This window comes from Amycolatopsis sp. lyj-109 (assembly GCF_046548995.1).
Classification (GTDB): domain Bacteria; phylum Actinomycetota; class Actinomycetes; order Mycobacteriales; family Pseudonocardiaceae; genus Amycolatopsis.
Window position 1 is genome coordinate 167,904 of the sequence record NZ_JAJPWR010000002.1, and the last position, 230,686, is coordinate 398,589.

The window sequence follows — 230,686 nt, forward strand, 5'->3', positions numbered from 1 at the left end:
CTCACGACGTCCTGCGGGGGTGCCTCCTCGAGGATCAGGTGCGCGTTCGTCCCGCTGATCCCGAACGCGGAGACGCCGGCCCGGCGCGGCCGGTCTCCGGCGGGCCATTCGCGCGGCTCGGTCAGCAGCGAAACCGCGCCGGCCGACCAGTCGACCTCGGGGGTCGGCTCGGCCACGTGCAGGGTCGGCGGCATGACGCCGTGCCGCAGCGCCTGGACCATCTTGATCACACCCGCGACGCCGGCGGCCGCCTGCGTGTGCCCGAAGTTCGACTTGATCGACCCGAGCCACAAGGGCTGCTCGCGGCCCTGGCCGTAGGTCGCCAGCAGCGCCTGCGCTTCGATCGGGTCGCCGAGCGCGGTCCCCGTGCCGTGCGCCTCGACGAGGTCCACATCGGACGCGACCAGCCCGGCCCCGGACAGCGCCTTGCGGATCACGCGCTGCTGCGAGGGCCCGTTCGGCGCGGTCAGGCCGTTGGACGCCCCGTCCTGGTTGACCGCGCTGCCGCGGATGACCGCCAGGATCCGGTGCCCGCGTTCCTGTGCCACCGAAAGCCGTTCGAGGACGAGCACGCCGGCGCCTTCGGCCCAGCCCGTACCGTCCGCGGTCGAGGAGAAGGCCTTGGACCGGCCGTCGGCGGCCAGTACCCGCTGCCGGGAGAACGCCACGAACGTGCCCGGCGTCGGCATCACCGTCGCGCCGCCGGCCAGCGCCATCGAGCACTCGCCCGCGCGCAGGGCCTGGGCGGCGAGGTGGATGGCCACCAGCGACGACGAGCACGCCGTGTCGATGGTGACCGCCGGGCCTTCGAGCCCGAAGACGTAGGACACCCGGCCCGACGCCACGCTGGACGCCGCGCCGATGCCCGCGAAGGCTTCCAGCTCGGGCGTGATCGCTCCGGCGCCGTAGCCCTGGGTGAACACGCCGGAGAACACCCCGACGTCGCTGCCCTTCAGCGAAAGCGGGTCGACGCCGGCGTCCTCGATGGCCTCCCAGGACGTCTCCAGCAGCACCCGCTGCTGCGGGTCCATGACGAGGGCCTCACGCGGCGAGACACCGAACAGGCCGGCGTCGAACGCCCCGGCCCCGCGCAGGAAGCCGCCCTGGCTGGTGTACGACGTCCCGGGGTGGTCGGGGTCCGGGTCGAACAGGCCGTCCAGGTCCCAGCCCCGGTCGTCGGGGAAGTCCGAGAGGGCGTCGACGCCGCCGGCCACCAGCTGCCACAGGTCTTCGGGCGAGGACACCCCACCCGGGAACCGGCAGGCCATCCCGACGACGGCGAGCGGCTCGTCGGCGTGCCGGGCCCCCTGCTTGCGCAGGCTGTGCAGCTCCGCCGTGACGCGCTTGAGGTACTTGAGGAGTTTCTCGTCCGTGGCCATTCTCGGGTCCTCACAAGGGTTTGCTGGATCGTCGGTCGCGAACCGGGGTCAGGTGAGGCCCAGCTCCTCGTCGATGAAGTCGAGGACTTCGTCGGCGGAAGCGGACTCGAGCCGGTCGGCCAGCGTTTCGCCGTCCGCTTGGTCGAGCACGCCGTTGCACCGGGCCACCAGGCCCTGCAGCCGCAGGGTGAGACCGGTCTTCGTGGATTCGTCGAGGAGCAGTCCGCCGAGCAGTGCCTCGACGTCTTCGAGCCGGGCGTGCACCATCGACAGCGCGTCGTCGCCGGCCCCGAGCTCGTCGCGCAGGTGCCGGGCGAGGACCAGCGGGGTCGGGTAGTCGAAGGCGAGCGTCGCGGGCAGCTTCAGCCCGGTGCTCTCCCGCAGCCGGTTGCGCAGGTCGACCGAGGTGAGCGAGTCGAACCCGGCGTCCTTGAACGCGGTGTCGGCGCGGACCGCGTCCGGCCCGGCGTGCCCGAGCACGGTCGCGACCTGGTTGCGCACGAGGTCGACGAGCAGCGCCTCCTGCTCGGGCGCGGCCAGCCCGGCCAGCCGCCGCTTCAGCGAGTCGTCCATTGTGGACGCTGTGGACGCACCCTGCGCCCGCCGCCGTCCGGTGCGGACCAGGCCGCGCAGCAGGTGCGGCACGGCACCACCGGCCCGCACCTCCCGCAGGTCGAGCTTCACCGGCACGAGCAACGCGGGCGGTGCGCCGAGCGCGGCGTCGAACAGGGCCATGCCCTCCTCGGCCGTGATCGGCCGCACCCCGCCCCGGCTCATCCGGGCCTGGTCGGTGCCGCCGAGGTGCGCGGTCATGCCGGTGGCTTGTTCCCAGAGGCCCCACGCGAGTGACAGGCCGGGCAGGCCCGCCGCCCGGCGGCTCGCCATGGCCGCGTCCAGGAAGGCGTTCGCGGCCGCGTAGTTGCCCTGGCCGGGCGAGCCGAACACGCCGGAGCCGGAGGAGAACACGACGAACGCGTCGAGGTCGCGGGTCAGCTCGTCGAGGTGGCGAACGGCGTCGACTTTGGGTGCGAACACCTTGGCGAGCCGCTCCGGCGTGAGCGTCCCGATGACGCCGTCATCGAGGACGCCCGCGGTGTGGATGACGCTCGCCGGGCGGTGTTCGCCGAGCAGGGCGGCTACCTGGTCGCGGTCGGTCAGGTCGCAGGCGACGACGGACACGTCCGCGCCCTCGCCGGTGAGGTCGGTGACCAGGTCCTTCGCGCCGTCGGCGTCGAGACCCCGGCGACTGGCGAGTACCAGCTTTCGCACGCCGTGGTGGGTGACGAGGTGCCGCGCGACGATCTCCCCGAGCACGCCGGCGCCGGAGACGAGGACCGTCCCTTTTAGACCGGACACCGGGGCCGCGTCGGCGCGGGCCAGGCGCGGCACGTACAGGGCCGCGCCGCGCACGGCGACCTGCGGTTCACCGGTGGCCAGCACGACGCCGAGCGGAACTTCGCCGTCGGTGTCGAGGAGAACGATCCGGTCCGGGTTCTCCGCCTGCGCGGACCGGACGAGGCCCCAGACCGCGGCCGCGGCCGGGTCGGTCACCGGGGTGTCGCCGGCGGGCACCGCGCCGCGCGTGACGACGACCAGGCGTTCGGCCTCGGGCTCGGTCAGCCAGGTCTGCAGCTTCTCCAGGACCCGGGAGGTCGCCGTCAGCGGGGAGTCGCCCCCGGGGACTTCCAGCACGTCGGCGACACCTTCGGCCTGCGGGCTCCCGGGGAGTTCGATCCAGTTCACCTGGAACAGCGAGTCCTGGTCGGTGCTCGGCTGGGCGATGGACACGGGCCGCAGCACCACTTCCCTCGCCGTGACGACCAGGTTGCCGGCGCCATCGACCGCTTCCAGGGAGCCGCCGGGCACCAGCCGGACCCTCAGTGTCGACGCGCCTTCGGCGTGCAGGGTCAGGCCGCGCCATTCCATGGGCTGGGTCAGGCCGTCGTCGCCGGACAGGGCCGCGTTCAGGAGCGCCGGGTGGACGGCGAAGGCACCGGCGTCCGCGTCGCCGGGCAGGGAGACTTCGGTGAAGATCTCGTCGCCGGTCGGCCGCGCGCCCGGAGGCGGCGGCGTCGCCGACAGCGTGCCGGTGGCGTGCCGGGTCCACTCGTCGGTGGCGTCGTCGGGCTGGGAGTGGACTTCCAGGGTCCGGACGCCGTGCTCGTCCGGACCGCTCACCGTGACCTGCACCCGGATCGCGCCGCGGTCCGGCACCACCGGCGGCGTCTCGATGACGAGTTCGTCCACCACCGGGGTCCCGGCCTCGTCCCCGGCCCGGATCGCCAGCTCGGCCAGTGCCGCGCCCGGCACGACGAGCACGTCGTCGATGGTGTGGTCGGCCAGCCACGGGTGCGTCTTCAGCGACCACCGCGAGGTGAAGACCAGGCCGCCGGTCTGCGGCAGCCGGACCACCGGACCGACCGCGTCGGTCGCCGTCTCGAGGTACCGCAGCCAGTAGTGCTGGTGGTCGAAGGCGTAGGTCGGGAGGTCCACCCGGGCGGGCGGCACCAGCGTGGCCCAGTCGACGTCGACGCCGCGGACGAACAGCTCGGCCATCGACGTCAGCAACCGGCGCAGGCCGCCGTCGTCGCGCCGCAGCGAACCGGTCACGACCGAGTCGTCGGCGATCTCGCTGATCGCCTGCACCAGCACGGGGTGGGCGCTGATCTCGACGAACACCCGGTGGCCCAGGCCGAGCAGCTCGGCCACCGCCGGGCCGAAGCCGACCTGGTTGCGCAGGTTCCGGTACCAGTAGCCGCCGTCGACGACTCCGGAATCGGTGATCCAGTCCCCGGTGAGGGTGGAGAAGAACGGCAGCGACGGCGCCTGGGCCTCGATCCCGGCCAGTGCCTCGGCCAGCGGTTCCTGGATGTCCTCGACGTGCCGGGTGTGCGAGGCGTAGTCCACCGCGACCCGCCGGACCCGGATTTCCTGCGCGGACAACGCTTCGAGCACCTGATCCAGGGCTTCGGCGTCCCCGGCGACCACCACCGAGGACGGGCTGTTGACCGCGGCGACCTCGACCCGGTCGGCCCACGGCGTCAGCTGCGCGACCGCGTCTTCCTCGCTCAGCGCGACCGACGCCATGCCGCCGCGGCCGGCCAGCTTCGCCGCGATGGCCTGGCTGCGCAGGGCAACCACCTTCGCCGCGTCCGGCAGCGACAACGCCCCCGCCACACACGCGGCCGCGATCTCACCCTGCGAGTGACCCACCACCGCGTCCGGCCGGACCCCCACCGACTGCCACACGGCGGCCAGGCCGACCATCACCGCGAAACAGGCGGGCTGCAGCACGTCGACGCGATCCAGGTCACCCTCGCCACGGAGGACGTCGAGCAACGACCAGTCGATCCACGGGTCGAGGGCGGCCGCGCACTCGGCGATCCGCTCGGCGAACACCGGGGACGATTCCAGGAGTTCCCGGCCCATCCCGGCCCACTGCGAACCCTGGCCCGGGAAGACCCACACGACCTTGCCCGGCGCGCCCGAGGCGGCCACCGAGCCGGTCACGACGTCGGGGGTGCTTTCGCCGCGGGCCAGCGCCGCCAGCCCGGCCGACGCCTCCTCGTGCGTGCCCGCCACGACGACGGCCCGGTCCCCGAACAGCGAGCGCCCGGACACCAGCGCGCCGGCGACGTCGGACAGGGGCTCGTCCGACTCGCTCAGGAACGCGGCCAGCCGCCCGGCCTGCCCCGCCAGGGCACCGCGCGCCGACACCACCACCGGCACCACAGACGGTCGTGAGTGGTAATTCGGGTTAGAACCCGAATTACCACTCACGACAAGCTGCGGCAGACCCGCATCCGGTGCTTCCTCGAGGATGAGGTGCGCGTTGGTCCCGCTGATGCCGAACGAGGACACCCCGGCCCGGCGGGGACGGCCTTCACGCGGCCACTCCCGCGCCTCGGTCAGCAGCGAGACCGCGCCGGCCGACCAGTCGACCTCGGTGGACGGCCGGTCGACGTGCAGGGTCGGGGGCAGCACGCCGTGGCGCAGCGCCTGCACCATCTTGATCACGCTGGCCACGCCCGCGGCCGCCTGCGTGTGCCCGAGGTTCGACTTCACCGAACCGAGCCACAACGGCTTCTCCGGGTCGCGGTCCTTGCCGTAGGTGGCCAGCAGGGCCTGCGCTTCGATCGGGTCGCCCAGCGTGGTGCCCGTTCCGTGTCCCTCGACGGCGTCCACATCGGACGGTGCGAGGCCGGCTTCGGCCAGTGCGGCGCGGATCACCCGCTGCTGCGACGGGCCGTTGGGCGCGGTCAGGCCGTTCGACGCGCCGTCCTGATTCACCGCGATGCCGCGCAGCACGGCCAGCACGCGGTGCCCGCGCTCGCGGGCGACCGACAGCCGTTCCAGCGCGAGCACGCCGACGCCCTCGGCCAGTCCCATGCCGTCGGCGCTGTCCGCGAACGCCTTGCAGCGCCCGTCCATGGCGAGCCCGCGCTGCCGGGAGAAGGAGACGAAGGAACCGGGCTGGGCCATCACCATCGCGCCGCCGGCCAGCGCCATCGAGCACTCGCCGCGTCGCAGCGCCTGCGCGGCGAGGTGCATCGCCACCAGCGAGGACGAACACCCGGTGTCGACGGTGACCGCCGGGCCTTCGAAGCCGAGGACGTACGACACCCGGCCGGACGCGATGCACGGCGCCGCCCCGGTGCCGACGAAGCCCTCCAGTTCCGGCGCGACCACACCACCGCCGGCGCCGTAGCCCATGCTCGCGACGCCGGTGAAGACGCCGATGTCGCTGCCCTTCAGGGAAAGCGGGTCGGTGCCGGTCCGTTCGATGGCCTCCCAGGACGTCTCCAGCAGCAGCCGCTGCTGCGGGTCCATCGCGACGGCCTCACGCGGTGAGATCCCGAAGAACCCCGCGTCGAACTGCCCGGCGTCGTGCAGGAAGCCGCCCTGGTCGGTGTAGGTCGTCCCGGGGCGGTCGGGGTCCGGGTCGACGAGCCCGTCGACGTCCCAGCCGCGGTCGCCGGGGAACGCGGAGACGGCGTCGGTGCCGTCGGCCACCAGCCGCCACAGGTCCTCGGGCGAGGCCACCCCGCCCGGGTACCGGCACGCCATGGCGACGATGGCGATCGGCTCGCGTGCCTGGTCCTCGACCTCTCGCAGCCGCGTGCGGGCGTCGCGGGCGTCCGCGATGGCCCGCTTGAGGTAATCGCGGAGCTGTCCCTCGTCAGCCACTGATCTCAACTCCCAGAAGTCTCACGTGTGCTCGCTTTTCAGGGGTCCGGGTGGCGAAGCCCCCGGCCCGGGTCGAAGGCCCGGATGTCACAGCGGATTCAGTCGAGCCCGTCGACGAGGGCGAACAGCTCCTCGTCGCTGGCCGTGTCGAGATCGTCGGACGCGGCAGGCCGGGCTTCGGCCGCCTCGGCCGCCTTGAGCAGTTCCCGCAGCCGCGCGGTGATGCGGTCGCCGTCCGGCCCGTCGGCGGCCGCGATGGCCGCCTCCAGCCCGGCGAGCCCGGCCAGCACCGCGTCGGCCGGGGACGCCTCCTCGACGGCGAGTTCGGTCCGCAGGTGCCGGGCCAGGACCAGGGGGTTCGGGTGGTCGAAGACCAGCGTCGCGGGCAGTTTCAGGCCGGTCGCCTCGCGCAGCCGGTTGCGCAGCTCCACCGACGTCAGCGAGTCGAACCCGGCGTCCTTGAACGCCGCGTCCGCGCGGACGCCGGAACTGTCGGCGTGCCCGAGCACCACGGCGACCTGGCCGCGGACGAGGTCGAGCAGCAGCGTTTCCTGCTCGGCCACGGTGAGCCCGGCCAGCTTGCGGACCAGGCCGCCGTCCTCGCCGGACGCCGTGCGCGCCGCCTGCCGGCCCGCGCGGACCAGGCCGCGCAGCAGGTGCGGCACGGTGCCGCCGGCGGCCGCGTCGGCCCGCACTTCGCGCAGGTCGAGCTCGATCGGCACCAGCAGCGCCTGCCCGGCCGACAGGGCGGCGTCGAACAGTTCCATGCCCTCGGCGGACCCGAGCGCGCGGACGCCACCGCGGCCTTCGCGACGGCTCATCCGGGCCAGGGTGAGGTCGTCGATGGTGTCCGCCATGCCGGTGAGCTGTTCCCACGGGCCCCAGGCCAGCGACAGCCCGGGCAGGCCCGCCGCGCGGCGGGCGGCCATCAGGCCGTCGAGGAAAGCGTTCGCCGCCGCGTACCCGCCGCTGCCCGCACCCATGAAGATCGAGGAGGCGGACGAGTAGACGATAAACGCGTCGAGGTCCAGGTCACGGGTCAGCTCGTCGAGATGATGGGCCGCGGTGACTTTGGGTGCGAACACCTTGGCCAGGCGGTCCCGGGTCAGCGCCCCGGTGACGCCGGCGTCGAACACGCCCGCGGTGTGCACCACCGCGGTCAGCGGGTGCTCCTTGAACAAGGCGGCCACCTGGTCGCGGTCGGAGACGTCGCAGGCCACGACGGCCACTTCGGCGCCGTGTCCGGTCAGCTCGGTGACGAGGTCATCGATGCCCTCGGCGGCCCGGCCGCGCCGGCTGGCCAGCACGAGCCGCCGCACGCCGTGCCGGGTGACCAGGTCGCGGGCGGCCAGTGCACCCAGCGTCCCGGCGCCGGAGACGAGGACCGTCCCGTCCGGCCGGAAGGTCAGCGGCGTCTCCGCCGGTTCGGTGACGCGGGCGAGCCGGGGCACCGAGAACGTCGTGCCGCGCAGTGCGAGCTGCGGTTCGCCGGTCGCCAGCAGGGCCTCCAGTGGCACGTCGCCGTCGGTGTCGAGCAGCACGATCCGGTCGGGGTTCTCCGACTGGGCGGCCCGGACCAGGCCCCACACCGCGGCCCCGGCCGGGTCGGTCACCTCGCGGACGGCGCCCCGGGTCACCACGACGAGCCGGGCGTCTTCCGCCGCGTCGGCGAGGAAGTTCTGCACGGCTTCCAGCACCCGGCTGGTCAGGTCCAGGGCACTTTCACGTGAAAGTGCCCGTCCGCGGGCGTCGCCACCGAAGGCGTCGAGCACCTCGACCGGACCGGACGGCGCCGCACTGTCCACAGTGGCCAGTTCGGTCCAGTCCACCCGGTACAGCGAGCTGGTGCGCGCGGTGTCGAGCTGGTCGAGGGCGACCTCGCGCAGGATCAGCGAGTCCATGGTCAGGACCGAGGCGCCGGTCTCGTCGGCGGCCTCGACGGTCAGCGCGTCCGGCCCGCCGGGCGCGACCCGGACGCGAAGCCCCGCGGCGCCCGCGGCGTGCAGTGCCAGCCGGTTCCACGAGAACGGCATCACGGACTTCCCGGGCTGCCCGGACGCGGCGGCGGCGATCGTCCCGGTCTGCAGGGCCGCGTCGAGCAACGCCGGGTGCAGGCCGAACCGGGCGGCGTCCTCCCGCCGGTCGCCGGGCAGGGCGACCTCGGCGAACACCTCGGCGTTGTCGTCACTGCCGCGCTGCCACACGGCCCGCACGCCCTGGAACAACGGCCCGTACGCGTACCCGCGCTCGGCGAGGTCGGCGTAGAAGCCGCCGATCTCGACGCGCTGCGCACCCGGCGGCGGCCACGCGGTGAAGTCGAAGCCCGGGCCACTGCCCGGCGTCGCCGAGACCGTGCCGGTCGCGTGGCGCGTCCACACGTCGTCGCGCCGGGAGTGGACGTCCACGGTGCGCGAGCCGTTCCGGTCCGGGCCGCTCACCGTGACCTGGACGCTCACGCCGCCCTGTCCTGGCACGACGAGCGGCGCTTCCGTGACGAGTTCGTCGAGGACCGGGCAGCCGGCCTCGTCGCCGGCCCGCACGGCCAGCTCGACCAGCCCGGTGCCGGGGAAGAGCACCACGCCGCCGATGGTGTGGTCGGCGAGCCACGGGTGCGTCCGCAGCGACAGCCGCGAGGTGAACACCAGCCCGTCCGACTGCGGCAGCGGCACGACCGCGCCGAGCAGCGGGTGCCCGGCCGCGGCCTGACCGAGCGAGACGGCGTCCGCCTGCTCGGCCGGCTGGAGCCAGAAGTGCTGGTGGTCGAAGGCGTACGTCGGCAGGTCCACGCGAGCGGGCGGCGCCAAGGTGGCCCAGTCGACCCGGACGCCGCGGACGAACAGCTCGGCCATCGACGTCAGGAGCCGCCGGAGGCCGCCGTCGTCCCGCCGCAGGGTCCCGGTGACGACAGTGTCGGTCTCGTCGGTGAGCTCGCTGATCGGCTGCACGAGCACCGGGTGGGCGCTGACCTCGACGAACACGCCGTGGCCCTGCTCGATCAGGGCCGCCACCGCCGGGCCGAAGCCGACCTGGTTGCGCAGGTTCCGGTACCAGTACCCGCTGTCCAGGACACCGGCTTCGGTGATCCACGCACCGGTGACGGTCGAATAGAACGGCACCACCGGCGCCTGCGCGCCGATCCCGGCCAGGGTCTCGGCCAGGGTGTCGCGGATGTCTTCCACATGCCGGGTGTGCGAGGCGTAGTCCACGGCGACCTGCCGGACGCGGACGCCGTCCCCGGCCAGCACCTCCAGGGCCTCGTTCAGCGCCTGGGCGTCGCCGGCGATCACCACCGAGGCGGGGCCGTTGACCGCGGCCACCTCGATCCGGTCGTCCCACAGCGCCAGCCGGGCGTTCGCCTCGTCCTCGCTCAGCGCGACCGAAGCCATCCCGCCACGGCCGGACAGCCGCGCCGCGATCGCCTGGCTGCGCAGGGCCACCACCTTCGCGGCGTCGTCGAGGGTCAGTGCCCCGGACACGCAGGCCGCGGCGATCTCGCCCTGCGAGTGGCCGAGGACGGCGTCCGGCCGGACGCCCACGGACTCCCACACCGCGGCCAGCCCCACCATCACCGCGAAGCACGCGGGCTGCAGCACGTCGACGCGGTCCAGGTCGCCGTCGCCGCGCAGGACGTCGAACAGGGACCAGTCGGTCCACTGGTCCAGCGCGGCCGCGCACTCCTTGATCCGCTCGGCGAACACCGGGGACGCGTCCAGCAGCTCGCGCCCCATGCCGAGCCACTGCGTGCCCTGCCCCGGGAACACCCAGACGAGCTTGCCCGGCTTGCCCGCGGTCCCGGTCACGACGCCGGGCGCGGCCTCGCCGCGAGCCAGCGCCTTCAGTCCCGTCTCGGCTTCCCCGGCCGAACCGGCCACGACGACGGCGCGTTCCCCGAGCAGCGCGCGCCCGGACACCAGCGCACCGGCGAGGTGCGCCGTCGGCACATTCAGCCCGGACAGCCGCTCGGCCTGACCGGCCAGGGAACCGGTGCTGCGCGCCGAGATCACCAGCGGGACGACGTCCGCGGACGCCGGCGCCGGGGTCGCGGGTTCCGCCGGGGCTTCCTCGATGATCAGGTGCACGTTCGTGCCGCTGACCCCGAAGGAGGACACCCCGGCCCGGCGCGGCCGGTCGCCGCGTGGCCAGTCCCGGCCCTCGGTCAGCAGTTCCACCGCGCCTTCGGACCAGTCCACCTGCGCGGCGGGCTCGTCGACGTGCAGGGTCGGCGGCATGACGCCGTGCCGCAGCGCCTGCACGACCTTGATCACGCTGGCCACGCCCGCGGCCGCCTGCGTGTGCCCGATGTTCGACTTGAGCGAGCCGAGCCACAACGGCGTCTCCCGCTCCTGCCCGTAGGTGGCCAGCAGGGCCTGCGCCTCGATGGGATCGCCCAGGCTCGTGCCGGTCCCATGCGCTTCGACGAGGTCCACATCGGACGGTCGAAGCCCGGCGTTGGCCAGCGCGGCCCGGATGACCCGCTGCTGCGAAGGGCCGTTCGGGGCGGTGAGGCCGTTGGACGCGCCGTCCTGGTTCACCGCGCTGCCCCGCAGCACGGCCAGCACCTGGTGCCCGCGTTGACGGGCGACCGACAGCCGCTCCAGCACGACGACGCTGATGCCTTCGGCGAGCACCATGCCGTCGGCGCCCGAGGCGAAGGCCTTGCACCGGCCGTCCGTGGCCAGCCCGCGCTGCCGGGAGAAGACGACGAAGGAGTCGGGGCCCGACATCACCATCGCGCCGCCGGCCAGCGCCATCGAGCAGTCGCCCTGCCGCAGGGCCTGCGCGGCGAGGTGCATCGCGACCAGCGACGACGAACACGCCGTGTCGATCGTGACCGCCGGTCCTTCGAACCCGAAGACGTAGGACACCCGGCCCGAGGCCACGCTCGACGCCAGCCCGGTGCCCGCGAAGCTCTGCATCTCCGGGCCGGACAGGCCACCGCCGTAGCCCGAGCCGCCGGCGCCGGTGAACACGCCGACGTCGGTGCCCTGCAACGACGTCGGGTCGAGACCGACACCTTCGAGGGCTTCCCAGGACGCTTCCAGGAGCAGCCGCTGCTGCGGGTCCATGGCGAGGGCCTCACGCGGCGAGATCCCGAAGAAGCCCGGGTCGAACAGGGCCGCGTCGTGCAGGAAGCCGCCCCGGTCGGTGTACGACGTCCCCCCGTGGTCCGGGTCCGGGTCGAACAGGTTCTCGAGGTCCCAGCCGCGGTCGGCCGGGAACCCGGACACGGCGTCGCCGCCTTCGGCCACCAGCCGCCACAGGTCGTCCGGCCCGGTGACACCGCCGGGCAGCCGGCACGCCATGCCGACGATGGCGATCGGCTCGCGGGTGGCGTCGACCCGCTTCTTCAGCGTGCCGACCTCTTCGAGGGACTTCCGCAGCGCCTCGACGACCTTTTCATACGACGCACTCACCACTTGCTCCCCATCACTCGTCGCCGAAAGCCAGTTGCACGAGGTCGTCGACGCCGAGGTCGGCGATCGACGGCTCCTCGGTCGCGACGGACGCGAGCGCGTGCCGCAGCCGGTCGCTGTCGCCGCTGTTCCCGTTGGCGCTGTTCCCGTTGGCGCTGTGCCCGTTGCCGTTGCTTTCCGGCACCAGCCGTGCGCTGAGATAACGGGCCACGGCCGCCGGGTTCGGGTAGTCGAAGACCAGCGTGGCGGGCAGTTTCAACCCGGTCGCCGCACGCAGCCGGTTCCGCAGTTCCACCGACGTCAGCGAGTCGAACCCGGTGTCCTTGAACGCCGTGTCCGCGCGCACCGCGTCCGGCCCGTCGTAGCCGAGGACGACCGCGACCTGCCCGCGCACCAGGTCGACGAGCACCGTTTCCCGCTCGGCCGCGGGCAGCCCGGCCAGCCCACGGTCCACAGTGGACACCGACCGCGCCTGCGTCCGGCTCGGCCGGACCAGACCGCGGAACAGGACCGGCACCGTACTCGCCCGCATCGCGGCGAGGTCGAGCTTGATCGGCACGAGCAGCGACTCGCTCGTCCGCAGCGCGAGGTCGAACAGCTCCAGGCCCTCGGCCCGGGTCAGTTCCAGGACGCCGTTGCGGCCGGCCCGCGCGTGGTCGACGTCGCTGAGGTGGGCGGCCATGCCGCCGCTGCGTTCCCAGAGGCCCCAGGCCAGGGACAAGCCCGGCAGGCCCGCGACCCGGCGGTGGGCCATCGCCGCGTCCAGGAAGGCGTTGGCCGCCGCGTACGGGCCCTGGCCACCGCCGCCCATCACACCCGCGACGGACGAGAAGACCACGAACGCGCCGAGGTCCCGGTCGCGGGTGAGCTCGTCGAGATGGCGGACCGCATCGACCTTCGCCGCGTACACGTTCGCGAGCTGCTCGGGCGTCAGTGCCTCGATGACGCCGTCCTCGAAGACGCCGGCGGTGTGCACCACTCCGGTCAGGTCCGGGAGGTCCGCGAGCAGGGCGGCCACCTGGCCGCGATCGGAGACGTCACACGCCGCGAAGGACACTTCCGCGCCGGTCAGTTCGCCGATCAGCTCCTGGGCGCCCTCGGCGGCCGCTCCCTGCCGGCTCGCGAGCACCAGCTTCCGCACGCCGTGCCGGGTGACCAGGTGCCGGGCCACCAATGCGCCCAGCGAGCCGGCGCCCGAAACCAGCACGGTGCCGTCCGGGTCGAACGCGGCGGGCGCGTCCGCGATCCGGGTGGCGCGGGCCAGCCGGGGCACGAGGTACGTCGTCCCGCGCACCGCGAGCTGTGGCTCACCGGAGGCCAGCACCGCGCCCAGCGGAACGTCGCCGTCGGTGTCCAGCAGGACGATCCGGTCCGGGTGCTCGGCCTGCGCGGACCGGACCAGGCCCCACACCGCGGCCGCGGCCGGGTCGGTCAGCGTGTGATCGCCTCCGGCAGGGACCGCCCCGCGGGTCGTCACGACCAGCCGGGATTCCTCGAACGCGGAGGCGGCCAGCCACGCCTGCACGACCTCCAGGGCCCGGGAGCTGACGGCCAGCGCCGTGTCTCCCCCGGCGGCTTCCCAGACCACCACCGGTGGTGCGTCCGCCTTCTCCGCCAGGGCCGCCACGTCGTCGGCGGTGTCGACCGGTACCCACGGCGGCAGTTCGGCGTGGGGCACAGCGGGCAGTTCGGTCCAGTCGACGCGGAACATCGCGTCGTGGCCCGCGTCGGCCGCGGCGCCCAGCTGCTCGGCCGAAACCGGGCGGGACACCAGCGACTCCATCGTCAGGACCAGGCCGCCGGTTTCGTCGGCGGCTTCGACCGACAGCGCGTCCGGGCCGCTCGGCGAAAGCCGGACCCGCAGGGCGGACGCGCCCGCGGCGTGCAGGACCAGGCCGTTCCAGGCGAACGCGAGCACCGGCTCGCCGGGCTCGCCGCCGACCGTGGCGGCCTGCAGGGCCGCGTCGAGCAGCGCCGGGTGGACGCCGAACCGGCCCGCGTCCTTGCGCAGCTCCTCGGGCAGGGCGACCTCGGCGAAGACGTCGTCGCCGCGGCGCCATGCCGACCGCAGCCCCTGGAACGCGGGGCCATACCCGTATCCACGCTCGGCGAGGTCGGTATAGAAGGTCTCGACGTCGATGCGCTCGGCGTCCGCCGGCGGCCAGGCGTGGAAGTCGGAACCGGGGTCTTCGGCGGGCGCCGAAGACAGGACGCCGGTGGCGTGCCGCGTCCAGGTTCCGGTGCCGCCGTCGCGCTGGGAGTAGACGTCCACCGTGCGTGCGCCGGTCTCGTCCGGGCCGCTCAGCGCGACCTGGACCCGGACGCCGCCCTGGGCGGGCACGACCAGCGGGGCCTCGATGATCAGCTCGTCGAGGGCGGTGCAGCCGGCTTCGTCACCGGCCCGCACGGCCAGTTCGGCCAGCCCGGAGCCGGGGAGGAGCACGACCCCGCCGACCGCGTGGTCGGCGAGCCACGGGTGCGTCCGCACCGACAGCCGTGAAGTGAAGACCAGGCCGTCGGACTGCGGCAGCTCGACGACCGCGCCCAGCAGCGGGTGGTCGGCAGCCACCTGGCCCAGCGAAGCCGCGTCGGTCGCGGCCTCGGCGGGCCGGAGCCAGTAGTGCCGGTGGTCGAAGGCGTACTTGGGCAGGTCGACCCGGCCCGTCCGCGGCAGGACCGCGGTCCAGTCGAGCGGGACACCCTGCACGAACAGCTCGGCCATCGACGTGAGCAGGCGGCGGAGGCCACCGTCGTCGCGCCGCAGCGACCCGGTCACCACCGCGTCGTCGCAGATTTCACTGAGCGGCTGGACCAGCACCGGGTGCGCGCTGACCTCGACGAACACGCCGTGGCCCTGGCGAACGAGCTCCGCCACGGCCGGCCCGAACCCGACCTGGTTGCGCAGGTTCCGGTACCAGTAGCCGCCGTCGACGACCCCGGCGTCGGTGATCCAGTCGCCGGTGAGCGTGGAGAAGAACGGCACCGCCGGCGCCTGCGCCTCGATCCCGGTCAAGGTTTCGGCCAGCAGGTCCTGGATGGCTTCGACCTGGTTGGTGTGGGACCCGTAGTCCACGGCCACCCGCCGGACGCGGACTCCCTGACCGGACAACGTCTCGACGACCTCGTCGAGAGCCTGGGCTTCCCCGGCGATCACCACGGAGGTGGGGCTGTTGACCGCGGCCACCTGGACCCGGTCGGCCCACGGCGCCAGCCACGCGGTCGCGTCTTCTTCGCTCAACGCCACCGAGGCCATGCCACCGCGGCCGGCCAGCCGGGTGGCGATCGCCTGGCTGCGCAACGCGACCACCTTCGCCGCGTCCGGCAGCGACAACGCACCCGACACGCACGCCGCCGCGATCTCGCCCTGCGAGTGCCCGGCCACCGCATCCGGCCGCACCCCCACTGACTGCCATACCGCGGCCAGGCCGACCATCACCGCGAAGCTCGCGGGCTGCACGACGTCGACGCGATCCAGCAGGTCGGACTCCCCGCGCAGCACGTCGAGCAGCGACCAATCGACCCACGGTGCCAGGGCGGCCGCGCATTCGGCGACTCGCTCAGCGAACACCGGCGAGGCTTCCAGGAGCTCCCGGCCCATGCCCGCCCACTGCGAGCCCTGGCCGGGGAACACCCACACGACCTTGCCCGGCGCCCCGGCCCGGCCGGTGACCACCGCGGCCGTGTCTTCTCCGCGGGCCAGCGCTTCCAGGCCCGTCACGGCTTCTTCGCGGGAGCCCGCGACGACGACCGCGCGTTCGGTCAGCGCGGCCCGCTCCGTCACCAGCGCCCGCGCCACCCCCGCCAGCGGCGTGTCACCCGCCACGACCCCGGCGAGCCGCCCGGCCTGCCCGGCCAGCGCCGCCGCACTCCGCGCCGACACCACCAGCGGCACCACGCCCGGTCGTGAGTGGTAATTCGGGTTAGAACCCGAATTACCACTCACGACAAGCCGCGGCAGACCAGCATCCGGAGCTTCCTCGATGATCAGGTGCGCATTGGTCCCGCTGACGCCGAACGCGGACACCCCGGCCCGACGCGGCCGCCCGTTGCGCGGCCACGCACGGGCCTCGGTCAACAACGAGACCGCACCAGCGGACCAGTCGACCTCGGGAGTCGGCTTGTCGACGTGCAGCGTCGGCGGCAGCACCTCGTGCCGCAGCGCCTGGACCATCTTGATCACGCCCGCGACACCCGCCGCGGCCTGAGCGTGGCCGATGTTCGACTTCAGCGAACCCAGCCACAGCGGCTGCTCCGGATCGCGGTCCTTGCCATAGGTCGCCAGCAGCGCCTGCGCCTCGATCGGGTCCCCCAGGGTCGTCCCGGTCCCGTGCGCCTCGACGACGTCCACATCGGACGGTTTCAACCCGGCCGCGGCCAGCGCCCGGCGGATCACCCGCTGCTGCGACGGCCCGTTCGGGGCGGTCAGGCCGTTGGACGCGCCGTCCTGGTTGACCGCGCTGCCGCGCAGCACCGCCAGGACCCGGTGGCCACGTTCGCGCGCCACCGACAGCCGTTCGAGGATGACCACGCCGACGCCCTCGGCCCAGCCGGTGCCGTCGGCCGCGGCGGCGAACGCCTTGCAGCGCCCGTCGACGGCGAGGCCGCGCTGCCGGGAGAACTCCACGAACGCGCCGGGGTTCGCCATCACGGTCGCGCCGCCGGCCAGCGCCATCGAGCACTCGCCCTGCCGCAGCGACTGCGCGGCGAGATGCATCGCGACCAGCGAAGACGAGCACGCCGAGTCGATCGTCACCGCCGGGCCTTCGAAGCCGAAGACGTACGACACGCGGCCGGACGCCACGCTCGACGACCCGCCGGTGCCCGCGAAGCCCTCCAGCTCCGGGGTGACGACGCTGTCCCCGGGGGCGACGTAGCCCTGGCCGAACATGCCGGTGAACACGCCGACGTCATTGCCCTTCAGCGAAAGCGGGTCGACCCCGGCGTCTTCCATCGCTTCCCAGGAGGCCTCCAGCAGCAGCCGCTGCTGCGGGTCCATCGCGACGGCTTCACGCGGCGAGATCCCGAAGAACCCCGCGTCGAACAGGCCTGCTTCGTGCAGGAACCCGCCGCTGCGCGTGTACGTCTTGCCCGGGGTGGCCGGGTCCGGGTCGTACAGGCTGTCCATGTCCCAGCCGCGGTCGGTCGGGAAGCCCGACACCGCGTCCCGGCCCTCGGCCACCAGCTGCCAGAGGTCCTCGGGCCCGGCGACCCCGCCCGGCAGCCGACAGGCCATCCCGACGATGGCGATCGGCTCGTCGAGGTCGGCCTTCGCGACCGTCGTGGCCACCGGCGTCTCCGCCGCGCCACCGAGTTCTTCGCGCAGGTGCCGGGCCAAGGCCTGGGGGTTCGGGTAGTCGAAGACGAGCGTCGCGGGCAGCTTCAGCCCGGTGGCGGCCCGCATCCGGTTGCGCAGCTCGACCGCGGTCAGCGAGTCGAAGCCGGCGTCCTTGAACGCGGTGTCCACGCGGACGGCGCTCGCGTCGGCGTGCCCGAGCACGGCCGCCACCTGCGCCCGGACCACGTCCAGGAGCAGGGTGAGCTGGTCGGCGGGGGTGCGCCCGGCCAGCCGGCCGGCGAGCCCGTTGTCCACAGTGGACGCCGAGCGGGCCTGCTGACGGCCCGCCCGGACCAGGCCGCGCAGCAGGTGCGGCACGGCCCCGCCCGCGGCGGCGTCGGCGCGCACCCCGCGCAGGTCCAGCTTGGCGGGCACCAGCAGCGACTCGCTCGAGCCGAGAGCGGCGTCGAACAGGTCCATGCCTTCGGCCTGCGTCATGATCTGCAGGCCGCCGCGGCGGCTCATCCGGGCCCGGGTGGCCTCGTCGGTGTTGGCGGCCATGCCGGTGCTCTGGTCCCACAGACCCCACGCCAGCGACAGGCCCGGCAGTCCGGCGGCCCGGCGGTTCGCCATCAGGCCGTCCAGGAAGGCGTTCGCCGCGGCGTAGCTGCCGCTGCCCGCGCCCATGAACACGGCCGAGACCGAGGAGTAGACGACGAAGGCGTCCAGGTCCCGGTCCCGGGTCAGTTCGTCCAGGTGTTTCACGGCCGTGGCTTTCGGCGCGAACACCCTGGCCAGCCGCTCGCGGTCGAGCGTCCCGATGACGCCCGCGTCGAGGACACCGGCGGTGTGCACGACGGCGGTGGGCCGGTGCTCGTCGAGCAGGGCCGCCACCTGAGCGCGGTCGGAGACGTCACACGCCACCACGGACACGTCCGCGGCCAGCTCGGCGACCAGGTCGGCCACGCCCTCGGCATCCCGGCCGCGCCGCGAAGCCAGCACCAGCTTCCGCACGCCGTGGCGTTCGACGAGACGCCGGGCCACCAGGCCGCCGAGCGTACCGGCGCCGGAGATCAGGACCGTCCCGTCCGGGCGGAACACGGGCTCCCCGCGCTGCTCCGCGCGGGCGATGCGGGGCACGAAGAACTTCCCGCCGCGCACCGCGATCTGCGGCTCGTCACTCGCCAGGGCCGGGATCTGGCTGTCGGTGTCGATCAGGAAGATGCGGTCCGGGTTTTCCGCCTGCGCGGCCCGGACCAGGCCCCACACGGCCGCCCCGGCGGGGTCGGTGACCGCGCCATCGCCGGCGGGCACCGCACCGCGGGTCACCACGACCAGGCGGGCGTCGTCGGCCGCGTCGGCAAGGAACCTCTGCACGGCTTCCAGCACGCGGCCGGTCAGTTCGAGAGGCTCCTCACCGAAGGCTTCGAGCACCTCGACCCGATCCGACGGCACCACACTGTCCGCAATGGACACTTCGGTCCAGTCGACGCGGTAGAGCGATCCGGCACGGGTCTTCCCGGCCGAGAGTTCCCGGCCCACCACCGGACCGGCCGTGACGACCAGCCCACCCGTTTCGTCGGCCGCTTCGAGGGACACGCCGGGCACCAGCCGCACCCGCAGGGCCGAGGCACCCGCGGCGTGCAGGACCAGGCTGTGCCACTCCGCCGGCTGCTCGTCGTCCGCGAGGACCGGCTGCAAGGCCGCGTCCAGCAGCGTGGGGTGGATGCCGAACGCGCCGGCGTCCAGCTCCTCCGGCAGCGCGACCTCGGCGAAAATTTCCTCGCCACGCCGCCAAAAACCATCGGCCTCCTGCGCACCGGCGGGCGGCCACACGGTGAAGTCGAACGGCTCGTGGGCCGGAGCCGTCGCGGACAGGTGCCCGGTGGCGTTCCGGGTCCAGTCTTCGTCGCCTTCGCGCTGCGAATACACCTCGACCGTGCGCTCGCCGCTCACCACGACCTGCACCCGCAAGCCACCGCTTTCGGGCAGGACCAGCGGAGCTTCGACGGTCAGGTCGTCGAGGACCGGGCACCCGGCTTCGTCACCGGCCCGCACGGCCAGCTCGACCAAAGCAGTACTCGGAACGCCGTCGGCCAGCCACGGGTGCGACCGCACCGACAGCCGCGAGGTGAAGACCAGGCCATCGGACTGCGGCAGCGGGAGAACCGCCCCCAGCAGCGGGTGGTCGGCTCCGGCCAGGCCGAGCGCGGGCGCATCGGCCGCGGCGGGCGGGCTGAGCCAGAAGTGCTGGTGGTCGAAGGCGTACGTCGGCAACTCGACGCGCGCGGGCGGCGCCATGGTGGCCCAGTCGACCGGGACACCGCGGACGAACAGTTCGGCCATCGACGTCAGCAGCCTTCGCAGGCCGCCCTCCTGCCGCCGCAGCGTGCCGGTGACCACGGCGTCGTCGCCGATTTCACTGATCGGCTGTACCAGCACCGGGTGGGCGCTGACCTCGACGAACACGCCGTGACCCTGCTCGATCAGCGCGGCGACGGCCGGGCCGAAGCCGACCTGGTTGCGCAGGTTCCGGTACCAGTACCCGCCGTCGACGACCCCCGCTTCGGTGATCCACTCGCCGGTGACGGTCGAGTAGAACGGCACCGCCGGCGCCTGCGCGGTGATCCCGGCCAGGGTCTCGGCGAGGATGTCGCGGATGTCCTCGACGTGCCGGGTGTGGGAGGCGTAGTCCACGGCCACCCGCCGTCCGCCGAGGGCTTCGACGGCTTCGGTGAGCGCTTCGGCGTCGCCCGCGATCACCACCGAGGCCGGGCCGTTGACCGCGGCGATCTCGACGCGGCCCTCCCACGGCGCGAGCCGGGCGGCCACCTCGTCGTGGCTCAGCTGGACCGAAGCCATGCCACCGCGGCCCGACAGCTCGGCCGCGATCGCCTGGCTGCGCAGCGCGACCACCTTCGCGGCGTCCTCAAGGGACAGTGCACCCGACACGCAGGCCGCGGCGATCTCGCCCTGGGAGTGGCCCAGGACCGCGTCCGGCACGACCCCGACCGAGGCCCACACGGCCGCGAGCCCGACCATCACGGCGAAACTGGCCGGCTGGAGCACGTCGACCCGGTCCAGGTCACCCTCGCCGCGCAGGACGGCCGGCAGCGACCAGTCGACCCACGGCTCCAACGCGGCCGCGCATTCGGCGATCCGCTCGGCGAACACCGGGGACGCTTCGAGGAGCTCACGGCCCATGCCGGCCCACTGCGTCCCCTGGCCGGGGAACACCCAGACGGTCTTGCCGGGTATCCCGGCCGTGCCGGTCACCAGACCGGTGGCGCTCTCGCCGCGGGCCAGCGCGGTCAGCCCGGCCCGGGCCTCCTCGGCCGAGCCCGCCACGACGACGGCCCGGTCGGTCAGCGTCGCGCGGGTCGACAGCAGGGCTCCCGCCACGCGGGGCAGCGAGACGTCCTCGCCGAGGAACGCCGCCAGCCGGCCGGCCTGACCGGCCAGCGATCCGGCGCTGCGCGCGGAGATCACCACGGGCAGCACGCCGTCGGGCACGTCCGCCTCGGAAGTCTCGTCGGCGGGCGCCTCTTCCAGGATGAGGTGGGCGTTGGTGCCGCTGATGCCGAACGACGAGACACCGGCGCGGCGCGGATGGCCGTTGCGGGCCCACTCGCGGCCCTCGGTCAGCAGCTCGACCGCGCCCGCGGACCAGTCCACCTGCTTGGTGGGTTCCTGCACGTGCAGCGTCGGCGGCAGGGCGTCGTGCCGCAGTGCCTGGACCATCTTGATCACGGCGGCCACGCCCGCGGCGGCCTGGGTGTGGCCGATGTTCGACTTCAGCGACCCGAGCCACAACGGCGTCTCGCGGTTCTTGCCGTAGGTGGCCAGCAGCGCCTGTGCCTCGATCGGGTCGCCGAGCGCGGTGCCGGTGCCGTGCGCCTCGACGACGTCCACTTCGGACGGTTGCAGGCCGGCCGTGGCCAGCGCGCTGCGGATCACCCGCTGCTGCGAAGGGCCGTTGGGCGCGGTCAGGCCGTTGGACGCGCCGTCCTGGTTGACCGCGCTGCCGCGGAGCACGGCGAGCACCCGGTGGCCGCGTTCCCGGGCCACCGAAAGCCGTTCGAGGACGACGATGCCGACGCCTTCGGACAGGACAGTGCCGTCGGCGCCGTCCGCGAACGCCTTGACCCGGCCGTCTTCGGCCATGCCGCGCTGCCGCGACATGCCGATGACGCCGATCGGCGAGCCCATCACGGCCACCCCGCCGGCCAGCGCCATCGTGCATTCGCCCTGCCGGAGCGCCTGCGCGGCCAGGTGGATCGCCACCAGCGACGACGAGCACGCCGTGTCCACCGTGACCGCGGGGCCCTCGAACCCGAAGGTGTACGACACTCGGCCCGAGGCGACGCTGCCCGCGGTCGCCGTGGTGACGAACCCTTCGAGTTCCGCGGGCATGTTGCTCAGGGACTCGAGGTAGTCGTGGATGGAGACGCCGGAGAAGACGCCGACGGCGTCACCGCGGGCCTTGGTCGGGTCGATGCCCGCGCGTTCCAGGGCTTCCCAGGACGCTTCGAGCAGCAGCCGCTGCTGCGGGTCCATGGCCAGGGCTTCGCGCGGCGAGATCCCGAAGAAGCCCGGGTCGAACAGCGCGGCTTCGTGCAGGAAGCCGCCCTGGCGGATGTACGCCGTGCCCGGGCGCTCCGGGTCCGAGTCGAACAGGCCCTCCAGGTCCCAGCCGCGGTCTTCGGGGAAGGCCGACATGCCGTCGCGGCCTTCGGCGACCATCCGCCAGAGGTCGTCGGGGCTCATGACGCCGCCCGGCAGGCGGCAGGCCATGCCGACGATGGCGATCGGCTCGCCCGCGTCCGCGGCGGTCGTGACCGGCGCGGCGGGCGCACCCGCCACGGTCTCGCCCAGTTCCTCACGCAGGTGGCGGGCGAGCGCGACCGGCGTCGGGTAGTCGAAGACGAGCGTGGCGGGCAGCTTCACGCCGGTCGCCGCGCTCAGCCGGTTCCGCAGTTCGACGGCGGTCAGCGAGTCGAAGCCGAGGTCGCTGAACCCGCGGGTGCCCTGGGCCAGCTCGGGGGCGTTGAAGCCGAGCACCGCGGCCGCCTCGGCCTGGACGATGCCCAGCAGGACGGCTTCCTGCTCCTCGGCGGGCAGCCCGGCCAGCTTGTGGACCAGGCCGCCACCGCCGCTCGCGGCCGCCGTCCGGGCCACCCGGCGGCTCGCGCGGACCAGGCCGCGCAGCAGGTGCGGGACCTCCCCACCGCTGCGCAGGGTCTTCAAGTCGAGCTTGATCGGCACCAGCAGGGCCTGCTCGGCGGCCAGGCCGATGTCGAAGATGTCCAAGGCCTCGGCGGGCGTCATGGCCAGCACGCCGCCGCGGCTCATCCGGGCCTGGTCGGTGGCGGACAGGTGCGCGGTCAGGCCGTCGGCCTGCTCCCACAGACCCCACGCCAGGGACACACCCGGCAGGCCCGCCGCGCGACGCTGGGTCATCAGGCCGTCGAGGAAGGCGTTGGCCGCCGCGTAGTTGCCCTGCCCGGCCGAGCCCATGAGCGCGGCCGCGGAGGAGAACACGACGAAAGCGTCGAGGTCGCTGTCGCGGGTGAGCTCGTCGAGGTGCTGAACGGCGTCGACTTTGGGCGCGAACACCCCGGCCAGCCGCTCCCGGGTCAGGGCGCCGATGACGCCGTCGTCGAGCAGACCCGCCAGGTGCACGATGCCGGTCGGGCGGTGCTCGGCCAGCAGGGCCGCCACCTGGTCCCGATCGGAGACGTCGCAGGCGACCACGGACACGTCCGCGCCCTGCTCGGTCAGCTCCGCGAGGAGGTCTTCCGCGGCCACCCCGCGACGGCTGGCGAGCACCAGGCGCCGGACTCCGTGCCGGGCGACCAGGTGCTTGGCCACGAGCGCACCCAGAGAGCCGGTGCCACCGGTGAGCAGGACCGTCCCGTTCGTGAAGGCCACCTTGAGGGACTTAGAGTCCGTGAAGGTGGCCTTCACGGCAGGCGAGGTGAGCCGGGCGAGGCGGGGGACGGAGCAGGTGGTGCCGCGCACCGCGATCTGCGGCTCGCCGGTGGCGATGACCGCGCCCAGCGGCACCTCGCCGTCGGTGTCGACGAGGATGATCCGGCCGGGGTTTTCGGCCTGGGCGGCCCGGACCAGGCCCCACACCGCCGCGCCGGCCGGGTCGGTGACCACACCGTCGCCAGCGGGCACCGCACCGCGGGTCACCACGACCAGCCGGGCTTCCTCGGCCGCGCTTTCGAGCCACGCCTGCACGGCTTCCAGCACCCGGCCGGTCAGCTCCAGGGCACTTTCACGTGAAAGTGCCCGTCCGCGGGCGTCGCCACCGAAGGCTTCGAGCACCTCGACGTGGTCCGCGGCCACGCTTTCGGTGGCCGGCAGGTCGATCCAGTCCACCTGGAACAGCGAGTCGCGTTCTTCGCCCGCCGCCGTCTCCAGCTGCGCGGCCGAGACCTCGCGGGACACCAGCGAATCCATGGTGACGACCAGGCCACCGGTCTCGTCGGCGGCCTGGAACGTCAGCGCGTCCGGGCCGCCTGGCGCGACCCGCACCCGCAGCGCCGACGCACCGACGGCGTGCAGGACCAGGCCGTTCCACGCGAACGGCAGCACGCTGCGGTCGTCGTCCGGGTTGGCGAAGGCGTTCGTGTGCAGGGCCGCGTCGAGCAGCGCGGGGTGCAGGCCGAACTTGCCGGCGTCCTCCTGGTGGTCGTCGGGGAGCGCGACCTCGGCGAAGACCTCGTCACCGCGCCGCCAAACGGCCCGCATGCCCTGGAACGCGCCGCTGTAGGCGTACCCGCGCTCGATCAGGTCGGTGTAGAAGTTCTCGACGTCGATCGGCTGCGCCCCGGCCGGCGGCCAGGCGGCGAAGTCGAAACGGCTCGGTTCCCGGGACGCCGACGCGCCGAGGAGACCGGTCGCGTGCCGCGTCCAATCGTCACCGTCTTCCCGCAGGGAGAAGACGTCGACCGCGCGCGAACCGGTTTCGTTCGGGCCGCTCACCGCGACCTGCACGCGCACCCCGCCGCGCTCGCCCAGCACCAGCGGGGCCTCGATGACGAGTTCTTCCAGGACACCGAAACCGAGTTCGTCACCGGCGCGCAGCGCGAGGTCGACGTAGACCGTGCCGGGGATCAGCACGACCCCGCCGATCGCGTGCCCGGCCAGCCAGGGGTGCGACTTCAGCGACAGCCGCGAGGTGAACACCAGGCCGTCGGACTGCGGCAGCGGGACGACCGCCCCGAGCAGCGGGTGGTCGGCGCCGGCCAGGCCGAGCGACCCGGCGTCGGTCGCCGACCCGCCCATCTGCAGCCAGTAGTGCTGGTGGTCGAACGCGTACGTCGGCAGCTCGACGCGCCGGGACGGCGGCAGCACGCCGGTCCAGTCCACGGTCACGCCGCGCACGAAGAGCTCGGCCGCCGAGGCCAGCAGGCGCCGGAGACCGCCGTCCTCGCGCCGCAGCGTTCCCGTGACGACGGCTTCGGTGCCGTCGACGAGCTCGTTGATCGGCTGGACCAGCACGGGGTGCGCGCTGACCTCGACGAACACCCGGTGGCCCTGCTCGATCAGCTCGGCCACCGCCGGGCCGAACCGGACCTGACGGCGGAGGTTGCGGTACCAGTAGCCGCCGTCGAGCACACCGGCGTCTTCGACCCAGCCGCCGGTGACGGTCGAGTAGAACGGGATTTCCGGGGCCTGCGCGCGGATCCCGCCGAGCATCTCGGCCAGTGCGTCCTGGGCGGCTTCGACGTGCCGGGTGTGGGACGCGTAGTCCACCGCCACCCGCCGGATCCGGACGCCCTGGTCGTCCAGCGCGTCGAGGGCCTCGTCCAGTGCCTCGGCGTCGCCGGCGATCACCACGGACGTCGGCCCGTTGACGGCCGCGACCTCCACGCGACCCGCCCACGACTCCAGCCGCGCGGCCGCGTCTTCTTCGCTCAACGCGACCGAGGCCATGCCGCCCCGACCGGCCAGCGAGGCCGCGATGGCTTGGCTGCGCAGGGCCACCACCTTCGCGGCGTCGTCCAGCGACAACGCGCCGGACACGCACGCGGCGGCGATCTCACCCTGCGAGTGGCCCACCACCGCCTCGGGCTCGACGCCGAGCGACGCCCACACCGCGGCGAGCCCGACCATCACGGCGAAGCTCGCCGGCTGCACGACGTCGACCCGGTCCAGCAGGTCGGCGTCACCGCGCAGCACGTCGGTCAGCGACCAGTCGACCCACCGTCCGAGCGCGGTCTCGCACTCGGCGATCCGCGCCGCGAACACCTCCGAGGAGTCCAGCAGCTCACGGCCCATCCCGGCCCACTGCGTCCCCTGGCCGGGGAAGACCCAGACGACCTTGCCCGGCGCACCCGAGCCGCGGCCGGCGAGCAGGCCGGGCGCGCTCTCGCCACGGGCCAGCGCCTGCAGCCCGGTCACGGCCTCTTCGCGGGAACCGGCGACGACGACCGCGCGCTCGCTGAGCACCGCGCGGCCGGCCACCAGCGTCCCGGCGACATCCGCCAGGGAGACGTCGCCGACCTCCGCCAGGCGTCCGGCCTGGGCCGCCAGCGAAGTGGCGGTCGCCGCCGAAAGCACCAGCGGCACCACACCCGCGGGCGCCGGCTCCGCGGCCGCCGGCTCTTCTTCGGGCGCCTCTTCCAGGATCATGTGCGCGTTGGTGCCGCTGGCGCCGAAGGCGGAGATCGCGCCGCGGCGCGGGTGGCCGTTGCGCGGCCACTCCCGGCCCTCGGTCAGCAGCTCGATCGAGCCGGCCGACCAGTCCACCTGGGGCGTGGGCGCGTCGACGTGCTGGGTCGCCGGGAGCTGCCCGTGCCGCAGCGACTGCACCATCTTGATCACACCGGCCACGCCGGACGCCGCCTGCGTGTGCCCGACGACGGACTTGACCGAGCCCAGCCACAGCGGCTGCTGCGGGTCGCGGCCCTGCCCGTAGGTGGCCAGCAGCGCCTGCACCTCGATCGGGTCGCCGAGCACCGTGCCGGTGCCGTGGCCCTCCACCGTGTCCACATCGGACGGGGACAGCCCGGCACTGGCCAGTGCCTTGCGGATCACCCGCTGCTGAGCCGGGCCGTTGGGCGCGGTCAGGCCGTTCGACGCGCCGTCCTGGTTGACCGCGCTGCCGCGGATGACCGCGAGGACCTGGTGCCCGCGTTCGCGCGCCACCGAAAGGCGCTCCAGCAGCAGCACGCCGACGCCTTCGGCCCAACCGGAACCATCGGCGGCCGCGGCGTAGGACTTGCAGCGGCCGTCGAAGGCCAGCGCCCGCTGCCGCGCGAAGCCGACGAACCCGCCCGGCGTGGCCATCACGGTCGAGCCGCCGGCCAGGGCCATCGAGCACTCACCGCGGCGAAGTGCTTGTGCGGCAAGGTGAATCGCCACGAGCGACGAGGAGCACATCGTGTCGACGGTGACGGCGGGGCCTTCGAGCCCGAGCGTGTAGGCGACCCGGCCGGAGGCGACCCCGCCCGCGGTGCCCAGGGCGCGCTCCAGGCTCATGAAGCCCTCGAACCCGCTGAGGTCCGGGGCGTAGTCCTGGTGGACGACGCCGGCGTAGACGCCGATGTCACTGCCCCGCACCGAATGCGGGTCGATGCCGGCCCGCTCCAGGGTCTCCCAGGACACTTCCAGGAGCTGCCGCTGCTGGGGGTCCATGGCCAGCGCCTCGCGCGGCGAGATGCCGAAGAACCCGGCGTCGAACTGGGCCGCGTCCTGCAGGAACGCGCCCTCCCGCACGTACGTCGTCCCGGGGTTGTCGGGGTCCGGGTGGTAGAGGCCTTCGACGTCCCAGCCGCGGTCGGAGGGGAAGCCCGTGTAGACGTCGGCGCCTTCCGACACCACCCGCCAGAAGTCCTCCGGGCCGCGGATCCCGCCGGCGTAGCGGCAGGCCATGGAGACGATCGCGATGGGCTCCGCGGCGGCCGCGGTGAGGGCGGCGTTCTCCTGCTGAAGCCGGACGTTCTCCTTCAGCGAGGCGCGCAGTGCGTCAACGATCTGCTCGTTCGGCGCGGACATGTTCTTCCTCCACGATTCGTTCGCCATCGGCGGTCAGCTCGTCTGCCCGAGGGCTCGTTGCACGAGACCGGAGATGTCCAGTGCGTCGATCAGTTCGGTGTCGTCGGTGGCCGGTTCGGGGGCCTCCACCGCCGTGTCCGCGTCGGTGTCGGCGAGGCCGAGCAGGGTGTCCAGCACGCCCGCTTCCTTGAACCGGGCGAACGGCACGGACGCGAGGACTCGCCGGAGGTCGTCTTCCCGGCCCTCCAGGCCGTCGTCGGCCTCCCGGAGGAGTTCGACGCGCAAGTAGCCGACCAGCGCCTCCGGGGTCGGGTAGTCGAAGATCAGCGTCGCGGGCAGGCGCAGCCCGGTGGCCGCGTGCAGGCTGTTGCGGAGGTTGACCGCGGCCAGGGAGTCGAAGCCGACCTCCTGGAACGCCTGCCGCGGGCCGATGCCTTCGGCGCCGCTGTGGCCGAGGACCGTCGAGGCGTGCCCGCGGACCAGCTTCAGCAGGATGCGGTTCTGCTCGGCGTCCGGCACCGCCCGCAGGGAGTCCGCGAGCGACGACGCCGTGTCGCCGTCCGCGCCGTCGTCCTGCGCCGCCTGGAGGATCGCCTTCGCTTCGGGCAGGTCCGCGAACAGCGGGCTGGGCCGGACCGAGGTGAACGCGGGGATGAAAGCACCCCAGTCCATGTCGGCCACCGCCACGGCCTTCTCGTTGCCCGCGACCGCCTGCACCATCGCGGTGACCGCCAGCTGCGGCGCCATCGGGATGACACCGCGGCGGCGGAGCTGGGCGAGGGCGGCCTCGTCCATGCCGATGCCGATCTGGTCCAGCGCGCCCCAGGCGATCGACGTCGCCTTCAGGCCGCGGGCCCGGCGCCATTCGACCAGGGCGTCGAGGACGGCGTTCGCCGCTCCCGCCGGGCCCTGCCCGCCACCGCCCCAGATGCCGGCGATCGAGGAGAACACGACGAAGGCGTCGAGCGGGGTGTCCTCGAACAGCTGATCCAGCCAGACCGCGGTGGTCACCTTGGCGGTGAACACCTCTTCGAGGTCGGCCACGGCGGTGTCGTCGACGGCGCTGGTCTGCGCGATGTCGGCGGCGTGCACCACGGCGGTGACCTCGGAGTCCGCCACCAGCCGCGCGATCCCGTCCCGGTCGGTGTCGGCGCAGAACCGGACCGTGGTGCCGAACTCGGCCAGCTCGGCCGTCAGTTCTTCGGCGCCCTCGCGGCCGGTGACGATGAGCTGTTCGGCGCCGGACTGCGCGAGCCAGACCGAGGCGTGCCGGCCGAGCCCTTCGGCGCCGCCGGTCACCAGGACCGTGCCGCGGGGTTCCCACTTGCCCGTCGCGGACTCCGGCACGGGCTTGCGGAGCAGCCGCCGGCGGTAGACGCCGGACCGCCGGACCGCGAGCTGGTCCTCCCCGCCCGCGCCGCCGTTGAGCACGCCGAGCAGGGCCTGAGCCGTGCGTGCGTCGATCGCGGCCGGCAGGTCGATCAGCCCGCCCCACCGGTCGAGGCGCTCCAGCGCGACGGCGCGCCCGAGCCCCCACACGGCCGCCTGGGCCGGTGCGGTGACGGCGTCCTGGATGCCGATGTTCACCGCGCCGGAGGTGAAGCACCACAGCGGCGCGGCGGCGTTGGCGTCGCCCAGGGCCTGGACCAGCGCGAGCGTCGATGCGGTGACCTCGGTCGCGTCCGCGGGCCCGCCGTCGAGCGCGAGCAGCGACAGCACGCCGGCGAGGTCGTTCTCCGCCAGGACACCCCGCAACCGTTCGGCGAGCTGTGCCCGGGAAGTTCCCTCGACCGCCAGCCGGACGAGGTCGAGTCCCTGGCCGGTCAGTTCCTCGAGGAGCGCGTCGGTGGTGCCGGCCGGGACGACGGCCAGCCAGCGGCCGCCCGGCACGCCGGTGGCTTCGCGCTCCAGGGGCTGCCAGGTGACCTGGTAGCGCAGCTTCTCCGCGGTCGAGCGCTCGCGGCGGCGGTCCCGCCACTCCGCCAGCACGGGCACGACGGTGCTGAGTGCCCCGCGCTGCTCCGGCACCAGGTCGAGCAGCTCGGCCAGGCTGTCCACATCGGACTGTTCGATCGCGGTCCAGAACTCGCCGTCCGCGCCTTCGGCGACCTCGGCTTTCTCTGCTTCCTGCAGCCAGAAGTGCCGCCGGTCGAAGGCGTACGTCGGCAGGTCGACCCAGCCGGTCGCGGGCAGCGTGGCGGCCCAGTCCACGGCCACGCCCCGGACGTACAGCTCGGCTGCCGACGCCAGCAGGCGCCGGAGGCCGCCGTCGTCCCGGCGCAGCGACCCGGTCACCACCGCGTCGTCGCTGAGTTCGCTCAGCGGCTGGGCCAGCACCGGGTGGGCGCTGATCTCCACGAACACCGTGTGCCCCAGCCCGGCCAGGTCCGTCACCGACGGGCCGAACCGCACCTGCTGCCGCAGGTTCCGGTACCAGTAGCCGCCGTCGACGACGGCCTGCTCGATCCACCCGCCGAGGACGGTGGAGTAGAACGGGATGACCGGCGCCTGCGCGCTGATCCCGGCGAGGGCCTGGTCCAAGGTTTCTTCGATGGCCTCGACGTGCCGGGTGTGCGAGGCGTAGTCCACCGCGACCCGCCGCACCCGCACGCCGTCGGTTTCCAGCGCGGTCAGCGCCTCGTCCAAGGCCTGCGCGTCGCCCGCGACGACGACCGAGGACGGGCTGTTGACCGCGGCCACCTCGACCCGGTCCGCCCACGGCGCCAACCGCGCGACCGCGTCTTCTTCGCTCAACGCGACCGAGGCCATCCCGCCGCGGCCGGCCAGTTCCGCGGCGATCGCCTGGCTGCGCAACGCGACCACCTTGGCCGCGTCGTCCAGCGACAACGCGCCGGACACGCACGCGGCGGCGATCTCGCCCTGCGAGTGGCCCAGCACCGCGTCCGGGACCACGCCCAGCGAAGACCACACCGCGGCGAGGCCGACCATCATCGCGAAGCTCGCGGGCTGCACGACGTCGACCCGATCGAGGAGGTCGGCGTCGCCGCGCAGCACGTCGAGCAGCGACCAGTCCGTCCACTGCTCCAGGGCGGAGGCGCACTCCTTGATCCGCTCGGCGAACACCGGCGAGGAGTCCAGGAGCTCCCGGCCCATGCCGGCCCACTGCGAGCCCTGGCCGGGAAACACCCAGACGACCTTGCCCGGCTTGCCCGCGGTCCCGGTCACGACGCCGGGCGCGTTCTCGCCGCGGGCGAGTGCCTGCAACCCGGCCTGGGCTTCGCCGGCCGAGCCCGCGATGACGACCGCCCGTTCGTTCAGCGTCGCGCGGCCCGAAACCAGGGCACCGGCGACGCCCGCCACCGTCTCGCTGTCGAGGACCGCGGCCAGCCGGCCGGCCTGCCCGGCCAGGGAACCGCTGCTGCGCGCGGACACCACCAGCGGCACCACGGCCGCCGCCTCTGCACCGAGTCTGCCGCGGCCTGGTCGTGAGTGGTAATGAGGGTTAGAACCCGAATTACCACTCACGACAAGCCGCGGCAGACCTACATCCGGAGCTTCCTCGATGATGAGGTGGGCGTTGGTCCCACTTGCCCCGAAGGAGGACACGCCCGCCCGGCGCGGCCGGCCGTTGCGCGGCCACTCCCGCGCCTCGGTCAGCACCTCGATCGCGCCCGCCGACCAGTCCACCTGGCTCGTGCGCTCGTCGACGTGCAGGGTGGCGGGCATGACGCCGTGGCGCATGGCCAGCACCATCTTGATCACGCCGACGACCCCGGCGGCGGCCTGCGTGTGCCCGATGTTCGACTTGAGCGAGCCGAGCCACAGCGGCGTCTCCCGCTCCTGCCCGTAGGTGGCCAGCAGGGCCTGGACCTCGATCGGGTCACCCAGCGCCGTCCCGGTCCCGTGGCCTTCCACGACGTCCACATCGGACGGTGCCAGCCCGGCGCTCCCCAGCGCCCGGCGGATCACCCGCTGCTGCGACGGCCCGTTCGGCGCGGTCAGGCCGTTGGACGCGCCGTCCTGGTTCACCGCGCTACCACGCAGGACGGCCAGGATCCGGTGCCCGCGTTCCTGCGCCACCGAAAGCCGTTCGAGGACGACGACGCCGACGCCCTCGGCCCAGCCGGTGCCGTCCGCGCCCTCCGCGTACGCCTTGCACCGCCCGTCGGCGGACAGGCCACGCTGGCGGGAGAACTCCAGGAAGGCGTCCGGGCTGGCCATCACGGTCGCGCCGCCGGCCAAGGCCATCGAGCACTCGCCCTGCCGCAGCGCCTGCGCCGCCAGGTGGATCGCGACCAGCGAAGACGAACACGCGGTGTCCACGGTGACTGCCGGGCCCTCGAAGCCGAACACGTAGGCCACCCGGCCGGAGGCGACGCTCGAAGCCGTCCCGGTCATCGTGTAGCCCTGGACGTCCTCGGGCACTTCGCGCAGCCGCGTCACGTAGTCGTGGTGGACGATCCCGGTGAAGACGCCGACGTCGCTGCCGCGGGCGGACAGCGGGTCGACGCCCGCGCGTTCCAGTGCCTCCCACGACGTCTCCAGCAGCAGCCGCTGCTGCGGGTCCATGGCCAGGGCCTCGCGCGGCGAGATGCCGAAGAGCCCGGCGTCGAACTGGGCCGCGTCGTGCAGGAAGCCGCCGGTGCGCGTGTAGCTCGTGCCCGGGTGGGCGGGGTCCGGGTGGTAGAGGCCGTCGAGGTCCCAGCCGCGGTCGACGGGGAAGCCGGACACGGCGTCCCGTCCGTTCGCGACCAGGTTCCACAGCTCTTCGGGGCTGTCCGCACCGCCCGGCAGCCGGGTGCTCATGCCGACGATCGCGATCGGCTCGTCGGAGACGTCCCGGGTCACCACGGCCGGCGCCGCCGGGCGCTCGCCCAGGAGTTCGGCCCGCAGGTGAGCCGCGACGGCGGCCGGGTTCGGGTAGTCGAAGATCAGCGTGCTGGGCAGCTCGACGCCGGTGAAGTCGCGCAGGCGGTTGCGCAGCTTGATCGCGCTGAGGGAGTCGAACCCGTGGTCCTTGAAGGACCGGTCGAGGTCGAACGCGCCGGTGTCCCGGTGCCCGAGCACCACCGCGGCGCTCTCCCGCACCAGGTCCAGCACGTCCCGCACCGGCCGGGCCGCGACCGGGTCCGCGGCCGGCGGGACGATGGCGGCTTCGTCGGCGTCGACCCAGAAGCGCTGGTGCTGGAACGCGTACGTGGGGAGCACGGTCCCGACCGCCGCACCCGGCCGGTCGAGAACGGCCGTCCAGTCCACGGCCACGCCCCGGACGTGCAGTCCGGCGAGCGCGGTCAGGACGTCGGGAACCTCGGCGCCGTTCTTCCGCAGGGTGGCGACGCAGCTCTGATCCGACCCACCGAGCGTGCCGAGCGCCATGGCGGCCAGCGCGCCACCCGGGCCGAGTTCGAGGTACGTCGTCGCGCCCTGGGCGTCCAGCGTGGTGACGGCGTCGCCGAACCGCACGGCGTTGCGCACCTGCCGGACCCAGTATTCGGGCGTGTCGAGCGCCGCGAGTTCCCCGGTCAACGTCGAGACGACGGGCAGCGCACCAGCCCGGTACGTCAGGCGCTGCGCGACCGCGCGGAACTCGTCGAGCATCGGCTCCATGAGCGGCGAGTGGAAGGCGTGGCTGACCGTCAGCCGCTTCGTCTTGCGGCCGCGGCCCGCCAGTTCGGCCGCGGCGGCGAGCACGGCGTCCTCGGCGCCGGACAGCACCACCGAGTCCGGGCCGTTGACCGCGGCGACGCAGACGGCTGCGCCGAGCAGCGGCGCGACCTCGTCCTCGGTCGCTTGGACGGCGACCATCGCGCCGCCTTCGGGCAGGGCCTGCATCAGCCGGCCACGCGCGGCGACCAGTTCGCCCGCCTCGGCCAGGTCCAGCACCCCGGAGACGTGCGCGGCGGCGAACTCGCCGATCGAGTGGCCCGCAAGGAGGTCGGGCCGCGCGCCCCACGACTCGAAGAGCCGGAACAGCGCGGTCTCCACGGCGAACAGCGCGCCCTGGGTGTACATCGTCCGGTCGAGCTGGGCGCTGTCGGTGAAGACGACTTCGCGCAGCGGACGTCCGCCCAGGTGCGCGTCCACCGCGGCGCACGCGGCTTCGAAGGCGTCGCGGAAGACCGGGAAGGTCCCGGCGAGTTCGCGGCCCATACCGGCCCACTGGCTGCCCTGGCCGGTGAAGAGGATGGCCAGCTTGCCGTCGACCGGAGTGCCCGCCACGACGCCGGGGCCGAAGGCGGCGAGGTCGCTGCAGAGCTGTTCCCGGTCGGAGGCCAGGACGACCGCGCGGTGGTCGAGCTGGGCACGGGTCGTGGCCAGGGCGTGCGCGACGTCGGGGACGCGCACGTCGGGCCGCTCACCGAGGAACCCGGCGAGCCGTCCGGCCTGGTCGCGCAGGCCCGCCGCGGTCCGCGCGGAGACGAGCACCGGCACCAGGAACCCGGCGGACTCCGGCTGCGGCGTGACGATCTGTTCGGGGACTTCTTCGATGACGACGTGTGCGTTGGTGCCGCCGATGCCGAACGAGGACACGCCCGCCCGGCGCGGGTGGCCGTTGCTCGCCCAGTCGCGGGCTTCGGTCAGCAGTTCCACCGCCCCCGCCGACCAGTCCACATGGGACGACGGCCGGTCGACGTGCAGCGTCTTGGGCAGGACGCCGTGGCGCATGGCCATGACCATCTTGATCACGCCCGCGACACCCGCCGCGGCCTGGGTGTGCCCGAGGTTCGACTTCACCGAACCCAGCCACAACGGCTGCTCGCGATCTTGGCCGTAGGTGGCGAGCAGCGCCTCGGCCTCGATCGGGTCACCGAGCGTCGTCCCGGTGCCGTGCGCCTCGACGACGTCCACGTCCGATGTGGACAGTCCGGCGGCGGCCAGCGCCTTGCGGATCACGCGCTGCTGGGACGGCCCGTTGGGCGCGGTCAGGCCGTTCGACGCACCGTCGGAGTTGACCGCCGACCCGCGGACCACGGCCAGCACCTGGTGGCCCCGCCGCCGGGCCTCGGACAGCCGCTCCACCAGCAGCAGCCCGACGCCCTCGGACCAGCCGGTGCCGTCCGCACCGTCGGCGAACGCCTTGCACCGGCCGTCGGGGGCCAGGCCGCGCTGCCGCGAAAACTCGACGAAGGTTTCGACGGTGCCCATCACCATCACGCCGCCCGCCAGCGCCATCGAGCACTCGCCGCGTTGCAGCGCCTGCACCGCCATGTGCAGCGCCACCAGCGAAGACGAGCACGCCGTGTCGACCGTGACAGCCGGGCCTTCGACGCCGAAGTGGTAGGCGACGCGGCCGGAGAGGACGCTCGCCGAACCGCCGGTGAGCCGGAAGCCCTCGACGCCGGCGGCCCGGTGCATCCGCATGCTGTAGTCGTGGCTGTTGACCCCGGCGAAGACGCCGATGTCCTGCCCGGCCAGGGTGGTCGGGTCGATCGCGGCGCGCTCGAACAGCTCCCAGGACGTCTCCAGCAGCAGCCGCTGCTGCGGGTCCATGGCGAGCGCCTCGTTGGGCGAGATGCCGAAGAAGGCGGCGTCGAACCCGGCGGCGTCGTCGAGGAAAGCGCCGTGCCGGACGTACGTGGTGCCCTCGTGGTCGGGGTCTTCGTGGTAGAGCGCGTCGGTGTCCCAGCCGCGGTCGGCGGGGAACTCGGTGACGGCGTCGACGCCGTCGGCCACCAGCCGCCACAGGTCTTCGGGGCTGTGCACGCCACCGGGGAACCGGCACGCCATCGCGACGATGGCGATCGGCTCGTCCACCGCGGCGGTCCCGATTTCGGCCGGCTGCGGTGTGCTCTCGCCGAAGAGCTTGGTGCGCAGGTGTTCGGCGAGAGCCGGGGGCTTCGGGTAGTCGAAGATCATCGCCGGGGAGAGGGTGAGCCCGGTCGCGGCCGCGAGGCGGTTCCGCAGTTCCACCGCGGTCAGCGAGTCGAAGCCGGCATCCTTGAACGTCCGTCCTGATTGGACGGAGTCGGCGCCCGAGTGGCCGAGCACCTCGGCGGCGTGCCGCCGGACCAGGTCGAGCAGGGCCGCGGCCTGCTCGGTCTCGTCCAGCCCGGCGAGCCGTTCGGTCAGCGACGCGGTCGTGGCCGCCGTCCGGCGCGGCAGCGGAGCCAGGCCGCGCAGCAGCGGCGGCACCGGGCCACCGGCCTTCGCCGTCGCCCGCAACGCGGCGACGTCGAACTTCGCCGCCACGAGCGCGCCACCGGTGCCGATGGCGGCGTCCAGCAGCGCCATGCCCTCGTCGGCGGGGATCCCGGACATCCCGGCCCGCTGGTTGCGCCGCAGGTCGGCGGCACCCAGGTGTTCGGTCATGCCGCTGACCGCCGACCAGTAGCCCCAGGCGATGGACACGGTGGGCAGGCCGAGGCGGTGCCGCTGGTGCGCCAGCGCGTCCAGCTCGGCGTTGGCCGCCGCGTACCCGGCCTGGCCGGGGTTGCCCAGCACGCCCGCCGCCGAGGAGAACAGCACGAACGCGGCCAGGCCGGCGTCCCGGGTGAGCTCGTCCAGGAGCCGGGCGGCGTCGACCTTCGGCCGCCGCACGGTGGCGAGCCGGTCCGGGGTCAGCTCGGTGACGACGCCGTCGTCGAGGACACCGGCGGTGTGCACGACGGCGGTGAGCGGGTGCTCGGCCGGAATGGCCCGCAGGACGGCTTCGAGCCGCGCCCGGTCCGCCGCGTCGCAGGCGGCGATGGTGACGGACGCACCCAGCGCGGTCAGCTCGTCGTGGAGTTCGGGGGCCTCGCCGCGGCGGCTGACCAGCACGAGGTGCCGGACGCCGTGTGCGACGACGAGGTGCCGGGCGGTCAGCGCGCCGAGCGTGCCGGTGCCGCCGGTGATCAGGACGGTGCCCTCGGGGTTCAGCGGCCGCACGTCCCGCTCGGGCGAAACCCGGGCCAGCCGGGGCACCGAAGCGACGCCGTCGCGCACCCTGACCTGCGGTTCGCCGCTCGCCACCACGGCGGGCAGCACGGCGTGGTCGTCGAGGTCGGCCAGGACGATCCGGCCCGGGTGCTCCGACTGCGCCGAGCGCACCAGGCCCCAGATCGCGGCCGCGGCCGGTTCGGTGCAGTCCCCGGTGACCACGGCCAGCCGGGTCTCCGTGGGGTCGGCCAGCCAGTCCTGGAGCGCGGAGAGGGTCGCCTCGGCCGACGTGGCTTCGTAGGTCACGAAGTCATTCGCGGCTTCGGTGGGTAGCGGGATTTCCGTCCAGCCGACGCGGAAGAGCGCGTCGGTGGTTCCGGTCTCCGTGGCAAACGGCGTGCCGCGCACGGATTCGACGGTCAGGACGGGCTGTCCGGCCGGGTCGGTCAGCCGCAGGCCGGTCGCCGTCGGCGTCACGGTCACGGTCGTGGCCCCGGCGGCCAGCAGGGACACGCCGGTCCAGCCGGACGGGAGCAGGCCGTCGCCGACGACCGTGCGGACGGCGGCGTCCAGCAGCGCGGGGTGGATCCCGTACCGGTCCGCGTCCCGCAGGCCGTCGACGGTGACGTCGGTGGCGACTCCCGCCGCCGCCGGGCTTGTCACCTCGGCGACGGCGGGAGGAGCAAGGGTGCCGTGGGCGTGCCGCGTCCACGGTCCGTCCGCCTCACGGGAAAAGACCTCGATCGACCGCTCGCGCGTCTCTCCGGGCTCGCCGACGATCAGCTGGACGTCCCGGCCACAGCGTCGCGGGAGCACCACGGGCGCGTCGATGGTCAGTTCGGCGAGGAAGGGGGTGGCGGCCAGGTCACCGAGCCGGATGGCCGCCTCGACCAATGCCGCGTTCGGGACCAGGCCGTCCGCCGCCCAAGGGAGCGTGCGGCGTGTCCACCGGGCCACGGCCGTGAGGCGGTCCGAGCCGGGCGTGCTGACGATCGTGCCCAGCAGCGGGTCGCCGGTAGCCGCCGGTTCGGCCGGCTCGAGCCAGTAGTGCCGGTGGTCGAAGGCGTAGGTCGGCAGGTCCACCCAGCCGGACGCGGGCACCATCGCCGTCCAGTCCACGTCGATGCCGCGGACGAACAGTTCGCCCATCGAGGTCAGGAACCGGCGCAGGCCACCGTCTTCACGCCGCAATGTCCCGATCGCGTCCCCGGTGAGCTCGCTCAGGGGCTGGACCGTCACCGGGTGGGCACTGACCTCGACGAAAACTGTGTGGCCCTGCTCGATGAGGGCCGTCGCGGCCGCCCCGAACCGGACCTGGTTGCGCAGGTTGCGGTACCAGTAGCCGCCGTCCAGGACACCGGCCTCGCGCACCCACTCGCTCGTGACGGTGGAGTAGAACGGCACGGTCGGCGCCTGCGCACTGATCCCGGCCAGGGTCTCGGCAAGAGTGTCGCGGATGTTCTCGACGTGCCGGGTGTGCGAGGCATAGTCCACCGCCACCCGCCGCACGCGGATTCCTTCCCCGGACAGGGCTTCCGAAGTCTGGTCGAGGGCCTCGGCGTCCCCCGCGATGACCACCGAAGAAGGCCCGTTGACGGCGGCCACCTCGACGCCGTCCGCCAACCGCGCGACGACGTCGTCCTCGCCCAAGGCGACCGACGCCATCCCGCCACGGCCGGAGAGCTCCGCCGCGATGGCCTGGCTGCGCAGCGCAACCACCTTCGCCGCGTCTTCCAGCGACAACGCACCCGACACGCACGCGGCCGCGATCTCACCCTGCGAGTGACCGACGACGGCGTCCGGGCGCACACCCACCGACTCCCAGACCGCGGCCAGCCCCACCATCACCGCGAAGCACGCGGGCTGCAGCACGTCGACCCGGTCCAGGTCGCCTTCGCCCCGCAGAACGTCAAGGAGCGACCAGCCGATCCACGGCTCCAGCGCGGCCGCACACTCCGCGATCCGCGCGGCGAACACCGGGGACTCTTCCAGCAGCTCCCGGCCCATCCCGGCCCACTGCGTCCCCTGGCCCGGGAAAACCCACACGACCTTGCCCGGCGTCGCCGGACCAGCCGCGTTCAGCGCCCGCAGCCCGGCCACGGCCTCCTCGCGCGAACCGGCCACGACGACCGCGCGTTCGTCCAGCACCGCACGACGCGACACGAGCGCGGCCGCCACCTCGCTCAGCGAGACGTCCCCTTCGAGGAAGGACGCCAGCCGCTCGGCCTGCCCGGCCAGCGCCGCCGCACTCCGCGCCGACACCACCAGCGGCACCACGCCCGTACCTGCACCGAGCCTGCCGCGGCTTGGTCGTGAGTGGTAATTCGGGTTAGAACCCGAATTACCACTCACGACAAGCCGCGGCAGACCAGCATCCGGAGCTTCCTCGATGATCAGGTGCGCGTTGGTCCCGCTGACGCCGAACGCGGACACCCCGGCCCGACGCGGCCGCCCGTTGCGCGGCCACGCACGGGCCTCGGTCAACAACGAGACCGCACCCGCGGACCAGTCCACCTCGGGAGTCGGCTTGTCGACGTGCAGCGTCGGCGGCAGCACCTCGTGCCGCAGCGCCTGCACCATCTTGATCACGCCCGCGACACCCGCCGCGGCCTGAGCGTGGCCGATGTTCGACTTCAGCGAACCCAGCCACAACGGCTGCTCGCGCTCCTGGCCATACGTCGCCAGCAGGGCCTGCGCCTCGATCGGGTCACCCAGGGTCGTCCCGGTCCCGTGCGCCTCGACGACGTCCACATCGGACGCTGCCAGCCCAGCCCCGGCCAGCGCACGGCGGATCACCCGCTGCTGCGAGAGGCCGTTAGGCGCGGTGAGCCCGTTCGACGCGCCGTCCTGGTTGACCGCGCTGCCGCGCAGCACCGCCAGGACCCGGTGTCCCTGTTCGCGGGCCACCGACAGCCGTTCGAGGATGACCACGCCGACGCCCTCGGACCAGCCGGTGCCGTCGGCCGCGGCGGCGAAGGCCTTGCAGCGCCCGTCGGGCGCCAATGCCCGCTGGCGGGAGAACTCCACGAACGCGCCGGGGTTCGCCATCACCGTGACGCCACCGGCGAGCGCCATCGAGCACTCGCCCTGCCGCAGCGCCTGCGCCGCCAGGTGCATCGCGACCAGCGACGACGAGCACGCCGTGTCCACGGTGACCGCCGGGCCTTCCAGGCCCAGCACGTACGACACCCGGCCCGAGGCCACGCTCGACGCGACCCCGGTGGTGACAAAACCTTCGAGTTCCGGCGCGACCGCACCGGCCCCGTAGCCCTGGCCCATCAGGCCGGAGAACACGCCGGTGTCGGTGCCCTTCAGCGCGGTCGGGTCGACTCCGGCGTTCTCGAGGGCCTCCCACGACGTCTCCAGCAGCAGCCGCTGCTGCGGATCCATCGCGACGGCCTCCCGCGGCGAGATCCCGAAGAACCCCGCGTCGAACCGACCGGCGTCGTGCAGGAAGCCACCCTGGCCGACGTAGGACGTCCCGGTGCGTTCCCGGTCCGGGTCGATCAGGCTGTCCAGGTCCCAGCCGCGGTCGCCGGGGAAGTCGGAGACGGCGTCGACGCGCTCGGCTACCAGCCGCCACAGGTCTTCGGGGGAAGCCACGCCACCGGGCAGCCGGCACGCCATCCCCACGATGGCGATCGGCTCGGCCGGGTCGGCCGCCACCACCGGCTCGGCGACGGCCTGGGTGAGCCCGAGCAGCTCGGCCCGGACGCGTGCGGCCAGCGCCACCGGGGTCGGGTGGTCGAAGACGGCGCCGGCGGGCAGCCAGAGACCGGTGTGCTCGGTCAGCCGGTTGCGCAGCTCGACGATGGCCAACGAGGTGAAGCCGAGATCGCGGAACGCGCGCCCGGCCGGAACCGGCTGCCCCAGCACGTCAGCGGCCTGGGTGCGGACGAGGTCTTCGAGAAGCTCGCACTGGGCCCGTTCGTCCAAACCGGACAGCCGGGTCCGCAGCGCCGCGGCGACGGCCGCGTCGGCCTGCCGGGACTGCTCCTCGTGTTCGGCCGCGGCGTACCGAAGCTGCCCCGGCTCTTCGGCCAGCAGGCCCCGCCGGATCTTGCCCGACGCGGTCCGCGGGATGTGGGCGACTTCGAAGATCCGTTCGGGCACCTTGTAGGCCGACAGCTGTTCGCGGCACTTCTCGATCAGCGCCGCGGGATCGAACCCGGACGGCCCGGGGATCACGTAGCCGACCGGCACCTCGCCGAGCGTGTCGTGCGGTGCGCCGCCGACCGCCGCGTCGGCGACGCCGTCGACCGTGCGCAGGACCGCCTCGACCTCGCCGGGGTGGATGTTCGCGCCGCCCCGGATGATCAGTTCCTTGATCCGGCCGCAGATGGTGAGGTAGCCGGCGTCGTCGCGCCGGGCCAGGTCGCCGGTCCGGAACCAACCGTCGCGCATCGCTTCGGCGGTCGCCTCCGGGCTGTTGTGGTAGCCGAGCATGACGTTCGGCCCGCTGACCCAGACCTCGCCCTCCTGGCCGGCGGGCAGCTCGAGCCCGGTGTCCGGGTCGACGACCCGCACCCCGACGCCCGGCACGGGCCGGCCGCACGAGCCGTCGACCCGGGGCCCGTCCGGCGGGTTCATGGTGATGGCCCCGCAGGTCTCGGTGCTGCCGTAGGCGTCGATCAGCGGGACGCCGAAGGTCTCCTCGAACTCCCGGCGCAGCCCGGCGCCGAGGACTGCGCCTCCGGCCAGGCCGATCCGCAGGCTCGGGGCGGTGAACCCGCGCTGCCGGGCGGCCCGCACCAGGTGGTGGTAGGTGGTCGGGACACCGGCCAGGAACGTCGACTCCTCCGCGCGGATCAGCCGCATCACGTCGTCGGCGGAACTGCCGTCGGCGATCCGGACGGTCGCGCCCACCACGGTTGCGGACAGCACACAGGCGATGTGCGAAAGGCTGTGGAACAGCGGCAGCGGCCAGAGCACCCGGTCCTGGTCGCTCAGCCCCGGGATCGGCACGTAGCAGGAGGCGACGGACCACAGGCAGTTGCGCTGGGTCGACAGCACGCCCTTGGGCCGGCCGGTCGTCCCCGACGTGTAGAACATCCAGGCCGGCTCGTCGAGATCGAGATCGTCCGTGGCGGGCCCGGCCGGTTCGGTGACGGCGAGTTCGTCGTACGAGGAGGCGCCCGCCGGGACGTCGTCGCCGGTCACCAGCAGCTTGACGTGCGGCGCGAACCGGAGCCGCGTCGCTTGAGCGGCGTCGGTGACGACCACCGTGGCGGCGCTGTCGGTCAGCGGGAACTCCAGCTCGGCCGGCGTCGACCCGGGGTTGAGCGGCACGCCGACGGCGCCCGCGCGCAGGATCGCGTAGTAACTCTCCACAGTGGACACGCGATTGCCGAGGCAGATCGCCACCCGGTCCCCGTGCCGGACGCCGAGGCCGGCCAGGTGCCCGGCGAGCCGGCGCGTCCGCGCCTCGAGGTCGCCGTAGCTGACCGAACGGTGGTCGTCGGCGAAGGCGATTTTGCCGGCGAAGCGGGTCGCGTTCTCCAGGAGTGCGACGTGAAGTGGCTTGATGAGATCGGTGCGCACTGTGCCGCAGATCCTTTCGGCTGTTCGAGGGGGAAGACCTCTCACCAGGAGACGGGGAGCTTCTTCACCGAGAAGACGGAACCCTTCAGCCGCAGCGGAACCTCGTCGGCCGGGATGGCCAATCGGAGGCCGGGGAACGCCCGCAGGAGTGCGGTGAAGCCGGCGCGCAGCTCGATGCGCGCCAGGTTCTGGCCCAGGCACTGGTGGATGCCGAACCCGAACGCGACGTGGCCGGAGGTGTCGCGCTCGATGTCCAGCTCCGCGGGACAGCCGAACTTGGCCGGGTCGCGGTTGGCCGCGGGCAGCGACACCGTCACCGTGTCGCCCTTCTTGATCAGCTCGCCCTCGAGTTTGATGTCTTCCAGCGCGGTGCGGTAGGTGTGGTACTGGTTGACGGTCAGGTAGCGCAGCAGCTCCTCGATCGCGGCGTCGAGCTTTTCCGGCTCCGCGCGCAGCTTCGCCAGCTGGTCGGTGTGGTGCAGCAGCGCGAAGACGCCGGTGGCGAGCGCGCCCTCGGTGGTCTCGTACCCGGCGAACAGGAGCAGGGTGACGATGTTGCGCAGCTCCTCCTGCGTCAGGTCCTCGGTGACCAGCGAGCTGATGAGGTCGTCCTGGGGCTGGTGCCGCCGCCGCTCGATGACCTCGTCGAAGAACTTCCCGGCCACCTCGTAGGCGGCCGCGGCCTCGGCCGGGTCCGCTTCCGCGTCGTGCAGGAGGGTCACCGCCGGGACGTACCGGTCGCGTTCCTCGTAGGGCAGGCCGACGAGCTCGCCCAGCATCCGCAGGACGAGCGGCTTGGCGAAGTCCACGACGATGTCGGCGGTGTCGCCCTTGGCCCGCATGACCTCGATCTGCTCGGCGGCCACGGCCTCGACGCGCGGGATCAGCCTGCTGGTGCGGCGGACGGTGAACTCGCCCGTCAGCAGCTTGCGGTAGCGGGTGTGCTCGGGCGGGTCCATGTGGATGAACATGCCGGGGATCAGCGGGTGGGTCGGGATGACCTGGCCCTGGTGCGTGACCGGGAAGTGGCCGACTTCGCAGCTGTGGCTGAACCGGAGGTCGCTGAGGACCTCGCGGACCAGCTCGTAGCTGGAGACGATCCAGCCGACGTGACCGTCCGGGTAAACCATCTTCGCGAGGGGACGGTCTTCGCGCAGAGCGTCGAATATCGCGGGCGGGTCGAACTTGTCGGTCCGATCCCACGGCACCTCGAAGGATATTGCGTCGGTCATCAGACCCTTTCCCGTGGGAGAGCCGGAACGTCTATTCGGCGATCTTCGTGCGGTGCGACCACCGGAAGACGGCGATTTCGCCTCCGTCGACGGCCTGGAATTCGCCGTCGTGCACGAAATGCTCGTAACCGGCCCCGTGGCGGATCTTGAGCGTGTTGTCCAGCGCGGCAGCGTCGACGCTGCGGGTCGCCAGTGCCAGTTCGGCCGGTCCACCGCTCAACGCGATTTTCACCTGCGTAACACTCATCGCGGCCTCCACCTATAGCAGGGATCTCCCAGCACAGAACAGTCTTTTCCTTCTCGATTCAGGCTAGGCGAGCCATCGCAAGGCGACATCCCTCACTCTGGTAGGCCCCTCGCCCGGCCACACCGCACAACGAAAAAGGGCTTTCCCCTGTGGCACAGGAGAAAGCCCCTTCACGGTGAAGCCGGTTCAGCCGCCGGCCGGCAGATCCACGGGCTGCCCGGTGTGCGCCGATTCGTAGGCGGCCTGGACGATCCGGAACGTCCGCAGCGCCGCCTGACCGTCCGGCCCCGGCCCGTCGCCGTCACTCAGGAAATCCCTGAGCAGCAAAGCATCCAGGTCCTCACCGCCTTGTTCCCACCGATCGCCGCCGAGCAGCCGCGGGCCGGCGTCGTACTGCACGCTCGCCTTGGCACCGATGAAGGTGACTTTCGGCCGCCCCGTCCCCGACGGGCTGCGGCGACAGTCGAACGAGGCGACTTTCCCGCTGGGGTACCGGACGGTGAGCACCGCCGCGCTTTCCGCAATGCGTCCATTGAGGACGGTGTTGGTCTGTGCGTACACCTGCTGCGCGGATTCGCCCCCGAGGACGGCGTCCGCCAGGTCCAGCAGGTGCGGCGCGGCAGCACCCAGCACCCCGTCCGCCCGCGTGGTCAGCGAGCCGAGGATCGTCGTCGGCTCACCGATGCCACCGTCGGCGATTCCCTTGCGCACCAAGGCGAACGCCTCGCCGTGGCAGGCCGGAGACGCGAAGGTGAGCCGGTCGCCCCCGGCGTCGACCATGGCTTTCAGGTCGGTTTCCTTGGCCGCGCGCGGGTACTCGCACAGCACGCGTGCCCCGGCCTCGGCCGCCCGCCGGACCGGCTCGAAGGCGTCCCAGCTCGCCGCGGCGACGACTTCGACGTCCGGCAGGCCCCGTAACGCCTTGACGTAGTTTTCGGGCGTGGACGACAGGATGGCGACCTTCACGCTGCTCCCCTCACCGGCAGTTCGACGGCCCGCCCGGTCCACGCGGACTCGGCCGCGGCGTGGATGATCCGCACGGCGGCCAGCGCATCCGTCGCACCGATGCGCGGCTCGGGGCCGCCGGCGAAGGCCGTGGCGAACTCGCGCATTTCGGTGGCGAAGACGGACGGCCCGCCGTAGGCGAAGTTCCCGGCGTCGCCGTCGACGACCCGGACCTCTTGGGGCCACTCGGAGTCATAGCTGACGGTCCCGCCGGTCCCCGACACGTGGAAGGCAACCCGCACGGGCGGCCGCGGCGTCGCCGTCCACCGGCTCACGACCTGGCTGATCGCGCCACTGGCGTGGGTGAGCACGACGGTCCCGGTCGCGACGGCCCCTTCGGGCGCCGGGGTGGCGATTTCGCCCTGGTAGACGGCGTGCACGCGGACGACGTCCCCGAAGACCCAGTGCGCGAGATCGGCGCCGTGCAGCAGCTGGTCGGTGAGGATGCCGCCAGACCGGGCGGAGGCGTGCCCGGTCCAGGGCCGCGGGTGATAGGCGGAGAAGGAGAACCGGCCGATCGCACCCTCGCCCAGCCGCCCACCGGCGACGAGCTCGTGCAGCCGCGCGTACGGCGCGGCGAACCGGACGTCGTGGGCGGCGTAAAGCCGCACGCCCGCCTTTTCGGCGGCGGCGACGATCTCTTCGGCCTCGTCGGCACTGGTGGCCAAGGGCTTCTCGCACACGACACCGACACCGGCGGCGATGGCCGTCAAGGCGATCTCGCGGTGGCTCGCGGTCGGCGTGCAGATGTCGACGGCATCGGCCCCGTCGAGCGCCTCTTCCAGGGACCCGGCGGCCGTCGCGCCGAACTCCCGGGCCAGCTCGACGCCCCGGCCGTCGGCGGAGTAAACCCGCACGGCGGCCCCGGCGTCGCGCCACGCTTCCAGGTGCAACCGGGCGATCAGCCCCGCACCGATCAGAGCCACCTCGAGCTGCCGCAACGTCTCCACGTACCGAGACTCGCCCACACCGCCGGTGGGAGCCATTACCAACGTGGGTAGTTCGGCCTGCCAGACTGGCCCGTATGTGCCAGGAGTGCGAACTCGACGTCGACGACCTTCCCGCGCTGCCGCCCGTGCGCCTGCCGTCTCCGGCCGAAGCACAGGCCGCTGCCGAGCGCAGCGCAGCGCTGGCCGACCTGCGGCGCTACGTCGCGGACCTGGACGGCACCACCGAACCGAGGCTCACGCTGATCCCACGGTGGGCCGAAGCGTGCGGGCTCGTGCGGATCCTGAAGGGCGCGCACGTGCCGCTCAAGAAGAACGCGAAACTGCTCTCGCAGCCGCTGGAGCTGTGGGCCCGCGCGTTCGAAACGCTGGGGGAAGCGGGATACGGCCTCGCCGTCGAGGACGATGAGATGCCGGTCGAGTTCGGGATGCTGTGCACGGACTTCCTCGGCGGGTTGCAGATGACGCTGTACTCGGCGGGCGGCACGCCGATGCCGCTGGAGCTGCTGTACGGACTGGCCGACCAGATGCCCTCCTTGCTGGTGGGGCTCGAAATCCGCGAGGATTCACGGTGGCGCTACGCCCTCCGGGCGACCCTGGAGGTACTGGACCGCCTCGGCGCGATCGAGCGGACCGAGGCCGACGCGGAAGAGCTCGTCAAGATTTCCGAGCTCACCGGCCGTCCCGAACCCGATCCGACCCTCGTGAGCTTGACTCCCCTCGCCCTGTGGGCACTGAACCGGATGCTCCGCGCCGAGGGTGCCGACGCGCCGATCGTCGGCGAATTGGCAGGGGCCCCGCTCGAAACCGTCTGTGCGCACATCGCGGACGCGTCGCCGGAGATCGCCGAAGCCGAAGTGGCCGCCTGGGTGGCCCACCGGTCCCCGGCGGACGCCGCCGCGGAAGCCGCCGATTTCCTCCGGGAAGCGGAGGGCCCGGCACAGCGGCTGTTCGCGTTGCTGGCACTCGGCGAGACCGGCGATGCCGGCTTCGCCGTCGGCCGGACCGTCCGCGAAGAAGGCGGCATCGCGGGCGCGGTCACGGCGGCATGGCTGGTCGAACGCGGCGAGACGACGGCCGAAACCCTGACCGCCGACGAGATGTGCCTCGGCATGACCGATCACCTCGCGGCGATGGACGAGCTGGGGGTGCTGTTCGACGAACTGGACGCACTGGACGACCCGCGCTCCGTCGTCGAGGCGATCGCCGCGGCGGACCACCCGGCCCGGCCTCGCCTGCTGGACGTGATCGCTCAGGAGCACCCGAACCGCAAGGTCGCCAAGCTGGCCCGCAAGGCGCGGTTCACCTTGCCCCTGGGCTGAGCCGGTCCAATTCGCGCCAGAGTTCGTCGAGTCTGTTCAGGAAGGTGCTCTCGGTGCCGGACACCGTGCTCACGAACCGGCCATCGGGGTAGCTGAGCCAGCGACCCTGTTCGGTGTCGACGAAGGTGACCGGTTCGCTCCGCCGAAGGCCCCGGTGATCCCGGACGCCGACGAAGACCTGGCCACCCGCCGACCGCGGTTGCGCGAAGATCGCCGCAACCCGGGCGGCCTGGCCGTGGGGTTCTTCGACGGTCAGGTCCGCGACGGGCACCGAGTAGGAGACGGACCGGGCGGGCGGGTGCTCGGGCAGCTCGCGGACGACCATCCTGGTCAGGGCCTCGAGGCGTGCGGGCCGCAGCAGGATCCGGCCTTCCCCGGGCAGGTAGCACGCGAAGGAGCCGGACCGCCGCCCGGCGGCGGCGTGCAGCCGGTACGTCAGCTCGCCGGTTTGCACGTAGGCCGACACCCCGGCCGGAGCGCGGCAGAGGAGCCGCAGGCTGTCTTCGAGGTCCTCGCCAGGCTCGTCCCGGTCGAGGAACCCTTCCTCGGCGAGTTCTTCGCGGGCGGTCTCCGCACGTCCGGCCGCCGCATCGGGATCGCGCCACACCGGCTCGGGAGCGAGCACGGCCGGCAGCGTGAGCCCCAGCCGTTCCGCTGCCCAGTGCACGCTCGCCGCGTTCAAGACGGTTTCGTGCCGAACGACCATCAGAGGCCGATGGTCGGCGCAACCGGCTTCATCCCGTCCGGGAACCCACCGAACAGCTCGTCGGGGTCGGGTTCTTGGAGGATGTCGAGCCGCTTGTGTTCCTTGTCCTCTTCTTTCTCGCCGCCACGCCCCACAGGTCCGCCCATGGCGCCGATGCCCGGTTTCCCGGCGGCACCGGCGACGCCAGGCCGCGCTGCCCCGGGTTCACCGAACCGCCCTGCGCCACTCCGGCCGCCGGGTTCGCTTCCGGATCCGCCGCGCCCACCACCGGGCTCGCCACCGGTGCCGGGCGTCCCGATCCGGCCCGTCCCACCCGGCCCGTCGATCGCCGGCACACCCGGCCCGAGGCGGACGTCGATGTCCCCGGATCCGCCGACCCGCCCGAAGCCGGAGCCGATCGGTCCGGGCCGGCTCGTGCCATCGCCGGGACCGGTGTGCGCGACGGGGGTGAGACCGGTCGTCCGCGTCGCGTCGCCCTGGCCGGGCCCGGTGGCCGGGTGCTGCGGCCCCGGTGTGTCCTGGCCGGGCCCAGTGGTACCCGGGAGCTGCGTGTCCTGGCCGGGAACGGTGCCGTTGGCCGGACGCTGCTGCCCGGAGGTGTCCTGGCCGCCGACATCGGTCCCGCGGTGCTCGACCTGCGTGGTGCGGTCGGTGCCGGTCCGGTGCTCGTCGGTCCGGTGCTCGTCGCGCCCGCCGGGCGGAGTGACGGCCGGTGGCTTCTCGGCGTGTTCGATGTCGGCACCACCCGACGGCAGCGTGAGTTCGCCGTAGTCCCGCGGCAGGCCGGCGGTGTTGTCGCTGCTTTGGCCGTGGTAGGTGCCGTAGTGCTGCACGACCTCCTGAGCCTTGGCGTTCCACCCGGCGATCTCTTCGTCCTTGTGGGTGAGCATCGGCAGGTGACGGCTGAGAAAGTCATCCTGGGGCTGCGGTCCGGGCCCGTCGCCGACCTTGTTGCGCAGGTCGGCGTAGTCGGCCCCCTGGGTCGTCAGGGAGCTGTGAGCCGCGGCGAGGTGAACGGCACTGACCTCCGAGGCGGCGAGCAGCGGCCCGGCACCGGCCTGCGCCTGGGCTGCGGCGTTGCCGGACCAGGCCTCGCTCATGGCGGTCTGGAGGCGGGTCATCATGTCCCGCGCCTCCACGTGCTTGGCGGCTAGCTGCTGCGCAAGCTGGCTCGATTCGAACAGGCTGTCGGGTCCATCGCCGGATTTGAGGAAGTCGACGATCTGCTGGGCGGTGTACTCGGTCATCAAGCACCGGCCTTCATGGTGGACACCGCCATCTCGGCGATCTTCCGCACCACCGGGCAGGGATCGTTGGCCTCCTCTTTTTGAGGATCAATCCTGATCTGGACGCTATAGATCATGTCATCTCGGAGCGCGACACTCATCCCACACACACTCTTGGGTCTAGTCTCTACCGATTCCAACAGAACGCCGGGATAGCCTGAAACGTCAGGAACCGGCTCAAAGAACGGCCATGCACCCTGTGCATGTTGTTCATAGAGATTCGCCAGACTTGAACCGGCTGTGAGCAGTCTTGCTCCGACCGTCCAGCCTATGTCGTCGTAAGCGTTCCATTCACAGCCTGGGCCGCCCTTCGCCGCCAGATCAGACTTGGGCTCAGTCTTGATGCCGAGCTGGGATAGTTGATCGGCGCTGAGCGCCGAACATGGCTCCCGTTCATAACGAGAGGTATCGATCGGATGGGCGACCTTCGGTACGTCAGAGCTTTCCCCTGCCGGCGACGGCGAGTCAGTTCCACCAGCGGACGGTGAAGGACGACCCACAACATCGTTGGAACAGCCGGCGACCAGAGCAGCTACCGACAAGACGACCGCAACCTTGGCTCGCATCAAAGATCAGTCCCCATGACGTTGAACGAATGCCCGGCCGAATGATCGGCCGCCTGATACTTCTCGATCATCTTCTCCAGTGAGCGCACATAGCCATCCACATATGCCCACTGGTCCATGATGGTGCGCTGGTACAGCACGGCATGCTTCAACGCGGCGCGGTTGTTCGACAAGCTCGACTCGTCAGTCGCCGGGGACTTCACCTGTTGCAGGTCGTTTCCCAGCTGGCGGGCTTGCTCAAGGGTGTCGCGGAGGTCCTTCCACTGGGGCAGCAGTGCCTGCATCTGCTCCACATCCAGCCTGAACCCACCCGCCCCACCCCCGGCAGCCTGGTCCAGCCGGGCCTGCAGAACCCGCATCTCCGTGGCGTGGACACCCCTGACCGACGGATCGTCCACCGGCACCCGATACCCGGCCGACCCCGTCACACTCCGCGCGAAATCAGGCATGCAGAACTTCCTCCCCGAAGCCCCGGTGAGTGCCCGAACACACTCCGTCAGCAAATCAAGCTATCAGACGGCGGAAGGTGAGTCAGTCGTTCCACCCGGTTCAGCGAGTCACCCGGACGGAGGCCAGGACCCGGTCCCTGACCTCGGCGGGGAGGGTGCCGGCCAGGAACACCACCGCCACGCCGTCCGGCTCGTGGACCGGATATCCCCGCAGGTCCACCTCCACCAGTGCGGCCATCGGGTCGGTGGAGACGCAGGCGTCTTCGGCGACGAAGATCCGGGCGCCACGACCGGCGGCCTCGCCGGTGCGGATGTCGCGCGGGAGTCCGCCGAAGGCCGTCGAACGCGGGCCGTACAGGCGGGGGAGGAGGCCTTGGCGCAGGATCGTCGTCAACGTGGCATCGACGTCCACCGTGCCGGGGACCAGGCCGGTGCCCAGGACGCCCTCGGGGCGTTCGACGTTGACGCAACGGGTCTGGCCGTACGTCGCCAGCTCGAACTTCGTGGTGGCGAGGCGTACGTTCTCCGCCCCGCGCGTCCACGCTTCGCCGATGTCGTAGGTCAGCAGCGGCGCCGCCGGGACGTCACCGCCGCAGGCCGCGGCGGACAGGAGGAGGCCGGCGAAGAACAAGCAGGAACGCCGGCCACGCGCCCGCCACGAAGCGCCGCATGCCGGATCGGTCGGGGACATGGCATCAGCATGGGTGTCCCGGGAATGTGACTCCAAGACCCTGATCGTGCAGTTCTGCCGCGCCGCGTTCCGCCGTAATTTCGAGCCATGACAGCGACCTGGCGGCCCGGCCGCCTGCGCCCGGATCGAATCCACGCCGTCGCCGCGAACGGACAGGGTCGCTGTGGTGCGGAAGTTGCGTCACCACCGCCCGAGCCGGTCCGGTGCGCGGTGTGCACCCTGCTTGACGCAGACGTCCCGGGACCTGAAGGGGCACTTTCACGTGAAAGTGCCCCTTAGGCTCACTTGGACGGCGACGGCGACGGGGAAGCGGGGGCCTGCGACGCCGCCGGGACCTTCGGGGCGTTGTAGGTGTCCATGTCGGTGATCTTCCACTTGTCGCCCTGCAGCTGGGCGTTCAGGTGGAGCTGGGCCGTGCCCGCCGTCGTCTTCTTCGTGTCCGTGCGGGTCGAGGTCTGGTCGACGAAGACCATCACCTTCGCCAGGTCATCGTTGAGCATGATCACCGCCGCGCGCGTCACCTTGCACGTCACGATCATCTTCTGCTGCGGCGCCAGCCGCTTGACCTCGCCCATCAGCGAGTTGTACTTGTTCTTGACGTCGTCGTTGGCGAGCAGGTCGTTCGCCGCGTCCTCGGTCTTCTTGATGTTGTTGAAGTCGTAGGAGAACAGCGCCTCGGCCGCCTTCGACACCGCGTCCTTGACCTGCGCGGTCTTCGCCACGTCCAGCAGCGCCGTGTTGCTGGTCGCGTCGGAGATCGCTTCCTCCTTGGTGTGGAACCAGAACGCCAGCCCGCTCAGGAGCACCGCCACGAGCCCGAGCGCGCTCGCCAGCACGAACGGCTTATGCGAAAAGGAGCCCGCTGCGGCCGGAGCGGGCTTCTCCTCCGAAGCCGAAGCGGCCTCCGCCTCGGCTTCGGAGACGTCGGTGGGCTTCGCGATCCCGGTGTCCCGCTTCTTCCGCCGCGGAGACGGCCGCGAAGGGGCTTCCTCCTCCGCCGACGGCTCACCCGTGAGGGCGTCGACCTGCGGCTCCTCCTCGACAGCGGGCTCGACCGCCGCGAACACCTGCGTGTCCTCGGCCGGTGCGGTGTCGAGCTGCCCGCTGGCCGACTCGACCGGCTCGGCGGCCGGCCGGGGCTCCGGGCGCGGCGCCGGACGAGGACGCGGCTTGGCGGGCAGCTCCGCGGCGGACTCGTCCGCGGGCTTGCGCAGCCCGGCCACGCGGGGACGCCGCGACGGCGTCGGAGTGCTGCGAGGCGGCTGGCGGCGGGAGGGGGGCACTGCAGGCTCCTTCTGGATAACGCTATTGGCCGGCCGCGACGAGCGGGACGCTGTCGATGCCGGACAGCTTCCACTCATCGCCCACCCGGGTCATCGAGACTTCGAGGCGCAACGGCTTCGCGCTGCTCTTATCCCCCTGGGTGACGGTGGTGGCGATTGCGGCGAGGAAGCTGGCCTTGCCTTCGTGGTCGTCCAGCTCCTCGACGGCGATGTCCTGGACGTCCGTGGTGACCTTCGTCTTGGCGTCGGAGAGCGCCTTGCGGAACGTCGGCGCCGACTGGTCGATCTGCTGCGACATCTTGTCGTCCGACACGGCCTTCTGCCGGGCGAAGAAGCCGTCGAGGTCGGTGTAGTCCACCTCGGTGTAGGCCTTCAGCGCGTTGGTGCCCGCCTTGACGACGCCCTCGCGCGAGGCCGCAAGCCCGGCGTTGTCGTCGGCCGCGGCCGCCCACCACTGGATGCCGAAGAACGCCGCGGCGATCAGGGCGGCCAGCGCCAGCGCGCCGGCGCCGAGCACCAGGGTCCGCGAGGAGTCTTTCGGCGGCGTCCCAGAAGACGCCACAGAGGACTCCTCCTCGACCGCGGTGGCGGCCGGCTCGTCCGTGCTCATGACACTCCAGAGTAGGTAACGGTCATCAAAATCCGCGTCAGGTCAGGCCGAGCAGGGAGCCCAGGCTGTTCAGGCTGACGCCGGGGCTGCCGACGATGCCCGGAACGCCCCGGGTGTTCCGCTCCTCGGCCAGCTCTTCGGCCGGCCGGTTCGCGTTGGCCGAGACGTCGCTGTCCGACGGCGCGACCGGCACCCCGCCGTAGGGCGCGTTCTGCGCTCCGCGGACGTTGATCGGGCTGCCCTTCGGTTCGGCACAGTACGCGTCCTCCTTCGCCGGCTTCGCGGAAAGGTTGTTCCCGGTGCGGTACTGCGAATACGGGAGGTAACCCTTCGTGCAGGCCGGCGGGTTGAACAGGTTCAGCACCAGGCCGAGGTGCGCGGTGCCGTCGCCGGGCGCCACGCTGCTCGCCGCGCCGGCCAGCGCCGGGTACGTCACGAGCCCCTGCTCGATCCCGTCGAGCCGGGTCACGGTGAGGTTGGCCGTGGTGAGCAGGTTCGCCGTCAGCGCGCCCAGGCCGGGGCCGGACTCCTGCAGCACCTGGCTGATCTGCGTCGCCACCTGCGGTGTGATGCCGATGAGCTTGCGCAGGTCGCCGTCGGAGTTCTTCAGGGTGCCGGTGAGCTCGTTGAGGCTCTTGCTGAACGAGGCGAAGTTCGCCGCCTCGGCGTTCTGCGTGTCCAGCACCTGGCCGCCGGCGTCCAGCAGCTGGATCGTCTGCGGCAGGTACTGCTGCGCCGTCGTGGTGAAGCTGCGCGCGGTGTCCAGCAGCTTCTGCAGGTCGCCGCCGGTGCCGCGGAAGGCGTCGTAGGACTCGTCGACGACCGTGCGCAGCGAGTCGACCGGGACCGACGCGGCGAGCGAGTCGAGGTCTCCGATCAGCCGGTCGGTACTGACCGGGGTGGTCGTCTTGGTCGCCGGGATCACCGCGCCGGCCGCCAGGTACGGGCCCTGGTCGGCCTTGGGCCGCAGGTCGACGTACTGCTCGCCGACCGCCGACCGGTTGGCGACGACGGCGTCGAGGTCCGCGGGCACCTTCGGGGCCGACGGGTCGATGTTCAGGTCGGCCTCGAGCCCGGTCTGGGTGAGCCGCATTTCGCCGACCCGGCCGATGTTGTAGCCGCGGTAGGTGACTTCGGCGTTGGTGAAGATGCCGCCCGATTCGTTGAGCTGCAGCTTGACCGTGTAGCCGCTGTTCCCGAACACCGTGCCGAGCCCGGCGAACCGGACCAGCGCGTAGACGATCGCGAGGACCGAGATCACCACGAAGGCGATCAGCTGGATCTTCGTCCGGCGGATCAGCATCAGCCCGCACCTCCCAGGAGCCCGAAGAGGTTGCCCAGGCCCGGCTTCGACTGCGTGGACTGCGTGCCGGGGATCGGCAGCGGTGGCGGCTGGTTGGCCGGCGTGCCCTGGACCCCGCCGGTCAGGCCGGCCAGCGGCAGCTGCCCGGACAGGGCGTTCTGCCGGCTGTTGCCCAGGTTGTCGACGATGCTCTTCAGGTTCAGGTCCACCTTCGCGAACAGGTTGAAGTAGTCGCCCTTGACGCCGTTGACGGCCTGGTCGCTGAACGGGAATGTCAGCAGGATCTCCAGGGCCTTCGGCAGGTCGTTGCCCGCCTCGCCGAGCTTTTGCAGCGTCGGCGTCAGCGCCTTCAGGTCGGCGACGAGGTCCTTTTGCGACTTGTTCACCGTGTCGGTGGCGACGCCGGAGAGGTTGTCCAGCGCCTGCAGCATGGTGACCAGCTGGCCACGCTGCTGCTCCAGCACGCCGAGCCCGGGCCCGAGGTTGTCGACCGCGCCGACCAGCTTGTCCTTCTGGTCGTTGAGGGTCGAGGAGAGCCGGTTCAGCCCGTCGATGGCCCGGGTGATGTTCTTCGACTGCCGGTCGAGGTTCGTCACCAGCTGGTTCGCGTTGTCCAGCAGCGCCTTGATGTCCGGCTCGCGGCCGGACGTGGCGTTGTTGAGCTCCTTGGTGATGGTGTTGAGCTGGTCGACACCACCGCCGTTGAGCAGCAGGGAAAGCGCGCCGAGCAGTTCTTCGACCTCGACGCTGCGGTTCGTGCGGGCCAGCGGGATGGTCGCGTTGTCGGTGAGCTTGCCGTGCGCCTGGTCGTCGCCGGGCGAGGCCAGCTCGACGTACTTCTCGCCGAGCAGGCTGGACTGCTTGACGTTGGCGAGCGCGTTGGCCGGCAGCTTGACGTCGCCGTTGACCTTCAGCGTCACCAGCGCGTGCCAGCCGTCCTTGGTGAGGCCGACGTTCTCGACCCGGCCGATCGGCACCTCGTTGACCTTCACCCCGGCCTGCGGGGTCAGGTCGGTGACGTCCCGGAACTCGACGTTCACCGTGTACGGGTGGTCGCCGAGGTCGGCGCCACCGGGCAGCGGCAGGTCGTAGATGCCCTTGAAGGCACAGCCGGACAGCACCAGCGCGGACGCGGTGGCGAGTGCGCATGCGGTCATCAGCTTCTTCACTGGCCACCTCCGTAGAGCTGCCCGGCGATGGGCAGCGGCAGCGGCGGCAGCTGACCGGACTGCAGGGCCTGCACGGTCTGCGCCACGGACGGCAGCGGGATCACCTTGTCGACCACGCCGGCGATGCTCTCGCAGGCGTTGCCGAGCACGTCGGGGATGCTGTTGGTGCCGACCTGCTTGAGCAGCCGGCAGATCATCACCAGCGGCGGCTGGGTCAGCTCGTTGAGGTTCGGCCGGGCGTCGAGCGTGCCCGCCGAGCCGTTGTAGGTGTTGACCAGGTTGCTCAGGCCGACCGGAGCGACGTCGAGGATCTCGGCGAGCGAGCTGCGCTGGTCGACGAGCACCTTGGTGATCCCGGCCAGCTTGTCCACATTGGACTTCAGCCGGTCGTGGTTGGCGTCGATGAACGACTGGACCGCGGTGAGCGTGGTGCCCAGCTGCTGCACGGTCGCGGCCAGGTTGTCCTTTTCGGACGCCAGGTAGCCGGAGACGTCGGCGAGCCGGCCCTCGAAGGTGCGGACCTGCTGGTCGGAGTCGGCCAGTGTCTGCGAGAACTTGCCGAGGTTCTCGACGGTGGAGAACAGGTCGTCCTTGTTGCCGGACAGCGTGCCGGCCGCCTGGCCGAGCTTGGTGATCGTGTCGTGCAGGGCCTGGCCGTTGCCGTCGACGTTGGCCGCCGCGGTGTTCAGCAGGTTCGACAGCGAGCCGGACTTGTTGGCGCCGTTCGGGCCGAGGGTCTCGCTGACCCGGGCCAGGCTGGCCGCCAGCTGGTCGACCTCCAGGGGCACCTCGGTGCGGTCGAGGCCGATGACCGCGCCGTCGGAGATGCGCGGGCCGCCGGTGTAGGCCGGTGCCAGCTGGACGTAGCGGTCCGACACCAGCGACGGCGCCACGATGAGCGCCTTCGCGTCCGCCGGGACGGCGACCGAGCGGTCGTACTCGAAGTCGACCTTCACCTGGTTGCCCATCGGCTGGATCTTGGTGACCGTGCCCATGTCGACGCCGAGCATCCGCACGCTGCTGCCCTCGTACAGGCCGACGGCACCGGCGAAGTACGCGGTCAGGTGGTTGCGGCCGGCGTCCTTGAGGGTCCACCAGATCCCGCCGGCGACGACGAGCGCGAGGACGATCGCGATGGTGAAGCCCCTGGTCAGAGCCTGGCCGAAGCGGGTGTCACTCATTTCGTGTAGCACCCCTCTTCGTTGATCGGGCCGAACGACGGCAGCAGCAGGCCGCAGATGTAGTTGTCGAACCAGCGGCCGTTGCCGATGGTGTTGGTGAAGACACGGATGAAGGGCGCGAACTTCTTGAGCCCCTCGGCCAGCGAGTCCTGGTTGCGCTGCAGCATCGACGTCAGCTGGTCGAGCTGGGTCAGCACCGGGTCGAGCTGCTTGTCGTTGTCGTCGATCAGGCCCTGCAGCTGGGTGGCCAGCTCGCGGGAGCCGTTCAGCAGCGCGGTGATCGCGTCCTCGCGCTTGGCCAGCTCGGCGAGCAGGTCGTTGCCGTCGTCGAGCAGCTTCTGCACCTCGGCGTCGCGGTCGACCAGCGTCTGCGACACCTGGCGGGTGTTGGCCAGCAGGTTCGACAGCTGCTGGTCGCGCGAAGCGATCGTGTCCGACAGCTTCGACAGCCCCGACAGCGCGCCCTTCACGTCTTCCGGCGTGTTCGCGAAGGTCCCCGAGATGGTGTCGAAGCTCTTCGCCAGCTGCTGGGTGTCGATGTTGTCGACCGTCTGGGACAGCCCGCGGAAGGCGTCGAGCACGTCGTAGGGCGCCATGGTGCGGTCCCGCGGGATGCCGGTGCCCGGGTTCAGCGCGCCTTCGCCCTGCGGGTCCAGCGACAGGTACTTCTGCCCGAGCAGCGTCTTGATCTTGATCGCGGCGCTGGTCCGGTCGCCCAGCCAGGCGTCCTTGACCTTGAACGACACCTTGACCGACGCGCCGTCGAGCGCGATGTCGCTGACCTTGCCGACCTTGACGCCGGCAATCCGGACGTCGTTGTCCTTCTGCAGCCCGGAGGCCTCGCTGAACTCGGCGGAATACGTGGTGCCGCCGCCGATCACCGGCAGGTCGTCGGAGTTGAGCGCGGCGGTGAAGCCGAGCGCCAGCACGACGATCCCAACCAGCGCGATCGGCACGGGGTTGCGCTTCTGGAAGGACTTCATCCCTGGCACCTCGCCCGGTTCGCCGGGATCAGGGGCAGCGCGACGTCGTTGATCAGTGGCGGCAAGCTCACGCTCCCGGAGAACTCGCAGGCGTAGAAGTTGAACCAGGAGCCGTAGTCCGCGGTGCGGGTCAGCGTGCTCACCTTGGTCGGCAGGAACTGGATGAAGTGCTCCAGCTCCGGCTCGTTCTTGTTCAGGGCGCTGGTGAGGTTCCCGAGCGCGCTGATGTCGTTCTTCAGCGGCTCGCGGACCTCGCCGAGCAGCCCGGACGTGGTCTGGGCGAGGGTGCCGAGGCTCTCGATCGCGTCACCGATCGGCTTGCGGTCGGCGGCCAGCCCGGACACCAGCTGCTGCAGCTTCACGATCAGGTCGTTGAGCTGCGGGGTGTGCGCGTTGACCGTGTCGAGCACCGAGTTGAGGTTGTCGATGACCTCGCCGATCACCTGGTCCTTGTCGGCGATCGTGGTGGCCAGCGACGCGGTGTGCGACAGCAGGCTCTCCACGGTGCCGCCTTCGCCCTGCAGGACCTGGATGACCTCGTAGGAGAGCTTGTTGACGTCGTCCGGGTTGAGCGCGGTGAACAGCGGCTTGAAGCCGTTGAACAGCTCGGTCAGGTCCAGCGCCGGCGTGGTCCGGTCCAGTGGGATGGTGCCGCCGGGCTGCAGCGTCTTGCCTTCGGAGTTTTCGCCCTCGCCGAGGGCGACGTAGCGCTGGCCGACCAGGTTGCGGAACTTGATCTGCGCGGTCACCCCGGCGGGCAGCGTCCGCCCGGAGTCCACTTCGAACTCGACCTCGGCCTGGCGCTTGTCGACGATCTTGACGTCCTTGACCTGCCCGACCCGGACGCCGGCGATGCGGACGTCGTCGTTGGGCAGCAACAGGGTCGCGTCGGTGAAGCGCGCGTTGTAGGCGTTGGTGCTGGTGGTGTTGATGTTGGCGATGCTGATCCCGAGGATCGTCGTGAACAGCACGGTGACCACCACGAAGATGCCGAGCTTGATCAGCGGCGCGAGCAGGCCCCTCACTTGACCATCACCTCCGCACCCCGGTACAGCGGGCCCACGAGCAGCGAGCTCCAGCCGGGGACGTCGGCGGCGTTCATGCCCAGCTGCGGGCCGAGCAGATCGGCCAGGAAGCCCTGCTCCGCCGTCGAGTACGCCAGATCACCACCAATGCCGCCGTTTCCGGCCGCGTCGGCCTTGAACTTGGCCGGGTTGAGCCCTTCGCCGACGCTCTTGGGCGCGGCCTGGTGCAGCGTGCCGTCCTTGAACGCGCCGTCCGGCGGCTCGGACGGGAACGGCTTCGGGATGTCCTTGATGTCGTAGCAGCGCGGGCCGCGCTTGTCGTCGAACCGCGGCTCTTCCTTGCCCGCCTGGTACGGCGCGCGCGGCACGGTGATCTCGATGGTGGCGTGCAGGCCGGGCTGGTTGGTGCCCTTGCCGAGCGCCTGGTCGATCAGCGGCACGTTCTTCGCCATCTGGGAGATCACGCAGGGGTACTCCGGCGCGTACTTCGCCAGCAGTTCGGCCGTCGGCCGGGCGGTGTCGACGAGGGAGATGATGTTGTCCTTGTTGTTCTGCAGGAACGTCTGCAGGTCAACGGAAGCCTGCGTCAGGCTGCCGTAGAGGTTCGACAGGTTCTGCCGCTCGTCGACCACGGTCCGGGTCGTCGTGCTCAGGTTGTCGAGGCTCTGCACCAGGTCAGGAGTCGCGTCCTTCAGGTGGTCGGAGAACTCCGCGAGCGCCTTGAGGTTGTGCTGTAGCTCCGGCTCGTGCGGGTTCAGCTCGCCGAGGTAGCTGCCCAGCTGCGACAGCGTGTCGCCGAGCTGGTCGCCGCGGCCCTGCAGGGCCGTCGAGATCGCGGTGAGCGTGGCCGACAGCTTCTGCGGCTGCACCGCCTGGAGCACCGGCATCAGGTGGGAGAACGCCTGCTCCAGCTCGACCGCGCTCGACGTGCGGTCCTGCGGGATGACGTCACCGCTGGTCAGCGTCTTCGCCGCCGGGTCCTTCGGGATCTCCAGCGAGACGAACCGCTCGCCGAAGAGCGTCTTCGGCAGGAACCGCGCCGAGACGTTCTCCGGGATGAGCTTCGCCGACTCCGGCTGGAGCGCCAGCGTGAGCTCGGCGCCCTTGTCGGTGGCGACGATGTCCTGCACGGAGCCGACGATCAGCCCGCGCACCTTCACGTCGGACTGCTTGATCAGCTGGTTGCCGATCTTGTCGGCCTGCAGCTTGACCGTGACGACCGGCGTGAACGCCTTGTCGTAGAGCGCGATGGACAGCGCCACCCCGCCGACCATCACGGCGATGAGCAGCAGGCCGAGCAGCCTGCGCCGGAGCACCCTCATCCCGCGATCCTTACCGTGACGTCGGTTCCCCAGATGGCGAACCCGATGAAGAAGTTCATGATCGACACCGTGACGATGGACAGCCGCACGGCCTTGCCGACCGCGACGCCGACACCGGCCGGGCCACCGGTCGCCCGGTACCCGAAGTAGCAGTGCGACAGGATGATCAGGACGCTGAAGAGCAGCACCTTGATGAACGAATAGAGCACGTCCTGCGGTGGCAGGAACAGGTCGAAGTAGTGGTCGTAGGTACCCGCGGACTGGTTGTAGATGTAGATGACGACCAGTCGTGATGCGAGATAGGAACTGAGCAGGCCGATGATGTAGAGCGGGATGACCGCGACGAACCCGGCGATGATCCGGGTCGTGACCAGGTACGGCAGGCTCGGTACGCCCATGACTTCCAGCGCGTCGATCTCCTCGGAGATCCGCATCGCGCCCAGCTGGGCGGTGAACCCGGCGCCGACCGTGGCACTCAGGGCCAACCCGGCGACCAGCGGGGCGATTTCCCGGGTGTTGAAGAACGCGGTCAGGAAGCCGGTGAAGGCCGACGTCCCGATCGAGTTCAGCGCCGAGTAGCCCTGGAGGCCGACGAGGACACCGGTGAACAGCGTCAGGCCGACCATCACGCCCACCGTGCCGCCGATGACGGCGAGGGAGCCGGAGCCGAAGCTCACCTCGGCGAGCAGCCGGAGCACCTCTTTGGTGTAGCGGCGCAGCGTCCGCGGCGTCCACAGCAGCGCACGGCCGTAGAACGACATCTGGTCACCGAGGGTGTCCAGCGTCTGGAGCGGTCGGTTGACGACGCGTTTAGCGCCCTGAAGGAACGTCATGGCGCTAGTCCAGCTTTCCGGGCACGATCTGCAGGTAGATCAGGGTGATCACGAAGTTCACGACGAACAGCAGCAGGAACGTGATGACCACCGACTGGTTCACCGCGTCCCCGACGCCCTTCGGGCCACCGGAGGGGTTCAAGCCCCGGTAGGACGCGACGACGGCGGCGATGAACCCGAAGATCAGCGCCTTGAGCTCACCGACCCACAGGTCGGGCAGCTGCGCGAGGGCGGAGAAGCTGGCCAGGTACGCGCCCGGCGTCCCGCCCTGCAGCACGACGTTGAAGAAGTAGCCGCCGAGCACGCCGATGACGCTGACCATGCCGTTGAGCAGGAGCGCGACCAGCATCATCGCGAGGGTGCGCGGCACGATCAGCCGCTGGACCGCGGAGACGCCGAGCACCTCCATCGCGGCGATCTCTTCGCGGATGGTCCGCGCGCCGATGTCGGCGCAGACGGCGGAGCCGCCCGCGCCCGCCACCAGCAGCGCGGTGACCAGCGGACTGGCCTGCTGCACGGTGGCGAGCACGGAGCCCGCGCCGGTGTAGGACTGCGCGCCCAACTGGCGGGCGAGCGAGCCGAACTGCAGCGAGATGACGGCGCCGAACGGGATGGCCACCAGGGCCGTCGGCAGGATCGTCACGCTCGCGATGAACCAGGACTGCTGGATGAACTCCCGCAGCTGAAAAGGCCTCTGGAACAGGCCGCGGACGATGTCCAGGCCGAGGGCGAACAGGTTCCCGGTCTCGCGGAGCATGCCGATCCCGGGGATCTTCGCCTGTGTTGCGGGAGAACTCACCTGCCACCTGGCCCGTTGTCTCGTGGTGGGGGCATCCGGTGCGTGCCCGGTCTCGGCGGCTGGCCGCCGCCCGGGATCCGGGCCACCTGGTCGGCGGGCAGCTGCCCGTGGTGCTGGTTCGGGACGCCGTCGCCCTGCGGGCGGGCGCCGACCTGCTGCGGTTGCCCGCGGTGCGGCCGCACGCCGTAGTGGCGCTGTTCCTCGGGGCTCAGCGACTCGATGATGCTTTCCTGCGCGGCCGGTGGCAGCCGGTGCATGATCTCCATGACCCGGTCCTTGCGGCGCACGGCGCCCATCCGGGTCTGCACGCCCGGCGTGGTCTGCATCTGCGGCGGCACCCCGGTGATGTCCTCGACCCCGCCCGCGTGGTGACCGGCGTCGAACATCGCCTGCTCGGCGGCCATCTGGGCGGAGTCCTTCTCCTCGGACATGCCGATCGGACCCTGCATCTTGCCGTTGAGGAACTGCTTGACGACCGGCTCTTCGCTGGTCAGCAGCACCTCGCGCGGGCCGAACATGACCAGTTCCTTGCGGAAGAGCATGCCCAGGTTGTCCGGCACCGTGCGGGCCAGGTTGATGTTGTGGGTGACGATCAGGAACGTCGCGTCGATCTGCGCGTTGACGTCGAGGAACAGCTGCGAGATGTAGGTGGTGCGGACCGGGTCGAGGCCGGAGTCCGGCTCGTCGACCAGGATGATCTCCGGGTCCAGCACGAGGGCGCGGGCCAGGCCGGCGCGCTTGCGCATCCCACCGGAGATCTCGCCCGGCAGCTTCTTGTCGGCGCCGTTCAGACCGGTCATGTCGAGCTTCTCGAGCACGATCCGGCGGATCTCCGTCTCGGACTTCTTCGTGTGCTCGCGCAGCGGGAAGGCGACGTTGTCGTAGAGGTTCATCGAGCCGAACAGCGCGCCGTCCTGGAAGAGGACGCCGAAGAGCTTCCGGATCTCGTAGAGCTTGTGCTCGGAGCAGGTGACGATGTCGACACCGTTGATCACGCAGCGGCCGCGGTCGGGCTTGAGCAGCCCGATCATCGACTTGAGGAAGACGGACTTGCCGGTCCCTGACGGGCCGAGCATGGCCGACACTTCGCCCGGGGGGAGCGTCAACGTGACGTCCCGCCAGATGGTCTGCTTACCGAAGGACTTCGTCAGACCTTCGATGACCACCTCGGCACCCATCGCACCTCCAGGAGCTGTTCCGCGTCATTGCGCCCGCTGCCACACCCTGCCACCCACGCCGGCGGCGGATGTGGGCCGGTGGCGCCCACGAACCGCGTCAACCAGGTGCAACGAGCTGAGTGCGAACAGGTTACTCACCAGTTTTCTTTTCTGGCCAGCCCCGGCTCCATCGTCATCCCGCCGTGATCGGCAATGGGCAGCACGGTAGTCCATTCGGCGCAACTACGCAGGTCTCCGGACCCCGGAACCCACGATTCGGGGGCCCCGGGGCCATTCGGACAGCGTTACTGGGGACCGGCCCTAGGGGAGCACGGCGAAAGCGGCGACGACCAGCAGGAACAACACCGGCGCGAGCACGGCCGCCGGGGAGAGCGTCAGAAGGTGTTCGCGGTCGGTCAGCTGCTGTGCGAGTAACTCGAGGTGCTCGGGATCGGTCATGGTCATCGAGTCGTTCCGGGGAGCGCCGACGCAACAACCGGACACTTCCGGGCAAAGCGGAAGGGGCGGGCATCCGAAGTGGATGCCCGCCCCTTCTCGAGGTGGTGCAGAGGCGCTCACGCGCCCCGAATCACTTGATGGAGATCTTGGCGCCCGCAGCCTCGAGCTTCTCCTTGGCGGCCTCGGCGGCCTCCTTGTCGACCTTCTCCAGGAGGGCCTTGGGAGCGGCCTCGACCAGCTCCTTGGCCTCCTTCAGGCCCAGGCCCGAGACGACCTCACGGACGACCTTGATGACCTGGATCTTCTTGTCGCCGGCGCCTTCGAGGACGACGTCGAACTCGTCCTGCTCCTCGGGGGCCTCGGCAGCGGCGGCGGCCGGGCCGGCGGCAACGGCGACCGGGGCGGCGGCGGTGACGTCGAAGACCTCTTCGAATTCCTTCACGAACTCGGACAGCTCGAGGAGGGTGAGCTCCTTGAAGGCGTCGATCAGCTCGGCGGTGCTCAGCTTCGCCATGATGGCTTCCTCTCAGAAAAACGAACTAAAGAAGTTCGGGTGTGGGGGTGGTTCAGCTCTCGGCGGGTGCTTCGGCTGCTTCGGTACCGGCGGCGTTGCGCTGCTTCTCCTCCAGCGCGGCAGCCAGGCGGGCGACCTGGGACGCCGGCGCCTGGAACAGCGCGGCGGCCTGGGACAGCTTCGCCTTGAACGCGCCCGCCGCCTTGGCGAGCAGGACCTCACGGCTGTCGAGATCGGCGATCCGGTTGATCTCGTCCACGGACAGCGCACGGCCGTCCATGTAGCCGCCCTTGATCACAAGCGCGTTGTTGTCCTTCGCGAAGTCGCGAAGCGCCTTGGCGGCATCGACAGCTTCACCCTCGACGAAGGCGATGGCCGTCGCACCGACGAACAGGTCCTCGAGACCCACGACACCAGCGTCCTCGGCGGCACGCTTGACGAGGGTGTTCTTCGCGACCCGGTACTTGGCACTGGTGCCGAGAGCGCGGCGCAGCTGGGACAGCTGGGACACGGAGAGGCCGGTGTACTGGGTAACGACGGTGGCCGAGCTGCTGCGGAAGCTCTCCGCGATCTCGGCGACGGCCGCCACCTTGTCGGGCTTCGCCATGGTCGCCTCCTCTCTTGGCTAGTGTTTCCACTGGCGCGAAGAGACCCTCGAAACGACGAAACGCCCTCGCGCAGACAGGCGCGGGGCGTCATTCCGGCATACGTGCCGGAGCCTCGTTCCTCCTGCGCGGGCCGCCCGGCGTGATGCGGGACCTTCGTTCCCCGGTTTGACGGGGAAAACCAGCGGTCTTCGGTAGAACCGTGGTCAAGTGTACGTGACGGGTTTCGGGCCTTGTTCTCACCCCCGGCCCTGACCTGCGTTTAGGGCGCCTGGGGGTTCCCCGGGGCGGCGCGGGGGGCATCATGGTGACGTGGCGGAGCAGCGCGATGACGGAAAGCCGGGCTCGGAAATCGAACCGGCGGGCCCGAACACGCCCGCCGCCGTGCCCCAGCCGCCGGTCGACCCGGCCGAGCTGGCGCAGTTCCGCCAGTTCCAGCAGTTCCAGGACTACCTGCGCTTCACCCAGGAACAGCAGGGCAACCAGCCGGCGCCCGACGCGGGCGTGGTCCAGGCGCCGCCGTCCCAGCCCGCTGCCGAGGGCGCTCAGCCCCCGGCGATCCCGCCGGGCTACCAGCTGGTCCCGGTCGAGCGACGTCGCGCGCCGAAGTGGGTGACCTGGCTGGGCAAGAAGGTCCTGGCCTGGGTGCTGGCGTTCATCCTGCTCGCGGTCGCGGGTACGTGGCTGTACAACCACTTCTTCCCGAATGACGCCGGCAAGACCTCCGCCCAGCTCGCCCAGGAGGGCGGCGGGAAGTACCACACGAACCACGTGTTCTCGACGAACCCGTACGAAGCGGTGCGGATGGTCTACCACAACATCGCCCAGGGCCGGGTCGACGACGCCTGCGGCCGGTTCCAGAACGAGGGCCAGCGCGACATCCAGACCCGGTTCGCGCAGGACATCGCCCAGACGTTCCGCCAGAACGCCGCCCAGACCGACTGCAAGAAGGCCGTCGAGTTCCTCGCCACCCAGGTGACGAACAAGAACGACTACGCCGAATCCCTGCCGTCCAGCGTCTCGGAACCCCTGCCCGGGGACACCGTGACGATCGATTCGTGCACCTTCCCCGTCGCCGGCGGCCCGGCACTGGGCGTCTTCACGGTCTCGAAGGTCGAAAAGGGACAGTGGCTCATCACCGGCCACGCGATCGGGCCCGCGAAGTGCAGCGGCGCCCCGACTGTGACGCCGACGAGCCGTTAGCGCGGGTGCGGCGCCGACAGGAAGGACACCAGGGCCTCCGCGAACGCCGGTGACATCACCGCCGTCATGTGATCCCCCGGGATCCGCACCAGCCGCGCCCCGGCGATCGCCGCCGCCAGTCGCTCCGGCTCGGCCGCGAGCTGGTCCTGCTCGCCCGCCAGCACCAGCGTCGGCACTCCGATCGACGTCAGGTCCAGCCGCCCCTCCCGCGAAGCCAACGCCACCGCCGCCAGTGCCTTGCGGTCCCCGCCCACCGCGTCGGCCAGCAGCCGGAACGGAACTCCCGACGGCGGGACCGTCGATGGGTCCTCCGCCAGCAGCGCCGAAGCGATGTCGGCCGGCTTCAGGACGCGCAGGTCGACGCCGCCGAAGTCGACGATGCCCGAGCCGACGCCGCCCGTGGCCAGGCAGCGGATGCGCTTGTCCGCCGCCGTCACCGTCAACGCGATGATCGCGCCCATCGAGTAGCCCACCATCGAGACCTCGTCGAGGCCCAGCTCGTCGAGCAGGGCCGAGACGTCCCGTGCCATCGCGTCCTCGGCGTAGCAGGACTCGTCGTGGGGCTTCTCGGACCGGCCGTGGCCGCGGGCGTCCAGCGAAATCACCGTGAAGCCCGCCGACCGCAGTGCCGCGACGACGCCCGTGGAGATCCAGTTCGCGTTCGTGTCGGCGGCGAAACCGTGCTGCAGCAGCACCGGGCGGCGGGCGCCGTCGCCCTCCCACACCGTGTAGTTCAACCGGAGCCCGTCGAACGACGCGAAAGTCGGCATGCCGTCAATGAGACACGAAGAAAGGGCGCCCCCGCAGCAAGCGGGGACGCCCTTTCTGGTGATGTCCGACTCAGAGAGCCGCGTCCTCCGAGAGGAGGTTGCGGGTCCGCAGCGGGTCGACCGGGATACCCGGGCCCATCGTGGTGGTGAAGGTGACCTTCTTCAGGTAACGGCCCTTCGCCGACGACGGCTTGGCGCGGAGGATCTCGTCCAGCGCGGCGGCGTAGTTCTCGACCAGCTTCTCGGTGTCGAAGGAAGCCTTGCCGATCACCAGGTGCAGGTTGGCCTGCTTGTCGACGCGGAAGTTGATCTTACCGCCCTTGATGTCCTTCACGGCCTTCTCGACCGCGGGGGTCACCGTGCCGGTCTTCGGGTTCGGCATCAGGCCACGCGGGCCGAGGATGCGGGCGATGCGGCCCACCTTGGCCATCTGGTCCGGCGTCGCGATCGCGGCGTCGAAGTCGAGCCAGCCACCCTGGATGCGCTCGATCAGTTCGTCGGTGCCGACCGCGTCGGCGCCGGCGGCTTCGGCCTCGGCGGCCTTGTCGCCGACGGCGAAGACGATGACGCGGGCGGTCTTACCGGTGCCGTGCGGCAGGTTCACGGTGCCGCGGACCATCTGGTCGGCCTTGCGGGGGTCCACACCGAGACGCATCGCAACCTCGACGGTCGCGTCCATCTTGGTCTTGGAGGTTTCCTTCGCCAGCTTCGCGGCCTCGAGCGGCGCGTAGAAACGCGACTTGTCGATGAGCTCCGCAGCCTGGCGGTAAGCCTTGCTGTGCTTGGTCATGCTCTGTCCTAACTAAATCTGAAAGGCGGATCAGTGTGGTGCGAGCCAGCACGGGCTCTCCCACGGGAGACTCGTGCGAAATCGCGCCGGTTTCTGGACCGAGCGATTCGATCGGCCCCTCGGGCCGAGCGGATCGGGAGGGAAGAAATCGGCTTGGGGCGATTTCGCCGCCTCGACGAAGTCGAGGCAGAAGACTCAGTCTACGACCGTGATGCCCATCGACCGAGCAGTGCCGGCGATGATCTTCGCGGCCTGGTCGATGTCGTGCGCGTTGAGGTCGGACTCCTTGGTCTTGGCAATGTCGCGGACCTGGTCCCAAGTAACCTTGGCGACCTTGGTCTTGTGCGGCTCGCCCGAGCCCTTTTCGACACCAGCGGCCTTGAGCAGCAGGCGCGCGGCCGGCGGCGTCTTCAGCTTGAAGTCGAACGACCGGTCTTCGTACACGGAGATCTCGACCGGGACGACGTCCCCACGCTGCGACTCGGTCGCGGCGTTGTAGGCCTTGCAGAACTCCATGATGTTGACGCCGTGCTGACCCAGTGCGGGGCCGACCGGGGGCGCGGGGTTGGCCGCACCCGCCTTGATCTGCAGCTTGATGATCGCCGCAAGCTTCTTCTTCTTGGGTGGCATTTCTTTTCCTGTCCTGTACTACGTTCCCCGTGTACCTGCCGTGGACGCGGGGACTGCGGCCGAGCGAGCGGCCGTCAGATCTTGGAGACCTGGGTGAACGACAGCTCGACCGGGGTCTCCCGGCCGAAGATCGACACCAGGACCTTCAGCTTCTGCCCGTCGACGTTGACCTCGGAGATCGTCGCCGGCAGCGTCGCGAACGGGCCGTCCATGACCGTGACCGACTCGCCGATCTCGAAGTCGACCTCGACGGCCGGGCCGCCGAGGGGCGCGGACGCGGCGGACTCGCCCTTGCCGGCCTTGGCCGGGGCTTCCTTCTCGACGCGCGGCGCGAGGAACTTCAGCACCTCGTCCACGGTCAGCGGCGACGGCCGCGAGGTGGCGCCGACGAACCCGGTGACACCCGGCGTGTTGCGCACCGCGCTCCACGAGGCGTCGTTCAGGTCCATCCGGACCAGGATGTAGCCGGGCAGCACCTTGCGCTGCACCTGCTTGCGCTGGCCGTTCTTGATCTCGGTGACCTCTTCGGTCGGGACCTCGATCTGGAAGATGTAGTCCTCGACGTCCAGGGTCTGGGTCCGGGTCTCGAGGTTGGTCTTCACCTTGTTCTCGTACCCGGCGTAGGAGTGCACGACGTACCACTCGCCGGGCGCGGCGAGCAGCTCGGAGCGCAGCTTGGCGACCGGGTCCTCGTCGTCCGCGGCGGGCTCGGCCGGCTCGTCCGCGACGGCAACGTCGTCGACGGAATCGGCGGCGTCGTCAGAAGCGTCGTCGTCGACCTCGGAGTCCGACACGTCGACGGGCTCGAGGTGCGCGGACTCCTCGTCACCGAGTGCCGCGTGCACCTGCTCGTCGGAAAGCTCGGTCAGGTCGTGACCGGCTGCTGTGCCGTTGTCGGAGGTCACGTTCCGTCCTCTCAGTTGATCATTGCGGGCCAGGCCGGGACCTGGGCCCCAATCGGCGCGCGCCGGGGGCGCGTCAGCCGAAGATCTTGCCGATGCCCCACTTGAATGCCAGGTCGAGCACGCTCACCAGGCCCACCATGAACACCACGAACGCCAGCACGACGATGGTGTAGGTGACCATCTGCTTGCGGTTGGGCCAGATGACCTTGCGCAGTTCCGCCCAGACCTCGCGGATGAAGCGCACCAGCCGCGCGAACACGGAGGCCTTCTTCGGCTTCTGGTCGCGCTTCGGAGTCGGAGCGCCCTTCGCGTCGGGGGCGGACTTCTCCCCCGATTTCCCGGCCGGTCGGGTCTTGTCGTCCGCACGTGCCGCGGACTTCCCCGCGGGACGAGCGGTCGCACGGCGCTCACGCCGGGCAGCGGCTGTGACGGGACGAGACGGGCTCTCGGGCTTCCGCCCGGTGCCGCCGTCCTGCTCCTGCTCGCCGCCGCTGGCGTCGCTGTCGCTCACGACCACTCCTCCGCTCCACCAGTTCCGTTACGCAGGGGTGACAGGACTTGAACCTGCAACCTGCGGTTTTGGAGACCGCTGCTCTGCCAATTGAGCTACACCCCTGTGGAGCCCCGATCGCTCGGAGCCCCGGAGGACGCATTCCATCGTCCCCACCATCCAGGCGGGGATGACCGTAGTGCGTTCCAAGTCCCGAAGTCTACGGCAAGCCTTGCGGGAGCCCGCAACCGCGCCCCCCGATCGACCACCGCACCCCGGCCGGCCTGCGGAAAACTCCCGCCGACCTCCTGATCATGCCAGGATGTCCGCCATGACGACCACCCCCCGTCCGGCGGGGGCCCCGATCCGGCTCGGGCTCGCACTCCCCCAATACGGCGCCCTCGCCGACCCCGCCGCCGTGGCGCACTTCGCGACGGCCGCGGAGGACCTCGGCTTCACCTCGCTCTGGGTCGGCGACCGGATCCTGACGCCGCTGGCGCCGTCGGACCTCTACCCGGGCGGCGGGACACCGGAACATCCCTACCCCAAGGAGTTCGAGACCTTCGCCGACCCGTTCACCACCCTGGCGACCGCGGCGGCGGTGACCCGCACGGCCCGGCTGGGGATGAGCGCGCTGACCGGCCCGGTCTATTCCCCGGTGCTGCTCGCCCGGGCGCTGACCTCGCTCGACCTCGCCAGCTCCGGACGGCTGGACGTCGGCATCGGGCTCGGCTGGCTGCGCGAGGAGTACTTCGCCGCCGGGGTGCCGTGGGCGGGCCGGGGCAAGCGGCTCGAGGACCTCCTCGACGCGCTCGACGCGCTGTGGACCGGCGACCCGGTCGAGCACGAGGGTCCACAGTGGCGGATCGCGCCGTCGACGGTGGGGCTGCGCCCGGCGCAGGAGCCGCGGCCGCCGGTGCTGCTCGGCGGGTTTTCGCCGCCCGCACTGGCCCGGGTGGGGCGCCGCGCGGACGGCTGGCTCGCCGGCTGGATGCCGAAGCAGTACCTGGCCGACCTCTGGTCGGTCGCGCTCGAAGCGGCCGCGAAGGCCGGACGTGACGCGGACGCCCTGCGCCGCGTGCTGCGGATCAACCCGCGGCCGGGCACCGCCGTCGAGACGGCCGCCGACGTGCTCCCGTGCCTCGACGTCGCCCGCGAGCTGGGCATCACCGAGGTGCTCGTCGACCTGCACTACGTCGCGAAGAACGTCGGCCACGCTCTGGACCTCGCCGGCGAGCTGATCACGAACGCGAACTGACCGCGTCGGATGTGCCGCGGCTCTCGCGCGGTGCCTCATTGTTCTATTATAGTTAGAACTATGCTCGTTCAAATCGATCCGAGCTCCACCGTCCCGCTCTTCGAGCAGGTGGCCTCGTCGCTCCGCCGGTCCCTGGCCGACGGGCACCCGGCTCCCGGGCAGCAGCTGCCGCCCGCCCGGGAACTGGCCGCGGCCCTGGAGATCAACGTCCACACCGTGCTGCGGGCGTACGCGCTGCTTCGCGACGAAGGCCTCATCGACCTGCGGCGACGCCGGGGCGCCGTCGTCATCGGCGGCGCGTCCTCCCGGGCGCGGCTGGCCGAACTGGCCGAGGACCTGGTCCGCGAGGCGAAGCGCACGGGCGTCGGCCTCGACGAGCTCACCGGGGTGTTGAAGGAGAAGTACTCATGACGAAGCCGATCCGGGTCCTGCTCGCCACGGCCGTGCTGCCGGGCGCCGCGCTCGCCATCGCGGGTGCGCTGGAGAACGCGTGGGCGGGCCGGCTGCCCGATCCCGTCGCGACGCACTGGGCCGGCGCGCCGAACGGCTCCACCCCGCTCCCGGTGTTCACCGGCGTCTGCCTGGGGCTCGGCGCGGTCGCCGTACTGCTCCTGGCCTCGACGGCGGTCACCATGCTGCGCCGCGGACGGCCGCTGCCGCGCGCGACCGTGGGGGTGGGTGCCGGGTTCGCCGCGCTGCCGGCCGCCGTCCTGCTGTCGGTGCTGGTGGCGAACCTCGACGTCCCCGACTGGCACGCGGCCCGCGGCGGCCTCGTCGTCGTGTTGTTCATGCTGGGCGCGGCCGCCATCGGCGTCGTGGCGGCGCTCGTCGGCGGCCTGCCGGCCCCGCCGGTCTGCGAGCAGGCCGCGGACCGGCCGAGCGTCGGGCTCCGGGCGGGGCAGCGCGCGTTCTGGTCGAGCCGGGCGGCGAACCCGGCGATGCTCTGGGCGCTGGCACTGGTCCCGGTGGCGATCGCCCTCCTGCCCGCCGGGCTGTCCTGGCCGGTGGCCGCCTGGATCGCGCTGGTCGGCGCGGTGGTGACGGCGTTGACGTACCGGCTGTCGGCGTCCGTGGACGCCAAGGGCGTGACGATCCGCTTCGGCCTCCTGGGCCTCCCGTGGCGGCACCTGGACCTGGGCAGCATCCGCGAAGCCACGGCCCGCGAGCTGTCGGCCTTCGGCGACGGCGGGCTCGGCCTGCGCTTCAACCCGGTCACCGGCACGACGGCGTACAAGGTCCGCGGCGGCCCGGCGCTGGTGCTGGGCCTGGCCAACGGCCGCACGGTGCTGGTGAGCGTCGACGACCCGGAGACCGGCGCCGGGCTGGTCAACGACCTGATCGCGCAGCGGATCACCCGGATTGACTAGGTCGCCGGTGCGGCGGGTTCGGTAGAAACGAAGAAGTGGCGAAGAAAAGCGGTGGCGGGGGCTGCCTGGTCCTCGTGCTCGTGGTCGGGCTCCTGGCCTTCGGGTACTACAAGTGGCAACACGGCTCGTCGTCGGCGCCACCGGAGGGCGTGGACACCGGCGGCGGCTCCGGCCGCTACGTCGCCCTCGGGGATTCGTACACGTCGTCGCCGCGAACCGGGCGCCAGGCGGGCACCCCGGCGGGCTGCGACCGTTCGGACGACAACTACCCGCACCTGGTCTCGGCGAAGCTGAAGCCGGCCCAGTTCGTGGACGTCAGCTGCAGCGGCGCCACGACGGCGAACCTGAGCGCGGCCCAGAAGACGGGGAACGGCACGAACCCACCACAGCTGGACGCGGTGACGGCGGAGACGACGCTGGTAACGCTGGGCATCGGCGGCAACGACGTCGGCTTCTTCTCCTACGCGTCGGGCTGCGCGACGACGAACCAGAACGCGTCACCCTGCCGGGACCGCCTGACGGCCGGCGGCCGCGACGAGCTGGCCGAGCGCATCGACGCCACCGCCCCGAAGGTCGCCGCGGTGCTCGACCGCATCCACCAGAAGGCCCCGAAGGCCAAGGTCGTGGTGGTCGGCTACCCGGCGGTGCTGCCGGACGGCGCCGGCTGCTGGCCGTCCCTGCCGTTCGGCGCGGGTGACATCGAGTACTTCCGCGGCGCGCTGGGCAAGCTGAACAAGATGCTGGAGGAGAAGGCGGACGCCCACCGGGCGGGCTACGCGGACACGGCCACGCCGGGCAAGGGCCACGACGTGTGCTCGGCGTCGGACAAGCGGTGGGTGGAGGGCCTGCTCCCGGCCTCGCCGGCCGCCCCGCTCCACCCGAACGCCCGGGGAGAGCAGGGCATGGCCGACGCGGTGCTGTCGGTCCTCAAGCTGCCGTAACCGGTCTGCCGCCCCGGTGGGTCAGCGGCGGACCAGGGCCTGCGGCTTCCCCAGCACGGTCTTCCCGCCGAACTTCACCACGAGGTCGATCCGCGCGATGCCGTCGTCCTTGACGTCCGCGACCTTCCCGGTGATCTCCACCAACGCCCCCTCGGGGGTGTTCGGCACCACGACCGGCCGGGTGAAGCGGGCGCTGAAGTCGATCAGCCGGGCGGGATCGCCGAGCCAGTCCGTGACCACGCGCCCGGCCACCGCCATCGTCAGCATCCCGTGGGCGATCACGTCCGGCAGGCCGACGTTCTTCGCGAACGTCTCGTTCCAGTGGATCGGGTTGAAGTCCAGCGCGGCCCCGGCGTAGCGGACCAGCTGCTCGCGGGTGATCCGTACTTCGAGGGCGGGCAGCTCGTCGCCGACTGTGACATGCGGGGCTTCGCCCCGGCCGGGGGCTCCGCCACCCGGACCCCCGGAAGCCGTGTTCACGCGTTCTCCCCTCGGACCACCAGCTGCGCGCGGGTGGTGCAGACCTTCTGGCCCACGGCGTCGGTGACGTCGGCGCGCAGGTTGATGAAGTCGTTCCCGGCACGGGTCATGATGGCGTCGATGTGGGTGGTCACCTCGAGCACGTCGCCGGCGAACACCGGGCGCGTGTGGGTGAAGCCCTGGTCGCCGTGCACCATCCGCGAGTAGTCGAGGCCGAGCTCGGGGTCGGCGACGATCGCGTTGATCGAAGCGAGGTTGATGATCGTGAGGAAGGTCGGCGGGGCGATCACGTCCGGGTGGCCGGCCTCGCGGGCCGCCTCCGGGTCGCGGTAGACCGGGTTCGTGTCGCCGATCGCGTCGGCGAACTCCCGGATCTTCTCCCGGCTCACTTCGTAACTGGTCTGCGGCGGATAGCTCCGCCCGGTGAACGACTGGTCCAAGGGCACGCCGACGAGGCTACCAACAGCGAGAAGCCGCCCCGGGCATCCCGGGGCGGCTTCTTCGAGCTGGTGTGAACGCGCTACGTCAGCGGGTTTCCTTGTGCGTCCGGTGCGTACCGCAGTTCGGGCAGAACTTCTTCATCTCCAGGCGATCCGGGTTGTTGCGCCGGTTCTTCTTGGTGATGTAGTTGCGGTGCTTGCACTCTTCGCACGCCAGCGTGATCTTGGGTCGCACGTCGGTGGCAGCCACAGCGTTTCCTTCTCTCTCAGGTCCGGGGGCCAGCCCCGTCGTTACCGCGTAGCGGTGGCCGGACTTGAACCGGCGACACAGCGATTATGAGCCGCTTGCTCTGCCAACTGAGCTACACCGCCCTTACATGACCCAAGCCGCGACACGCAGGCGTGACGCGGCTGAGGTCGTGAGCCCCTTTACGGAATCGAACCGTAGACCTTCTCCTTACCATGGAGACGCTCTGCCGACTGAGCTAAAGGGGCCTGGCCTCTCGCGAGGACTTGAAAAGATTAGCAAGGCCCTTCACCCGGCCGTGCAACCGGGGTCCCCTTAGCACAAAACCTCAGGTCAGGAGGGTCAACACGGTCTCGGAATGACGTCCAGGCGAGCGCGCCGTGCGGGCCTGCAGCCACGCCTCCAGCCGGTCCTCCGGCAGCGGCCGCGAGATCAGGTAGCCCTGCGCGACGTCACAGCCCATCGCCTCGAGCTGGTCGCGTGCCACGTCCTCCTCGACGCCCTCGGCCACCACCGTGAGCCCGAGCGAGTGCCCCAGCTCGACGATCGACCGCACGACCGCCAGGTCGCCGAGGTCCGTGCCCATCCCGAGGACGAAGCTCTTGTCGATCTTGACCTGGTCGACCGGCAGTTGCCGCAGGTACGCCAGCGACGAGTACCCGGTCCCGAAGTCGTCGACAGCCAGGGTGATGCCCAGCGAGTGCAGCTCGCGAAGGATCGGCAGCGCCTTCTGCGGGTCGGACATCACGCCGGACTCGGTCAGCTCGAACGTCAGCAGCTCGGGCGGGATGCCGTAGTGCTCCAGCTCGCGGGCGACCTTGTTCGGGAAGTCCTCGTCGGCCAGGTTGCGCACCGACAGGTTGACCGCCACCGAGATCCGCAGGCCCTCGTCGAGCCACTTGCGGCAGCGCTTGAGCGCCTCGCCGAGCACGAAACCCGTCAGCACGCCGATCAGGCCGGCCGCCTCGATGGCCGGGACGAACTCGTCCGGGCCGAGCCTGCCGAACTCCGGGTGCACCCAGCGCACCAGCGCTTCGACGCCCTGCACCTGCCGGTTCGGCAAGGTGATCTTCGGCTGGTAGTGGACGCTGACCTGGCCGTCCTCGAGGGACTGCCGGAACTGCGTCACCATTTGGAAGCGGCGCAGGAAGATCTGGCCCATGCTCGGCACGTAGCCGCGGACCTCTTCGCCGCCCTTCGTCGCGCGGACGGCGACGTCGGCGCGCTGCAGCAGGCCTTCGATGTCGACGACGTCGCCGGGTTCCTCCGCGGACGTCGTCGCGTAGCCGATCATCGCGTTCGCCTCGACCGACAGCCGGTCGACCGGGTACGGCGCCGACAGCTCTTCGCGCAGCCGTTCCGCCGCGTGGTGGGCGTCTTCCGGCGGGCAGCCGACGAGCAGCGCCGCGAAGGACGCGCCTTCGAGCCGGGCGAGCGGGACGTCGGGGCCGAGCGCGTCGCGGATGCGGCGGCCGGCCGCGACGACCATCCGGTCGGCCCAGGCGTAGCCGAGCGCGTCGCTGACCGTGGAGAAGACGTCGAGGTCGATCCGCAGCACCACGGCGTTGGCGAAGTCCCGCAGCGGCTCCTTCGCCACCTGCCGGAAGCCCGGCCGGTTGAGGTGCCCGGTGAGCGGGTCGTGATAGGCGTCGTGGCGCAGCGTCGCCAGCAGGCGGCGGTTGTCCAGCGACGTCGCGAGGTGGCTGGCCATCGTGCCGAGCAGCTGGACGTCGTACTTGCCGAAGCCGCGCCAGCGGGACAGCCGGTCGTGCGCCTCGACGACGCCGAGCAGCCGGTTCGCGCTGCGCAGCGGGACGACGAGCGCCTCCTGCGCGCCGCGGTCGAGCAGCGCGGCGCGGACGTCGGGGTTGGCCTCGGTGATCCGGAAGTGCCGGACGTGCGCGCCGGGCAGGCGCAGCAGCGGGTCGTCGGCGGCGGGGTCGGCGGCCGGCAGGTCGTCGCCCGCGACCACGACCCGCATGGTGTCCTTCGGTTCCAGCCGGAGTCTCAGCACGACGCGGCCGGCGGCGAGCTGGTCCTTGATGCGCTCGGCGATCGTCGCCCATTCGCGGACGTCGACGCCGCCGACGAGCTCGTCGGCGCGGCTGGCCGGGCGGGCCGCGGCCTGCTGGCCCGAGCGGGCCACCATCAGGCTGACGTCGGAGAGCGCCTCCATGTCCCGCTGCTCGCGCAGCAGGTCGGAGTACGCCCAGTACAGCGCGGTGAGGCCGAGGAAGACCGCGAGCACCAGCGGCCACGCCTGGGGCGTGCTGGAGATGACGAGGTAGCCGGAGAGGCCGACGGACGCGTTGACGAAGCCGACGACCAGGATCCGCCCGGTGAGCCGGACGGCGGTGCTGACCCGCATGCGGCGCCGCAGCACGCGGACCGCGGCCAGGGCGAGCAGCGTGCTCACCAGCGGCGCGGTCAGGGTGCCGGCCAGCGCCGCGAGCCACGGGATCTTGTCGCCGGTCCCGGCGCCGACGAGGTACTTCACCAGCCCGGCGACCGCGAAGGCGCCGGTGATCTCGAGCAGGAACGCGCCCGCGTTGTAGAGGACGCGGCCGGCGACCTTGCGGGCGAGCAGCGTGCCGATGCCGGCGACCAGGTGCGCGGCCAGCACGACCTCGAACGGCGCGATGAAGAACCCGATGACGAGCGGGATCTCGGTGAACGAGATCGTCCACGAGATGCCGCTGCGGACGTCGACGTTGATGCCGAGCTGTTCGGCGAGCAGGAAGGCGACCGCGAGCACGGGCCCGATCCACAGCAGCCGGTCGTCCCAGTGGAACGGCAGCCACGAGCCGACCGCGAACGCGGCGACGAGCCCGAGGCTCAGGACGGCGAAGGTGTAGACCCGGAAGCGGCGTTCGTCGGTGCGGGCTTCGGCGGAGACGGGTGGTGTCCCGGAAGCGGCCCCCGGCCCGGGCTGCGCCTGCGCGACGGCGTCGCCGTGGGCGTTGGTGTCCGGCATCCGACCTTCCCTCCCGGCTTGTCCACCGGTGCTGATCCGTGACTTCGGGTGTGGACAAGGGCCATACCGTACCCCGTCAGGCGTACCCGTGTCCCTTTCGAGACAGTAGGAGATCACCCCAGGGTTAACAATGCCTCGAACGCGCTGACCTGCGTGGACCAGAGGGTGAAATGCCGGATGTCCGAACTCCGGCGGTTCTGTACGCACGGCACACCGGGTAGCGCTTCAATGGCTCCATGCACAGCGATGTGATTGCCACCGAGCACGCGGCACGGCTCGCGGCGGTGGATCCCCTCCTCCCCGGATCGACTCCCTTCGAAGCGGCGGAAGACGCGGTAGTACTGGAGGTCGCGACCGGCGGCTCAGCCGCGTCCGGGCTGGCCTCCCGCGTCCAGGTCGACCGCGACGCCCCGAACGCCCCGTGGCGCGCGCTGACCGAGCACCGGCTCGACGTCCAGCTGGCCGGCCCGCAGCCGGCGGCCGTCCTGGACGCCCTCCTCACCCGATGGGATGAACATCTGCGCGCGGTCGCCGAACGCGGCGACACGGAGACGGCGGCGATCGTGCCGCGCGCGAGCCGGGACGCCGCCGGAGCGCGCGAAATGCTGCACCACGGCTTCGCGCCACTGCGAGTGGTCGCGGTCCGCCCCGCGCAGCGGCTGATCCCGGCGACCCCGCTCGGGACGCCGGGGGTCAAGATCCGCAGGGCCGAGCCCGGCGACCTCGAGACCGCGGTGGAGCTCGGCATGGAGCTGCACTCCTACGACGCCCAGTACGGCACGGTGAACTGGCGCACCGGGGTCGAGGAGATCCTGGCCAAGGATCTGGCCGAGCAGCTGAAGCGGCCGGAGCCGCCGCTGTGGATCGCCCAGCTCTACGGCCGTCCGCTCGGCATGGTGAGCGTCCAGCACCCGGGCGAGACCGGCTGGATCAGCGGCCGGGTCGCGGCTTCCCGGGTGGGCTACCTGTCCTCACTGGCCGTGGCGGAGGCGGCGCGGTCGTCCGGCGTCGGCACCGCGCTGGCGACGCACGCCCACCACGTCCTCGACGAGGAAGGCGCCGACGTCGTCCTGCTGCACCACGCCGCGGCGAACCCGCTGTCGACGCCGTTCTGGTACGCCCAGGGGTACCGCCCCCTGTGGACGTACTGGCAGCGTCGACCGGCTGTTCGGTGAACTACTGGAGGATTACCGCCGGTCCCCGGGGCTTATAGGCTGACCTCGCCGCCAGCGAGGGGAGCCTGAAGTGACCGACCAGCGGGATTCCGCGCCGAGAGCGCCCGAGGGTGTCGACACCGAGAAGCCGTCCGCGGCCCGGATCTACGACTGGTACCTGGGCGGTACCCAGAACTGGGCCGTGGACCGCGAGTTCGGCCGGCGCATGGAGCAGCAGTGGCCGCTGGTGCGGCCGGGCTCGAAGCAGAACCGCGAGTTCATGAACCGCGCGGTCCGGGCGGCGCTGCGGGCCGGGATCCGGCAGTTCATCGACCTCGGCTCGGGGGTGCCGACGGCCGGGAACGTGCACGAGGTCGTCGAGGCGGAGCTGCCCGAGGACCACGACGCGAAGGTCGTCTACGTCGACTACGAGCCGGTCGCCGTCGCCCACGCGACGCTCATCCTCGAAGAGGGCATGGCGACCGACTGGGCCGGCATCGTCCAGGCCGACATGCGGAACGCGAAGTCGGTGCTGCGCGCCGAAGAGACGCGCCGCCTCATCGACTTCTCGCAGCCGGTCTGCCTGATCATGGCGGCGGTGCTGCACTTCGTCGGGCCCGACGACGACCCGGACGCGCTGCTGGCCGCGTACCGCGACGCCCTCGCGCCGGGCAGCTGGCTGGCGATTTCGCAGATGAGCGAAGGCGACGGCACCGGCGAGATGCTCGAAGGGCTGCGCTGGTTCGTCGAGCAGTACCGGAAGACGAGCAACCCGGTCTGGCTGCGCAACCGCGACGAAATCGAGCCGCTCTTCGGCGGCTGGCCGATCCTCGAACCGGGCATCGTGCACCTGCCGGACTGGCGGCCGGACCGGAAGATCAACGCCCTGGAGGCGGAGGCCCGCCCGTTCGCCTGGTGCGCCGTCGCGACCAAACCAGGCGCCTGACCTGCGGTTTCCCCGATCGCTGTGGGCGAACGCACCATCGGAAACAAACGCACCCATCGGAGAGTTGAGCTAAGCAGACTCAACTACACGAGGAGTGCACATGTCCGACACCCGCCTCCTGCCCGTGCTCCCGCTCGATGACGACGTCGTGCTGCCGGGCATGGTCGTCCCGCTCGACCTGACCGACGCCGAGACGCGAGCCGCGGTGGAGTCCGCCCAGGCCAAGACGCCTGCCCAGGCGTCCTTCCCCGGCATCCGCTCGTCCGCGGCCACCAAGGCAGAGGTCCTCATCGTCCCGCGCGTCCACGGCGAGTACGCCGAATTCGGCACCGTCGCCACGGTCGAGCGCATCGGCCGCGTGCCCGGCGGCAAGGCCGCCGTCCTGCTGCGCGGCACGGCCCGCGCGGTCGTCGGCCGGATCGCCGACGGTCCCGGCGCCGCCCGCTGGGTGCACGCCGAGGACACCACCGAGACCACCGACGACCGGACCGCGCAGCTCGCGGCCGAGTACAAGGCCGTCGTCATCTCGATCCTCCAGCAGCGCGGCGGCTGGCAGCTGATCGACGCCGTCCAGCAGGTCGAGGACGCCTCCGCGGTCGCCGACCTGTCCGGCAACGCGCCGTACCTCGACACCGACCAGAAGCTCACCCTGCTGTCCACAGTGGACGTCAGCGTCCGCCTGGAGAAGGCCCTCGAGTGGAGCAAGGAGTACCTGGCCGAACTCGAGGTGACCGACACGATCCGCAAGGACGTCACCGAGGGCATGGAGAAGCAGCAGAAGGAGTTCCTGCTGCGCCGCCAGCTCGAGGCCATCCGCAAGGAGCTCGGCGAGCTCGACGGCACCGCGCAGGACGACGACTACCGCGCCCGCGTCGAGGCCGCCGAACTGCCCGACGCCGTCAAGAAGGCCGCACTGGCCGAAGTGGACAAACTGGACCGCACGTCCGAGCAGTCCCCCGAGGGCGGCTGGATCCGCACCTGGCTGGACACCGTCCTGGAGCTGCCCTGGACCGAGCGCACCGAGGACGTCTACGACATCGCCGCGGCGCGGGCCATCCTGGACGCCGACCACGCCGGTCTGGACGACGTCAAGGAACGCATCATCGAGTACCTGGCCGTCCGGAAGCGCCGCGCGGAATCGGGTCTCGGCCCGGTCGGCGGACGGCGTTCCGGTGCGGTACTGGCCCTCGCGGGCCCTCCCGGGGTCGGCAAGACGTCGCTGGGTGAGTCCGTCGCGAAGGCGATGGGCCGCAAGTTCGTCCGGGTGGCGCTGGGCGGCATCCGCGACGAGGCGGAGATCCGCGGCCACCGCCGCACGTACGTCGGCGCGCTGCCCGGCCGGATCGTCCGCGCCATCAAGGAAGCCGGCTCGATGAACCCGGTGGTGCTGCTCGACGAGATCGACAAGGTCGGCGCCGACTACCGCGGCGACCCGACCGCGGCGCTGCTCGAAGTGCTGGACCCGGAGCAGAACCACACGTTCCGCGACCACTACCTCGAGGTCGAGCTGGACCTGTCCGACGTCGTGTTCCTGGCCACGGCCAACGCACTGGAGACCATCCCCGGCCCGCTGCTGGACCGCATGGAGCTCGTCACGCTGGACGGCTACACCGAGCACGAGAAGGTCACCATCGCCCGCGACCACCTGCTCCCCCGCGAGCTGGAGCGCGCCGGCCTGAGCGCCTCGGACGTCGTCCTGACGGACGCCGCGTTCAGCCGGATCGCCGCCGAGTACACCCGCGAGGCGGGCGTGCGCGACGTGAACCGGACGATCGCGAAGGTGCTGCGGAAAATCGCGACCAAGGTGGCGCTGGACGAGGTTTCCCTGCCGCTTTCCATCGACGCCCCCGACCTTCCGGATTACCTGGGCCGGCCGCGGCACATCCCGGAGTCGTCCCTCCCGGCGTCGACCCAGCGCACGGCAACGCCGGGCGTGGCAACGGGCCTGGCGGTGACCGGTGCCGGTGGTGACGTCCTCTACATCGAGGCGTCGCTGGCGGACCAGGAGTCCGGCGCGTCCGGCCTGCAGCTGACCGGCCAGCTCGGCGACGTGATGAAGGAGTCGGTGCAGATCGCGCTGTCGTACCTGCGGTCGCACGGCGCGGAGCTGGAGCTGCCGGTGGGCGACCTGCGCAACCGCGGCATCCACGTCCACGTCCCGGCGGGCGCGGTCCCGAAGGACGGCCCGTCGGCCGGCGTCACGATGACGACGGCGCTGGCGTCGCTGCTCTCGGGCCGCGTGGTCCGCGCGGACGTGGCGATGACGGGCGAGGTGTCCCTGACGGGCCGCGTCCTCCCGATCGGCGGCGTCAAGCAGAAGCTGCTGGCCGCGCACCGGGCGGGGATGAAGACGGTGATCATCCCGCAGCGCAACGAGCCGGACCTCGACGACGTCCCGGCCGAGGTGCTGAGCCAGCTGGACGTCCACGCGGTGGCGAACGTCCGCGAGGTCCTGGACCTCGCCCTGACCCCGGCTTCGACGCCGGTTTCCCAGGCGGCGTAACCCCGAGCGCCGCCGCCCCCGGACGGCCGGTTTCCCCTTCCCGCGGGGAAACCGGCCGCCCGCGTGTGGATTCACGCCTGGTCGTCGTCGATGAGTTCGGTGTCCGCGAGAGTGGTCCGGACGGTGAGCTCGCCGTGGCGTCCGTTGAACGCGCGCAGGGTCACCGTCGGCTCGTCGTCGGTGCTGATCGAGGTCGGCGGCGGACCGGACATCGCCTGCGTCGGGACGTCGATCGGGATAACCGCCGATTCCAGCTCGGTCGACCCCAGGCGCGCCGCGGCCGGCCGGCCGGGCCGGACCGCGGTGGCCCCCACGACGAGATCCGACTGCCCCGAAAGAACGATCTCGCGGGAGACGGCCTTAACCGCCTGTTTCAGCCCCGCCGCGGGGCGGACGCCGGCCTTCCCGACCACTCGCGCGGCCGGGTCCACCGACAGCAGGGTGTGCACGAGCGCCGCCACCTCCCCGGGGATGTCGGGCAGCAGCCGGTCCAGCGGGACGAAGGTGGCCGTCTCCGCCTGGATCCGGCGCGCGAGCTCCCGCGCGTCGGCGGCCTTCCCCGCCTCCTCGTGCGGAGCCTGCCCGGTCAGCAGGTAGTACCAGGTCGCGCCGATCGAATACAGGTCGGCCAGTTCGGGGTCGTCCTTGGCACCCAGCAGGGCTTCCGGAGCCGTGTAGTACTGCGTGCCCCCGCCGATCCGGCCGGACTCGTCCTTGTCCAGCGCGGTGAACACGCGGGCGAAACCCCAGTCGACGAGCACCAGCAACGGGCCGTCCAGCACGGCGTTGGTCGGCTTGATGTCCCCGTGACTGACGTTGTTGCTGTGGGCGTACTCCAGCGCGTCGGCGAGCTGGCCGATGTACTCGGCCGTCCGCCCGAGGGTGTAGCCGGCCCGCCCGCGCGCGGTGCCGTCGGCGATCCAGTTGACCAGGCTTCCCGGCTTGTACAGCGGCGAGGCCGTCCACAGCCACTGACGGTCGACTCCGGAGTTGAGGATTTCGCCGATGTTGCTGTGCTGGAGCCGCCGGGCGGCTTCGACCTCGCGCTGCCACATCTTGCGCTTCGAGGACTTGAACAGCCGTCGCTTGGTCCCGGCCTCGTCGCGGACCGCCTTGATGGCGACCTCGCGGTCGGTGTCGACCTCCAGGCCGCGAAGCATCCGGCCGAACCCGCCGGTGTCGGCGCTGTTCAGGGGTTCGATCGCCTGGTACTGGCCACCGAAGACGCAGCCGAGCAGTTCGCGGTCCTCCATGTCCCAGTTGTGGGGGATCTTCACGGTGTCGTAGGGCAGCGGCTCGTCGTCACCGGGTTCGTCCGCTTCGCCGGGTTCGGGTTCGGCCGGCTCGGAAGCCTGGGTCGACGCCACTTCGTCCGGCTCTTCGTCGACCGGTTCCCGAGCCAGCCTCGCCAGCTCCCGCTCGAGGCGGAGGCGCTGGCGTTCCTCTTCGATCTTGCGCGTCGTCTGCGCCTGCAGCTTGGCGACGTCGCACTCCAGATCGGCGTCCAGGGTCACGCGGTCGAGCCGCGCCTGCTGCTGCTTCGTGTGCTCCTCACCACGGAACTCGAGCTCCTTGACGTGGCGATTGCGGGCGTGCACCACCGTGCTGTCGTACCGCGTCCGGCCCCGGCCGATCTTGATGAAGAGCGGCACGAGGTCGAGGAGAATGAAGAAGATCGTCAACAGGATGTGGAAGCCCAGCGCCCGGCCGTCCGAGAAGACGAACTTCAGCAACGCGTGCCACCGGGCGGCAAGGCCCTTCTCGGCTTTGGCGAGATCGTCCGCCTTGTCCAGGTCGGACTGGATCGCGTTGCCGAGGTCCCGGATCTGGGCGTCAAGTTTCGGCGCCTCGTTGTCGTGCGCAGTGGTGGCCCGGGTGAGCTCCCCCTGCGCCTTGGCTGCGTCCGCATCCCGCTGCCGGGTCAGCCCGCCGTCACCTCCGCGGCCGCTGATCTGGCCGTTCTTGGCCAGATCCGGCGGGCAGCCCGCCGGCTGGCGTTCGCAGACGGCCACCAAGCCGGCCTGCTTGGCCGCGGTGGTCGCGCTCGCGAGATCGGTGTCGAGCCTCGCCCGCGCGGCGCGGAGGTCCTGCAGCTGCTTCGCCCGGTCGGTCGGCTTTCCGCCGGCGCCGACGATCAGCGTTCGCGACTCGTCGATCTGCGCGGCGATGCTGTCGTTCATCGTGCGGTTGATGTCGTCCTCGAAGATCGCCAGCGCGCCCATCTCCGAGATCATGAACCCGAGCAGGCCGGCACAGATCGCGCGGGCTAGATAACTGCGGCGCGCCGCAGTCCGGCGGGCCGGATCGAACACGACCGCGCAGATCGCCCGGTCGAAGCCGATCACGAACAGGCCCCAGACAGCGGTGTACGGGGCGGCCGCGCCGAAGTCCGGTGCGATTTCCATGCCCACCGCGGCCAGGGTGGCGAGCCCCCAGGCGATGAAGCCGTTGAGCAGGACGAAGAAACCTGACACTTGGTAGGAGGAGCGCTCGTGCCGGTCGTCGAGCGCCCGCCAGGAGGCACCACCCAGCCACGCGAAGCCGTTGCCCAGCATCCACGTCGGCCAGAGGGGCCACGGTGGTCGCCGGGTGGCGAGAACGTCCGGAGGTGTTCCCTGCGCCGGAGACGTCATGACTGTTCTCCTCGTTCCGTTTCGGCGGCCCGGCTGGCGGGGATGAGCCCCTCGAGCGAGCCCGGCCGCCAGGGGTGGGCCCGCTGCACGGAGGCGTACGTGATGGATTCGGATTCGATGAGCAGCTGGAGCAGGGCCGGGTCCACGCCCCGCTGCCCGCGGTCCTGCCAGGGGAATTCCGGGTCGGCGTCCGCCGTGGTCGCGAGCCGCTTGTAAGCCATGCGGTGGGCGTCTCCGGTCGGGAGCTCCACCCAGCCGCGGATCCGGCTGGCCCCCGCGGGCGGCGGCCAGCGGACGGCGTCGATGAGGGCGGCCACGATCGCGTCCTGCTGGGGCGGGGTCACGTCGATCACGTTGGGCACCGCCCGCTCGGTAGCCTGACCGCCCTGCCCGGCGGCCGGGCACTCCCGGTCTCCGGCCGAGACGTCGGCTGTGAGCGTGATCACCCAGTCGTCGGGCCGGTCCGCCAGCCGGAAGGCGATCAGGCCGTCCCGCGCTTCCCACGCTTGGCCGCTCGCCACGCGCCGCCAGTCCCATTCCCCCCCAGTAGCGGATCCGCCCCGGATTCCGGACGCCTTCGAGCACCGCCAGCCGGGTACCTCGGCCGGTGTTGTGGACGAGCAGGTGACGGCGAGAAATCCACGGTTTGGCCGCGGGAATGCCGAGGTGATGCCGGCCCGTTCCAGTTCGTTCGACGGCCAGGTTTTCTCCACGCCCGACGAGCACGGCCTCGCCACGCCGGATACGAACGGCGATGACGCACACATCGGCACGCCAGACCGTCAGAACGCACTCCTCCCGGCTGGGGACAAAAAGACGGCCGGGATCGGTGGTGGCGGCCGACCTACTCATCGGCGATCATCTCCAGCCTCAACCGGAGTTTCCGGCCGAGCCCGAGGATGTCGCCGGCCCGCAGAATTCCGGCTTCCGTCTTGCGTGAATTGATGGACATACCGTTCGCGCTGGCGAGATCCTCGACGAGGAAGCAGTCACTACCGGTTCGTGGCTGTATCCGCGCGTGCCGGCGCGACACCGTGGGCGCCTCGACGACCACTTCGCAGTTCTCGACGTCACGGCCGATGACGCCACCGCCGGCCGGGATGGCCACGGATTCCCCGCTCCGGCCGATGACGATCAGCCTCGCGGACCGGCCCCCGGCGGATGGGCACACCGTGGCGCGGTCGTCGTCGAGCAGTTTGGTGCGAGCCGGTCCGGTGGTGAGCGTGATCCGGGGATTGCCCCGGACCGCGGAGGGATCCGGGTGACATTCTCGGATCCGGACGGCAACCTGCGGATCGCGGCCACGGCGGCGCAAGATATCCGGCAGCACGAGGTTGAGTTCCCGCTCGTCCTCGCCGAGGTTGACGCCGAGCAGGCCGTGATCGTCCGGGTTGATCTCGACGACCAGCCACAGCACGCCGGGCGCCCGGGTCTCGACGAACCCGGCCACGGAGTCTCCGATGCGGCGCAGCAGGCACTGGCGTTGCTCGACGAATTCGCGGTCCTCGCGCGCGGCCGCGGCACGAAGCCACTTCAGGGCGTCGCGCACCATCCGCCGAAACTTTCCCGGCCCGCGATAACCGCCCTGCTTCTTCCACCACGCGACAGCGCCCACGACAGCGACGATCACAATGATCAGCATCAACAACGGAAACCTCGCAGGTTAAGTCGACTCCGCGGACGAGCATTTCGAACAACGACGGACGGCGGCAAGTCGCCGGCGCGATTCGTTCGTTTCCGAACGCGACAGTCTCCCGAGGACCACACTGTGCACGAGACCAGTAGTCGTTCGACAGCCCGATGTTGTTTCACAAGGGACCCGGCCGACAAAAAGCAACCAACGACACCAGGGCCGAGTTACCGGATGACTATTATTTCCGACAACCCAATCGAGTGAATTCAGACAACAATCGACCACTTACACAGGCATTCATCGGGCCGGCACCAGACACAAGCTTCCTCCCAAGGTGACCACACCCGGGGGACCAGGGCGAAGCCCCCTGGGGGAGGGCTCGCCCGTCAAAGGGCACAACGGAAGAGAGCCTTGTCCGCGCTTTCCGCGGACAAGGCTCTCACGATCGAACGTGGCGGGTGAGGGATTCGAACCCCCGTAGGCAATGCCAACTGGTTTACAGCCAGTCCCCTTTGGCCACTCGGGTAACCCGCCAAGACCGGTCGCACCGGCCGGGGGAAAGCTTACCCAACCCCTCCCGGCAGGGGTCAACCGGGATACCTGTCCACCAGTAGGGGCTAGGCTGGGTGGCCCCTGACAAGCGAGTACGAGGTGTGAGGACACGTGGCGGATCCCTCTTTCGACGTCGTGAGCAAGGTCGACCGCCAGGAGGTGGACAACGCGCTCAACCAGGCGAGCAAGGAGCTGGGCACGCGGTTCGACTTCCGCGGCACCGGCACGACGATCAACTGGGCCGGCGAGGAGGCGCTCACGATCGAGTCCGAGACCGAGGAGCGTGCGCTGGCCGCGGTCGAGGTGTTCAAGGAGAAGCTGATCAAGCGCAGCATCTCCCTGAAGGCCTTCGAAGCCGACGAGCCGGCGCTGTCGGGCAAGATCTACAAGATCTCCGGCAAGATTCTCCAGGGCATCGCGTCGGACAAGGCGAAGCAGATCGCCAAGTTCATCCGCGACGAAGGCCCCAAGGGCGTCCAGGCCCAGATCCAGGGCGACCAGCTGCGGGTGTCCGGCAAGAAGAAGGACCAGCTGCAGGACGTGATCGCCTTGCTGAAGGGCAAGGACTTCGAGATCGCGTTGCAGTTCACCAACTACCGGTGACGCCGCCGCGGGCACCCGGTCACCGGGTGCCCGCTCAGGACGGCGTCAGCGTCCAGCTCGCGTCGTAGCCCTCCACCTGCAGGTACGCCGGCCCTTGCACGTCCCGCTCCACCTGCAGGTCGCCGATCTGGTTCAAGATCAGGTCGTGGTCCTCGGCAGACATCACCCACAGCGCGACGTGGCCGCGCGTCTTGGCCGTGAACCGGATGCGCGCCACCCCCGCGGGCAGCCTCAGAACCGCCTCACCCTTGCCCGACGCCTCCTTGCCGGCCTCCGCCGTCGGGACGCTTCGGTGGTCCGAAATCGTCGCCGTCCAGGGGGCGTCGGCGTGGACCGTCACCCGCTTGACCGGGCGGTCGGGTTCCGTGTTCATCCACTTGGTGCCCTTGTACGCGCCGATCGCGTTGACCAGGCCGTGCTCGCCGCCGTCGGTGTCGATGATCACGTTGGACGTGCACTTCGGACATTCGAACGTGAAGAAGCCCACCTGGTCCGCCGGCCAGGTCGTCTGGAACTCGCCGCTCTCCGTGCCCGTGTGGGTCTCGGTCGGCACGTCACGCGGGGCCGCCGGTGCCGTCGGAGACGGAGGAGCAACAGCCGAAGCGGGCGCTGATTCCGCGACGATCTCGCCGTAGCCGGTCGCCGGTGCGCAGGCCGATGCCAGGACCAAGAGCAGCAGCAAGCCGCCCAGCCGGATCTTCATCATTTCCCCCTCGGGGCCACCGCGACCCCTCCCGTGATCTTTCGGCACCCGGAGCCGGAGCGTTACCCGAACGCGTGACTGTGCCCCGTGCCCGCCGCCTGCCCGTGTTGTAATCGCGCGGTCACCGTGCGGAGGGGGTCGAGTTGCGTCGTTCACTGGTCTTCGTGCTGACGCTCGCGGCCGTCGCCTCGCTGCTGACACCGGCGAGCGCGGCCGCGCGCAAGCAGCTCATCCCCGGGTTCGGCGCCTACGCGCGCCTGATCCGCCTCGAGCACCCCAGCGTCGGCCACGGCCGCATCATCGCCACTTTGACCAGCGAAGACGCCGACGGCAAGTTCACGCCCGTCCTGGAGAGCACCGACGAAGGCGAGTCGTTCCACGAAATCGGCGCGATCCGCGACCCCGACGGCCGGTCCGGCATGTGCTGCGGCACCGTCTACGAGCTGCCGGAACGCGTCGGCAAGCTCCGCGCGGGCACGCTGCTGTGGGCCGCCTCCTACCGGCAGGACGCCGGGCCGCGGCGCCGCATCGGGATCCGCGTCTGGGCCAGCAAGGACGGCGGCCGCACGTGGAGCTTCCTGTCCGAGGCCGCGCGGTCGCACAACATCGACGGCATCTGGGAGCCCGAGTTCACCGTCGACGCCGGCGGCACGCTCTGGCTGCACTTCGCCGACGAGACGCAGGCGCCGAAGTACGCGCAGGTGCTCAACCGGGTCGCCTCGACCGACGGGGTGAACTGGGGCACCAAGCAGCTCACCATGGCGATCCCGCCCGACCGCGTCCGGCCGGGCATGCCGATCATCCGGCGGCTGCCCGACGGCCGCTACTACTTCGCCTACGAGATCTGCAACTTCCGCGACCGCTACTGCGACCCGTACTTCAAGATTTCGGCCGACGGCGCCAACTGGGGCGACCCCGACGACCCCGGCACCCGCGTCGACACCCCCACCGGCAACTACTTCCAGCATGCGCAAACCATCACCCTGTTCCCCGGTGGCCCGAACGGTGTGCGGATCGTCATGGTCGGGCAGATCTACACCAACGCGAAGGGTGTACCGCAGCCGCAGAACGGGCAGATCCTGCTCGCGAACGACGACTTCGGCAGCGGCCACTGGTACGAACTGCCTGCTCCCGTGCACATCACCGGTATCAGGAACAACTTCTGCCCCAACTACTCCTCGACGCTGCTGCCCGTCGACGACGGCCGGAACGTGCTGGAGATCGCCACCGAGGACAACGCCGGCTGCAAGGCCTACTTCGGCAAAGGATCCGCCTTCTAGCGACGGCCCGTAGGGTGGGCGGCGTCGCGACCACGGGAAAGGGAGGCAGTCCATGAAGGGGATCGTGCTGGCCGGAGGCAGCGGGACGCGTCTGCACCCGATCACCCAGGCGGTGTCCAAGCAGCTGCTGCCGGTCTACGACAAGCCGATGGTCTACTACCCGATCTCGGTGCTGATGCTGGCCGGGATCCGCGAGATCCTCGTCATCTCCACCCCCACCGACCTGCCGATGTTCCGCCGGCTGCTGGGCAACGGCGACCAGTTCGGCCTCTCGTTCACCTACGCCGAGCAGGCGAGCCCGAACGGCCTGGCCGAGGCCTTCGTGATCGGCGCGGACTTCATCGGCGACGACGACGTGGCGCTCGTCCTCGGCGACAACATCTTCTACGGCCAGGGCTTCTCCGGCCGCCTGCAGCAGGCCGTGCGTGAGCTCGACGGCTGCGTCCTGTTCGGCTACCCGGTGAAGGATCCCGAGCGCTACGGCGTCGGCGAGGTCGACGACACGGGCAAGCTGATCACCATCGAGGAGAAGCCGCTGAAGCCGCGCTCCAACAAGGCGATCACCGGCCTCTACTTCTACGACAACGAGGTCGTCGACATCGCCGGCGCGCTGAAGCCGTCGCCGCGCGGCGAGCTCGAGATCACCGACGTCAACCTGACCTACCTGCGCCAGGATCGCGCCACGCTGGTCGAGCTCAGCCGCGGCTTCGCCTGGCTCGACACCGGCACGCACGACTCGCTGCTCGAAGCCGGCCAGTTCGTGCAGGTGCTGGAGCACCGCACCGGCGTCCGCATCGCCTGTCTCGAGGAGATCGCGCTGCGCATGGGCTTCATCGACGCCGACGAGTGCTACGCGCTGGGCGAGAAGCTGGCGAAGTCCGGCTACGGCGACTACGTGAAGGCGGTCGCCGTGGCGGCGGGAGCTTCGACCTAGAACCGGCGCCGCGCCATCTCCTCCAGCCGGGCGATCCGATCCGAGATCGGCGGGTGGGTCGAGAACAGCTTGCTCAGGCCCTCGCCGGGGCGGAACGGGTTCGCGATCATCAGGTGCGACTGCGACACCAGCTGCGGCTCGGCGACCAGCGGCCGCGCCCGCGTCCCGGCTTCCAGCTTCCGCAGTGCCGACGCCAGGCCGAGCGGGTCGCCGGTCAGCTCGGCGCCGGACGCGTCGGCCTGGTACTCCCGCGACCGGCTCACGGCCATCCGGATGATGGCCGCCGCGATCGGCCCGACGAAGATCAGCAGCAGGCTGAGCAGGGGGTTCCCGTCGCGGTTGTTGCTGCCGAAGAACAGCGCGATGTTCGCGAGCACGCTGATCACGCTGGCCAGCGCGCCGGCCACGCACGAGATCAGGATGTCGCGGTTGTAGACGTGCGACAGCTCGTGCCCGAGCACGGCCCGCAGCTCGCGCTCGTCGAGCAGGTCGAGGATGCCGGTGGTGCAGCAGACCGCCGCGTGCCGGGGGTTGCGGCCGGTCGCGAACGCGTTGGGCGCGACCGTCGGGCTGATGTACAGCTGCGGCATCGGTTGCCGGGCGATCTGCGCGAGCTCGCGCACGATCCGGTACATCGCGGGCTGCTCGACCTCGGACACCGGCCGCGCCCGCATCGCCCGCAGCGCCAGCTTGTCGGAGTTGAAGTAGGCGAACGCGTTCATCCCGAGGGCGACGATCAGCCCGATGACCAGCGCACCCCGGCCGAAGAGCCCGCTGAGCGCGATGATGATCGCCGACAGCAGGCCGAGCAGCAATGCCGTCTTGAGTCCGTTCTGGTGCCCGTGCACGCGCGCTCGCCTCCATCCGTCGTCCCAAGTGGGTTTACCCAGTGGAAACAACGCGATCGGGGGACGCGAAGTTCCTTCACGTGGGGATGGCGCGGGTTACGCTCGGGCCGTGAGTTGATCAGGAGCGGAGGTGCGAATGCGAGCTGGGCGACTACCCCGGCGGACCCTGTTCGCCCTGGTCGCGTCGGGTACCGGCGCCCTCATCCTGCCCGGGACGGCCCGCGCGGAGGACGTCCGGTCGCTCGATCTCGGCGGGGCCCCGGCCGGGGTCGCCGTGAACCCGGTCACCGGTCTCGCGTACGTCACCGACGCCCAGGCCGGGACGGTCTCCGTGGTGGATCCGCGCAGCGCGTCGGTCGTCGACCTGATCCACGTCGGCGGCGAACCCGGCGACGTCGTGGCCGACCCGAGGTCCGGCCGGATCTACGTCGCGAACCCGCCGGCGGGCACGGTGGTGGTGCTGGACGGCCGGACCCACGACCTGGTGAGCGTGGTCGGCGCGGGCGCCGGTGCCTCGGCGTTGGCGGTCGACGAGCAGGCCAACCGCGTCTACGCGGCCAGCGGCACGACGGGAACGCTCGCCGTGCTCGACGGCGTGAGCTGCACCCTCGCGGCGCTCGTACCGGGCCCGCGGCCGGCGTTCGCCGGGATCGGCGTCGACCCCGGCCGCAAGCTGGCCTACTGCGCGAGCACCGCCACCGATTCGCTGGAGGTCTTCTCGATCGACAGCGGGAAGTTCGTCGCCTCGGTGAAGGTCGGGCGCAACCCGACCGGCGTCGCGGTGCACCACGCGAGCGGCACGGTCTACGTCGCGAACTCCGGCATCCACCACATGTCCATTGTGGACGCCGCGACGCGCACCGAGCGCAAGACCGTGTTGCTGCGCAGCGAATCCTCCGCGCTGGCCGTGCACCAGGGCACGAACACGGTGTACAGCAACGGCGGCCAGAACGGGCTCGCCCGCGTCGACGGCACGGCGGGCGCGCTCAGCGGCGAGCTGTCGCTGGGCGTGAACCCCGGCGACATCGCCGTCGACCAGCGGGGGCGCACCGTGTGGGTCACCGATCCCCTGCACGGCCGGGTCTTCCTGATCCGCGATTTCTGACCCCCGCGGCTGGGGCGACTCCAGGTATACGGTCGGAAAGCATGAAACTCGGACTGCAGATCCCGGACTTCACCTGGCCGAACGGGGCGGCCGCGCTGGGCGCCGACCTGGCCGCGGTCGTCCGTGCGGGCGACCAGGCAGGCTTCGACTCCATCGCCGTGATGGACCACTTCTTCCAGATCGGCGGGGTCGGCCCCGTCGAAAACGACATGCTCGAGGCGTACACGACCCTCGGGTTCATCGCGGCGCACACCGAGCGCGCCAAGCTGCTCACCGTCGTCACCGGGGTCCTCTACCGGCACCCCGGCCTGCTGGCCAAGGCGATCACGACGCTGGACGTGCTCTCCGGCGGCCGCGCGGTCCTCGGCATCGGCGCGGGCTGGAACGAGGAGGAGTCCCGCGGGCTCGGCTTCCCGTTCCCCTCCGTGGCCGAGCGGTTCGAGCTGCTGGAGGAGAACCTCCAGTACGTGCTGCAGATGTGGGCCGACGGCGACGCGCCGTTCAAGAGCAAGCACTTCGACGCCGAACGGCTGCTGAACGTGCCCCAGGCGCTGCAGAAGCCGCGTCCGCTGATCATGATCGGGGGCGGCGGCGAGAAGAAGACGCTGAAGCTCGTCGCGAAGTACGCCGACGCCTGCAACCTCTTCAACGGGCCGGAGCTGGAGCGCAAGCTCGACGTGCTGCGGCAGCACTGCGAGAACGAAGGCCGCGACTACGACTCGATCGTCAAGACCGTCTACCACATCCTCGACGTCGGCGAGAACGGTGAGAAGTCCGGCGAGCTGCTGGCCGAGCTGGAGCGGCTGAACGACCTGGGCATCCAGGTGGCCCTGGGCATGGTCCCGCACGTCCACAACCCGGCGATCCTGGAGAAGTTCGCCACCGACGTCATCCCGGCGGCCGAGAAGTTCTGACCCCACGCTACCAAGTTCGTGAAGGCCACCTTGAGGAACTTGTAGTTCGTCAAGGTGGCCTTCACGGCTTTCAGCCGTCTTTGGCGACGACCCGGGTGAGGGCCGCGATGCCGATCCCGGCCACCGCGACCACGAGGCCGGCGACCAGCCAGCCCACCAGCGCGAGCACCACGCCGGTGCCCGCGAAGAGGACGAATTCCAGCAGGAACCGGGCCGGTTCCGGGAGGCGGCGGCGGGCCCGCGGCGCGACGAACAGGCCCCAGAGCGCGGCGGCCGCCACCGGCAGCAGGACCGCGTCCACGACCGCCAGCGCGACCCCGCTGCCGAGCTGAGTGCCCGCGAGGGCCAGACCGCCCAGGAGCGCCAGCTCGGTCAGGAAGCGGACCGTCAGCACCACGCCCGCGAACCCGCTCAGGCGGGGAGTCGGCTGGGGAGTCATCCGGCCAGCCTAGGAGCAGGTCCACTGTGGACGTTACGGGTCCGGCCGAGTACGGTTGGTGATTCCCGCCACAGTTGGGCCATTCAGGTTGCGGTTCCGAATCGGTCCACCCGCTGCTCCGCGTCGCTGTAACGACCTCCCGGCGCCGGTCGACGTGTTGGATGCACATCGCGACCGCGAGCCAAGGAGCCTGGTAGATGACCACATGTCGACTCTGCGGTTCGACAAACACGGCCAGTGTCGTCGACCTCGGCGCAACTCCCCCGTGTGAGCGATTTTTGCCGGCGGAGCAGCTCGACGAACCGGAAGCCACCTTCCCGCTTCACCTGAAGGTGTGCACCGACTGCTGGCTCGCCCAGATCCCGCCGCTGATCGACCCCGACGACACCTTCACCGAGTACGCGTACTTCTCGTCCTTCTCGACGTCGTGGGTCGAGCACGCGAAGCGCTTCGTCGACGGCGCGGTCGAGCGGCTCGGGCTCGGCGAAAAGTCGTTCGTCGTCGAGGTGGCGAGCAACGACGGGTACCTGCTCAAGCACGTCGTCGGGCACGGGATCCGGTGTCTGGGCGTGGAACCTTCGGTGAACGTCGGGCAGGCGGCGCGCGACGCCGGCGTGCCCACGCTGACGGCCTTCCTCTCCGAGGAAACCGGCCTGAAGGTGCGCGAAGAGCACGGGCCGGCCGACCTCGTCGCCGCGAACAACGTCTACGCCCACATCCCCGACGTCCTCGGCTTCACCAAGGGCCTCCGCGCGCTGGTGGCCGACGACGGCTGGGTCTCCATCGAGGTCCAGCACCTGCTCACGCTGATCGAAAAGAACCAGTACGACACGATCTACCACGAGCACTTCCAGTACTACACGGTCGAATCCGCGCGACGCGCGCTGGCGACCGGCGGGCTGACCGTGGTCGACGTCGAACTGGTGCCGACGCACGGCGGGTCGATCCGGCTGTGGGCGCGTCCGGCCGAGGTGGCGGGCGAGCCCAGCGAGCGGATGACCGACGTGCTGGACCAGGAGAAGGCGGCCGGGCTGCACGAGTTGTCCGGGTACACCGAGTTCGCCGAGCGCGTCACCCGCGTGCGGCTGGACCTGCTGAAGTTCCTCATCGAGGCGCGCAACGACGGGAAGACCGTCGTCGGCTACGGCGCCCCGGGCAAGGGCAACACCCTGCTGAACCACTGCGGCATCCGGACGGACCTGCTGCAGTACACGGTCGATCGCAATCCGTACAAGCACGGCCGGTTCACCCCGGGCACGCGCATCCCGGTGCTGCCCCCGGAGCGGATCGAAGCCGACAGGCCCGACTACGTGCTCGTCCTCCCGTGGAACCTCCGGGAGGAACTGACCGAACAGCTCTCCCACATCGGGGCCTGGGGCGGAAAGCTCGTGTTCCCGATCCCCCACCTGGAAATCGTCGAGGTGCAGTGAAGTGAAGGTCGTCCTCTTCTGCGGTGGCTACGGGATGCGGATGCGCAACGGCGCGGCCGACGACGTCCCGAAGCCGATGGCGATGGTCGGTCCGAGACCGCTCATCTGGCACGTGATGCGCTACTACGCACATTTCGGCCACACCGAGTTCATCCTGTGCCTCGGCTACGGCGCGGCACACATCAAGAACTTCTTCCTGAACTACCAGGAAACCATTTCCAACGATTTCATCCTGCGCAACGGGCAGCCGGAACTGCTGTCGACCGACATCGCGGACTGGACGATCACGTTCGTCCAGACCGGCATCGAGTCGCCGATCGGCGAGCGCCTGCGCCGGGTGCGCCCGTACCTCGACGGCGACGAGATGTTCCTCGCGAACTACGCCGACGTCCTGTCCGACGTCCCGCTGCCCGACATGATCGAGCGGTTCTCGAACACCGACGCCGGCGCGTCGATGATGGTCGTGCCGCCGCAGTCGTCGTTCCACTGCGTGGAGATGGACGAAGGCGGCATGGTCGGCTCGATCACCGCGGTCAGCGAAATGCCGCTGTGGGAGAACGGCGGGTACTTCGTGCTGCGGCAGGAGGTGTTCGACCACATCCCGGAGAACGGCGACCTGGTCGCCGACGGTTGCGGCGAACTGGCCAAGCGCGGCCGGCTGCTGGCCTACCCGTACCGCGGGTTCTGGAAGCCGACCGACACGGTCAAGGAGCGGGCAGCTCTCGACAACGCGTACACGCACGGTGAGAAGCCCTGGGCGCTGTGGGAGCACGCGGCCGTGAGCACCGCGTGATCGGGCTCCGACCGGACCGGCTCGGCAGCGTCGTCGCACTCGGCGCGCACTGCGACGACATCGCGATCGGCGCCGGCGGCACGCTGCTGACGCTGTGCGCGTCGCGGCCGGGCCTGCGGGTCGACGCCCTGGTCCTCTCCGGCGGCGGCACCGACCGCGAGGACGAGGAGCGGGCGGCGCTGGCGGCCTTCTGCCCCGGCGCGGACGTCGACGTCACGGTGCTGAAGCTGCGGGACGGGCGCTTCCCGGCACACTGGGAAGAAGCCAAGAACGCCCTGGAAGACCTGCGGCAGCGGACCGACCCGGACCTCATCCTGGCGCCGCGCACCGACGACGCGCACCAGGACCACCGCGGGCTGGCGAAGCTGGTGCCGACGACGTTCCGCGACCACCTGACGCTCGGCTACGAGATCGTCAAGTGGGACGGCGACCTCGGCAGCCCGTCGGTGTACCAGCCGCTGTCCGACGAGCTCGCGGAGGACAAGGTCCGGCTGCTGCAGGAGCACTACGCCTCGCAGCGGCACCGGCCCTGGTACGACCGTGAGGCCTTCCTCGGGCTGGCCCGGATCCGCGGGATCGAAGCCGCCGCGAAGTACGCCGAAGCGTTTTTCGTCAAGAAACTCACTCTCGATCTGAAGGGCTGAATCCGATGCGGGTGTTGCTGACGGGGCACAAGGGCTACCTGGGGACGGTGATGGCCCCGGTGCTCGCCGCCGCCGGCCACGAAGTCACCGGCCTGGACTCCGGGCTGTTCGAGGACTGCCTGCTCGGGCCCGCCCCCGCCGACCCGGCCGGGCACGCCGTCGACCTGCGGGACGTGACCGCGGAGCACGTCTCCGGATTCGACGCGGTCATCCACCTGGCCGCGCTGTCCAACGACCCGCTGGGCTCGCTCGCGCCGGAGCTGACCTACGACATCAACCACCACGCGTCGGTGAAGCTCGCGAAGCTGGCGAAGGACGCCGGCGTCAAGCGGTACATCTACGCGTCGACCTGCTCGGTGTACGGCGCCGGCGGCGACAACCTCGTCGACGAGGACGCGCCGCTGCGGCCGGTGACGCCGTACGCGGAGTCGAAGGTGCGCGTCGAAGCCGACGTCCACGAGCTCGCCGACGACGACTTCACGCCGGTGTACATGCGCAACGCGACCGCGTTCGGCTACTCGCCCCGCCTGCGCGGCGACATCGTGCTGAACAACCTGACCGCGCACGCGCACCTGTCCGGCGAGGTGCTGGTGCTCTCCGACGGCACGCCGTGGCGGCCGCTGGTGCACGCCCAGGACATCGCGCGCGCGTTCGCCGCCGCGTTGTCGGCGCCGAAGGAGGCCGTGCACGACAAGGCCTTCAACATCGGCACCGAGGAGAACAACGTCACCGTCGCCGAGATCGCCCAGGAGGTCGTCGAGGCCGTGCCGGGCTCGACGCTGAACATCACCGGCGAGGCGGGCGCCGACCCGCGCTCCTACCGGGTCGACTTCTCACGCTTCCGCGCGGCGATCCCCGGCTTCACCTGCGACTGGTCGGTCAAGGACGGCGCCGTCGAGCTCATCGAGGCCTACCGCAAGTTCGGGCTCACCCGGGAGTCGTTCCAGCAATTGTTCACCCGGCTGGCCTGGCTGAAGAGCGAGGGCGAAGCCGGCCGCGTCGACACCACCCTGCGGCGGAAGTAGTGGCGGGCCCGCAGCTGCGGACCGGAGCGGAACTGCACGCCCTGGTCGAGCGGCTGTACCCGATCTGCCGCAGCATCACCGGCGACGGTGTGCGGCAGACCCTGGACATCATCGGCGAGCACATTTCGCTGGAGCGGCACGAAGTCCCGACCGGGACGGCGGTGCTGGACTGGACGATCCCGCAGGAGTGGAACATCCGGGACGCGTACGTCGCTACGCCTTCGGGTGAGCGCGTGATCGACTTCCAGGAGCTGAACCTGCACGTCGTCGGGTACAGCGCCCCGGTGCGGCAGCGGATGCCGCTGAGCGAGCTGCGGGAACACCTGCACACGCTGCCCGACCAGCCGTCGTGGGTGCCCTACCGGACCAGCTATTACGCCCCGGCCTGGGGCTTCTGCCTCGCGCAGGAGAAGCTCGACGCGCTGCCCGACGGCGACTACGACGTGGTCATCGACTCGACCCTGGAAGACGGTTCGCTGACCTACGGCGAGCACGTCGTGCCCGGCCGCGTCACCGACGAGGTCATCGTGTCCTGCCACGTGTGCCACCCGTCGCTGGCGAACGACAACCTCGCCGGCATCGCGGTGGCCATTTCGCTGGCCCAGCAGCTGGCTTCGGTGCAGCCGCACTACACGTACCGATTCCTGTTCATGCCGGGCACGATCGGCTCGATCACCTGGCTGGCGCGCAACGCCTCCCGGATCGAGAAGGTGCGTCACGGGCTGGTGCTGGCGTGCGCGGGCGACCCGGGCTCGTTGACGTACAAGAAGTCCCGCCGCGACGACGCCGAGATCGACCGCGTCATGCAGCACGTGCTGCGATCGCGGGAGCACCGGGTCGTCGACTTCTCGCCGTACGGCTACGACGAGCGCCAGTTCTGTTCGCCGGGCTTCAACCTCGGCGTCGGCTCGCTGACCCGCACGCCGTACGCGGGCTACCCCGAGTACCACACCTCGGCGGACAACCCGGGCTTCGTGTCACCCGCGGCCATGGAGGACACACTCGGTGTTTTGAAAGACGCGTTCGGCGTCCTGGACCGCAACCGCCGGTACGTCAACCTCAGTCCGTACGGCGAGCCCCAGCTCGGCAAGCGCGGGCTGTACGACTCGCTCGGCGGCCGCAGCGACGCCAAGCAGGCCCAGATGGCGATGCTGTGGGTGCTCAACCTCTCCGACGGTTCGCACAGCTTGCTCGACATCGCCGAGCGCGCCGGGCTGCCCTTCGACATCGTCGACGTCGCGGCGCGAGCGCTCCACGACGCCGGTCTGGTCAAGGAGTGAGCGACGTGGCCAACCATCGCCGTGCACCGCGCTCGATCTTCCGATCGGGCGCGGTTCGCGCGATGGCCGGACGGTTGAGCTGGGGCCTCGGCGACCAGGCCGTGTCCAGCCTGACCAACTTCGCCGTCGGCCTGTACGTGGCCCGCTCGCTCGGCACGTTCGCGTTCGGCATCTTCAGCCTCGCCTGGGTCACCTACGGCGTGGTGCTCAACGTCTCGCGCGGCCTCGCCACCGACCCGCTGATGGTGCGGTTCAGCGCCGTACCGGAAGACCGCTGGCGCACGGGCGTGGCGAGCGCCTCCGGCACCGCGATCGGCGTCGGCTGCGCGACCGGAGTGGTCAGCCTCGTGGCCGGCCTGGCCGCGGGCGGCCCGCTCGGCAACGCGTTCGTCGCCCTCGCGGTGGTGCTGCCGGGCCTGCTCCTGCAGGACGCCTGGCGCTTCGCGTTCTTCGCGCGCGGCGCGGGCAAGAAAGCGTTCGTCAACGACTGCGTGTGGGGCGTGGCCCTGCTCCCGGCGCTCTACGTCGCCGCGCAGATCCACACGGTGGTCGCGTTCGTGCTGGCCTGGGGCCTTTCCGGCGCGGTCGCGGCCCTGTACGGCGGGTTCCAGACGAGGATCCTCCCGCACCCGCGGGAGCTGCTCGGCTGGCTCCGGTCGCAGCGCGACCTCAGCGTCCGGTACCTCGTCGAGAACGTCAGCAACAGCGGCGCGTCCCAGCTGCGCGCGTACGGCCTCGGCGCCATCGCCGGGATCACCGCCGTCGGCGCGGTCCGCGGCGCCGAGCAGCTCCTCGGCCCGTTCCTGGCCCTGCTCATGGGGCTGTCCCTGGTCACGGTCGCCGAGGGCGCACGGGTGCTTCAGCGGGCGCCGCACCGGCTGAAGCACTTCTGCGTGATCCTCGGTGGCGGCCAGGCCGCCGCCGCGCTGTGCTGGGGCCTCGGCCTGCTGCTCCTGGTGCCCGACAGCGCCGGCCGCTGGGTGATGGGCTCGGTGTGGGACTCGTCGTCCCCGCTGATCCTCCCGGTCACCCTCGCCGTGGTCGGCGCGAGCTTCGCCACCGGCGCCGCGGCCGGCCTGCGCGCCCTCGGCGCGGCCAAGCGGAGCCTGCGCTCCCAGCTGGTCGCCTCCCTGTTCTACGTCACGTTCGGCATCACCGGCGCGTTCCTCGGCGACGCGGCCGGGTCCGCGTGGGGCGTCGCGACGGCCACCCTCACCGGGTCCGTCGTCTGGTGGTTCCAGCTGCGGGCCGGGCTGCGCGAGTACGTGCCGCCGGGGGCCGACGAGCCCACCGTGGTGTTCGAGCCCATCAAAGAGCCGATCAAGGAATGAGGACTCCATGACCACCGTCCCGCGGCTGAGCCTCGGCCTCCCGGTGTACAACGGCGAGGAGTACCTCGCCGAGTCGCTGGACGCCCTGCTCGGCCAGACCTACGAAGACTTCGAGCTGATCATCTCGGACAACGCGTCCACCGACGGCACCGACGAGATCTGCCGCCGCTACGCCGAGAAGGACTCACGGATCCGCTACGTCCGCCAGCCGAAGAACATCGGCGCGACGCCGAACCACAACTTCGTGTTCGACGTCTCCCGCACCGAGCTGTTCAAGTGGGTCTCCCACGACGACCTGTACGCCCGCGACCTGCTCAAGCGGTGCATCGAGGCCCTCGACGAGCGCCCGGACATCATGCTCGCCCACTGCGACCAGGCGATCATCGACGGCGACGGCCGCATCGTCCAGCCGCTGGAGTACACGCTGAACACGGCGTCCCCGCACGCGCCGGACCGCTTCCGCAGCGTCCTGTTCGAGCCGGGCGGCGACGACTTCTACGGCGTCATCCGCGCCGACGTCCTCCGCCGCGTCAAGCCGCTCGACAGCTACCACCACGCCGACCGGACGTACTCGGCCGAGATGGCCCTGCACGGCCCGTTCCACCAGGTGCCCGAGCTGCTCTACTTCCGCCGCGACCACCCCGGCCGCGCGGAACGGGCCAACCCGACCATCCGGAGCCGGTGCGCAAATCTGGACCCGCGGCGCGCGAACCGGCTCCGGAACCCCACCGTCCGCCTGCTCGGCGAGTACGTCTACGGGTTCGCGGACCTGATCCGCCGCGCGCCGATCTCGGCTGCCGACAAGCGCGAGTGCTTCGGCCACCTCGGCGCCTGGCTGACCAACCGGGCCCGCTCCGGCCACGGCGAGCGCGTCGAGGACCGCGCGCCGACCGCCTCGGACGTCGCCACGGTCAACGAGATCGTGGCCGGCCGGGAAGGCAGGCTCGCGTGAAGCGTGCACCACGCGTCGGCGTGTTCGGCCTGCTCGGCTCGGGGAACCTCGGCAACGACGGTTCCCTCGAAGCCGTGCTCGGCTACCTGCGCGCCGAGTACCCGGACGCGGTGCTGAGCGCCCTGGTCGGCGGCCCGGAGCTGGTCCACGAGCGGTACGGCCTCGACGCGACGCCGCTGCACTGGAACCAGTCCGAGTACGAGACGGCGTCCGGCCTGCGCTCGGTCGCCCTCAAGGGCTTCGGCAAGCTGGTCGACATCGCGCGCACCGCGGCCTGGGTCCGCAAGCAGGACGTCGTCATCGTGCCCGGCATGGGCGTGCTCGAAGCGACGCTGCCCCTGCGTCCCTGGGGTTTCCCGTATTCGCTCTTCCTCCTCTCCGCCACCGGGCGCCTCTCCGGCACCAAGGTGGCGCTCGTCTGCGTCGGCGCCAACGAGATCAGCGCCCGGGCAACGCGGGCCCTGGTCCGCTGGTCCGGCCGGCTCGCCGCCTACCGCTCCTACCGCGACGACATCTCGCGCGACGCCATGCGCGCCATGGGCGTCGACACGAGTGCCGACCAGGTCTATCCCGACCTCGCGTTCTCCCTCCCCACCCCGGCCGCCGTCGGCAAGCCGGGCACCGTCGGCGTCGGCGTGATGGCCTACTACGGCGGCAACGACGACCGCGCCGAAGCCGACCGCATCTACCGCCACTACGTCGACACGATGAACCGTTTCGTCGCGTGGCTCGTTGAGCAGGACAGACCCGTCCGGCTGTTCATCGGCGACCGGATCGACCGGCAGGTCGTCGACGAGATCATCGAGAACACCGCTTCCCCGCTGGTGACAGCGGCTACGGCGGAGACCCTGGACGAGCTGATGCACGAGATGGCCGCGGTGGACAGCGTGGTGGCCACGCGCTACCACAACGTGCTCTGCGCCCTGAAGGTCGCGAAACCGACCGTGGCGATCGGTTACGCGCCGAAGAACGACGTCCTCATGGCGGAGATGGGCCTCGAGGGCTTCACCCAGCGGGCCAAGACCGTCGACTTCGACCGGCTCGTCGAGCAGTTCACCGAACTCGAGAAACGTTCGGGGGAAATTCGCCAGACACTTCTCGAACGGAACGAGATGAACGCACAACGGCTCAAAGACCAGTTCGCCGCCCTTTCGGCGGCCCTCTTCGGGGGTGGGCAATGAAGGCCATTCCGGTGCCCGAGATCGACGGCGCGTATCTGTTCGAACCCACTCCGCACGGGGACCAGCGCGGCTTCTTCAGCCGGACGTTCGACCGCGACGTCGTCGCGTCGGTCGGCATCGACCCGGACGGCTTCGTCCAGGACAGCCTTTCCCGCTCCCGCAAGGGAGTCGTCCGCGGGATGCACCTGCGCGGCGGGGCCGGCGAGGCAAAACTGGTGCGGTGTTCGCACGGCGCGATCTTCGACGTCGTGGTGGATCTCCGACCGGATTCGCCGACATTCAGGAATGTGAAAACCTTCGAACTTTCGGGTGATACCCAGGTTTCCGTGTATATCCCGGCGGGGTGCGCGCACGGATTCCAGTCACTCACCGATCCCTCCGATGTTTCGTACCGTATCGATCGGGCGCACGATCCTGAAGAGGACATTACGATTTCGCACAAAGACCCCGAATTGGACATTTCGTGGCCACTTTCGGTCACAATGGTCAGTGACCGGGACGAACGGGCGCCATCTCTTCGAGAGGCGTTGAAACCAACGAGGTGAACCACGACATGGGAACGAACCTGCCCCGCTCCACCAAGGCGGACGAGCGGCTGCACCGGGTCATCCCGGGTGGTGCGCACACCTACGCCAAGGGCTCGGACCAGTATCCCGAAGGGATGGCCCCGGTCATCTCGCACGGCCGCGGCGGCCACGTCTGGGACGTCGACGGCAACGAGTACGTCGAGTACGGCGCGGGCCTGAGGGCCGTCAGCCTCGGCCACGCCCACCCGCGCGTGATCGAAGCGGTGCGCGGCGAGCTGGAGAAGGGCAGCAACTTCATCCGGCCGTCGATCATCGAAGCCGAGGCGGCCGAGCGCTTCCTCGAGAACGTGCCGACGGCCGACATGGTGAAGTTCACCAAGAACGGCTCGGACGCGACGACGGCGGCCGTCCGGCTGGCCCGGGCCGCCACCGGCCGCAGGCTCGTCGCCAAGTGCGCCGACCACGCCTTCTTCTCCACCGACGACTGGTTCATCGGCACCACGCCGATGAACGCGGGCATCCCGGACGAGACGACGGAAGCGGTCGCGTCCTTCCCGTACGGCGACCTGCAGGCCGCGGAGGAACTGCTGCAGCGCCACGAGGGCGAGATCGCGTGCATGATCCTGGAGGCGGCCGCGGCGGTCGAACCGCCGCCGGGGTACCTGCAGGGCCTGCGCGAGCTCACCACCCGGCACGGCGTGGTCCTGGTCTTCGACGAGATGATCACCGGCTTCCGCTGGTCCGCTCAGGGCGCGCAGGGCCTCTACGGCGTCACGCCCGACCTCTCGACGTTCGGCAAGGCCCTCGGCAACGGCTTCGCGGTGTCGGCGCTGGCGGGCAAGCGGGAGCTGATGGAGATCGGCGGCCTGCGCACCGATCGGGAGCGGGTGTTCCTGCTCTCGACCACGCACGGCGCGGAGACCCACTCGCTGGCCGCCGCGATGGCGGTCATGGACGTCTACCGCGACGAAGACGTCATCGGCCGCATGCACGCCCTCGGCGACCGGCTCGCCGCAGGCGTCCGCGAGGTGGCGGCCGGGATCGGCGTCGAGGATCACGTGGTCGTCCGCGGCCGGGCCAGCAACCTGGTCTTCGGCACGCTCGACGAGCAGGGCAACCCCTCGCAGCCGTACCGGACGCTGTTCCTGCGCGAGCTGATCAGCGGCGGCGTGCTCGGACCGTCCTTCGTGGTCAGTGCCGCGCTCACCGAGGCGGACATCGACAAGACCGTCGACGTCGTCGCCCAGGCCTGCACGGTGTACCGGAAGGCCCTCGACGCGAACGACCCGGCGCCGTGGATGGGCGGGCGCCCGGTGCAGCCCGTGTTCCGCAAATACGCCTGATCCCCGCACGGGCGGGCCGGATTCACCCGTTGGGTCCGATGAGGACACTTGAGGGTGACTGTTTTCCGGCCCGTTCGTGCGTAACTTCCTGCCATGGGAAGATCTCGTGCGGTTCTCGTTGCTGCTTGTTCGCTCCTGATCGCCGTGGCGTGCCCGGCGGTCGCGGGCGCCGCCGACGGGCCGGGGCCGGTGTGCGGCCACCAACCCGCCGGGTACGGGCAACCACCCGCCGGAGCCGTCGCCGTCGATCCGGCCGTCGACGGCGACCTCGCGGCCAAGACGGCGGCACACCCGGCGGGCACGACGTTCTGGCTCCGGCCCGGCACCCACACGCTCGGCAAGGACGAGTACGGCCAGGTCTCCCCCAAGGACGGCGACGTGTACCTCGGCGCGCCGGGCGCGGTCGTCGACGGTCGCGGCGTCAACCGGGCGGCCTTCACCCAGCAGGCACGCAACGTGTCGCTCCGCGGCCTCACCGTCCGCGGATTCGCCGCGCTGCAGGACCAGGGCGTGGTCAACCACGACTCCGGCGACGGCTGGCTCATCGAGAACACCACCATCGAGGACAACGCGGGCGCGGGGCTGATGGCCGGCGCCGGCCAGATCGTGCGGCACAGCTGCCTGCGCAACAACGGGCAGTACGGGCTCAACGCGTACCAGGCGGGTGACGGCATCACCGGGCTCGTGCTGGAGGGCAACGAGATCACCGGCAACAACACCGGGGACTGGGAGGCCAAGGTGCCGGGCTGCGGGTGCAGCGGCGGCGCCAAGTTCTGGGCCGTGAACGGGGCCGACATCCGCGGCAACTGGGTCCACGGCAACCACGGCGCCGGACTGTGGGCCGACACGAACAACAACGACTTCCTCGTCGAGAACAACCTGTTCGAGGTCAACGACGCCGAGGCGCTGTACTACGAAACCAGCTACAACCTGGTGCTGCGCGGCAACACTTTCCGCCGCAACACCCTGGTCCAGGGCCGCGCGTTCGCGGCGCGCGGCGACAACTTCCCGGTGGCGACGGTGTACCTGTCGGAGTCGGGCGGCGATCCGCGCGTGCGTGCCCGAACGTCGGCCGTCGACATCAACGGCAACACGTTCGAGGACAACTGGGCCGGGATCACGTTGTGGGAGAACGCCGACCGCTTCTGCAACAGCCCGGCCAACACGTCGACGGGCTACTGCACCAAGGCGGCGGCAAAATCTTCGTGCGCCGCGGGCACGATCGCGAAGGCCCCGGCGTACGACGACTGCCGCTGGAAGACGCAACGGGTGGAGATCCACGGCAACACCTTCCGGTTCGACGCCGGCCACATCGGCTGCACGAGCCTGTGCGGACGGATGGCCCTGCTGTCGAACTTCGGGACGTTCCCGGACTGGTCGCCCTACAAGGGAACGGTGATCGAAGAGGCCATCACCTTCCGCCAGGCCAACCGGTGGCACGACAACTCGTACTCCGGGCCGTGGACTTTCGTGGCGCATGACACCTCCAAGACGGTCGACGCTGCGGGCTGGCGGGCAAAGCCCTACTCGCAGGACGAGTGCTCTTCGTTCGGCGGTGGGCCCGCCGGCTGCTGATCACGAGCTTGCCGACGGGGTCCGACAGTTTCAACCGCCGCCGCCGTCTCCAGCCGAAATTTCCGTTGCCATATAAGGGAAAAGTCGCGAACGGAGAATTTCGGACAGGCCGTTCACCCGTTTCAGCGACTGGCATTCGCACGGGTGTTCGGTACCGTCGGAGACATGCCAGCACCGACCGCCATCGCGTCCACAGTGGACGAATTGCCCCGCCACGCCGGCGGACGACCGCTCCTCGGCTGCGCCTCGTGCCGGCCCCTCAGAGCCGGTCGGCCACCCGGTCCAGCACCCGCGCAGTCGCCGGGACCGCGGCCAGCGCAGCACAAAATCCCCCGAGGGCGTCCGTGGGGTAGTGCGCGCCCAGCGCGACCTCGGCCCACCCCATGGCCACCCCGGCCACCAACGCCAGCCCCAGCACAAGCGCCATCCCGGCCGCGCGCCCCAGCCCGAACCGCTCGGTGAGCAACAGGGCGATGACCAGCGCCAGCGCCGTCGCCAAAGCCGTGTGACCGCTCGGGTACGACAGGAACTCGCCGTGGATGGTCCTGCCGACCACCGGCTTCAGCACCGTGGTCGCCGCCACTGTCACCACGACACCAGCCACCGTCAGCACGGCCGTCCGCAACCGGCGGACCAGCCAGCACACCCCCGAAAGGAGCGCGATCAGGATCACCGATCCCACCGGCTCGCCACCGAAGTCGAAGACCAGGGCGACATACCGCCACGGCGGCTCGACCCCGTAGATCGAAGGGAGGAGAGCCGCGTCGATGCCGGTCAGGCCCGAGTCGTGGAAGTGCAGGATGCCGAGCGCGACGAGGACTGCCGTTGCCAGGGCGGCCGTCATCGCCAGGGGGCCGCGCAGCACGGCCGGCAGGGCCGCGGGCGCCGTCCGGACCAGCTGCCTCACGCCTCGATCGCCGCCTCGTACCCGGCGATCAAGCGGTCCAGGCCGACCGCGGGCGTGAAGTCCTTCTCGTACCGAACGCGGGCGGCGTCGCCCATGTCACCGTTGCGGTCGCCGGCGACCGCGCGCAGGCGGTCGGCGAGCGAGGCCGCGTCGTTCGGGACGTGCAGGAGGCCGGTGACACCGTCGTCGACCAGCTCGGGGAACGCGCCGTGCGCGGCCGCGACCGTCGGCACGCCGGCGGCCATCGCCTCGACCACCACCAGGCCGAAGGCCTCCAGCCACGTCGACGGCGCGACCACCGCGACCGCGTCGGCGGTCAGCGCACGGCACTCCGCCTTGTTCTGGAGACCGACGTACGAGACGTCGGTGCGACCGGCCGCCCAGGCCGCGACTTCGTCCTGCATCGGGCCGGTGCCCGCGATGACCAGCGGCACGCCCAGGGCACCGTCCAGACGCTCCCACGCCCGCATCAGCAGGCCGACCCCCTTCTCCTCGGTGACGCGGCCGAGGAAGAGCACGTGCTTGCCGGCGCCGGTGCGGCGGACGCCGGGGTCGGTGACGAAGTTGTGCTTCACCGCCATCCGCTCGCCGGGCATCCCGGCCGACACCAGGAGGTCACGTTGCGCCGCCGAAATGCAGAAGAACCGGGAAACGCCCGTCCACCACCGGCGCCGGTTGGCGACCATGCTCGCCGCCATCGGGAGCGTGGCCGCGCTCGACCCGCGGTAGCAGCCGTGCTTCACCGCCGGCAGCGGTGAGCCGCCGACGCACTCGGTGCAGATGCGGCCGTCGCGGTGGAGCGTGCCGGGTGGGCAGACCATCGAGTAGTTGTGCAGCGTCGCGACCGCGGGCACCCCCGCGTCCGCGCACGCGGCGACCACCGACGGTGACAGCAGGGGGAACGTGTTGTGGATGTGCACGACGTCCGGGCGCGACGCCCGCAGCCGGGCGGCGAGCTCCTTCCGCACCGCCGGGTTCCACGGCACCGTCAGCGGCACCGCGGCCTTGCGGGGCAGCGGCATCGCCGCGATGTCGTCGCTGCGGCGTTCGAACAACGACACCTGGTGACCGCCCTCGGCGAGCAGCGTCACCTCGGCGTCGACGACGTTGTTCTCGCCGCTCGGCTGCTCGGAGCGGTACCGGTTGTGCACCACGAGCACCTTCACGCGCCTGCACCTCGCACGTCTGCCCCCTTCGCCGGGATGAATGCTTGTTCGTCGGACTGCGGCACCCCGCGGACCAGCAGCGACGCGGCGACCGCCAGGTGGAGCAGGTACGGCGACGCATCGCCGAGCCCCGCTTCGGTGTAGGACGCCGAAATGCAATAGGTGATCAGGAAGATCGCGCACGCGCGAGCCAGGGATGGTGGCCGCAGCACGGCCACCACGACCAACGTGAGGAGGAACCCCGCCACCAGCGCGATCCCGACGAAACCCTGCTCGTGGTAGATCGCGAGCCAGCTGTTGTCGATCGGGAGGCCGTCGTAGGACTTGTCCGTCAGCCCGACCCCGAAGATGTACTCGGCCGTCGACCGCGGGGCCTCCAGCAGCGCGTCCCACACCTTCGCGCGGCCGGTCAGGCTGGAGAAGTTGTCGGCGCTCTGCCCGCGGAGGAACCACGTCTGCAGCGCACCCGCGAGCACGACGCCGGCCACCCCGCCGATGCCGACCGTCCACGCGAACACCTTCCTCGCGCGGGCGCTGGTCAGCACCATCGACAGGAAGGCCACCGCGAGACCGGCGACGAGACCGAGCGTCGCCGTGCGGGTGTGCGTGAGCAGCAGCAGCCCCAGCGACGGCACCACGATCAACAACGCGCTGCGCCAGGTCGTGCGGCGCCCGAACCAGAGAAGGAGCGTGAGCCCGGCGATGACGGCCGCGTACTGGCCGATCTGCGGCGGGGTCAGCGGCCAGATCGCACCCGAGAGCCGGCCGCCGTACTCCTCCGGCATCGCGTTGCCGGGCGAGATCACCAGGCCGAGCGCGACCGACGCGAGCACGACAGCGTACGTGCGGATGTGGTACCGGACGAAGCCGAACCCGCCGTCCCACCAGCGGGTCAGCAACCAGAGCGTGGAGACGAACACCGTGAGCCGGAAGCACCGGAACAGCGCGCCGAAGCCCTCCTGCAGGTCGGCGCTGGACAGGATGCTGGCCCCCAGCAGGGCGGTCAGCAGCATCAGGTACGCGCTCGGGCGGATCCGCAGGTGCTTGTTCAGGGCCAGCGCGATCACGAACGCCGTCATCAGCGAGCCCATGGTGACCAGCTGGCTGACCGACCGCGGCAGCGGGAGAACCGTCTTCGCGCCGGTCGAACCGAGCGTGTTGAGGATCAGCAGCGCCCACGCCAGGCCCGCCCACTTCGGCGTCGAGGACGCGGGTTCGGGCGCGGCGTCGCCGCGGAGGCCGGCCAGTCCGGTGTGCGCGGTCATGTCAGCCCCCACCCTGCGCGGTGAAGGTGCTTCCGCTGTCCTGGGAGTACGGCGCGCCTTCCCACTCGCCGATCTCGAGGACGCGGTCGGGCGAGTGGGCGATGAACGTCCAGGGGCCGGCGTAGCTGTTGTCGTGCCAGCGGTTGTCCTGCTTGAACGTGATCGCTTCCTGGACGTCGTCGCCGCGGTAGGGCGACCAGTCCGGGTAGGTGCCGAAGTTCGACAGCAGGCCCATCCGGCCGCAGGAGGCCTGGCAGCCCACGACCGCCGGGTCGAGGACGAACTTGTTGTCGTGGATGTCGACGTGCTGGGTCTTCCAGCGGCAGTCGGCCAGCAGCGTGCCGCTGGTGATCGCCGGGGCCGAGCACTCCTTGACGGCCGGTACCAGCTTGGTGCAGTCGCCCGACGAGGTGTTGGCCGGGCTGTTGCAGAAGCGGTCGGCGTTCTCCCACAGGGTGATCCCGGACCAGTTGTTCTCCAGGTAGTTGCGGGAGATGTCGATCTTCGCGGTGCGCGCCTTGATCCGCGGCTCGCCGCCGGACTCGGAGATGTAGATGGCCGACGTCGGGAAGTTGTCGCCCTTGTCGGCGTACCGGCGGCCGTCGGCCCAGTTGTTCTTGCGGATCGTGTTGTCGCGGATGATCGCGTTGTAGCTGATCTCGTAGATCAGCGCGGCGCTGTCGTTGTTCTCGATGAGGTTGCCCTCGATGAGGAAGTCGTTGTTGTTCGTGTCGGCCCACAACCCGGTGCCGTGGTTGTCGTGCACCCAGTTGCCGCGCACGTCGGCGCCGTTGACGGCCCAGAACTTGACCCCGCCGCTGCAGCCGCAGCCGTCGATCTTCGCTTCCCAGTCGCCGGTGTTGTTGCCGGCGATCTCGTTGCCCTCGACGACGAGCGCGGTGAGCGGCGTGCCGCCGGAATAGGCGTTCATGCCGTACTGGCCGTTGCGGCGCAGGCAGTTGCCGCGCACCTGCTGGCGCGCGCCCGCCATGAGCCCGGCGCCGTCGTTGTCCTGGATGGTCGAGTGCTCGATCAGCCAGCCGTCGCCGGAGTCGTGGTTGACCACGCCTTCGTCGTGCGGAGCGACGAAGCCCTGCACGGTCAGGTAGGTGATCTTGACGTTGACCGCGTGCCCGGTGAAGGCGTACTGGTTGAGCTTCCGGCCGTCGAGGACCGCGCTGGGGGCGCCGATGTAGATGTCACCGTCCTTGGGGGACACCTGGTCGTACTTGTCGTCGCCGAGGATGTGCTTGCCGGGTTTGAGCCAGAACGTCGTACCGGGGCCGGCGGACCGCGTCTTCGCCGCCAAGTCCCCCGGCACGGCCGGGTCGATGACGACGGCCCCCGCCGGGGCGGCCGAGGGGCCGGCCGGCTGCTTGTCGCACACGGCGGCGACCGATCCGCTGGGTGCCGGGGTGGCCTGGGCGGGGCCGCCGTCGGTGTCCGGCCCGCCCGAGCACGCCGCGACCGTGAGCAGGACACCGAGCAGCGGAACTGCGCGGTGGAGTCGGAAGCGGCGGGCTGTCACGGGCGGGTCCTAACTGAAGCGGAGCAAGGTGGTGAGGTGACCGGGCGACCCGGAGCCGATAAGAGTGGTGGCAGGTTCCTTGCGCCCGAACCCCGCGGAGTACCACCCCAACGGGGGTTCGGTATCCCCCCGGTGCACGGTCCACGCGAGTTCGGACGGCAACTCCATGACGGCGGTGCGGACAACGCTTCCGGCACCCGTGAGGGAACCGGAAACCCGCCCGGCAACCGGATCGGCGACGGAACCGGCCCCGACCGCCCCACCGGCGACCGGCGAACCGAGCCGCCCACCGTCCGCCGAAGACCCGACCGGGGAACCGGCCCGGCCAGCCGGCCCGGCGGCAGCGGAACCGGCGTGGGCTGGCGACTCGGCAGCAGGAGAACCGGCTTGAGCTGCCAACTCGACGACAGGAGAGCCAGCCCGGCCTGCCGACTCGACGGCTGCGGAACCAGCCACTGGCCCACCGGCCGCAGGGCCGGGCTCACCGGCGAATGGCGCACCGGCAGCGGCCGTCCATCGAAGGCGGGCGGTGGTGCCGTCGAGCATGACCGTCACCGACGGGCCGAAGTGGAACGCCAGCCGCGCCGCCTCCGGCACGCCCTCCCCCCGCACTTCGTCGACGATCTTCAGCACGTCGCCGTCCAGCTCGACCGTGCGGCGGTGGACCGCCGGGGCGTAGCCGTCGTGGGCGGCCGACCAGCGGGACGGGCCGTCGTCCGGGGTTTGCACGTCCAGGACCTTCGTCACCGCGTGGCGGGTCCACAGGAACGGGCCGCCCGAGACCGACTGGTCGTGGCCGGCCAGCTCGAGCGTGTTGTGGCCCAGCGTGGACCGGAAGTACGACCGCCACTGCGGCTCGCCGTGGTAGCAGAACGTGCCCGGGTCGGCCAGCACGTCGACGCCGTCGTGGCGGACCTCCAGCGACAGCGCGTCCGCGTGGGCGTGCGCCGCGATCGAGAGGAACCCGTGAGGACCTCCGTCACAGCGGACCCACACCGGGCCCGAACGCAGGATCGTCATCCCCGCGTCCCGCAGGTGCGCCGGACGGCGGCCCGGGCGGACGCCCGAAGCGCGCGGAGTCCGCGAAGCGAGGGAGGCGAGCAGGGCCGTGCGGACGTCGTCACCCGGGACCGGCGGCCACCAGTCCAGGCGGCCGAACAGCGCCTCCCCCGACGCCAGCAACGACGCCCAGCGGTCGGTCGACGTGCCGTCGACGATCAGGCCGAAGCCGTCGTCGGCGTCGCCCTGGCGAGGCGGCCGCAACCGGGTGTCCACAATGGATGCCAACGCGTCGGTCATCCGGAGCAGGACGCCCCACGTCGAATCCGGCACCGGCGTGCCCGCGGCGTCGGCCTCGACCGCCGCCGCCAGGCCCAGCTCCAGCACCAGGCCGTGGTACTCGGACGCCAGTTCCGCGTTGAGGCCGGACGGGAACGTGTTGCGCCCCAGCTGGACGTCCAGCGAGCGCGTCGCCGCGACTCGCCAGCCCGCCGACTCCGGGAACCAGCCGAACGCGCAGGCCGCGGCCAGCAACCCGGCGTCCTCGGCGATCACGTGGTTGTTCGCCGACGAGCCGTGGCTGCGCAGCGTCGCGAGCCAGTTCTGGTGGTGCCACAGCTGCAGCTGGAAGTCCGGGTTCTCCTCGAACAGCTCCGCCGCGCCCGGCCAGCCGTCGAGCAGCCGGCGCGTCCAGACCCACGACAGGAGCCGGATGCCCAGCTCGATCCCGCTCACCCAGTGCGGTCCCTGCAGCGGCGGGTTGGCGGCCCACCAGGACCGCAGGTGCTCTGCCACGCGCGAGGCGTACGCCGACGAGCCGGTCGCCGCAAAGGCCGCCGCCAGCACGGTGAGGTGCTGGTGGCGCGACGGCTCCCAGATCTGCTTGATGTCGCCGACCGTGTCCTCCGACCGGTACGGCACGTCGAACGCGTACCTGTCCGAGGGCGCGCGGCGCCCGGTCTTCGGGTCGAGGAACCAGTCGGGTGCCTCGAAATCCGTACGCTCGACACCGAAGAACTCCGCGCGACCGGCCATCAGCTCGTCGGCCGTGGCCAGGAGCCGCGAAACAGCCTCGCCGGACACCTTGCCCAGCACTCCGGTGGGCAGGGTCGCGGTGAAGCGCGGGTGCGCAGGCCAGTCCGGCGGCGTCGGCAGCGTGGACCGCCACTGCCGCTGGACGACGGCGTGCCGCGCACGGCCGACGACCTCCGCCGGCCCCATCCGGGACAGCCGGCGCAGGTACCAGCCGGGGCCCATCATGCCGGGACCCCCGGCTCCAGCCGGACCGGCGCCACGCTCGTCATGCCGGGGTACCCGCCTTCCGCGGCAGCTCGATCCGCACCGGTGCCGCGTTCGCGGCGCTCGTCTGCGCGGCCAGGGTCGCCAGCGTCGTCGCGGCCAGCGAAGCGATCGAGATCGGCATCGGCGAACCCGTCCGCACCGCCGACAGGAACGCGTCGACCTCGGCCGCCTGGCCCTTGTCCCGGCCCTTCGGGATGCGCGAGCTGGCCCACTTCTTCCGCGAGTACACCGACGCGCGGACGAAGTCGTCGAACTTGAGGACCTTGCCGTCGGCGACGACGTCCAGGGTCTCCTTCGGGAAGCCCGACGAGCCGGTCTCGGCGTAGGTGATCACCGCGGTCGAGCCGTCGGCGTAGCCGAGGGTCACCTGGAGGTCGCCGGTGGCGTACACCGAGATCGGGTCGGCGTCGAGCAGCCAGCTCACCGTGTCGATGAAGTGGCCGCCCTCGCCGGCGAAGCGGGAGCCCTCGGAGTCGGTCTGGTTGTACCAGCTGCCGTGGTCGAGGCGGCCGGCGTTGACCAGGTACCGCACGCTCGCCGGGCCGACGCGCGGGCCGAACTGCTCGCGGGCCTCGTGCAGCAGCGGCGCGAACCGGCGGTTGAAGCCGACCTGCAGCCGGTCGTTGCCGGACTCCTCGATCGCGTCGAGGACCTTCTGCAGCTCCTCCGGCGACAGGGCCAGGGGCTTCTCGACGAACACCGTCTTGCCCGCGAGCAACGCCTGACGGGTCAGCTCGGCGTGCGAACTGTGCCGCGTCACGACGAACACCGCGTCGATCGACGAGTCGCCGAGAACGTTGTCGATGTCCGTCGACGCCGCGGCGAAGCCGAACTTGCGCCGCGCGTTGGCGCCGGACAGCGCCGACGTCGTCGCGACGTGCTCGAGCTGCACATCGTCGCGCTCGACCAGGTGCGGCAGCAGCATCGACGACGCGTAGTTGCCCGCACCGATGAAGCCCAGGCGCACCGGCTGCCCCGCCGGAAGCGCGGCGGGCGAAGACGAAACCACCCCGACCCGCGCGGAGGTGACCACGGGCTCCGTCCGGGCGACCGCGTCCGGGTAGCGGAACAGCACCGCCACCGCCTTGAGCGCGCCCTCGTTCAGCGACTGGTACGTCGAAACCGCGTCGGAGAAGTCCGAGACGTGCGTGATCAGCGGCTCGACGTCCAGCCGGTCGCGCGCGATCAGGTCCAGCACGCACTCGAGGTTGCGGCGCTCGGTCCAGCGGACCTGGCCGATCGGGTAGTCGCGGCCTTCGAGCTCGTACGACGGGTCGTAGCGGCCCGGCCCGTAGGAGCGCGAGAACCGGACGTCCAGTTCCTTCTCGTAGTAGGCGTTCCACGGCAGGTCGAGCTTGCACTTGCCGATGTCGATGACCCGGCCGCGGTCGCGCGACAGCTTCGCGGCCAGCTCCACCGGGTCGTTCGTGTTGCCGCCGGCGGCGAGGTAGGTCTGGTCGACGCCCGCGCCGTGGGTCAGCTCGTCCACCGCCGTGTCGACGATGCCGGACGCCGGGTGCGCGCAGGTCAGCGCGCCGAGGGTCTCGGCGAGCTTGCAGCGCTCCGGGTCGGGGTCGACGCCGACGACGCGCACGCCGGACGACGCCAGCAGCTGCACGACGAGCTGGCCGATCAGGCCGAGGCCGATGACCAGGGCGACTTCGCCGATCTGCGGCTCGCCGCGGCGGACGCCCTGCATCGCGATCGATCCGACGGTGCCGAACGCCGCGTGCCGCGGGTCGACGCCGGCGGGCACCGGCGAGTAGAGGTTCTTCGGCACCCAGTTCAGCTCGGCGTGCAGCGCGTGCTCGTTGCCCGCGCACGCCACGAGGTCGCCGACCTTGACGTCGGTGATGCCGTCGCCGACCTGCTCGACGACGCCGCACAGCGAGTAGCCGAGCGGGGTGTAGGAGTCCAGTTTGGACGTCACCTTGCGGTAGGTCGCCGAAAGACCGTTCGTGGCCACGCTCTGCATGACCTTCGCGACCTGGTCGGGCCGGGCCTTCGCCTTGCCCACCAGCGACAGGCTGGCCTCGGACACCTTCATCATCTCGGTGCCGGTCGAGATCAGCGAGTACACCGTCCGCACCAGCACGCCACCGGACTTGCAGGCGGGCTCGGGGACTTCGAGGAGCGCCAGTTCCCCGCTCTTGTAGTTCTGGACTACCTGCTTCACTTCGCTCCTGCTCCAGACATCGCGTTCCGGTACCAATACTCGAGAGTCAAGACGTGCCAGAGGTGCTTGCCGCGGTCTTCCTGGCCGGCGGCGTCCTCGGCGACCATGCGCTGCAACGCCTCGCGCTGCAGCAAGCCGGACTGCACGAGCACGCCTTCGTTGACGACTTCGCGCACCAGCGGCGCCAGGTCGCGGCTCATCCAGGCTCGCAGCGGCGCGCTGAACAGGCCCTTCGGCCGGTGCACGATCTCGCTGGGCAGGATGTTCAGCGCCGCGTTCTTGAGCGCGACCTTGCCGGCGCGGCCGACGATCTTCTTGTCGCCGGGGATCTTGAACGCCGCCCGCACCACCTCGACGTCGACGAACGGGGTCCGCACCTCGGTGGACGCCGCCATCGTCGAACGGTCGGTGTAGGTCAGGTTCAGCCCGGGCAGGAACATCCGCGAGTCGGCCAGGCACATCCGGTTGACGAAGTCGTCGAGCGCCTGGTCGTGGTACGTGTCCGCGTGCTCGGTCAGGACGGAGTCGACGTCCGCCGCGAGGTCCGGGTTGACCAGGGAGAGCAGCTCGGCGCGGTCGTACATCGTGTAGCTGCGCCGGAACGCCGTCTCCTCGGGCAGGCCCGCGAAGGACAGGAACCGCTTGGCGAACCGCACCGACCGGTAGCCGCGCTTGGCCGACGCCACCGGCAGCCGGTCCACAATGGACTCGACTGGCCGCCGGACCGCGCCCGGCACCTTGTGGTAGCGCAGGGCGATCAGGTTCGCGAGGTGCTTGCGGTACCCGGCGAACAGCTCGTCGGCGCCCATCCCGGACAGCATCACCTTGACGCCGGCCTCGCGCGCGGCCGAGCAGATCAGGAACGAGTTGATCGCCGCCGGGTCGCCGATCGGCTCGTCGAGGTGGTAGGTCATCTTCGGCAGCAGGTCGAGCACCTGCGGTGCGATCTCGATCTCGTGCAGGTCGACGCCAAACTTCTCGGCGACGATGCGGGCGTACTTGAGGTCGTCCGGCATGGCCTCGAACTTCGCGTCCTCGGCCCGGAACCCGATGGTGTAGGCGGAGATCCCGGGCTGCGACCGCGCGGCCAGTGCCGTCAGGTAGCTGGAGTCCAGCCCGCCCGAAAGGAACGTCGCCACCGGGACGTCCGAGAGCAGGTGCTTGGCCGTCGACTCGGAGATCACGGCGTGCAGGTCGACCTCGCCGTCGAACGCCGCGCCCTCCTCGGCGACCTCCCGCAGCGACCAGAACCGGCCGCGGTCGACCTGGCCGTCCGGGCGGCAGCGCAGCCAGGTGCCCGGCTGCAGCTTCTCCGCGCCCTGGTAGGCGCACCGGCTGTCCGGCACCCAGTAGTAGAGGAGCGACGCGATCAGGGCCGCGTTGTCGACCTGCAGCGACCCGCCGAGCTCGCCGGCGAGCGCCTTGAGCTCGGAGGCGAAGGCGACCCCGCCGTTGCGCTGCACGAAGAACAGTGGCTTGATGCCCAGCTGGTCGCGGACCAGGAACAGCTCGCCGGTGCCCTCCTCGAACAGGGCGAAGGCGAACATGCCGCGCAGCTTGGGCAGGCAGTCGGTGCCCCAGCGTCGCCACGCCTGCAGCAGCACCTCGGTGTCGGACGTCCCGCGGAAGCGCACGCCGGCCGCGGAAAGCTCGGCTCGCAGCTCGGGCGCGTTGTACAGCTCGCCGTTGTAGCTCAGCGCGAGCCCGTCGAGGACCATCGGCTGGGCGCCGGTCTCGGACAGGTCGATGATCGAGAGCCGCCGGTGGCCCAGGTGGACTTCACCGGGGCCGGCGCGGTGCTCGTAGCGGCCGGAGCCGTCCGGGCCGCGGTGGGCCAGCGTCTTGGTCAGCCGGTCGGTGAGCGGCCCGCCGTCCGGCCAGAGGTAGGTGCCTGCGATGCCGCACATCTCGGGTGCGTTCCCCTTCGGTCGCGGCGCGGGTCAGGAGACCTCCGCGCTCTTTTCGGGTTCGAGATCGCCCTTGTGGCTCGGTTCCCCGTGATCACGCTTGAACGGCGTCGGCCGCTTCTGGGGTTTGACCGGGGCGAACTTCTTCGTCGGCGCGTTCAGGTGGTCCGGGACGCTCACGCTGCCCGGTGGCGGCAGTGGTGAGGCCGGTGGCCTCGGGGTGGCGAGTGCGGGCGGGAGCACCTGCCGGACCGGGCTGAACCGGCGCGTCGGCTGCTCGGTCGTGGCGACGCGCTCGGCGACGCGGGCGACCAGCTCGTCCAGGCGGTCTTCGCGTTCGGCGGGAGCCGGTGCCGCCGCCGGGCGGGCGCGCCCGCGCAGGGCCGTGTGCAGGCCGTCCCACAGCGTGCCGTCGGACTTGTCGCGCGGATCCGGGTCGACCAGCACGACGCCGAGGATCGGGATCTCCTGGTCGGCCAGCTGCCGCGCGACGGTGTGCAGCCAAAGCGTGTTCGCGTGCCCGGCCTTCACGATCAGCACGGTCTCCTGGCCGAGGTGCTCCAGGTCGGTCCAGGCCGTGCCCGGCGACACCGTGCCGACGCCGACGCGGCGCTCCTGGGGCGTCCCCGGCGGGTCGACCGCGCCGACCACGGAGACGTCGCTCTTGGTTTCCCGCGCGAGCTTGCGGACGTCCTCACCCGGCAGGTCGTCGAGCACGCTCGCGGCGCCCTCGGCGGCCAGCTCCGCGGCGATGTCCAGGCTGAGCGCGGCGGCGACCTTCGACGCCCCGAGCTCGAGCAGCGACACCCCGCGCGGCTCCTGCTTGATGAGCCGGACCAGGGTTGTGGCGACGCGCTTGCGTTCGGCGACCGCGCGCGAGCGCCGCCACAGCCGGGCGGGGCCGCGCAGCTTCGACGGCAACTGCGCGATCACGGACGCGCCGAGGTGCGTCGAGATCTCGCGGCGCAGCACCGGCCGGTCGCGCGAGACCGCGCCGACGGCGACGAGCGCGAGCCCGAGGGCCAGGCCGAGCGCGAACCCGATGCCGCCGTTGGTCGCGGTGGTCTTGAGGAACGCCTGGGGCAGCGCGCGGGCCGCGTCGACGACCTGGGTGCCCGCGGCGACCTGCGGGCTGCCGATGCCGGCCTGCTGGGCGCGCGAGGTGAAGTCGGAGATCTGCGCGGTGAGCGCGGCGCGCCGGCTGTAGAAGCTCTCGAGGGTGGGCTGGCTGGACTGGCGGCCCTTGCCCTCCTCGTCGACGATCTGCTGCTCGATCTTGCCCAGCTCGTCCTGGGCGTTCTTGCGCTGGTCGAGGATGGCCTGCGACTGGGCGGCCGCGGCCGCCTGGCTGCGCTTGACGTGGTCGGCGATGAACGTCTCGGCCAGCGCCTGCGCCCGCGCCACGGCCTCTTCGTTGCTCTTGGCCTTGACGGTGATCTGCAGGACGTTGTTCGTCAGCCCGAGGCCCGCGTAGTTCTTCATGAAGTCGTCGGGCGAGTCGGTGCTGCCCAGCTTCTTCAGCGCGGCTTCGGCGATCTGGGTCGTCTGCAGCACGGCGACGTCGGTGCGCATCAGCGTGCCGCTGTCGGTCGGCGAGTCGTCCTGGTGGACCACGATGACCTTGGCGACCGCGGTCGGCGGGGCCGGCAGCACGACCGCGAGCGCCGCGCCGGCGATGAGCCCGAGCAGGGCGGTGGCCAGCCAGAACCGCTTGCGGCGGCGGATCGCGATGAACAGCCGCTGAAGATCGACCAGTGGCGCGGCGGGGGTTTCGGGAGTAGTCGTCACGCCGAACCTGCCAGGGCTTTCTCGGGGGCTTCCGCCGCGGGTTCGGGTTTCTCCGGCTGAGGCGGCCGGACGGGGTGGGTGAGGACCGCGCCGACGAGCTCCTGGCGGGCGTCGGCGCAGGCCTCGGCGAGCCGGACGAGCTGCCACGCGGTGCGCGTGCCGGCGCCGAGCACGACCAGGACCCCGGAGCTCGCCGTGGCGTCCGGCACCGTCGGCTGGTCGGGCGAGAACTCGAAGATCCGCAGCGGCACGGACAGCCGGTCGGCCAGCTCGGCGAGCTGGGCGGCGGCCAGGCGACCGGTGTCGTCGTCTTCGGCGACCAGCAGCAGGACGTCGGCGGGGCCGGTGGCCAGCCGGGCCAGCACCCGGCGGTAGCGGATGTCGCGGTTGACCTCGTCGGCCGAGGTGGCGACCGGCGGCAGCACCCACGGCCGGTCCCCGCCGAGCAGGCGCCGCACCTTGCCGAGGAAGCCCGTGGCCGGGACGCGGTCGCCCTGCGGGGTCGCGACGTCGACGCCGGCCAGGATCGGCGCGCCGAGCGCGGACGCGATCTGCGGCTCGCCCCGCAGCCGCCGGTCGGTGCGGGCGGTGAACAGGTGGCCGAACACGCCGGCGAGGAAGAACAGCACCGCGCCCCCGGCGACGAGCTGCGTCATCGTGGGGGCCGCCGGCGACGTCGGGCGCTGGGACGGCCCGAGCACCACGGTGTTGCCGATGCCGGTCGCGAGGTCGGCCTGGTTCAGGTCGTTGATCGCCTGCTCCAGCGACGTCTTCAGGCCTTCGAGCTGGGTGCGGACCTGCACGCTCTCCACGGTCAGGCCGCCACCGACGTTCCTGGCGAGGTCGCTGATCTTGTCCGTGGTCAGCTTGACCTGCTGGCGCAGCGACTCGCGCTGTTCCTGGGCCAGCTGCACCGAGGCGTCGGCGGAGTTGCTCGCCAGCTGCGTGGAGTACTTGACGTACTGCTGCGCGACCTGGTCGGCGAGCTGCTGGGCGTGCTCGGCGGTGTCGGCGGAGACGGTGATCGTCACGACGTTGCTCTGCGCGACCGACGCGCTGACCTGCTTCTTCAGGTCGGCGCCGCTGGGGTGCCACGGCAGCATGGCCGCGGCGCGGTCGAGGACGACCGAGGCGGTCGCGATCTCGGCCTGGGTCAGCAGCTCGTCGGCCTGGCGCGGGCCCTGGAGGAGCACGCCCGAGGTCGTCTTGTAGCCGGGCGAGAACAGGATCGACGCTCCGGCGCCGACCAGGGCGCCCAGGACGGCGAGGGCGGCCAGCAGCCGCCACCGCCGTCGCAGGACCTGCCCGACCAGGGCCAGGCGCACCGTGTCGTCAGTCAACGGCGGGATCTCCATTCCTGAGACGAGTACGCCGAACGGGTTCAGTGGATCGGCCGGTTACCCCAACCGTCGTCGGACCGGGAGCTTTGGTTACACGTCCGGTGGGTTCTGTTACATCCGGGGCTTCGCCCCGGGCCGGGGGCTCCGCCACCAGGAACCCCCGAAAATCCTCCTGACCCAACGGCGATCAGGACTTCACAGCGTGCTCATACGCGGCCAGCAGGGCCTTCGCGGAGTTCTCCCAGGAAAGCGGACCCGCCACCCTGGCCTGCCCGAGTTTACCCATCCGGGCCCGCTCTTCGGGATCGTCGAGCAGCTGGGCGACGAGCTTGGCGAACGCCGACTCGTCGTTGGCCGGGGCGTAGACGGCCGCGTCGCCGGCGGACACCCGCGCTTCCCGCAGCTCGAACGAGACGATCGGCTTGCTCATCGCCATGTACTCCATGACCTTGTTCATCGTGGAGACGTCGTTGAGCGGGTTCAGCGGGTCCGGCGACAGGCAGACGTCGGCGGTGGACAGATAGCGGACCAGGTCCTCGTCGGAGATCCGGCCGGTGAACTCGACCTGGTTGGCCAGCCCGAGCTTCGCCGACAGCGCGACCATGTCGTCGAAGGCGTCACCCGAGCCGACGAACACCGCGTGCCAGTCGGTGCGGCCGACCTCGTCACGCAGCTTCTCGAGCGCGCGCAGGGCGTAGTCGACGCCGTCCTGCGGGCCCATCACGCCGAGGTAGGCGAGCAGGTACGGCTTGCCCTTCTTCAGCTCGGGCTCGGCCGGCACCTCGTGGAACCGCTCGACGACCGGGGCGCTGCGCACCACGAAGACGTCCTCGGGCTTCTTGCCGCCGCGGATCCGGGCGACCTGCTTGTAGCTCTCGTTCGTCGAGATCACGACGTCGGCGGCGCGGTAGGTGGCGCGTTCGAGCGCACAGACCCCGCGGTAGAGGAGGTCCTGCCCGCGGTCGAACCGGGACAGGTACAGCTCCGGGCACAGGTCGTGCTGGTCGAAGATGAACCTCGCGCCCTGGCGCTTGAGCACCTTCGCGACCAGGTAGAGCAGGTCCGGCGGGTTGCAGGCGTGCACGACGTCGACCGGCCCGATCCTGCGGGCCAGCCGCAGCGTGTGCCACAGCGCGGTGCCGTACTCCTGCAGGTAGCCCGCGGGGCCACCGGTCGCCGCCGTGAGCGGGTAGCGGTGGATGTGGACGCCGTCGACGACGGCTTCGGCCTCGGTGTCCCGTTTCGTGCCCTGCGGGCAGATCACGTGGACTTCCCACCCGGCGTCGCGCAGGGTCGTGGACTCCTGCCAAACGCGCCGGTCGAAGGGGACAGAGAGGTTTTCGACGAGGATGAGCGCTTTACCAGGCAAGGCCGGCATATCCCTCTTCAAGGCGACGCTCGGCGGCGTCGGGCAGGCGGACGAGGTCGACGATCTCCCGGCCGTGCGGCAGCGCCGCCAGCACGTCCGGGTCTTTGGTGCCCACGAGCAGAACCTCGGCGTGGTTCACGACCTCGCCGACGGACCCGGCCAGCAGCTGCCCGAGGTGCGGCAGCCGGCTCTCGATGTACTCGCGGTTGGCGCCCATCAGCCGCGAGAGGCTGACGTTGGCGTCGTAGATCTTCAGGTCGTACCCCTTGCCGAGCAGCTTCTCGGCCAGCTCGACCAGCGGCGACTCGCGCAGGTCGTCGGTGCCCGGCTTGAACGACAGGCCGAACAGCCCGACCTTGCGCTTGCCGGTGCGCGCGACCAGGTCGAACGCGCGCTGCAGGTGGTCGTCGTTCGACGCGAGCACGTGCGACAGGATCGGCACGCTGACGTCGGCGCGGTGCGCGGCGTAGACGAGCCCGCGCAGGTCCTTCGGCAGGCACGAGCCGCCGAAGGCGAACCCGGGCTTCAGGTAGGCCGGGCTGATGTTGAGCTTGGTGTCGGAGAGGAAGACGTCGATCACCTGGTGCGAGTCGAGGCCCAGCGCCCGGCAGATCGAGCCGAGCTCGTTGGCGAAGCCGATCTTCAGGCCGTGGAAGGAGTTGTCGGCGTACTTCGTCATTTCCGCGACCGGGATCGGCACCCGGAACATCGGGCCGGGCAGGCCCTCGTACAGCGCCGCGACGGCATCGCCGCTGGCTTCGTCGATCTCGCCGATCACCGTCTTCGGCGGGTCGAAGAAGTCGCGGACGCTGGTGCCCTCGCGCAGGAACTCGGGGTTCACCGCGACGCCGAAATCGACCCCGGCGGTGCGGCCCGAGGCCTTCTCCAGGATCGGGACCAGCAGGTCGAGGCAGGTGCCGGGCAGCATGGTGCTGCGGAAGACGACGGTGTGCCGCTCGCTCTTCTTGGCGAGCGCTTCGCCGATTTCCTCGGCCACCCGCTCGAGGTAGACCGTGGAGAGACTGCCGTTCGGTGCCGACGGCGTACCGACGCAGACCAGCGAAATCTCACTGTCGGCGACGGCTTCCGCGACGTCGGTGGTGGCTCTCAGCGCACCACTCGCGACCACGTCGGCGGTCAGCTCGCCGATCCGCTCCTCGACCACCGGGGCGTTGCCCTGGGTGATCAGGTCGATCTTCACCGGGTTGACGTCCACGCCGACCACCCGGTGTCCCTGCCCCGCCAGGCACGCGGCGGAGACACAACCGACGTAACCGAGCCCGAAGACACTGATCTTCACGCCAAAACCTCCGCTATTCCGCGCGACCCTCAAGTTGGTCGGCGGGCGCCCCTGGATCGTTACCGCGGGGACGGCGGACGGGGGAACGCGTGAGACTGCGGTGAGACGCAAGGGATTCGAGTGAGAATTGTGTCTCGATCCGGGACGCGGACCGGCGGCGGACCGTGGACGAGGACCACGATTCGCCGCCGGGCGGAAAATAGGTGTCAGTTGTTGTTCACGAAAGTGGTGGCGAGGCTTTGGCCCTTGCTCACCGCGTTGGTGTGGTTCTCGATCGGCGACACGGTCGAGTTCTTGAAGCAGATGTAGGTGACGCCGGAGTCGGTGCCGCCGTTGGACGGGTCGGGGTTGATGCCGAGGTCCTTCGCCGTCGCGTAGGAGGCTTCGCCGATGATCTGCGACGGCCCGGTGTCGCCGATGACGGTGTACTCGACCTTGCCGTTGTAGATGACCGCGCAGGAGCCGCCGCCCTTGAGGCCGGAAGAGGAGTACTTCCAGATGCTGCTGGAGCTCGGCACGACGATGTAGGGCAGTTTCGCGGCGTTGAGCGGCTTGCCGTCGGACTGGTGGAACGCCGTGTCGTCCTGGAAGCAGCAGTCGGTGTTCTCGTTGCACTGCGAGGTGCGCTGGCCGTCGCAGTCGATGTCCATGTCGGCTTTCCAGAACACCGCACCGTTCGCATCGCAGACGGCGACCGTTTTGCTCGAAACGTCTTCATCGGTCTTGTACTTGCCGTTCGAGATCTGCTTGCAGCCGGTGGTCTTGGCGAGCAGCTGCGCGGCGGTGGGGGCGGCTGCCACGGTGGCCGGCGCCGCGGCCGGGGCGGGCGACGCCGACGCGAGGGCCGACGGCATCACGGCCGCCGCCAGCGCGAGCGTCGCGAGCAGGATCAGTTTCCGCATTCCTGGTGCTCCCTTTAGTTAGGAAACTTTCCTTACGGCGGCGAGGCACCAGGATGCACCGCGGAGGTGCGGGCGTTCAAGGCCTCCGGGTGCGGGAATTTCCCATCAGGTGGCCGAAGTTGACGAAAAGGCTGCTCATCGGCGGCGGGAGCGGCGAGAAGCTGCTCGCACCGTGTACCGCTCTGCGGCACAGCCGAGCAGCCTGCCGCAGCTTGTCGTGAGTGGTAATTAGGGTTCTAACCCGAATTACCACTCACGACTCCTCGGCGGCCAACCGGGCGGAAGAGCCGGCCCAGCCAGCTCTCGCGCCGCCGGGAGCCGGCGAGCACGCCGTCGAGCCAGTCGCCGTCGAGGTCGTGCGGGAGCTCGGTGCGGGCCTGGAGCCAGCCGTCGCGGCGGGCCGCCCCGCCGTCGCTCGAGTAGACGCGGGTGGCGCCCGCCTGCCGCAGCCGTGCGAGCACGCGCCGGTCATACGCGCCGAACGGCAGCGAGTACCGCCGCACTGGCCGGCCACACAGGTCGCCGAGCAGTTTCGGGGCGTCCTTCAGCTCACGGTCGGCGTGCCGGTCGTCGAGCCGCCGCCAGTCGCGCGGCTCCCAGCCGTGCGAGCCGATCTCCATCCCGGCCTGCACGAGCTCGCGCAGCCCGCCGCGGTCGACGTACCCGCGTTGCCCGAGCCGGCCGGCGAGGGGGAAGAACTCCGCCGTCAGCCCGCGGTCTGCCAGCCGCGGCAGCACGATGTCGACGTCGGAGTCGTTGCCGTCGTCGAAGGTGAGGCGGACGTCTTCGCTGTCCGCGGCGACGTCGAGCACGCGCTCGAACTGCTCGACGGTCAGCCAGCGCTCGTCTTCACCCGGATCGAGCTGGCGCGTCGGCCGGCCCACTCCGTGCACGACGAGGATCACCGTCACCACATCCCACCGCCTGCCACCGCGAGTAGTCGATTTGTTACTCCGATTAATCGCGATGGCAAACGGGTGAGTTACACGTTTTTGCCGTTATTTAGCCTTTGCGGATCTCCAGCGTGCAGCACTTCGGGCCGCCGCCGGCTTTTCGCAGCTCAGAGATGTCGACGTAAACGGGCTCATACCCCCGCGCAGCGAGAAGTTCACCCAAACGGGTGGCCTCGATGGGGAGGACGACATTGCGGCCGTCGGACACACCGTTGAGGCCGAAACACTCGGCGTCTTCCTTGGTGGCGAGCACCGCGTCCGGGAACACCCGCTCCAGCACGCGGCGCGAGCCGACCGAGAAGGCGTCCGGGTAGTAGACGATCTGCGCGCGGGTCGTGTCCGTCGCCTCGGCGAGCACGAACAGCGCGGTGTCGAGGTGGTAGTAGCGCGGGTCGATCAGCTGCAGCGAGACGACCGGGACGCCGAGGACCTCCTGTGCCTCGGCGTGCGCGGCCGGGTCGGTGCGGAAGCCGGTGCCGGCGAGCAGCAGGGAGCCGGTCCAGGCGAAGTCGCCTTCGGCCTCGTTGATCTTCTCCGGCATGGTGATGTCGCGGTAGCCGTGCTCGACGAACCAGCGCCGGAAGTGCTCGGCCTCCGCGGTGCGCTGCGGGGCGCGGAACCGCGAGCCGAGCACGCGGCCGTCGACGACGGTGCCGGAGTTGGCGGCGAAGACCATGTCGGGCAGGCCCGGCTGCGGCTCGATCTCCTCGACGGTGTGGCCGAGGCGGCGGTAGGTGTCGCGCAGCTCGGTCCACTGCGCGACGGCGACGTCGGCGCTGACCGGCTGGGTCGGGTCCATCCAGGGGTTGATCACGTAGTCCACCGCGAAGTAGCGCGGCGGGCACATGAGGTATCGACGAGTGGTCGGTACGCGCATCGCCTGCATGATTGCAGGGTAAGGGGACCTAATATCGCAATCAATCGCTGTTCGCTGCGCGTATCTGTGCTAAATGTTGCGTGTGAACACCATCGACCAGCGAATCGTTTCGTGTCTCGTGGCGAACGCGCGCTCCAGCTACGCGGAGATCGGCAAGGTGGTCGGCCTGTCGGCGCCGGCGGTGAAACGCCGGGTCGACCGGCTCCTCGAAACGGGCATCCTGCGGGGCTTCACCGCGGTGGTCGACCCGGAGGCGCTGGGCTGGGGAACGGAGGCGTTCGTCGAGGTCACGTGCCAGGGCAACATCACGCCGGCCCGGATCCGGGCGCGGCTGGAGCCCCTGCCGGAGGTGGTGGCGGCGTACACGGTGTCGGGCGCGGCGGACGCGATCGTGCACCTCCGGGCGGCGGACATCCACCACCTGGAGACGGCGCTGGAGCGGCTGCGGGGGTTGGAGATCGTGGACCGGACGGTGTCGACGGTCGTGTTGTCGCGGCTGCTGGAGAGGCCGCCGACGCCGGAGCAGTGACGCCTCCGGCCCCCGGTGTCCAGTTTACCGGCGGGGGCCCACAGTTCTGGCCCCTCGGAGGACCGCGTGTGGACAACCGGGCGACAGGCGATCAGGTGTGGACAACTCGGGGCGGCAGGCGCAAGACCGGCCCAAAACTGTCGGCCCCCGCCGATACGCTGTTCACCGGGGGGCGGCGGCCCGACCTCACCCCGCCAGCGCGCGCAGCACCGCCGACGCCTCGTCCGGGTGCAGCCGCAGCTCCGTCCGGCCAACCGCTGCCTGGAACGTCACCGCCTGCCGGTCCACCGCCTGCACCGTCAGCTCCCCCGGCTCGAACACCGCCTGCTCGGACAACCCGGCCCGTCCCCGACGACCAGCCACCCGCGCCGCTCACGGCCCGCCGTCAGCTCCTCGGAGCGCAGCACGCACGGGTACTCACCCGCTCGCCCCGCCCGGCCGCCGCGGGCTCGCGCCCGGCGGCCACCGAACACCTCGACCGTGTCGATCATCGTCAGCAGGTTGCCCGCCACCACGATGATGCCCTTGACCAGCACCCCGGCCAGTTCCCCCATGACTCCGGTAATACCGGGCCGTGCCACCCTGGGCCCATGACCGACCGCATCGTCAGTGAGCACTCCGGCGGCGTCGCCCTGCTGACCGTCGACGCGCCCGGCAGCCGGAACGCGCTGACCCTCGACCTCTCCGCGCAGCTCGCCGCCGCCGTCGAGGCCGCGGAACGGGACGAGTCCGTGCACGCCGTCGTCGTCACCGGGACGCCGCCCGCCTTCTGCGCCGGGGCCGATCTGTCCGCACTGGCCGAAGCCGACGAGGCCGGCCTGCGCGCCGTCTACGAAGGCTTCCTGACCGTGGCGCGGTGCGCGCTGCCGACCATCGCCGCCGTCGGGGGCGCCGCCGTCGGGGCCGGGCTGAACCTCGCCCTCGCCGCCGATGTCCGGCTGGCCGGGCCGCGGGCGAAGTTCGTCGCCCGGTTCCTCGAACTCGGGCTGCACCCGGGCGGCGGGATGACCTGGATGACGCAGCGGCTCGCCGGCCCGCAGCAGGCCGCCGCCATGACGTTGTTCGGGCAGCCGCTCGACGCCGAAGCCGCCGTGCGAGCCGGGCTGGCGCTGCGCGTGGTCGACGGCGGCCATGACGAACTGCTGACGGCCGCGCGTGAGCTCGCTCACCCCGCCGTCGCCGCGCCGCGCGAAGCACTGATCGCCACCAAGCACAGTCTGCGCGCCACCGCGAGCCTGGCCGAGCACCGTGCGGCCGTCGACGTCGAGATCCGGCCGCAGCTGGCCTCGCTGGCGTCACCGGAGTTCGCCGCACGACTTTCCCTGATGCGGGACCGGATCCGTTCTCGGCCATGACTCAAGCCGGCGGCTCTACGCTGCGGGAGACACGCATCACAACGCAGTGCAGGACCTAACCGTTACCATCAGTTACAGGTATCTGGCGGACCTGCGAAGAGACATTGAAGAGCATCGATGAGGTCGCCCAACACCCGGGACACTACCAACATCGGTGTTGAGGGCGAGCTAACCTCGGGAGTAGACCTGGTGAGCGCAGCCGCGGCACCGGCAGGCGAACGGAAGCCGTACCGTCGGGAGAGAGGGAATCCCTGACCCATGAGCACGAGTGCGAACGGCAACGGCGCTGGCCACGGCTCGCTCGCCGCAACCAGGCCGACCGAGGTCAGCAAGCTCGACCGGGTGGTCATCCGGTTCGCGGGCGACTCCGGTGACGGCATGCAGCTGACCGGCGACCGGTTCACGTCCGAGGCCGCCGCGTTCGGCAACGACCTCTCGACGATGCCGAACTTCCCCGCCGAGATCCGGGCGCCACAGGGCACCATCCCCGGCGTCTCCAGCTTCCAGGTGCACTTCGCCGACTACGACATCCTCACCCCCGGCGACCGGCCGGACGTACTGGTGGCGATGAACCCGGCCGCGCTCAAGGCGAACCTCGGCGACGTCCCGCACGGCGGGACGATCATCCTCAACACCGACGACTTCATCAAGCGCAACCTGATCAAGGTCGGCTACGCGACGGACCCGCTCGACGACGACACGCTCGCGCCGTACCAGGTGCACCGGGTCGCCATGTCGACCCTGACCCAGGGCGCGCTCGCCGACACCGGCCTCGGCAAGAAGGACGCCGAGCGCTGCAAGAACATGTTCGCGCTCGGCCTGCTGTCGTGGATGTACCACCGGCCGACCGAGGGCACCGAGCAGTTCCTGCGCGAGAAGTTCGCCAAGAAGCCGGACATCGCCGAGGCCAACATCCTGGCCTTCCGCGCCGGCTGGAACTACGGCGAGACCACCGAGTCGTTCGCGACGACGTTCCAGGTCGCGCCGGCCAAGCTGAAGCAGGGCACCTACCGGCAGATCACCGGCAACACCGCACTGGCCTACGGGCTCGTCGCCGCCGGGCAGCGCTCCGGCCTGCAGATCCTGCTCGGCACGTATCCGATCACCCCGGCGTCGGACATCCTCCACGAGCTGTCCAAGCACAAGCACTTCGACATCATCACGTTCCAGGCCGAGGACGAGATCGCCGGCATCGGCGCCGCGCTCGGCGCGTCCTACGGCGGCGCGCTCGGCGTCACCTCGACGTCCGGACCGGGCGTCGCGCTGAAGTCCGAAGCCGTCGGCCTCGGCGTGATGGTGGAGCTGCCGCTGGTCGTCATCGACGTCCAGCGCGGTGGCCCGTCCACCGGACTGCCGACCAAGACCGAGCAGGCCGACCTGCTGCAGGCGATGTTCGGCCGCAACGGTGAATCGCCGGTCCCGATCGTCGCGCCGCTGTCCCCCGCGGACTGCTTCGACGCGGCCGTCGAGGCAACCCGGATCGCGCTGAAGTACCGCACGCCGGTGCTGCTGCTCTCGGACGGCGCCATTGCGAACGGCTCCGAGCCGTGGCTGATCCCGGACGTCGACGAGCTGCCCGACCTGCGGGTCGAGTTCGCGACCGAGCCGAACGCGGACAACGACTCCGGCGAGTTCTGGCCGTACGTGCGCGACCCCGAGACACTGGCCCGTGCCTGGGCCGTCCCGGGCACGCCCGGGCTGCAGCACCGCATCGGCGGGCTGGAGAAGGCCGACAAGACCGGCCACATCTCCTACGACCCGGCCAACCACGAGAAGATGGTCCGGCTGCGCCAGGCGAAGATCGACGGCATCGACGTCCCGGACGTCGTGGTCGACGACCCGTCCGGCGGCAAGGCGCGAGTGCTGGCCCTGGGCTGGGGCTCGTCCTACGGTCCGATCGGGGCCGCGTGCCGCCGGGTGCGCAAGCTCGGGCTGCCGATCGCGCAGGCGCACCTGCGCCACCTCAACCCGCTGCCGGCCAACCTCGGCGACATCCTGCGCAGCTACGACAAGGTCGTGGTGCCGGAGATGAACCTCGGCCAGCTCTCGCTGCTGCTGCGGGCGAAGTACCTGGTGGACGTCCACTCGCACACCAAGGTCGCCGGAATGGCGTTCAAGGCCGAAGAGCTGCAGAACCTGTTCTCGGAGATCATCACCGGCGTTACTACGGAGGCGGCGAAGTGACCACCGCCGACGTACTTTTTCCCGCGGAGGCGGCATGACTACTGTCGACATTGGGCTCCCCACTCTCGGTGGCCTGGACCTTGTGCCCACCGCCGACGAGCCGCAGAAGGCCAAGGACTACAAGTCCGACCAGGAAGTCCGCTGGTGCCCCGGCTGCGGCGACTACGTCGTGCTGAACGCGGTGCAGTCGTTCCTGCCGACGCTCGGCCTCAAGCGCGAGAACATCGTGTTCATCTCGGGCATCGGCTGCTCGTCGCGCTTCCCGTACTACCTCAACACCTACGGCATGCACTCGATCCACGGCCGCGCGCCGTCGATCGCGACCGGGCTGGCCACCACGCGCCCGGACCTGTCGGTGTGGGTCGTCACCGGTGACGGCGACGCGCTGTCCATCGGCGGCAACCACCTGATCCACGCGCTGCGCCGCAACGTGAACATCAAGATCCTGCTGTTCAACAACCGGATCTACGGGCTCACCAAGGGCCAGTACTCGCCGACGTCCGGCCAGGGCATGGTCACCAAGTCGACGCCGATGGGTTCGGTGGACACGCCGTTCAACCCGCTGTCGCTGGCGATCGGCGCGGAGGCGTCGTTCGTGGGCCGGGCGATGGACTCCGACCGCAAGGGCCTGACCGAGGTCCTGCAGGCGGCGGCGCAGCACCGTGGCTCGGCACTCGTCGAGATCTACCAGAACTGCCCGATCTTCAACGACGGCGCGTTCGATGTCCTCAAGGACGCCGACGAAGCCGCCACCCGGCTGATCCCGCTGCGCGCGGGCGAGCCGATCCGCTTCGGCCCGAACCAGGAGTTCGGCGTCAAGCGCGGCGACTGGGGCGGCTTGGACGTCGCCAAGGTCGCGGACATCGGCGAAGACAACATCGTGGTGCACGACCCGTCCATCGCGGACACGTCGTACGCGTTCGCGCTGTCGCGCCTGGGCGACCAGAACCTCACCCACGTCCCGACGGGCATCCTCCGCCAGGTCGAGCGCCCGACGTACGACGACGGCGCCCGCGCTCAGGTCGAGGAGGCCCGCGCGGCCCGCACGCCGGACCTGCAGGCCCTGCTGCGCGGCAAGGACACCTGGACGGTCGCGTAGTCGCTGTTTTCGAAGGCCGCCACGCCTGGTGCGTGGCGGCCTTCGGCGTTTCCAGGGTTGCCTCATTGGGACACATGTCCTAAGTTTTAGGCCATGCGACCTGGATCACCCTTTGTGTTCTTCGACGTCCGCACGGCCGACGCGGCGGGCAGCAAGCGGTTCTTCGCCGAGCTGCTGGGCTGGGAGGCGGACGACGCCCTGCTGACGACCGGCGGCGTGCCGTGGGGCGGGCTCACCGAACTGGCCCCGGGCGACGACCGGGCGCCGCAGTGGCTGCCCTACGCGCCGGTGTCCGATGTGGACGCCGCCGCGGCGAAGGCGGTGCGGCTGGGTGGCACCCTGGTGCGCGAGCGGACCGACCTGCCGTTCGGCTCGCTGGTGGTGGTCACCGACCCCGGTGGCGCGGCCCTGGTCCTGTTCCAGGCGCGCTGAAGGTTCAGCTGAGCGGCCGGAACCCGACCCGCTCGGCGTCCTCGGCCGTCCGGAACCAGACCTCGGCGACCATCTTCGGGAACTGCGCCGATTCCTCGGTGCAGTACCGCAGAGCGGTGACGCTGGCCTTCACGGCGAAGCTGTCGCTGGGCGCCCCGCCACCCGGGCGCGGCATCGCCGAACCGGGGCCGAACGGGCCCGGCGGGACGGAGTCGCCCGCCGCCTCGCGCGCCGGGGGCGGCTCCGGCGCCACGACGGCGGCGGCCGCCTGGTTCGGCTGCACCGACGGCTCGAACAGCGAGCCGCTGTGCGCGCCGGACAGGTCGGGCTCGCGGCGCTCGACTGTGCGCATCGACGGCTGGATCGGCTGCGGCGCGTCGAACCCGCCGCGCACCGACTCGCGCGGCTGCCGCTTCGGCAGCACCTGCGTCGCTTCGGCGGGGGTCTCCGGCGGCACGTCCAGCTCACTTTCGGTGATGTCACCACCGAACGCGTACCGCGGGGGCTCGACCTCTTCCACCTCGTCCTTGCGTACCGAACCGGGGTGCTCGCCGATGTAGCGCGTGCGTTCCACCGGCTCTTCGAACGCCGACCGCTGGGACGGCGAGTCGTGGTCGAACCAGTCCGGCGTGGGCGCCCCCTCGCCGGCCGGCGGCTGGAACAGCGAGCCCGCCGGGTCCGAATCGACGTTCCGCTCGAGCCGCGACAGGGCAGGCGACTCGGGCTCCGCCTCGTCGTCGTCGAACGAATCCCCGACCGGGGCCAGGTACTGGGTCGCGGTGGCGCGGTACGGGTCTTCCGGCTCCGGCTCGTCGTCCGTCGTCAGGAACTGGGTGGCCGCGCTCCGGTACGAGTCGTCTTCCGCGTGCTCCGATCCCGGCGGGGGAACGAACGGCTCGGTCGGCGGCATCCGCAACGGCACCTGCGCGTCCAGCTCGGCGAAGTCCTCGTCGATGTCGTCGTGGACGTCGTCGCGGTGGATCGGCGGCGCGGCGACCAGCGTGCCGGGGTAGGAGGTCTCCTGGCGGGACGGCGCCGGCTCGGGTCGCGGCTCCGGCCGCCGGAACGCCTCGATGCCGCCGACCGCGGCCGCGTTCGCGGGGGTGCGCGCGGCGTCGGCGTGGGCCTGCGCCAGCGCGCTCTCCAGCCGGCGGACGCTCTTGCGGAGCGGCAGCACGAGCATCAGCCAGGTGAGGAGGACCCCGACGAAGAACGCGGCGAGGCTCCACAGCCAGACCTGTCCGAATATGGACATCTTTTCCTGCCCCTGTTAAGTGCTTAGCGCGTGCGCGCGACCAGGTAGTCGGCGACCGACTCGCACGCGTCCCGGGCGGGTGATGCCGGCAGCGCGGTGAGCTCGGCTCGCGCGCGCTGAGCGTAGTCGGAGAGGGTGGCGCGTGCTCGATCGAGTCCGCTACTCACCCGAAGGAGGTCCAGCGCCTCCTGCACGAGCGCGTCGTCGCCGATCGGGCCGGACAGCAGCTCGACCAGCCGGGGGTCGGTGCCCGGGTCGGCCAGCGCGTACAGCATCGGCAGCGTCCGGACGCCTTCGCGCAGGTCGGTGCCCTGGGCCTTGCCGAGCTCGTCGGACGGCGACGCGATGTCGATGATGTCGTCGGAGATCTGGAAGGCGGTGCCGATGATGTCGCCGAACCGGCGCAGCGCCTCGATGTGCTCCTCGGCGGCGCCGGACATCATGCCGCCGAACCGGCCGGAGGTGGCGATCAGCGAGCCGGTCTTCTGGGCGATCACGGTGAGGTAGTGCGCGACGGCGTCGTCACCCGGGCCGGGGCCGACGGTCTCGCGCATCTGCCCGGTGACCAGCTCACCGAAGGTTTCGGCAATGATCCGCGCGGCGTCCGTGCCCAGGTCGGCGACCAGGCGCGACGCGTGCGCGAAGAGGAAGTCGCCGGTGAGGATGGCGATGGTGTTGTCCCAGCGGGCGTTGACGCTCTCGGCGCCGCGCCGCATGTCGGCCTCGTCCATGACGTCGTCGTGGTAGAGCGTGGCCAGGTGCACCAGTTCGACCGCGGCGGCGGCGATCACCACGTGGTCGTCCTGCTTCGGCCCGAACTGCGCCGACAGGAGGGTGAACAGCGGACGGAAGCGTTTGCCCCCGGCCTCGACCAGGTGCAACGCGGCGTCGTTGACGGCCTGGACGTCACTGCGGACGACCTCGCGCAGCAGCTTCTCGACCTCGGTCAGCCCGCCGGCGATCGAGCGCAGCAGGGTTTCGTCGGCGATCTGCAGCCCGACCGACGCCCGCAGGTCGTCGAGGGCGCCGCCCGGCGCAGCGGGGAGGGATCCCGCCCCGGGGGCTGGGGAAGGCACAGACACGTCGGCTCCGCTCTACTCGTGCACCGGTCGGTTGCCCCTTGAGCGTAGTGGCTACGCCGCGCGGTCGTTTACCCGCTGTCCTGCGGAAACGGTGACGAACATGACACCGCCCACGGCCACCCACCGGGTGGTTCATGATCCTCGAAAGGGTGATCGGAGATTCCGGACGCAACGGACGTCTCCGGCGGGCGGATATTCAGTCCTGGAAGAGCGGCCGGCCCCGGCCCTCTCCGGCGGCGAGGAGGACACCCGGATGCGCAGCACGATCGTCACGGTTCTGGCGGTGACGAGCCTGGCCGGTTCGCCTGCGTCGGCGCTCCCCCACCCGGGCGCGGCGGACATCGGCGCGGCTTCGTTCACCAAGGCCGGGACGGCGGTCGACATTCCGGCACAGGGTCCTTGTTCCCTCGAAGCCCCGACGACCGCAACGGCCCAGCCCGTCTCAAGGCCGGGAATCACCTTCGGCGGCGGCACGTCATCGTGCACGACAACGGTGACGAACCCGAACACGACCGCCACGACGACCAAGTCGACGGCAACGGGCAAGAACTTCGAGCTGTCGGCGCTGGTGGGCGCGGGCGGGCCGAGGGTGAAGCTGTCGAGTTTCACGGTGACGTGCGAGGGAACGCAGACGCAGACGAGCGCGACCTGGACGTACGGCGGGATGTCGGGCATTGCGAACCCGCCCAACCCGGTGCCGGTGGGGTATGTGTCGCCGCTCCGGAAAACGGACGGAACGGTGCTGGCGAACGCGGTGTTCAACAACCAGAACCTTCCGGGCGACGGGAGCATCGGTTTGACGATGCTGCGCATTGATTTCCTCCCGCCATCGGGGATCACCGGCACCGTGACATTGGGCCGGACAAGCTGTTCCCCGACCCCCTAGACGTCACGAGGGCCGCGGCTTGGGAGAACGCCGAGAGGACCGCCGCGGCCCTTGTGACCTTGCTTTTCCGTCGTGGGAACCCTGGTAGGGTGCGATGCGTCGGATACGCAGGGTGCTCGGGTTGGAGCACCCTGCAAGCTAGGGGAGAGCTGATGACGACGGTGTGCTGTGTCTGAGGGGCCGGTTTATGACCCGGGCGAGGATTGGGAGCTGCCGGGGCCGAACGGGGTGCCGCGGGCTGGGTCGTACGGGGGTGCGGGTGATGCGGGAGCTGGGTTTGCTTATGACGAGGAGACACTTCGTGAGTTGATGCACGAGTGGAATGACTTGGCCAACGAGTTCGCGAGCGACGTGAACGCGGCGCGCCTCATCGCGATTACGGAAGGGCCTGGCGTCGAGTACGCGAGCCTCGGTAATGCAGAGCTGATCCGCCAATCTGGATCAGCCTTGACAACCACGCTCGAGGAACGTGAAGCCCACTGCCGAGCCATGGCTGCGAAATTCCAGGCGGCGCTGGGCAAGTACGCGAGCGCCGAGGACGCGCACTCAACGGAGATCAAACAGACCGGAGGCAGTCTGTGAAGGGCACTTTGCTGCTCGGACTGGGCACGACCATGGTGCTCGCGTCAGCTTGCACCACACTTCAGAATGGCACAGCCGCACCGTCACCGACCGACTCGGTCACCACACCTGCTCCGCAACTGCCCGGAGCAGGTGTGCCTGGAGTCGCTATCCCGATCGACACAACACAGTTCCAGCGGAGACCCTGCACGACACTCACGGATGCCCAGATCGCAGAGTTGCTCGGCCCCGCCACTCAGCCGAAGCCCGAAGACATCGGCAATTTCGGCGTCGGGTGCTCATGGCATCCGACCTCAGCCACCCAGGCAGCTGTCTCGGTTATCTACGCAACGAAGAATCAAAGGGGGCTGACCGCAATCTATGAGCAAAAGGGGACAACCTTCCCCTTGTTTATCCCCATGGATCCTATCGACGGCTACCCAGCGGTTGCGTACGGACAGGCCGACCTACGCGCCAAAGGAAAATGTGCGATTGCTCTCGGAACCAGCGACCAGGAGATTGTCGACGTTTCGATAGCTCTCTCTGAGGGAAAAATTGACAAAAGGGATCCTTGCGCGGCAGCTCGAGACGTAACGGCGACCGTATTGAACAACCTACGGACCAGGTGAATCGATGGTTACCGAAGGACCACTCACCGCGGCTCAGATCTACGAGCAAATAACCGGCGGTAAGGGTGTCCAGTCACTAAGTACAGCGCAGGAGGCTGCTACCGACCTGACCAATCGGATGATCGAACGGGCCCAGCGGATCAACGCCCTACGGGCCAAGACCATGTCCGGCTGGCAAGGTGGCGCCGGAGAAGCTGCCGCGGACGCCACTCGACCTCTCGTCCAAGCTGCCGCCGACGATGCCGTTCATCTCCAGAATGCCCAGACCGCCGTCGGGGCTCAGATGGATGCCTTCGGGACCGCCAAGAACTCCGTCAAGCCCGTTGCCGCTCAGCCACCTGAGCTGAGGGCCGAGGATGTTCTTCAAGCCATCGCCGACAACGGGTGGGGTTCCTACAACACCAAAGTTGCCGGGTGGCAGGCCGACAGCCAAGCCAACATCGATGCCTTCAGCGCCTACCACTCCGCCAGTACCTCCAACGGTGGGCAGATGCCCGCGCAGTACGCGCAGCTCGCCGACTCCGGGGCCCCCATCTCCATGACCACCCCCGACCGCAAAGCCGGGCCCAGCGACACCGGGGAATGGACTCGGAACCCTCACCAGACGCAGGATCGGCAGACCGTTCAGCCCGAGCAAAACCAGGTCACGAGCGGGAACCGGGAGCAGACGCCGAACCAGCAGAACCAGCAGAACCAGCAGCACCAGCAAAACCAGCAAGCTCAACAGGCTCAGCAAAACCAGTCGAGCCAGCAGAACCAGGTACGGCCGCCGGGAAGCGTGAACCCGGACAACACCCACGCCAACAGCTACGTCCCCAAGCCCGTCATGCCCGCCGCTCAGGGTGGGTACGAGTTCGGGCCTACCGGGCAGCCCGTCAACACCGGCTCCGGGACGAACTGGTCCGGCGGGTTCGGGCCAGGCACCGGACCGTACGCCGGCGGTGGATATCAAGGGGGAACGGGGTCCGGACCAGGGAGCGGGGTGAACCAGCGCGGGCCCGGCAACAGCACCGGCGCGCGGCTCCCCGACGAACGCCTCCCCAACCCCAACTCCGTGCGCGGCGCCGCCGGCCCCCGCGGCGCCAACGGTCTCCCGATGGGCGCCCCCATGGGCGGGCGCGGTGGCAAAGAAGAAGACCGCGAAAAGAAAAAGGCCCCTTACCTGCAAAACCCCGATCCCGATGAAACCTTCGGCGGCTTCATCGAAAAGCCCATGCCGCCCGTCATCGGGGAAAACCGGAACAAGAAACCATGATGGCCGTCTTCTCGCTGAACACCCTGCTCACCGCCATGCGCAGCGTCGGTTGCGGCGATCCGCATCCCGTCTTCGCCAAAGGGCTCCGCTACATCCCGCCGTCCGCGAAACAAAAAGTCACCCAGGAAGCCGTGGAAGAACTCGGGCCCTACGGCTTCACCCGAGGCGACGGCTTCACCCCCGAATTCGAAGATCTCCTGCACCTCATCGACCAGCCTGCCCAGGAATACTTCGCCTACGCCCGGGACACCACTGAACAAATCGGAGTTCTCGTGGCCGTCAAAGGCCGGGACAAGGTCTGCGTTGTCTGTCGCGGCGATCAGGTCGAACTCAGCGACTTCGACGTCCACCCCGCCGATGCCCTCGTCGCGCACCTGCCCGGCTACCGGCCCGCGGACATCAGGCCCTTCTCACTCCCCCACGAGGACTTCCGTCAGGCCCCGGTGAGCGACATCTTCGACGACGACGAGCGCAGCCGGGAAGCGCAGGAACTCGACGCCCTCTTCCGGCAGCCCCATTACGGCGTCGGGCAGCTCCAGGCGAACACGAAGACCGTCAGCTACCTCGATCTGGAAGCCGGGCGGGTCGGGATCGCCGTTGCCGACGGCTACATCAGCGTGCTGCCCGGGGCGAACGAGAACCTGAGCCGGAAACTGAAATAGGCCGCCGCCCCCAAGAAAAAAGGGAGCGGCGGCCCGGAAGCAGAAATCTCAGAAAGCGAAACCGCCCGAACCGGCCCAGCCCAGGGCGAAGGCCGGGACCAGGCCCAGCACCAGCGTCACCGCCGTGCCCAGGAAGATCGCCGTTCCCGTGCCGAAGCCCGGGACCGATACCGACGGGCCGTCCGCCGCCGGCTCGGAGAAGTACATCAGGACGATCACGCGCAGGTAGAAGAACGCCGCCACCGCGCTGAACACCAGCGCCACGACCACCAGCGGCGCCATTCCGTCCGACAGCGCCGCCGAGAACACCACGAACTTGCCGACGAAGCCCGACGTCAACGGGATGCCCGCCAGCGCCAGCAGCAAGAACGTGAACACCCCGGCCAGGAGGGGCGACCGCTTCGCCAGCCCCGCCCACGCCGAGAGGTGCGTCGCCTCGCCCGAGGAATCGCGGACCAGGCTGATCACACCGAACGTCGCCAGCGTCGTGAAGCCGTACGCCAGCAGGTAGAACAGCGTGCTCGACAGGCCGTCCTTCGTCATCGCGATCGCGCCCACGAGCAAGAAGCCCGCGTGGGCGATCGACGAGTACGCCACCATGCGCTTGACGTCCGTCTGGGTCAGACCCAGCACCGCGCCGATCACCATCGAAATGATCGCCACGCCCCAGAGAACTCCGCGCCACTCCCACGAAGTCGACGAGAACGCCACCGACAGCACCCGCAGGATCCCGCCGAACGCCGCGACCTTCGTGCACGCCGCCATGAACGCCGTCACCGGCGTCGGGGCACCCTGGTACACGTCCGGGGTCCACGTGTGGAACGGGCCGACCGAACCCTTGAACAGCAGGCCGACCACCAGGAGACCCAGGCCGGCGAACAGCAGGGTGTCCGACCGGTCCGAACCCGCCGCCGCGGCCGCGATGTCGCCCAGCTTCACCGAGTTCGCGTAGCCGTACAGCAGCGCCAGCCCGTACAGGAAGAACGCCGAGGAGAACGCGCCCAGCAGGAAGTACTTGACCGCCGCTTCCTGCGACAGGAGACGGCGACGGCGGGCGAGGCCGCACATCAGGTACAGCGGCAGCGACAGCACTTCCAGTGCGATGAACATCGTCAGCAGGTCGTTCGCCGCGGTGAACGCCATCATGCCGCCGAGCGCGAACAGCGTCAGCGGGAACACCTCGGTCTGCATGACCGTCGCCGTCTGGGCGCGGTCCTGGACCGTGCCCGGGCGGATGCCGGCCTGGGCGACGAGCGCGCCGCCCGGCTCGACCACGCGGTCCGAGATCAGCAGCACCGCGCCGACCGCCAGCGCCAGCAGCGTGCCCCAGAGGAACAGCGCCGGCCGGTCGATCGAGACCGCGCCGCTGAACGTCGTGACGCCGGCCGCGGGCGCGCTGCCCGTGGCGTAGATGACCAGGCTGACGCCGGCCGCGATGATCGACGCCAGGCTCAGGCCCACCTGGATGCCGAACCGCGAGCGCTTCGCGGCGAACGCCTCGACGAGCACGCTGACGCACGCCGCGCCGAAGACGATCAGCACCGGCAGTACGGCCGGGTAGTTGACCGACGGCACCTGCACCGGCGGCTCCGATGCCTGGGTCAGGAGGATGTCGAGCACTTTTACTTGCCTCCCTGGACCGCGGACAGCGTCTGCTGCACCGTCGGGGTGACTGTGTCGAGCACCGGCTTCGGGTAGAAGCCGAGGACGAGGATCAGCACGACCAGCGGCGCGAGGATCGCGATCTCACGACCGTTGAGGTCGCGGATGGCTTTCTTGGCGCCCAGCTCCGGCGCGATGGCCGTACCCGGGCCCCCGCCGACGCCCACCAGCGCATCGCCGCGGACCGGGCCCTGGAAGACCCGCTGGTAGAGCCACAGGACGTACGCCGCGGCCAGGACCATGCCCACCGTGGCGAGGATCGTGTACACCGGCTGGTCCACAAAGGATCCGATGAGCACCAGGAACTCCGAAACGAAGGAGTTGGTGCCCGGCAAGGACAAAGTGGACAGACCGGCGAGCAGGAACAGCCCCGCCAGCAATGGCGTCACCTTCGCCATGCCGCCGTAGTCGGAGATCTTCGTCGACCCGCCGCGCGCGACGACCAGGCCGATCACCACGATCAGCATGCCGGTCGCGAGGCTGTGGTTGAGCATGTACGTCGCCGAGCCGATCATCGCCTGCTCGTTGAACGCGAAGATGCCCAGCGAGATGAAGCCGAAGTGCGCGATGGACACGTAGGCGATGAACCGCTTCATGTCCCGCTGGCCCGCGGCGAGGATCGATCCGTAAAGGACACCGATCACCGAGAGCACCAGCACCAGCGGCGCCAGGGTCCGGCTCGCGTCCGGGAACATCGGCAGGCAGTAGCGCAGGAAGCCGAACGTGCCCACCTTGTCCAGCACGCCGACCAGCAGGACGGCGACGCCGATCGGCGCCTCCCCCGCCGCGTCCGGCAGCCAGGTGTGGAACGGGACCAGCGGCGCCTTGATCGCGAACGCCAGGAAGAACCCGAGGAACAGCCAGATCTGCGTGGACAGCGGCGCGTCGCGCACCACCGTCACCAGCGTGGCCCAGTCGAAGGTGCCGTGCCCGAGCTTGTCCTTCGCGAGCGAGTACGCCCCGATCGCCGAGGCCAGCATGATCAGGCCGCCGAGGAACGAGTAGAGGAAGAACTTCACCGCCGCGTACTGCCGGTTCGCGCCGCCGTAGCCGCCGATGAGGAAGTACATCGGGATCAGCATGATCTCGAACAGCACGTAGAACAGGAAGACGTCGGTCGCGGCGAAAACGCCGATCGTGAGCGCTTCCTGCAGCAGGATGAGCGACAGGAAGCCGCCCGCGCTGCGCCCCGCCGGCAGCTTGTCCAGCGTGCCGAGCCCGCCGACGACGATCGGCACCAGCAGCGCGATCACCGCGATCATGATCAGCGCGATGCCGTCGACGCCGAACGAAATGTGCACGCCGAAGCTGGGGATCCAGTCGAAGCTCGACGTCATCTGCAGCCGCGCGCCCGAAGGCGAGTAGCTGAGCCAGAACGGGATCACCAGCACGAACTCGAGGATCGAGAACACCAGCGCGGCCAGCACCGCGGCGCGGTCGTTCCCCTTGAGGAACGCCAGCACCAGGGAGCCGGCGAGCGGCACCAGGATGAGGATGAGCAACCAGGTCATCAGGAGAACCTCACCAGCAGGAGAGCCGCCAGAAGCAGGAACGTGCCGCCCAGCATCGACAGCGCGTAGGACCGGACGAATCCGGTCTGGAGCCGCCTCAGCCGGCCGGAGCCGCCGCCGAGGGAGGCCGCCAGGCCGTTGACCGCGCCGTCGACGCCACGGTTGTCGACGAACACCAGTGCCCGCGAGAGCCAGGTGCCCGGGCGGGCGACCAGCGTCTCGTTGAGGGTGTTGCCGTACAGGTCGTTGCGGGCGGCGCGGGTGACGAACGAGATCCGCTCGGGCCGCTCGACCGGAACGTCACGGCGGAAGATCAGGTACGCGATCAGCACACCGAGCAGCGAGAACACGATCGCGCCCGCCGAAATCACGCCGGCGTTCAGCGGCGAGTGGTGGGCCTCTTCCAGCTCGCCGACCGACGGGGTCAGCCAGTGGGCGAAGCGCTCACCGAGGGCGAAGAACGCGCCGGCGCCGACCGAGCCGACCGCCAGCACCGCCATCGGGATCCACATGATCGCTTTCGACTCGTGCGGGTGGAAAGGTCGTGGGCCGTCGCCCGAAGATCCGCTTGCGGGATCGAGCTCCAACGCTGTGTTGAGGTCCTTCCAGCGCTCCTTGCCGAAGAACGTCATCATCATCAGGCGCGTCATGTAGAACGCGGTGAGCCCGGCACCCAGCAGCGCCGCGCCGCCCATCACCCAGCCGCGCCAGCCACCCTGGCTGAACGCCGCCTCGATGATCGCGTCCTTGGTGAAGAAGCCCGACAGCGGCGGGATGCCGATCAGCGCCAGGTAGCCGAGGCCGAAGGTGATGAAGGTGATCGGCATGTGCTTGCGCAGGCCGCCGAACTTCCGCATGTCGACCTCGTCGTTCATGCCGTGCATGACCGACCCGGCCCCGAGGAAGAGCCCGGCCTTGAAGAAGCCGTGCGCGACCAGGTGCATGATGCCCAGCGCGTACGCGATCGGCCCGAGGCCGACGGCCAGCATCATGTAGCCGATCTGGCTGACCGTGGAGTACGCGAGGACCTTCTTGATGTCGTCGTACGCGCAGCCGATGATGCACCCGATCAGCAGCGTCACCGTGCCGACCAGGGTGACGATCAAGCGGCCGTCTTCGGTGGCGTTGAAGATGTCCTTCGAGCGGGCCACCAGGTAGACGCCCGCGGTCACCATCGTTGCCGCGTGGATCAGGGCCGACACCGGGGTCGGGCCCTCCATCGCGTCCGGGAGCCACGCCTGCAGCGGGAACTGGCCGGACTTACCGCAGGCGCCCAGCAGGAGCAGGACCGCCATCGCGGTGATCGCGCCCGGCGAGAACTTGCCGTCGGTGACCGCCTGGAAGACCTGCGCGTAGCCGGTCGAGCCCGCGTACTTGAACATGATGAAGATGGCCAGCGCGAGCCCGACGTCACCGACGCGGTTCATCAGGAACGCCTTCTTCGCCGCGGTGGCGGCGGAGGGGCGGCCCTGGTACCAGCCGATGAGCAGGTAGGACGCGAGACCCACGCCTTCCCAGCCCATGTACAGCGTCACGAAGCTGTTGCCCAGCACCAGGATCAGCATCGACGCGACGAAGAGGTTCAGGTACGCGAAGAAGCGGTACCGGCCCTCGTCGTCGGCCATGTAGCCGATCGAGTAGAAGTGGATCAGCATGCCGACGCCGGTGATGAGCAGCACGAACGTCAGCGACAGCGCGTCGATCCGCAGCCCGAAGTCGATCTGCAGCGCGCCGGCCGGGATCCACGAGTACAGCTTGGTGTCCGTCGTGCTGCCCGTGTCCGCGGTGAAGAACAGGATCAGGCCGTAGACGAAGGCCAGCGTGACGGTGGCCGAGCCGAGCAGATGCCCCCAGGCCTTCGCGCGCTTCCCTGCCAGCAGGAGGATCAGGGCGCCGAGGGCAGGGAAGGCCACCAGCAGCCACGATGATGCGGTCACTCGGAGGTCTCCTAGTACTTCAGCAGGTTGGTGTCGTCGACCGAGGCCGAGCGCCGGGTGCGGAAGATGGCCATGATGATCGCCAGGCCGACCACGACCTCGGCGGCCGCGACGACCATGACGAAGAACGCCATGATCTGGCCGTCGAGCCCGCCGTTGATCCGGGCGAACGTGACCAGCGACAGGTTCACCGCGTTGAGCATCAGCTCGATGCACATGAACACGACGATCGCGTTGCGCCGCACCAGCACGCCGACCGCGCCGAGCGAAAACAGCAGCGCCGACAGCAGCAGGTAGTACGTCGGGGTCATTCCTTCTCCCCCTTGGGTTCCGAAGCGTCGGAGCCGACCAGCGCGTGCGCGTCCGGGTGTTCGACGTCGTCGGCGACGAGCTTGCGTTCCTTCGCCAGCTCGATCGCCGAGGTGGACTCGATGATCGCCGACAGCGACTCCGGGGCGACCGAGCCGTCCGGCAGCAGCGCCGGGGTGGCCACCGAGTTGGCGGTGGCGAAGACACCGGGGCCGGGCAGTGGGGACGGCCGGTCGTGCTCGCCGCGGAAGCGGAGCATGACCAGTTCCTTCTGCGTGAGCTTGCCGCCCTTGCCGTGCCGGTCGGTGAAGGCCAGCACCATCGCGCCGATGGCGGCCGTGATGAGCAGCGCCGACGTCAGCTCGAACGGGAACAGGTAGTCGGTGAAGATCAGCCGGCCCAGGCCCTTCGGCCCGCCGCCCGCCGGGGTGGCGGAGTCGAGCGGGATGGCCGGGGTGACGTTCTCCATCGCCCGGTAGATGCCCGTGGCCAGCAGCGCGGCCAGGCCGATGCCCAGCACCGTCGCGGCCAGTCGCTGGCCACGGAGGACTTCGACGACGGAGTCCGAGCTCTCCCGGCCGACCAGCATCAGCACGAACAGGAACAGCATCATGATCGCGCCGGTGTAGACGATGATCTGCGTGAAGCCGAGGAACGGCGCCGACTGGATCATGTACAGCGCGCCCAGGCTCAGCATGGTCAGCACCAGCCACAGCGCCGAGTGGACGGCGTTGCGGGAGAAGATCATGCCGAGCGCGCCGAGCAGCGAGACCGGGCCGAGCACCCAGAAGGCGATGGCTTCACCGGTGGAGACGCCCGCGGAGGCGTTCGGCGCCGCGGCCAGAAGGGCGGTGATCACTTGACGCCCTCCCCGCGTGCCAGTTCGGGGCCGTTCACGTAGTAGTCCTGCTCGTTTTCGCCCAGCCGCATCGGGTGCGGCGGCTGCTCCATACCGGACAGCAGCGGGGCGAGCAGGTCTTCCTTCGTGTAGATCAGCCGCTGGCGGTCGTCGTCGGCCAGTTCGTAGAAATTGATCATCGTCAGCGACCGGGTCGGGCACGCCTCGATGCAGAGGCCGCAGCCGATGCAGCGCAGGTAGTTGATCTGGTAGTCCGCGCCGTACCGCTCACCCGGCGAGAACCGGGCTTCCTCGGTGTTGTCACCGCCCTCGACGAAGATGGCGTCCGCCGGGCACGCCCACGCGCACAGCTCGCAGCCGACGCACTTCTCGAGGCCGTCCGGGTGGCGGTTCAGCTGGTGCCGGCCGTGGTACCGCGGGGCGGCGGGGGCGCCGGCCTCCGGGTACTCCTCGGTGGCGACCTTCTTGAACATCATCCCGAAGGTGACGCCGAAGCCCTTGACGGGATCAAGAAACCCCATCTTGTGCCCCTTCCTTTGCGGTACCGACGGCCGCCGGCTTGCGGCGGGCCGCCTTCGCCTCGGCCTTGGCCAAAGCCTTCTGACGCGGGGTGGTCTGCGGGACCTTGAGGTCCAGCGGCGGGACCGGGAAGCCGCCGCCGGTCACCGGGATGGACTCGCTCTCCTCTTCGCGGCCCGCGGCGCGGACGTAGAAGACCAGCGCGACGAGGATGAAGATCGCGACCGCGGCGATGATGATGGACGCGGTGTTCCAGGTGATGACCTTCGCGAAGGTCACCATGATGATCCACACCAGGTTCAGCGGGACCAGAACCTTCCAGCCCAGGCGCATGAACTGGTCGTAGCGCAGGCGGGGCAGCGTGCCGCGCAGCCAGATGAACCCGAACAGCAGGACGAACATCTTCGCGAAGAACCACAGCACCGGCCACCAGCCGGTGTTGAGCACGTTGTTCCCGATCAGCGACAGCGGCCACGGGGCCATCCAGCCGCCGAGGAACAGTGTCGTGGCGAACGCCGAGACGATCACCATGTTGACGTACTCGGCGAGGAAGAACATCGCGAACTTCATCGAGCTGTACTCGGTGTGGAAGCCGCCGACCAGCTCCGACTCGGCCTCGGGGAGGTCGAACGGGGCCCGGTTGGTCTCGCCGACCATCGAGATCAGGTAGATCACGAAGCTCGGGACCAGGTAGAGGAACCACGCCGGCTGCTGCTTGGCGACGATGTCGGCCAGGTTCAGCGACCCGGCCTGCAGGATCACCGCGACGATCGACAGGCCCATCGCGATCTCGTAGGAGATCACCTGCGCCGCGCTGCGCATCCCGCCGAGCAGCGGGTACGGCGAGCCGGACGACCAGCCCGCGAGCACGAGGCCGTAGACGCCGATCGAGGAGCAGGCCAGGATCACCAGCGCGCTGACCGGCAGGTCGAGCAGCTGGAGGACGGTCCGCTCGCCGAAGATCGACACGACCGGGCCGAACGGGATGGCCGACAGCGCGATCAGCGAGGGCACCACGCAGACGACCGGGGCGAGGAAGTACACCTTGCGGTCGGCGGTGTCCGGGATGATCTGTTCCTTGAACGGCAGCTTGATCGCGTCCGCCAGGGACTGCAGGTAGCCGCCGGGACCGACCCGGTTGGGGCCGGGCCGGTTCTGCATCCGGCCGACCGCCTTGCGCTCCCAGACGATCAGGAAGATCGTCATGATCGGCCCGATCAGCAGGATGACCACGCACTTGAGCAGGATCAGCCAGAACGGGTCGTCCGCCAGCAGCGCCGCCCGGGTGGCCGCGTCAGGAACGCTCCCGACGGCGGCTTCGGTCAGCAGCGGGGTCATTGCCCACCTCCAGCGAGGTTCACGACGGCGCCGTGGCCGGCACCGAGCGTCTTGAACACGGCGGAGCCGTCCGAGTTGCCCGGCAGCCACACGACGCCGTCGGGCAGGTCGGCGATCTCCACCGGCAGCGTGATCACACCGCGTTCGGTGCTCACCTTCACCGTGACGCCCAGCCCTTCGGCGGTCGTCGCGGACAGCCGCGCGACCGGCGTGCGCTGGGTGCCCTTGAGGTGCGGCTCGCCGTCCTGCAGCGAGCCGTTGTCGATCAGCTGGCGCCAGGTCGACAGGATCGCCTGGCCGGCACCCGGCGTCGCGGGCGGCGCGACCTCGGCCGCGACGTGGCTCCAGCGCAGCGCCGAAGCCTGGCCCAGCTTCTCGAAGTCACCGCGCGCGGCGGCCGGCGTCTGCGTGAACAGGTCCGTGTCCATCTCGACGGCGAGGGTGTCGAGCACCCGGCAGTCCGGCAGGGCGCCGGTGCCTTCGATGGTCGTGTCGAACGGGCGGGTGCGGCCCTCCCAGTTGAGGTAGCTGCCGGACTTCTCGTCCGACGCGGCCACCGGGAGCACGACGTCCGCGCGCTCGGTCACCGCGCTGTGCCGCAGTTCGAGGCTGACCACGAACCCGGCGGTGTCCAGCGCGCGCAGCGCGAGGTCCGGGTCCGGCAGGTCGAACGGGTCGACGCCGCCGACGACCAGGCCGCCGAGCTCGCCGGCCGATGCAGCCAGCAGGATGTCGGCCGTGTCGCGGCCCGGGGTGGCCGGGAGCGGGACGCCCCAGGCGTTTTCGACGGCGACGCGGGCGGCGTCGTCACCGACCCGGCGGCCGCCGGGCAGCAACGACGGCACGCAGCCGGTCTCCAGTGCGCCCCGGTCGCCGGCGCGGCGCGGGATCCACGCGAGCCGGACGCCGGTGCGCTCGACCAGGTCGTGCAGGGCGGCGAACAGGCCGGGGATCGCGGCGGCGCGCTCGCCGACCAGGACGACGGCGCCTTCGCCGCGCAGGGCCTCGTCGACGTCCGGCGCGTGCTTGGCGATGCCTTCGACGGCGGCGGCTTCCTGACCGGGGATGCAGGCGAGCAGCTCACCGAACGTCTTGCGCACCGACGACGTCGTCCACTGTCCCAAGTGGACGATCCGGGTGCGGTTCCGGCGGGCCGCCTTGCGCAGCCGCAGGAACACGATCGGGGCCTCGTCCTCGGGCTCGAACGCGACGCACAGGACCGTACGGGCCCGCTCGATCTCGCCGAAGGTGACGCCGGACTCCGGCGTCACACCCACGACGTGCGAGGTGAGGAACGCGAGTTCCTCGGCCGAGTGCGGGCGGGCGCGGAAGTCGACGTCGTTGGTCCGCAGGGCGACGCGGGCGAACTTCGAGTACGCGTAGGCGTCCTCGACGGTCAGCCGGCCACCGGGCAGGACGCCGACGCCGCCGTTCGACCGGGCTGCGGTGAGGCCTTCGGCGGCGGCGCGCAGTGCGTCGGTCCAGGACGCTTCTTCCAGCTCACCGGTCTCGCGGTTGCGGACCAGCGGACGCCGGATGCGGTCCTCGGCGCCGGTGTAGCGGAAGGCGAACCGGCCCTTGTCGCAGATCCACTCTTCGTTGACTTCCGGGTCGTCGCCGGCCAGCTTGCGCTGGACCTTGCCGCGCCGGAAGTCGGTGCGCTCGGCGCAGCCGGACGAGCAGTGCTCGCAGACGCTCGGCGAGGACACCAGGTCGAACGGGCGGGAGCGGAAGCGGTAGGCGGCGCTGGTGAGCGCGCCGACCGGGCAGATCTGGATGACGTTGCCGGAGAAGTAGCTCTGGAACGGCTGCCCGGAGGTCGTCCGCGACGCCATGTCGAGCACGTCCGCCGTCTCCGCGGTGCCGATCTGCTGGTGGGCGCCGCGTTCGAGGAGCTCGATGAACGGGTCGCCGGCGATCTCGCGGGAGAACCGGGTGCAGCGCTGGCAGAGCACGCAGCGCTCGCGGTCCAGGAGCACCTGCGTCGAGATCGGCAGCGGCTTCTGGAAGGTCCGCTTGGTGTCCACGAACCGGGACTCGGTGCGGCCGTGCGCCAGCGCCTGGTTCTGCAGCGGGCACTCGCCGCCCTTGTCGCAGATCGGGCAGTCCAGGGGGTGGTTGATGAGCAGCAGCTCCATCACACCCTGCTGGGCCTTGTCCGCGACCGGCGACGTCAGCTGCGTCTTGACGACCATGCCGTCGGCGACGGTCATCGTGCAGGACGCCTGCGGCTTCGGCATCGGCCGGCCGCCCATTTCGACCTCGACCAGGCACTGGCGGCAGGCGCCCGCCGGGTCGAGGAGCGGGTGGTCGCAGAACCGCGGGATGACCGTGCCGAGGCGTTCGGCCGTGCGGATGAGGAGCTCGCCCTTGGGGGCGATGACCTCTTCGCCGTCGATGACCAGCTTGACGTGGCCTTCGGGGACGGGGATTTCCGCCGTCTCGGGCTTGTCGGGGGCGATCGTCATGCCTGCGCTCCCACCAGTTCACGCTTGTTGGACTCACACAGAGCCAGGAACTCGTCCCGGAAGTACTTGATCCCGCTGGTGATCGGCGACACCGCGCCGTCACCGAGTGCGCAGAACGACCGGCCGAGGATGTTGTCGCAGACGTCGAGGAGGGTGTCGATGTCCTCCTCGGTGCCGTGGCCCTCGACCATGCGCTCGAGGATCTGCGCCAGCCAGTACGTGCCTTCGCGGCACGGCGTGCACTTGCCGCAGGACTCGTGCTCGTAGAACTGCGTCCACTTCATCACGGCCCACGGCACCGACACGGTCTCGTTGAAGACCTGGACGGCCGTGGTGCCCAGCATCGACCCGGCTTCCGCCGCGCCTTCGAAGTCCAGGGGAACGTCGAGGTGCTCGGCGGTGAACATCGGGGTGGACGAGCCGCCCGGGGTCCAGAACTTGAGCGGGATGCCGTCCTTCATGCCGCCCGCCATGTCGAGCAGCTCGCGCAGCGTGGTGCCGAGCGGGCACTCGTACTGGCCGGGCTTCTCGACGTGGCCGGAGATCGAGTAGATCTTCGGGCCGGGCGACTTTTCGCGGCCCATCTCGCGGAACCAGCTGGAGCCGCCGTTGACGATGAACGGCGCGCTCGCGATGGTCTCGACGTTGTTGACCGTGGTCGGCGCGGCGTAGAGACCCGCGGCGGCCGGGAACGGCGGCTTGAGCCGCGGCTGGCCACGACGGCCTTCCAGCGAGTCCAGCAGCGCCGTCTCTTCGCCGCAGATGTAGGCGCCCGCGCCCGCGTGGACGGTGATCTTGAGGTCGAAGCCCGAGCCCAGGATGTTCTCGCCCAGGTAACCGGCCGCTTCGGCTTCGCGCACGGCCGCGTTGAGACGGCGGATGCAGTGCAGCGCCTCACCGCGGACGTAGATGAAGCAGTGGTTGGACCGCATCGCGTACGAGGCGATGATGCAGCCCTCGATGAGCGAGTGCGGGTCCGCCATCATCAGCGGGATGTCCTTGCAGGTGCCCGGCTCGCCCTCGTCGGCGTTGATCACCAGGTAGTGCGGCTTGTCGAAGTTCGGCGGCATGAAGGACCACTTGATGCCGGCCGGGAACCCCGCACCGCCGCGACCGCGCAGGCCGGAGTCCTTGACCACCTGGACGAGCTGTTCCGGCGTCCCGGCCAGTGCCTTGCGGACGGCGGTGTAGCCCTCCAGCGCTTCGTACGTCCCGATCTGCCAGGAGTTCGGGGACAGCCAGCGCTTCGTGAGGACCGGCGTAATGGGATCTGCCATTACTTCTTCTCCACTTCAGGCAAGGGCACATCCTGGGCGACCGGGGCGATCCAGCCGCGGTCCTGGGCGAGCTTCGCGCCCCGCAGCGTCTCGACGGCCTGTGACGGGCCGTCGACGTCCTTGCGGTAGGTCCGCTCGTCCTCCGGGAAGAACCCGGCGAGCTGCAGCTCGGCGCCCTTGAAGCTCGTCAGCGGGGCACCGCGCGTCGGGGCCGGCTTCTTGCCCGCCTGCAGCGCGTCGACCAGCGCGACGGCCTTGTCCTCGGTCTGGTTGTCGAAGTACTCGTAGTTGACCTGGATGACCGGCGCGAGGTCGCAGGCCGCGAGGCACTCGGCGTGTTCGAGGGTGATCGAGCCCGGCTCGTTGGGCGTGCCCGCGGTCTCGTTGTGCCCCAGCGGGTTCTCCTCGGAGCCGAGGTGCGTCTGGAGCCGCTTGTAGATCGCGTCGCCGCCCATGGCCGCGCAGAGCGTGTTGGTGCAGACGCTCACGAGGTGCTCGCCGCACGGGCGGCGCTTGTACATCGTGTAGAACGTCGCGACCGCGCTGACCTCGGCGTCGGACAGGTCGAGCTGCTTCGCGCAGAACGCGATGCCTTCCTGGCTGACGTAGCCCTGCACCGACTGCACGAGGTGCAGCATCGGCAGCAGCGCCGAGCGGGACATCGGGTAGCGGGCGATCAGGTCCTGCGCCTTGGCGTGGATGTCCGCGTCGAAGATGTCTTCCAGGGGCGTCTCAGTGATGATGCCGGCAGCCACTTCGGGGTCCGGCGCGATGGCGATCACGTCGGTGTCGGGCCCGGCCGCGGCGTACGTCGCCGCCGCGTCGTTGGGGCCTGGCTCGGGAACTGCTGTGGTCATCGGTCCACTCCCCCCATGACGGGGTCGATCGAGGCGATGGCGGCGATCACGTCGGCGACCAGGCCGCCCTCGGCCATGGCGGGCATCGACTGCAGGTTCACGAAGCTCGGTTCGCGCACGTGGACCCGCAGCGGCCGGGTGCCGCCGTCGGAGACCAGGTGCACGCCCAGCTCGCCGCGCGGCGACTCGACGGAGGTGTAGACCTGCCCGGCCGGCACCTTGAAGCCCTCGGTGACCAGCTTGAAGTGGTGGATCAGGGACTCCATCGACTGGCCCATGATCTTCTTGACGTGTTCCAGCGAGTTGCCCATGCCGTCGCTGCCGATGGACAGCTGCGCGGGCCAGGCGACCTTCTTGTCCTCGACCATGACCGGGCCCGGCTCGAGCTTCTCGAGGCACTGCTCGATGATCTTGAGGCTCTCGTGCATCTCGTGGACGCGGATCAGGTAGCGCGACCAGCAGTCGGCGCCGTTGTCGACCGGGACGTCGAAGTCGAACTCGTCGTAGCAGGAGTACGGCTCGGTCTTGCGCATGTCCCACGGGAGGCCCGCGGACCGCAGCACCGGGCCGGTGACGCCGAGCGCGAGGCACGCGTCGACCGGCAGGTAGCCGACGCCCTTGAGCCGGTTGCGCCAGATCGGCTGCCCGGTGAAGAGCTTGTCGTACAGCGGAAGGCGTTCCTTCATCGTCTTGACGAATTCGGTGACCTTCTCGCGGTAGTCCTCGGGCATGTCCTGCGCGAGGCCGCCGGGGCGGATGAACGCGTGGTTCATGCGCAGGCCGGTGAGGTGCTCCAGCAGGTGCAGCACGACCTCGCGCTCGCGGAAGCCGAGCGTCATCGCGGTGGTGGCGCCGAGCTCCATGCCGCCGGTGGCGATGTAGACCAGGTGCGAGCCGATCCGGTTGATCTCCAGCAGCATCACCCGCAGCAGCTGCGCGCGGCGCGGGGCCTCGATGCCGAGCAGCTTCTCGACGCCGAGGCAGTACGCCATCTCCGTCGAGAGCGGGGCCAGGTAGTCCATGCGCGTCACGAAGGTGACGCCCTGGGTCCAGGTCCGGTACTCGCAGTTCTTCTCGATGCCGGTGTGCAGGTAGCCGATGACCGAGCGCAGCTGCGTGACGGTCTCGCCCTCCATCTCCAGCACGAGCCGGAGCACGCCGTGCGTCGACGGGTGCTGCGGGCCCATGTTGATGACCATGCGCTCGTCGTGCTGGGCGTCGGCGATGACGTCGTCCCAGTCGCCACCGGAGACCGAGTAGACGCGGCCTTCGGTGGTGTCGCGGCTGTCCGCCTCGGGAACTTCGGTGGTTTCGTCGTTCACGGTCACGAGTACGACCTCCGCTGGTCCGGCGGCGGGATCTCCGCGCCCTTGTATTCGACCGGGATCCCGCCGAGCGGGTAGTCCTTGCGCTGGGGGTGGCCGTCCCAGTCGTCCGGCATCAGGATCCGGGTCAGCGCCGGGTGACCGTCGAAGATGATCCCGAACATGTCCCAGGCTTCCCGCTCCTGCCAGTCGGCGGTCGGGTAGGTCTCGACCAGCGACGGCACGTGCGCGTCCTCGATGTCGAGGGTGACCTCGAGGCGGATCCGGCGCCGGTAGGTCAGCGACGTGAAGTGGTAGACCGCGTGCAGCCGCTGCGGGACGTCGACGCCGTAGTCCACACCGGACACCGACGACAGCAGCTCGAACCGGAGGCCGCCGTCGTCGCGCAGGGTCTTGGCGATGGCGGGCAGGTGCTCGCGGGCGACGTAGAAGGTGATCTCGCCACGGTCGACCGTCGTCTGCAGGATCGCCTCGGCGGGGATCTTGCGCTCGGCGAGCGCGGCGTAGAACTCGTCGGCGAACTGGTCGAACCAGCCGCCGTACGGGCGCTCGGCCGGGGCCGGGCTGTACGCCGGGAGCCGGACGCCGCCGTAGCCGGAGGTGTCACCGCTGCCGTGGACGCCGAACATGCCTTGACGTGCGGAGCCGGTGACAATGGGATCCCGGCCGGGTTCGGCCGCGCCCGGGCCCTGGGCCGTCAGGCCGGTTTCGGCTCGCTCGGCGCTCGACTGCTCTTCGCCGGGTTGAGGGTTCTCAGTCATCGCTCTACTTCTTCGCGTACTTGATCGACGACGCGACGAGCTCGGTCCGGGCCCCGCTGGCCGCGCGGATGGCGGCGCGGCGGGCGTTGATCGGCTCGTCCTGGATCTTGGCGTGCAGCTTGAGGATCGCGTCCAGCAGCATCTCCGGCCGCGGCGGGCAGCCGGGCAGGTACATGTCGACCGGCACGATGTGGTCCACGCCCTGCACCACGGCGTAGTTGTTGAACATGCCGCCGGAGGAGGCGCAGACGCCCATGGCGAGCACCCACTTGGGCTCGGCCATCTGGTCGTAGATCTGGCGCAGGACCGGGGCCATCTTCTGCGTGACGCGCCCGGCGACGATCATCAGGTCGGCCTGCCGCGGCGTCGCGCTGAAGCGCTCCATGCCGAAGCGGGCGATGTCGTAGCGGGAACCGCCGACGGTCATCATCTCGATCGCGCAGCAGGCGAGCCCGAAGGTGGCCGGCCACATCGAGTTCTTCCGCGACCAGTTGACGAGACCTTCGAGGCTGGCCAGCAGGATGCCGTTGGGGAGTTTCTCTTCGAGGCCCATGGGTCTAGTTCCAATCCAGGCCGCCGCGCCGCCACACGTAGGCGTACGCGAAGCCGACCGTCGCGATGAACAGCAGGATCTCCACCAGGCCGAACGTGCCCAGCGCGTCCGCCTGCACGGCGAACGGGTAGAGGAAGACCATCTCGATGTCGAACAGGATGAACAGCATCGCGGTGATGTAGTACGCGACCGGCATCCGCCCGGCGCCGACGAGCGGCTGCGGGGACGGCTCGATGCCGCACTCGTAGGCCTCGAGCTTGGCCTTGTTGTACCGGCTGGGTCCGACGAGCGGGCCCAGCAGGACCGACAACACGGCGAAACCGAGCGCCAGCACGAACAACAGGACCAGGGGCAGGTAGGGCTTCAGGCTCGGGGCCTCTTGCGCCAGCTGCACCGTGTCGGTTCGGGTCAGCAACGTCAGCACGGGGTCTTCGCCATCCTTTCCGCGCCGCTGCGGTTGAGCTTGTGGTGGGGAACCGCTGGGCCTCGTCGGCACCCTAAGGGACCTGGGTCACACCGCCGAGGGTCAGGGTCTCCTTACGGCCCGTGGCTGGACCGGGTGGGGGAAAACAGAGCGCTTGTGAAATAGTTCACAAGCGACTCGTCGCGGATGTGAAGGGATTCACAAAGCATGGGGGGAGTCTAGGACGCGACTCACACTCTTGTCCCTAGTACCCCGTGTTATGAGGGTGCCCTAACTTCCAGCGCCAACGTTGTCACGGGTCGGCGGCGCCGCACGCGCGACCTGCGCGAAGGGCGTTCAAGATCGCTCCCCGACCGGACAATCCGGGCCCTGACCTGTGATCTATCCCACTGACCGCACGGCCAACTTGTTAGGCCACCCGAGTGTCCGCGCGCGCAGAGACCAACGTCGTGAAGGCCACCTTCAGGAACTCTAAGTTCCTCAAGGTGGCCTTCACGAAGTACGTCAGCGGGGGGTGGGGGTGACGCGGGCGAGGGCCGCGATGAGGCGGTCGACGCCGTCGCCGCCCTTGGCGTCGTAGCAGCCGGAGAGGCCCTTGTAGACCAGCGGGAGGAGCTTGTTGATGCGCAGCCCGTACTTGGTGCAGGCGTGCATGATCTTCGGCTTGCCGATGATCTTCGCGAAGACGTTGCCCAGCTGGTAGTAGCCACCCATCAGCTCGCCCACGGCCCGCGGGTACGCCTCCAAAGCACGCTCGCGGGAGGGGCCTTCGCGGCGCGCAAGCGCTTGCACGACGACCTCCGCGGCGATCTGCGCGGACTCCATCGCGGCCGAGATGCCTTCGCCGTTGAACGGGCTCACCATGCCACCCGCGTCGCCGAGCAGCAGGAGGCCGTCGCGGTAGTGCGGGGTGCGGTTGAAGCCCATCGGGAGGCCGGCGCCGCCGACCTTGCCGATCGCGTTCTCCTCGCGGTAGCCCCACTCCTCCGGCGTCCCGTCGAGCCACTGGCGCAGCAGCGCGCGGTAGTCGGTGTTCCGGAACGAGGCCGACGTCGACAGCATGCCGAGGCCGACGTTGACCGTGCCGTCGCCGAGCGGGAACGCCCAGCCGTAGCCCGGCAGCAGCTTCGGGTCGCGCGGGTCGGAGCGGTCCCACAGCTCGAGGTGGCCCTCGATGAACGGGTCGTCGTGGCGCGGGCTCTTGTAGTACTGGCGCACGGCGACGCCCATCGGGCGCTTCTCGTTCTTCTGGATGCCGACGCTCAGCGCGAGCCGCGCGGAGACGCCGTCGCAGGCCAGGACCAGCGGCGCGTAGTACTTCACCGGCGTTCGCTCCGGGCCGACCTTCGCCTCGACGCCGACCACGCGCCCGGTCGCGTTGGTGATCGCGCTGGTGACGGTCGTGCGCTCGTACAGCCGCGCGCCCGCCTTCACGGCGAGCTTCGCGAGGAGGTCGTCGAAGTCGTGGCGGGTGCGGGAAACGCCGTACGGCGGGTAGCTCGTGAGGTCCGGCCAGTCGAGTTCGAGCGTCAGGTCGCCGGTGAGGATCCGCAGGCCGCGGCTGTGCACCCAGCCCGCGTCGGTGGCTGTATCTATTCCAAGGTCGATGAGCTGTTTCACGCCGCGCGGGGTCAGGCCGTCGCCGCAGACCTTCTCGCGGGGGAACTCGGTCTTCTCCAGCAGCAGGACGTCGACGCCCGCGCGGGCCAGGTAGGTGGCCACGGTGGACCCAGCGGGTCCGGCGCCGACGACGATGACTTCGGCGTCCTGGTCTGCGGTGCGTCGCGTCATAGGCGCGAGTTTAGGCAGGCTTTCGCGCGCGGTGGATCGCCACGACGCCGAATGTGAGGTTCAACCACTCGACGTCGGTCCAGCCGGCGCTCGCGATGATCTCGCCGAGCGTGCGCTGGTCCGGCCAGGCCAGCATCGATTCGGCCAGGTAGGAGTAGGCCTCGGGGTTCGACGACGTCCGCTTGCCGACCCAGGTGAGCAGCTTCAGCATGAACCGCCGGTGGATGAACCGGATCGGGGCGAACGGCGGCGTCGAGACCTCGCAGATCACCAGGCGGCCGCCCGGCTTGACCACCCGGGCGATCTCGGTGAGCGCGGCCTTCGTGTCGACGAAGTTGCGCAGCGCCAGGGAGATCGTCACGGCGTCGAAGCTCTCGTCGGCGAACGGCAGGTTGAGCGCGTCGGCCGCAACCATCGGCACGTTGCGGTGCAGCCCGGCGCGGAGCATGCCGAAGGAGAAGTCCGCGGCCAGGCACCACGCGCCCCCGCGGGCGTACTCGACGGTCGACACCCCGGTGCCGGCGGCGAGGTCCAGGACCTTCTCGCCGCGGCGGGCGTCGAGCACGCGGGCGGTGGTGGTGCGCCAGCGCCGGTCGAAGCCGAAGGTCATGAACGAGTTCGCCCGGTCGTACCCGTCCGCGACGCCGTCGAACATCGCGGCGACCTCGTGCGGGTCCTTGTCCAGGCTTGCGCGTGACATAGCCTGAGATTAGTCCGCGGACCTCAGCGGAACGTGGCCAGCATGCCCGCCACGGCCGCGGACCAGGTGAACTCCTCGGCCCTCGCGCGCGCCGCCGCCCTGCGCAAGTCCTCTGGCCGGTCCAGGAGGTCCGTCACAGCCGAAGCGAACGCCGGCGCGTGGTCGTCCACCGCCGCCCCGCAGCCCGGCCGCACGATCTCTCGCAGCGCGGACGACGCCGACACGACCACCGGCGTCCCGGACGCCAGCGCCTCCAGGGCGGCGAGCCCGAACGTCTCGTGCGGCCCCGGCGCGAGGGAGACGTCCGCGCTGGCCAGCAGCCGGGCGACGTCGCCGCGGCCCGGCAGGAACCCCAGGAACGTCACCGGCAGGCCGCGCGCCCGGCGTTCGAGGGCCCGCCGCCGCGGCCCGTCGCCCGCCACCACCAGCCGCACCTTCGCACCGGCCTCGGTCAGCGAAGCGACGGTGTCCACGCTGCGCTCCACGTGCTTCTCCGGCGACAGACGTCCACAGTGGACCAGCAGGACATCCGCTCCCCCGGCCAGGTCCGTGCGCCAGCCGTCGTCGCGCCGGGCGGGCCGGAACGTCGTGAGGTCGACGCCGAGCGGGACGCGGCGGACGTTCGGCGCCGCGATCCGGTCGAACTCGGCACGCGCGAACGCCGTCGTGCAGACGACCGTGTCGTAGCTCGCGGCCATCCGCCGGTTCGCGACGTCGGCGACGCGGCGGGCGACCGGCGCGGGCAGCAGGAACTGCTCCAGCAGGCGGTCGAGGCGCTCGTGGGAGACGACCGTGCTGGGCACGCCGTGGCGGCTCGCCCAGCCGCCCATCCCCCGCAGGGTCAGCCGGTCGGACACCTCCAGCCGGTCCGGTTCCAGCTTGCGGAGCACCGCGCGGACCCGGTGCGGGTCGACGGCGCGGTAGCCGCCGGTGCCCGGGATCTGCGGCGCCGGCAGGGAAAACCGGCGCACGCCGGTCGGCAGGACCTCGTCGGCGTACCGGCGGCCGGGCACCACGAGCGTCACCTCGTGCCCGCTCGCGACGTACCCGGCGCCGAGGTGGTGCAGCGCGGTGCGCAGCCCGCCCGAGCGCGGCCCGTAGAAGTTCGCGAGCTGGACGATGTGCACGTCAGGCCGCGCGGGCGGCCCGGCCCCGCACGGCTTCGTAGTGCCCGACGAGCTCGTGGCAAACGGCGGGCCAGGTGCGGCCCAGCACCACCTTGCGCGCCTTTTCGCCGAGCCTCGCGCGCAAGGCGGCGTCGCGGAGGGCGTCGACCTTCTCGACGAGCGCCGGGCCGAACCGTTCACGGTCCGCGGGCAGCAGGTAACCGGTGCGGCCGGGCAGGACGAGGTCCCTCGGGCCACCGGCGTCCGGGGCGAGCACCGGCAGCCCGGAGGCCATCGCCTCCTGTACCGCCTGGCAGAACGTCTCGTGCGGTCCGGTGTGGACGAAGACGTCGAGGCTCGCGTACGCCTTCGAGAGGTCTTCGCCGTACTTCGCGCCGAGGAAAGCGGCGTCCGGCAGCTGTTCCCGGAGGTTTTCGAGGTCCGGCCCGTCGCCGACGACGACCACGCGGATCCCCGGCACGCCGGCGAGCGCGGCCAGCCGGTCGACCTCCTTCTCGGGCGCCAGCCGGCCGACGAACCCGACGAGCAGCTCGCCGTCCGGAGCCAGCTCGGCCCGCAGCGCCGGGTCGGCGTGCGCCGGCGAGAACCGGTCGATGTCGACGCCGCGCGCCCACCGGTGCACCCGGGGGACGCCGTGGAGCCGCAGCTGTTCGACGGAGTCGCTGGACGGGGCGAGGGTCCGGTCGGCGCGCGAGTGCAGCCGCCGCACCCAGCGCCAGGCGGCGCGGGCGGCGATCCCGAAGCCGTACGCGGCGGCGAACCCGGCGATGTCGGTCTGGTAGACGGCGATCGAAGGGACGCGCAGACGTCTCGCGGCGGCGAGCCCGCGCGCGCCGACGACGAACGGCGACGCCAGGTGCACGACGTCCGGGCCGAACGCGGCCAGCGCGTTGAGCACGGTCCGCGTCGGCAGCCCGATCGGCAGGGAGCTGACGCCGGGGACGTCGAGCGCGGGGATCCGGATCACCGGCGCGCCGCGGTAGGAGTCCGGGCCGGGGCCGGGGGCGATGATCAGCACGTCGTGCGCGCGTTCGCGCAGGTGCTCGACGACCCGCAGGACGGAGTTGGTCACGCCGTTCACCTGGGGCAGGAAACTTTCGGTGACTATGGCGACTCGCACACCCTGGACGATCGCACCCGATGCTGGCGCTGGTGTGACACTGCGGCCAACGGTGCCGGAACAGATCGGCTACGACATGTCATCTCAAGGTCGCGTCCTGGAAACCAGGGGGGCCCAGACTGAGCAAGCATGACCCTCTTGTCCTCACGGCCGCCGCGGCCCGTCGAGCCCGGCCTGCTGTCGAGGGCGCTCGAAGTGGCCGGGCGGCTGGCCAACGACGCCACCGACGTGATCACCGCGACCGCCGGCCGCGGCGCCCACCCTTCGACACTGGACTCGCCGTTCGACTGGGTCACCGACACCGACCGCATCCTGGAGCGCCACACGCGCCGCGTCCTGACGGCGGAGTTCCCGGGCATCCCGGTGGTCGGCCACGAGTTCGGCGCGGACCACGGCGCGGACATCGCGGAATACCGCTGGGTGGTCGACTCGGTCGACGGCACGGCGAACTACGTGGCCGGGGTGCCGTGGTGCGCGTACAGCCTGGCACTGGTGGACGCGTCAGGACCGGTGGTCGGGGTGGTGGCGGACCCCTACCGGGCGCAGATCTACGCCGCGGCGCGCGGCCGGGGGGCCCGCGCGAACGGCAAGCCGATCCAGCTGGCGGACCGCTGCGTGACGGCGGGAACCCTGGTGTGCACGGAGCTGGCCCGCACCGGCCCCTGGCCGGGAATGGGCGGCTTCATCGAGCGAGCGGCGGCGGCCCACGCCGGAGTCCGGGTGCTGGGCTCGGCGGCGTTGTCGATCGCCCAGGTGGCGCTGGGCCACGCGGCGGCGGCGGTGCTGCACAGCTACCACGAGTGGGACGTGGCCGGCTCGGTGGCAATGGCCATCGAGGCGGGCGCGGTGGTCCTGGACAAGCACGGCGAGGACACGGCCCTGCCGACGGACGGACTGCTGGTGGCGGCGCCGGGAGTGGCGGACGAGGTACTGGGCTGGTGGCAGGAGACGGCGGGCTGAGTTGTCCACAACGGGTCCGGCTGTCCACTCCCCCACCGACGTCCTGAATGACTCATTCCTGACGTCGGACGTCAGGAATGAGTCATTCAGGACGTCGACCACAGCCCCGCCCTACACAGCCCCGCCCTACACCTCCCCCGCCCCTCGTCCCAGCCGCAGTCAGCACCGGAGAGCCGGGGTCAAGGGTGAGCGAAGCTCATCGCGAAGCGACGCCGAAGGCGCCCTTGAGGCCGGCTCTCCGGTGTTGAACAATCGAAGACGAGGAGCGGGGGAACACCACCCACCGGTCGCCGAAGAGAAGCCGGAGCGTCAGGCCGCAACCGCAACCCGCTTGTCCTGCCGCCGAATCCACCACAACGCCGGCCCGGCCACCAGCCAGGTGAAGAACACGAAACTCCCCAGCGGCAGCAACGTCAAAGCAGCCGACCGCCCAGCCACCCGGGCCAGCTCCGGGTCCGACGCGTCGTACTCGATCCGCACCAACTGCCCAGCCGCGAGACCATCCGGGTACAGCACCCCGTTCGCCGGACTGTGCACGATCCCGTCCGGAGTCTCGAAATGGATGATCGTCCGGTCGAACGCCACCGAGTCCACCGTGGCCGTCGCCGTGCCCAGCTGGGCCGAGATGGCGCTGTCGTTGCGGATCGCCGCGAACAGCAGGCACACGCACATCACGGTGAGGAGCGAGGCAACGCCGAGGGTGGTCCACCACCCGACGCGCCTCGCCCGCTCACCTCTCGTGCTCACGCCGCGAGCGTAGCGGTCTTGCTCAGCCCGCGTGTTCGGCGGCGAGGAACCGGTGGTTCTGCTGGATCTGCTCGTACGAACGGGGCTTGACGGAAGCCGGCGCCGAGACCGCAGCCGTGGCAGAGCGAGCGGCAACGGCAGCGCCGTTCGGGCCCACCGCAGGCTTGCCCGCCGTGTACAGCCACGTCTGGAACAGGTCGTGCAGCGGCTTGCCCGAGATCTTCTCCGCCAGCGCGATGAACTCGAGGATCCGCCCGTGCGAACCGCCCTTCGCCGCCTGCCACGCCTTCAGAATGGCGAAGAACGACTGGTCACCGACGGCCGTCCGCAGTGCCTGCAGCGTCAGCGCGCCCCGGTCGTAGACGGCGTTGTCGAACTGGTTGTCCGCGCCCGGGTCGGCCGGGACCAGCTTCCACAGGTCACCGTCGGCCGGGTTGGAGTCGTACGTGTACTGCGCCAGCTCGGCGACCGTGCCCTCGCCCTCGTGCTCCGACCACAGCCACTCGGCGTACGACGCGAAGCCCTCGTTCAGCCAGATGTCGCTCCAGCGGCCCAGCGAGACGTTGTCGCCGAACCACTGGTGGGCGTTCTCGTGCGCGATCAGCGTCGTGTTCGAGCCCGCGCGGAAGTTGCGCGCGCCGTACGTCGGCCGCGTCTGGTTCTCCAGGGAGAAGCCGATGCCGCTGGTCACGACGCCGCCTTCGGCCTCGAACGGGTACGGACCGAACTGGGTCGCCAGGAACTCGTTGATCTCCGCCGTCCGCTCGACGCTGGCCTTCGCCGCGTACAGTGAGTCGCCGAGGTCGGCGCCGTAAGCGTTGACGTACGGCTTGCCGTCGGGTGTGGTCGACTCGACGACCTCGTACTTGCCGACGATGAAGGACGTCAGGTAGGTCGCCTGCGGCTTGGTGCTCCGCCACTGCCAGCGGGTCCAGCCCGCACGCTGCTTCGTCTTGCGGACCAGCGTGCCGTTGGAGATGGCGGCGTTGTCGTCCGGCGCCTCGATCGAGACGTCGTAGGTCGCCTTGTCGGTCGGGTGGTCGTTGGCCGGGAACCACCACGCCGAGCTCTGCGGCTCGTCGATGCCGAGGGCGCCGAAGGTGCCCTTCTTCCACGCGTTGAGGCCGTCCACCTTCTCGGCCGACGGCGTGTCCGCGTAGGCGACGACGACGGTCGCGGTCTGGCCCTTGAGCAGCGGCTGCGCGGGCGTGATGACGAACTCGCCGTTGCCGGTCTGGTTCGTGAACTGCGCCGGCCGGTTGTTCACCCGCACGCTCGTCGCCTTCAGCGCGAAGTCCAGGTCGAACCGCGAGAGGTCCTGCGTCGCCGTGAGCAGCAGCGTCGTGGTGCCCGACAGGAGATCGGTCGCGGGCTGGTAGGTCAGCCGGATGTCGTAGTGCAGCACGTCCGTGCCGCCGTTGCCGGCGTTCGGGTAGTAGGGGTCACCGACGCCGGGGGCGCCGGGCGAGGGCGCCGCGCTCGCGGTGCCGGCGAGCAGCACCGAGACGACGCCGGCCGCGAGCGCACCGAGACCGGTGCGCGTTCTTGCACGCATTCGAAATCCTCCAAAGGAGTGAGGAAGCAGCGCGCTCGAACGTAGCCAGCCAGGAACCACCCAGGAACACCCGAAGGGAGGTTTCTTGCCTGCTGGGACTACACCCGGAAAGCGGTTGACTCAGCCTGCCGACACGGCCGCGGACACCGCCGCGCGCAGGCGGGCGTGCAGGTCGCGGTGCCGCGAGCGGTCCACCCGCACCTCGACGACCCGCAGCCCCGGCGCGGGTTCCAGGGCCGCCCGGAACTCCGTCAGCGTCTCCGCGACGACGTGCGGGACCCGGTAACCGGCGCACAGCGCGCCCAGGTCGGCGCCGTGCGGGGTGCCGAAGACGCGCTCGAAGCTGGCCGCGTGCTCCGGCGCGCCCTGCTCCAGCAGCGAGAAGATGCCGCCGCCGTCGTCGTTGAGGATCACGATCGTCAGGTCGGGGCGCTGCTCGGCGGGCCCGGTCAGCAGCCCGGACGCGTCGTGCAGGAACGTGAGGTCGCCCAGCAGCGCGTAGGACGGGCCCCGGTGCACGTAGGCGGCGCCGATGGCCGTCGAGACCGTGCCGTCGATGCCCGCGACGCCGCGGTTGCGGTGCACGAGGACGTCCGGGCGCAGCCGACCGGCCAGCGCGACGTCCCGGGTCGGGTTGGACGAGCCGACGACCAGCAGCGAGTCCGGCGGCAGTGCGTCCACCAGCTCGGTGGCCACCCGCAATCCCGAAGGCCACGGCTCCGAAGCCAGTGTCTCGGCGACGGCGGAGGCGGCCGCCGCGTCGGCGCGGCGCCAGCTCGCCAGCCACTCCGGGTCGGCGGGTTTGGTCGGTTCGTCGAACCACTGCCCGACCTGCCGGACGTTGTGCGCGGGCGCCGGCCAGTCGGAGTCCGGCCGCACCAGCAGCACCTCGACCTCGGCGTCCGAGAGCACGTTCTGGATCTGCCGGAACACCGTCGGCCGCCCGAGGCAGAGCACCTGCTCGGGCTTGTGCCGCGAGATGAACTCCTCGACGCCCAGCAGCCACGCGCCGGACGAGATCGCCGTGCCGCCGGACAGCCCGATCCCGCCGGTTTCGGAGATCACCGGCCAGCCGTGCTGCTCGGCCCACTCGCTGGCCGCCTGGACGCCGGTGTCGCACGCGATCACCAGGCCGTGGCGCGCCGAGGGCACCACGAACGACGGCAGCGCGCCGAAGTCCGGCAGCTCGGTCCAGCGGGACCCGTCCGCGCGGCCGTCGAGTGATTCGTACCATTCGCCGGCAGCACCACTGTCGTCGAGGTCCGGCACGAGCGGCTCGCGGAACGGGATGTTCAGGTGCACCGGCCCGCAGCGCCACTCGCCGTAGGCCGCGTTCCAGGCCCGGCAGATCTGGCTGCGCCAGTACGAGTTCTGGCCGGCCCGCCGCTCGGCGACGGCCAGCTCGTCGAAGTAGCGGATCGCGTCGCCGTAGAGCTGGTGCTGGTCGATGACCTGCGACGCCCCCGCGGCCCGCAGTTCGGGCGGCCGGTCGGCGGTCAGCACGATCAGCGGGACGCCGGCCCGGTCGGCCTCCAGGACGGCCGGGTGGAAGTTCGCGGCCGCGGTGCCGGACGTGCAGAGCACGGCCACCGGGCGGCCGGTGCGGGCGGCGATGCCGAGGGCGAGGAACGCGGCCCCGCGCTCGTCGATGCGGACGTGCAGCTGGAGCTTCCCGGCCGCCGCCGCGTCATAGAGCGCGATCGACAGCGGCGCGTTGCGGGAGCCGGGGCAGAGGACGACGTGCGAAACGGTGTTGCGGACGAGTTCGTCGACGATGACCCTGGCCTGCGCGGTGGAAGGGTTCACCGGCAGGCCTCGCATCCATCGAGATCAGTTGAGTCCACAGGTCCTATCCTCGCAAACGTGGATGACGCCCGAGTTTCCGAGCTGTTCGACCCCGCCGCGTGGACCGAGGTCGAAGGGTTCGCCTTCACCGACATCACCTACCACCGTTCCGCTGAGAACCACGGCGGCAAACGCGTGGTGCGTATCGCGTTCGACCGTCCGGAGGTCCGCAACGCCTTCCGGCCGCACACCGTCGACGAGCTCTACCGGGCCCTCGACCACGCCCGGATGAGCGCCGACGTCGGCTGTGTCCTGCTCACCGGGAACGGCCCGTCGCCCAAGGACGGCGGGTGGGCGTTCTGCTCCGGTGGTGACCAGCGTATTCGCGGACGGTCCGGGTATCAGTACGCGAGCGGGGAGACCTCCGACACGGTGGACCCGGCGCGGGCCGGCCGGCTGCACATCCTCGAGTGCCAGCGGCTGATCCGGTTCATGCCGAAACCGGTGATCGCGGTGGTCCCGGGGTGGGCCGCGGGCGGCGGGCACTCCCTGCACGTCGTGTGCGATCTCACCCTCGCCTCGGCCGAGCACGCGAAGTTCAAGCAGACCGACGCCGACGTCGGCTCGTTCGACGGCGGCTACGGCTCGGCCTACCTGGCGAAGATGGTCGGGCAGAAGTTCGCCCGGGAGATCTTCTTCCTCGGCCGCGAGTACTCCGCCGAGCAGATGCACCGGATGGGGGCGGTCAACGCCGTCGTCCCGCACGCGGATCTGGAAAAAGAGGCTTTGACCTGGGCGTGGGAGATCACGCGCAAGTCGCCGACGGCGCAGCGGATGCTGAAGTACGCGTTCAACCTCACCGACGACGGCCTGGTCGGCCAGCAGCTGTTCGCCGGCGAAACCACCCGGTTGGCCTACATGCAGGACGAGGCCGTCGAAGGCCGTGACGCCTTCCTCGAGAAGCGCGACCCCGACTTCAAGGACGTCCCCTATTACTACTGAGCTGCTCCCGGTTCACCTCGACGGCTCGCCCGAAGCACTCGACGCCCTGACCAGAGCCGTCGCCGACGCGCTGGGCGGCGGCCCGGCGGTGTTGCCGTTCACCGACCCCGCGCTGCGCGACGCCATGGCGCCGGACGAGCCCGCCGAGCCGGGCACCGCCGTGGTCATCGCCACCTCGGGCTCGACCGGTGACCCCAAGGGCGTCCTGCTGTCGGCCCGCGCCCTGACCGCGTCCGCCGAAGCCACGCACGCCCGTCTCGGCGGGCCGGGGCACTGGCTGCTGGCGACGCCGGCGCACTACATCGGCGGGCTGCAGGTGCTGGTCCGGTCGCTGCTGGCCGGGACGACCCCGGCCCTGCTGACCGGCACCGGCTTCCGCCCGGACGACTTCGCCGCCGCGGCGGCCCGGCTGGAGGGCAGCCCGCGGTACACGGCGCTGGTGCCCACCCAGCTGGTCCGCCTGCTCGACGACGGCGGCGCGGGCCTGGCCGCGGCGAAGACGTTCGACGCGATCGTGGTGGGCGCGGCGACGACGTCGCCGGCCCTGCGGGAGCGCGCCGCGGACGCCGGGGTGCGGATCGTACCGGCGTACGGGATGAGCGAGACGGCCAGCGGCTGCGTCTACGACGGCGTCCCCCTCGACGGCGTCCGGGTCGACGTCGGCGGCGACCGGATCCGGATCGCCGGGGACGTCCTCGCGCACGGCTACCGGCGGCAGCCCGACCTGACCGCCGAGTCGTTCTCGGGCGGCTGGTTCACGACGTCCGACCGTGGGGTTCGTCACGAAGACGGCCGCATCGAGGTCCTCGGCCGGGCCGACGACATGATCAACACCGGCGGCGTGAAGGTGTCGGCGACCGCGATCGAGCGGTTCCTCTGCGCGCAACCGGGGGTGCGGGACGCCTGCGTCGTGGGCGTGCCCGACCCGGAGTGGGGCGAGGCCGTGGTGGCGCTGATCGTCCCGGAAGGTGAGCACGGCGACCTGCGCGCGGCCGTCCGCGCGGAACTGGGGGCGGCGTCGACCCCGAAGCGCATCGAGTTCGGCCCTGAGCTGCCGTTGCGCGGGCCGGGCAAGGTCGACCGGGCGGCGGTACGGACCCGCTTCCGGCGAATTTCGAGCGGCTGAATGGCGGCACTCCGTTGACACGCACAGGGTGCGCCAGCTTGGCTACTCACCATGACGCGCTGGCTCAGAACTGCACTCGTGGCCGCGGCCGTCACGCTGGGCGTATTGCTGCCCGCGGGCGCGGCTCTCGCCGACGGCGTCGACCCCAACAGCGGGTCGCTCGTCTGGCAGCTGCCGACCTCGGACTGACCGTGACATCCGGGGCTTCGCCCCGGGCCGGGGGCTCCGCCACCCGGAACCCCCGCAGGACTTCGCGGGTTCCGGCTCGCCGCTGATCACCATGGCGTTGAATAGCGCCATGGCGAGCTTGAGCGAGTGGATCGAAGGGGCCCGGCCGCGGACGCTGCCCAACGCGGTGGCGCCGGTGGTGGCGGGCGTCGGCGCGGCGATCGCGCTGGACGGGTTCTCCTGGTGGCGTTCGGTGCTGGCGCTGCTCGTCTCCCTCTCGCTGATCGTCGGCGTCAACTACGCCAACGACTACTCCGACGGGATCCGCGGCACGGACGAAAACCGCGTCGGCCCGCTGCGGCTGGTCGGCTCGGGCGTCGCCGCCCCCAAGGCCGTGCTGACCGCCGCGCTGATCTCGCTGGGCCTCGCCGGAGTGCTGGGGCTGGTCCTGGTGGCCGTCAGCGGGCGCTGGTGGCTGCTCGCGATGGGCGCAGTGTGCATCCTCGGCGCGTGGTTCTACACCGGCGGCAAGAAGCCGTACGGCTACTACGGCTTCGGCGAGATCGCCGTCTTCGTGTTCTTCGGCCTGGCCGGGGTGCTGGGCACGGTGTACGTCCAGGCGGGCCGGGTCAGCTGGGCGGCGCTCGCCTGCGCGGTCGCGGTCGGCTGCTTTTCGACGGCGGTCCTGACGGCCAACAACCTTCGGGACATCCCGACCGACATCGAGGCCGGCAAGCGCACCCTGGCCACCCGTCTGGGTGACAAGGGCACCCGGCGGCTCTACCTGGCGCTGGTCGCGATCCCCTACGTGATCAGCCTGTGGTTCATCTTCACCGGCTTTCCGACAACGCTGGCCTTGGTGACCATCTGCCTGCTGTTCCCGGCGGCGCGCGCGGTGCGCGGCGGGAAGACCGGGCGCGAGCTGATCCCCGCCCTGCGGGACACCGGCCTCGCCATGCTGGCGTGGGCCCTGTTCACCGCTATCGGCCTGAACATCTAGCGCTCCGGGGCGAACTTCCCGGTGTTCAGGAACTCCTCGAACAACGCCGTGTGCGGCGCGAGGTCCAGGTTCTGCCCGGCCAGCCACTCGTCGTTGTAGTAGGTGTGCGCGTACCGCTCGCCGCCGTCGCACAGCAGGGTGACGACGCTGCCCGCCTGGCCGTCCTCGACCATCCGGGAGATGAGCCGGAACGCGCCGTAGAGGTTCGTGCCGGTCGAGCCGCCCGCCCAGTGCCCGGTCCGCTCGCGCAGCAGCCGGATCGCCGCCAGGGACCCGGCGTCGGGGATCTGGAACATCTCGTCGATGACACCCGGCACGAACGACGGCTCGCAGCGCGGCCGCCCGATGCCCTCGATCCGCGACGGCATGCCGGTGCCGTAGTCCAGCGCCCCGGTCTCCCAGGCGCCGTAGAACGACGAGTTCTCCGGGTCGACGACGCAGACCTTCGTCGTGTGGCGCTTGTAGCGGACGTACCGGCCGAAGGTCGCGCTCGTGCCGCCCGTGCCCGCGCCGACGACGATCCACTTCGGGATCGGGTGGCGCTCCGAGCGCATCTGCGCGAACACCGACTCGGCGATGTTGTTGTTGCCGCGCCAGTCCGTCGCGCGCTCGGCGTAGGTGAACTGGTCGAGGTAGTGCCCGCCGCACTCGGCCGCGAGCCGCTCGGCCTCGGGGTACATCGCCGGGGCCTCGTCGACGAAGTGACATTCGCCGCCGTAGAACTCGATGAGCGCGACCTTCTCCTGAGACGTGCGCCGCGGCACGACGGTGATGAACCGCAGCCCCAGCATCCGGGCGAAGTAGGCCTCGGACACCGCGGTCGAGCCGCTGGAGGCCTCGACGAGCACGGTGTCCGGCCCGATCTGGCCGTTGACCAGCCCGTAGAGGAACAGCGACCGGGCCAGCCGGTGCTTCAGCGAGCCGGTCGGGTGGACCGACTCGTCCTTGAGGTACAGGTCGATGCCCCACTCCGGGGGCAGCGGGAAGACGTGCAGGTGCGTGTCGGCGCTGCGGTTGGCGTCGGCCTCGATGATCCGGACGGCCTCGCGGACCCAGCTGCGGCTGTGGCTCATTCGGACTGCCCGGCGGCGTCGCCACGCAGCTGCGCGCGCAGCTCGGCCCGGGCCCGGGCCCGCTTCTCGTTACGCTTCGCCAGCCCGGCGGTCACGCGGGCGTTGAGCGGGCGGAACAGCAGCAGGCCGAGCGGCAACCCGACGACCAGGCCGATCAGCAGGGCGACCAGCAGCGGCACCCCGGTCAGGGACAGCCCCCACGCGATCGCCCCGACCAGCACGAACCGCGCCAGCAGGTACAGCGTCAGGTCACGGGCCAGCTGCGGAGGCTTCTCGTCGCTCACATCAACGCAGGCTACGCCCCGCCCGGCCGGTCCTTCTGCAGGCCCGCGTTGTTCGGGCGGCCCTCGAACCGCGTCGAGAGCACCACGGTGGTGTTCGTCCGCCCGACGCCGGGGATGCGGCGCAGCCGGCCGAGCGTGCGCTCCAGCTCGTCGACGGTCGACACCCGCACCTTGACGACGAACGCCTCGTCGCCGGCCACCGCGTAGCAGCTCTCGACCTCGTCGAGCTCGGCGAGCGCGTCGGCGACGTCGTCCTCCGTGGCCGTGTCGGTCGGGTGGATGCTGACGAGGGCGGTGACGCCGAGGCCGACCGAGCTCGGGTCGACGACCGCGTGGTAGCCGGTGATCACCCCGGCGGCCTCCAGCTTGCCCACGCGCTCGTGCACCGACGACGCGGACAGCCCGACGGCTCGTCCGAGGTCGGCGTAGGTGGCCCGTCCGTTGATGCGCAACGCTGCGATGATCTTCCGGTCCAACTGATCCACAGGATCACTCTATGCGGTTGGACAATCCCCCATTGGCACCACGCCTCACCGCCGGTGGCCAAGGCCCCGCCGTCTCCGCACGTCAGGTCACCGGAGGGTAGTTGCCGACGGTAAACAACCTGTCCGTTTTGACCTTTAAGGGCTCTTTACTCGGAGACAACCGTTCGAGTACCTGGCGGGTGAAGTGCAACGATTGCCTTGTTGGCTACCCCGGCGCGACGGGCAGAAGGGCTCGGACGCCTCCCGGTATAGCAGTGAGCTCGTTAAGGAGGCGGAAAATGACCGCGACGATGAGCGGACGCCTGCTCACCCCAGGCGAAGTGGCCGCGCTGTTCCGAGTGGACCCGAAGACGGTGACGCGGTGGGCGACCGCGGGCCGCATCGGCTCGATCCGGACTCCCGGCGGGCACCGGCGGTTCCGGGAGGCCGAGGTGAACGATCTCCTCGCCGAGCTGACCACCGACGCCAGCGAACCGGCGCGCACCGCCTGAACCATCCGGACGCCAGGGCCGTGTCGGGTACGGGAACCACCCCGTCCCCGGCACGGCCTTCGTGCTTTTCCGGACCGGCTTCAGGCCCATCACACGGCCGGAGCGGTTAACCTCGGGGGACAGGCAGCCATACGGAAGGATCCGGCATGCTCGCTCTGCTCGCAGCGGTCGGCGCGCTGGTCGTCGCCCTGCTCTTGTGGCGGTCGTTCGCCGGCCAGCGGATCGGGGTGCCGTCGACTCCGCGCCGCGCCCCGCTCGCCCCGGACGACGACCCCGACTTCCTGCGCCAGCTGGCCGAACAACAGCGCAAACGCCGGGACGAAGACCTCTAGGAACCCTTTACCTTCTGCCGCGGCCGGTCGTGAGTGGTAATTCGGGTTAGAACCCGAATTACCACTCACGAGCTGGTCAGCGGTAGCCCTGGGAGAGCGGGGTGGCGAAGCCGTCGGCGACGGTGGCCGCCAGCTCCAGGAGCGCGAGGCGGGTGTCGCCGGAGAGGCGGTCCAGCTCGATCTCGGCGCCTTCCTCCAGGTGCGGGTCGAACGGGACCTTGCAGACCGCCCGGACCTTCGCGCCGAAGTGCGCCGACAGCTTGTCGAGGTCGACCGAGCCGCCCTTGGGCCGGACCGAGTTGATCACCGCCACCGAGCGCTTGACCAGCTCGCCGTAGCCGTGGGCTTCGAGCCAGTCCAGCGTCGCCGAGGCGCTGCGGGCGCCGTCGACCGAGCCGGACGAGACCACGACCAGCGCGTCCGCGACGTCCAGGACGCCCTTCATCGCCGAGTGCATCAGGCCGGTCCCGCAGTCGGTGAGCACGATGTTGTAGAAGTGCTCCAGCAGGTTGATCGTGCGCCGGTAGTCACCCTCGGAGAAGGCCTCCGACACGGCCGGGTCCTGCTCGCTGGCCAGGATCTCCAGCCGGCTGGAGCCCTGGGACGTGTACGACCGGACGTCGCTGTAGCGGGTGATGCGGGCGGCATCACGCAGCAGGTGGCGGACCGTCGCGGTCGTCTCCAGCGGGATCTTCTGCGACAGCGTGCCGCGGTCCGGGTTGGCGTCGACGGCGACGACGCGGTCACCGCGCAGGGACGCGAACGTCGAGCCCAGCGTCGTGGTCACCGTGGTCTTGCCGACGCCGCCCTTGAGCGACAGCATCGCGATCTTGTAGCACCCGCGCAGCGGCTGGTTGACGCGGGCGATGAGCTCGCGGCGGCGGGTGTCCGCCGGGCTCTCCCCCGGGTTGACCAGCTTCCCAGAACCGACGTAGAGCGCCTTGCGCCAGCCGGACTGCGGGGGCCGCCGGGTCTGCTTGACCAGGTGCGCGGTCGACAGGTCGTGGCCGTGGCCCGGCTGCTGCGGGGCCGCGTGCCTGCCGCCCTGAGGCTGCGGCAGCCCGGACGACGGCTGTTGCTGCGGGTACTGGGCGTGGGCCTGGTACTGCTGCGCCGGGTCGCCGTACTGCGGCTGCAGCGGCGGGAGGTTCTGGTCATAGCCGTAAGGCACCTGGTGCGGCCCCGACACGGCGGGGTTGACCTGGTGCGGGCCGGACACCGCCGGGTTGGGCGGCGGCGCCACCGCCTGCGTCGGCTGCAGGTCGAACGCACCCGACGTCTCGGGGTGCGGATGCGAATCCGTCCGATCGTCGGTGAACAGGCCCGGCTGCACCGCGGCAGCTTCAGCCTGTTCGGGGTGGCCAGGAGCCGATTCTTCGCTGGGTCCGGTCACCGGTGAAAACCTCCGCGCACTCCGCCTGACACATCAGTCCCCCGATGTCGACGGTAGTCGGCGGACGCGCGGGATGCTCAGCCCACCCCGGCGTAGGAGTGCAGGCCGACCGAGACCAGGTTCACGAAGAACAGGTTGAAGATCATCGCGGCGAACCCGACGATGTTGATGATCGCGGCCCGCGCCCCGCGCCAGCCCGCGGTCGCCCGCGAGTGCAGGTAGGCCGCGTAGACGACCCAGGCGATGAACGCGCAGGTCTCCTTGGGGTCCCAGCCCCAGAACCGGCCCCACGCCGACTCGGCCCAGACCGCGCCGCAAAGCACGCCGAAGGTGAACACCGGGAAGGCGAAGATGGTGGTCCGGTAGGCGATCCGGTCGAGGACGTCGGCCGCGGGCAGCTTCGGGGCGAACCGGGCGAACTTGGTGTTGTCCTTGTCGTAGGCCGCGCGGAACAGGTAGAGCACGCTCGCGACGCCCGGCACGAGGAAGACGCCGGAGCCGATGATGGCCGCCGCGACGTGGATGACCAGCCAGTACGACTGCAGCGCGGGCTGCACCGGCGCCGCGATCGTGTACAGCAGCGTGCCGTTGATGAACATCAGGATCACGACGGGCAGCAGCAGGAAGCCGGTGAGGTGCCGGACCGGGAACTTCCACAGCACGATCAGCCAGGTCAGCACCGTGATGAAGGTGACGGCCATGCCGTACTCGTACATGTTGCCCCACGGCGCGCGGTGCACGGCGAGCCCGCGCAGCACGATCGCCGTCAGCTGCAGCAGCGCGCCGAGCACGAGCAGTGCCGCGCCCATCCGGCCGATCCGCTCGGGGCGGCCGACCTCGCGCTGCGCGGCCGGGAGCTCCTCGACGGGCGGGCCGCCGGCGCCGACGAGCTCGCGCGCCCGCAGCTTGGCGCGCTCGGTGGCGAGCCGGCCCTTGGCGCCGAAGCCCTGCTCGATCAGGGTGAACATCAGCGCGACGACGTAGATCGCCGCGGCGGTGGTGTACAGCCAGTCGCTGTAGGTCGACAGCGTCTCGTTGATCGGCATGCCTCAGCCCTTCTGCCCACTGATCAGGCGTTCACTCACCCGGTGGAACTCTTCGCCGTATCCGGCCTGGTCGGTGCGGGCCAGCCCGGCGACCTCGATCACGGTACCCGGGTCGGCCGGCGTTCCCGGCGTCACCCGCACCCACAGCCGGCGGCGCTTGACCAGCAGGGACGCGCCGAGGCCGAGGAACATCGCGACGGCGAAACCGAGCACGAACCCCTGCGTCGGGTCGTGGGAGACCTGCAGCGAGACCCACTGGTCGACGCCGTCGAAGCGGACCTTCGTGCCGTCGTCGAGCTTGATCTCCTCGCCGACCTTCAGGTTCTGCCGGGCGACCTTCTTCAGCCTGCCGTCGTCGATCAGCGACTGGTCGACCTCGAAGACGGACTGGCCGCGTCCGGCGTCGAGGCCGAGGTCACCGCGCAGGACGTCGACCGCGACGGCCGGGTCGCCCGCCTCGGGCGCCGACGACGTCAGGACGTTGCCGTGCAGGAACGCCGTCGGGGCGAACAGCCCGGTGATGGCCAGCTGGCGGGTCCGCCGCTGCACCTCGTCGGTGACGCCGGGCTGGTCGAACTTGGTCGCGCCCTCGGCGAGCATCGTCGACGGGTCGACCGTGCGCCACTGCGTGTTCTGGGTGCGCTGCGAGCCGTCCGGGAAGGTGACCGTGAACTTCGGCGAGTAGCCGTGCCCGAGCAGGTAGACGCGGTCGCCGGCGGTGCGCAGCGGCGAGTTGACCTCGAGGCCGTACGGGCGCCAGGTGTTCGTCTCCAGATCCGCGCCGGACTGGTACTGGATGTTCGAGTGGTAGTAGTCGGGCTGGCCGGAGTCGGTGTAGCGCGCGGTGAAGTCGTTCACCTTCACGCAGAACGGGTTCAGGTCGGTGCCGTCGACGCGCAGGCCCGCGTTGAAGGAGTCGTAGTTGTAGATGCCGGAGTTGCAGAAGCTGTCGCCGTCGGCCTGGACGATGACCTGGCCCTCGTAGCTGTAGAGCTTGCCGAGGGCGAAGAACACGATCAGGCCGAGCATGCTGAAGTGGAAGAGCAGGTTGCCGGTCTCGCGGAGGAACCCGCGTTCGGCCGAGATCGTGCGGACGCCGTCGGCTTCTTCGCGCTCGACGCGGCGCCAGCCGGAGAGCCGCTGGTGGGCGGCGGCGATCTCGGCGGTGACGTCGGTCTTGCCCCGGCCGAGCCGGTAGTGCGGCATCCGGGCCAGGTTGCGCGGGGTCAGCACGGGCTTGGCCCGCATCGCCTTGACGTACTCGAAGCTGCGCGGGGTCAGGCAGCCGATGAGCGAGATCATCAGCAGCAGGTAGATCGCCGAGAACCAGATGCTGGAGTAGACGTCGTAGAACTCGAGCTTGTCGAGCAGCGTCCCCCACCAGCCGTGGGCGGTGATGTACTCGGCGACCTTGGGCGCGTTGAGCTTCCGCTGCGGCAGGAGCGCGCCCGGCAGGGCGGCCAGCGCCAGGAGGAACAGCAGGACGAGCGCGGTGCGCATCGACGTCAGGCCGCGCCAGGTGTTGCGCAGGAAGGCGAACGTCCGATTGGCGGGCGTGGGACCCTTCGGGGCGACCGGCGGCGCTTCGGTGGTCGTCACAGCGGCAGCTCCAGGTTGACCGCGAGCTCGTTGCGGAGCCAGCCCATCAGATCTCCCCAGACGCCGGTGACCAGCAGGATGCCGACGATCATCAGCAGCACGCCGCCGAAGATCTGCACCTGGTGGCCGTGCCGGCGAACCCAGTCGGTGGCGCGCACGGCCCAGCGAGCGCCGAGCGCGATGAGCAGGAACGGCAACCCGAGGCCGAGGCAGTAGACGGCGATCAGCACGTACCCGCGAACTTCGGCGCCACCGGTCGCGCTGGCCATCGTCATGACCGCGGACAGGGTGGGGCCGATGCAGGGCGTCCAGCCGAGCCCGAAGATCGCGCCGAGCAGCGGGGCGCCCCAGATCCCGCCGCGCGGGACGTGGTGCGAGCGCACCTCGCGCTGCAGGCCGGGGATCCAGCCGAGGAACACCAGCGCCATGGCGATGGTGAGCACGCCGCCGAAGCGCTGCAGCAGGTCCTGGTTGAGCGTGAGCGTGGTGGTCAGCCAGACGAGCGTGCCGAACGTGCCGACGAAGACGACGGTGAACCCGAGCACGAACAGCAACGCGGCCCCGACGACGGCCCACCGCCCCTGCTTGCGCTCCTCATCGGCGCTGACCGCGGGCGCCTCGGCGCCGACGAGCGCGGCGAGGTACGCGAGGTACCCCGGCACGAGCGGCACCACACAGGGCGAGGCGAAGGAAATCGCTCCGGCCAGCAGCGCGACACCCGCGGCGAGCAGCAGCGGTCCGGAGATCGCCAGCTCGGTCACGGAGTTCACTCCGTTGAGGGTAGGCAGTGAGGTCCCGGTGAGAACGCCGGGGCCGCTTCACAGGACCTCGGTCACAGCAGTTCAGGACCTTCGTCCCGGCTGTCCCGTCCCGAGCGCCCCAAGGCGGCCTTCGGTGCGTCTGACGCACCCAAGGCGGCCTTCGGTGCGTCAGACGCAACCAAGGCCGCCTTGGGGCGCTTGGGCACCGGAGGTCAGAAGTGCACCTCGACGCACGGACGGCCGATCAGGTTGTGACCGCCACCCGCCTGCTCCCAGCCTTCGACGCAGAGCACCGACCCGTTCGGCAGGTCGCGGCCCGGGTAGATCTTGAACCCCGAGAAGTTCCAGGTCGCCGTCCTGCTGTTGATGTCGATCCCGCCGCCGTAGATGCGGAAGTGGCCGTAGAAGCTGTCGCCGTGCGTGGTGCGGGCCAGGATCGAGTTGACCCGCAGCCCGCTGCCGTCCACCTCGATGCAGCTCCGGACGTTGCAGCCGCCCGCGGACGCGAGGGCGGGCGCGGCCATCACCGTGGTGGCGGCGGCCGCGACCAGCGCGGCGGCAGCGATCTTCTTGAGCATGGGTCCTCCCCTTGGTCTGCCTAAATGATCAAGGAGAAACTTAGCCGAGAAACTGCCCGGGTCGGTTGAAAACCGGCAAAAGCCCCCGATCGCGGTCAAGCTTCCGCGGTCAGCCGCTGCGCCACCGGGAGCAGGTCCTGGGCCAGCACCGGCCGCAGGAACACCGCCGCCACCCGGTGCTGCTTGTCCAGCACGATCGTCGACGGGATGATGTTGCGCGGGTAGCCGCTCAGCTTGAGCAGCACCCGGCCGTCCGGGTCGTAGATCGACGGGTACGTCAGCTCCCGGTCCCGGACGAAGTCCTGGGCCACCTCGCGCGCCGGGTCGCGGACGTCGATGCCCACCACCTGGACGCCCTGCTTGGCCAGCGACTCCATCTCCGGCGCCTCCGTGCGGCACGGCCCGCACCACTGGCCCCACAGGTTCAGGACGACGACCTTGCCCGCGAAGTCCGCCAGCGACAGCTGCTTGCCCTCGTTCATCAGGTCTTCGCCGGCCAGGACCGGGGCCGTCTGGCGCTGGGCGACGTCGTAGGTGATGTCGACCTTGCCGCCCGGGGAGACGAAGCTGAAGCTGCTTCCCTGCACCACCGCGTCCTTGCCCGTGCTGCAGCCCGCCAGGGCGAGCGCCGCGACCAACCCCACGACCAGCCGTTTCATGCCCCGGTCACCTTCGGGTCGGTGGCGCCCGCGGGCTCGCTGTAGACGATTTCGCGCAGCTCGTCGCCGTCGAAGACCAGGCTGGTCAGCGAGGCCAGCGAGCACTGGCGACGGCGCGGGTCGTGCCACAGGCGCTTGCCCTCGAGGAACCGCCGCAGCGTCCAGATCGGCAGCTGGTGCGACACGCAGAGCGCCTCGTGCCCGTCGGCCGCCTCCCGGGCCCGGTGGACCGCGCCGAGCATCCGGTGCGCGATTTCGAGGTACGGCTCACCCCACGACGGCTTGAACGGGTTGACCAGCTTCGGCCAGTGCTTCGGCTCGCGCAGCGCGCCGTCGCCGACCGCCACCTGCAGGCCCTCGAACTGGTTGCCCGCCTCGATCAGGCCCTCGTCGGTGGCGATGTCGAGCCGGTGCGCGGCGGCGATCGGGGCCGCCGTCTCCTGCGCCCGCTGCAACGGTGACGCGACGACGTGCACGAGGTCGTGGGCAGCAACAGCTTCGGCGACCGTCAGCGCCTGCCGCTGCCCGCGCTCGGAGAGCCGGTAGCCCTCGAGCCGGCCGTACAGGATCTTCTCGGGGTTGTGCACTTCGCCGTGCCGCAGCATGTGGACGACGGTGGTCACTGGACAGCTCCGGCCGCCGCGCGCGCCGCCGCGGGCAGAGCCGCTTCGATCACGGAGAACGCTTCGTCGTCCATGGCCGCGTTGACGAACCAGGCCTCGTACGCGCTCGGAGGCGCGTACACGCCGCCATCGAGCAACGCGTGGAAGAACGGCGGGAAGCGCCACGTCTCGGACGCCTGCGCGCCCGCGTAGTCGCGGACCGGCGTCTCCCCGAAGAACACGCTCACCAGGTTGCCCGCGTACTGGACGTGGTGCGCAACCCCGGCTTCACCCAAAGCGGCGCGGAAGAGGTTGCCCAGGCGTTTGGCGTTGGCGTCGAGCGCCGCGTACACGGCATGGTCGGCCGCACGCAGCGTCGCGAGGCCCGTGGCGACCGCGACGGGGTTCCCGGACAGCGTCCCGGCCTGGTAGACCGGCCCGCCCGGGGCGAGTTTGGCCATCACGTCGGCGCGGCCGCCGAAGGCCGCCGCGGGCAGCCCGCCGGACATCACCTTGCCGAACGTGTAGAGGTCACCGGCCACGCCTTCGAGACCGAACCAGCCCGCGTGCGAGACGCGGAACCCGGTCATCACCTCGTCCATGATCAGCAGCGCGCCGTGCTCGTGGGCGATCTCGCGCAGCCCCGCGTTGAAGCCGTCGATGGGCGCCACCGCGCCCATGTTCCCGGCCGCCGCCTCGGTGATCACCGCGGCGATCTCCCCCGGGTTGTCCACAAAGGATTTCCGGACCGCGTCGAGGTCGTTGTAGGGCAGCACCAGCGTGTCCGAGGCCTGGGCGCCGGTGACACCCGGCGACGTCGGCAGCCCGAGCGTCGCGACGCCGGAGCCGGCCTGCGCGAGCAGTGCGTCGACGTGACCGTGGTAACACCCGGCGAACTTCACGATCTTCGACCGCCCGGTGAAGCCCCTGGCCAGCCGGATCGCGCTCATCGTGGCCTCGGTGCCCGAATTGACCAGGCGGACCCGCTCGACCGGCGCGACCCGGCCGATGATCTCCTCGGCCAGCTCGACCTCGCCGATCGTCGGCGTGCCGAACGAGAGCCCGGACGTCGCCGCCGTGCGAGCCGCCTCGACGACCGCCGGGTGCGCGTGGCCCAGGATCATCGGGCCCCAGGACGACACCAGGTCGACGTAGCGGTTGCCGTCGGCGTCCCACAGGTGCGGGCCCTCGCCGCGGACCATGAACCGCGGGGTACCGCCGACCGAGTTGAACGCCCGCACCGGCGAATTCACCCCGCCCGGGATGGCCGCCTTCGCTCGTTCGAACCATGCCTTGGACTGCTCGGTTCCAGTGCTCACGGGTCCATCCTCGCAAACCCGCCTAGGATGGCGGGCAGCCGCCCGGGAGGGGAACAGCCGGTGACCGAACGCGCCCCGCACCGCAACCAGTGGCTGATGCTGGCCGGGTTCCTGGGCGTCGTCGCCGTGGTGGCCGTGGTCGGCGGCCTGGCCGCGACGTCGGCGAGAGAGGTCTACGCGCGGCTCGAGCAGCCGCCGTGGGCGCCGCCCGCGTCCCTGTTCGGTCCGGTGTGGACGGTGCTGTACGTCACCATCGCGGTGGCCGGCTGGCTGTACTGGCGGACGGACGGCGAAACGCGCGGCTTCGCCGCCTACGGCATCGGCCTGCTGTTCAACCTGCTCTGGACGCCGTTGTTCTTCGAGGGCGGCGCGGCCAGGGTCGCCCTGGCCGACATCATCCTGCTGGACGTCGTCGTGGTGGTGACGATCGTCCTGTTCGGCCGCCGGTCGAAGGCCGCCGCCGCGCTGCTGGTGCCCTACCTCGCCTGGATCCTCTACGCGACGGCGCTCAACACCGCGATCATCGTCCTCAACTAGCGCCCGGCCTCCTGGGTGATGGCCTGCGCGGTCACCGTCCCGTCACTGCCCGCCTGGCCCTGGACGACGACCGTCGCGCCCGGCTTGAGGTCCGCCAGCTTGCCCTGCTGGGTCACCCCGACCGTGGTCGAGTCCGATGTGGACACCTTGACGTCGGTGCCCTGCGCGGTCTTGACGTAGACGGTGGTGCCGTCGACGCGGTCGACGGTGCCCGTGGTGCCACGGCCGCCGCGGGACCCGCCCTGCTGGCCGGTGCCGCCCTGCTGGCCGGTGCCGCCCTGAGTGCGGGCCTGCGTCCCGCCGGCGGTGCCGCTCGGGCGCGCGGACGTGGTGGAGCCGAACGCCGCGTGCGTCCAGACACCGCCACCGAACGCGATCGCGAGCACGACGAGCCCGGCGAGCACCAGCGTGGTGCGCGAAAACGGTTTCGCGGCGTGGCGCATTTCGGCGTTCAGGTCACCGTCGACGGCCGGCCTGGCGACGATCTGTTCCGCAGTCGGCTCCAAAGGGGCACTTTCACGTGAAAGTGCCGCCTCCTGGTGGGCACTTTCACGTGAAAGTGCCCGGTCGGCGGAGGAAGGCATGGGGACTCCTATTCGTGACGCAGGGCCTCGATGGGCCTCAGTTTGGCGGCGCGGTTCGCCGGGAAGCTGCCGAAGAACAGCCCGATCAGGGCGGACACCGCGAAGGCGAGCAGGATCGACGAGGGCACCACGACGGGCTTGATCCCGGAGATGGTGAACCGGCTGCCGATCAGCCCGATCGCGACGCCGAGCAGCCCGCCGAACAGGCTGAGCATGGTCGCTTCGGCGAGGAACTGGCCGAGGATGGCCGAGCGCGGGGCGCCGATGGCCTTGCGGATGCCGATTTCGCGGATCCGCTCGGTCACCGTGACCAGCATGATGTTGGTGACGCCGATGCCACCGACCAGCAGCGAGATCGCCGCGACCGCCGCCAGCAGCACGGTGAACGTTTCGGTCGCCGACGTCCGGGTGGCGAGCAGCTGCTCGGAGTTCTGGATCTGGTAGTCCGGGGTGCCGCCGAGCCGGATGCCGTGGCGGGCGTTGAGGATCGCGGTGATCTCGGACTGGGCCAGCGAGACGGAGTCCGCGCTGGTGGCCTGGACGGCGATCTGGCTGAGGCTGCCGTACCCGGCGAGGGAGTTCTGGACCGCCGAAATCGGGGCGATGGCGACGTCGTCGGCGTTCTGGAGGCCGGTGCTGCCCTTGGCCTGCAGCACCCCGATCACGGTGAACTGGATGCTGTTCAGCAGCACGTTCTTGCCGACCGGGTCGGTGGTTGCGAAGATCGACTCCGCCGTCGTCGGGCCGAGCACGACGACCTTCCGCGCGGCCGTGACGTCCTCGCTGGTGAACAGCTGCCCCTCGGCGAGCTCGCGGTTGGTCGTGGTGAAGTACGCGGGTTCGGTGCCGGCGACGCTGGAGATGTCGTAGGACGTCTGCCCGTAGGTCGCGGTCGCCGTCGTGTTGACCACCGGTGACGCGGCCTTGACGTCCGGCGCGCCGACGGGGTCGACGAGGGCGTGCGCGTCCTGCACGGTCAGCGGCCGCGCCGACGCGCCCTGCCCGCCGCCGCGGGCCGGGGAGACGTTGACGACGTTGGTGCCGAGCCCCTGGATGCTGGCCGCGATGGCCGCCGACGCGCCGTTGCCGACCGCGACCAGCAGGATCACCGCGGCGACGCCGATGGTGATGCCGAGCGTGGTGAGGGCCGAGCGCAGCTTGTTCGCGGTGAGCCCGCGCACCGCGAACCGCAGGATTTCGAGGAGGTTCACGAGACCGCCCCCACCGCGCGCGTCACTTCGTCCGACACGATGAGCCCGTCGTCGACCCGGACGACGCGGTGCGCGTGCTCGGCGACCTCGTCCTCGTGCGTGATGACGACGATGGTGCGGCCGAGGGAGTTGAGCCGGTCGAACACGCCGAGGACGTCCGCGGTGCTGCGCCGGTCGAGGTTGCCGGTCGGCTCGTCGGCCAGCAGCATCGCCGGGCCGGTGACCAGCGCCCGCGCCACCGCGACGCGCTGGATCTGGCCGCCGGAGAGCTCGCTCGGGAGGTGCTTGGCCCGGTCGGACAGCCCCACCATTTCCAGCGCCGCGAGCGCGCGACGGCGGCGCTCCGACCGGCGGAGTCCACTGTAGATCAGCGGTAATTCCACATTGGACAACGCCGAGGTCCTGGGCACCAGGTTGAACGACTGGAAGATGAAGCCGATCTTCCGGTTGCGCAGCAACGCCAGCTGCCGTTCGTTCAGCTTTCCGACGCCGAACCCGTCCAGCAGGTACCGGCCGGACGTCGGTACGTCCAGGCAGCCGAGCATGTTCAGCAGCGTCGACTTCCCCGAGCCGGACGCGCCCATGATCGCGACGTACTCGCCGGGCCACACGGTGAGGTCGACGCCGCGCAGCGCGTGCACCGCCGTCTCACCGGCCCCGTAGGTCTTGCGCAGCGCGGAGACCGCGATCACCGGGTTCATCCGCGTCCGCCGAAACCGCCGCCGCCGGTGCCGGTGCCGCGCTGGCCGCCACCCGGGAAGCCGCCCGTCCCGCCGCCGGGGAAGCCGCCGGTGCCGCCCGTGCCTCCGGTGCGTCCGGTTCCGCCGGCGGTCCCGGTCGAAGCGGTCGCGGTGAGCACGACGTTCTCGCCCTCGGTCAGCCCGGAGGTGATCTGGACCGTCGACTCGCCGCGCAGCCCGACCTGCACCTGGCGGGTGACGTTCTGCCCGTTCTCCTGCACGGTGACGAGGTTGGTGCTGCCGACGGTCTGCACCGCCGCGGCCGGCACGCTCAGCGCGTCGTCCGCCTCGGCGACGGTGATCACGACGCTCGCCGACTGGCCGGGCCGCAGCCCGTCCGGCGGGCTGGTCAGGGCCAGCTGCGCGCCGTAGGAGACGACGCTGCCACTGGTGGTCGGGGTCAGGTTGATGCTCGACACGGTGGCCTGGATCGGCTTGTCCGGCAGCGCGTTGAGGGTCACCGTGGCCTTCTGGCCCGCCTTGACCTTGCTGACGTCGATCTCCGCGACCGAGGTGTTGACGACCAGGCCGGTCAGGTTCGTGATGGTGATGAACCCGCTGCTACTGGATGACGAAGACGCGGCCGAGCTGGAGTTCGACGACGAGCCCTGGCCACCCTGGCCACTACCGCTGCTGCTCGACGACTGGCTCGTGGCCGAGGAGCCGCTGGAGGACTGTTGCCCGACGGCGCCGCTGACGGCGGTGACCGTGCCGGCGCCGGGTGCGTAGAGCACCGTGTTGTCGAGCGCCTGCTGCGCGGTCTGGACGTCGAGCTGGGCCTGGTCGAGCTTCGCCTGCGCCGAGGTGACGTTGTTCGCCGCCGTCTGGGCGCTGTTCTGGCTGTTCTGGTTGTTCTGTCCGGTGGCCGGGGTGTCTTCGGCCGTCTCGGCGGTGTCGAGGCCGTTCTGCGCGACGGCGAGGTTCGCCTTCGCGACTTGAAGCTGCTTCGCCGCCTGGGTGCTGTCGACGGTGGCGAGCTTCTGCCCGGCGCTGACGACGTCACCGACCTTGACGTCGATCGAGGTGACCTTGCCGGCCGTCGCGAAGTTCGCCGCACCGGTGTAGCTGCTGGCGAGGGTCCCGGCCGCGGAGACGGTCTCGGTGACCGTCGCCCGGCGGACCGGGGTGCTGCGCGACTGCGCCTGCGCCGAGCTCGGTTCCGGGCCGAATGCCTGATATATCCCGAATCCCGCCCCGGCCAGCAGTACGACCAGAGCTCCGTTGATCACCCATGCCTTCGAGGCACGCACGCGCGTCATGCGGCAAACTTTGGTGCCGCCGCTTAGCAATGAACTGTTCGTTGCCTGTGCGCCAGCTGTGTATCAGGCCTTGGTCTTGGGCCTCCGCGCACGGATGGCGAGCGAGAGCTGACGCACCGCGTCGACCAGCAGCAGCGCGACCACGGTGCCGAGCCCGATGGCGGCGGCGAGCAGCCCGCCGAAGTAGCGGTGCGATTCGAGCACGGCGCCGTCGTCGGTCCGGGTGACCACGGTGGCGACGCTGTCGTGCCAGCACAGGTAGGCCACCCAGCCGGCGAGCCCGGCGAGCAGGACCTCCACGACGGCGACGAGCGTCCGCCACGGCTTGTGCAGCCGCGCGGACGGGCCGGGTTCTTCCGGCGGCCAGAGCTCGGCGCCGGTGGGCTGCGGAAGGTCGATCACGATTCCGATTTTCTCATGCTTCGCGCGGTGTCGCCCGGACGAGCCGGTCCAGCGCGTCCTGCAGCGCCTCGACGTCCTTCGCCCACGCCAGCACCACCGTGCCGTCCGCCAGCTTCACCGGCAGCTCGTCGTACTTCCGCGGCACCGACCAGCCCCCGCCCAGGACCCGCGCCCCCACCGGCGTCCCGACGTCCGTCACCGAAGCGATCTGCGCGGCCGGCACCTGCTCCCGGCCCTGCCGCAGCTGCTCGGTCGTGACTTCCAGCGAGAGGAACCGGCGGCGCGCGTACACCCACGGCATCGTGATGACGCACAGCGCGAACCCGACCATCAGCCAGCCCACCACGTGCACCGGGCCACCCGTCACGAGCTCGGCCAGCGCGCCCACCAGCGCGAACACCGGGCCCCAGCCGATCGCCGCCCAGCTCACGCCGGACTCGGCGTAAAGCCTCACAGCTTCTTGCCGACCTTGGGGAAGTAGCCGCTCACCGAAGGCAGGTACAGCAGCACCAGCGCGATCACGAACAGCAGCACCGCGACCAGCGTCAGGTACGTCAGGACCGGCGCGAAGGTGAAGATCAGCAGCACCATCACGATCGGCAGGACGGTGAGCACCGTCCGGGCCGAGCGGGTGCCTTCGCGGGCCTTGTACGCGAACAGCAGGAACAGCAGGGTGAACACGGCCGACCCGACGAGGAGGAACCACAGCATCGCCGTGACGCCGTCCGCGATCATCTGCGGGGTGATCTTCGGGTCCTTCGTGCCCTCGACGTACCGGGCGATGACCGCGGACTTGCCCGCCATCAGCTGGACGTACCCGAGGATCAGCACCACACCGCCGGCCAGCCACAGCCAGAACGACACGGCCACCGGGCGCGGCGGGGTCACCTTGGGCGCCTTCTCGCCGGGGAGCACCGGGTCGGGCGACCGGCCCTGTTTGCGCCGTTCGTCGTCGGTCAGACCGGTGAGGTCCTCTTTGTCTTCCACGCGTGGACTCTAACGGGTCAGTCCAGCCAGGCAGCGGCTTCCGTGGCCCAGTAGGTGAGGATCATGTCCGCACCCGCCCGGCGGATCGACGTCAGCACTTCGAGGACCGTCCGCTCGCGGTCGAGCCAGCCGTTCGCCGCGGCGGCCTCGACCATCGCGTACTCGCCCGAGATGTTGTACGCCGCCACCGGCACCGGGGAGATGTCCGCCGCCGCCTTGATGACGTCCAGGTAGGCCAGCGCGGGCTTGACCATGATCATGTCCGCGCCCTCGGCGAGGTCCAGCTCGATCTCGCGCAGCGCCTCGCGGCCGTTGCCCGGGTCCTGCTGGTAGGTCTTGCGGTCGCCCTTGAGCTGCGAGTCGACGGCCTCGCGGAAGGGGCCGTAGAACGCGCTGGCGTACTTCGCGGAGTAGGCGAGGATCGCCGCGTCCTTGTGGCCGACCTCGTCGAGCGCCCGGCGGATGACGCCGATCTGGCCGTCCATCATCCCGCTCGGCCCGAGCACGTGCGCCCCGGCTTCGACCTGCGCGATGGCCATCTGGGCGTAGACGCGCAGGGTGGCGTCGTTGTCGACCCCGCCGTCGGCGTCCAGGACACCGCAGTGGCCGTGGTCGGTGAACTCGTCGAGGCAGGTGTCGGCCATCAGCACGGTGGCGTCACCGAGCTCCTGGCGCAGGTCGCGCAGGGCGACGTTGAGGATGCCCTTTTCGTCGACGGCTCCGGAGCCCTCGGCGTCGCGCGTGGCCGGGATGCCGAACAGCATCAGCCCGCCGACGCCGGCGTTGACCGCGTCGACGGCGGCCTTCCGCAGCGTGTCACGGGTGTGCTGGACGACGCCGGGCATGCTCGAGATCGGCCGCGGCGCGTCGATCCCTTCGGCGACGAACATCGGGAGGATCAGCTGGCGTGGCCGCAGCGTCGTTTCGCCCACCAGCCTGCGCATGGCCGGGGTGGTGCGAAGCCTGCGGGGACGATGCTCGGGGAACACCCCTCCAAGTTACTCCCGATCGGTGAACGCCCGGCCGCCGACCCGCGAGGCCGAAAAGCCGTGAAGGCCACCTTCAGGAACTTGAAGTTCCTCAAGGTGGCCTTCACGAACTACGGCCTCAGGAGCGGCGGGCCCGCTTCGCCTTGCGCGGCGGCGGCAGCGCACCCTCGGCGCGCAGCCGGGCGGCGTGCTCGGCGAGGGCGTCCACCAGGTGCGGGACGTCGGCCTTCTCCGGCTGGACGTCGACCCGGAGCCCGAACTCCACCGCGGTCTCGGCGGTCTTCGGGCCGATGCACGCGACCAGCGTGCGGGTGTGCGGCTTGCCGGCGATGCCGACCAGGTTCCGCACGGTCGAAGACGAGGTGAAGCAGACCGCGTCGAAACCGCCGGTCTTGATCATCTCGCGGGTGTCGGCGGGCGGCGGGGCGGCCCGGACGGTCCGGTAGGCCGTCACGTCGTCGATCTCCCAGCCGCGCTCGCGCAGGCCGGCCGACAGCGTTTCGGTGGCGATGTCGGCCCGCGGCAGCAGCACGCGGTCGACCGGGTCGAGCACGTCGTCGTACGGCGGGAACTCGGCCAGCAGGCCCTCGGACGACTGCTCCCCCGACGGGATCAGCTCCGGGATGATGCCGAACGAACGCACCTTCGCCGCGGTCGACTCACCCACACAGGCGATCTTCACGCCGGAGAACGCACGAGCATCGAGCCCGAACTCCTCGAACTTCTCCCACACCGCGCGGACCGCGTTGGTGGAGGTGAAGACGATCCACTGGTAGCGGCCGTCGACCAGGCCCTTGACCGAGCGCTCCATCTGCGCCGGGCTGCGGGGCGGCTCGACCGAGATGGTCGGCACCTCGTGCGACGTCGCGCCGTGGCCGCGCAGGCGCTCGGCCATCTCGCCGGCCTGCTCCTTGGTGCGCGGCACCAGGACCTTCCAGCCGTACAGCGCGCGCGACTCCCACCACGACAGCTTCGAGCGCTGCCCGGCGGCCTGGCCGATCGTGACGATCAGCGGCCCGACGAGCTCGCCGGCGTCGTTCGCCACCTTCTCGAGCGTGGTGTCGAGGGTGCGCTGGGTGTTGATGGTGCCGTTCGCGGTGACCGCGACCGGGGTCGACGCCGGGACGCCGTTGCCGGTCAGCGCCGACGCGGCCTCGGCCAGGTGCGCCGACGTCGCGTGCAGCACCAGCGGGCCGGGCGCGGCGGCCAGGGCCGCCCAGTCGACGTCGCCGCGGACGTCTACCTCGGTGTGCGTGCCGCCCAGCGCGACGCCCGCGTACGCCGGGACGGCCGCGGCCGGGGAGACACCCGGGATGACGTCGAACACGGCACTCGTGCGCGCGACCGCCTGGACCTCGGCCACCACGGCCGGGGTGGTCAGCGGGTCGCCCGCGACCAGGCGCAGCACCAGCCTGCCGGCCTTGGCCTCGGTGGTCAGGTCCTTGGCGACCTCGGTGGCCTCGCCGACGGCGGGCCGGACCTCGGCGCCCTCGGCGGCCATGGCGAGCACGGACTGCGGCACGTCGGGGTCGGTCACCACGACCTCGGCCTTGGTGAGCAGTTCCTGGGCGCGGACGGTGAGCAGGCCGGCGTCGCCGGGCCCGGAGCCCACGAAGGCTACGCGCCCGGTGGTCTTTCGCGCGGGGGTCATCTGTGCGTTTCTCCTCTTGCGGCGGCCGTGCGGGATCGCCCGGCCACAGGTCTCCTACGTTCGGATGTGTGACGCCCAGGTCACTCGGCGGGACCGGAGAGTGCTCCGGCCCCTAGGTCCAGCAGCTCGGCGGCCAGGTCCTTGCCCAGCTGGGCGGCCTGGTCCAGGTCTGCCAGCGCGATGGCCCGGACCATGTCCACCGCGCCGTTCTCGCCTTCCGCGGCAGCGGTGCCGCGCAGTGAGATCCGTTCCACGACCTTGCCCTCGGCGTCGAGATCTTCGACGATCTCGGCGAGCGCACCCACCGGCGCGCTGCACCCCGCCTCGAGCGCGGCCAGCAAAGCCCGCTCGGCCGTCACCGCGGCCCGCGTGCTCTCGTCGTCCAATGTGGACCGGAGCAGCTGCTCGAGGTCCACGTCGGCGGCCCGGCACTCCACCGCCAGCGCCCCCTGTGCGGGCGCGGGCAGCATCTGGATCGGGTCGAGGGTCTCGGTGATCGCCTCGGCCCGGCCGATCCTGGCCAGTCCGGCACGCGCGAGCACCACGGCATCGAGCTCGCCGTCGGAGACCTTGCGCATGCGGGTGTCGATATTGCCGCGAATCGGCACGATTTCCAAACCGAGACCCAGCGCATGCAGCTGCGCGGTGCGCCGCGGGGAGCCCGTGCCCACCTTCGCGCCGGGCAGCAGCTCGCCGAGCGTCAGCCCGTCGCGCGCGACCAGCGCGTCCCGCGGGTCCTCGCGCGGCGGCACGGCGGCCAGCGTGATGCCCGGTTCGGGGGCGGTCGGCAGGTCTTTGTACGAGTGGACGATGACGTCGACCTCGTTGCGCTGCAACGCCTCCCGCAGCGCCGACGTGAAGACGCCGACCCCGATCGTGGGAATCGGTGCGGAGGACTGGTCACCGGGCGTGGTCACCTTGACGATCTCGACCTCGGCGCCGGTGGCGCGCAGGGCGTCGGCGACGGTCCCGGTCTGGGCGAGCGCGAGCTTCGAACCGCGCGTACCCATGCGAATGACTCTGGTCACTACTACTTCTTCTCTGATGGGGGCTTCGGGCTCGCCACCGCGGCGGGCGCCTGCGGGTCGAGGCAGAACAGTTCACGCAACGCGTTCGCGTAGTCGGTGTCGGCCGTCTCGGCGGCCAGCTGCTTGACCCGCACCGTCGGCGCGTGCAGCAGCTTGTCGACCACCCGGCGGACCGTGCGGCCGACCTCTTCGCGGACGGCGCCGTCCAGGCCGGGCAGGCGGTTGTCCAGCCGCAGCAGCTCGGCGTCGACGACCTCGGCGGCGCGGCGGCGCAGCGCGGTCACGGTCGGCGTCACCTCGGCGCTGCGCTGCCCGGCGAGGTAGTCGCGCACCTCGTCGAGGACGATCCCGGTCGCCTTGGCCGTCTGGCGCTCGGTGGTCGGCGTGCCCGCCTCGCGCATCCGGCGCTGGATGGTGGCCAGGTCGACCACCCGGACGTCCGCCAGCTCGCCGACCTCGGGGTCGACGTCGCGGGGCAGGCCGAGGTCGCAGACGACGAGGGCGCGGCCGCCGCGCGGCAGCACCTGCTCGGGGCCGAAGACGGCGTCCTGCGCGCCGGTGCAGCAGATCACGATGTCGGCGTCGCGAACGGCGTCGGTGACCGCGGACAGCGGAATCGCGCGGGCCGGCACGCCCTGCTCGGTGGAGTTCGCGGCGAGCCGGCGGGCGCGGGCGTCGGTGCGGTTGGCCACGGTGATCTCGCCGATCCCGGCCTTCCGCAGCTGCGACGCGCTCAGCGCACCCATCGAGCCGGCCCCGACGATGACGGCGTGCTTGCCGGTGACGTCCCCGGCCGCGGCGAGCGCTTCGGAGACGACCGACGCGCCGAGGGCGTCGAGGCCGGTCTCGGTGTGCACGCGCTTGCCGACGCGCAGCGTGGTCTGGATCAGCTCGTGCAGCGTGCGGCCGACGGTGCCGGCCTCGCGCGCGGTGGCGTAGGCGGCGCGGATCTGGCCGAGGATCTGCGTCTCGCCGACGACCATCGAGTCCAGGCCCGAGGTGACGGAGAACAGGTGCTCGACGGCCGCGCCGGCGTAGTGCACGTACAGGCTGTCGTAGAGCTCGGCGGGGACCATCCCGGCCTGGCGGGCGAGGACCTCGGAGACGTCGTTGAGGCCGCCGTGGAAGGTCTCGACGACCGCGTAGACCTCGATCCGGTTGCAGGTCGAGACGAGCATGACCTCACTGACGTGCTCGGCCTGCTGCAGCTCGTCGAGGACCTTGCCGATCTCGGGCGCCGGCACCGCCACGCGTTCGAGCGTGCTCAGCTCCGCGCTTCTGTGCGAGAGACCGACCGCCAAAACGCTCATGCGCACACCTCGCTGACGCTCGGCGTGGCCTGAGCGGCAGGCGCTGTGTTGTTTGATTCACTCGCAAGCTCGCTCATGAGCGCACCACCATTTCCCGTCCGCCGTCCGGACCCGAGCCGTTCCGCCTGCCGTTCCCATTCTCGGCCGGGAGAACCGCACCGGGTAATCCGGAATTGCCCTGACTGCCGGCGGCGTCATCCGCGCGGCGGGCCACATGGAACGAGAGTATCTGCAGCTCGACGGCCAAATCCACTTTGCGGACCTCGATGTGAGCAGGAACCTGCAGCACGACGGGAGCGAAGTTGAGGATGCACTGCACACCGCCCGCGACCAGCCGGTCACACACCGATTGCGCCGCGGTGGGCGGGGTGGCGATCACGCCGATGGAGATGCCGCGCTCGGCGCAGACCCGGGGGATGTCGTCCATGTGCGAGACGGGGAGGCCGCCGACCGGCACGCCGACCAGGTCCGGGTCCAGGTCGAACAGTGCTTCGACCGGGAACCCGCGCCCCGGGAAGCCGCCGTAGTTGGCCAGTGCGTGGCCCAGGTTGCCGATCCCGACCACGGCGACCTTGTGCTGGCGGGTCAGGCCGAGGATGCGCTCGATCTGGCTGACCAGGACGCCGACCTCGTAGCCGACGCCGCGGGTGCCGTAGGAGCCCAGATAGGAGAGGTCTTTGCGCAACTTCGCGGAATTGACGCCGGCGGCCTGCGACAGCTCTTCGCTCGAAACGGTCGTCGCGCCCTGTTCGGACATTCCGGACAGCACTCGCAGGTAGACGGCCAGCCGCGCGACGGCGGCCTCGGGAATGGACTTCGCCCGGACGGCCTCGGGGGCATCCCCGTTGCGGCCCGGCTCACCGGCGGGTACCGCGGGCATTTCGGCGGTGGGGGCGTTGTCGGCGTCGGGGCCGGCCGGACGGCGGGGCCGCCGGGGCGACCGGTCCGGGGAGTCCGCCGCGTCGCGCCTCCCCCGCTGTGTCACCACGCCGTAATCTCCTGCCCGCTGTGCGCGTCTGGCGGCCATCGCCATTCGGAACTGTGTCTTGACCCAGGACCCGGGGTCCGGTTCGATACCGACCGTCTCCGGGCGACGGCACTACGGTAGACCACTTGTGAACGCGTGCACAAAGTCACTGGTCGGAGGCGGTTCCCGGCCCGCGGCCACCCGCCGGCGATCACGACACCGCGTCAGAATCCTTGCCCGGCAGGCACTTCCCGGTCCGGCGCGCGAGGACGGTGATCGAATGCCGGCCGGCAGCATGGCCCCGGCGGCGCGGCGAGCGGCGCACCGGGTCCGGTGAACGGCTTCGGCGGACTGGTCGCCATCCCGACCGGCCACCTGGTCTTGAATGACTCATTCAGGACGCCGGAGGTCCTGAATGAGTCATTCAAGACCTCCGGAGGACGGGTTCAGCGGGCGGTTCAGCGGGCGTCGAGGGTGACCGAGTGCCAGCCGGTGGCGCCGTCCGGAACCGGGTCCGCGCGGTTCTCCGTCTGCGTGTAGCCGTCCTGGTCGGTGGCCCGGACCGACGCCTGGTGCGTCCCCTTCGGCACGTCGAGCTCGATCCACCACATCCGCCAGGTGTCCTTGCTCACCTCCGCCGACAGCGTCGCCGGCTGCCACGGCCCCTGGTCCAGCCGGACCTCGACCTTCGCGATGCCGGTGTGCTGCGCCCACGCCGTACCCGCCAGCCGGACCTTGCCCGCCGTGACGCCCGCGAACCCGCTCGGCGTGTCGATCCGCGATTCCGTCTTGATCGGCGCCTGCTCGGCCCACCCGCGGGTCAGCCAGTACGCCTGCCGGGCGTCCCACCGGGTGAACTCGAGCGATTCGACCCACTTCGTCGCCGACACGTACCCGTACAGGCCGGGGATGACGATCCGGGCCGGGAAGCCGTGCTCGACCGGCAGCGGCTCGCCGTTCATCCCGATCGCCAGCATCGCCCCGCGGGCCGGGTCGAGGGCGACGTTCGCCGGGGTGCCGCACGTCCAGCCGTCGGTGCTGGTGGCGAACATCTGCTGCGCGCCCGGCTGCACCCCGGCCTCGGCCAGCAGTTCGGCGAGGTCGACGCCGATCCAGCTCGCGTTCGAGATCAGTGGCCCGCCGACCTCGTTGGACACGCAGGTCAGCGTCACCCGGCGCTCGATCAGCGGCCGGCTGCGGATGTCGGCGTAGGAGAACGTCATCTCGCGGTCGACCATCCCGTGGATGCGCAGGTTCCAGTCCTCGGTACGGAGCTGCGGCACGACCAGCGCGGTGTCGATGCGGTAGAAGTCCGCGTTCGGCGTGAGGAACGGCGGTGAGCCGAGCTTCGCGAAGTCGGCGTCTGCGGGCAGCGGCGGCGCGGTGCGCGTGGGCACGAGCGGCCCGACGGCGGCCCGCGAGTCCTCGGCGTTCGAGCTCGTCCCGGCGACCTGGCCGACGACGGCCGCGATCCCCGACCCCGCGGCAACACCCACCCCGGCCCGCAGGAACACCCTCCGGGACGCAGCGGCACTTTCACGTGAAAGTGCCGCCCCCTGGTGGGCACTTTCACGTGAAAGTGCCCACCGGTGGAGGTAGGTGAACACAGTCAGGGCGGCGACGAGGGCGGCGACTGGTGCGAGCAGCGAAACCTGCCCGAGGTCGCTGCGCGCGTACACGGCCGCGACGCCGGCGGCCCCGAGGACGAAGACGAGCACCTGCCCGGTCCGCGGCGTCCGGCGCGACAGCTGCCCGGCGAGCAGCGCGAACAGGACCAGCACCACCGCGAGGCCGATCTTGAGCACCGGCTTGTCCCAGGTGCCCAGCGTCCGTTCAGCCCACTTCACGACCGGGGTCGGGCTGTGGTCGATGACGTAGTTGGCCACCGCGATGAACGGCGAAGCCGTGTACCCGACGAAGCCCGCGACCAGGTGCCCGACGCCGAGGGCGGCGGCCAGCGCGAGAAGGCCGATCAGCGTCGCGACCGGCAGCGAAAGCCGTCGAGGCGCCTCGGGCGGCGCGTCCTGCAAAGTGCTCACGCCTCCATCTTCGGAGCCCTCGCTCCGGAAGGCTGCCCGATGTGGCTTACGGACGTGTTACGGCTGCAGCGCGCGCCGCAGCCGGTCCTCCTCGACGCGCCAGTACCCGTGCTCGGCGCCGTCGACCAGGATCACCGGGACGCGGTCGCCGTACTCCGCCCGCCACTCCGGGTCGGTGTCGACGTCCTCGGCCTTCCAGGCGACGCCGAGCTCACCGCAGATCCGGGCGACGTCCGCCTCCGCGACCTCGCAGAGGTGGCAACCGTCCCGGCCCATCACCGTCACTTCGTGCGCCATGGCGTCCTTCCTACCGCACCTACCGCAACCGCAGGCGGCGCAGCTTCCCGGTGGCCGAATGCGGCAGCGACTCGGCAAACTCGACCAGGTGCGGCACCTTGTACCCGGCCAGGTGGGCCGCGCAGTGGTCGACGACCTGCTGCTCGGACAGCGCCGCTCCGGCCGCCGGCACGACGACCGCCTTGACCGCCTCGCCGCTGCGCTCGTCCACGACTCCGACAACGGCGGCCTCGGCCACCTCCGGCAGCTGATCGATCACCGCTTCCACCTCGCGCGGGAAGACGTTGAAGCCGTTGACGATGATCAGGTCGTTGGCCCGGTCGACCAGGTGCAGGTCGCCGTCGGTGTCGAGGTAGCCGACGTCGCCGGTGCGGAACCAGCCCTCGGCGTCCGGGCCCTGGCCGCCGTCGGGCCAGTAGCCGGAGAACAGGTTGGCGCCGCGGATCGACACCAGCCCGGTCTCGCCGTCGGCCTCGAAGACGTCGTCGACGTCGTCCGGGTCGAGCGGCACGGCCTGGTCGGTGCCGTCGCTGTCCACCAGCCGCAGCTCGATCCCGGGCAGCGGCCGCCCGACCGAGCCGGGCTTCGGGTACCCGGTGACCAGCGTCGACGTCACCACCGGCGCGCATTCGGTGAGGCCATAGCCCTCGTAGACGTCGATGCCGGCGGCCTCGCGGATCGCGGTCAGCACCTTCGGGTGCAGCGGCGCGGCGCCCGAGGTCATCTGCCGCACGGTGGCCAGGCCGCGGCGGAGCTCGTCGGCGCCGAGCGCGGCGAACTCGCCGTACATCGTCGGGACGCCGGTGATCGAGGTGACGCCGTGCTCGGCGCAGTCGTCCAGCGTGCGCTGGGCTTCGAAGCGCTCGGAGAGGACCGCGGTCGCGCCGACGGCGGTGGCCTGCAGGAGGCCGGGCCCGAGGCCGTAGACGTGGAAGAGCGGGATGGTGATCAGCACGCGGTCGTCGCGGGTGAGGACGCCCTCGATCGAGTTGATCTGCTCGAGGTTCGCCAGCAGCGCGCGGTGCGACAGCATCACCCCGCGCGGCGGCCCGGTCGTGCCGGACGTGTACGAAATGACCGCGATGTCCTCTCCGGACCGCGCGGCGCCGGGGAACTCGCCTCCTCCGTCCGGGTCACCCCCCGGCGTGAGCCGGCTCACGCCGCCCGGGAGATCCTCGTCCTCGTCGCGCTGGACGACGACCTTCGCGCCGCTGTGCTCGAGCAGCTTCGCGAGTTCGGGCCCGGGCACCTGCGGCGACAGCGGCACGACCACCGCGCCCGCTCGCAGCGCGCCGAAGAACGCGACCACGAAGTCCACCGACGTCGGCAGCCGCAGCCCGACCCGGTCGCCGGGTTCGACGCCCGCCTCCGCCAGCCGGCGGGCCTGGGCCTGGGCGGCCGCGTCGGCTTCGCGGTAGGTCAAGCCGCGTCCGGTGCCGGTTTCGAGCACGGCCGGGTGCTCCGGCCACGCGGCCGCGGCCCGTGTGAGCAGCCCGCCGACCCCCGGCTGCGTCCCCTCTGGAGCACTCACCCGCGACCCACCTCTCCTCGCCCGGCGCCAACCGTTGCAAGTCTGTCATCTGAAGCGACGTCATGGGTGCTGACCGCGAGCGTCGCGTCTGCACAACCCCGGAACCACTACCTACTTAGCGGTAACCACACGTATGCTGCACTGCGTCGCGCCGGATTGTTGATCACCGTCGCGACCGGAGAGAGGGAGTCGCCGTGAGGAACTTGCCTGCCCACGAGGTCGTGGGGCATGCGAGCCGGCAGGCCCTTGCTCGTCCGGGTTCCGGGGGTTCCGGGGGCACCGGGGATACCGTGGCCCGCTGGGTCGAAGCCACCGCCGGAGGTGCCGCCCGATGACCGTGCCGACCGCCGTGAGCCGTGGGCCCGTCTTCATGTTCGCCGAGCGCGTCTTCGGACGGACGTCGGCCGTGCCGATGAGCAGGCAGGCGGCCGACGACGAGCGCGCCGAGGCAGCGAAGGCCGAGGCCTGGGACCTGGTGCGGGCCGCGCAGGACGGCGACTCGTCCGCGTTCGGCCGGCTCTACGACCGCTACGTCGACGTCGTCTACCGGTACGTGCTGTTCCGCCTCGGCGACCGCGATCTCGCCGAGGACGTCACCAGCGAGACCTTCCTGCGCGCGCTGCGCCGCATCACGTCGGTGAGCTACCAGGGACGTGACGTCGGCGCCTGGTTCGTCACCATCGCCCGCAACCTCGTGCTCGACCACGTGAAGTCGAGCCGGTTCAAGCTCGAGGTGGTCACCGACGAGGTGACCGAGCCCGGTTCGGCGCCGTTCGTCGTCGGCGCGACCGCCCAGGCCGGCCCCGAGCAGGAGGCGATCAGCCGCGCCACCCGGGCCGAGTTGCTGCGCTGCGTCGCGGAGCTGGGCGACGACCAGCGCGAATGCATCGTCCTGCGGTTCCTGCAGGGCCTGTCCGTGGCCGAGACGGCCGCGATCATGAACCGCAACGAAGGAGCGATCAAGGCGCTCCAGCACCGCGCCGTACGCCGATTGGCACAACTTCTGCCCACCGGATTGCGCTGAACCCGCGAAGTTTTCCGTTCGTCGACCGAAACCGGTAACCCTCGCGGCCTCCGGATCGTTACTCCACGCAGACCGGTGTCAGGCCGGCCGAGGCCCGAGATGGAGAGCAGCGCCGTGAGGTTTGCGCGTGAGCGAGCCGAGAGCGAGCGGTTCGCGCGCGCCCTGGAGCCGTCGCCGGTACGCCGCGGCGGCGAGTTCGCCGACGAACTCGCGCTCGTCGGTGCCCTGCGCGACCTCGGCGAGGCTGGGTCCCCGGACCTGGAGACCCGGCAGCGGATCCGCGCGGAGATCGCGGGCCGCCTGGAGACGGCGGCGGCCGCCGGCCCACGTCGGAGGTGGCGGCCGCGGACCGCCGACCTGGTGGCCGCCGCGCTCTTCCTCTTCCTCGTCCTCTCGGGGCTGACGCTGGTGCTCTCGCGCACCGCGTTGCCCGGCGACCCGCTGTACAGCGTCAAGCGCGCCGGCGAGTCGACCGCGCTGGGCCTGACGTTCGGTGACCAGGAGAAGGCGCGCAAGCACCTCGAGTTCGCCACCAACCGGATCACCGAGCTCGGCGAGCTGGCCACCGAAGACGCGAGCGAGGCCGACTACCGGACCGCGTACGACGACTTCGCCGCCGACCTGCAGGCCGGCGTCGCCCAGATGTCCGCCGCGGCGACCAGCGACGGCGGTGGCACGCAAGCGCTGTCGGACGTCCGGCTGTGGGCACGCAACCAGGCGACGAGGCTGGCCGCGCAGCCGCTCCCGGCGGACGCGGCGCCGGTGTTCGGCGACGTCCGGGACCTGCTGAACAAGGTCCAGGAACGCACGAGCGGCCTGGTGGCGCGGATGAACTGCTACCAGATCACCACCGGCACGTCCGACGAGCTGGGCCCGCTCCCGGCGACCGGCGAGTGCACGCAACGGCCCGCCCCCGCCGCCGGCAGCCAGCCGACCTCGGGGTCGGTCGCGCCCTCGTCGACGGACGGCACGGCGCCGGGGCCGACGGGCACGCAGCTGCCGCCGTCGGACGCCGCGGCGACGCCGGGCATCCCCGCCCCGACCGGCGGGGTGACGCCGCCGCCGGTGTACGGCCAGTCGTCGACGACGTCCCGGCCGCCGTCGACGACGACCACGACGTCCCAGCCGCCGCTGATTTCGATCCCGCCGCTGCTGCCGGGCCTGCCGCCGATCGTGATCGGCTGAGGTCCCGCCCACACCTGCGACGGCGCGGTGGGCGGCTCGCTACGCTGTGCACAGGACCGGGACGTGGCCAGACGTGGGCAGACGTGGAGGCGGTGTGCGTGTCAGCTTGGCGTGGCAGGGACAAGAGTCAGGAGCTCGAACGGCTCGCCGCGCTCGCGGGCGAAGCGTCGGCCGAGGCCGCCCACGCCCGGGTGGTCTCCGAGGCCGCTGAGCCGCCCACCCCGCCGGCGCCACCGGACCTCACCGCGGCCGCGTTCTTCGACGTCGACAACACGATGATGATGGGCGCGTCGATCTTCTACTTCGCCCGTGGGCTCGCGGCGCGGAAGTTCTTCACGTCGTCGGACCTGGCCGGGTTCGTGTGGGGCCAGATCAAGTTCCGGCTCGGCGGCCGCGAGAACAAAGAAGACATCAAGACCCACCGCGAGCGCGCACTGTCCTTCGTGGCCGGCCGCACGGTCGCGGAACTGACATCGATCAGCGAAGAGATCTACGACGAGCTGATGGCGGACAAGATCTGGTCCGGCACGCGCGCGCTGGCCCAGATGCACCTGGACGCCGGCCAGCGCGTCTGGCTGGTGACGGCCACCCCGATCGAGCTGGCGGCGATCATCTCCCGCCGGCTGGGCCTCACCGGGGCGCTGGGCACCGTCGCGGAGACCCGCGACGGCGTGTACACCGGCAGCCTGGTGGGTGACCTGCTGCACGGCCGGGCGAAGGCCCACGCGGTACGGGCGCTGGCCTCCCGCGAGGGCCTGAACCTCAAGCGCTGCACGGCGTACTCGGACTCGGCGAACGACATCCCGATGCTGTCGGCGGTGGGCACGGCGGTGGCGGTCAACCCGGACGGCGGCCTGCGGGACGTGGCCCGGGCGCGCGGCTGGGAGATCCGCGACTTCCGGACCGGTCGCAAGGCGGCGAAGATCGGCGTGCCGTCGGTGCTCGGCGCCGGAGCGCTGGCCGGCGCGGTCGCGGCGGGCATGGCCTACCGCCGCCGCTGAACGCGCGGCCGGGAACGCACACCGCCGGCGAGTTGGCCGTTCCGGTGCGTGAGTTGGCCGTTCCGGTGCGTGAGTTGGCCGTTCCTGCCCCGACTGACACGTAGGTCGGCAATAGAACGTTCGCCGGAACCCTCATTACCACTCACGAGCCTTAGCCGCGGAAGACCGACTTCCGCTGCGAAAGCCGCTGGTACAGCGTCTGCTGGATGGATTCGCGCACCTGGTCGGTCAGCTGGAACACCAGCATCGGGTCGTCCATGGCGTCCGGGCCGTACGCATCCGTCGAGATCGGCTCGCCGAACTCGATGCTCCACTTCGTCGGGAGCGGGACCGCACCCAGCAGGCCCAGCATCGGGAAGAACGGCGTCACCGGGAAGTACGGCAGCCCCAGCATGCGGGCCAGCACCTTGATGTCACCGAGCTTCGGGTAGATCTCCTCGGCGCCGATGACCGACACCGGGATGATCGGCACGCCGGCGCGCAGCGCGGCCGACACGAAGCCGCCGCGGCCGAAGCGCTGCAGCTTGTAGCGCGAAGCGAACGGCTTGCCGACGCCCTTGAAGCCCTCCGGCCACACCCCGACCAGCTCGCCCTTGCGCAGCAGGCGCTCGGCGTCCGCGTGGCAGGCCAGCGTCTGGCCGGACTTGCGGGCGAACGACCCCACCAGCGGCACCTGGAACACCAGGTCGGCGCCGAGGCCGCGCAGGTGCCGGCCGCCGGTCTCGTCGTGGACCGCCACCGCCGTCATCAGGGAGTCGAGCGGGATCGTGCCCGAGTGGTTGGACACCAGCAACGCGCCGCCGGCCGCCGGCAGGTTCTCGACGCCGTACGTGTCGACGCGGAACCACTTCTTGTACAGCGCACGCAGCGGCGGGAGGAACACCGCTTCGGTCAGCTCGGCGTCGAACCCGAACTCGTCGACCGTGTAGTCGCCCGTCAGCCGGTCGCGGATGAAGCCGAGCGCGGAGCGAGCCGCGTCCGACAGTGACTCTTCGAACGAGGGCTCTGCCGGCATCGGCTGGTCGACGCCACCGGGGAACGCGACGACCGGCGCGTCGTCCCTGGCGGCGTCCTGCTCGCGGAGGTCCCGCTCGGCCGCTACGGCTTCCGGCTTCTCCCGGCCCGGTCCGTGTAGGGGGATGACCTGCGCTTCGGCACCGCCCACCGTTACCGCCTCGCTTCCGAAGTAGTCGTGTGGCCTGCTCACCGGCTCTGGCCCGTAGCCGCGGCCACGAGCACCCGTCCGGCCAGTCCGGCCAGCTTGCTGCCGTCGAGCACCGGGCGGAGCCCGCGTCCCACGATGTAGTCGTCGAACGCCTCACGCGTGGTCCACCGCGGGGTGTACCCGAACTCCTGCTTCAGCTTGGCGATGTCGACGACCCGGCCGAAGTTCAGCAACCGGACCTGATCGGCGGAGAAGTCCACGACGCGAGCACCGCGCAGGACCTTGCCGACCGACGGCACCACGCTCCGCGGCATCGGCAGCTCGACCCGGCCGGCTCGCCGGATCGCCTGCGAAAGGGTGAGTACCCCTTCCGCGCCGACGTTGAACACGCCGGGTTTGTCGGTCACGGTCGCGCGTTCCAGCACGGACAACGCGTCCGAGGAGTGCAGGAGCTGGATGCGCGCGTCGTAACCGAAGACCGTCGGCACCACCGGCAGCGCGAAGTAGCGCGCGAGGACGGTGTCGGTCTCGGGGCCGATGATGTTGGCGAAGCGGAACAGCGTGGTCGTGATGTCCGGACGGCGGCGCACCAGGCCGCGCACGTACCCCTCCATCTCGACGGCGTCCTTCGCGTACCCGCTGGTCGACGTCGGGATGAGCTCGGAGTCCTCGGTGAACACCGCCTGCGAGCGGGCGCCGGCGCCGTAGACGGCCGCCGTCGACTTGACCACCAGCTTCTGCACCAGCGGGGACCGCTGGCACGCGGCGAGCAGCCGCATGGTGCCGATGACGTTGACTTCCTTGATCGCCGTGCGGCGGCCCGGCCCGGCCGGGTGCGCGGTGCAGGACGCGTGCACCACCGTGTCGACCCGCGCGGTGCTGATCACCTTGGCGATCAACGGGTTCCTGATATCCGCGCGGACGAACTCCGCGTGCCCCATCCGCTGCAGGACCGCCTTGTCCGGCGGGACCGTGTCGACACCGATGACCCGTTCGAAGTCGGGATTGTTGCCCAGCCGGGCGAGCAGTTTCCCGCCCAGTTCCCCGGCGACCCCGGTGACGAGCACGATGTTCGACGGCATGCGACTCCCTGCGGCGTAGGGCAAGTGGGGGGTGGACGGTCACCCGAGGCGCGCGAACCTGCACTCACTGGAAGCATCGCGCGGACGCCCTTGAGATGTTACCGCTCTTCAGTGGTAGCCCAGGCCTATCTCACGTGCTATTAACCACCGTTCCACCGGAAAGCGACGAACGCCTCACTCGAACGGGCGGAACCTGCCCACCACATGGACGTGGCCCGTCCAGAGACTGGACGGGCCACGGTCACACTCAGCAGGCTTACTTGCCGGCCTTGCGACGCTGCACTCGCGTGCGGCGAAGCAGCTTGCGGTGCTTCTTCTTCGACATGCGCTTGCGGCGCTTCTTGATCACAGAGCCCATGGGCGCTCCTTAGGTCGACGTCGGTCACGCTGCCCGGCGCAGCGTCCAACGGGTGGAGCGCACAGGCACGAGCGGTTTTCCAGGTTACCCGTCACCCCACGCGGGCCGGTCGGCGGGCACGTTGTAGCGCTGCGCGCCGCAGGCCACGGCGTGCCCGGAGACCGGTTCAACCCACGTCGTAATAGGCACCCTGGAGGTACTCGTGCACTGCTTTCTCCGGCACCCGGAAGGACTTCCCGACCCTGACGGCGGGCAGCTCACCCGAGTGCACGAGACGGTAGACGGTCATCTTGGAGACCCGCATCAGCGTGGCCACTTCGGCGACCGTCAGGAACTGGACCTGCCCGACGGCGGGCAAATCCTCCTTTTTGTTCGGCGACATGTTTACCGCGTCCTTCGACACGTGTCGCGCCACGAGGCTTCCCCACCTGTGGTATCGACACGCACGTGCTCTATCGAGAGTAGCGGGACTGGTGGGACTAATGCGACGCCTGTCACCGAGATGGGCCCCTACCAGCGCTAACGCACAAGCACCCGCGCGTGCAAGCCCCAGCCAATCGCCCTTTCCGGGGAAACCGGGCGCCCGACCCGACTTCGTGAAGGCCACCTTGAGGAACTTGAAGTTCCTCAAGGTGGCCTTCACGAAGCTCAGGCGTCGTGCGCCTTGCCGAGCTCCACCGAACGGTCCTTCGCGGCCTCGATGGCGGCCAGCAGCGCGGCGCGGACGCCGTGCTTCTCGAGCTCGCGGATGGCGTTGATGGTCGTCCCCGCCGGGGAGGTCACGGCCTCGCGCAGCAGCACGGGGTGCTCGTCGGATTCGGCGAGCATCTTCGCCGCGCCGACGGCCGACTGGATGATCAGCTGCCCGGCGAGCGCCCGCGGCAGGCCCAGCAGGATCCCGGCGTCGATCATGGCCTCGACCAGGTAGAAGAAGTAGGCGGGCCCGGACCCGGACAGCGCGGTGACGGCGTCCTGCTGGCCTTCGGGCACCTCGACGACCTGCCCGACGTGCGAAAGCAGGTCCCGCACGACGGCGAGGTGCTCCGCGGTCGCGTACCGGCCCGCGGAGATGGCGCTCATGGCCTCGTTGACCAGCATCGGCGTGTTCGGCATCACCCGCACGACGGGGACGCCCTCCACGAGCCGCCGTTCGTACAGGGAGGTGGGCAGCCCGGCGCAGAGCGAAACGACGAGTGACGACGGCCCGAGCAACGGCGCCAGCTCGTCGAGCACGGGCTCGATGTCCTGCGGCTTGACGGCGACGACCAGGATGTCCGCCTGCTTGGCGGCTTCCTCCACCTCGACGCCGCGGATGCCGTAGCGGCTGGTCAGCTCTTCGACGCGCGCCGGGTACCGCTCGGTGAAGAGGAGGTCGCCGGCTTCGTGGCCGCCGTGCAGCAGCCCCGAGAGCAACGCCTCGCCGATTTTGCCCGCACCCAGCACCGCGATGACCGTCATGGAGCCAAGCGTGCCAAACGCGCCTCGGGCGCCCGGTGCCGGGGCGAGGTGGCCCTACGCGCCCGGCCCACGCCTCGCCCTCGCCCTCGCCCCGAGGGCACTTTCACGTGAAAGTGCCCCTTCCCCAAAGCGTGCTCAGCCGCCAGGAGCCGGGGCCAGCCCGAGCTGCCGGGCCTGGCACACCAGCCGCCCCTGCGCGTCCACCACCGTCGCGTCCGAGTCGAACCACGACTCGTGCACCGACCTCGACTCCACCACCACCCGCAGCCAGCCCGGCGCCGGGCGGGTGCGCAGCAACGCCGTCAGCTGGACGGTCGGCGCCCAGCCGATGCGCCCCAGGTTCATCACCACCGGCGGGTTCACGTCGGACGCCAGCAGCGAAAAGTACGGGTCGGCCAGGCTGTGCCGCGGCCGGACCCACAGCCGCATCCGGGGCGGCTCGCCCGTGCGCCCCGTCAGGTACCCCGCCGTGGCCGGATCCAGCCGGACCTCGCAGCCCTTGGCCAAGTTGAACGGCCCCTCGGTGCTCTCGGCCATCGTCAGCGCACCCGGGGGCGGCTCGGCCGGCATCGACGGCACGTCCGTCCACTCCGGGCGCCGCATCGGCAGCCTGCCCGTCGTCACCCGGGCCTCGACGCAGCTGCGGCCGCGCTGCTCCAGCCGGACCTCGACCACCGTCGCGCGGCGGCCGACCTTGCGGACGTCCGTGCGCAGCAGCACCGGGCCGAGCGCGGGCGCGTGCAGGAACTCCGCGCTGACGACCAGTGGCTCCGCGTGCGGCTCACCCCGCTCGTGCAGGGCGGTGACTGCCGCCCGGGCCAGCAGGGCGAGCAGGAAACCCCCGTGCGGGTGCGAGCCGATGGCCCATTCCGCACGCAGCACCGCGGTGAAGGTGCCGTCCCCCAGCGACCGCGCCACACTCGCCGTGTCGAAGGACACGGCGGTGCCGTCCATTCCGCTCACGAACGGTCCGCGCCATTTCGGGAATCCGGGTAAGTGACGAGCAACGAGAGCGACGGGTTCACGGTCCGAACTTTACGGGTTGGATCGGCGGAAATGCACTCGGGAGTAGCTATGCCCGGCGCGGTTATTGCCCGAGATGGAACCGCGCGAACAACAACGCCTCGGCCAGGTCGCGGACCCGTTGCGCCGCGGTGACAGCGTGCCGGGTGTTGATCTCCAGCACGATCTGACCGGAAAAACCGTTGCTGACCAGCTTCTCGAGCAGCTCGGCGCAAGGCTGGCCGCCGCGGCCGGGCACCAGGTGTTCGTCCTTTGGGACGCCCGTGCCGTCGGCCAGGTGGACGTGCGAGAGGCCGTCACCCATCCGTTGCGCGAGCGCCAGCGCGTCCATCTCGGCTGCCGCTGTGTGGGACAGGTCGAGCGTGTAGTGCCGGAACCCGACGTCCGTCGGATCGATCGACGGCCGGAACGCAGACACGCGCGAATTCTTCGAACCACCGGGCGGCCGGACCTTGAACATGTTTTCCACGGCGATTTCGATCCCGCTCGACTCTTCCAGTTCGTCGACCAGATCGCCGAAGGCGTCCCCATACCGGCGCTGCCAGCGGAACGGCGGGTGCACCACCACCGTGCGCGCGCCGAGCTCGAGGGCGGCGTCGACCGACATCCTCAGCCGCACGACCGGGTCAGGCGACCAGATCCGCTGGGTGATCAGGAGTGACGGCGAGTGCACGGACAGCACGGGCACGCCGGTGCGCCGCGACCAGCGCCGCAGCGCCGTGACGTCCTGGCTGACCGGATCGGCCCAGACCATCACCTCGACGCCGTCGTAGCCGAGCTCGGCGGCCAGCTCGAAGGCCGTCCCCGCCTTGAGGGGCCACACGGACGCCGTGCTGAGTCCGACGGGGACCGGCTGCTCGTCTGTCACGCGCGCCATCCTGCCTCGTCACCCAGGGCAGGCGGCGCCGCCGGGCCGCTAAGGGGACGCGGATCACCGCGTCAGCGGCCGACGAGCAGCAGCGCTGCCGGCGAGACCGTCACCACCAAGCCCACGAGCACCGCCAGCACCGTCGTCTGCAGGTCTTCCGCGCGGCGGATCTTCCGCACGATCCAGACCAGCGCGACGACCACCAGCAGCGCGGCGATCAGCGCGGCGGCCGGGATGTTCACCCACAGCCAGTTGAAGCCGAGCCAGACGGCGGCCCCGCCGACGACGCCCATCGCCAGCTGGCCGGCCAGGGCCAGCCACTGCTTGCCGGGCGAAGCCGCGGGTTCCGGCGCCGCGGCCGGCTCGGGCGCGTCGTCGTACTCGTCGTCTTCGTAGCCTTCGCCCTGCTCGTAGGCGTAGTCGTCCTGCTCGAAGTCCGGGCCGTCCGCCGGGTAGTCGTCGGCGAACTCGCGCTCGTAGGGCGCGAGGTCGTCCGGGATCGGCGCCCGCGAGGCCCGGTCGCCGGGTGCGAACGGCATCGGCGGCGGGTACGTGCCGGTGGGCGGACCCGCGTCGTAGGCGGCCTGGTAGCCGCTGCTCTCGGGGGCGAAGCCGTCGGGCTCGAAGTCGTCCTCGGGGTAGCCGTCGTCCGGGGCGCCGGTGGTGGGCACCGCCGGCATGACGCCGATCTCGGTGTCCTCCATCTGCTCCTTCTGCCGCTGCTTGCGCCAGTTCGCCAGGCCGGCGGGCGAGGACGGCTTCGGCGGCTCGGGCTTCTTGGCCTTCTTCGACGGCGGCGGGGCGAGCGGCTCGTCGTCGGGGACCGCCGAGAACTGCTCGGTGTAGTCCTCGCGCTTCGGCTCCGGGCGGCGCGCCGGGGCGCGGCGCGAGCGGCCGGGCGCGGCGGGCGGCGGCGCGAACGCCCCGCTGGCCATCGGACCCGGCGGGACGTCGATGTCGGCGTCCGGGCTGCCGTTGAGGCCGTCGAGCCGGGCCGACAGCGGGCCGCCGGGCGGCGGCGTCGGCAGCTGCTGCGACGGCTGCGGCGGGACCGGCAGCTGCTGCGACGGCGGCGGCGGGCCGGGACGGCGCCGGACCGGCGGGACGGCCCCGCGGGTCTCGTCGGCCGCCGGCGGGACCGGCAACTGCTGCGACTGCTGCGGCGGCACCGGCAACTGCTGTGACGGCGGCGGCACCGGTAACTGCTGCGACGGCTGCGGCGGCACCGGCAGCTGCTGGGACGGCTTCGGCGGCACCGGCAGCTGCTTCGACGGCTGCGGAGGCGGGGGCTGGCGGCGCGGCGCGGCGCGCGGCGGCACCGGCAGCTGCGCGGACTCCTGCGGGCGTGCGAACTGGCCCGATTCCTGCGGCGGCCGGGCGTACTGGCCGGACTCCTGCGGGACCGGGCGGGCGTACTGGCCGGACTCGGCACCGCCGGGGACGGGCCGCGCCGGGGGCGGCGGCACCGGCCGGGGCAGCGGCTGGGAGTCCTGCGGGACCGCGCGAGGCGCGGGCGGCGGGGGCGGCGGCTCGGCGCGGCGCCGTCCGGCGGGCCGGGCGGGCGGTGCCGTCGGAGGCGGCGCGCCTTCGGACGCCACCCGGTCGATGATCGCCTGCGGGCCGGTGTCGCTCACGCCGGGCCGCCGGTGCGAACCGGTCGCGCCGGGCGGGGTTTCGGGGGTGCCGGGCTCGTCGTCGTCATCGACGGCACGCCGACGGCGACGGCGTCCGCCGTCGACCTGGGCCCCGTGCTGGGCGAGCAGCTCAGCCACGGTCTTCTGCGGCTGGTCGCCTCCGGTCTGGTCCGTCATACCTGGTGATCCCCTGCGCGCACCGTGTTGCCACTTGTGGCACCTCGAGAGTGGGTTCCCGACGGCACACCGGCGGCGCCGCGCGCGCTGTACACCGACCTCTGCATGTCCGTCACCTCTCCACCGTGCCCGTTATCCGTCCGGGAAGTCCAGCCGCGTGCTTTCACCGGTCCTCCTGTGCGCCGAAGCGCCCAGTGAGGGCGGCTCCAGTCTCATCCGCGCCGTTCGAATGGTCCAGCCGCCGCAGGATGACACCCTCTCGCAGAGCCCACGGGCAGATCTCGAGTTCCGGCACACCGAGCGCCCGCATCGTGGCCTGCGCGACGAGCGCACCCGCCACGAGCTGGTGCGATCGGCTCGAACTGACGCCTTCGAGCTGCGCGAGATCGGCCGAAGGCATCCGCGAAATGAAGGCCAGGAGCTGGCGCAATGCGGTGTCCGTGAGCGTACGTCGGACGCGCGGGCCCGCCGCCGAGGGGGCGGCGCCGGTCAGCCGGGCGAGCGAGCGGAACGTCTTCGACGTCGCCACGACCCGATCGGGGTCACCCCATTTGGTGACCTTGCGCGCGAGGTCGGTGAGCTGGTCGTCCAGCCACGCCGACGTCGCGACGAGCTCGGAGCGCGTCGGCGGGTCGTGCTTGAAGCGGGTGCGCGTGGTGCGGCCGGCGCCCAGGGGCAGCGATTCGGCCAGCACCGGCTCCTCGTCGCGGCCCATCGCGACCTCGAGGGAGCCGCCGCCGATGTCGAGCACCAGCAGTTGCCCGGCCGACCAGCCGTACCAGCGGCGGACGGCGAGGAACGTGAACCTCGCTTCGTCGGTGCCCGAAAGGACCTGCAGGTCGACACCGGTCTTGTCGGCCACGCGGGCCAGCACTTTGGCGGAGTTCTTCGCTTCGCGGACCGCGGACGTGGCGAACGCCATCAGCTCTTGGCAGCCGAGCCGCGCGGCGGCGTCCTTCGCGGATTCGACCGCGGTGACGAGGTCGTCGGCGCCGGCCTTGGAGAGCTCGCCACCGGGGGTGATCTGCTCGGCCAGCCGCAGCACGGACTTCTCGGAATGCATCGGCGTCGGGTGGGCGCCCCGATGGGCATCGACCACGAGCAGGTGGACGGTGTTGGAACCGACGTCGAGTACCCCTAGGCGCACGGGGGTCCAGGGTACCGGCCCCAGCCTCAGGTCTCGAACATGTAACCGAAAACACTCGGTGCGGCCACGGCGCCGCTCCCCCGCGAAGGCGATCCGGAGTGCGCACTCCAGGTCACTTTCACGTGAAAGTGCCCCCTGGAGTGCGCACTCCGGAACGGGGCACTTTCACGTGAAAGTGCCCGTTTTAGGTCTCGAACTTGTAGCCCAGGCCGCGGACTGTTACGAGGTGGCGGGGGGAGCCCGGGTCCGGTTCGATCTTCGAGCGGAGCCGCTTCACGTGGACGTCGAGCGTCTTGGTGTCGCCGACGTAGTCCGCGCCCCACACCCGGTCGATCAGCTGCCCGCGCGTCAACACCCGGCCGACGTTGCGGAGCAGGTACTCGAGCAGGTCGAACTCCTTGAGCGGGAGCGAGACCTCGGCGCCGTCGACGGTCACCACGTGCCGCTCGACGTCCATCCGGACCGGGCCGGCCGAGAGCACCAGCGGGGCCAGCTCGCCTTCCGAGCCGGGCTCGCCGCCGCGGCGCAGCACCGCGCGGACGCGGGCGATGAGCTCGCGGGCCGAGTACGGCTTGGTGACGTAGTCGTCCGCGCCCAGCTCCAGGCCCACGACCTTGTCGATCTCGCTGTCGCGCGCGGTCACCATGATGACCGGCACGGCCGAACGCTGGCGCAGCTGCTTGCAGACGTCGGTGCCGCTCATGCCGGGCAGCATGAGGTCGAGCAGCACGATGTCGGCGCCGTTGCGGTCGAACTCCTCCAGCGCGGCCTGGCCCGTCACGGCCACGGCCGCGGTGAACCCTTCCTTGCGCAGCAGGAAGGCGAGGGGGTCGGCGAACGACTCCTCGTCCTCGACGATGAGAACCCTGGTCACAGGTTTCCTCCATGATCTGGGCTGTCCTGCCCGGTAACCACGAGCCTCTGGGTGCGCTCGGGGGTCTTCTCCTGCCGCGGTGCCGGCGAGGTCTTTGCCGCCCGCGCCGGCTCCGGGGCCGGTTCGGGGCTGACGTGCGCGGGGATGCGCAGGGTGAACGTCGAGCCGGTGCCCTGACGGCTCCACAGCCCGACCGAGCCGCCGTGGTTGGCCGCGACGTGCTTGACGATCGCCAGGCCGAGGCCGGTGCCGCCGGTGGCGCGCGAGCGGGCCTTGTCGGCCCGGTAGAAGCGCTCGAACACGCGCTGCTGCTCGTCCTCGGCGATGCCGATGCCGCGGTCGGTGACGGCGATCTCGACCATCCCGTCGGCCAGCCGCCGGGAGATCGACACCGGGCTGCCGGCCGGCGAGTACGCGACGGCGTTCTCGAGCAGGTTCGACAGCGCGGTGACGAGCAGCGTGCGGTCGCCCTCGACGAGCAGGCCGCCGGGGTTGTCGGTGGTGATGCTGATGTCGGCGGACTCCGCCGAGAGTGTGGTCCGGCCGAGCGCCTCGCGGACGACCGCGTCGACCTCGACGACGTTGAGGTCCGGCAGCCGTTCGGCGCCCTGCAGCCGGGACAGCGCGATCAGCTCGGTGACGAGCTGGCCGAGCCGGGTGGACTCGCGCAGGATCTTGCCGCCGAAGCGGCGGACTTCCTCGACGTCCTCGGCGGCGTCGAGGACGGCCTCGGTGAGCAGCGCGATCGCGCCGACCGGGGTCTTGAGTTCGTGGCTGACGTTGGCGACGAAGTCGCGGCGCACGGCCTCCAGCCGGATGGCCTCGGAGTGGTCGACGGCCTCGACGACGGTGAAGCCGTCGCCGAGCGGCCGGACCTGGCCGAGCACCGCCTCCGGCTGGCGGCCGCGCGCTTCGAGCGGGGACAGGTCGATTTCCATCGGCTCGTCGGTCTCGACGACCTGCTCGGCGGCCTTGCGGGCCCGCGGGTCGGCCTGGTTGACCTTGACCAGGCCCAACTCGTAGGCGCGCGGGTTGTGCAGCACCATGTCGCCGAAGCGGTTGAGCACGACGACGCCGTTGTTCGAGGAGCGGACCAGCCGTTCGAGGAGCTCCGCGACGGTCGGGCCCGGCGGCCGGGCCTCTTCCCGGCGGGTGCGAGCCCGCGCCAGGAAGTAGCCGACCACCGCACCGGCCACCAGTGCGCCGATGGCCAGTGCAAGTGAAACAGGCGTGGTCACGGGCCGATCGTAAGCTGAGAAGTGGCCCTTCGGCCTAGCGTTGTCCGCCTTGTCGTGAGCACCGCGACACCTGCGGAGGACATGTTCGCCGGGGCTTCAGGCGGCGTTCACCCGATCGATTCCCCCGCGAGACATTCCGGCGAAATCACCCGAGCGCCTTCAGATCTTCGCCGGTGAGCTCCAGCGCCGCCGCGGCGACGTTCTGCTCGAGGTGCCCGACGTCGCCGGTGCCGGGGATGGCGAGCACGTGCGGTCCCTGGTGGAGGGTCCACGCGAGCCGCACCTGCGCCGGGGTGACGTCGTGGCGGCGGGCGACCTCGGCGACCCGCTCCTCCTCCCCCGTCCCGCTCGCGACGGCGAAGAACGGCACGAACGCGATCCCGCGCTCGGCGCACATCCGGACGAGTTCGTCGTCCTCGCGGCGGGCGGTGAGGCCGTACTGGTTCTGGACGCAGACGACGGGTGCGATCTCGAGGGCCTCGGTGAGGTGTTCCGGGCCGACGTTGGAGATGCCCAGCTCCCGGATCAGCCCGGCTTCGCGCAGTTCGGCGAGCGCGCCGAAGCCCTCGGCGAGCGAGCCGGTGCCGCGGTCGAGGGCCTGGCCGATCCGGTAGTTGACCACGTCGAGGTGGTCGAGGCCCAGCTCGCGCAGGTTCTCCTCGACCTGGGCGCGCAGCTGGTCCGGCCGGGCCGTGTAGAAGGTGCCTTCGTAGTCGCGGCCCGGGCCGATCTTGGTCGTGATCACGAGGTCGTCGTAGGGCGCCAGGGCGGTGTTGATCAGTTCGTTCGCCGAGCGCGGGCCGGCGAAGTAGAAGGCGGCCGTGTCGAAGTGGTTCACGCCCAGCTCGACGGCCCGGCGCAGCACGGCGAGCGACGTCTCGCGGGCGCGGATCCCGCCGTCCGAAGTGGACATCAGGCGCATGGCGCCAAAGCCGAGCCGGTTGACTTCGAAGGAGCCGAGCTTCCAGGTGCCCGCCGCGGCGGCGGGGGTGGCGGTGTTCGTGGTCATGGCTCCAGCCTTCCGGCGCAGCCCGCGCGACCTCCGGGTTTGGCAGTTTGCTGCCACACTGGAATACGTGGAAAAGGTGACTGACGTCGTCATGGTGCGCGGCGAAGCGGAGCTGTTCGAGCGGACGGCGCACCTGTTCGAGGTCGCCACGGAGATTTCCTGCGCGGCCCGTGACCTGCACACGTGGTCGGTGGCGCACCCGACCGCGCCCGCGCGCGAGCGGTCGGTGCGGGGGATGACGGTGCGCAAGGTCTACCTGCCCGGCGTGCTCTTCGACCCCGAACTGGCCGAGCACCTGCGGCAGATGGCCGCCGGCGGCGCCCGGATCCGGATCACCGAGCGCGAGATCAACGAGACGATCCTGCTCGACCGCCGCATCGCGATCGTGGCCGGCGACCACGTCGGCGGCGTCCGCGGCTACACGGTGATCAGCAACCCGGACCTGGTCCAGGGCATCCAGTCGCTGTTCGAAGCGGCCTGGCACGCCGCCACCGACCTCGAGTCCTACCAGGCGCGGTTCACCGAGCTGGGCGCGCGGGAGATCCTGGAACAGCTGGCGTCGGGCTGCAAGGACGAGACGGCGGCCCGGGTCCTCGGCCTCAGCCTGCGCACCTACCGGCGCCGGGTGGCGGAGCTGATGGAGCTGCTCGGCGCGTCGTCCCGCTTCCAGGCGGGCGCCCGGGCCCGTGAGGCCGGCCTCCTGCCCTGAAGTTCGTGAAGGCCACCTTGAGGAACTTGAAGTTCCTCAAGGTGGCCTTCACGAACTTGCGGGTCAGCGGCCCTGGTTCGCCACCGCGGCAGCGGCTTCCTTCGCGGCGGCCGGGTCGAGGTACTCGCCACCCGGCTTCACGGGCTGCAGGTCCTCCGTGAGGTCGTAGCGCAGCGGGATGCCGGTCGGGATGTTCAGCCCGGCGATGTCGGCGTCGGAGATGCCGTCGAGGTGCTTGACCAGCGCCCGCAGCGAGTTGCCGTGCGCGGCGACCAGCACGGTCTTGCCCGCGCGCAGGTCCGGCACGATTTCGGTCTCCCAGTACGGCAGCAGCCGCTCGACGACGTCCTTCAGGCACTCGGTCAGCGGCGCCCGGTCGCCGAGGTCGGCGTAGCGGGGGTCGCCGACCTGGCTCCACTGGTCCTTCGGGTCGATCGGCGGCGGCGGGGTGTCGTACGAGCGGCGCCAGAGCATGAACTGCTCCTCGCCGAACTCGCTCAGGGTCTGCTTCTTGTCCTTGCCCTGCAGCGCGCCGTAGTGGCGCTCGTTGAGGCGCCAGTCGCGCTTCACCGGGATCCAGTGCCGGTCGGCGGCGTCCAGCGCGATGTTCGCGGTGGAGATCGCGCGGCGCAGCAGCGAGGTGTGCACCACGTCCGGGAGCAGCCCGGCGTCGGCCAGCAGCCGGCCGCCCTGGCGGGCCTCGCCCTCGCCCTGCTCCGAAAGCGGTACGTCCACCCAGCCGGTGAACAGGTTTTCCGCGTTCCACGTGCTCTGCCCGTGCCGCAGCAGCACCAACGTCCCAATCTCGGCCATGCCCGACAGCCTGCCAGAACGCACCACGCAACCGACTGGTGACCTCTACCGCACCGGTCGTCCTACCCAGAGTGTGTTACTCCGGAGTAACAGCTCACTCTTCAACAAGTCCACCTGCCAACAACGCGCAAAAATTCCGCCGGACACTGCACACCGTTATCGACATTTCGAAAATTCACTCGAACGGGCTAGCCAGTAGCCTTGTGATTACCGGGCGGGATCTGACAGGTTGACTACGTCCCGAGCGGCTGGATTCCACGCACTCCCCGGCCGATTCGGGCATCGACCGCGGCTCGTCTCCCCCCTGCCGAGCCGCGGCCCGCCGGCCCCGTTGACACCCCCCTCGTCACCGGGTCCTGATCGGCGGGAACTTCAGCGGGGCGGCTCGAGATCGCGACTCCCCCTCCCTCGAGCCGTCCCGCCTGTTCCGCTCAGCTCTCGCTCGGCTCCGGCGCCGCGGCCACCGGACGGCGACGGCGGTGCAGCCACCAGCCGAGCCAGCCCAGCGGCACGACGAACAGCAGGAACGGCGCGATCGCGCCCAGCACCGTCAGCAGGCCGCCGCCGAAGACGAGAAACGCGTGCCAGCCACCGGCCAGCCCGCCGAGGAACCCGCTGTGGTCTTCTCCCGGCGGAGGCGGTGCGGCCACACTGCGGATCGTCATCGCCACCGTCGCCATCGCGACGCTGCCGGCGAGAGAGTTCCGCTGCTGCTCGAGCGATTCGAGCGTCGCCTCGCGGCTCGTCAGCTCACTCTCGACCGAAGCGATCTCGGACACCGACGTCGCCCGCGCGAGCAACGCGCGGATCCGCTCCACCGACGCCCGCTGCGTCGCCAGCCGCGCCTCGACGTCGACGACCCGTTCGGTCACGTCCTGGGTGTTCAGCTCCCGCTTCACCAGGCTGCCCAGGTGCGAGAGCTGGTCCAGCGCGCCGTCGAGCTTGTCCGCGGGCACCGCGAGGTTGAGCGTCGCCAGCTCTTCGCCGGTGCTCTCCTGCCCGGTGTAGCCGCCGGCGCCCTGCGCGATCCCGCGAGCCTGCGCGACCACGTCGGCGACCTTGGGGGCGGTCAGTTCGAGCCGGGCGCTGCGGGCGAGCTTGCGGTCGGTGGCGCCCGGCTGCGGCGGGGTCACCTTCTCCTGCCCGGGCTTGCCGCTGCCCTGCTGCGGCTCGGCCGGCACCGGCCCGGAGCCGGCACTGTCCGCCATGGACGATTTGCCCTCCTGGGCCGCCGAGCAGCCGGCCAGCACGAACGCCACGGCCACGGCCACGAGCCCGGCTCTCCATCGAGTCCGCATCCTGCGTCTCCCTCCAGTTTCGACTGGCGAGGAGACGGATGTCCGGTTCAGGGCCGTTGCACGGCCCGGGTCACGACTCGGTCAAGCCTGATTCGTGCGGCTTCCCGGGCGTGACGAGGTGCTTGAACGCCTGCAGGTTGGCCAAGGATTCACCGCGGGAGACGCGCCAGTCCCATTCGCGCTTGATCGACGTCGCGAAGCCGATCTCCAGCAGCGTGTTGAAGTCGCCGTCGGCCGCTTCCAGCACCTGGCCGAGCACCTTGTCGAGCTCGTCGGCGGACATCGTCTCCTTGCCGAACCGGCCGACCAGGTAGATGTCCCCGAGACTGTCCACTGTGTAGTGGACGCCGTAGAGCTTCGCGTTGCGCTGCAACAGGAACCGGTAAACGTCCTCATGGGACTCATCGGGACGGCGGCAGACGAAGGCCTCCACCGAAAACGCGTGGTCGCCGTCGACCAGCCACGCGTTCGTCTGCAGCTTCTTCGTTCCCGGCAAGGTGACGAAGTACTTGCCCGGTCCGCGCCGGTCGTACTTCAGCTCCGCCGAGTCCAAAGTAGACCGAATCAGCTCGTCCAGGCTCACACCGCCACCTCCGTGCGCAGGTCCAGCGCGTGCCGGAACGCGCCGGTGGCCTGAGCATAGATGTCCAGGAGCGCGTCCGTCGTCCGGCGCCAGGAGAACCGGCGCGCGTGCACGACGGCGTTGGCACCGAGTTCGGCGCACCGGTCCGGGCGCAGCGCGACGGCGGCCAGTGCGTCCGCCCACTCGTCGGCGCCGTGCCCCGGCACCAGCAGCCCGGAGACCCCGTGCGGCACCGCCACCGGCAGCCCGCCGACCTCGGCGGCGACCACGGGCGTCCCGCAGGCCTGCGCCTCGAGGGCGACCAGGCCGAACGACTCGTTGTAACTCGGCACCGCGACGACGTCGGCGGCGCGGAAGACGCGGGCGAGGCGCTCGCCCGGCTGCGGCGGCAGGAACCGGACCTGCCGCTCGATGCCGAGCGCAACGGCCAGCTCGCGCAGGGCCTGCGGCTGCTCCAGCCCGGTTCCCGACGGCCCGCCGACGATCAGCACGACCAGCCGGGAGGCCAGCTCGGGACGGCGGCGCAGCATCGCGGCCGCGGCGTGCAGCAGCACGTCCGGCGCCTTGAGCGGCTGGATCCGGCCGGCGAAGGCAAGCACGACGTCGTCGTCGGCCAGCCCCAGCTCCGCGCGCGCGACGGACTGGGAGCCCGGCGTGAAGCGTTCGAGGTCGACGCCCGGCGGCACGGCGTGCACCGCGTCCGGCGAGGCGTCGTAGAGGTCGATGAGCTGGCGCGCCTCGACCGCGGTGTTGGCGACCAGCCGGTCGGCCTCGGCGACCACCTGCTCCTCGCCGATCACCCGGGTGCGCGGCTCGGGCTTGTCGCCGTCGGCGAGCGCGGCGTTCTTCACCTTCGCCAGGGTGTGCGCGGTGTGCACGAGCGGCACGGACCAGCGGTCGCGGGCGAGCCAGCCGACCTGGCCCGAGAGCCAGTAGTGCGAGTGGATGAGGTCGTAGTGACCGGGCTCGTGGAAGGCCTCGGTCCGCAGCACGCCGGAGGTGAACGCGCACAGCTGGGCGGGCAGCTCGTCGCGGCTCAGCGGCTCGAACGGGCCGGCCTGCACGTGCCGCACGGTCACCCCGGGCGCCAGCTCGGCCACCGGCGGCTGGCCGGACGCGGTCGCGCGGGTGAACACCTCGACCTCGACGCCGCGGCGGGCCATCTCGATCGCGGTCTGGCTGACGTAGACGTTCAGCCCGCCCGCGTCGCCGGTTCCGGGCTGTTCGAGTGGGGAGGTGTGTACGGACAAAACCGCGATCCGGCGCGGCACAGCCCGGAACCTCCGGATGGAGCTGGTCACCTGGTCACGTCTCCCGCGTACTTCAGCATTCCTCGGCGAACTGCCGGAGCACCGCGTCGAACTCGGCCGCGGACTCGGCGAAGGGCGCATGCCCCCCACCGGTGAACCAACGTCGGGTGGCACCCGGAATCTTCCCCAGGGCGTACTCGGCGGCCGAGGGATCGATCACACCATCGTGCGAGCCGTGCAGGACCAGGGTGGGTTTGTCGATCCCGGCCAGCACTTCTTCGCTGCCGACGTCCCGCCGGAACAGGGCCGAGCGGACCGAAGGCGGCACGCTGAGAGAGGCCCCCAGCAGGGCCTGCGCCTGCGTGTCGGGCACCGGGGTGGCGGCCATGTCCCGGGTGAACGCGGTCAAGGCCGGGACCGCGATGTCCGGATCGTCCGAAAGCATCGCCCGCATGTGCTCGCGCATCAGCGCGCCGACGCGTCCGCCCGGCCGGTCGCGGCCGATTTCGGTGATGGCGCCGACCAGCACGAGTCCGCGCAGCCGTGCGGTGCCGTGCACCCGGAGGTGGTCGGCCAGCACCAGGCCGCCGTAGGACCAGGCGACGACGATCGCGTCCGGGCCGGCGAAGTCGAGCACCGCCGCGAGGTCGTCGGCCCAGGCGTGGGGATCGTCATACCCGGTGATCGGGACATCCGAGGCGCCGTGGCCCCGGAGGTCCATGGCCACCAGGCGGAACCGCTCGGTCAGGGCCGGATCGGCGAGCTGCGCCGCCCAGCACCCCGCCGACTGCGCCCAGCCGTGCACGAACACGATCGGACGGCTGTTCTGCTCACCCTCGACCCGCAGGCCGAGCCGGACCCCGCCGTGCCCGACGACTTCGGTGCGCACGGGTTACTTGGCACCCAGCCCTTGCCAGGCCGCCCAGCTGAAGTTCCAGTCCTTGACGTCCGAGTTCATCGGCGGGGACAGCTTCGAGCCGGTGACCTCGACCGGGTCGCCGATCAGCGCCGAGTCGAAGTAGTCCTTGGCGTCGGCTTCGAGCAGGTTGACGCAGCCGTGGGAGTTGTTGGTCTTCCCGATGTTGGCCGCGTTGTCCTGGTTCTCGTGGATGTACTCGCCGTGGTTGGAGAAGCGGCAGGCCCACTTCTTGTTGATGTTCGTGTAGCCGTAGCGGGCGTTGTCGAACACCGCCGTCGGCTCCCTGGTCATGATGATGTAGGTGCCGTTCGGGGTGTTGCGGTCGACCTCGGCGTCCAGCCCGTTGGCGCACGGGTAGCTCTTGACCTGCGACCCGTTGTGGAAGACGCGCATCTGGTGGTCCGGGGTGTTGACCTTGACCACCTGGTTGCGGCCGATCTTGAACTTCGTGGTGACGTCGGCCTTGCCGTACGCGCCGCCGCCCAGATCGACGCCGTACAGCTTCGCTTCGACGTTCACGGTGATGTTCTCCGGCCAGTACTCCTTCGGCCGGTAGTCGACCTGGCTGTCGGACAGCCAGCCCCACGCGCCCTCGACCTTCTTGTCCGTCTTCACCGACAGGGCCTTCTCGACCGCCTTGCGGTCCTTCACCGGCGACGCGAACTTGACGCTGATCGGCATGGCCACGCCGACGGTCTGGTTGTCGGCCGGGTTCAGCGTGGCGCGGACCTGCTTGGCCGGGGCGATGGTGGAGAACTTGCCGGTGAACTCGACCGGCTTGCCGTCGCTGCCGGTGGCCTTGGCCGAGTACGTGTAGGTCTTGCCGTAGCCGAGCGGCTCGGAGCTGGTCCAGGTGAGGCCGTCGGGCGAGAGGTCGCCCTTGACGTCCTTGCCGCCGTCGGCAGTCAGCTTGCACTCGGTGAGCTTGCCGTCGGCGACCTTGAGCACGGCGGGCTTGAGCACCGCGACGTCCTTGGCGTCGGCGGCGGGCTCGGCCGTGATCTTCGCCACGGGCTTCGCGCCACCTTCGCCATCGGCGCCTGCCGCGCCGGTGGGCAGCGCGTTGCCGCCGTTCTCGCTCGAACACGCCGCGGCGACCAGAGCGGCTCCAGCCGCCAGAGCAGCCTTGAAGACCGTACGCCGTTCGATCACCGAAAACCTCCTGGAATCCCCCGCCGACCAGCGGGCACACGCCTTTAGCGCTGGTGACCCAGCCGACGTTACCTGGCGGAAGGTAAAGACCAACCGTTCAGGTGGCGGACGTCTTTGTCGACAAAGACGTCCTACACACGTACGGGTTGCCCGGTTCGGCTCAAATCACGCAGTTGATCAGCAGCGGTTCGGGGTGCAACCGGACGCCGAAGCGCACCTGGACGCCGTCGCGGACCTCGCGGGCCAGGGCGAGCAGGTCTTCCGTCGTCGCGTCGCCGCGGTTGGTCAGCGCCAGGGTGTGCTTCGTCGACAGCGAAACCCGGTTCCCCGGACCGGGGTACCCCTTGGCGAAGCCGGCGCGCTCGATCAGCCAGGCCGCGGACAGCTTGACGCCGCCGTCGGCCGGGTACTGCGGCGCCTCGGCGCCGACGACCGACGTGATCCGCTCGAGGACCGCTTCGGCCTCGGCGCCCGGCACGATCGGGTTGGTGAAGAACGAGCCGGCGCTCCAGGTGTCGTGGTCGGCCGGGTCGAGCACCATGCCCTTGCCCCGGCGCAGCTCGAGGACGGCTTCGCGGGCGTCGGCGGCCGGGACGCGGGCACCGATCCCGACGCCGAGCGTGCGCGCCAGCTCGGCGTAGCGGATGGGCGCGGAGAGGCCGTCTTCGCGGACCTCGAAGCGGACCGAGAGGACGACGCCGGTGTCCGTGCCCTTGAGGACACTGGTGCGGTAGGCGAAGCCGAGTTCGTCGGCCTTGAGCGTGCGCACTTCGCGCGTCCCGCGGTCGTACAGCTCCACCGAGACGATCGACTCGGCGACCTCGCAGCCGTACGCGCCGACGTTCTGGATCGGCGTCGCCCCGACGCTGCCGGGGATGCCGGAGAGGCATTCGAGCCCGCCGAGACCCGCTTCGACCAGGCCGGCGACGAAGGCGTCCCAGTTCTGGCCGGCTTCGACCGCTACGACGTCCCCGTCGCGGCGCCAGCCGGTGTTCGCCACCTCGACGAGCGTGCCGTCGAACCCCGCGTCGCCGACCACCAGGTTGGAGCCGCCGCCGAGCAGCAGCACCGGCTCGCCCGCCGCGTCCGCCTCGTGGACCGCCGCGACGAGGTCTTCGCTGGTCACGGCGCTGACGAACCGGCGGGCCGGGCCGCCGAGGCGCAGCGTGGTGTACGCGGCGAGCCTCGGGAGTGCGGGAGTTCGGGCGGAGTTCACGCGTCTGACGGTACTGTCCGGCTCATGGGATCCCGGATCGAGCACCGCGCTGAGTTCACCGCCGACGTCGCGTCCACGTACGCGGCCGTCGCCGGTGAGGCGGCGCTGCGGGCGCGCCTGGAGCAGCTCGGCGGGCACAGCGCGGCGCTCCTGTCGTACGAGGTCTCCGGTTCGGACCTGCGGTACCAGCTGCGGCAGGGCATCAGCGCCGACAAGCTGCCGCAAGCGGTCCGGACCCTGCACAAGGGCGACCTGCTGGTGACCCGCACGCAGACCTGGCGCGTGAGCAACGACGGCACCGGCCACCAGGGCAACGCCACGGTCGAGGTCGGCGGTGTCCCGGGCGAGATCACCGCGCGGACGGCGTTGCTGGCCAACGGCGGCAAGACCGTGCTGCGGATCAGCGGCGAGGTGACGGTCCGGATCCCGCTGTTCGGCGGGAAGCTGGAGAGCGTGATCGCCGAGCAGGTCACGAAGCTGCTGGAGCACGAGTCCGAATTCACGGCGAAGTGGCTCACCGACCAAAACTGACCCCGGTCGGCGCGCCGACGCGCGGCACGACCAACCCGAACCGCCTGCGCCGGGTCGACCGCTGGATCGCGTCCGCGCCGGCCACGTCCCGGCTGCTGCGCTCGGCCGACGCACCCCTGGTCGTCGACCTCGGGTACGGCGCTTCCCCGGTGACGACGGTCGAGCTGGCCCGGTGGCTGCGGCGGGTCCGTCCCGACGTCCGGGTGCTGGGCCTCGAGCTGGATCCCGAGCGGGTGGCTTTCGCGCAGTCCGCCGCGGCGCCGCCGTTGCTGGACTTCCGCCGCGGCGGGTTCGAGCTGGCCGGGACGCGGCCGGTGCTGGTGCGGGCGTTCAACGTGCTCCGGCAGTACGCGGAGGACGAGGTCGCGGGCGCGTGGGGCCTGATGCTGGACTCGATGCCCGCCGAGGGCCTGCTGGTCGAAGGCACCTGCGACGAGATCGGGCGGCTGTCGACGTGGGTGCTGGTCTCGCGGGCCGGGCCGGTTTCGCTGACGCTGTCGATGCGCCTGGCCGGGCTGGAGAAGCCGTCCACCATCGCCGAGCGGCTGCCGAAGGCGCTGATCCACCGGAACGTGCCCGGCGAGCGCGTCCACGCACTGTTGACGGCTCTCGACGCCGGCTGGGCCACGGCCGCCCCGCACCAGTCCTTCGGGGTCCGGTCGCGCTGGCTGGAGACGGTCCGCCGGCTCGCCGCGCGGGGCTGGCCGGTGCTGGGCCCGCCGTCCCGGATCCGTCTCGGCGAGCTGACCGTCCCCTGGTCCGCGGTCGCCCCGACGTCTTGAATGACTCATTCAAGACCTCCGACGCCAGGAATGAGTCATTCAAGACAGCCTGTTCACCGCGCCACCCCCGCTGCGTCACCCCGAAGTGACCTGTGGTGATCACCATTGAGCCGTGGAACTCCTGGGGCAGGTCTCGGAGCTGCTGCGCGACGCGCTCGGCTCGCCGTGGCTATGGGTGCTCGTCTTCGCCGTGGCCGGGCTGGATGCGTTGCTGCCGTTCATGCCCAGCGAGACCACGGTCGTCACCGTCGCCGTCCTGCTCGGGCCCGATCCGGCGCGGCTCGCCCTGCTCGCCGCGGTGGCGGCCGGGGGCGCGTGGGCGGGCGACTGCCTCGGGTACGCCGTCGGCCGGTCCGCGGGGCCGCGGGCGATCGCGCGGCTGCAGCGCGGGCCCGACGGCCGCCATCGCTACGCGTGGGCCCGCGACCGGGTGCGGCGCAACGGCGGGCTGCTGATCATCGCGGCCCGCTACCTGCCCGGCGGGCGGGTCGCCAGCGCACTGGCCAACGGCAGCCTCGGCTACCCGCTGCCGAAGTTCCTCGCGCTCGACGCCGCCGGCGCAGCGATCTGGGCGGTGTACAGCGTGCTGATCGGCTTCGCCGGCGGAGCCGCCTTCGCCGATGAACCGGCCAAGGGACTGGTGCTGTCCTTCAGCCTCGGTTTGGGTCTGGTCTTCGCCATCGAGACCGGGAGACGGCTACGGTCGGCTCATGCTCGAAGCGATCGACGTGCACGCCGACGGGCTCAAGCGGGCGGCGCTGGCGGCCGGGCCGGCGGCACCGGTCCACAATTGTCCGAAGTGGACTGTCCATGACCTGGTGACGCACATCGCGTTCGTCCACGCCTTCGCCGTCGGCCTGGCGGTGAACCGGCCCGCGAAGCCGTCGCCGCCATCGGGCTGGGACGACGTGCTCGGGTGGTGGGACGGCCAGCGGCTCGCCCTGCGCGAAGCCCTCGCGAAAGCCCCGGAGGCCCCGGCCTTCTCGCCGTACCCGGGGTTCGCCGTGACGGTCGGCGACTGGACGCGGCGGATGGCGCACGAGACGGCGATCCACCGCCTCGACGCCGAATCGGCGCTCGAAGAGGGTCCGGGGACACGCTTCTCCCCCGCCTTCGCGAACGACGGGATCGACGAGTTCCTGACCTACCTCGCCCCGCGCCTGGGCAAGACCGGCGACGTTCGCATCACCACGCCGGAGCGCACGTGGACGATCGGCGGGCCCGGCGCCGAGGTCTCCGGCGCCGCCGACGACGTCTACCGGGCGCTGTGGGGCCGCCCGCACCGGGCGTCGGTCACGGGTGACCTCGCACCGCTCGCGGCGCCCTGACCAGCGCAAGGGAGAATGCCGGGCGTGACCGCTCCCGAACGCCGCTACGTCATCACCTTCGGCTGCCCCGACCGCACCGGCATCATCGCCCGGATCTCCGGGTTCCTCGCCGAGCACGGCGGCTGGATCGTCGAGGCGGCCTACCACACCGACCCGGACACCGGCTGGTTCTTCACCCGCCAGGTCGTCCGGGCCGACTCGCTGCCGTTCGACGCCGCCGAGCTGCGCGCCCGCTTCGGCGAGGTGGCCGCGGAACTGTCCGCCGAGTCGAGCTGGCAGGTCAGCGACACCGGCGAGCGGCGCCGCGCGGTGATCCTCGTCTCCAAGGCCGGGCACTGCCTGTACGACCTGCTCGGCCGCGTCGCCTCCGGGGAACTCGACGTCGACGTCGCCGCGGTGATCGGCAACCACGACTCGCTCGCCGACATCACCCGCGCGCACGGCATCCCGTTCCACCACGTGCCGTTCCCGGCCGACGGCAAGCAAGAAGCGTTCGAGCAGGTGCGCAAGCTGGTCGACGAGCACGACCCGCACGCGGTGGTGCTGGCCCGGTTCATGCAGATCCTGCCCGCGGACCTGTGCCGCGAGTGGGCCGGCCGGGCGATCAACATCCACCACAGCTTCCTGCCGTCGTTCATCGGCGCGAAGCCGTACCACCAGGCGCACACGCGCGGGGTGAAGCTGGTCGGCGCGACCTGCCACTACGTGACGGCGGACCTCGACGCGGGCCCGATCATCGACCAGGACGTCATCCGCGTCGACCACGGCGACTCGGTCGAGGACATGGTCCGCAAGGGCCGCGACATCGAGAAGGTCACGCTGGCCCGCGGCCTCCGCTGGCACCTGGAGAACCGCGTCCTGGTGCACGGCAACCGCACCGTGGTCTTCTGAGCACGCTCGTGAGTGGTAATTCGGGTTAGAACCCGAATTACCACTCACGAGGGGTCAGGCGCCGATGGTCGACGCGTCGATGACGAAGCGGTAGCGCACGTCGGAGTTCTCGACGCGCTCGTAGGCTTCGTTGACCTTGTCGGCGGAGATGGTCTCGATCTCCGCGCCGATGCCGTGCTTCGCGCAGAAGTCCAGCATCTCCTGGGTCTCGGCGATGCCGCCGATCATCGAGCCGGCCAGCACCTTGTTGCCGCCGAGCAGCGAGAAGGCGTTGTAGGCCAGCGGCTCGCCGGGCGCGCCGACGTTCACCATCGCGCCGCCGACCTTGAGCAGGCTCAGGTAGGCGTCGATCGGCAGCTTGGCCGACACGGTGTTGAGGATGATGTCGAACTTGCCGCGAAGGACGTCGAACGTCGCCTCGTCGCTGGTCGCGTAGTAGTCGGTGGCGCCGAGCTTGAGGCCGTCCTCCTGCTTCTTGAGGCTCTGGCTCAGCACGGTCACCTCGGCGCCCATCGCGGCGGCGATCTTGACGCCCATGTGCCCGAGCCCGCCGAGGCCGATCACGGCGACCTTCTTGCCGGGGCCGGCGCCCCAGTGGTGCAGCGGCGAGTAGGTGGTGATGCCCGCGCACAGCAGCGGCGCGGCGACGTCGAGGTCGATGCCCTCCGGGATGCGGCAGACGAAGGCGTCCTTCACGACGATCTGGTTGCTGTAGCCGCCGTAGGTGTTCTCGCCGTCGAAGCCGACGCCGTTGTAGGTCTGGATGTTGCCCTTGACGCAGAACTGCTCGGTGCCGGCCAGGCAGTACTCGCACTCGCCGCAGGAGTCGACCATGCAGCCGACGCCGACGCGGTCGCCGACCTGGTACTTCGTGACGTCGGACCCGACCGCGGCGACGACGCCGGCGATCTCGTGACCCGGGACCATCGGGAAGATCGCCTGGCCCCAGTCCTCCTTGGCCTGGTGGAGGTCGCTGTGGCAGATGCCGGCGTAGGCGATGTCGATCAGCACGTCGTCGGAACGCAGGTCACGGCGCTCGATCGTGGTCGGCGCCAGCGGCGCGCCCGGCGCCGGGGCGGCGATGGCGTGCGTGGTGGTGCTCATGGAACCCTCCAAGTTCAAGTACCGTCGTAAGTGGTCTCTTACATCTCTACGTAAGAGGGGTCTTACATATTTCGAACGAGAGATGTGATCCGGGTCATGGGCGGCAAGTACCACCACGGCGACCTCCGCGGCGAGCTCGTGCGCGTCTCGCTCGACCTGATCGCCGAGCAGGGCCTGGCCGGCTTCTCGGTCGCCGAGGTCGCCCGGCGCGCGAAGGTCAGTCCCGGCGCGCCCTACCGGCACTTCGCCTCCCGCGAGAGCCTGCTGGCCGAGGTGGCGGGCAACATCGCCTGCCAGCTCGCCGACCGCGTCACCGCGGCGGCGGGTGCTCGCGATGACCCGGTGGACGCCCTGGCCGCGGCGGCGGGCGCGTACACGCGCTACCTGATCGAGCGGCGGGCCGGGATGAACGTCATCTACGCCGACGGCCTGCACGGCCCGGAGCACGTCGGCCTGCACGAGCAGACCCGACGGCTGACCGACGAGTTCCTGATGCGCTGCCTGACGGTCGCCCCGGACCCGGCGACCGCGCTGGAGCTGATGGAGCAGCTGTTCACCCAGGCCCACGGCTACGGCACGTTCCAGCTCGACGGCGTCTTCGTGAAGCACGGCTACTCGACGGATCTCGTGGTGCACAAGTCCTCGGAGGCCGCCCGCGCCGCCATCGTCGGCCGGATCCGGCCCACGGCGAAGGTGCCAGACTGAGGCGATGCTGGGTCATCTGGGGATCAACGTGCCGGACTTGGCGGCGGCCAAGGCCTACTACGACGCCTTGCTGCCGCTGGTCGGCTTCACGACGTTCTTCGCGGCCGAGGACGAGGTCGCATACCGGCCCGCGGGCGGGAAACCGGGCACCTTCCTGTTCCTGTACCCCGCCGCCGAACCTTCGGCGTACTCCAAGGACGCGACCGGGCTGCAGCATCTCGCGTTCATGGTGAAGACCCGATCCTCCGTGCGCGCCGTCCACGCGCACGTCCTGGAGCGGGGCGGGACCGTGGTGCACGCCCCACAGGAGTTTCCCCAGTACCCGCCGCCGTACTTCGCCACCTTCTGGCTGGACCCCTTCGGATTCATGCTCGAAGCGGTCTGCCACCACGACGCGGACTAGGTTGAGCGCATGGGGATCATCGACTCACACGAGGCGCTGCGCGAAGTCGTCGGCGAAGTGGCCGAGCTGACGCAGAAGAAGGTCATCGACCGGATCGACGAGCACGCGCGGAACCTGATCGCGCACTCGCCGTTCGTGCTGCTGGCGACCTCGGCACCGGACGGCAGCTGTGACGTCTCCCCGCGCGGCGATCCGGCGGGCTCGGTGCTGGTGCTCGACGAGAAGACGCTGGTGCTCGCGGACCGCCCGGGCAACAAGCTGATCGACAGCTTCCGCAACATCGTCGACAACCCGCACGCCGGGCTGCTGTTCCTGGTGCCGGGCATGAACGAGACGCTGCGGGTCAACGGCCGCGCGAAGCTGGTGTCGGACGCGCCGTTCTTCGACTCGCTGGTGGTGCAGGGGAAGCGGCCCCGGCTGGCCGTGGTCGTCGAAGTGCGGGAGCTGTACATGCACTGCGCGAAGGCGTTCCTGCGGTCGTCGCTGTGGAAGCCGGAGACGTGGCCGGAGCGCTCGGCGCTGCCGTCGATGGGCACGATCATGCGCGACCAGATGGCGCTTCCGGTCTCGGCGGAGGAGCTGGACGCGCGCCTCGACCACCGGGCCCTCACGGAGCAATACTGATCCGATGCTGTGCGTCCTCGACGTCAACGAGACCTTGCTGGACCTCGCCGCGCTGGACGCCACCATCGGCGGGCCCAAGCTGCGGCGCGAGTGGTTCGGCCTGGCCATCCACACGGTCCTGACCGTCACGGCGACCGGCGGTTACCGCGACTTCGCGGGCATCGCCGGCGACGCGGCGATCGAGGTCGCGGCTCGACACGGACGCGAGGTCGACCTCACGAAGGTCGGCGAGGGCCTGCGCAGCCTTCCCGCCCATCCGGACGTCGAAGCCGGCCTGGCGAAGCTCCGCGAGCGGGGCCACACCCTCGTCGCGCTCACGAACTCGCCACTCGCCACCGCCGAGGCGCAGCTGCTGAACGCCGGGCTGGCGCCACTGCTCGACCGGATCTTCTCGGCCGAGCAGGTCGGCAGGCTCAAGCCCGCGCCGGAGCCCTACCGGCAGGTCACCGCCGCCTACCCCGGCGAGCGGGCGGTCATGATCGCGGCGCACGACTGGGACATCGCGGGCGCCCAGGCCGCGGGGCTCGAGACGGCGTTGCTCACCCGTCCCGGTGTCCACCCGCTGCCCGGCTCGCCCGCGCCCACCTACACCGCGTCGACCCTGCCGGAGCTGGCCGGACTCCTCTAGTCGGCGATCCGGACCAGCATCTTGCCGGTGTTGGCGCCCGACAGCAGGCCGAGGAACGCCTCGGGCGCGTTGCGGATGCCGTCGACGAAGGTCTCCGAGTACTTGATCTCACCGGAGCTGACCAGCGGCGCGATCTCGGCGACGAACTGCTGCTGCAGGTGCCAGTGGTCGATCACCAGCAGGCCGCGGATGGTGAGCCGCTTGGCGATGACCTGCGTGAGGTTGCGCGGCGCCGGCGTCGGCTCGGTCGCGTTGTACGTGGAGATCATCCCGCAGATGGCGATCCGGCCGTGCACGGTGATCGCGTCGATCGCCGCTTCGAGGTGCTCGCCGCCGACGTTGTCGAAGTAGACGTCGATGCCCTCCGGCGCCGCCTTGTGCAGCTGCTCGGCGACCGGGCCGTCCTTGTAGTTGAACGCGGCGTCGAAGCCGAGGTCGTCGATCAGGTGCCGGACCTTCTCCGCCGAACCCGCGGAGCCGATGACGCGCTTGGCGCCCTTCAGCTTCGCGATCTGCCCGACCAGCGAGCCGACCGCACCGGCCGCGCCCGAGACGAACACCGTGTCACCCGGCTTGAACTCGGCCGACTCCAGCAGGCCTGAATAGGCGGTCAGGCCCGGCATGCCGAGCACACCGAGGTACGTCGACAGCGGCGCCGCGGCCCCGTCGACCTTCACGTACCGGCCCGCGTCGAGCACGGCGTGGGTGCGCCAGCCCGCCTGGTGCAGGACGTGGTCCCCCGGCTTGACGTCGTCCACGTTCGACTCGACGACCTCGCCGACCGCCCCGCCGGACATGACCTCGCCGACCTGGAACGGCGGCGCGTAGGACTTGACGTCCTTCATCCGGCCGCGCATCGCGGGGTCGACGCTCATGATCAGGTTGCGGACCAGGATCTGGCCGTCACCCGGCGTCGGCACCTCGGTGTCGACGATCTCGAAGTTGTCGTGCGTCGGCACGCCTTCCGGACGCGAAGCCAGCCGGATTTCGGTCGCCGTGCTCATCGTCGAATCTCCTCAAGTCTCGAAGCGGGGCAAGCGCCCCGGATTCCCCTCGATGTAACCAGCCAACCGGGGCGCAGATTCCGATTGTGACGAGCTACACGATCTCGGCGAGCTTGCCCAGGACGCCGTCGTAGATCTTCTTGAGCCCGCCCGGCGCGAACGTCTTCTCGAAGAAGCCGCCGATGCCGCCCGCACCGTCCCACGTGGTCTCGATCTTCACCACACTGCGGTCACCCGCCTCGGTGACCGTCCAGGTGGTGACCATGCTCGAGTTCGCATCCGTCTCGACCAGGACGCCCGGCTTCGACTCGGTCACCGTCGCCTTGACATCGCGGACGCGCTTGGAAGTCGCCTGCAGCTTCCAGCCGGCCTTGGTCCCGGCGCCGACGCCGCCCTCGGTCACCTGGTAGTCGCGGTAGTGCTCGGTGAGCAGCTTCGGCCGCGTCTCGGCGTAGTCGGCGACGAGCGCGCGGACCTTGTCGGCCGGGGCGTCGATGGTGCGCTCCGCGGTGGCCGTGACCTTTCCCATTTCACTCCTCTTCCCGGCGTACAGATCAGGGTCCACGATTTCACCGCCCGGCGCACCACCGGCGGGCGCCCTGGCACGTCCCAGATAGTGAGCGGCGGAAGTCCGCTCTGGACAGCTGTTTTTGCAGGTCAGAGGCTCGTGTCGGGCGCCGGAAGTGGCGTAACACGGTGTTAACGTCCGCTGGCCATTCTCGCCGCCATGCCCACGACACCCCGGCGAACCCGCTCGGACAGCGCCCGGCAGCTCGCCGATCTGCTGCGCCGCCAGGTGCTGGCCGACGAGACGCTGCCGTGTGAGGAGGACCTCACGGTGGAGTTCTCGGCGACGCGCAACACCGCGCGGGAGGCCCTCGCGCTGCTGCGCGACGACGGCCTGATCGCGCGCCAGCCCGGCGTCGGCACGGTCGTCGTCGGGCACAAGTACCCGCACGGGCTGAACCGGCTGGCCGGGCTCGCCGAGGTGCTGCGGGAGCACGGCGAGGTCACCAACGACGTCCGGACGGCGGACCTGGTGCCCGCGCCCGCCGTGGTGGCGCACCGGCTCGGCGTGCCCGAACGTTCCGAAGTCGTCTACCTCGAACGGCTGCGGCGGCTCGACGGCGTCCCGCTGTCGCTCGATCTCACCTACCTGCTGCCGGAGATCGGGAAGCCGCTGCTGGAACACGACCTCGCCGGCCGGGACGTCTTCGCGCTCATCGAGGAGACGTCCGGGCAGCGGCTGGGCTACGCCGACATCGACGTCGAAGCCCTCAACGCCGACCCCGAAACCGCCGCCGTGCTGGAAGTCCCACCGGGGGCGGCGTTGCTGCGGTGGGAGCGCCTCACGCACTTCGCCGACGGACGGCCCGTCGACCTCGAGTACATCCGGCTGCGCGGCGACCGCCTCACCATGCGCGCCCGCCTCGACCGTTCCTGAAGGAGACCCCATGCCCCTCGTGCCGAGCCGGATCGACGTCCCGGTGACGATCGACGAGTCGAAGTGCCTCGACGGCTGCCGCCTGTGCGTCGACATGTGCCCGCTCGACTCCCTGGCCATCGACCCGGACACCGACAAGGCGTACATGCACGTCGACGAATGCTGGTACTGCGGGCCGTGCGCGGCGCGCTGCCCGACCGGCGCGGTCACGATCAATATGCCTTACCTGCTGCGATGAAGGCCGTTCGGATCTTGCTCGCCGCCGCGCTGCTGGCCGCGGGCTGCACCGCGAACGCATCCACGTCGAACGACGTGGACGTCGTGATCGGCTACCAGTCGAAGACGATCAACACCGTCACCGCGGGGACCCTGCTGCGGTCACTCGGGTACTTCGAGCAGCGCCTCGCCGACCTGGGGAAACGGGACGGGAAGCGCTATCACGTCACGTGGCAGGACTATTCGACCGGCGCGCCGATCACCGCGCAGATGGTGGCGGGCAAGATCGACATCGGCTCGATGGGCGACTACCCGTTGCTCATCAACGGATCCCGCACGCAGGAGTTCGGCGATGGCCGCACCAAGCTGATCGCCGCGACCGGCTACAACCTGCTCGGCGCGCTCAACATGGTCGTCGTGCCGCCGAACTCGCCCGCGCACACCCTGGCCGACCTGCGCGGGAAGAAGATCTCCGCCAGCATCGGCTCGGCCGGGCACGGCACCACCGTGCACGCCCTGCAGAACATCGGCATCGGCCCCGACGACGTCCACCTGCAGAACCAGGCGCCCGCGGTCGGCGCGTCCGGGCTGCTGTCCGGCTCGGTCGACGCGCTCGGGCAGTTCGTCGCGTGGCCGGGCCAGCTGGTGTTCGCGAACCAGGCGCGGCTGCTCTACGACGGCTCGGCGCTGAACCTGCCGACGTGGCACGGCGTGGTCGTCCGGGAGTCCTATGCGGACACCCACCACGACGTCGTCACGGAGTTCCTGCGCGCGCAACGCGACGCCACGGACTACCTGCACGCGCACCCGATGGACGCGGCGCTGAAGGTCGCGTCCGCCACGAAACTCCCGGCCGAGGTCGTCTACCTCTACAACGGCGCCGGTGGCATGGTCACCTTCGACCTGCCGCTGAAACGCCCGCTGATCGGCGCGCTGGAAACCGACGCGCCGTTCCTGCGCTCGATCGGCAACATCAAGCGGCTCGACCTCGGCGCGTTCGTCGACGACCGGTACCTGCGGGAGATCTACGGCCCCGCGTACGGAGCGGCTGTATCCATTGTGGACAATCCGTCCCCGGTGACCGGATTCGACACGACGTGCTCCAGATCAGTCACCGATCCGCACACCGCGGGTGAGCTGTGGCTGTCCGGCGAGACCGCGACGCACCCGGCCGCCACACCATCCTGCCTGCTCAAGGCGGTGGCGCACGCGGGGAAGCCGGTCCGCGCGGCCTACGTCCCCGACGCGGCCACCGGCACCCGCTGGTTCGCCGACAAGGCCGTCTGGGTGCGCGACGCGGACGGCGCGCTGCTGCCCTTCACCACCGAAGACGGCGCCCGCGCCCACCTCGCCGGGCACCCCGGCGCGATCGTCAGCTACGCGCAAGCCGTGGAGGAGTCCCGATGACCCAGACCCTCGAACACGAACCCACCGCCGTCGCGGCCCCACCCGCGCCACCGAGACGGCGGTTCAGCCGCCTCGCCGTCCGGGCCGGCAGCATCGTCGCCGCGCTGGTCGTGTGGGAGCTGCTGACCGCGTTCGACGTCGACCTGTGGCTGCACTTCGATCGCCTGCCCACCCCGGTCGAGGTCGCCCGCGACCTCGGCTACCAGCTCGGCACCGCCGTCTACTACCAGGACCTGCTCGATTCCCTGCGCCGGATCGTCACCGGCTTCGCGCTGGCCACGGTGTTCGGGATCGGCCTCGGCACCGCGATCGCGCGCTCCCGCGGCACGTCCGACGTCGTCCAGCCGCTCCTGGAAGTCCTGCGGCCGATCCCGGCCATCGCGATGGTGCCCATCGCGATCCTGCTGTTCCCCAGCAACGAGCAGGGCATAGTCTTCATCACCTTCGTCGCCGCGTTCTTCCCGGTGGTCGTCTCGACCCGGCACGCGGTGCGCGCGCTGCCGGTGGTCTGGGAGGACGCGATCCGCACGATGGGCGGCTCGCGGCGGCGCGTGCTGTGGAACGTCGTGCTGCCGGGCGCGCTGCCCGGCGTGTTCGGCGGGTTGTCCGTCGGCATGGGCGTTTCGTGGATCTGCGTGATCTCGGCGGAGATGATCTCCGGCGAGTTCGGCGTCGGCTACCGGACCTGGCAGGCCTACACGGTCGTCGACTACCCCGGCGTGATCGTCGGGATGCTCACCATCGGCCTGCTCGGCTGGGTCACCTCGGCCGCCGTCGAACTGCTCGGCCGCCGCGCCACCCGCTGGCTGCCCCGAGGGGAGAACTCATGAGCCTGCGCATCGAGAACCTGACCGTCCACTACGGACAGCGGGCGGTGCTGTCCGGCATCGACCTGGCCGTCGCCGACGCCGAGATCCTGGCCGTCACCGGTCCTTCGGGGTGTGGCAAGTCGACACTGCTGCGCACCCTTTCCGGCTTGCTCCCGGCGTCGTCGGGCCGCATCCTGTCCGCCGGCGTGGAGGTGACCGGCACGTCCGCCGAGCGGGCCCTGGTGTTCCAGGACGACGGGCTGCTGCCGTGGCGTTCGGTGCGCCGCAACGTCGAGCTGCCGCTGTCCATCCGGCGCGTGCCGCGGGCGCGGCGGCGCACCGAAGCCGAGTCCTGGCTGTCACAGGTCGGGCTGGCCGGGTACGAGGACCACCTGCCGCGGGAGCTGTCCGGCGGCATGCGGCAGCGCGTCCAGCTCGCCCGCACCCTCGCCGGGTCGCCGCGGGTGATCCTGGCCGACGAGCCGTTCGGCGCCCTCGACGCCCAGACCCGCACGGCCATGCAGCGGCTGCTCGTGGACGTCTGGCGCAAGCGGCCGACGACGGTGGTGTTCGTGACCCACGACGTCGACGAGGCGTTGTTCCTGGCCGACCGCGTCGCGGTGCTGACCCGCGACGGGCGGCTGGCGAAGGTCGTCGAGTCGTCGCGGCCGCGGACGGCCGAGCCCGCCGTGGCGGCCGAGCGCGCCGAGGTCCTGGACGGGCTGGTGGCGGCATGACGTTCGCAGCACCCCCGGTGTCCGCGCGGACGCACTTCGAGACGGACGTACTCGTGATCGGCGGCGGGACGGCCGGGACCATGGCCGCGCTGACCGCCGCGGAGAACGGCGCGAACGTGCTGCTGCTGGAAAAAGCGCACGTCCGGCACTCGGGGGCCCTCGCGATGGGCATGGACGGCGTGAACAACGCGGTCATCCCGGGCAAAGCCACGCCCGAGGACTACGTCGCCGAGATCACCCGCGCCAACGACGGCGTCGTCAACCAGTCCACTGTGTACCAGACCGCGCGGCGCGGCTTCGCGATGGTGCAGCGGCTGGAGAAGTACGGCGTCAAGTTCGAAAAGGACGAGTACGGCGAGTACGCCGTGCGGCGCGTACACCGGTCCGGCAGCTACGTCCTGCCGATGCCGGAGGGCAAGGACATCAAGAAGGTGCTCTACCGCGTGCTGCGGGCGAAGCACATGCGCGAGCGCATCACGATCGAAAACCGCGTGATGCCGGTGCGGGTGCTGACGTCCGGTGGCCGCGCGGTCGGCGCCGCCGGGTTCAACACCCGGACCGGCGAGTTCGTCACGGTTTCGGCGTCCGCGGTGATCCTGGCGACCGGCCCGTGTGGCCGATTGGGCCTGCCCTCCAGCGGCTATCTCTACGGCACCTACGAGAACCCGACCAACGCCGGCGACGGCTACGCGATGGCCTACCACGCGGGCGCGGAGCTGTCCGGGATCGAGTGCTTCCAGATCAACCCGCTGATCAAGGACTACAACGGCCCGGCCTGCGCCTATGTCGCCAACCCGTTCGGCGGCTACCAGGTCAACGCGGCCGGCGACCGGTTCGTCGACTGCGACTACTGGTCCGGCCAGATGATGGCCGAGGTGGCACGCGAGATCTCGTCGGCGCGCGGGCCGATCTACCTCAAGCTGACGCACCTGCCGGAGGAGACGCTCGGCGCGCTGGAGAACATCCTGCACACGACCGAACGGCCGACGCGCGGGACGTTCCACGCCACCCGCGGCCACGACTACCGCACGCACGACGTCGAAATGCACATCTCGGAGATCGGGCTGTGCGGCGGGCATTCGGCGTCCGGCGTCTGGGTGGACGAGAACGGCGCGACGACGGTCCCGGGCCTGTACGCGGCGGGCGACCTCGCCTGCGTGCCGCACAACTACATGATCGGCGCGTTCGTGTACGGCGACCTCGCGGGTGCGCACGCGTCGGGTTCCCTGCGCCCGCCGGTTACGTTGCCCGAAGACCAGATCGCTCTCGCCCACGAGCTGATCTACCGGCCACTGTCCACTCCGGACGGTCCGCCGCAGCAGCAGGTGGAGTACAAGCTGCGGCGGTTCGTCAACGACTACGTGGCCCCGCCCAAGACGACGGCGAAACTGGAGATCGCCCTGGAGACGTTCGCGCGGATGACCGGCGAGATCGCTTCGATGGGGGCTCGCACCCCGCACGAGCTGATGCGCTGCGCCGAGGTGACGTTCATCCGCGACTGCGCCGAGATGGCGGCGCGGGCGTCGCTGATGCGGACCGAGAGCCGATGGGGGCTCTACCACGACCGGACCGACCATCCGGGCCGCGACGACGTGTCCTGGCTCGCGCACCTGAACCTGCGCAAGACGGCGGTCGGCGAGATGGAGTTCCTGAAGCGGCCGGTGGCGCCCTACGTCGTGCCCGTGCCGGAGTTCTCGGTGCCGGAGTTCGCCGTCGAAGCCCTCGGTACCCACACGGCCTTCAGCGGGCACACGCCCCCGGACGTGGCCACGGTTTCCCCGGCGCGGACGCATTCGTCGCCGCGGGTGCTCGAAGTCGTCGCGCTGGCGGAGGAACAGCCCTCGCTCGCGGTGCTGTCTTCGTACCTGTCCGATCCCGACGCCGAGGTCCGCACCACGGCGATCGCGGTGCTCACCGAGTCGGCTCCGGATGGCTTCGGCCCCGCGCTGGTGACGGCGTTGCACGACATCGACGCGCGGGTCCGCGCCGCGGCGGCGGCCGGGTTGCGGGAGCTGGTCGAGGTGCTGACGCCGACGTCGTCCCTGGGCGACGGGCTGCGGTCGGCCTTGTCGATGTCCGATTCGGACGTGCGCTCGGTGGCCTCGGACGTCCTGCGCGCCCTTCGCCTCGGCGACGAGCCGCTCTTCGCCTCGCTGCTGGCGGACCCGGCGGTGGTGGTCCGGCTGGAGGCGATCCGGGGCCTGGTGTCGCTGGACGCGGCTTCGGCACTGGCCTCCGCGGCGGCGGACGCGTCGCGCGAGATCCGGGTGGCGGCGGCGACGGGGCTGGGCACGATCGGCGACCCGCGCTCGACCGGCACGGTGGCCGCCCTGGCAGTCGACGAAGATCCCCTGGTCCGCGCGGCGGCCTTGACGGCGGCGGCCGAGCTGGGCTGCGGCGGCGACCTGGCGCGGCTGGCGTTCGCGTCGCTGGCGGACCCGGCCTGGCAGGTCCGCCGGGGTGCGGCGACGGCACTGGGTGCGCTGGCCGAGCCGTCGGAGCAGCTGCTCGCGGCGCTGGAGGACGAGCACCCGAACGTCCGCCGGGCGGCGGTGCAGGCACTGGGCAAGTGGGCTGCTCAGCCGTCGGTGGCGGCGCGGCTGCGGGCGCGGCGCACCGATTCGGACGCCGACGTCCGGGCATACACGAGGATGGCCCTCGGCGGTTAGGCTCGCCGATATGAGTTCGGGAGCGCACCGCCGGTCGACCGTGGCGGTGAAGGACGCGCTGCGGGAGCTGCGCAACCAGCTCGCGTTGCTGAACCACCAGGTCAGCGCCCAGCTGGCGCTCAAGGACGTCGACCTGGAGTGCCTGGAGCTGATCGCCCGGCACGGCCCGCTCAGCCCGAGCGCGCTGGCCCGCCGCGCCGGGCTGCACCCGGCGACGATGACCGGCATCCTCGACCGGCTGCAGAAGGGCGGCTGGATCGTCCGCGAACGCGACCCCGAGGCGGCCGACCGGCGCTCGGTCACCGTCCGCGCGGTCCGCGGCCGCAACGGCGAGCTGTTCCGGCTCTACGCGGGGATGAACACCGCGATGGACGAGCTCTGCGCCGGTTACCGCGAGGACGAGCTGGCGCTGATCGCCGGGTTCCTGCACCGCGCGACCGCGGCGGGCCAGGACGCGACCGGGGCCCTGAACGGCGGCTGAGCAGCGGTTTCTGTGCTGTACTCGGGGGCATGTGGCAGGCAGGCGACGCTTACGAGGCCTACATCGGACGGTGGAGCCGCCGGATCGCGGAGAGGTTCGTCCGGCAGCTCGGCGCCCCGGCGGGCCGGCGCTGGCTCGACGTCGGCTGCGGCACGGGCGCGTGCGCGTCGGCGGTGCTGGCGGCGGCCGACCCGGCGGAGGTCGTCGGCGCCGACCCGTCCGAGGGGTTCCTGAAGACGGCTCGCGCGGGCGTGACCGATCCGCGGGCGACGTTCACGCTGGCCGACGCGCGCTCGCTGCCCTTCCCGGACGATCGCTTCGACGTGGTCGTGTCGGGCCTGGTGCTGAACTTCGTCCCCGAGCCGGCCCGCGCGGCGGCCGAGATCGCGCGGGTGACCGCGCCGGGCGGGCTGGCCGCCGCCTACCTGTGGGACATCGCCGAGGGCATGGAGCTGATCCGCCACTTCTGGGACGCGGCCGCCGAGCTCGACCCCTCGACGGTCGCCGAGCTGGACGAGGGCCGCAAGTTCACGCTGTGCCACCCGGAACCGCTGGACCGGTTGTGGACGGACGCGGGCTTCGCGGCGGTGTCCGTCGGGGAGATCAGGATCCCGACGGTGTTCGCGGACTTCGACGACTACTGGCAGCCGTTCCTCGGCGCGCAGGGCCCGGCACCGGCGTACCTGGCCACGCTGCCCGAGGCGCACCGCGACCGGATCCGCGAGCTGCTGCGCGGCCGGCTACCGGCGAACCCGGACGGCTCGATCCCGCTGACGGCCCGGGCGTGGGTCGTCAGCGGGACCGCGTAACTCAGAGACCGGCCTGCGACAGCCAGTCCTTGGCGACGTCCGCC

General features: G+C 70.9%; 195 protein-coding genes and 4 tRNA genes (2 of these 199 only partly in view). 64 read left to right on the plus strand and 135 right to left on the minus strand.

Annotated features, from left to right (window positions below; genetic code table 11):
- The 9 genes from ACLJQF_RS04635 to ACLJQF_RS04675 all read right to left on the minus strand — a co-directional run.
- Window positions 1-1,379: the beginning of a beta-ketoacyl synthase N-terminal-like domain-containing protein gene (locus ACLJQF_RS04635; RefSeq protein WP_410606950.1), read on the minus strand. It extends 8,917 nt beyond the left edge of the window; 1,379 of the gene's 10,296 nt are visible here — the first part of the coding sequence; it begins with the start codon at window positions 1,377-1,379; its stop codon lies off the left edge, out of view.
- A 48-nt stretch (window positions 1,380-1,427) separates the two neighbouring features.
- Window positions 1,428-6,566 carry an acyltransferase domain-containing protein gene (locus tag ACLJQF_RS04640; RefSeq protein WP_410606951.1) on the minus strand — a complete coding sequence of 1,713 codons (5,139 nt, stop codon included), beginning with the start codon at window positions 6,564-6,566 and terminating at the stop codon, window positions 1,428-1,430.
- A gap of 98 nt (window positions 6,567-6,664) precedes the next feature.
- On the minus strand, window positions 6,665-11,983 hold the full coding sequence (locus tag ACLJQF_RS04645; protein ID WP_410606952.1) for a beta-ketoacyl synthase N-terminal-like domain-containing protein: 5,319 nt from the start codon (window positions 11,981-11,983) through the stop codon (window positions 6,665-6,667).
- Between the two features lie 10 nt (window positions 11,984-11,993).
- Window positions 11,994-27,266 (minus strand): SDR family NAD(P)-dependent oxidoreductase, encoded by a 15,273-nt coding sequence (locus ACLJQF_RS04650; protein WP_410606953.1) that lies wholly within the window; start codon window positions 27,264-27,266, stop codon window positions 11,994-11,996.
- A 33-nt stretch (window positions 27,267-27,299) separates the two neighbouring features.
- Window positions 27,300-41,627, minus strand: coding sequence for a type I polyketide synthase (locus ACLJQF_RS04655; protein ID WP_410606954.1), 14,328 nt, complete (start codon window positions 41,625-41,627; stop codon window positions 27,300-27,302).
- Between the two features lie 41 nt (window positions 41,628-41,668).
- A complete protein-coding gene (locus ACLJQF_RS04660) occupies window positions 41,669-42,859 on the minus strand; it encodes a cytochrome P450 (RefSeq protein WP_410606955.1) in 1,191 nt (396 codons plus the stop codon).
- A 31-nt stretch (window positions 42,860-42,890) separates the two neighbouring features.
- Window positions 42,891-43,106: a DUF5988 family protein gene (locus tag ACLJQF_RS04665; protein ID WP_410606956.1), complete on the minus strand. Its 216-nt coding sequence runs from the start codon at window positions 43,104-43,106 to the stop codon at window positions 42,891-42,893.
- 186 nt (window positions 43,107-43,292) lie between these two features.
- Window positions 43,293-44,072 (minus strand): Gfo/Idh/MocA family protein, encoded by a 780-nt coding sequence (locus tag ACLJQF_RS04670; protein WP_410606957.1) that lies wholly within the window; start codon window positions 44,070-44,072, stop codon window positions 43,293-43,295.
- Window positions 44,069-45,061 (minus strand): Gfo/Idh/MocA family protein, encoded by a 993-nt coding sequence (locus ACLJQF_RS04675; protein ID WP_410606958.1) that lies wholly within the window; start codon window positions 45,059-45,061, stop codon window positions 44,069-44,071. The genes ACLJQF_RS04670 and ACLJQF_RS04675 overlap by 4 nt, the downstream gene beginning before the upstream one ends.
- 74 nt (window positions 45,062-45,135) lie before the next feature.
- Here ACLJQF_RS04675 and ACLJQF_RS04680 point away from each other — a divergent pair, with 74 nt between their 5' ends.
- Entirely contained in the window at window positions 45,136-46,380 is a 1,245-nt protein-coding gene (locus ACLJQF_RS04680; RefSeq protein ID WP_410606959.1) for a hypothetical protein, read from the plus strand.
- On the opposite strand, the gene ACLJQF_RS04685 is transcribed toward ACLJQF_RS04680, so the two are convergent.
- The 19 genes from ACLJQF_RS04685 to rplJ form a co-directional block, all read right to left on the minus strand.
- Window positions 46,361-47,086: an ESX secretion-associated protein EspG gene (locus ACLJQF_RS04685; protein ID WP_410606960.1), complete on the minus strand. Its 726-nt coding sequence runs from the start codon at window positions 47,084-47,086 to the stop codon at window positions 46,361-46,363. The genes ACLJQF_RS04680 and ACLJQF_RS04685 overlap by 20 nt on opposite strands.
- Window positions 47,086-48,333, minus strand: coding sequence for a hypothetical protein (locus ACLJQF_RS04690; protein ID WP_410606961.1), 1,248 nt, complete (start codon window positions 48,331-48,333; stop codon window positions 47,086-47,088). Before ACLJQF_RS04690 ends, ACLJQF_RS04685 begins: the two co-directional genes overlap by 1 nt.
- A complete protein-coding gene (locus ACLJQF_RS04695; protein ID WP_410606962.1) occupies window positions 48,333-48,938 on the minus strand; it encodes a DUF3558 domain-containing protein in 606 nt (201 codons plus the stop codon). Before ACLJQF_RS04695 ends, ACLJQF_RS04690 begins: the two co-directional genes overlap by 1 nt.
- Window positions 48,938-49,387 (minus strand): hypothetical protein, encoded by a 450-nt coding sequence (locus tag ACLJQF_RS04700; RefSeq protein ID WP_410606963.1) that lies wholly within the window; start codon window positions 49,385-49,387, stop codon window positions 48,938-48,940. Before ACLJQF_RS04700 ends, ACLJQF_RS04695 begins: the two co-directional genes overlap by 1 nt.
- Before the next feature lie 100 nt (window positions 49,388-49,487).
- Window positions 49,488-50,078 carry a hypothetical protein gene (locus ACLJQF_RS04705; protein WP_410606964.1) on the minus strand — a complete coding sequence of 197 codons (591 nt, stop codon included), beginning with the start codon at window positions 50,076-50,078 and terminating at the stop codon, window positions 49,488-49,490.
- Between the two features lie 281 nt (window positions 50,079-50,359).
- Window positions 50,360-51,301, minus strand: a complete 942-nt coding sequence (locus tag ACLJQF_RS04710; RefSeq protein ID WP_410607447.1) for a hypothetical protein — start codon at window positions 51,299-51,301, stop codon at window positions 50,360-50,362.
- 82 nt (window positions 51,302-51,383) lie between these two features.
- On the minus strand, window positions 51,384-51,971 hold the full coding sequence (locus ACLJQF_RS04715; RefSeq protein ID WP_410606965.1) for a hypothetical protein: 588 nt from the start codon (window positions 51,969-51,971) through the stop codon (window positions 51,384-51,386).
- Window positions 51,972-52,008: 37 nt separating this feature from the next.
- Window positions 52,009-53,274 carry an MCE family protein gene (locus tag ACLJQF_RS04720; RefSeq protein WP_410606966.1) on the minus strand — a complete coding sequence of 422 codons (1,266 nt, stop codon included), beginning with the start codon at window positions 53,272-53,274 and terminating at the stop codon, window positions 52,009-52,011.
- Window positions 53,274-54,443, minus strand: a complete 1,170-nt coding sequence (locus tag ACLJQF_RS04725) for an MCE family protein (RefSeq protein WP_410606967.1) — start codon at window positions 54,441-54,443, stop codon at window positions 53,274-53,276. The genes ACLJQF_RS04720 and ACLJQF_RS04725 overlap by 1 nt, the downstream gene beginning before the upstream one ends.
- Window positions 54,440-55,624 (minus strand): MCE family protein, encoded by a 1,185-nt coding sequence (locus ACLJQF_RS04730; RefSeq protein WP_410606968.1) that lies wholly within the window; start codon window positions 55,622-55,624, stop codon window positions 54,440-54,442. The genes ACLJQF_RS04725 and ACLJQF_RS04730 overlap by 4 nt, the downstream gene beginning before the upstream one ends.
- Entirely contained in the window at window positions 55,621-56,607 is a 987-nt protein-coding gene (locus ACLJQF_RS04735) for an MCE family protein (RefSeq protein WP_410606969.1), read from the minus strand. The genes ACLJQF_RS04730 and ACLJQF_RS04735 overlap by 4 nt, the downstream gene beginning before the upstream one ends.
- Complete coding sequence (locus ACLJQF_RS04740) at window positions 56,604-57,632, minus strand: MCE family protein (protein ID WP_410606970.1); 1,029 nt, start codon at window positions 57,630-57,632, stop codon at window positions 56,604-56,606. The genes ACLJQF_RS04735 and ACLJQF_RS04740 overlap by 4 nt, the downstream gene beginning before the upstream one ends.
- Entirely contained in the window at window positions 57,629-58,954 is a 1,326-nt protein-coding gene (locus tag ACLJQF_RS04745) for an MCE family protein (RefSeq protein WP_410606971.1), read from the minus strand. Before ACLJQF_RS04745 ends, ACLJQF_RS04740 begins: the two co-directional genes overlap by 4 nt.
- Window positions 58,951-59,787 (minus strand): MlaE family ABC transporter permease, encoded by an 837-nt coding sequence (locus ACLJQF_RS04750; protein WP_086842343.1) that lies wholly within the window; start codon window positions 59,785-59,787, stop codon window positions 58,951-58,953. The genes ACLJQF_RS04745 and ACLJQF_RS04750 overlap by 4 nt, the downstream gene beginning before the upstream one ends.
- Before the next feature lie 4 nt (window positions 59,788-59,791).
- Window positions 59,792-60,544 carry an MlaE family ABC transporter permease gene (locus ACLJQF_RS04755; RefSeq protein ID WP_013222532.1) on the minus strand — a complete coding sequence of 251 codons (753 nt, stop codon included), beginning with the start codon at window positions 60,542-60,544 and terminating at the stop codon, window positions 59,792-59,794.
- Between the two features lie 38 nt (window positions 60,545-60,582).
- Window positions 60,583-61,764 (minus strand): ABC transporter ATP-binding protein, encoded by a 1,182-nt coding sequence (locus tag ACLJQF_RS04760; protein ID WP_093949060.1) that lies wholly within the window; start codon window positions 61,762-61,764, stop codon window positions 60,583-60,585.
- 300 nt (window positions 61,765-62,064) lie between these two features.
- Window positions 62,065-62,208 (minus strand): hypothetical protein, encoded by a 144-nt coding sequence (locus tag ACLJQF_RS04765; protein WP_410606972.1) that lies wholly within the window; start codon window positions 62,206-62,208, stop codon window positions 62,065-62,067.
- Between the two features lie 124 nt (window positions 62,209-62,332).
- Window positions 62,333-62,716, minus strand: a complete 384-nt coding sequence (rplL, locus tag ACLJQF_RS04770) for a 50S ribosomal protein L7/L12 (RefSeq protein ID WP_363999367.1) — start codon at window positions 62,714-62,716, stop codon at window positions 62,333-62,335.
- A 52-nt stretch (window positions 62,717-62,768) separates the two neighbouring features.
- Complete coding sequence (gene rplJ / locus ACLJQF_RS04775) at window positions 62,769-63,323, minus strand: 50S ribosomal protein L10 (protein WP_410606973.1); 555 nt, start codon at window positions 63,321-63,323, stop codon at window positions 62,769-62,771.
- A 310-nt stretch (window positions 63,324-63,633) separates the two neighbouring features.
- Here rplJ and ACLJQF_RS04780 point away from each other — a divergent pair, with 310 nt between their 5' ends.
- Entirely contained in the window at window positions 63,634-64,524 is an 891-nt protein-coding gene (locus tag ACLJQF_RS04780) for a hypothetical protein (RefSeq protein WP_410606974.1), read from the plus strand.
- On the opposite strand, the gene ACLJQF_RS04785 is transcribed toward ACLJQF_RS04780, so the two are convergent.
- The 6 genes from ACLJQF_RS04785 to ACLJQF_RS04810 all read right to left on the minus strand — a co-directional run bounded on the left by ACLJQF_RS04785 (window position 64,521) and on the right by ACLJQF_RS04810 (window position 68,235).
- Entirely contained in the window at window positions 64,521-65,294 is a 774-nt protein-coding gene (locus ACLJQF_RS04785; protein ID WP_410606975.1) for an alpha/beta fold hydrolase, read from the minus strand. The two genes, ACLJQF_RS04780 and ACLJQF_RS04785, sit on opposite strands and share 4 nt — an antisense overlap.
- Before the next feature lie 70 nt (window positions 65,295-65,364).
- Window positions 65,365-66,084: a 50S ribosomal protein L1 gene (gene rplA, locus ACLJQF_RS04790; RefSeq protein WP_410606976.1), complete on the minus strand. Its 720-nt coding sequence runs from the start codon at window positions 66,082-66,084 to the stop codon at window positions 65,365-65,367.
- 195 nt (window positions 66,085-66,279) lie between these two features.
- A complete protein-coding gene (rplK, locus tag ACLJQF_RS04795; protein ID WP_410606977.1) occupies window positions 66,280-66,714 on the minus strand; it encodes a 50S ribosomal protein L11 in 435 nt (144 codons plus the stop codon).
- Window positions 66,715-66,788: 74 nt separating this feature from the next.
- Window positions 66,789-67,619 carry a transcription termination/antitermination protein NusG gene (gene nusG / locus ACLJQF_RS04800; RefSeq protein ID WP_410606978.1) on the minus strand — a complete coding sequence of 277 codons (831 nt, stop codon included), beginning with the start codon at window positions 67,617-67,619 and terminating at the stop codon, window positions 66,789-66,791.
- Window positions 67,620-67,692: 73 nt separating this feature from the next.
- Complete coding sequence (gene secE, locus ACLJQF_RS04805; RefSeq protein ID WP_410606979.1) at window positions 67,693-68,136, minus strand: preprotein translocase subunit SecE; 444 nt, start codon at window positions 68,134-68,136, stop codon at window positions 67,693-67,695.
- Window positions 68,137-68,162: 26 nt separating this feature from the next.
- Window positions 68,163-68,235: transfer RNA gene (locus ACLJQF_RS04810), tRNA-Trp, on the minus strand.
- Between the two features lie 205 nt (window positions 68,236-68,440).
- Between ACLJQF_RS04810 and ACLJQF_RS04815 the strand changes: the two genes are divergently transcribed.
- The 4 genes from ACLJQF_RS04815 to ACLJQF_RS04830 are packed head-to-tail and all read left to right on the plus strand — an operon-like array spanning window position 68,441 to window position 71,675.
- Entirely contained in the window at window positions 68,441-69,367 is a 927-nt protein-coding gene (locus ACLJQF_RS04815; protein ID WP_410606980.1) for a TIGR03619 family F420-dependent LLM class oxidoreductase, read from the plus strand.
- 60 nt (window positions 69,368-69,427) lie between these two features.
- Window positions 69,428-69,778 carry a GntR family transcriptional regulator gene (locus ACLJQF_RS04820; protein ID WP_410606981.1) on the plus strand — a complete coding sequence of 117 codons (351 nt, stop codon included), beginning with the start codon at window positions 69,428-69,430 and terminating at the stop codon, window positions 69,776-69,778.
- A complete protein-coding gene (locus ACLJQF_RS04825) occupies window positions 69,775-70,734 on the plus strand; it encodes a hypothetical protein (RefSeq protein ID WP_410606982.1) in 960 nt (319 codons plus the stop codon). The genes ACLJQF_RS04820 and ACLJQF_RS04825 overlap by 4 nt, the downstream gene beginning before the upstream one ends.
- A 35-nt stretch (window positions 70,735-70,769) precedes the next feature.
- A complete protein-coding gene (locus ACLJQF_RS04830) occupies window positions 70,770-71,675 on the plus strand; it encodes an SGNH/GDSL hydrolase family protein (protein WP_410606983.1) in 906 nt (301 codons plus the stop codon).
- Between the two features lie 21 nt (window positions 71,676-71,696).
- Here ACLJQF_RS04830 and ACLJQF_RS04835 read toward each other — a convergent pair whose 3' ends face one another.
- The 6 genes from ACLJQF_RS04835 to ACLJQF_RS04860 form a co-directional block, all read right to left on the minus strand.
- Entirely contained in the window at window positions 71,697-72,155 is a 459-nt protein-coding gene (locus ACLJQF_RS04835; RefSeq protein ID WP_410606984.1) for a MaoC family dehydratase, read from the minus strand.
- Window positions 72,152-72,601, minus strand: a complete 450-nt coding sequence (locus ACLJQF_RS04840) for a MaoC family dehydratase N-terminal domain-containing protein (protein ID WP_410606985.1) — start codon at window positions 72,599-72,601, stop codon at window positions 72,152-72,154. The genes ACLJQF_RS04835 and ACLJQF_RS04840 overlap by 4 nt, the downstream gene beginning before the upstream one ends.
- Window positions 72,602-72,680: 79 nt before the next feature.
- A complete protein-coding gene (gene rpmG, locus ACLJQF_RS04845; protein WP_005152047.1) occupies window positions 72,681-72,845 on the minus strand; it encodes a 50S ribosomal protein L33 in 165 nt (54 codons plus the stop codon).
- A 49-nt stretch (window positions 72,846-72,894) separates the two neighbouring features.
- Window positions 72,895-72,967: transfer RNA gene (locus ACLJQF_RS04850), tRNA-Met, on the minus strand.
- Window positions 72,968-73,017: 50 nt separating this feature from the next.
- A tRNA-Thr gene (locus ACLJQF_RS04855) sits at window positions 73,018-73,090 on the minus strand.
- A gap of 80 nt (window positions 73,091-73,170) precedes the next feature.
- Window positions 73,171-75,816 (minus strand): putative bifunctional diguanylate cyclase/phosphodiesterase, encoded by a 2,646-nt coding sequence (locus ACLJQF_RS04860; protein WP_410606986.1) that lies wholly within the window; start codon window positions 75,814-75,816, stop codon window positions 73,171-73,173.
- Between the two features lie 236 nt (window positions 75,817-76,052).
- Here ACLJQF_RS04860 and ACLJQF_RS04865 point away from each other — a divergent pair, with 236 nt between their 5' ends.
- From ACLJQF_RS04865 to lon, 3 genes are all read left to right on the plus strand, one after another.
- Complete coding sequence (locus ACLJQF_RS04865) at window positions 76,053-76,991, plus strand: GNAT family N-acetyltransferase (RefSeq protein ID WP_410606987.1); 939 nt, start codon at window positions 76,053-76,055, stop codon at window positions 76,989-76,991.
- A 70-nt stretch (window positions 76,992-77,061) separates the two neighbouring features.
- A complete protein-coding gene (locus tag ACLJQF_RS04870; protein WP_410606988.1) occupies window positions 77,062-77,916 on the plus strand; it encodes an SAM-dependent methyltransferase in 855 nt (284 codons plus the stop codon).
- Between the two features lie 100 nt (window positions 77,917-78,016).
- Entirely contained in the window at window positions 78,017-80,419 is a 2,403-nt protein-coding gene (gene lon, locus ACLJQF_RS04875) for an endopeptidase La (RefSeq protein ID WP_410606989.1), read from the plus strand.
- A 71-nt stretch (window positions 80,420-80,490) separates the two neighbouring features.
- Here the strand turns inward: lon and ACLJQF_RS04880 are convergent, their stop codons facing one another.
- The 4 genes from ACLJQF_RS04880 to ACLJQF_RS04895 form a co-directional block, all read right to left on the minus strand.
- Window positions 80,491-83,052: a DUF4407 domain-containing protein gene (locus tag ACLJQF_RS04880; RefSeq protein ID WP_410606990.1), complete on the minus strand. Its 2,562-nt coding sequence runs from the start codon at window positions 83,050-83,052 to the stop codon at window positions 80,491-80,493.
- A complete protein-coding gene (locus ACLJQF_RS04885) occupies window positions 83,049-83,573 on the minus strand; it encodes a hypothetical protein (protein WP_410606991.1) in 525 nt (174 codons plus the stop codon). Before ACLJQF_RS04885 ends, ACLJQF_RS04880 begins: the two co-directional genes overlap by 4 nt.
- A gap of 323 nt (window positions 83,574-83,896) precedes the next feature.
- On the minus strand, window positions 83,897-84,694 hold the full coding sequence (locus ACLJQF_RS04890; RefSeq protein ID WP_410607448.1) for an FHA domain-containing protein: 798 nt from the start codon (window positions 84,692-84,694) through the stop codon (window positions 83,897-83,899).
- Between the two features lie 443 nt (window positions 84,695-85,137).
- Window positions 85,138-85,219, minus strand: a tRNA-Tyr gene (locus tag ACLJQF_RS04895).
- A 129-nt stretch (window positions 85,220-85,348) separates the two neighbouring features.
- Here ACLJQF_RS04895 and ACLJQF_RS04900 point away from each other — a divergent pair.
- Window positions 85,349-85,840 carry a YajQ family cyclic di-GMP-binding protein gene (locus tag ACLJQF_RS04900; protein ID WP_410606992.1) on the plus strand — a complete coding sequence of 164 codons (492 nt, stop codon included), beginning with the start codon at window positions 85,349-85,351 and terminating at the stop codon, window positions 85,838-85,840.
- 34 nt (window positions 85,841-85,874) lie between these two features.
- Here the strand turns inward: ACLJQF_RS04900 and ACLJQF_RS04905 are convergent, their stop codons facing one another.
- Window positions 85,875-86,543 carry a hypothetical protein gene (locus ACLJQF_RS04905; protein WP_410606993.1) on the minus strand — a complete coding sequence of 223 codons (669 nt, stop codon included), beginning with the start codon at window positions 86,541-86,543 and terminating at the stop codon, window positions 85,875-85,877.
- Window positions 86,544-86,686: 143 nt separating this feature from the next.
- Between ACLJQF_RS04905 and ACLJQF_RS04910 the strand changes: the two genes are divergently transcribed.
- Window positions 86,687-87,823, plus strand: a complete 1,137-nt coding sequence (locus ACLJQF_RS04910; protein ID WP_410606994.1) for a sialidase family protein — start codon at window positions 86,687-86,689, stop codon at window positions 87,821-87,823.
- Between the two features lie 52 nt (window positions 87,824-87,875).
- Window positions 87,876-88,757, plus strand: a complete 882-nt coding sequence (rfbA, locus tag ACLJQF_RS04915; RefSeq protein ID WP_410606995.1) for a glucose-1-phosphate thymidylyltransferase RfbA — start codon at window positions 87,876-87,878, stop codon at window positions 88,755-88,757.
- Here the strand turns inward: rfbA and htpX are convergent.
- Window positions 88,754-89,605, minus strand: coding sequence for a zinc metalloprotease HtpX (htpX, locus tag ACLJQF_RS04920; protein WP_410606996.1), 852 nt, complete (start codon window positions 89,603-89,605; stop codon window positions 88,754-88,756). The two genes, rfbA and htpX, sit on opposite strands and share 4 nt — an antisense overlap.
- A gap of 136 nt (window positions 89,606-89,741) precedes the next feature.
- Between htpX and ACLJQF_RS04925 the strand changes: the two genes are divergently transcribed.
- Window positions 89,742-90,710, plus strand: coding sequence for a YncE family protein (locus ACLJQF_RS04925; RefSeq protein WP_410606997.1), 969 nt, complete (start codon window positions 89,742-89,744; stop codon window positions 90,708-90,710).
- A gap of 41 nt (window positions 90,711-90,751) precedes the next feature.
- On the plus strand, window positions 90,752-91,624 hold the full coding sequence (locus ACLJQF_RS04930) for an LLM class F420-dependent oxidoreductase (RefSeq protein ID WP_410606998.1): 873 nt from the start codon (window positions 90,752-90,754) through the stop codon (window positions 91,622-91,624).
- A 70-nt stretch (window positions 91,625-91,694) separates the two neighbouring features.
- On the opposite strand, the gene ACLJQF_RS04935 is transcribed toward ACLJQF_RS04930, so the two are convergent.
- Complete coding sequence (locus ACLJQF_RS04935; protein ID WP_410606999.1) at window positions 91,695-92,063, minus strand: YrdB family protein; 369 nt, start codon at window positions 92,061-92,063, stop codon at window positions 91,695-91,697.
- 197 nt (window positions 92,064-92,260) lie between these two features.
- Here ACLJQF_RS04935 and ACLJQF_RS04940 point away from each other — a divergent pair, with 197 nt between their 5' ends.
- The 11 genes from ACLJQF_RS04940 (at window position 92,261) to ACLJQF_RS04990 (ending at window position 104,144) form a co-directional block, all read left to right on the plus strand.
- On the plus strand, window positions 92,261-93,493 hold the full coding sequence (locus ACLJQF_RS04940) for a class I SAM-dependent methyltransferase (RefSeq protein ID WP_410607000.1): 1,233 nt from the start codon (window positions 92,261-92,263) through the stop codon (window positions 93,491-93,493).
- Between the two features lies 1 nt (window position 93,494).
- Window positions 93,495-94,286: a glucose-1-phosphate cytidylyltransferase gene (locus tag ACLJQF_RS04945; protein WP_410607001.1), complete on the plus strand. Its 792-nt coding sequence runs from the start codon at window positions 93,495-93,497 to the stop codon at window positions 94,284-94,286.
- Window positions 94,283-94,930: a PIG-L deacetylase family protein gene (locus tag ACLJQF_RS04950; RefSeq protein ID WP_410607002.1), complete on the plus strand. Its 648-nt coding sequence runs from the start codon at window positions 94,283-94,285 to the stop codon at window positions 94,928-94,930. Before ACLJQF_RS04945 ends, ACLJQF_RS04950 begins: the two co-directional genes overlap by 4 nt.
- Before the next feature lie 5 nt (window positions 94,931-94,935).
- Window positions 94,936-95,955: an NAD-dependent epimerase/dehydratase family protein gene (locus ACLJQF_RS04955; RefSeq protein ID WP_410607003.1), complete on the plus strand. Its 1,020-nt coding sequence runs from the start codon at window positions 94,936-94,938 to the stop codon at window positions 95,953-95,955.
- Window positions 95,955-97,235, plus strand: coding sequence for a DUF4910 domain-containing protein (locus ACLJQF_RS04960; protein ID WP_410607004.1), 1,281 nt, complete (start codon window positions 95,955-95,957; stop codon window positions 97,233-97,235). Before ACLJQF_RS04955 ends, ACLJQF_RS04960 begins: the two co-directional genes overlap by 1 nt.
- Window positions 97,236-97,240: 5 nt before the next feature.
- The gene (locus ACLJQF_RS04965; protein WP_410607005.1) at window positions 97,241-98,566 is read left to right on the plus strand and encodes a hypothetical protein; all 1,326 of its coding nucleotides are present in this window, start codon (window positions 97,241-97,243) and stop codon (window positions 98,564-98,566) included.
- Window positions 98,567-98,573: 7 nt separating this feature from the next.
- A complete protein-coding gene (locus ACLJQF_RS04970) occupies window positions 98,574-99,518 on the plus strand; it encodes a glycosyltransferase family 2 protein (protein WP_410607006.1) in 945 nt (314 codons plus the stop codon).
- On the plus strand, window positions 99,515-100,699 hold the full coding sequence (locus ACLJQF_RS04975) for a polysaccharide pyruvyl transferase family protein (RefSeq protein WP_410607007.1): 1,185 nt from the start codon (window positions 99,515-99,517) through the stop codon (window positions 100,697-100,699). Before ACLJQF_RS04970 ends, ACLJQF_RS04975 begins: the two co-directional genes overlap by 4 nt.
- On the plus strand, window positions 100,696-101,244 hold the full coding sequence (gene rfbC / locus ACLJQF_RS04980) for a dTDP-4-dehydrorhamnose 3,5-epimerase (RefSeq protein WP_410607008.1): 549 nt from the start codon (window positions 100,696-100,698) through the stop codon (window positions 101,242-101,244). Before ACLJQF_RS04975 ends, rfbC begins: the two co-directional genes overlap by 4 nt.
- A gap of 8 nt (window positions 101,245-101,252) precedes the next feature.
- Window positions 101,253-102,569 carry a glutamate-1-semialdehyde 2,1-aminomutase gene (locus ACLJQF_RS04985; RefSeq protein ID WP_410607009.1) on the plus strand — a complete coding sequence of 439 codons (1,317 nt, stop codon included), beginning with the start codon at window positions 101,253-101,255 and terminating at the stop codon, window positions 102,567-102,569.
- 93 nt (window positions 102,570-102,662) lie between these two features.
- Window positions 102,663-104,144 carry a right-handed parallel beta-helix repeat-containing protein gene (locus tag ACLJQF_RS04990; protein ID WP_410607010.1) on the plus strand — a complete coding sequence of 494 codons (1,482 nt, stop codon included), beginning with the start codon at window positions 102,663-102,665 and terminating at the stop codon, window positions 104,142-104,144.
- Window positions 104,145-104,403: 259 nt separating this feature from the next.
- Here the strand turns inward: ACLJQF_RS04990 and ACLJQF_RS04995 are convergent, their stop codons facing one another.
- The 14 genes from ACLJQF_RS04995 to ddaH all read right to left on the minus strand — a co-directional run bounded on the left by ACLJQF_RS04995 (window position 104,404) and on the right by ddaH (window position 123,932).
- The gene (locus ACLJQF_RS04995; RefSeq protein ID WP_410607011.1) at window positions 104,404-105,051 is read right to left on the minus strand and encodes a phosphatase PAP2 family protein; all 648 of its coding nucleotides are present in this window, start codon (window positions 105,049-105,051) and stop codon (window positions 104,404-104,406) included.
- Window positions 105,048-106,217 (minus strand): glycosyltransferase family 4 protein, encoded by a 1,170-nt coding sequence (locus ACLJQF_RS05000; RefSeq protein ID WP_410607012.1) that lies wholly within the window; start codon window positions 106,215-106,217, stop codon window positions 105,048-105,050. Before ACLJQF_RS05000 ends, ACLJQF_RS04995 begins: the two co-directional genes overlap by 4 nt.
- Window positions 106,214-107,482, minus strand: coding sequence for an O-antigen ligase domain-containing protein (locus ACLJQF_RS05005; RefSeq protein ID WP_410607013.1), 1,269 nt, complete (start codon window positions 107,480-107,482; stop codon window positions 106,214-106,216). The genes ACLJQF_RS05000 and ACLJQF_RS05005 overlap by 4 nt, the downstream gene beginning before the upstream one ends.
- A 1-nt stretch (window position 107,483) precedes the next feature.
- Window positions 107,484-109,010 carry a right-handed parallel beta-helix repeat-containing protein gene (locus ACLJQF_RS05010; protein WP_410607014.1) on the minus strand — a complete coding sequence of 509 codons (1,527 nt, stop codon included), beginning with the start codon at window positions 109,008-109,010 and terminating at the stop codon, window positions 107,484-107,486.
- Between the two features lie 9 nt (window positions 109,011-109,019).
- Window positions 109,020-111,269 carry an alginate lyase family protein gene (locus ACLJQF_RS05015; protein ID WP_410607015.1) on the minus strand — a complete coding sequence of 750 codons (2,250 nt, stop codon included), beginning with the start codon at window positions 111,267-111,269 and terminating at the stop codon, window positions 109,020-109,022.
- Between the two features lie 40 nt (window positions 111,270-111,309).
- Window positions 111,310-113,487 (minus strand): bi-domain-containing oxidoreductase, encoded by a 2,178-nt coding sequence (locus ACLJQF_RS05020; RefSeq protein ID WP_410607016.1) that lies wholly within the window; start codon window positions 113,485-113,487, stop codon window positions 111,310-111,312.
- Window positions 113,484-115,394, minus strand: coding sequence for an asparagine synthase (glutamine-hydrolyzing) (gene asnB, locus ACLJQF_RS05025; protein WP_410607017.1), 1,911 nt, complete (start codon window positions 115,392-115,394; stop codon window positions 113,484-113,486). Before asnB ends, ACLJQF_RS05020 begins: the two co-directional genes overlap by 4 nt.
- Window positions 115,395-115,427: 33 nt before the next feature.
- On the minus strand, window positions 115,428-117,182 hold the full coding sequence (locus ACLJQF_RS05030) for a Wzz/FepE/Etk N-terminal domain-containing protein (RefSeq protein ID WP_410607018.1): 1,755 nt from the start codon (window positions 117,180-117,182) through the stop codon (window positions 115,428-115,430).
- Window positions 117,179-118,537 carry an exopolysaccharide biosynthesis protein gene (locus ACLJQF_RS05035; protein WP_410607019.1) on the minus strand — a complete coding sequence of 453 codons (1,359 nt, stop codon included), beginning with the start codon at window positions 118,535-118,537 and terminating at the stop codon, window positions 117,179-117,181. Before ACLJQF_RS05035 ends, ACLJQF_RS05030 begins: the two co-directional genes overlap by 4 nt.
- Before the next feature lie 172 nt (window positions 118,538-118,709).
- A complete protein-coding gene (locus ACLJQF_RS05040; protein ID WP_410607020.1) occupies window positions 118,710-119,900 on the minus strand; it encodes a glycosyltransferase family 4 protein in 1,191 nt (396 codons plus the stop codon).
- The gene (locus ACLJQF_RS05045) at window positions 119,881-121,191 is read right to left on the minus strand and encodes a nucleotide sugar dehydrogenase (protein ID WP_410607021.1); all 1,311 of its coding nucleotides are present in this window, start codon (window positions 121,189-121,191) and stop codon (window positions 119,881-119,883) included. Before ACLJQF_RS05045 ends, ACLJQF_RS05040 begins: the two co-directional genes overlap by 20 nt.
- Before the next feature lie 206 nt (window positions 121,192-121,397).
- The gene (locus ACLJQF_RS05050) at window positions 121,398-122,093 is read right to left on the minus strand and encodes a glycoside hydrolase family 75 protein (RefSeq protein WP_410607022.1); all 696 of its coding nucleotides are present in this window, start codon (window positions 122,091-122,093) and stop codon (window positions 121,398-121,400) included.
- 236 nt (window positions 122,094-122,329) lie between these two features.
- The gene (locus ACLJQF_RS05055; protein WP_410607023.1) at window positions 122,330-123,007 is read right to left on the minus strand and encodes a polysaccharide deacetylase family protein; all 678 of its coding nucleotides are present in this window, start codon (window positions 123,005-123,007) and stop codon (window positions 122,330-122,332) included.
- Window positions 123,008-123,095: 88 nt separating this feature from the next.
- Window positions 123,096-123,932, minus strand: a complete 837-nt coding sequence (ddaH, locus tag ACLJQF_RS05060; protein ID WP_410607024.1) for a dimethylargininase — start codon at window positions 123,930-123,932, stop codon at window positions 123,096-123,098.
- A 73-nt stretch (window positions 123,933-124,005) separates the two neighbouring features.
- Between ddaH and ACLJQF_RS05065 the strand changes: the two genes are divergently transcribed.
- A complete protein-coding gene (locus ACLJQF_RS05065; RefSeq protein ID WP_033261465.1) occupies window positions 124,006-124,452 on the plus strand; it encodes an Lrp/AsnC family transcriptional regulator in 447 nt (148 codons plus the stop codon).
- 186 nt (window positions 124,453-124,638) lie between these two features.
- Here the strand turns inward: ACLJQF_RS05065 and ACLJQF_RS05070 are convergent, their stop codons facing one another.
- The gene (locus ACLJQF_RS05070; RefSeq protein WP_410607025.1) at window positions 124,639-124,788 is read right to left on the minus strand and encodes a hypothetical protein; all 150 of its coding nucleotides are present in this window, start codon (window positions 124,786-124,788) and stop codon (window positions 124,639-124,641) included.
- On the minus strand, window positions 124,752-125,006 hold the full coding sequence (locus ACLJQF_RS05075; protein WP_410607026.1) for a hypothetical protein: 255 nt from the start codon (window positions 125,004-125,006) through the stop codon (window positions 124,752-124,754). The genes ACLJQF_RS05070 and ACLJQF_RS05075 overlap by 37 nt, the downstream gene beginning before the upstream one ends.
- Window positions 125,007-125,042: 36 nt before the next feature.
- Between ACLJQF_RS05075 and ACLJQF_RS05080 the strand changes: the two genes are divergently transcribed.
- The 4 genes from ACLJQF_RS05080 to ACLJQF_RS05095 all read left to right on the plus strand — a co-directional run bounded on the left by ACLJQF_RS05080 (window position 125,043) and on the right by ACLJQF_RS05095 (window position 129,522).
- Window positions 125,043-125,807 (plus strand): enoyl-CoA hydratase, encoded by a 765-nt coding sequence (locus ACLJQF_RS05080; protein WP_410607027.1) that lies wholly within the window; start codon window positions 125,043-125,045, stop codon window positions 125,805-125,807.
- Window positions 125,808-126,065: 258 nt separating this feature from the next.
- Window positions 126,066-127,991 carry a 2-oxoacid:acceptor oxidoreductase subunit alpha gene (locus ACLJQF_RS05085; RefSeq protein ID WP_410607028.1) on the plus strand — a complete coding sequence of 642 codons (1,926 nt, stop codon included), beginning with the start codon at window positions 126,066-126,068 and terminating at the stop codon, window positions 127,989-127,991.
- 34 nt (window positions 127,992-128,025) lie between these two features.
- A complete protein-coding gene (locus ACLJQF_RS05090; RefSeq protein WP_410607029.1) occupies window positions 128,026-129,090 on the plus strand; it encodes a 2-oxoacid:ferredoxin oxidoreductase subunit beta in 1,065 nt (354 codons plus the stop codon).
- A gap of 93 nt (window positions 129,091-129,183) precedes the next feature.
- Entirely contained in the window at window positions 129,184-129,522 is a 339-nt protein-coding gene (locus ACLJQF_RS05095; RefSeq protein ID WP_410607030.1) for a VOC family protein, read from the plus strand.
- 4 nt (window positions 129,523-129,526) lie between these two features.
- Here ACLJQF_RS05095 and ACLJQF_RS05100 read toward each other — a convergent pair whose 3' ends face one another.
- Window positions 129,527-130,777, minus strand: coding sequence for a hypothetical protein (locus ACLJQF_RS05100; protein ID WP_410607031.1), 1,251 nt, complete (start codon window positions 130,775-130,777; stop codon window positions 129,527-129,529).
- A gap of 23 nt (window positions 130,778-130,800) precedes the next feature.
- Entirely contained in the window at window positions 130,801-131,853 is a 1,053-nt protein-coding gene (locus ACLJQF_RS05105) for a polyprenyl synthetase family protein (RefSeq protein WP_410607449.1), read from the minus strand.
- Between the two features lie 259 nt (window positions 131,854-132,112).
- Between ACLJQF_RS05105 and ACLJQF_RS05110 the strand changes: the two genes are divergently transcribed.
- The 5 genes from ACLJQF_RS05110 (at window position 132,113) to ACLJQF_RS05130 (ending at window position 135,852) form a co-directional block, all read left to right on the plus strand.
- Window positions 132,113-132,745 carry a hypothetical protein gene (locus tag ACLJQF_RS05110; RefSeq protein ID WP_410607032.1) on the plus strand — a complete coding sequence of 211 codons (633 nt, stop codon included), beginning with the start codon at window positions 132,113-132,115 and terminating at the stop codon, window positions 132,743-132,745.
- Window positions 132,746-132,913: 168 nt separating this feature from the next.
- On the plus strand, window positions 132,914-133,327 hold the full coding sequence (locus ACLJQF_RS05115; RefSeq protein WP_410607033.1) for a hypothetical protein: 414 nt from the start codon (window positions 132,914-132,916) through the stop codon (window positions 133,325-133,327).
- A 32-nt stretch (window positions 133,328-133,359) separates the two neighbouring features.
- Complete coding sequence (locus ACLJQF_RS05120) at window positions 133,360-133,935, plus strand: DUF3558 domain-containing protein (RefSeq protein WP_410607450.1); 576 nt, start codon at window positions 133,360-133,362, stop codon at window positions 133,933-133,935.
- A 4-nt stretch (window positions 133,936-133,939) separates the two neighbouring features.
- Complete coding sequence (locus ACLJQF_RS05125; protein WP_410607034.1) at window positions 133,940-135,190, plus strand: hypothetical protein; 1,251 nt, start codon at window positions 133,940-133,942, stop codon at window positions 135,188-135,190.
- The gene (locus tag ACLJQF_RS05130; protein WP_410607035.1) at window positions 135,190-135,852 is read left to right on the plus strand and encodes an ESX secretion-associated protein EspG; all 663 of its coding nucleotides are present in this window, start codon (window positions 135,190-135,192) and stop codon (window positions 135,850-135,852) included. Before ACLJQF_RS05125 ends, ACLJQF_RS05130 begins: the two co-directional genes overlap by 1 nt.
- Before the next feature lie 48 nt (window positions 135,853-135,900).
- On the opposite strand, the gene nuoN is transcribed toward ACLJQF_RS05130, so the two are convergent.
- From nuoN to ACLJQF_RS05220, 18 genes are all read right to left on the minus strand, one after another.
- The gene (gene nuoN, locus ACLJQF_RS05135; protein ID WP_410607036.1) at window positions 135,901-137,472 is read right to left on the minus strand and encodes an NADH-quinone oxidoreductase subunit NuoN; all 1,572 of its coding nucleotides are present in this window, start codon (window positions 137,470-137,472) and stop codon (window positions 135,901-135,903) included.
- Between the two features lie 2 nt (window positions 137,473-137,474).
- Entirely contained in the window at window positions 137,475-139,025 is a 1,551-nt protein-coding gene (locus ACLJQF_RS05140) for an NADH-quinone oxidoreductase subunit M (protein ID WP_410607037.1), read from the minus strand.
- Entirely contained in the window at window positions 139,025-140,962 is a 1,938-nt protein-coding gene (gene nuoL, locus ACLJQF_RS05145; RefSeq protein ID WP_410607038.1) for an NADH-quinone oxidoreductase subunit L, read from the minus strand. Before nuoL ends, ACLJQF_RS05140 begins: the two co-directional genes overlap by 1 nt.
- A gap of 11 nt (window positions 140,963-140,973) precedes the next feature.
- Window positions 140,974-141,273 (minus strand): NADH-quinone oxidoreductase subunit NuoK, encoded by a 300-nt coding sequence (gene nuoK, locus ACLJQF_RS05150; protein ID WP_363999543.1) that lies wholly within the window; start codon window positions 141,271-141,273, stop codon window positions 140,974-140,976.
- Window positions 141,270-142,130 (minus strand): NADH-quinone oxidoreductase subunit J, encoded by an 861-nt coding sequence (locus tag ACLJQF_RS05155; RefSeq protein WP_410607039.1) that lies wholly within the window; start codon window positions 142,128-142,130, stop codon window positions 141,270-141,272. Before ACLJQF_RS05155 ends, nuoK begins: the two co-directional genes overlap by 4 nt.
- A complete protein-coding gene (nuoI, locus tag ACLJQF_RS05160; RefSeq protein WP_410607040.1) occupies window positions 142,127-142,651 on the minus strand; it encodes an NADH-quinone oxidoreductase subunit NuoI in 525 nt (174 codons plus the stop codon). Before nuoI ends, ACLJQF_RS05155 begins: the two co-directional genes overlap by 4 nt.
- A complete protein-coding gene (gene nuoH / locus ACLJQF_RS05165) occupies window positions 142,638-143,987 on the minus strand; it encodes an NADH-quinone oxidoreductase subunit NuoH (protein WP_410607041.1) in 1,350 nt (449 codons plus the stop codon). Before nuoH ends, nuoI begins: the two co-directional genes overlap by 14 nt.
- Window positions 143,984-146,455 carry an NADH-quinone oxidoreductase subunit G gene (locus tag ACLJQF_RS05170; RefSeq protein WP_410607042.1) on the minus strand — a complete coding sequence of 824 codons (2,472 nt, stop codon included), beginning with the start codon at window positions 146,453-146,455 and terminating at the stop codon, window positions 143,984-143,986. Before ACLJQF_RS05170 ends, nuoH begins: the two co-directional genes overlap by 4 nt.
- Complete coding sequence (nuoF, locus tag ACLJQF_RS05175; RefSeq protein WP_410607043.1) at window positions 146,452-147,732, minus strand: NADH-quinone oxidoreductase subunit NuoF; 1,281 nt, start codon at window positions 147,730-147,732, stop codon at window positions 146,452-146,454. The genes ACLJQF_RS05170 and nuoF overlap by 4 nt, the downstream gene beginning before the upstream one ends.
- Window positions 147,732-148,589: an NADH-quinone oxidoreductase subunit NuoE gene (gene nuoE / locus ACLJQF_RS05180; RefSeq protein ID WP_410607044.1), complete on the minus strand. Its 858-nt coding sequence runs from the start codon at window positions 148,587-148,589 to the stop codon at window positions 147,732-147,734. Before nuoE ends, nuoF begins: the two co-directional genes overlap by 1 nt.
- Window positions 148,586-149,917 (minus strand): NADH-quinone oxidoreductase subunit D, encoded by a 1,332-nt coding sequence (locus tag ACLJQF_RS05185; protein ID WP_410607045.1) that lies wholly within the window; start codon window positions 149,915-149,917, stop codon window positions 148,586-148,588. The genes nuoE and ACLJQF_RS05185 overlap by 4 nt, the downstream gene beginning before the upstream one ends.
- Window positions 149,914-150,675, minus strand: a complete 762-nt coding sequence (locus ACLJQF_RS05190) for an NADH-quinone oxidoreductase subunit C (RefSeq protein ID WP_410607046.1) — start codon at window positions 150,673-150,675, stop codon at window positions 149,914-149,916. The genes ACLJQF_RS05185 and ACLJQF_RS05190 overlap by 4 nt, the downstream gene beginning before the upstream one ends.
- Window positions 150,676-150,679: 4 nt before the next feature.
- Entirely contained in the window at window positions 150,680-151,228 is a 549-nt protein-coding gene (locus ACLJQF_RS05195) for a NuoB/complex I 20 kDa subunit family protein (RefSeq protein WP_020643101.1), read from the minus strand.
- 4 nt (window positions 151,229-151,232) lie between these two features.
- A complete protein-coding gene (locus ACLJQF_RS05200) occupies window positions 151,233-151,652 on the minus strand; it encodes an NADH-quinone oxidoreductase subunit A (RefSeq protein WP_410607047.1) in 420 nt (139 codons plus the stop codon).
- Between the two features lie 504 nt (window positions 151,653-152,156).
- Window positions 152,157-153,443 (minus strand): geranylgeranyl reductase family protein, encoded by a 1,287-nt coding sequence (locus tag ACLJQF_RS05205; RefSeq protein WP_410607048.1) that lies wholly within the window; start codon window positions 153,441-153,443, stop codon window positions 152,157-152,159.
- Window positions 153,444-153,453: 10 nt separating this feature from the next.
- Window positions 153,454-154,143 (minus strand): demethylmenaquinone methyltransferase, encoded by a 690-nt coding sequence (locus ACLJQF_RS05210; protein WP_410607049.1) that lies wholly within the window; start codon window positions 154,141-154,143, stop codon window positions 153,454-153,456.
- Between the two features lie 23 nt (window positions 154,144-154,166).
- Window positions 154,167-155,270: a glycosyltransferase gene (locus tag ACLJQF_RS05215; RefSeq protein WP_410607050.1), complete on the minus strand. Its 1,104-nt coding sequence runs from the start codon at window positions 155,268-155,270 to the stop codon at window positions 154,167-154,169.
- Window position 155,271: 1 nt separating this feature from the next.
- Window positions 155,272-156,342 carry a glycosyltransferase family 4 protein gene (locus tag ACLJQF_RS05220; protein ID WP_410607051.1) on the minus strand — a complete coding sequence of 357 codons (1,071 nt, stop codon included), beginning with the start codon at window positions 156,340-156,342 and terminating at the stop codon, window positions 155,272-155,274.
- A gap of 177 nt (window positions 156,343-156,519) precedes the next feature.
- Here ACLJQF_RS05220 and ACLJQF_RS05225 point away from each other — a divergent pair, with 177 nt between their 5' ends.
- Window positions 156,520-157,350, plus strand: coding sequence for an inositol monophosphatase family protein (locus ACLJQF_RS05225; protein WP_410607052.1), 831 nt, complete (start codon window positions 156,520-156,522; stop codon window positions 157,348-157,350).
- A 309-nt stretch (window positions 157,351-157,659) separates the two neighbouring features.
- Here the strand turns inward: ACLJQF_RS05225 and ACLJQF_RS05230 are convergent, their stop codons facing one another.
- From ACLJQF_RS05230 to menD, 3 genes are all read right to left on the minus strand, one after another.
- Window positions 157,660-158,097, minus strand: coding sequence for a DUF3592 domain-containing protein (locus ACLJQF_RS05230; RefSeq protein WP_410607053.1), 438 nt, complete (start codon window positions 158,095-158,097; stop codon window positions 157,660-157,662).
- A gap of 22 nt (window positions 158,098-158,119) precedes the next feature.
- Entirely contained in the window at window positions 158,120-159,652 is a 1,533-nt protein-coding gene (locus tag ACLJQF_RS05235) for a M1 family metallopeptidase (protein ID WP_410607054.1), read from the minus strand.
- A 120-nt stretch (window positions 159,653-159,772) separates the two neighbouring features.
- Window positions 159,773-161,458 (minus strand): 2-succinyl-5-enolpyruvyl-6-hydroxy-3-cyclohexene-1-carboxylic-acid synthase, encoded by a 1,686-nt coding sequence (gene menD, locus ACLJQF_RS05240; RefSeq protein WP_410607055.1) that lies wholly within the window; start codon window positions 161,456-161,458, stop codon window positions 159,773-159,775.
- A gap of 57 nt (window positions 161,459-161,515) precedes the next feature.
- Between menD and ACLJQF_RS05245 the strand changes: the two genes are divergently transcribed.
- The 4 genes from ACLJQF_RS05245 to ACLJQF_RS05260 all read left to right on the plus strand — a co-directional run bounded on the left by ACLJQF_RS05245 (window position 161,516) and on the right by ACLJQF_RS05260 (window position 164,733).
- Entirely contained in the window at window positions 161,516-162,439 is a 924-nt protein-coding gene (locus tag ACLJQF_RS05245; protein WP_410607056.1) for a 1,4-dihydroxy-2-naphthoyl-CoA synthase, read from the plus strand.
- Between the two features lies 1 nt (window position 162,440).
- Window positions 162,441-163,565 (plus strand): o-succinylbenzoate--CoA ligase, encoded by a 1,125-nt coding sequence (menE, locus tag ACLJQF_RS05250; RefSeq protein WP_410607451.1) that lies wholly within the window; start codon window positions 162,441-162,443, stop codon window positions 163,563-163,565.
- 51 nt (window positions 163,566-163,616) lie between these two features.
- Entirely contained in the window at window positions 163,617-163,754 is a 138-nt protein-coding gene (locus ACLJQF_RS05255; RefSeq protein WP_410607057.1) for a hypothetical protein, read from the plus strand.
- 109 nt (window positions 163,755-163,863) lie between these two features.
- The gene (locus ACLJQF_RS05260) at window positions 163,864-164,733 is read left to right on the plus strand and encodes a 1,4-dihydroxy-2-naphthoate polyprenyltransferase (RefSeq protein WP_410607058.1); all 870 of its coding nucleotides are present in this window, start codon (window positions 163,864-163,866) and stop codon (window positions 164,731-164,733) included.
- Here ACLJQF_RS05260 and ACLJQF_RS05265 read toward each other — a convergent pair.
- The 3 genes from ACLJQF_RS05265 to ACLJQF_RS05275 are packed head-to-tail and all read right to left on the minus strand — an operon-like array spanning window position 164,730 to window position 166,575.
- Window positions 164,730-165,806 carry a PLP-dependent cysteine synthase family protein gene (locus tag ACLJQF_RS05265; protein WP_410607059.1) on the minus strand — a complete coding sequence of 359 codons (1,077 nt, stop codon included), beginning with the start codon at window positions 165,804-165,806 and terminating at the stop codon, window positions 164,730-164,732. The two genes, ACLJQF_RS05260 and ACLJQF_RS05265, sit on opposite strands and share 4 nt — an antisense overlap.
- Window positions 165,803-166,090 carry a DUF4229 domain-containing protein gene (locus ACLJQF_RS05270; RefSeq protein WP_410607060.1) on the minus strand — a complete coding sequence of 96 codons (288 nt, stop codon included), beginning with the start codon at window positions 166,088-166,090 and terminating at the stop codon, window positions 165,803-165,805. The genes ACLJQF_RS05265 and ACLJQF_RS05270 overlap by 4 nt, the downstream gene beginning before the upstream one ends.
- 11 nt (window positions 166,091-166,101) lie before the next feature.
- A complete protein-coding gene (locus ACLJQF_RS05275) occupies window positions 166,102-166,575 on the minus strand; it encodes an Lrp/AsnC family transcriptional regulator (RefSeq protein WP_191311466.1) in 474 nt (157 codons plus the stop codon).
- 278 nt (window positions 166,576-166,853) lie between these two features.
- On the opposite strand from ACLJQF_RS05275, the gene ACLJQF_RS05280 reads away from it, so the two are divergent.
- Window positions 166,854-167,066 (plus strand): BldC family transcriptional regulator, encoded by a 213-nt coding sequence (locus tag ACLJQF_RS05280; protein WP_410607061.1) that lies wholly within the window; start codon window positions 166,854-166,856, stop codon window positions 167,064-167,066.
- Window positions 167,067-167,212: 146 nt separating this feature from the next.
- A complete protein-coding gene (locus tag ACLJQF_RS05285) occupies window positions 167,213-167,398 on the plus strand; it encodes a hypothetical protein (protein ID WP_013222436.1) in 186 nt (61 codons plus the stop codon).
- 76 nt (window positions 167,399-167,474) lie between these two features.
- Here the strand turns inward: ACLJQF_RS05285 and ACLJQF_RS05290 are convergent, their stop codons facing one another.
- The 8 genes from ACLJQF_RS05290 to hemL form a co-directional block, all read right to left on the minus strand.
- Entirely contained in the window at window positions 167,475-168,791 is a 1,317-nt protein-coding gene (locus ACLJQF_RS05290; RefSeq protein WP_410607062.1) for an AAA family ATPase, read from the minus strand.
- Window positions 168,792-168,868: 77 nt separating this feature from the next.
- Entirely contained in the window at window positions 168,869-169,837 is a 969-nt protein-coding gene (ccsB, locus tag ACLJQF_RS05295) for a c-type cytochrome biogenesis protein CcsB (protein ID WP_410607063.1), read from the minus strand.
- A gap of 3 nt (window positions 169,838-169,840) precedes the next feature.
- Window positions 169,841-171,436 carry a cytochrome c biogenesis protein ResB gene (locus ACLJQF_RS05300; protein ID WP_410607064.1) on the minus strand — a complete coding sequence of 532 codons (1,596 nt, stop codon included), beginning with the start codon at window positions 171,434-171,436 and terminating at the stop codon, window positions 169,841-169,843.
- Window positions 171,433-172,206 (minus strand): cytochrome c biogenesis CcdA family protein, encoded by a 774-nt coding sequence (locus tag ACLJQF_RS05305; RefSeq protein WP_410607065.1) that lies wholly within the window; start codon window positions 172,204-172,206, stop codon window positions 171,433-171,435. Before ACLJQF_RS05305 ends, ACLJQF_RS05300 begins: the two co-directional genes overlap by 4 nt.
- Window positions 172,207-172,409: 203 nt before the next feature.
- Window positions 172,410-172,775, minus strand: coding sequence for a hypothetical protein (locus tag ACLJQF_RS05310; protein WP_410607066.1), 366 nt, complete (start codon window positions 172,773-172,775; stop codon window positions 172,410-172,412).
- A gap of 95 nt (window positions 172,776-172,870) precedes the next feature.
- Window positions 172,871-173,434 carry a redoxin domain-containing protein gene (locus ACLJQF_RS05315; RefSeq protein WP_410607067.1) on the minus strand — a complete coding sequence of 188 codons (564 nt, stop codon included), beginning with the start codon at window positions 173,432-173,434 and terminating at the stop codon, window positions 172,871-172,873.
- Window positions 173,431-174,057, minus strand: coding sequence for a histidine phosphatase family protein (locus ACLJQF_RS05320; protein ID WP_410607068.1), 627 nt, complete (start codon window positions 174,055-174,057; stop codon window positions 173,431-173,433). Before ACLJQF_RS05320 ends, ACLJQF_RS05315 begins: the two co-directional genes overlap by 4 nt.
- Entirely contained in the window at window positions 174,054-175,355 is a 1,302-nt protein-coding gene (gene hemL / locus ACLJQF_RS05325; RefSeq protein WP_410607069.1) for a glutamate-1-semialdehyde 2,1-aminomutase, read from the minus strand. The genes ACLJQF_RS05320 and hemL overlap by 4 nt, the downstream gene beginning before the upstream one ends.
- Window positions 175,356-175,415: 60 nt before the next feature.
- Here hemL and ACLJQF_RS05330 point away from each other — a divergent pair, with 60 nt between their 5' ends.
- Window positions 175,416-175,892, plus strand: coding sequence for a TspO/MBR family protein (locus ACLJQF_RS05330; protein ID WP_410607070.1), 477 nt, complete (start codon window positions 175,416-175,418; stop codon window positions 175,890-175,892).
- On the opposite strand, the gene ACLJQF_RS05335 is transcribed toward ACLJQF_RS05330, so the two are convergent.
- The 15 genes from ACLJQF_RS05335 to ACLJQF_RS05405 form a co-directional block, all read right to left on the minus strand.
- The gene (locus ACLJQF_RS05335) at window positions 175,889-176,398 is read right to left on the minus strand and encodes a hypothetical protein (RefSeq protein ID WP_410607452.1); all 510 of its coding nucleotides are present in this window, start codon (window positions 176,396-176,398) and stop codon (window positions 175,889-175,891) included. The two genes, ACLJQF_RS05330 and ACLJQF_RS05335, sit on opposite strands and share 4 nt — an antisense overlap.
- 86 nt (window positions 176,399-176,484) lie before the next feature.
- Window positions 176,485-177,687 carry an ABC transporter permease gene (locus tag ACLJQF_RS05340; RefSeq protein WP_410607071.1) on the minus strand — a complete coding sequence of 401 codons (1,203 nt, stop codon included), beginning with the start codon at window positions 177,685-177,687 and terminating at the stop codon, window positions 176,485-176,487.
- Window positions 177,684-178,388: an ABC transporter ATP-binding protein gene (locus ACLJQF_RS05345; protein WP_410607072.1), complete on the minus strand. Its 705-nt coding sequence runs from the start codon at window positions 178,386-178,388 to the stop codon at window positions 177,684-177,686. Before ACLJQF_RS05345 ends, ACLJQF_RS05340 begins: the two co-directional genes overlap by 4 nt.
- A complete protein-coding gene (locus ACLJQF_RS05350; RefSeq protein ID WP_410607073.1) occupies window positions 178,385-179,686 on the minus strand; it encodes an efflux RND transporter periplasmic adaptor subunit in 1,302 nt (433 codons plus the stop codon). The genes ACLJQF_RS05345 and ACLJQF_RS05350 overlap by 4 nt, the downstream gene beginning before the upstream one ends.
- Window positions 179,687-179,749: 63 nt before the next feature.
- The gene (locus ACLJQF_RS05355; RefSeq protein ID WP_410607074.1) at window positions 179,750-180,088 is read right to left on the minus strand and encodes a hypothetical protein; all 339 of its coding nucleotides are present in this window, start codon (window positions 180,086-180,088) and stop codon (window positions 179,750-179,752) included.
- A 13-nt stretch (window positions 180,089-180,101) separates the two neighbouring features.
- On the minus strand, window positions 180,102-180,542 hold the full coding sequence (locus ACLJQF_RS05360; protein ID WP_410607075.1) for a hypothetical protein: 441 nt from the start codon (window positions 180,540-180,542) through the stop codon (window positions 180,102-180,104).
- Window positions 180,539-181,075, minus strand: a complete 537-nt coding sequence (locus ACLJQF_RS05365) for a hypothetical protein (RefSeq protein ID WP_410607076.1) — start codon at window positions 181,073-181,075, stop codon at window positions 180,539-180,541. Before ACLJQF_RS05365 ends, ACLJQF_RS05360 begins: the two co-directional genes overlap by 4 nt.
- Window positions 181,076-181,092: 17 nt before the next feature.
- Window positions 181,093-182,064, minus strand: coding sequence for a porphobilinogen synthase (hemB, locus tag ACLJQF_RS05370; RefSeq protein WP_410607077.1), 972 nt, complete (start codon window positions 182,062-182,064; stop codon window positions 181,093-181,095).
- A gap of 118 nt (window positions 182,065-182,182) precedes the next feature.
- Window positions 182,183-183,715, minus strand: coding sequence for a uroporphyrinogen-III synthase (locus ACLJQF_RS05375; protein ID WP_410607078.1), 1,533 nt, complete (start codon window positions 183,713-183,715; stop codon window positions 182,183-182,185).
- Window positions 183,716-183,795: 80 nt separating this feature from the next.
- Window positions 183,796-184,725 carry a hydroxymethylbilane synthase gene (hemC, locus tag ACLJQF_RS05380; RefSeq protein WP_410607079.1) on the minus strand — a complete coding sequence of 310 codons (930 nt, stop codon included), beginning with the start codon at window positions 184,723-184,725 and terminating at the stop codon, window positions 183,796-183,798.
- A gap of 20 nt (window positions 184,726-184,745) precedes the next feature.
- Window positions 184,746-186,053 carry a glutamyl-tRNA reductase gene (locus ACLJQF_RS05385; RefSeq protein ID WP_410607080.1) on the minus strand — a complete coding sequence of 436 codons (1,308 nt, stop codon included), beginning with the start codon at window positions 186,051-186,053 and terminating at the stop codon, window positions 184,746-184,748.
- A 73-nt stretch (window positions 186,054-186,126) separates the two neighbouring features.
- Window positions 186,127-187,041, minus strand: coding sequence for a redox-sensing transcriptional repressor Rex (locus ACLJQF_RS05390; RefSeq protein ID WP_410607081.1), 915 nt, complete (start codon window positions 187,039-187,041; stop codon window positions 186,127-186,129).
- A 437-nt stretch (window positions 187,042-187,478) separates the two neighbouring features.
- Window positions 187,479-189,059, minus strand: a complete 1,581-nt coding sequence (locus ACLJQF_RS05395) for a molybdopterin-dependent oxidoreductase (protein ID WP_410607082.1) — start codon at window positions 189,057-189,059, stop codon at window positions 187,479-187,481.
- 57 nt (window positions 189,060-189,116) lie between these two features.
- The gene (locus tag ACLJQF_RS05400; protein WP_325152089.1) at window positions 189,117-189,356 is read right to left on the minus strand and encodes a glutaredoxin family protein; all 240 of its coding nucleotides are present in this window, start codon (window positions 189,354-189,356) and stop codon (window positions 189,117-189,119) included.
- Window positions 189,357-189,375: 19 nt separating this feature from the next.
- Window positions 189,376-190,887 (minus strand): AMP-binding protein, encoded by a 1,512-nt coding sequence (locus tag ACLJQF_RS05405; protein WP_410607083.1) that lies wholly within the window; start codon window positions 190,885-190,887, stop codon window positions 189,376-189,378.
- Between the two features lie 331 nt (window positions 190,888-191,218).
- Here ACLJQF_RS05405 and ACLJQF_RS05410 point away from each other — a divergent pair, with 331 nt between their 5' ends.
- From ACLJQF_RS05410 to ACLJQF_RS05420, 3 genes are all read left to right on the plus strand, one after another.
- Window positions 191,219-191,911, plus strand: a complete 693-nt coding sequence (locus ACLJQF_RS05410; RefSeq protein WP_410607084.1) for a sigma-70 family RNA polymerase sigma factor — start codon at window positions 191,219-191,221, stop codon at window positions 191,909-191,911.
- A gap of 114 nt (window positions 191,912-192,025) precedes the next feature.
- Entirely contained in the window at window positions 192,026-193,096 is a 1,071-nt protein-coding gene (locus ACLJQF_RS05415) for a DUF5667 domain-containing protein (RefSeq protein ID WP_410607085.1), read from the plus strand.
- A gap of 98 nt (window positions 193,097-193,194) precedes the next feature.
- Window positions 193,195-194,097, plus strand: a complete 903-nt coding sequence (locus ACLJQF_RS05420; RefSeq protein WP_410607086.1) for an HAD family hydrolase — start codon at window positions 193,195-193,197, stop codon at window positions 194,095-194,097.
- A 151-nt stretch (window positions 194,098-194,248) separates the two neighbouring features.
- Here ACLJQF_RS05420 and ACLJQF_RS05425 read toward each other — a convergent pair whose 3' ends face one another.
- The 12 genes from ACLJQF_RS05425 to ACLJQF_RS05480 all read right to left on the minus strand — a co-directional run bounded on the left by ACLJQF_RS05425 (window position 194,249) and on the right by ACLJQF_RS05480 (window position 206,130).
- Window positions 194,249-195,304 (minus strand): lysophospholipid acyltransferase family protein, encoded by a 1,056-nt coding sequence (locus ACLJQF_RS05425; RefSeq protein WP_410607087.1) that lies wholly within the window; start codon window positions 195,302-195,304, stop codon window positions 194,249-194,251.
- Window positions 195,301-196,344 carry an NAD-dependent epimerase/dehydratase family protein gene (locus ACLJQF_RS05430; RefSeq protein ID WP_410607088.1) on the minus strand — a complete coding sequence of 348 codons (1,044 nt, stop codon included), beginning with the start codon at window positions 196,342-196,344 and terminating at the stop codon, window positions 195,301-195,303. The genes ACLJQF_RS05425 and ACLJQF_RS05430 overlap by 4 nt, the downstream gene beginning before the upstream one ends.
- A gap of 256 nt (window positions 196,345-196,600) precedes the next feature.
- Entirely contained in the window at window positions 196,601-196,702 is a 102-nt protein-coding gene (locus ACLJQF_RS05435) for a 30S ribosomal protein bS22 (protein ID WP_007030867.1), read from the minus strand.
- 166 nt (window positions 196,703-196,868) lie between these two features.
- Window positions 196,869-197,084: a helix-turn-helix domain-containing protein gene (locus ACLJQF_RS05440; RefSeq protein WP_013222402.1), complete on the minus strand. Its 216-nt coding sequence runs from the start codon at window positions 197,082-197,084 to the stop codon at window positions 196,869-196,871.
- 266 nt (window positions 197,085-197,350) lie between these two features.
- Window positions 197,351-198,160, minus strand: a complete 810-nt coding sequence (proC, locus tag ACLJQF_RS05445) for a pyrroline-5-carboxylate reductase (protein ID WP_410607089.1) — start codon at window positions 198,158-198,160, stop codon at window positions 197,351-197,353.
- Between the two features lie 135 nt (window positions 198,161-198,295).
- Entirely contained in the window at window positions 198,296-199,114 is an 819-nt protein-coding gene (locus tag ACLJQF_RS05450; protein ID WP_410607453.1) for a thioesterase family protein, read from the minus strand.
- Between the two features lie 133 nt (window positions 199,115-199,247).
- Complete coding sequence (locus tag ACLJQF_RS05455; RefSeq protein ID WP_410607090.1) at window positions 199,248-200,060, minus strand: sugar phosphate isomerase/epimerase family protein; 813 nt, start codon at window positions 200,058-200,060, stop codon at window positions 199,248-199,250.
- A 62-nt stretch (window positions 200,061-200,122) separates the two neighbouring features.
- Window positions 200,123-201,862, minus strand: a complete 1,740-nt coding sequence (locus tag ACLJQF_RS05460) for a hypothetical protein (RefSeq protein WP_410607091.1) — start codon at window positions 201,860-201,862, stop codon at window positions 200,123-200,125.
- 163 nt (window positions 201,863-202,025) lie between these two features.
- On the minus strand, window positions 202,026-203,009 hold the full coding sequence (locus ACLJQF_RS05465; RefSeq protein WP_410607092.1) for a hypothetical protein: 984 nt from the start codon (window positions 203,007-203,009) through the stop codon (window positions 202,026-202,028).
- Between the two features lie 184 nt (window positions 203,010-203,193).
- Complete coding sequence (locus ACLJQF_RS05470) at window positions 203,194-203,883, minus strand: response regulator (protein WP_410607093.1); 690 nt, start codon at window positions 203,881-203,883, stop codon at window positions 203,194-203,196.
- Entirely contained in the window at window positions 203,880-205,121 is a 1,242-nt protein-coding gene (locus tag ACLJQF_RS05475) for a sensor histidine kinase (protein WP_410607094.1), read from the minus strand. Before ACLJQF_RS05475 ends, ACLJQF_RS05470 begins: the two co-directional genes overlap by 4 nt.
- 145 nt (window positions 205,122-205,266) lie before the next feature.
- Window positions 205,267-206,130 (minus strand): oxidoreductase, encoded by an 864-nt coding sequence (locus tag ACLJQF_RS05480; RefSeq protein ID WP_410607095.1) that lies wholly within the window; start codon window positions 206,128-206,130, stop codon window positions 205,267-205,269.
- A 67-nt stretch (window positions 206,131-206,197) separates the two neighbouring features.
- Between ACLJQF_RS05480 and ACLJQF_RS05485 the strand changes: the two genes are divergently transcribed.
- The gene (locus ACLJQF_RS05485; RefSeq protein ID WP_410607096.1) at window positions 206,198-206,839 is read left to right on the plus strand and encodes a DNA-binding response regulator; all 642 of its coding nucleotides are present in this window, start codon (window positions 206,198-206,200) and stop codon (window positions 206,837-206,839) included.
- A 63-nt stretch (window positions 206,840-206,902) separates the two neighbouring features.
- On the opposite strand, the gene ACLJQF_RS05490 is transcribed toward ACLJQF_RS05485, so the two are convergent.
- The 7 genes from ACLJQF_RS05490 to ACLJQF_RS05520 form a co-directional block, all read right to left on the minus strand.
- On the minus strand, window positions 206,903-207,652 hold the full coding sequence (locus ACLJQF_RS05490) for a phosphoglyceromutase (protein WP_410607097.1): 750 nt from the start codon (window positions 207,650-207,652) through the stop codon (window positions 206,903-206,905).
- A gap of 431 nt (window positions 207,653-208,083) precedes the next feature.
- Window positions 208,084-208,950, minus strand: coding sequence for a DUF4349 domain-containing protein (locus ACLJQF_RS05495; protein WP_410607098.1), 867 nt, complete (start codon window positions 208,948-208,950; stop codon window positions 208,084-208,086).
- A gap of 70 nt (window positions 208,951-209,020) precedes the next feature.
- Complete coding sequence (locus tag ACLJQF_RS05500) at window positions 209,021-209,533, minus strand: YbjN domain-containing protein (RefSeq protein ID WP_410607099.1); 513 nt, start codon at window positions 209,531-209,533, stop codon at window positions 209,021-209,023.
- Window positions 209,530-210,834, minus strand: coding sequence for a D-inositol-3-phosphate glycosyltransferase (gene mshA, locus ACLJQF_RS05505; RefSeq protein WP_410607100.1), 1,305 nt, complete (start codon window positions 210,832-210,834; stop codon window positions 209,530-209,532). The genes ACLJQF_RS05500 and mshA overlap by 4 nt, the downstream gene beginning before the upstream one ends.
- Before the next feature lie 22 nt (window positions 210,835-210,856).
- Complete coding sequence (locus tag ACLJQF_RS05510) at window positions 210,857-211,672, minus strand: alpha/beta fold hydrolase (RefSeq protein ID WP_410607101.1); 816 nt, start codon at window positions 211,670-211,672, stop codon at window positions 210,857-210,859.
- 3 nt (window positions 211,673-211,675) lie between these two features.
- Window positions 211,676-212,854, minus strand: a complete 1,179-nt coding sequence (locus ACLJQF_RS05515) for a L,D-transpeptidase (protein ID WP_410607102.1) — start codon at window positions 212,852-212,854, stop codon at window positions 211,676-211,678.
- Window positions 212,855-213,014: 160 nt separating this feature from the next.
- The gene (locus ACLJQF_RS05520) at window positions 213,015-214,070 is read right to left on the minus strand and encodes a UDP-N-acetylmuramate dehydrogenase (protein ID WP_410607103.1); all 1,056 of its coding nucleotides are present in this window, start codon (window positions 214,068-214,070) and stop codon (window positions 213,015-213,017) included.
- Window positions 214,071-214,094: 24 nt separating this feature from the next.
- On the opposite strand from ACLJQF_RS05520, the gene ACLJQF_RS05525 reads away from it, so the two are divergent.
- The 5 genes from ACLJQF_RS05525 (at window position 214,095) to purU (ending at window position 217,602) form a co-directional block, all read left to right on the plus strand.
- Window positions 214,095-214,601, plus strand: coding sequence for a DUF2505 domain-containing protein (locus tag ACLJQF_RS05525; RefSeq protein WP_410607104.1), 507 nt, complete (start codon window positions 214,095-214,097; stop codon window positions 214,599-214,601).
- Entirely contained in the window at window positions 214,580-215,383 is an 804-nt protein-coding gene (locus tag ACLJQF_RS05530; protein ID WP_410607105.1) for a class I SAM-dependent methyltransferase, read from the plus strand. Before ACLJQF_RS05525 ends, ACLJQF_RS05530 begins: the two co-directional genes overlap by 22 nt.
- Before the next feature lie 112 nt (window positions 215,384-215,495).
- Window positions 215,496-216,197, plus strand: a complete 702-nt coding sequence (locus ACLJQF_RS05535; protein WP_410607106.1) for a DedA family protein — start codon at window positions 215,496-215,498, stop codon at window positions 216,195-216,197.
- Window positions 216,094-216,711, plus strand: coding sequence for a maleylpyruvate isomerase family mycothiol-dependent enzyme (locus ACLJQF_RS05540; RefSeq protein WP_410607107.1), 618 nt, complete (start codon window positions 216,094-216,096; stop codon window positions 216,709-216,711). Before ACLJQF_RS05535 ends, ACLJQF_RS05540 begins: the two co-directional genes overlap by 104 nt.
- A gap of 15 nt (window positions 216,712-216,726) precedes the next feature.
- Entirely contained in the window at window positions 216,727-217,602 is an 876-nt protein-coding gene (purU, locus tag ACLJQF_RS05545; RefSeq protein ID WP_410607108.1) for a formyltetrahydrofolate deformylase, read from the plus strand.
- Between the two features lie 54 nt (window positions 217,603-217,656).
- Here purU and ACLJQF_RS05550 read toward each other — a convergent pair whose 3' ends face one another.
- On the minus strand, window positions 217,657-218,706 hold the full coding sequence (locus tag ACLJQF_RS05550; protein WP_410607109.1) for an NAD(P)-dependent alcohol dehydrogenase: 1,050 nt from the start codon (window positions 218,704-218,706) through the stop codon (window positions 217,657-217,659).
- 96 nt (window positions 218,707-218,802) lie between these two features.
- Here ACLJQF_RS05550 and ACLJQF_RS05555 point away from each other — a divergent pair, with 96 nt between their 5' ends.
- From ACLJQF_RS05555 to ACLJQF_RS05570, 4 genes are read left to right on the plus strand one after another with little or no spacing between them, the layout of a single operon-like run.
- Window positions 218,803-219,411, plus strand: coding sequence for a TetR/AcrR family transcriptional regulator (locus ACLJQF_RS05555; protein WP_410607110.1), 609 nt, complete (start codon window positions 218,803-218,805; stop codon window positions 219,409-219,411).
- 4 nt (window positions 219,412-219,415) lie between these two features.
- On the plus strand, window positions 219,416-219,814 hold the full coding sequence (locus ACLJQF_RS05560) for a VOC family protein (RefSeq protein WP_410607111.1): 399 nt from the start codon (window positions 219,416-219,418) through the stop codon (window positions 219,812-219,814).
- Window positions 219,815-219,823: 9 nt separating this feature from the next.
- Complete coding sequence (locus ACLJQF_RS05565) at window positions 219,824-220,438, plus strand: pyridoxamine 5'-phosphate oxidase family protein (protein ID WP_410607112.1); 615 nt, start codon at window positions 219,824-219,826, stop codon at window positions 220,436-220,438.
- A gap of 4 nt (window positions 220,439-220,442) precedes the next feature.
- Window positions 220,443-221,066 (plus strand): HAD family hydrolase, encoded by a 624-nt coding sequence (locus tag ACLJQF_RS05570; RefSeq protein ID WP_410607113.1) that lies wholly within the window; start codon window positions 220,443-220,445, stop codon window positions 221,064-221,066.
- Here the strand turns inward: ACLJQF_RS05570 and ACLJQF_RS05575 are convergent.
- Together ACLJQF_RS05575 and ACLJQF_RS05580 are read right to left on the minus strand one after the other, a co-directional pair.
- On the minus strand, window positions 221,063-222,070 hold the full coding sequence (locus tag ACLJQF_RS05575) for an NADP-dependent oxidoreductase (RefSeq protein WP_410607114.1): 1,008 nt from the start codon (window positions 222,068-222,070) through the stop codon (window positions 221,063-221,065). The genes ACLJQF_RS05570 and ACLJQF_RS05575 overlap by 4 nt on opposite strands.
- A gap of 94 nt (window positions 222,071-222,164) precedes the next feature.
- Window positions 222,165-222,599 carry an SRPBCC family protein gene (locus tag ACLJQF_RS05580; protein WP_410607115.1) on the minus strand — a complete coding sequence of 145 codons (435 nt, stop codon included), beginning with the start codon at window positions 222,597-222,599 and terminating at the stop codon, window positions 222,165-222,167.
- A 198-nt stretch (window positions 222,600-222,797) separates the two neighbouring features.
- On the opposite strand from ACLJQF_RS05580, the gene ACLJQF_RS05585 reads away from it, so the two are divergent.
- From ACLJQF_RS05585 to ACLJQF_RS05620, 8 genes are read left to right on the plus strand one after another with little or no spacing between them, the layout of a single operon-like run.
- Window positions 222,798-223,514 carry a GntR family transcriptional regulator gene (locus tag ACLJQF_RS05585; RefSeq protein ID WP_410607116.1) on the plus strand — a complete coding sequence of 239 codons (717 nt, stop codon included), beginning with the start codon at window positions 222,798-222,800 and terminating at the stop codon, window positions 223,512-223,514.
- Window positions 223,515-223,524: 10 nt separating this feature from the next.
- Window positions 223,525-223,752 (plus strand): ferredoxin family protein, encoded by a 228-nt coding sequence (locus ACLJQF_RS05590; protein ID WP_103337264.1) that lies wholly within the window; start codon window positions 223,525-223,527, stop codon window positions 223,750-223,752.
- Window positions 223,749-225,137, plus strand: a complete 1,389-nt coding sequence (locus ACLJQF_RS05595) for an ABC transporter substrate-binding protein (RefSeq protein ID WP_410607117.1) — start codon at window positions 223,749-223,751, stop codon at window positions 225,135-225,137. The genes ACLJQF_RS05590 and ACLJQF_RS05595 overlap by 4 nt, the downstream gene beginning before the upstream one ends.
- Entirely contained in the window at window positions 225,134-225,967 is an 834-nt protein-coding gene (locus ACLJQF_RS05600; RefSeq protein ID WP_410607118.1) for an ABC transporter permease, read from the plus strand. The genes ACLJQF_RS05595 and ACLJQF_RS05600 overlap by 4 nt, the downstream gene beginning before the upstream one ends.
- On the plus strand, window positions 225,964-226,683 hold the full coding sequence (locus tag ACLJQF_RS05605) for an ABC transporter ATP-binding protein (protein WP_410607119.1): 720 nt from the start codon (window positions 225,964-225,966) through the stop codon (window positions 226,681-226,683). The genes ACLJQF_RS05600 and ACLJQF_RS05605 overlap by 4 nt, the downstream gene beginning before the upstream one ends.
- The gene (locus ACLJQF_RS05610) at window positions 226,680-229,352 is read left to right on the plus strand and encodes a fumarate reductase/succinate dehydrogenase flavoprotein subunit (protein ID WP_410607120.1); all 2,673 of its coding nucleotides are present in this window, start codon (window positions 226,680-226,682) and stop codon (window positions 229,350-229,352) included. The genes ACLJQF_RS05605 and ACLJQF_RS05610 overlap by 4 nt, the downstream gene beginning before the upstream one ends.
- Before the next feature lie 10 nt (window positions 229,353-229,362).
- A complete protein-coding gene (locus ACLJQF_RS05615; protein ID WP_410607121.1) occupies window positions 229,363-229,833 on the plus strand; it encodes a MarR family transcriptional regulator in 471 nt (156 codons plus the stop codon).
- 29 nt (window positions 229,834-229,862) lie between these two features.
- On the plus strand, window positions 229,863-230,642 hold the full coding sequence (locus ACLJQF_RS05620; RefSeq protein ID WP_410607122.1) for a class I SAM-dependent methyltransferase: 780 nt from the start codon (window positions 229,863-229,865) through the stop codon (window positions 230,640-230,642).
- A gap of 1 nt (window position 230,643) precedes the next feature.
- On the opposite strand, the gene ACLJQF_RS05625 is transcribed toward ACLJQF_RS05620, so the two are convergent.
- On the minus strand, window positions 230,644-230,686 hold the 3' portion of the coding sequence (locus tag ACLJQF_RS05625) for an ABC transporter substrate-binding protein (RefSeq protein WP_410607123.1). It continues 878 nt past the right edge of the window; only the last 43 of its 921 coding nucleotides appear in the window; its start codon lies off the right edge, out of view; it ends in the stop codon at window positions 230,644-230,646.

Bases quoted from the DNA above. Each gene is read 5' to 3' on its own strand.
- ACLJQF_RS05170 (WP_410607042.1), bottom strand. From the start codon at position 146,455: ATGACGATCGCCCCCGACAAGCCCGAGACGGCGGAAATCCCCGTCCCC.
- ACLJQF_RS05260 (WP_410607058.1), top strand. From the start codon at position 163,864: ATGGCGAGCTTGAGCGAGTGGATCGAAGGGGCCCGGCCGCGGACGCTG.
- ACLJQF_RS05595 (WP_410607117.1), top strand. From the start codon at position 223,749: ATGAAGGCCGTTCGGATCTTGCTCGCCGCCGCGCTGCTGGCCGCGGGC.
- ACLJQF_RS04705 (WP_410606964.1), bottom strand. From the start codon at position 50,078: ATGTCCCCGACCGATCCGGCATGCGGCGCTTCGTGGCGGGCGCGTGGC.
- ACLJQF_RS05490 (WP_410607097.1), bottom strand. From the start codon at position 207,652: ATGGCCGAGATTGGGACGTTGGTGCTGCTGCGGCACGGGCAGAGCACG.
- ACLJQF_RS04860 (WP_410606986.1), bottom strand. From the start codon at position 75,816: ATGCCGGACACCAACGCCCACGGCGACGCCGTCGCGCAGGCGCAGCCC.
- ACLJQF_RS04880 (WP_410606990.1), bottom strand. From the start codon at position 83,052: ATGACGTCTCCGGCGCAGGGAACACCTCCGGACGTTCTCGCCACCCGG.
- ACLJQF_RS04925 (WP_410606997.1), top strand. From the start codon at position 89,742: ATGCGAGCTGGGCGACTACCCCGGCGGACCCTGTTCGCCCTGGTCGCG.
- ACLJQF_RS05130 (WP_410607035.1), top strand. From the start codon at position 135,190: ATGGCCGTCTTCTCGCTGAACACCCTGCTCACCGCCATGCGCAGCGTC.
- ACLJQF_RS04690 (WP_410606961.1), bottom strand. From the start codon at position 48,333: ATGACCGAGTACACCGCCCAGCAGATCGTCGACTTCCTCAAATCCGGC.
- ACLJQF_RS05205 (WP_410607048.1), bottom strand. From the start codon at position 153,443: ATGACGCGACGCACCGCAGACCAGGACGCCGAAGTCATCGTCGTCGGC.
- ACLJQF_RS05095 (WP_410607030.1), top strand. From the start codon at position 129,184: ATGCGACCTGGATCACCCTTTGTGTTCTTCGACGTCCGCACGGCCGAC.
- ACLJQF_RS05085 (WP_410607028.1), top strand. From the start codon at position 126,066: ATGAGCACGAGTGCGAACGGCAACGGCGCTGGCCACGGCTCGCTCGCC.
- ACLJQF_RS05125 (WP_410607034.1), top strand. From the start codon at position 133,940: ATGGTTACCGAAGGACCACTCACCGCGGCTCAGATCTACGAGCAAATA.
- ACLJQF_RS04825 (WP_410606982.1), top strand. From the start codon at position 69,775: ATGACGAAGCCGATCCGGGTCCTGCTCGCCACGGCCGTGCTGCCGGGC.
- rfbC (WP_410607008.1), top strand. From the start codon at position 100,696: ATGAAGGCCATTCCGGTGCCCGAGATCGACGGCGCGTATCTGTTCGAA.
- ACLJQF_RS05410 (WP_410607084.1), top strand. From the start codon at position 191,219: ATGACCGTGCCGACCGCCGTGAGCCGTGGGCCCGTCTTCATGTTCGCC.
- ACLJQF_RS04820 (WP_410606981.1), top strand. From the start codon at position 69,428: ATGCTCGTTCAAATCGATCCGAGCTCCACCGTCCCGCTCTTCGAGCAG.
- ACLJQF_RS05080 (WP_410607027.1), top strand. From the start codon at position 125,043: ATGACCGACCGCATCGTCAGTGAGCACTCCGGCGGCGTCGCCCTGCTG.
- ccsB (WP_410607063.1), bottom strand. From the start codon at position 169,837: ATGCCGATCAACGAGACGCTGTCGACCTACAGCGACTGGCTGTACACC.
- ACLJQF_RS05555 (WP_410607110.1), top strand. From the start codon at position 218,803: ATGGGCGGCAAGTACCACCACGGCGACCTCCGCGGCGAGCTCGTGCGC.
- ACLJQF_RS05575 (WP_410607114.1), bottom strand. From the start codon at position 222,070: ATGAGCACGGCGACCGAAATCCGGCTGGCTTCGCGTCCGGAAGGCGTG.
- ACLJQF_RS05280 (WP_410607061.1), top strand. From the start codon at position 166,854: ATGACCGCGACGATGAGCGGACGCCTGCTCACCCCAGGCGAAGTGGCC.
- ACLJQF_RS04765 (WP_410606972.1), bottom strand. From the start codon at position 62,208: ATGACCATGACCGATCCCGAGCACCTCGAGTTACTCGCACAGCAGCTG.
- ACLJQF_RS04685 (WP_410606960.1), bottom strand. From the start codon at position 47,086: ATGGTCGTTCGGCACGAAACCGTCTTGAACGCGGCGAGCGTGCACTGG.
- ACLJQF_RS05120 (WP_410607450.1), top strand. From the start codon at position 133,360: ATGGTGCTCGCGTCAGCTTGCACCACACTTCAGAATGGCACAGCCGCA.
- ACLJQF_RS04745 (WP_410606971.1), bottom strand. From the start codon at position 58,954: ATGAGGGTGCTCCGGCGCAGGCTGCTCGGCCTGCTGCTCATCGCCGTG.
- ACLJQF_RS05440 (WP_013222402.1), bottom strand. From the start codon at position 197,084: ATGTCGCCGAACAAAAAGGAGGATTTGCCCGCCGTCGGGCAGGTCCAG.
- nuoI (WP_410607040.1), bottom strand. From the start codon at position 142,651: ATGGGGTTTCTTGATCCCGTCAAGGGCTTCGGCGTCACCTTCGGGATG.
- ACLJQF_RS04785 (WP_410606975.1), bottom strand. From the start codon at position 65,294: ATGCCGACTTTCGCGTCGTTCGACGGGCTCCGGTTGAACTACACGGTG.
- ACLJQF_RS04755 (WP_013222532.1), bottom strand. From the start codon at position 60,544: ATGCTCCGCGAGACCGGGAACCTGTTCGCCCTCGGCCTGGACATCGTC.
- proC (WP_410607089.1), bottom strand. From the start codon at position 198,160: ATGACGGTCATCGCGGTGCTGGGTGCGGGCAAAATCGGCGAGGCGTTG.
- ACLJQF_RS05495 (WP_410607098.1), bottom strand. From the start codon at position 208,950: ATGCGGACTCGATGGAGAGCCGGGCTCGTGGCCGTGGCCGTGGCGTTC.
- ACLJQF_RS05075 (WP_410607026.1), bottom strand. From the start codon at position 125,006: ATGGGGGAACTGGCCGGGGTGCTGGTCAAGGGCATCATCGTGGTGGCG.
- ACLJQF_RS05455 (WP_410607090.1), bottom strand. From the start codon at position 200,060: ATGGCGCGCGTGACAGACGAGCAGCCGGTCCCCGTCGGACTCAGCACG.
- ACLJQF_RS05100 (WP_410607031.1), bottom strand. From the start codon at position 130,777: ATGTCCATATTCGGACAGGTCTGGCTGTGGAGCCTCGCCGCGTTCTTC.
- ACLJQF_RS04935 (WP_410606999.1), bottom strand. From the start codon at position 92,063: ATGACTCCCCAGCCGACTCCCCGCCTGAGCGGGTTCGCGGGCGTGGTG.
- ACLJQF_RS04990 (WP_410607010.1), top strand. From the start codon at position 102,663: ATGGGAAGATCTCGTGCGGTTCTCGTTGCTGCTTGTTCGCTCCTGATC.
- nuoE (WP_410607044.1), bottom strand. From the start codon at position 148,589: ATGACCACAGCAGTTCCCGAGCCAGGCCCCAACGACGCGGCGGCGACG.
- ACLJQF_RS04970 (WP_410607006.1), top strand. From the start codon at position 98,574: ATGACCACCGTCCCGCGGCTGAGCCTCGGCCTCCCGGTGTACAACGGC.
- ACLJQF_RS05435 (WP_007030867.1), bottom strand. From the start codon at position 196,702: ATGGGCTCTGTGATCAAGAAGCGCCGCAAGCGCATGTCGAAGAAGAAG.
- ACLJQF_RS04680 (WP_410606959.1), top strand. From the start codon at position 45,136: ATGTGCCAGGAGTGCGAACTCGACGTCGACGACCTTCCCGCGCTGCCG.
- ACLJQF_RS05580 (WP_410607115.1), bottom strand. From the start codon at position 222,599: ATGGGAAAGGTCACGGCCACCGCGGAGCGCACCATCGACGCCCCGGCC.
- ACLJQF_RS05255 (WP_410607057.1), top strand. From the start codon at position 163,617: ATGACGCGCTGGCTCAGAACTGCACTCGTGGCCGCGGCCGTCACGCTG.
- ACLJQF_RS05600 (WP_410607118.1), top strand. From the start codon at position 225,134: ATGACCCAGACCCTCGAACACGAACCCACCGCCGTCGCGGCCCCACCC.
- ACLJQF_RS04720 (WP_410606966.1), bottom strand. From the start codon at position 53,274: ATGCTGATCCGCCGGACGAAGATCCAGCTGATCGCCTTCGTGGTGATC.
- ACLJQF_RS04955 (WP_410607003.1), top strand. From the start codon at position 94,936: ATGCGGGTGTTGCTGACGGGGCACAAGGGCTACCTGGGGACGGTGATG.
- ACLJQF_RS05375 (WP_410607078.1), bottom strand. From the start codon at position 183,715: ATGACCCCCGCGCGAAAGACCACCGGGCGCGTAGCCTTCGTGGGCTCC.
- asnB (WP_410607017.1), bottom strand. From the start codon at position 115,394: ATGTGCGGCATCGCAGGCACCTACCTCTGGCCGGACGGCGGGCCGCTC.
- ACLJQF_RS05005 (WP_410607013.1), bottom strand. From the start codon at position 107,482: ATGACCGCGCACACCGGACTGGCCGGCCTCCGCGGCGACGCCGCGCCC.
- hemC (WP_410607079.1), bottom strand. From the start codon at position 184,725: ATGGGTACGCGCGGTTCGAAGCTCGCGCTCGCCCAGACCGGGACCGTC.
- ACLJQF_RS05620 (WP_410607122.1), top strand. From the start codon at position 229,863: ATGTGGCAGGCAGGCGACGCTTACGAGGCCTACATCGGACGGTGGAGC.
- ACLJQF_RS05110 (WP_410607032.1), top strand. From the start codon at position 132,113: ATGCGCAGCACGATCGTCACGGTTCTGGCGGTGACGAGCCTGGCCGGT.
- ACLJQF_RS05040 (WP_410607020.1), bottom strand. From the start codon at position 119,900: ATGCCGGCCTTGCCTGGTAAAGCGCTCATCCTCGTCGAAAACCTCTCT.
- ACLJQF_RS05400 (WP_325152089.1), bottom strand. From the start codon at position 189,356: ATGGCGCACGAAGTGACGGTGATGGGCCGGGACGGTTGCCACCTCTGC.
- ACLJQF_RS05585 (WP_410607116.1), top strand. From the start codon at position 222,798: ATGCCCACGACACCCCGGCGAACCCGCTCGGACAGCGCCCGGCAGCTC.
- ACLJQF_RS05610 (WP_410607120.1), top strand. From the start codon at position 226,680: ATGACGTTCGCAGCACCCCCGGTGTCCGCGCGGACGCACTTCGAGACG.
- ACLJQF_RS05480 (WP_410607095.1), bottom strand. From the start codon at position 206,130: ATGACCACGAACACCGCCACCCCCGCCGCCGCGGCGGGCACCTGGAAG.
- rplK (WP_410606977.1), bottom strand. From the start codon at position 66,714: ATGCCACCCAAGAAGAAGAAGCTTGCGGCGATCATCAAGCTGCAGATC.
- ACLJQF_RS05285 (WP_013222436.1), top strand. From the start codon at position 167,213: ATGCTCGCTCTGCTCGCAGCGGTCGGCGCGCTGGTCGTCGCCCTGCTC.
- rplJ (WP_410606973.1), bottom strand. From the start codon at position 63,323: ATGGCGAAGCCCGACAAGGTGGCGGCCGTCGCCGAGATCGCGGAGAGC.
- ACLJQF_RS04665 (WP_410606956.1), bottom strand. From the start codon at position 43,106: ATGAGTGTTACGCAGGTGAAAATCGCGTTGAGCGGTGGACCGGCCGAA.
- ACLJQF_RS05345 (WP_410607072.1), bottom strand. From the start codon at position 178,388: ATGAACCCGGTGATCGCGGTCTCCGCGCTGCGCAAGACCTACGGGGCC.
- ACLJQF_RS05235 (WP_410607054.1), bottom strand. From the start codon at position 159,652: ATGCGTGCAAGAACGCGCACCGGTCTCGGTGCGCTCGCGGCCGGCGTC.
- ACLJQF_RS05560 (WP_410607111.1), top strand. From the start codon at position 219,416: ATGCTGGGTCATCTGGGGATCAACGTGCCGGACTTGGCGGCGGCCAAG.
- ACLJQF_RS04735 (WP_410606969.1), bottom strand. From the start codon at position 56,607: ATGAAGTCCTTCCAGAAGCGCAACCCCGTGCCGATCGCGCTGGTTGGG.
- ACLJQF_RS05615 (WP_410607121.1), top strand. From the start codon at position 229,363: ATGAGTTCGGGAGCGCACCGCCGGTCGACCGTGGCGGTGAAGGACGCG.
- ACLJQF_RS04700 (WP_410606963.1), bottom strand. From the start codon at position 49,387: ATGCCTGATTTCGCGCGGAGTGTGACGGGGTCGGCCGGGTATCGGGTG.
- nuoF (WP_410607043.1), bottom strand. From the start codon at position 147,732: ATGGCAGATCCCATTACGCCGGTCCTCACGAAGCGCTGGCTGTCCCCG.
- ACLJQF_RS05565 (WP_410607112.1), top strand. From the start codon at position 219,824: ATGGGGATCATCGACTCACACGAGGCGCTGCGCGAAGTCGTCGGCGAA.
- ACLJQF_RS04660 (WP_410606955.1), bottom strand. From the start codon at position 42,859: ATGACCGACGCAATATCCTTCGAGGTGCCGTGGGATCGGACCGACAAG.
- ddaH (WP_410607024.1), bottom strand. From the start codon at position 123,932: ATGCAGGCGATGCGCGTACCGACCACTCGTCGATACCTCATGTGCCCG.
- ACLJQF_RS05225 (WP_410607052.1), top strand. From the start codon at position 156,520: ATGACCCTCTTGTCCTCACGGCCGCCGCGGCCCGTCGAGCCCGGCCTG.
- ACLJQF_RS05570 (WP_410607113.1), top strand. From the start codon at position 220,443: ATGCTGTGCGTCCTCGACGTCAACGAGACCTTGCTGGACCTCGCCGCG.
- ACLJQF_RS04730 (WP_410606968.1), bottom strand. From the start codon at position 55,624: ATGAGTGACACCCGCTTCGGCCAGGCTCTGACCAGGGGCTTCACCATC.
- purU (WP_410607108.1), top strand. From the start codon at position 216,727: ATGCCGGGCGTGACCGCTCCCGAACGCCGCTACGTCATCACCTTCGGC.
- ACLJQF_RS04650 (WP_410606953.1), bottom strand. From the start codon at position 27,266: ATGTCCGCGCCGAACGAGCAGATCGTTGACGCACTGCGCGCCTCGCTG.
- ACLJQF_RS05265 (WP_410607059.1), bottom strand. From the start codon at position 165,806: ATGAGCCACAGCCGCAGCTGGGTCCGCGAGGCCGTCCGGATCATCGAG.
- ACLJQF_RS05605 (WP_410607119.1), top strand. From the start codon at position 225,964: ATGAGCCTGCGCATCGAGAACCTGACCGTCCACTACGGACAGCGGGCG.
- rfbA (WP_410606995.1), top strand. From the start codon at position 87,876: ATGAAGGGGATCGTGCTGGCCGGAGGCAGCGGGACGCGTCTGCACCCG.
- ACLJQF_RS04940 (WP_410607000.1), top strand. From the start codon at position 92,261: ATGACCACATGTCGACTCTGCGGTTCGACAAACACGGCCAGTGTCGTC.
- ACLJQF_RS05195 (WP_020643101.1), bottom strand. From the start codon at position 151,228: ATGGGCCTCGAAGAGAAACTCCCCAACGGCATCCTGCTGGCCAGCCTC.
- rplL (WP_363999367.1), bottom strand. From the start codon at position 62,716: ATGGCGAAGCTGAGCACCGCCGAGCTGATCGACGCCTTCAAGGAGCTC.
- ACLJQF_RS05385 (WP_410607080.1), bottom strand. From the start codon at position 186,053: ATGAGCGTTTTGGCGGTCGGTCTCTCGCACAGAAGCGCGGAGCTGAGC.
- ACLJQF_RS04985 (WP_410607009.1), top strand. From the start codon at position 101,253: ATGGGAACGAACCTGCCCCGCTCCACCAAGGCGGACGAGCGGCTGCAC.
- ACLJQF_RS05310 (WP_410607066.1), bottom strand. From the start codon at position 172,775: ATGCTCAAGAAGATCGCTGCCGCCGCGCTGGTCGCGGCCGCCGCCACC.
- rplA (WP_410606976.1), bottom strand. From the start codon at position 66,084: ATGACCAAGCACAGCAAGGCTTACCGCCAGGCTGCGGAGCTCATCGAC.
- ACLJQF_RS05350 (WP_410607073.1), bottom strand. From the start codon at position 179,686: ATGACGCGCGTGCGTGCCTCGAAGGCATGGGTGATCAACGGAGCTCTG.
- ACLJQF_RS05430 (WP_410607088.1), bottom strand. From the start codon at position 196,344: ATGCCGTCGAACATCGTGCTCGTCACCGGGGTCGCCGGGGAACTGGGC.
- ACLJQF_RS05190 (WP_410607046.1), bottom strand. From the start codon at position 150,675: ATGACTGAGAACCCTCAACCCGGCGAAGAGCAGTCGAGCGCCGAGCGA.
- ACLJQF_RS05525 (WP_410607104.1), top strand. From the start codon at position 214,095: ATGGGATCCCGGATCGAGCACCGCGCTGAGTTCACCGCCGACGTCGCG.
- ACLJQF_RS04815 (WP_410606980.1), top strand. From the start codon at position 68,441: ATGACGACCACCCCCCGTCCGGCGGGGGCCCCGATCCGGCTCGGGCTC.
- ACLJQF_RS04930 (WP_410606998.1), top strand. From the start codon at position 90,752: ATGAAACTCGGACTGCAGATCCCGGACTTCACCTGGCCGAACGGGGCG.
- ACLJQF_RS05315 (WP_410607067.1), bottom strand. From the start codon at position 173,434: ATGAAACGGCTGGTCGTGGGGTTGGTCGCGGCGCTCGCCCTGGCGGGC.
- ACLJQF_RS04695 (WP_410606962.1), bottom strand. From the start codon at position 48,938: ATGCGAGCCAAGGTTGCGGTCGTCTTGTCGGTAGCTGCTCTGGTCGCC.
- ACLJQF_RS04760 (WP_093949060.1), bottom strand. From the start codon at position 61,764: ATGGGTGCCGAGGTGGTCATCGAAGGTCTGACGAAGTCCTTCGGTAAG.
- ACLJQF_RS04890 (WP_410607448.1), bottom strand. From the start codon at position 84,694: ATGCTGATCATTGTGATCGTCGCTGTCGTGGGCGCTGTCGCGTGGTGG.
- ACLJQF_RS05550 (WP_410607109.1), bottom strand. From the start codon at position 218,706: ATGAGCACCACCACGCACGCCATCGCCGCCCCGGCGCCGGGCGCGCCG.
- ACLJQF_RS05460 (WP_410607091.1), bottom strand. From the start codon at position 201,862: ATGACGGACCAGACCGGAGGCGACCAGCCGCAGAAGACCGTGGCTGAG.
- ACLJQF_RS05050 (WP_410607022.1), bottom strand. From the start codon at position 122,093: ATGCGGAAACTGATCCTGCTCGCGACGCTCGCGCTGGCGGCGGCCGTG.
- ACLJQF_RS05035 (WP_410607019.1), bottom strand. From the start codon at position 118,537: ATGGAGATCCCGCCGTTGACTGACGACACGGTGCGCCTGGCCCTGGTC.
- ACLJQF_RS04865 (WP_410606987.1), top strand. From the start codon at position 76,053: ATGCACAGCGATGTGATTGCCACCGAGCACGCGGCACGGCTCGCGGCG.
- lon (WP_410606989.1), top strand. From the start codon at position 78,017: ATGTCCGACACCCGCCTCCTGCCCGTGCTCCCGCTCGATGACGACGTC.
- ACLJQF_RS04750 (WP_086842343.1), bottom strand. From the start codon at position 59,787: ATGACGTTCCTTCAGGGCGCTAAACGCGTCGTCAACCGACCGCTCCAG.
- ACLJQF_RS05210 (WP_410607049.1), bottom strand. From the start codon at position 154,143: ATGTCACGCGCAAGCCTGGACAAGGACCCGCACGAGGTCGCCGCGATG.
- ACLJQF_RS04715 (WP_410606965.1), bottom strand. From the start codon at position 51,971: ATGAGCACGGACGAGCCGGCCGCCACCGCGGTCGAGGAGGAGTCCTCT.
- nuoK (WP_363999543.1), bottom strand. From the start codon at position 141,273: ATGACCCCGACGTACTACCTGCTGCTGTCGGCGCTGCTGTTTTCGCTC.
- ACLJQF_RS05450 (WP_410607453.1), bottom strand. From the start codon at position 199,114: ATGGACGGCACCGCCGTGTCCTTCGACACGGCGAGTGTGGCGCGGTCG.
- ACLJQF_RS05015 (WP_410607015.1), bottom strand. From the start codon at position 111,269: ATGATGGGCCCCGGCTGGTACCTGCGCCGGCTGTCCCGGATGGGGCCG.
- nuoH (WP_410607041.1), bottom strand. From the start codon at position 143,987: ATGACCCCGCTGCTGACCGAAGCCGCCGTCGGGAGCGTTCCTGACGCG.
- ACLJQF_RS05540 (WP_410607107.1), top strand. From the start codon at position 216,094: ATGCTCGAAGCGATCGACGTGCACGCCGACGGGCTCAAGCGGGCGGCG.
- ACLJQF_RS05590 (WP_103337264.1), top strand. From the start codon at position 223,525: ATGCCCCTCGTGCCGAGCCGGATCGACGTCCCGGTGACGATCGACGAG.
- ACLJQF_RS05140 (WP_410607037.1), bottom strand. From the start codon at position 139,025: ATGACCTGGTTGCTCATCCTCATCCTGGTGCCGCTCGCCGGCTCCCTG.
- ACLJQF_RS05090 (WP_410607029.1), top strand. From the start codon at position 128,026: ATGACTACTGTCGACATTGGGCTCCCCACTCTCGGTGGCCTGGACCTT.
- ACLJQF_RS04905 (WP_410606993.1), bottom strand. From the start codon at position 86,543: ATGAAGATCCGGCTGGGCGGCTTGCTGCTGCTCTTGGTCCTGGCATCG.